Annotated in this window: 163 protein-coding genes, 1 tRNA gene, 1 rRNA gene, 3 pseudogenes and 1 riboswitch; of the genes and pseudogenes, 108 read left to right on the top strand and 60 right to left on the bottom strand. The window is 71.8% G+C overall.

The window, feature by feature from the left end; genetic code table 11:
- Positions 1-94: ribosomal RNA gene (rrf, locus tag ABT034_RS17555) — 5S ribosomal RNA — on the top strand; the annotation flags it as partial.
- 4 nt (positions 95-98) lie between these two features.
- Positions 99-174, top strand: a tRNA-Thr gene (locus ABT034_RS17550).
- A gap of 99 nt (positions 175-273) precedes the next feature.
- Here ABT034_RS17550 and ABT034_RS17545 read toward each other — a convergent pair.
- Positions 274-2,919, bottom strand: coding sequence for a SpoIIE family protein phosphatase (locus ABT034_RS17545; protein WP_351216014.1), 2,646 nt, complete (start codon positions 2,917-2,919; stop codon positions 274-276).
- A 269-nt stretch (positions 2,920-3,188) separates the two neighbouring features.
- On the opposite strand from ABT034_RS17545, the gene ABT034_RS17540 reads away from it, so the two are divergent.
- The 10 genes from ABT034_RS17540 (at position 3,189) to ABT034_RS17495 (ending at position 18,090) form a co-directional block, all read left to right on the top strand.
- On the top strand, positions 3,189-8,675 hold the full coding sequence (locus tag ABT034_RS17540; protein WP_502972964.1) for a HAMP domain-containing protein: 5,487 nt from the start codon (positions 3,189-3,191) through the stop codon (positions 8,673-8,675).
- A gap of 294 nt (positions 8,676-8,969) precedes the next feature.
- Complete coding sequence (locus ABT034_RS17535) at positions 8,970-9,644, top strand: response regulator (protein ID WP_250768824.1); 675 nt, start codon at positions 8,970-8,972, stop codon at positions 9,642-9,644.
- 137 nt (positions 9,645-9,781) lie between these two features.
- Positions 9,782-12,643 (top strand): DNA translocase FtsK, encoded by a 2,862-nt coding sequence (locus ABT034_RS17530; RefSeq protein ID WP_351216012.1) that lies wholly within the window; start codon positions 9,782-9,784, stop codon positions 12,641-12,643.
- Positions 12,644-12,949: 306 nt separating this feature from the next.
- Positions 12,950-13,771 (top strand): helix-turn-helix domain-containing protein, encoded by an 822-nt coding sequence (locus ABT034_RS17525; RefSeq protein ID WP_351216010.1) that lies wholly within the window; start codon positions 12,950-12,952, stop codon positions 13,769-13,771.
- A gap of 90 nt (positions 13,772-13,861) precedes the next feature.
- The gene (rimO, locus tag ABT034_RS17520; RefSeq protein WP_351216008.1) at positions 13,862-15,352 is read left to right on the top strand and encodes a 30S ribosomal protein S12 methylthiotransferase RimO; all 1,491 of its coding nucleotides are present in this window, start codon (positions 13,862-13,864) and stop codon (positions 15,350-15,352) included.
- On the top strand, positions 15,349-16,023 hold the full coding sequence (gene pgsA, locus ABT034_RS17515) for a CDP-diacylglycerol--glycerol-3-phosphate 3-phosphatidyltransferase (protein ID WP_351216006.1): 675 nt from the start codon (positions 15,349-15,351) through the stop codon (positions 16,021-16,023). Before rimO ends, pgsA begins: the two co-directional genes overlap by 4 nt.
- Positions 16,020-16,541, top strand: a complete 522-nt coding sequence (locus tag ABT034_RS17510) for a CinA family protein (protein ID WP_351216004.1) — start codon at positions 16,020-16,022, stop codon at positions 16,539-16,541. Before pgsA ends, ABT034_RS17510 begins: the two co-directional genes overlap by 4 nt.
- A gap of 109 nt (positions 16,542-16,650) precedes the next feature.
- Positions 16,651-17,034 carry a helix-turn-helix domain-containing protein gene (locus ABT034_RS17505; protein WP_351216002.1) on the top strand — a complete coding sequence of 128 codons (384 nt, stop codon included), beginning with the start codon at positions 16,651-16,653 and terminating at the stop codon, positions 17,032-17,034.
- A gap of 170 nt (positions 17,035-17,204) precedes the next feature.
- Positions 17,205-17,675 carry a Dps family protein gene (locus tag ABT034_RS17500; protein ID WP_351216000.1) on the top strand — a complete coding sequence of 157 codons (471 nt, stop codon included), beginning with the start codon at positions 17,205-17,207 and terminating at the stop codon, positions 17,673-17,675.
- A 139-nt stretch (positions 17,676-17,814) separates the two neighbouring features.
- Positions 17,815-18,090, top strand: coding sequence for a hypothetical protein (locus tag ABT034_RS17495; protein ID WP_351215998.1), 276 nt, complete (start codon positions 17,815-17,817; stop codon positions 18,088-18,090).
- Here ABT034_RS17495 and ABT034_RS17490 read toward each other — a convergent pair.
- The 3 genes from ABT034_RS17490 to ABT034_RS17480 form a co-directional block, all read right to left on the bottom strand.
- Complete coding sequence (locus ABT034_RS17490; protein ID WP_351215996.1) at positions 18,038-18,811, bottom strand: SDR family NAD(P)-dependent oxidoreductase; 774 nt, start codon at positions 18,809-18,811, stop codon at positions 18,038-18,040. The two genes, ABT034_RS17495 and ABT034_RS17490, sit on opposite strands and share 53 nt — an antisense overlap.
- A 32-nt stretch (positions 18,812-18,843) precedes the next feature.
- Positions 18,844-19,692 carry an Fpg/Nei family DNA glycosylase gene (locus ABT034_RS17485; RefSeq protein ID WP_351215994.1) on the bottom strand — a complete coding sequence of 283 codons (849 nt, stop codon included), beginning with the start codon at positions 19,690-19,692 and terminating at the stop codon, positions 18,844-18,846.
- A 101-nt stretch (positions 19,693-19,793) separates the two neighbouring features.
- Positions 19,794-24,443 (bottom strand): Lhr family ATP-dependent helicase, encoded by a 4,650-nt coding sequence (locus ABT034_RS17480; protein WP_351215992.1) that lies wholly within the window; start codon positions 24,441-24,443, stop codon positions 19,794-19,796.
- A gap of 135 nt (positions 24,444-24,578) precedes the next feature.
- Between ABT034_RS17480 and ABT034_RS17475 the strand changes: the two genes are divergently transcribed.
- Genes ABT034_RS17475 through ABT034_RS17465 form a run of 3 tightly spaced genes read left to right on the top strand, consistent with a single transcriptional unit; the run spans position 24,579 to position 26,516 of the window.
- Positions 24,579-25,460 carry an AraC family transcriptional regulator gene (locus ABT034_RS17475; RefSeq protein WP_351215990.1) on the top strand — a complete coding sequence of 294 codons (882 nt, stop codon included), beginning with the start codon at positions 24,579-24,581 and terminating at the stop codon, positions 25,458-25,460.
- Between the two features lie 10 nt (positions 25,461-25,470).
- Positions 25,471-26,211, top strand: a complete 741-nt coding sequence (locus ABT034_RS17470; RefSeq protein ID WP_351215988.1) for an AzlC family ABC transporter permease — start codon at positions 25,471-25,473, stop codon at positions 26,209-26,211.
- Complete coding sequence (locus tag ABT034_RS17465; RefSeq protein WP_351215986.1) at positions 26,208-26,516, top strand: AzlD domain-containing protein; 309 nt, start codon at positions 26,208-26,210, stop codon at positions 26,514-26,516. The genes ABT034_RS17470 and ABT034_RS17465 overlap by 4 nt, the downstream gene beginning before the upstream one ends.
- 53 nt (positions 26,517-26,569) lie before the next feature.
- On the opposite strand, the gene ABT034_RS17460 is transcribed toward ABT034_RS17465, so the two are convergent.
- Both ABT034_RS17460 and ABT034_RS17455 read right to left on the bottom strand, forming a co-directional pair.
- Positions 26,570-27,928, bottom strand: coding sequence for an MFS transporter (locus tag ABT034_RS17460; protein WP_351215984.1), 1,359 nt, complete (start codon positions 27,926-27,928; stop codon positions 26,570-26,572).
- On the bottom strand, positions 27,925-29,289 hold the full coding sequence (locus ABT034_RS17455) for an alkyl sulfatase dimerization domain-containing protein (RefSeq protein ID WP_351215982.1): 1,365 nt from the start codon (positions 29,287-29,289) through the stop codon (positions 27,925-27,927). The genes ABT034_RS17460 and ABT034_RS17455 overlap by 4 nt, the downstream gene beginning before the upstream one ends.
- 151 nt (positions 29,290-29,440) lie before the next feature.
- Between ABT034_RS17455 and ABT034_RS17450 the strand changes: the two genes are divergently transcribed.
- On the top strand, positions 29,441-30,631 hold the full coding sequence (locus ABT034_RS17450; RefSeq protein ID WP_351215980.1) for a PucR family transcriptional regulator: 1,191 nt from the start codon (positions 29,441-29,443) through the stop codon (positions 30,629-30,631).
- A gap of 95 nt (positions 30,632-30,726) precedes the next feature.
- Here ABT034_RS17450 and ABT034_RS17445 read toward each other — a convergent pair whose 3' ends face one another.
- On the bottom strand, positions 30,727-31,656 hold the full coding sequence (locus ABT034_RS17445) for a hypothetical protein (protein WP_351215978.1): 930 nt from the start codon (positions 31,654-31,656) through the stop codon (positions 30,727-30,729).
- A 78-nt stretch (positions 31,657-31,734) separates the two neighbouring features.
- Here ABT034_RS17445 and ABT034_RS17440 point away from each other — a divergent pair, with 78 nt between their 5' ends.
- Together ABT034_RS17440 and ABT034_RS17435 are read left to right on the top strand one after the other, a co-directional pair.
- On the top strand, positions 31,735-31,929 hold the full coding sequence (locus tag ABT034_RS17440; protein WP_041662943.1) for a DUF3046 domain-containing protein: 195 nt from the start codon (positions 31,735-31,737) through the stop codon (positions 31,927-31,929).
- Between the two features lie 206 nt (positions 31,930-32,135).
- A complete protein-coding gene (locus ABT034_RS17435; protein WP_502972963.1) occupies positions 32,136-33,356 on the top strand; it encodes an AI-2E family transporter in 1,221 nt (406 codons plus the stop codon).
- A gap of 9 nt (positions 33,357-33,365) precedes the next feature.
- On the opposite strand, the gene ABT034_RS17430 is transcribed toward ABT034_RS17435, so the two are convergent.
- The 4 genes from ABT034_RS17430 to ABT034_RS17415 form a co-directional block, all read right to left on the bottom strand.
- Positions 33,366-33,869, bottom strand: a complete 504-nt coding sequence (locus ABT034_RS17430; RefSeq protein WP_351216033.1) for a cytochrome d ubiquinol oxidase subunit II — start codon at positions 33,867-33,869, stop codon at positions 33,366-33,368.
- Between the two features lie 28 nt (positions 33,870-33,897).
- Positions 33,898-34,032 carry a cytochrome ubiquinol oxidase subunit I gene (locus ABT034_RS17425; RefSeq protein ID WP_351215976.1) on the bottom strand — a complete coding sequence of 45 codons (135 nt, stop codon included), beginning with the start codon at positions 34,030-34,032 and terminating at the stop codon, positions 33,898-33,900.
- Positions 34,033-34,053: 21 nt separating this feature from the next.
- On the bottom strand, positions 34,054-34,221 hold the full coding sequence (locus tag ABT034_RS17420; protein WP_351215974.1) for a hypothetical protein: 168 nt from the start codon (positions 34,219-34,221) through the stop codon (positions 34,054-34,056).
- Positions 34,222-34,416: 195 nt separating this feature from the next.
- On the bottom strand, positions 34,417-35,982 hold the full coding sequence (locus tag ABT034_RS17415; RefSeq protein WP_351215972.1) for an IucA/IucC family protein: 1,566 nt from the start codon (positions 35,980-35,982) through the stop codon (positions 34,417-34,419).
- An 89-nt stretch (positions 35,983-36,071) separates the two neighbouring features.
- Between ABT034_RS17415 and ABT034_RS17410 the strand changes: the two genes are divergently transcribed.
- A complete protein-coding gene (locus ABT034_RS17410) occupies positions 36,072-37,589 on the top strand; it encodes an IucA/IucC family protein (RefSeq protein ID WP_351215970.1) in 1,518 nt (505 codons plus the stop codon).
- Between the two features lie 24 nt (positions 37,590-37,613).
- Here ABT034_RS17410 and ABT034_RS17405 read toward each other — a convergent pair whose 3' ends face one another.
- Together ABT034_RS17405 and ABT034_RS17400 are read right to left on the bottom strand one after the other, a co-directional pair.
- The gene (locus tag ABT034_RS17405; protein WP_351215968.1) at positions 37,614-38,078 is read right to left on the bottom strand and encodes a cupin domain-containing protein; all 465 of its coding nucleotides are present in this window, start codon (positions 38,076-38,078) and stop codon (positions 37,614-37,616) included.
- A 158-nt stretch (positions 38,079-38,236) separates the two neighbouring features.
- A complete protein-coding gene (locus ABT034_RS17400) occupies positions 38,237-38,677 on the bottom strand; it encodes a DUF3052 domain-containing protein (RefSeq protein WP_351215966.1) in 441 nt (146 codons plus the stop codon).
- A gap of 304 nt (positions 38,678-38,981) precedes the next feature.
- Here ABT034_RS17400 and recA point away from each other — a divergent pair, with 304 nt between their 5' ends.
- Positions 38,982-40,118 carry a recombinase RecA gene (recA, locus tag ABT034_RS17395; RefSeq protein WP_351215964.1) on the top strand — a complete coding sequence of 379 codons (1,137 nt, stop codon included), beginning with the start codon at positions 38,982-38,984 and terminating at the stop codon, positions 40,116-40,118.
- A 4-nt stretch (positions 40,119-40,122) separates the two neighbouring features.
- Complete coding sequence (gene recX / locus ABT034_RS17390; protein ID WP_351215962.1) at positions 40,123-40,692, top strand: recombination regulator RecX; 570 nt, start codon at positions 40,123-40,125, stop codon at positions 40,690-40,692.
- A gap of 145 nt (positions 40,693-40,837) precedes the next feature.
- On the opposite strand, the pseudogene ABT034_RS17385 reads toward recX, so the two are convergent.
- The 8 genes and pseudogenes from ABT034_RS17385 to ABT034_RS17350 all read right to left on the bottom strand — a co-directional run.
- Positions 40,838-41,224 (bottom strand): annotated as a pseudogene (locus ABT034_RS17385) (rhodanese-like domain-containing protein); the annotation flags it as partial.
- Positions 41,221-41,847: a cupin domain-containing protein gene (locus tag ABT034_RS17380; protein WP_502972962.1), complete on the bottom strand. Its 627-nt coding sequence runs from the start codon at positions 41,845-41,847 to the stop codon at positions 41,221-41,223. The gene ABT034_RS17380 and the pseudogene ABT034_RS17385, both read right to left, overlap by 4 nt.
- 113 nt (positions 41,848-41,960) lie before the next feature.
- Positions 41,961-42,032 (bottom strand): putative leader peptide, encoded by a 72-nt coding sequence (locus ABT034_RS17375; RefSeq protein WP_311136958.1) that lies wholly within the window; start codon positions 42,030-42,032, stop codon positions 41,961-41,963.
- Positions 42,033-42,079: 47 nt separating this feature from the next.
- Positions 42,080-43,798, bottom strand: a complete 1,719-nt coding sequence (locus tag ABT034_RS17370; RefSeq protein WP_351215958.1) for an FAD-dependent monooxygenase — start codon at positions 43,796-43,798, stop codon at positions 42,080-42,082.
- Between the two features lie 192 nt (positions 43,799-43,990).
- Positions 43,991-44,881 (bottom strand): amino acid ABC transporter permease, encoded by an 891-nt coding sequence (locus tag ABT034_RS17365; RefSeq protein ID WP_351215956.1) that lies wholly within the window; start codon positions 44,879-44,881, stop codon positions 43,991-43,993.
- Positions 44,878-45,552 carry an amino acid ABC transporter permease gene (locus ABT034_RS17360; RefSeq protein ID WP_351215954.1) on the bottom strand — a complete coding sequence of 225 codons (675 nt, stop codon included), beginning with the start codon at positions 45,550-45,552 and terminating at the stop codon, positions 44,878-44,880. The genes ABT034_RS17365 and ABT034_RS17360 overlap by 4 nt, the downstream gene beginning before the upstream one ends.
- Before the next feature lie 120 nt (positions 45,553-45,672).
- Positions 45,673-46,494, bottom strand: a complete 822-nt coding sequence (locus ABT034_RS17355) for a glutamate ABC transporter substrate-binding protein (protein WP_351215952.1) — start codon at positions 46,492-46,494, stop codon at positions 45,673-45,675.
- A 53-nt stretch (positions 46,495-46,547) separates the two neighbouring features.
- Positions 46,548-47,345: an amino acid ABC transporter ATP-binding protein gene (locus ABT034_RS17350; protein WP_351215950.1), complete on the bottom strand. Its 798-nt coding sequence runs from the start codon at positions 47,343-47,345 to the stop codon at positions 46,548-46,550.
- Between the two features lie 303 nt (positions 47,346-47,648).
- On the opposite strand from ABT034_RS17350, the gene ABT034_RS17345 reads away from it, so the two are divergent.
- Complete coding sequence (locus ABT034_RS17345; RefSeq protein ID WP_351215948.1) at positions 47,649-48,362, top strand: response regulator transcription factor; 714 nt, start codon at positions 47,649-47,651, stop codon at positions 48,360-48,362.
- Between the two features lie 18 nt (positions 48,363-48,380).
- Positions 48,381-49,808 (top strand): sensor histidine kinase, encoded by a 1,428-nt coding sequence (locus ABT034_RS17340; RefSeq protein WP_351215946.1) that lies wholly within the window; start codon positions 48,381-48,383, stop codon positions 49,806-49,808.
- Between the two features lie 42 nt (positions 49,809-49,850).
- On the opposite strand, the gene ABT034_RS17335 is transcribed toward ABT034_RS17340, so the two are convergent.
- From ABT034_RS17335 to ABT034_RS17320, 4 genes are all read right to left on the bottom strand, one after another.
- Positions 49,851-50,849 (bottom strand): TAXI family TRAP transporter solute-binding subunit, encoded by a 999-nt coding sequence (locus ABT034_RS17335; RefSeq protein WP_351215944.1) that lies wholly within the window; start codon positions 50,847-50,849, stop codon positions 49,851-49,853.
- A gap of 328 nt (positions 50,850-51,177) precedes the next feature.
- Positions 51,178-51,822 (bottom strand): response regulator transcription factor, encoded by a 645-nt coding sequence (locus ABT034_RS17330; RefSeq protein WP_351215942.1) that lies wholly within the window; start codon positions 51,820-51,822, stop codon positions 51,178-51,180.
- Complete coding sequence (locus tag ABT034_RS17325; protein WP_351215940.1) at positions 51,813-52,964, bottom strand: sensor histidine kinase; 1,152 nt, start codon at positions 52,962-52,964, stop codon at positions 51,813-51,815. Before ABT034_RS17325 ends, ABT034_RS17330 begins: the two co-directional genes overlap by 10 nt.
- A gap of 68 nt (positions 52,965-53,032) precedes the next feature.
- Positions 53,033-53,695 (bottom strand): DedA family protein, encoded by a 663-nt coding sequence (locus ABT034_RS17320; protein WP_351215938.1) that lies wholly within the window; start codon positions 53,693-53,695, stop codon positions 53,033-53,035.
- Positions 53,696-53,926: 231 nt separating this feature from the next.
- Between ABT034_RS17320 and miaB the strand changes: the two genes are divergently transcribed.
- Positions 53,927-55,456 carry a tRNA (N6-isopentenyl adenosine(37)-C2)-methylthiotransferase MiaB gene (gene miaB, locus ABT034_RS17315; RefSeq protein WP_351215936.1) on the top strand — a complete coding sequence of 510 codons (1,530 nt, stop codon included), beginning with the start codon at positions 53,927-53,929 and terminating at the stop codon, positions 55,454-55,456.
- Between the two features lie 180 nt (positions 55,457-55,636).
- Positions 55,637-56,365: a class III extradiol dioxygenase subunit B-like domain-containing protein gene (locus ABT034_RS17310; RefSeq protein WP_351215934.1), complete on the top strand. Its 729-nt coding sequence runs from the start codon at positions 55,637-55,639 to the stop codon at positions 56,363-56,365.
- A 140-nt stretch (positions 56,366-56,505) separates the two neighbouring features.
- Here the strand turns inward: ABT034_RS17310 and ABT034_RS17305 are convergent, their stop codons facing one another.
- On the bottom strand, positions 56,506-56,901 hold the full coding sequence (locus tag ABT034_RS17305; protein WP_351215932.1) for an antitoxin: 396 nt from the start codon (positions 56,899-56,901) through the stop codon (positions 56,506-56,508).
- A 69-nt stretch (positions 56,902-56,970) separates the two neighbouring features.
- Positions 56,971-57,288 (bottom strand): hypothetical protein, encoded by a 318-nt coding sequence (locus ABT034_RS17300; RefSeq protein WP_351215930.1) that lies wholly within the window; start codon positions 57,286-57,288, stop codon positions 56,971-56,973.
- Positions 57,289-57,466: 178 nt separating this feature from the next.
- Between ABT034_RS17300 and miaA the strand changes: the two genes are divergently transcribed.
- The 6 genes from miaA to hflX all read left to right on the top strand — a co-directional run bounded on the left by miaA (position 57,467) and on the right by hflX (position 66,804).
- A complete protein-coding gene (gene miaA, locus ABT034_RS17295) occupies positions 57,467-58,405 on the top strand; it encodes a tRNA (adenosine(37)-N6)-dimethylallyltransferase MiaA (RefSeq protein WP_351215928.1) in 939 nt (312 codons plus the stop codon).
- A 109-nt stretch (positions 58,406-58,514) separates the two neighbouring features.
- A complete protein-coding gene (locus ABT034_RS17290) occupies positions 58,515-59,105 on the top strand; it encodes a hypothetical protein (protein WP_502972967.1) in 591 nt (196 codons plus the stop codon).
- A 146-nt stretch (positions 59,106-59,251) separates the two neighbouring features.
- Positions 59,252-60,121, top strand: a complete 870-nt coding sequence (gene dapF, locus ABT034_RS17285) for a diaminopimelate epimerase (RefSeq protein WP_351215924.1) — start codon at positions 59,252-59,254, stop codon at positions 60,119-60,121.
- 214 nt (positions 60,122-60,335) lie between these two features.
- Entirely contained in the window at positions 60,336-63,434 is a 3,099-nt protein-coding gene (locus ABT034_RS17280) for an HD domain-containing protein (protein WP_351215922.1), read from the top strand.
- Between the two features lie 225 nt (positions 63,435-63,659).
- The gene (locus ABT034_RS17275; protein WP_351215920.1) at positions 63,660-65,150 is read left to right on the top strand and encodes a M1 family metallopeptidase; all 1,491 of its coding nucleotides are present in this window, start codon (positions 63,660-63,662) and stop codon (positions 65,148-65,150) included.
- Between the two features lie 160 nt (positions 65,151-65,310).
- A complete protein-coding gene (hflX, locus tag ABT034_RS17270; RefSeq protein WP_351215918.1) occupies positions 65,311-66,804 on the top strand; it encodes a GTPase HflX in 1,494 nt (497 codons plus the stop codon).
- Positions 66,805-66,908: 104 nt separating this feature from the next.
- Here the strand turns inward: hflX and ABT034_RS17265 are convergent, their stop codons facing one another.
- Positions 66,909-68,090 (bottom strand): trypsin-like serine peptidase, encoded by a 1,182-nt coding sequence (locus tag ABT034_RS17265; RefSeq protein ID WP_351215917.1) that lies wholly within the window; start codon positions 68,088-68,090, stop codon positions 66,909-66,911.
- Between the two features lie 179 nt (positions 68,091-68,269).
- Positions 68,270-69,448 carry a trypsin-like serine peptidase gene (locus ABT034_RS17260; protein WP_351215915.1) on the bottom strand — a complete coding sequence of 393 codons (1,179 nt, stop codon included), beginning with the start codon at positions 69,446-69,448 and terminating at the stop codon, positions 68,270-68,272.
- A 497-nt stretch (positions 69,449-69,945) separates the two neighbouring features.
- Here ABT034_RS17260 and ABT034_RS17255 point away from each other — a divergent pair, with 497 nt between their 5' ends.
- The 5 genes from ABT034_RS17255 to ABT034_RS17235 all read left to right on the top strand — a co-directional run bounded on the left by ABT034_RS17255 (position 69,946) and on the right by ABT034_RS17235 (position 78,137).
- The gene (locus tag ABT034_RS17255; RefSeq protein ID WP_351215913.1) at positions 69,946-71,379 is read left to right on the top strand and encodes a diaminobutyrate--2-oxoglutarate transaminase family protein; all 1,434 of its coding nucleotides are present in this window, start codon (positions 69,946-69,948) and stop codon (positions 71,377-71,379) included.
- A 37-nt stretch (positions 71,380-71,416) separates the two neighbouring features.
- Complete coding sequence (locus ABT034_RS17250; RefSeq protein ID WP_351215911.1) at positions 71,417-73,465, top strand: IucA/IucC family protein; 2,049 nt, start codon at positions 71,417-71,419, stop codon at positions 73,463-73,465.
- 55 nt (positions 73,466-73,520) lie between these two features.
- Positions 73,521-74,207 (top strand): GNAT family N-acetyltransferase, encoded by a 687-nt coding sequence (locus tag ABT034_RS17245; protein ID WP_351215909.1) that lies wholly within the window; start codon positions 73,521-73,523, stop codon positions 74,205-74,207.
- Positions 74,208-74,268: 61 nt separating this feature from the next.
- A complete protein-coding gene (locus ABT034_RS17240) occupies positions 74,269-76,113 on the top strand; it encodes an IucA/IucC family protein (protein WP_502972960.1) in 1,845 nt (614 codons plus the stop codon).
- A 50-nt stretch (positions 76,114-76,163) separates the two neighbouring features.
- Positions 76,164-78,137, top strand: a complete 1,974-nt coding sequence (locus tag ABT034_RS17235; protein WP_351215907.1) for an ATP-dependent DNA helicase — start codon at positions 76,164-76,166, stop codon at positions 78,135-78,137.
- A gap of 111 nt (positions 78,138-78,248) precedes the next feature.
- On the opposite strand, the gene lexA is transcribed toward ABT034_RS17235, so the two are convergent.
- Positions 78,249-79,037, bottom strand: a complete 789-nt coding sequence (gene lexA, locus ABT034_RS17230; RefSeq protein WP_073819697.1) for a transcriptional repressor LexA — start codon at positions 79,035-79,037, stop codon at positions 78,249-78,251.
- Between the two features lie 438 nt (positions 79,038-79,475).
- Here lexA and nrdR point away from each other — a divergent pair, with 438 nt between their 5' ends.
- Together nrdR and ABT034_RS17220 are read left to right on the top strand one after the other, a co-directional pair.
- Positions 79,476-79,985, top strand: coding sequence for a transcriptional regulator NrdR (gene nrdR, locus ABT034_RS17225; protein ID WP_351215904.1), 510 nt, complete (start codon positions 79,476-79,478; stop codon positions 79,983-79,985).
- 171 nt (positions 79,986-80,156) lie between these two features.
- Positions 80,157-83,051: a vitamin B12-dependent ribonucleotide reductase gene (locus tag ABT034_RS17220; protein WP_351215902.1), complete on the top strand. Its 2,895-nt coding sequence runs from the start codon at positions 80,157-80,159 to the stop codon at positions 83,049-83,051.
- Between the two features lie 114 nt (positions 83,052-83,165).
- Here ABT034_RS17220 and ABT034_RS17215 read toward each other — a convergent pair whose 3' ends face one another.
- Positions 83,166-83,696 carry a TerD family protein gene (locus ABT034_RS17215; protein WP_351215900.1) on the bottom strand — a complete coding sequence of 177 codons (531 nt, stop codon included), beginning with the start codon at positions 83,694-83,696 and terminating at the stop codon, positions 83,166-83,168.
- A 238-nt stretch (positions 83,697-83,934) separates the two neighbouring features.
- On the opposite strand from ABT034_RS17215, the gene ABT034_RS17210 reads away from it, so the two are divergent.
- The 4 genes from ABT034_RS17210 (at position 83,935) to ABT034_RS17195 (ending at position 87,057) form a co-directional block, all read left to right on the top strand.
- Positions 83,935-84,669, top strand: coding sequence for an arylamine N-acetyltransferase family protein (locus ABT034_RS17210; protein ID WP_351215898.1), 735 nt, complete (start codon positions 83,935-83,937; stop codon positions 84,667-84,669).
- Positions 84,670-84,711: 42 nt separating this feature from the next.
- Positions 84,712-85,317, top strand: coding sequence for a YdbC family protein (locus ABT034_RS17205; protein ID WP_351215896.1), 606 nt, complete (start codon positions 84,712-84,714; stop codon positions 85,315-85,317).
- A gap of 159 nt (positions 85,318-85,476) precedes the next feature.
- A complete protein-coding gene (locus tag ABT034_RS17200) occupies positions 85,477-86,136 on the top strand; it encodes a histidine phosphatase family protein (RefSeq protein WP_351215894.1) in 660 nt (219 codons plus the stop codon).
- 12 nt (positions 86,137-86,148) lie between these two features.
- Complete coding sequence (locus ABT034_RS17195) at positions 86,149-87,057, top strand: ADP-ribosylglycohydrolase family protein (protein ID WP_351215892.1); 909 nt, start codon at positions 86,149-86,151, stop codon at positions 87,055-87,057.
- 85 nt (positions 87,058-87,142) lie between these two features.
- Here the strand turns inward: ABT034_RS17195 and ABT034_RS17190 are convergent, their stop codons facing one another.
- Entirely contained in the window at positions 87,143-88,696 is a 1,554-nt protein-coding gene (locus ABT034_RS17190; RefSeq protein ID WP_351215890.1) for an MFS transporter, read from the bottom strand.
- Positions 88,697-88,828: 132 nt separating this feature from the next.
- On the opposite strand from ABT034_RS17190, the gene ABT034_RS17185 reads away from it, so the two are divergent.
- The 3 genes from ABT034_RS17185 (at position 88,829) to ABT034_RS17175 (ending at position 91,051) form a co-directional block, all read left to right on the top strand.
- Positions 88,829-89,446: a TetR/AcrR family transcriptional regulator gene (locus ABT034_RS17185; protein ID WP_351215888.1), complete on the top strand. Its 618-nt coding sequence runs from the start codon at positions 88,829-88,831 to the stop codon at positions 89,444-89,446.
- 149 nt (positions 89,447-89,595) lie between these two features.
- A complete protein-coding gene (gene rnhB, locus ABT034_RS17180) occupies positions 89,596-90,306 on the top strand; it encodes a ribonuclease HII (protein ID WP_351215886.1) in 711 nt (236 codons plus the stop codon).
- A gap of 106 nt (positions 90,307-90,412) precedes the next feature.
- Positions 90,413-91,051, top strand: coding sequence for a hypothetical protein (locus ABT034_RS17175; protein WP_351215884.1), 639 nt, complete (start codon positions 90,413-90,415; stop codon positions 91,049-91,051).
- Positions 91,052-91,109: 58 nt separating this feature from the next.
- Here ABT034_RS17175 and ABT034_RS17170 read toward each other — a convergent pair whose 3' ends face one another.
- On the bottom strand, positions 91,110-91,739 hold the full coding sequence (locus tag ABT034_RS17170) for a hypothetical protein (protein ID WP_351215882.1): 630 nt from the start codon (positions 91,737-91,739) through the stop codon (positions 91,110-91,112).
- A 228-nt stretch (positions 91,740-91,967) separates the two neighbouring features.
- On the bottom strand, positions 91,968-94,151 hold the full coding sequence (locus ABT034_RS17165; protein ID WP_351215880.1) for a RecQ family ATP-dependent DNA helicase: 2,184 nt from the start codon (positions 94,149-94,151) through the stop codon (positions 91,968-91,970).
- 141 nt (positions 94,152-94,292) lie between these two features.
- Here ABT034_RS17165 and ABT034_RS17160 point away from each other — a divergent pair, with 141 nt between their 5' ends.
- The 5 genes from ABT034_RS17160 to ABT034_RS17140 all read left to right on the top strand — a co-directional run bounded on the left by ABT034_RS17160 (position 94,293) and on the right by ABT034_RS17140 (position 101,833).
- On the top strand, positions 94,293-95,723 hold the full coding sequence (locus tag ABT034_RS17160) for a DUF4192 domain-containing protein (RefSeq protein WP_351215878.1): 1,431 nt from the start codon (positions 94,293-94,295) through the stop codon (positions 95,721-95,723).
- A 115-nt stretch (positions 95,724-95,838) separates the two neighbouring features.
- Positions 95,839-97,911: a glycogen debranching N-terminal domain-containing protein gene (locus ABT034_RS17155; protein ID WP_351215876.1), complete on the top strand. Its 2,073-nt coding sequence runs from the start codon at positions 95,839-95,841 to the stop codon at positions 97,909-97,911.
- 109 nt (positions 97,912-98,020) lie between these two features.
- Positions 98,021-98,860: an NUDIX hydrolase gene (locus ABT034_RS17150; RefSeq protein ID WP_351215874.1), complete on the top strand. Its 840-nt coding sequence runs from the start codon at positions 98,021-98,023 to the stop codon at positions 98,858-98,860.
- Between the two features lie 122 nt (positions 98,861-98,982).
- Complete coding sequence (locus ABT034_RS17145; protein ID WP_351215872.1) at positions 98,983-100,785, top strand: ATP-binding cassette domain-containing protein; 1,803 nt, start codon at positions 98,983-98,985, stop codon at positions 100,783-100,785.
- Positions 100,786-100,945: 160 nt separating this feature from the next.
- A complete protein-coding gene (locus ABT034_RS17140; protein WP_351215870.1) occupies positions 100,946-101,833 on the top strand; it encodes a FadR/GntR family transcriptional regulator in 888 nt (295 codons plus the stop codon).
- Positions 101,834-102,049: 216 nt separating this feature from the next.
- On the opposite strand, the gene ABT034_RS17135 is transcribed toward ABT034_RS17140, so the two are convergent.
- On the bottom strand, positions 102,050-102,280 hold the full coding sequence (locus ABT034_RS17135) for a hypothetical protein (protein WP_188266940.1): 231 nt from the start codon (positions 102,278-102,280) through the stop codon (positions 102,050-102,052).
- Here ABT034_RS17135 and ABT034_RS17130 point away from each other — a divergent pair.
- Both ABT034_RS17130 and ABT034_RS17125 read left to right on the top strand, forming a co-directional pair.
- Complete coding sequence (locus tag ABT034_RS17130; protein ID WP_351216028.1) at positions 102,213-103,760, top strand: RNA polymerase sigma factor; 1,548 nt, start codon at positions 102,213-102,215, stop codon at positions 103,758-103,760. The genes ABT034_RS17135 and ABT034_RS17130 overlap by 68 nt on opposite strands.
- 154 nt (positions 103,761-103,914) lie before the next feature.
- Positions 103,915-104,733, top strand: a complete 819-nt coding sequence (locus ABT034_RS17125; protein ID WP_351215868.1) for a serine protease — start codon at positions 103,915-103,917, stop codon at positions 104,731-104,733.
- Between the two features lie 106 nt (positions 104,734-104,839).
- Here the strand turns inward: ABT034_RS17125 and ABT034_RS17120 are convergent, their stop codons facing one another.
- Complete coding sequence (locus ABT034_RS17120; RefSeq protein ID WP_030211728.1) at positions 104,840-105,070, bottom strand: DUF7455 domain-containing protein; 231 nt, start codon at positions 105,068-105,070, stop codon at positions 104,840-104,842.
- A 432-nt stretch (positions 105,071-105,502) separates the two neighbouring features.
- On the opposite strand from ABT034_RS17120, the gene ABT034_RS17115 reads away from it, so the two are divergent.
- The 5 genes from ABT034_RS17115 (at position 105,503) to ABT034_RS17095 (ending at position 111,950) form a co-directional block, all read left to right on the top strand.
- On the top strand, positions 105,503-107,620 hold the full coding sequence (locus tag ABT034_RS17115; protein ID WP_351215865.1) for a DNA gyrase/topoisomerase IV subunit B: 2,118 nt from the start codon (positions 105,503-105,505) through the stop codon (positions 107,618-107,620).
- A 97-nt stretch (positions 107,621-107,717) separates the two neighbouring features.
- Positions 107,718-108,932 (top strand): sensor histidine kinase, encoded by a 1,215-nt coding sequence (locus tag ABT034_RS17110; protein WP_351215863.1) that lies wholly within the window; start codon positions 107,718-107,720, stop codon positions 108,930-108,932.
- Positions 108,929-109,759: a response regulator gene (locus tag ABT034_RS17105; protein WP_351215861.1), complete on the top strand. Its 831-nt coding sequence runs from the start codon at positions 108,929-108,931 to the stop codon at positions 109,757-109,759. Before ABT034_RS17110 ends, ABT034_RS17105 begins: the two co-directional genes overlap by 4 nt.
- 98 nt (positions 109,760-109,857) lie before the next feature.
- Positions 109,858-110,361: a DUF485 domain-containing protein gene (locus tag ABT034_RS17100; protein ID WP_351215859.1), complete on the top strand. Its 504-nt coding sequence runs from the start codon at positions 109,858-109,860 to the stop codon at positions 110,359-110,361.
- On the top strand, positions 110,358-111,950 hold the full coding sequence (locus ABT034_RS17095) for a monocarboxylic acid transporter (RefSeq protein ID WP_351215857.1): 1,593 nt from the start codon (positions 110,358-110,360) through the stop codon (positions 111,948-111,950). The genes ABT034_RS17100 and ABT034_RS17095 overlap by 4 nt, the downstream gene beginning before the upstream one ends.
- A gap of 72 nt (positions 111,951-112,022) precedes the next feature.
- Here ABT034_RS17095 and ABT034_RS17090 read toward each other — a convergent pair whose 3' ends face one another.
- Complete coding sequence (locus tag ABT034_RS17090; protein WP_351215855.1) at positions 112,023-112,712, bottom strand: DUF7342 family protein; 690 nt, start codon at positions 112,710-112,712, stop codon at positions 112,023-112,025.
- Positions 112,709-114,400 carry a sensor histidine kinase gene (locus ABT034_RS17085; protein ID WP_351215853.1) on the bottom strand — a complete coding sequence of 564 codons (1,692 nt, stop codon included), beginning with the start codon at positions 114,398-114,400 and terminating at the stop codon, positions 112,709-112,711. Before ABT034_RS17085 ends, ABT034_RS17090 begins: the two co-directional genes overlap by 4 nt.
- Before the next feature lie 111 nt (positions 114,401-114,511).
- Here ABT034_RS17085 and ABT034_RS17080 point away from each other — a divergent pair, with 111 nt between their 5' ends.
- A complete protein-coding gene (locus tag ABT034_RS17080; protein ID WP_351215851.1) occupies positions 114,512-115,561 on the top strand; it encodes a CobW family GTP-binding protein in 1,050 nt (349 codons plus the stop codon).
- 30 nt (positions 115,562-115,591) lie between these two features.
- Here ABT034_RS17080 and ABT034_RS17075 read toward each other — a convergent pair whose 3' ends face one another.
- A complete protein-coding gene (locus ABT034_RS17075) occupies positions 115,592-118,051 on the bottom strand; it encodes a DNA gyrase/topoisomerase IV subunit A (RefSeq protein ID WP_351215849.1) in 2,460 nt (819 codons plus the stop codon).
- 181 nt (positions 118,052-118,232) lie between these two features.
- On the opposite strand from ABT034_RS17075, the gene ABT034_RS17070 reads away from it, so the two are divergent.
- From ABT034_RS17070 to ABT034_RS17055, 4 genes are all read left to right on the top strand, one after another.
- Entirely contained in the window at positions 118,233-119,585 is a 1,353-nt protein-coding gene (locus ABT034_RS17070) for a M16 family metallopeptidase (protein WP_351215847.1), read from the top strand.
- Positions 119,582-120,979 carry a M16 family metallopeptidase gene (locus tag ABT034_RS17065; RefSeq protein WP_351215845.1) on the top strand — a complete coding sequence of 466 codons (1,398 nt, stop codon included), beginning with the start codon at positions 119,582-119,584 and terminating at the stop codon, positions 120,977-120,979. Before ABT034_RS17070 ends, ABT034_RS17065 begins: the two co-directional genes overlap by 4 nt.
- A 259-nt stretch (positions 120,980-121,238) precedes the next feature.
- A riboswitch (cyclic di-AMP (ydaO/yuaA leader) is annotated at positions 121,239-121,404 on the top strand.
- A 12-nt stretch (positions 121,405-121,416) separates the two neighbouring features.
- Positions 121,417-122,187 carry a M23 family metallopeptidase gene (locus ABT034_RS17060; protein WP_351215843.1) on the top strand — a complete coding sequence of 257 codons (771 nt, stop codon included), beginning with the start codon at positions 121,417-121,419 and terminating at the stop codon, positions 122,185-122,187.
- 185 nt (positions 122,188-122,372) lie between these two features.
- The gene (locus tag ABT034_RS17055; protein ID WP_351215841.1) at positions 122,373-123,056 is read left to right on the top strand and encodes a GntR family transcriptional regulator; all 684 of its coding nucleotides are present in this window, start codon (positions 122,373-122,375) and stop codon (positions 123,054-123,056) included.
- A 152-nt stretch (positions 123,057-123,208) separates the two neighbouring features.
- On the opposite strand, the gene ABT034_RS17050 is transcribed toward ABT034_RS17055, so the two are convergent.
- Positions 123,209-123,490 carry an HPr family phosphocarrier protein gene (locus ABT034_RS17050; protein ID WP_015036698.1) on the bottom strand — a complete coding sequence of 94 codons (282 nt, stop codon included), beginning with the start codon at positions 123,488-123,490 and terminating at the stop codon, positions 123,209-123,211.
- A 216-nt stretch (positions 123,491-123,706) separates the two neighbouring features.
- Between ABT034_RS17050 and ABT034_RS17045 the strand changes: the two genes are divergently transcribed.
- Positions 123,707-126,733 carry a bifunctional acetate--CoA ligase family protein/GNAT family N-acetyltransferase gene (locus tag ABT034_RS17045; protein WP_351215839.1) on the top strand — a complete coding sequence of 1,009 codons (3,027 nt, stop codon included), beginning with the start codon at positions 123,707-123,709 and terminating at the stop codon, positions 126,731-126,733.
- Here the strand turns inward: ABT034_RS17045 and ABT034_RS17040 are convergent.
- On the bottom strand, positions 126,727-126,963 hold the full coding sequence (locus tag ABT034_RS17040) for a DUF6882 domain-containing protein (protein ID WP_351215837.1): 237 nt from the start codon (positions 126,961-126,963) through the stop codon (positions 126,727-126,729). The two genes, ABT034_RS17045 and ABT034_RS17040, sit on opposite strands and share 7 nt — an antisense overlap.
- 102 nt (positions 126,964-127,065) lie before the next feature.
- On the opposite strand from ABT034_RS17040, the gene ABT034_RS17035 reads away from it, so the two are divergent.
- Genes ABT034_RS17035 through ABT034_RS17025 form a run of 3 tightly spaced genes read left to right on the top strand, consistent with a single transcriptional unit; the run spans position 127,066 to position 129,568 of the window.
- Positions 127,066-127,662, top strand: a complete 597-nt coding sequence (locus ABT034_RS17035; protein WP_351215835.1) for a DUF5998 family protein — start codon at positions 127,066-127,068, stop codon at positions 127,660-127,662.
- Positions 127,662-128,867 carry an alkaline phosphatase family protein gene (locus ABT034_RS17030; RefSeq protein ID WP_351215833.1) on the top strand — a complete coding sequence of 402 codons (1,206 nt, stop codon included), beginning with the start codon at positions 127,662-127,664 and terminating at the stop codon, positions 128,865-128,867. Before ABT034_RS17035 ends, ABT034_RS17030 begins: the two co-directional genes overlap by 1 nt.
- A gap of 50 nt (positions 128,868-128,917) precedes the next feature.
- Positions 128,918-129,568, top strand: a complete 651-nt coding sequence (locus ABT034_RS17025; protein ID WP_351215831.1) for a thymidine kinase — start codon at positions 128,918-128,920, stop codon at positions 129,566-129,568.
- 17 nt (positions 129,569-129,585) lie between these two features.
- On the opposite strand, the gene ABT034_RS17020 is transcribed toward ABT034_RS17025, so the two are convergent.
- Positions 129,586-130,851, bottom strand: a complete 1,266-nt coding sequence (locus ABT034_RS17020; RefSeq protein WP_502972956.1) for a PucR family transcriptional regulator — start codon at positions 130,849-130,851, stop codon at positions 129,586-129,588.
- A gap of 8 nt (positions 130,852-130,859) precedes the next feature.
- Entirely contained in the window at positions 130,860-131,042 is a 183-nt protein-coding gene (locus ABT034_RS17015; RefSeq protein ID WP_351215827.1) for a hypothetical protein, read from the bottom strand.
- A gap of 242 nt (positions 131,043-131,284) precedes the next feature.
- On the opposite strand from ABT034_RS17015, the gene pgfA reads away from it, so the two are divergent.
- The 8 genes from pgfA to ABT034_RS16975 all read left to right on the top strand — a co-directional run bounded on the left by pgfA (position 131,285) and on the right by ABT034_RS16975 (position 142,198).
- The gene (gene pgfA / locus ABT034_RS17010) at positions 131,285-132,241 is read left to right on the top strand and encodes a cell envelope lipid trafficking protein PgfA (RefSeq protein ID WP_351215825.1); all 957 of its coding nucleotides are present in this window, start codon (positions 131,285-131,287) and stop codon (positions 132,239-132,241) included.
- Positions 132,242-132,530: 289 nt separating this feature from the next.
- Positions 132,531-133,757: a glycosyltransferase family 4 protein gene (locus ABT034_RS17005; protein WP_351215823.1), complete on the top strand. Its 1,227-nt coding sequence runs from the start codon at positions 132,531-132,533 to the stop codon at positions 133,755-133,757.
- On the top strand, positions 133,750-134,499 hold the full coding sequence (locus tag ABT034_RS17000) for a class I SAM-dependent methyltransferase (protein ID WP_351215821.1): 750 nt from the start codon (positions 133,750-133,752) through the stop codon (positions 134,497-134,499). The genes ABT034_RS17005 and ABT034_RS17000 overlap by 8 nt, the downstream gene beginning before the upstream one ends.
- Before the next feature lie 22 nt (positions 134,500-134,521).
- Positions 134,522-138,832, top strand: a complete 4,311-nt coding sequence (locus tag ABT034_RS16995) for an alpha-(1->3)-arabinofuranosyltransferase domain-containing protein (protein ID WP_351215819.1) — start codon at positions 134,522-134,524, stop codon at positions 138,830-138,832.
- 125 nt (positions 138,833-138,957) lie between these two features.
- The gene (locus tag ABT034_RS16990) at positions 138,958-140,262 is read left to right on the top strand and encodes a condensation protein (RefSeq protein WP_351215817.1); all 1,305 of its coding nucleotides are present in this window, start codon (positions 138,958-138,960) and stop codon (positions 140,260-140,262) included.
- Entirely contained in the window at positions 140,259-141,098 is an 840-nt protein-coding gene (locus ABT034_RS16985; protein ID WP_351215815.1) for a class I SAM-dependent methyltransferase, read from the top strand. The genes ABT034_RS16990 and ABT034_RS16985 overlap by 4 nt, the downstream gene beginning before the upstream one ends.
- A gap of 3 nt (positions 141,099-141,101) precedes the next feature.
- Positions 141,102-142,007 carry a DMT family transporter gene (locus ABT034_RS16980; protein WP_351215813.1) on the top strand — a complete coding sequence of 302 codons (906 nt, stop codon included), beginning with the start codon at positions 141,102-141,104 and terminating at the stop codon, positions 142,005-142,007.
- Positions 142,004-142,198 (top strand): Trm112 family protein, encoded by a 195-nt coding sequence (locus ABT034_RS16975; RefSeq protein ID WP_351215811.1) that lies wholly within the window; start codon positions 142,004-142,006, stop codon positions 142,196-142,198. The genes ABT034_RS16980 and ABT034_RS16975 overlap by 4 nt, the downstream gene beginning before the upstream one ends.
- A 1,200-nt stretch (positions 142,199-143,398) precedes the next feature.
- Here ABT034_RS16975 and ABT034_RS16970 read toward each other — a convergent pair.
- Complete coding sequence (locus ABT034_RS16970; protein ID WP_351215809.1) at positions 143,399-144,091, bottom strand: TetR/AcrR family transcriptional regulator; 693 nt, start codon at positions 144,089-144,091, stop codon at positions 143,399-143,401.
- Positions 144,092-144,219: 128 nt separating this feature from the next.
- On the opposite strand from ABT034_RS16970, the gene ABT034_RS16965 reads away from it, so the two are divergent.
- From ABT034_RS16965 to ABT034_RS16950, 4 genes are all read left to right on the top strand, one after another.
- On the top strand, positions 144,220-144,843 hold the full coding sequence (locus tag ABT034_RS16965; RefSeq protein WP_351215807.1) for an isochorismatase family protein: 624 nt from the start codon (positions 144,220-144,222) through the stop codon (positions 144,841-144,843).
- Positions 144,844-145,041: 198 nt separating this feature from the next.
- Positions 145,042-147,582: a YfhO family protein gene (locus tag ABT034_RS16960; RefSeq protein ID WP_351215805.1), complete on the top strand. Its 2,541-nt coding sequence runs from the start codon at positions 145,042-145,044 to the stop codon at positions 147,580-147,582.
- Between the two features lie 142 nt (positions 147,583-147,724).
- A complete protein-coding gene (locus tag ABT034_RS16955; RefSeq protein ID WP_351215803.1) occupies positions 147,725-148,690 on the top strand; it encodes a glycosyltransferase family 2 protein in 966 nt (321 codons plus the stop codon).
- A 3-nt stretch (positions 148,691-148,693) separates the two neighbouring features.
- The gene (locus ABT034_RS16950; RefSeq protein ID WP_351215801.1) at positions 148,694-150,148 is read left to right on the top strand and encodes a polysialyltransferase family glycosyltransferase; all 1,455 of its coding nucleotides are present in this window, start codon (positions 148,694-148,696) and stop codon (positions 150,146-150,148) included.
- 78 nt (positions 150,149-150,226) lie between these two features.
- Here ABT034_RS16950 and ABT034_RS16945 read toward each other — a convergent pair whose 3' ends face one another.
- A complete protein-coding gene (locus tag ABT034_RS16945; protein WP_351215799.1) occupies positions 150,227-151,000 on the bottom strand; it encodes a VOC family protein in 774 nt (257 codons plus the stop codon).
- A 173-nt stretch (positions 151,001-151,173) separates the two neighbouring features.
- On the opposite strand from ABT034_RS16945, the gene ABT034_RS16940 reads away from it, so the two are divergent.
- Complete coding sequence (locus tag ABT034_RS16940; RefSeq protein ID WP_351215797.1) at positions 151,174-152,001, top strand: sulfurtransferase; 828 nt, start codon at positions 151,174-151,176, stop codon at positions 151,999-152,001.
- A 103-nt stretch (positions 152,002-152,104) separates the two neighbouring features.
- Here the strand turns inward: ABT034_RS16940 and sepH are convergent, their stop codons facing one another.
- Positions 152,105-153,145, bottom strand: a complete 1,041-nt coding sequence (gene sepH, locus ABT034_RS16935) for a septation protein SepH (RefSeq protein ID WP_351215795.1) — start codon at positions 153,143-153,145, stop codon at positions 152,105-152,107.
- A gap of 486 nt (positions 153,146-153,631) precedes the next feature.
- Between sepH and ABT034_RS16930 the strand changes: the two genes are divergently transcribed.
- Positions 153,632-154,528, top strand: a complete 897-nt coding sequence (locus tag ABT034_RS16930; protein ID WP_351215793.1) for a hypothetical protein — start codon at positions 153,632-153,634, stop codon at positions 154,526-154,528.
- Between the two features lie 3 nt (positions 154,529-154,531).
- Here ABT034_RS16930 and ABT034_RS16925 read toward each other — a convergent pair whose 3' ends face one another.
- Both ABT034_RS16925 and ABT034_RS16920 read right to left on the bottom strand, forming a co-directional pair.
- On the bottom strand, positions 154,532-155,872 hold the full coding sequence (locus ABT034_RS16925; RefSeq protein ID WP_351215791.1) for a D-arabinono-1,4-lactone oxidase: 1,341 nt from the start codon (positions 155,870-155,872) through the stop codon (positions 154,532-154,534).
- Complete coding sequence (locus ABT034_RS16920) at positions 155,811-157,076, bottom strand: MFS transporter (RefSeq protein WP_351215789.1); 1,266 nt, start codon at positions 157,074-157,076, stop codon at positions 155,811-155,813. Before ABT034_RS16920 ends, ABT034_RS16925 begins: the two co-directional genes overlap by 62 nt.
- Positions 157,077-157,290: 214 nt before the next feature.
- Here ABT034_RS16920 and ABT034_RS16915 point away from each other — a divergent pair, with 214 nt between their 5' ends.
- The gene (locus ABT034_RS16915; protein WP_351215787.1) at positions 157,291-158,418 is read left to right on the top strand and encodes a ferrochelatase; all 1,128 of its coding nucleotides are present in this window, start codon (positions 157,291-157,293) and stop codon (positions 158,416-158,418) included.
- Between the two features lie 27 nt (positions 158,419-158,445).
- On the top strand, positions 158,446-159,246 hold the full coding sequence (locus ABT034_RS16910) for an inositol monophosphatase family protein (protein ID WP_351216026.1): 801 nt from the start codon (positions 158,446-158,448) through the stop codon (positions 159,244-159,246).
- A gap of 190 nt (positions 159,247-159,436) precedes the next feature.
- On the opposite strand, the gene ABT034_RS16905 is transcribed toward ABT034_RS16910, so the two are convergent.
- Positions 159,437-159,610 carry a hypothetical protein gene (locus ABT034_RS16905; protein WP_351215785.1) on the bottom strand — a complete coding sequence of 58 codons (174 nt, stop codon included), beginning with the start codon at positions 159,608-159,610 and terminating at the stop codon, positions 159,437-159,439.
- Between the two features lie 373 nt (positions 159,611-159,983).
- On the opposite strand from ABT034_RS16905, the gene ABT034_RS16900 reads away from it, so the two are divergent.
- The 4 genes from ABT034_RS16900 to ABT034_RS16885 all read left to right on the top strand — a co-directional run bounded on the left by ABT034_RS16900 (position 159,984) and on the right by ABT034_RS16885 (position 163,611).
- Positions 159,984-160,637: a response regulator transcription factor gene (locus tag ABT034_RS16900; protein WP_030146958.1), complete on the top strand. Its 654-nt coding sequence runs from the start codon at positions 159,984-159,986 to the stop codon at positions 160,635-160,637.
- Between the two features lie 4 nt (positions 160,638-160,641).
- The gene (locus ABT034_RS16895) at positions 160,642-161,880 is read left to right on the top strand and encodes a sensor histidine kinase (protein ID WP_351215783.1); all 1,239 of its coding nucleotides are present in this window, start codon (positions 160,642-160,644) and stop codon (positions 161,878-161,880) included.
- A 394-nt stretch (positions 161,881-162,274) separates the two neighbouring features.
- Positions 162,275-162,571: a DUF4193 domain-containing protein gene (locus tag ABT034_RS16890; protein WP_003955561.1), complete on the top strand. Its 297-nt coding sequence runs from the start codon at positions 162,275-162,277 to the stop codon at positions 162,569-162,571.
- Between the two features lie 11 nt (positions 162,572-162,582).
- Positions 162,583-163,611 carry a hypothetical protein gene (locus ABT034_RS16885; protein ID WP_351215781.1) on the top strand — a complete coding sequence of 343 codons (1,029 nt, stop codon included), beginning with the start codon at positions 162,583-162,585 and terminating at the stop codon, positions 163,609-163,611.
- A 27-nt stretch (positions 163,612-163,638) separates the two neighbouring features.
- On the opposite strand, the gene ABT034_RS16880 is transcribed toward ABT034_RS16885, so the two are convergent.
- Positions 163,639-164,142 carry a DUF3093 domain-containing protein gene (locus ABT034_RS16880; RefSeq protein WP_351215779.1) on the bottom strand — a complete coding sequence of 168 codons (504 nt, stop codon included), beginning with the start codon at positions 164,140-164,142 and terminating at the stop codon, positions 163,639-163,641.
- Positions 164,143-164,200: 58 nt separating this feature from the next.
- Here ABT034_RS16880 and ABT034_RS16875 point away from each other — a divergent pair, with 58 nt between their 5' ends.
- The 8 genes from ABT034_RS16875 (at position 164,201) to ABT034_RS16840 (ending at position 171,691) form a co-directional block, all read left to right on the top strand.
- The gene (locus ABT034_RS16875; RefSeq protein ID WP_351215777.1) at positions 164,201-164,785 is read left to right on the top strand and encodes a PaaI family thioesterase; all 585 of its coding nucleotides are present in this window, start codon (positions 164,201-164,203) and stop codon (positions 164,783-164,785) included.
- Positions 164,785-165,297, top strand: coding sequence for a dUTP diphosphatase (gene dut / locus ABT034_RS16870; RefSeq protein ID WP_351215775.1), 513 nt, complete (start codon positions 164,785-164,787; stop codon positions 165,295-165,297). The genes ABT034_RS16875 and dut overlap by 1 nt, the downstream gene beginning before the upstream one ends.
- Position 165,298: 1 nt before the next feature.
- Positions 165,299-166,063 carry a DUF3710 domain-containing protein gene (locus ABT034_RS16865; protein ID WP_351215773.1) on the top strand — a complete coding sequence of 255 codons (765 nt, stop codon included), beginning with the start codon at positions 165,299-165,301 and terminating at the stop codon, positions 166,061-166,063.
- A gap of 236 nt (positions 166,064-166,299) precedes the next feature.
- A complete protein-coding gene (locus tag ABT034_RS16860) occupies positions 166,300-166,968 on the top strand; it encodes an ABC transporter ATP-binding protein (RefSeq protein WP_284711844.1) in 669 nt (222 codons plus the stop codon).
- 109 nt (positions 166,969-167,077) lie between these two features.
- Positions 167,078-169,624, top strand: coding sequence for a DUF4118 domain-containing protein (locus tag ABT034_RS16855; RefSeq protein ID WP_351215771.1), 2,547 nt, complete (start codon positions 167,078-167,080; stop codon positions 169,622-169,624).
- 129 nt (positions 169,625-169,753) lie between these two features.
- Positions 169,754-170,440, top strand: a complete 687-nt coding sequence (locus tag ABT034_RS16850; protein ID WP_229315636.1) for a response regulator — start codon at positions 169,754-169,756, stop codon at positions 170,438-170,440.
- Positions 170,441-170,545: 105 nt separating this feature from the next.
- Positions 170,546-170,944 (top strand): OB-fold nucleic acid binding domain-containing protein, encoded by a 399-nt coding sequence (locus tag ABT034_RS16845; protein WP_351215769.1) that lies wholly within the window; start codon positions 170,546-170,548, stop codon positions 170,942-170,944.
- Between the two features lie 3 nt (positions 170,945-170,947).
- Positions 170,948-171,691, top strand: a complete 744-nt coding sequence (locus tag ABT034_RS16840) for a DUF3159 domain-containing protein (RefSeq protein ID WP_351215767.1) — start codon at positions 170,948-170,950, stop codon at positions 171,689-171,691.
- Between the two features lie 115 nt (positions 171,692-171,806).
- On the opposite strand, the gene ABT034_RS16835 is transcribed toward ABT034_RS16840, so the two are convergent.
- Together ABT034_RS16835 and ABT034_RS16830 are read right to left on the bottom strand one after the other, a co-directional pair.
- Complete coding sequence (locus tag ABT034_RS16835; protein WP_351215765.1) at positions 171,807-172,487, bottom strand: potassium channel family protein; 681 nt, start codon at positions 172,485-172,487, stop codon at positions 171,807-171,809.
- Positions 172,487-173,155, bottom strand: coding sequence for a potassium channel family protein (locus ABT034_RS16830; protein ID WP_351215763.1), 669 nt, complete (start codon positions 173,153-173,155; stop codon positions 172,487-172,489). The genes ABT034_RS16835 and ABT034_RS16830 overlap by 1 nt, the downstream gene beginning before the upstream one ends.
- Before the next feature lie 234 nt (positions 173,156-173,389).
- Here ABT034_RS16830 and ABT034_RS16825 point away from each other — a divergent pair, with 234 nt between their 5' ends.
- The 10 genes and pseudogenes from ABT034_RS16825 (at position 173,390) to ABT034_RS16780 (ending at position 185,654) form a co-directional block, all read left to right on the top strand.
- Positions 173,390-175,438 carry an APC family permease gene (locus ABT034_RS16825; RefSeq protein ID WP_351215761.1) on the top strand — a complete coding sequence of 683 codons (2,049 nt, stop codon included), beginning with the start codon at positions 173,390-173,392 and terminating at the stop codon, positions 175,436-175,438.
- Between the two features lie 159 nt (positions 175,439-175,597).
- Positions 175,598-176,932, top strand: coding sequence for a class I SAM-dependent RNA methyltransferase (locus ABT034_RS16820; RefSeq protein WP_351215759.1), 1,335 nt, complete (start codon positions 175,598-175,600; stop codon positions 176,930-176,932).
- A gap of 445 nt (positions 176,933-177,377) precedes the next feature.
- Positions 177,378-177,740 (top strand): protein kinase family protein, encoded by a 363-nt coding sequence (locus ABT034_RS16815; RefSeq protein WP_351216024.1) that lies wholly within the window; start codon positions 177,378-177,380, stop codon positions 177,738-177,740.
- The gene (locus ABT034_RS16810; protein ID WP_351216022.1) at positions 177,734-178,627 is read left to right on the top strand and encodes a serine/threonine-protein kinase; all 894 of its coding nucleotides are present in this window, start codon (positions 177,734-177,736) and stop codon (positions 178,625-178,627) included. Before ABT034_RS16815 ends, ABT034_RS16810 begins: the two co-directional genes overlap by 7 nt.
- Before the next feature lie 41 nt (positions 178,628-178,668).
- Complete coding sequence (locus ABT034_RS16805; protein ID WP_351215757.1) at positions 178,669-179,262, top strand: hypothetical protein; 594 nt, start codon at positions 178,669-178,671, stop codon at positions 179,260-179,262.
- Positions 179,263-179,437: 175 nt separating this feature from the next.
- Positions 179,438-179,623: pseudogene (locus ABT034_RS16800) on the top strand (hypothetical protein); the annotation flags it as partial.
- Positions 179,624-180,046: 423 nt separating this feature from the next.
- Positions 180,047-181,429 (top strand): GH1 family beta-glucosidase, encoded by a 1,383-nt coding sequence (locus ABT034_RS16795; protein WP_351215755.1) that lies wholly within the window; start codon positions 180,047-180,049, stop codon positions 181,427-181,429.
- Between the two features lie 287 nt (positions 181,430-181,716).
- A complete protein-coding gene (locus ABT034_RS16790; RefSeq protein WP_351215753.1) occupies positions 181,717-182,691 on the top strand; it encodes an ROK family protein in 975 nt (324 codons plus the stop codon).
- 130 nt (positions 182,692-182,821) lie between these two features.
- A complete protein-coding gene (gene manA, locus ABT034_RS16785; RefSeq protein ID WP_351216020.1) occupies positions 182,822-184,012 on the top strand; it encodes a mannose-6-phosphate isomerase, class I in 1,191 nt (396 codons plus the stop codon).
- 334 nt (positions 184,013-184,346) lie between these two features.
- Positions 184,347-185,654, top strand: a complete 1,308-nt coding sequence (locus ABT034_RS16780; RefSeq protein ID WP_351215751.1) for a cellulase family glycosylhydrolase — start codon at positions 184,347-184,349, stop codon at positions 185,652-185,654.
- Between the two features lie 167 nt (positions 185,655-185,821).
- Here the strand turns inward: ABT034_RS16780 and ABT034_RS16775 are convergent, their stop codons facing one another.
- Together ABT034_RS16775 and ABT034_RS16770 are read right to left on the bottom strand one after the other, a co-directional pair.
- The gene (locus tag ABT034_RS16775) at positions 185,822-186,868 is read right to left on the bottom strand and encodes a LacI family DNA-binding transcriptional regulator (RefSeq protein WP_351215749.1); all 1,047 of its coding nucleotides are present in this window, start codon (positions 186,866-186,868) and stop codon (positions 185,822-185,824) included.
- The gene (locus tag ABT034_RS16770) at positions 186,865-189,264 is read right to left on the bottom strand and encodes a glycoside hydrolase family 2 protein (RefSeq protein WP_351215747.1); all 2,400 of its coding nucleotides are present in this window, start codon (positions 189,262-189,264) and stop codon (positions 186,865-186,867) included. Before ABT034_RS16770 ends, ABT034_RS16775 begins: the two co-directional genes overlap by 4 nt.
- A gap of 274 nt (positions 189,265-189,538) precedes the next feature.
- Here ABT034_RS16770 and ABT034_RS16765 point away from each other — a divergent pair, with 274 nt between their 5' ends.
- From ABT034_RS16765 to ABT034_RS16755, 3 genes are all read left to right on the top strand, one after another.
- On the top strand, positions 189,539-190,864 hold the full coding sequence (locus ABT034_RS16765; RefSeq protein WP_351215745.1) for an ABC transporter substrate-binding protein: 1,326 nt from the start codon (positions 189,539-189,541) through the stop codon (positions 190,862-190,864).
- 118 nt (positions 190,865-190,982) lie between these two features.
- Positions 190,983-191,960 carry a carbohydrate ABC transporter permease gene (locus tag ABT034_RS16760; protein ID WP_502972966.1) on the top strand — a complete coding sequence of 326 codons (978 nt, stop codon included), beginning with the start codon at positions 190,983-190,985 and terminating at the stop codon, positions 191,958-191,960.
- 101 nt (positions 191,961-192,061) lie between these two features.
- Complete coding sequence (locus ABT034_RS16755; RefSeq protein ID WP_351216018.1) at positions 192,062-192,832, top strand: carbohydrate ABC transporter permease; 771 nt, start codon at positions 192,062-192,064, stop codon at positions 192,830-192,832.
- Between the two features lie 72 nt (positions 192,833-192,904).
- Here the strand turns inward: ABT034_RS16755 and ABT034_RS16750 are convergent, their stop codons facing one another.
- Entirely contained in the window at positions 192,905-193,936 is a 1,032-nt protein-coding gene (locus tag ABT034_RS16750; protein WP_502972965.1) for a LacI family DNA-binding transcriptional regulator, read from the bottom strand.
- 288 nt (positions 193,937-194,224) lie between these two features.
- On the opposite strand from ABT034_RS16750, the gene ABT034_RS16745 reads away from it, so the two are divergent.
- Positions 194,225-195,883 (top strand): cellulose binding domain-containing protein, encoded by a 1,659-nt coding sequence (locus ABT034_RS16745; protein WP_351215739.1) that lies wholly within the window; start codon positions 194,225-194,227, stop codon positions 195,881-195,883.
- A 95-nt stretch (positions 195,884-195,978) separates the two neighbouring features.
- Here the strand turns inward: ABT034_RS16745 and ABT034_RS16740 are convergent, their stop codons facing one another.
- The 5 genes and pseudogenes from ABT034_RS16740 to ABT034_RS16720 form a co-directional block, all read right to left on the bottom strand.
- Positions 195,979-197,133, bottom strand: a complete 1,155-nt coding sequence (locus ABT034_RS16740; protein WP_351215737.1) for a cellulase family glycosylhydrolase — start codon at positions 197,131-197,133, stop codon at positions 195,979-195,981.
- A gap of 1,017 nt (positions 197,134-198,150) precedes the next feature.
- Positions 198,151-198,726: a DM13 domain-containing protein gene (locus ABT034_RS16735; protein ID WP_502972953.1), complete on the bottom strand. Its 576-nt coding sequence runs from the start codon at positions 198,724-198,726 to the stop codon at positions 198,151-198,153.
- Between the two features lie 111 nt (positions 198,727-198,837).
- On the bottom strand, positions 198,838-200,175 hold the full coding sequence (gene nhaA, locus ABT034_RS16730) for a Na+/H+ antiporter NhaA (protein ID WP_351215735.1): 1,338 nt from the start codon (positions 200,173-200,175) through the stop codon (positions 198,838-198,840).
- Positions 200,176-200,405: 230 nt separating this feature from the next.
- The gene (locus ABT034_RS16725) at positions 200,406-201,944 is read right to left on the bottom strand and encodes an alanine/glycine:cation symporter family protein (RefSeq protein ID WP_351215734.1); all 1,539 of its coding nucleotides are present in this window, start codon (positions 201,942-201,944) and stop codon (positions 200,406-200,408) included.
- Between the two features lie 418 nt (positions 201,945-202,362).
- A pseudogene (locus tag ABT034_RS16720) lies at positions 202,363-203,313 on the bottom strand (SPFH domain-containing protein); the annotation flags it as partial.
- Between the last annotated feature and the right edge of the window lie 84 nt (positions 203,314-203,397).

Below are 203,397 nucleotides of genomic sequence, written 5' to 3'. Positions count from 1 at the left end.
AACGCCCGGTTACATTCCGAACCCGGAAGCTAAGCCTTTCAGCGCCGATGGTACTGCAGGGGGGACCCTGTGGGAGAGTAGGACGCCGCCGAACACCCGCCCTTTTAGCTCAGTCGGTAGAGCGTCTCCATGGTAAGGAGAAGGTCAACGGTTCGATTCCGTTAAAGGGCTCCAAAGAGAAAGGCCCCCGCCTTGTGGCGGGGGCCTTTTTGCGTTCCCGTACAGGAGGCAGGGCTGGGCCGGCGATCCCCGGTGGGGGATCGCCGGCTTCTGTCAGCGGTCGTGGGGCTCTCGGAGGCGCATCGCCAGGATGGCCATGTCGTCGGAGGCGGGGGCCTGGGCGAAGCGCTCCACCGCGCGGAGGACCCGGGAGGCGACCGCGCCGGCCGTCAGGCCCGTGCAGGTCTTGAGGACCTCGGCCAGGCCGTCGTCGCCCAACATGCGGGTGCCCTCCCGGCGTTCCGTCACGCCGTCCGTGACGCAGAGGAGGACATCACCCGGGTCGAGTGTGATCGTCTGCTCGTACAGCTCCAGGTCCTCCATGACGCCGAGGAGTGGCTGGGGCTCGGCCGACGGCTCGACCGTGCCGTCCGGGCGGAGGCGCAGCGGGAGGGGATGGCCGGCGCAGACGACCTTGAGGATCGCCGAGCCGTCCTCCTGCGGGCGCATCTCGCCGTACAGCAGGGTCAGGAAGCGGCTGCGGGCGCCCTCGTCGAGGATCGCCGCGTTGAGACGCTCCAGGACGGCCGGGCCGCCGAAGCCCTCGCGGGCCAGGAGCCGCAGGGCGTGGCGGGCGAGGCCCGTGACGGCGGCGGCCTCGGGGCCCGTACCGCAGACGTCGCCGATGGCGAAGCCGTAGGCGCCGTCGCGGATCGGGAAGAGGTCGTAGAAGTCGCCGCCCACCTCGTTGCCCTCGCCGGCGGCGCGGTAGATGACGTCCACCTCGACGCCCGGGATGTCGGGGAGGCCGGGCGGCAGGAGGCTGCGCTGGAGGGACTGGCTGATGGCCACCCGCTCCGAGTAGAGGCGGGCGTTGTCCAGGGCGAGGGCGGCCCGGCGGGAGAGGTCCTCGGCGAGCTCCAGGATCTCCTGGCGGAAGTGGTCGTCCGACGGCCTGCCGAGGGTCAGCATGCCGATGACCCGGTTCCGGGCGACCAGGGGCAGGACGACCGTCTCGCCGGCGACCGTGCTCGCGGTGGCCAGGGTCGTGTCGATGCCGGAGGACAGCGGGCTCGTGGGGTGGTCGAGGGCGCGGACCGAGGCGGTGAGCGCGGCCCGGTGGGCGGCGTCGCCCGGCGCGGTCCAGACGCGGGCGCCGGGGGTCGGCACCGAGTCGGGCGGGGAGATGGAGGAGAGCAGGTCCTTGAGGCCGTCGATGCGGTCCTCGTCCTCGTGCAGGACGTAGGAGAGGTACGGATCGGAGGTCTGGTCGGCGATCGTGTAGACCGCGCACCAGGTGGCGAGGGTCGGGACCGTCATCTGGGCCATCAGGGCCAGCGTCTGGTCGCGGTCGAGGGTGCCGGCCAGGAGGTCGGAGGCCTCGACGAGGAAGCTGAGGGAGCCGCGGCGCAGACGCTCCAGCTCACCGAGGCGCGCGGACTCCACGGCCAGGGCGATGCGGTCGGCCGCGAACTGGAGGCGGAGGGCCTCCTCGTTGGAGTAGCGGTTCGCGCTCTCGGCGGCCACACCGAGGGAGCCGGTGAGCCGGCCCTCGACCTTGAGCGGGACGGTGACCACCGAGCGCATGCCGGTGCCTTCGAGGAGCGGGACGGCGCCGGGGACGGCGGCCAGGTCCTCGTGGACGGCGGGCATGCGGGCGGAGCCGTAACGGCTGGCGCCGGTCTCGACGGGGACGCGGGCGAAGCGCTGGCGGGCGGCCGGGAGGCCGGTGGTCGCCCGTACCTCCAGTTCCGTCTCGTCGTCGGTGGCGAGGAGGAGGAAGGCGGCGTCGCCGTCGAGCATGTCGCGGGCGCGTTCGACCGTGCGCTGGAGCAGGCCGTCGAGGTCGTCGGGGGCGGGGGAGCCGATGAAGACCTCGAAGGGGTCGGCGGCGCGGCTCTCGACACCCGGCTCGGCGGTGGCGCGCTGCGGCGTCTGGAGGACGGCCCGCTCGTGCTCGCGTACCAGGAGGCAGACGGTGGAGGGTTCGCCCTGGGCGTCGCGGACCCGGAGGTGCGAGGCGTAGACGGGGATGACGCGGCCGTCGGCGCAGCGGATGCCGTAGCTGCCCTCCCAGCGGGAGAGGCGCAGGGCTTCGGCGAGGCCGGTGCCGATGCCGGGGGTGTGGGGCCAGGCGGCGAGGTCGCCGAGGGGTTTGCCGGTGACGTGCTCGGAGGCGTAACCGAAGAGTTCCTCGGCGTGCTCGTTCCAGGCGGTGATGGCTCCGCCGCGGTCGATCTGGGCGACGGCGACGCGGACGCGGCTGTCGGTGACCGGGAGGAGCGCGTCGGGGAGGACGGGGCCGGCGGAGCGGGTGCCGACCGGACGCCTGGGGAGGTCGAGGTGGAACCAGACGTGCTTGCGGGTGGGGGAGTAGTCGACGCCCCAGCGGTGGGCGAGGGCGGCGCAGAGCAGCAGGCCCCGGCCGTTCTCGCGGTCGGGGCTGCCGAGGGTCCGGCCGCTCTGGACGGGAATCTCGCGCTCGGGGTAGCGGTCGGCGACCTCGACGCGGATGCTGTCCTCGGAGCGGAGACAGAGGACTTCGGCGGAGGTGCCGGCGTGGATGACGGCGTTGGTGACGAGTTCGCTGGTGAGGACGACGGCGTCGTCGACGAGCTCGGGGTGTCCCCAGCCCTGGAGGGTGTCCCGGACGAAGGCGCGGGCGGCCGCGACGGACCGCCCGACGGGCTCGAAAGTCGCAGTCGCCCGCGCGGTGATCACAGAACTCCTCGTACGCGTCTCGACGCCCGGCTCTGCCATGCTCGGTCTGTCCCTCCCGCTGCCCGGTGGTCGTACGCGCGGCTCACCGCCCCCGCCGGGCTGACCGGGGCGGTTGGACAGCCGGAAGCCAGGTTACTTACCTTCACTGTCCCAGCGGATGCCGGTCACGCTGATTCCGTCCCCCGGGGGTAGGGACGCATGTGCGAAGCTGCCGAACTGTTATCGCCTGGTTCGGTGGCGGTGAAACACTGGGCAGGCTACCGGCGGGAGCCGGAGCGGTACGTTCGACCCCTTTCGGGAGGGACACGGTGGAACCTGGCACGGCGGCGCGGCGCGGCGGAGGCAGTGGCACGCGCGCGAGGGGCGGGCGTTCCCGTGGGGGGACGGTGCAGGTCGACGCGGCGGCGCTGGAGCGGTTGCTGTCCGCGCTGGTGTCGATGCGGGACGGGAATTTCCGCAGGCGGCTCACGGTGTCCGGGGACGGGGTCATGGCGGAGATCTCCGCCGTGTTCAACGAGGTCGCGGACCGGCAGATGCATGTGACGGGAGAGCTCTCGCGGGTCCGCCGGGTGGTGGGGCGCGAGGGCAAGCTGTCCGAGCGTCTTGAGGCGGGGGCCAGTGAGGGGGCGTGGGCGGCGGCGATCGAGGCCGCGAACGCGCTCGTCGACGACCTGGCCCGGCCGGTGTCCGAGGTGGGGCGGGTGCTGTCGGCGGTGGCCGAGGGCGACCTCGACCAGCGGATGGACCTGCGTTCGGAGGGTGCCGACGGGGCGGTACGGCCGCTGCGTGGGGAGTTCCTGAAGGTCGCGCGTACCGCCAACAACCTGGTCGACCAGCTGTCGGTGTTCGCCTCGGAGGTGACCCGGGTCGCCGTCGAGGTGGGGACCGACGGCAAGCTGGGCGGGCAGGCGCAGGTGCGCGGGGTGTCGGGGTCGTGGAAGGACCTCACGGACTCGGTCAACACGATGGCGAACCGGCTGACGGCGCAGGTGCGGGACATCGCGCTGGTGACGACGGCGGTCGCCGACGGTGATCTGTCGCAGAAGGTCACGGCGAACGTCGCCGGCGAGATGCTGGAGCTGAAGAACACCGTCAACCGGATGGTGGACCAGCTGTCGTCGTTCTCCTCGGAGGTGACCCGCGTCGCCCGTGAGGTGGGTACGGAGGGTGAACTCGGCGGTCAGGCCGAGGTGGCCGGGGTCGCCGGTGTGTGGAAGGACCTCACGGACTCCGTCAACACCATGGCGGGCAACCTGACGAACCAGGTGCGGGGCATCGCCGAGGTCACGACAGCGGTGGCCAACGGCGATCTGTCGCAGAAGGTGCGGGTGTCGGCGCGCGGGGAGATCGCGCAGCTGGCGGACACCATCAACCAGATGACGAAGACGCTGCGGACGTTCGCCGACGAGGTGACCCGGGTGTCGGGTGAGGTCGGTGCCGAGGGTCTGCTGGGTGGTCAGGCGCAGGTGCCGGGGGCGGCGGGGACGTGGAAGGACCTCACGGACTCGGTCAACACGGTCTTCCGGAACATCACCACGCAGGTGCGTGACATCGCGCAGGTGACGACGGCGGTCGCCAACGGTGACCTGTCGCAGAAGGTCACGGTCGATGTGGCCGGCGAGATGCTGGAGCTGAAGAACACCGTCAACACGATGGTGGACCAGCTGTCGGCCTTCGGTTCCGAGGTGACCCGGGTGGCCCGGGAGGTCGGTGTCGAGGGCCTCCTCGGCGGTCAGGCCGAGGTGCCGGGGGCGGCGGGGACCTGGAAGGACCTCACCGATTCGGTGAACACGGCCTTCCGCAACCTGACCGGTCAGGTGCGTGACATCGCGCAGGTGACGACGGCGGTCGCCAACGGTGACCTGTCGCAGAAGGTCACGGTGGACGTGGCCGGCGAGATGCTGGAGCTGAAGAACACCGTCAACACGATGGTGTCGCAGCTGTCGTCGTTCGCGGACCAGGTGACCCGGATGGCACGGGACGTGGGCACCGAGGGACGGCTCGGCGGTCAGGCGCGGGTGGACGGCGTCTCCGGGCGCTGGCGGGAGCTCACCGACTCGGTGAACTTCATGGCCGGCAACCTGACCTCGCAGGTGCGGCAGATCGCGCAGGTGACGACGGCCGTGGCCCGCGGTGACCTGTCGCAGAAGATCGACGTGGACGCGCGTGGCGAGATCCTGGAGCTGAAGAACACCATCAACACCATGGTCGACCAGCTGTCCGCCTTCGCGGACCAGGTGACCCGGGTGGCCCGCGAGGTGGGCACGGACGGCAGGCTCGGCGGTCAGGCGCAGGTGCCGGGTGTGGCCGGGGTGTGGCGTGATCTGACGGATTCGGTGAACGGCATGGCCGGGAACCTCACCACCCAGGTCCGCAACATCGCGCAGGTCGCCACGGCCGTGGCCCGGGGCGACCTGTCGCAGAAGATCGACGTGGACGCGCGTGGCGAGATCCTGGAGCTGAAGAACACCCTCAACACGATGGTGGACCAGCTGTCGAACTTCGCCGAGCAGGTGACCCGGGTGGCCCGCGAGGTGGGCACGGAGGGCATCCTGGGCGGTCAGGCCGAGGTGCAGGGTGTCTCGGGCACCTGGAAGGACCTCACCCAGTCGGTGAACTTCATGGCGAACAACCTCACCATCCAGGTGCGGAACATCGCCGAGGTGACGACGGCGGTCGCCAAGGGCGACCTGTCGAAGAAGATCACGGTCGACGCGCGGGGCGAGATCCTGGAGCTGGTGACGACCGTCAACACGATGGTCGACCAGCTGTCGAACTTCGCGGACGAGGTCACGCGGGTGGCCCGCGAGGTGGGCACGGAGGGCATCCTCGGCGGTCAGGCGCGGGTGCGCGGGGTCACCGGTACCTGGAAGGACCTCAGCGACAACGTCAACCTGATGGCCAACAACCTGACCAGTCAGGTGCGGAACATCTCCCGGGTCTCGGCGGCGGTCGCCAACGGCGACCTGACGAAGAAGGTGACGGTCGAGGCGCGGGGCGAGGTCGCCGAGCTCGCCGAGACCGTGAACACCATGGTGACGACCCTGTCGTCGTTCGCGGACGAGGTCACGCGGGTGGCCCGCGAGGTGGGTACGGAGGGTGAACTGGGCGGCCAGGCGCGGGTGCCGGGCGTCTCGGGCACCTGGAAGGACCTCACCGAGTCGGTGAACTCCATGGCCGACAACCTCACCGGTCAGGTGCGGCAGATCGCCGCGGTCACCACCGCCATCGCGAAGGGCGACCTCACCAAGAAGATCGACATCGACGCGCGCGGTGAGATCCAGGAGCTGAAGAACACCATCAACACGATGGTCGACCAGCTGTCGAACTTCGCCGAGGAGGTCACCCGGGTGGCCCGCGAGGTGGGCACGGACGGGCAGCTCGGCGGGCAGGCCCGGGTCCGGGACGTGGAGGGCACCTGGAGCGACCTCACCGAGTCCGTGAACGAGATGGCCGGGAACCTCACCCGGCAGGTGCGGGCCATCGCGGCCGTCGCCACCGCGGTGACCCGCGGCGACCTCAACGTCAAGATCGACGGTGTGGACGCGGCCGGCGAGATCCAGGCGCTCCAGGACAACATCAACACGATGATCGCCAACCTGCGCGACACGACCCTCGCCAACGACGAGCAGGACTGGCTCAAGAGCAACCTGGCCCGCATCTCCGGCCTCATGCAGGGCCGCCGGGACCTCGACGACGTGGCCTCGCTCATCATGAGCGAGCTGACGCCGGTGGTCTCGGCCCAGCACGGCGCCTTCTTCGTGGCCATGCCGACGGGCTCCGCCCACAGCGACGCCGAACTCGTCGGTGAGGGCGACGGCTCGTACGAGCTGCGGATGCGCGGGAGTTACGGCTACTCCCCGGGCTCCATGCCGACCTCGTTCCGGCCCGGCGAGACGCTCATCGGCACGGCGGCGGACGAGAAGCGGACCATCCAGCTCCACGTACCGCCCGGCTACCTGAAGATCTCCTCCGGGCTCGGCGAGGCCTCGCCGGCGCATGTGATCGTCCTTCCGGTCCTGTTCGAGGGGAAGGTCCTCGGTGTGATCGAGCTGGCCTCCTTCCAGCCGTTCACCCAGATCCAGCGGGACTTCCTCAACCAGATCGCCGAGCTGATCGCCACCACGGTCAACACCATCAGCGTCAACACCAAGACCGAGGTGCTGCTCCAGCAGTCGCAGGAGCTCACCGAGCAGCTCAAGGAGCGCTCGGCCGAGCTGGAGCACCGGCAGAAGGAGCTCCAGGGCTCCAACCTGGAGCTGGAGGAGAAGGCCGAGCTGCTCGCCCGGCAGAACCGCGACATCGAGGTGAAGAACACCGAGATCGAGGAGGCCCGGCAGGTCCTGGAGGAGCGGGCCGAACAGCTCGCCGTCTCCATGCGCTACAAGTCCGAGTTCCTCGCCAACATGTCGCACGAGCTGCGCACCCCGCTCAACTCGCTGCTCATCCTGGCCAAGTTGCTCGCGGACAACGCCGAGACCAACCTGACGCCCAAGCAGGTCGAGTTCGCGGAGACCATCCACGGAGCGGGTTCCGACCTGCTCCAGCTGATCAACGACATCCTCGACCTGTCCAAGGTCGAGGCGGGCAAGATGGACGTCTCGCCGACCCGGATCGCGCTCGTCCAGCTCGTCGACTACGTGGAGGCGACCTTCCGGCCGCTCACGGCGGAGAAGGGGCTCGACTTCTCGGTGCGGGTCTCGCCCGAGCTGCCGGCGACGCTCCACACCGACGAGCAGCGGCTGCTCCAGGTGCTGCGCAACCTCCTCTCCAACGCGGTGAAGTTCACCGACACGGGCGCGGTGGAGCTGGTGATCCGGCCGTCCGGCGCGGACGTGCCGCAGTCGATCCGCGAGCAGCTCCTGGAGGCCGGCTCGCTGCGCGACCCGGAGGCCGACCTGATCGCGTTCTCGGTCACCGACACGGGCATCGGGATCGCGGCGAGCAAGATGCGGGTCATCTTCGAGGCGTTCAAGCAGGCCGACGGGACGACCAGCCGGAAGTACGGCGGTACGGGTCTGGGGCTCTCCATCAGCCGGGAGATCGCGCGGCTGCTCGGCGGCGAGATCTTCGCCGCGAGCGAGCCGGGCCGCGGTTCGACGTTCACGCTCTATCTGCCGCTGAGCCCGACGGAGCTGCCGACGGGCGTCTACGGGCAGGGCCCGCAGGACATGGACGATCCGCAGCAGGGCGCGGAGGAGGGGACGGTCGGGGGCGTCCACCCGTTCCCGCACTTCCCGCCTCCGCCCGTACGGACGGAGGCGCGGTCGGGGGCCGGTGCGCTGTTCCGGCACCGGCGGAAGGCGGCGGCGGAGGCGACCGGGGCGCGGACGGCGGTGCCGGGGCAGTCCGGCAAGGAGGCCGGGGCCGACCGGGTCGAACCGGAGATGGAGGCCGAGCCGCGCCGTACGTTCAGCTTCTCCGGCGAGAAGGTGCTCATCGTCGACGACGACATCCGCAACGTCTTCGCGCTCACCAGCGTCCTGGAGCAGCACGGGCTCGCGGTGCTGTACGCGGAGAACGGGCGCGAGGGCATCGAAGTCCTGGAGCAGCACGACGACGTGACGATCGTCCTGATGGACATCATGATGCCGGAGATGGACGGATACGCGACGACGACCGCGATCCGGCGGATGCCCCAGTTCGCCGGGCTGCCGATCATCGCGCTGACGGCGAAGGCGATGAAGGGCGACCGGGAGAAGGCGATCGAGTCGGGGGCCTCCGACTACGTGACCAAGCCGGTCGACCCCGATCACCTGTTGTCGGTCATGGAGCAGTGGATGCGGGGCGCGTGACTCCGCGCCGGGGGCCCGCGCGGTGCGCCGCGCGGGCCCCCGGCCGCTGCTGACGGACTGTCGCCAGACGGGTGTGAGAGGGCTGGATACGGGGAACCTTCTGGTCTCCCACCGCGTTTCAGGTACGTGCACAGTGACATCGCGGTGACAGGGTGTGGCGACGGGCGGGGTGCGGCTACGATGACCGGCACAAGGACGGACGGCGTTAGGGAGTCGTCTTCAGGGGCGGCGCCCGGTGCCTCCCCCGGTTCGGGGAGCCGGGGAGAGCCGTTGCCGGGGCGAGGAGGACGGGGCATGGTGCAGAAGGCCAAGATCCTCCTGGTCGATGACCGGCCGGAGAATCTGCTGGCGCTGGAGGCCATTCTCTCCGCGCTCGATCAGACGCTGGTGCGGGCATCGTCCGGGGAGGAAGCGCTCAAGGCGCTGTTGACGGACGACTTCGCGGTCATCCTGCTCGACGTCCAGATGCCGGGGATGGACGGTTTCGAGACCGCCGCGCACATCAAGCGGCGCGAGCGGACCCGGGACATCCCGATCATCTTCCTGACCGCCATCAACCACGGCCCCCACCACACCTTCCGGGGGTACGCGGCCGGCGCGGTCGACTACATCTCGAAGCCGTTCGACCCGTGGGTGCTGCGCGCCAAGGTCTCCGTCTTCGTCGAGCTCTACATGAAGAACTGCAAGCTGCGCGAGCAGGCCGCCCTGCTGCGGCTCCAGTTGGAGGGCGGCGGCGAGGGCGGCCACGGCAAGGAGTCCGCCGGTCTGCTCGCCGAACTCTCCGCGCGGCTCGCGGCCGTCGAGGAGCAGGCCGAGGCGCTGTCCAAGCAGCTCGACGACGACTCCGCGGACGCGGCGGCGGTCGCCACCGCCGCTCATCTGGAGCGCAAGCTCACCGGCTTGCGCCGGGCCCTGGACGCGCTGGAGCCGGGGACCGGAGCCGCGCCGAACCTGCCCGCCCAGGGCTGACGTACCGTCACCGGCGGTTCGCCGGTGACCTGGCCGGGCGCGCGCCGGCGTGATGCGGCGTCAGCTTCGCGCCCCGGCAGGGGCGACACGAACGGGTGAGGCGGACAGCCGGTCCCCACACCGGTAACCTCGGCATCATGGCTTCACGTACGTCCGGCAAGGGCTCCCAGGGCACAGCGGGCACCGCAAAGCCGCGCGCCGGCCGTACGACGGGCGCCGCGAAGAAGGCGGCAGCCGCGAAGTCCCCCGCCAAACCGCCCGCGAAGAAGACACCGGCCAAGAAGGCCGCGCCCGCCAAGCGCGCGCCCGCGCGGAAGACGGCGGCGAAGAAGGCCCCGCCCCGGCCCGCGCCGTCCCCCACCGGAGGCGTCTACCGGCTCGCGCGCGGCGCCTGGCTCGGCCTCGCCCACGCGGTGGGGGCGATGTTCCGGGGGATAGGGCGTGGCGCCAAGGGCCTCGACCCGGCGCACCGCAAGGACGGGCTCGCGCTGCTCCTCCTCGGCCTCGCGCTGATCGTCGCCGCGGGCACCTGGTCCAACCTCCGCGGGCCCGTCGGCGACCTCGTCGAGATGCTGGTCACCGGGTCCTTCGGCCGGCTCGACCTGCTGGTACCGCTGCTGCTCGGCGCGATCGCCGTGCGGCTGATCCTCTATCCGGAGAAGCCCGAGGCCAACGGCCGGATCAGCATCGGCCTCTCCGCGCTCGTCATCGGTGTCCTCGGCCAGGTGCACATCGCCTGCGGTTCACCGGGGCGCGGTGACGGCAGCGAGGCCATGCAGGACGCCGGCGGCCTGATCGGCTGGGCCGCGTCCCAGCCCCTCGTCTTCATGATGGGCGAGGTCCTGGCCGTACCGATGCTGGTGCTGCTCACGGTCTTCGGGCTGCTCGTCGTCACCGCCACCCCGGTGAACGCGATCCCGCAGCGGCTGCGCGCCCTCGGCGCCAGGCTCGGCCTCGTCGAACCCGCGTACGACCCGGCGGAGGCCTACGGCGAGGACCAGGAGAGGTACGGCGAGGAGTGGCGGGAGGCCCGCCCGCAGCCCCGGCCCGCTCGGCCCGTCCGGCGCCGCGGCGGCGGCCCGGCGGAGCCGTACGACGTGGACCGTGCCGAGGCGGAGATGCTGGAGCGGCGCGGCCGCCCGTCGCGCCGCAGCTCCGAGCGGCCCGCGTCCGACCACGGTCTCGACCCGGTGGACGTCGCGGCGGCGGCGGCCGCCGCGCTCGACGGCGCGGTGCTCAACGGCATGCCGCCCTCCCCGATCGTCGCCGACCTCACCAGGGACGTCACCGCGGAGCGGAAGGCCGCCGTGGAGGCCTCCACCGCCGAGGCGCCCGAGCGGGCGGCGCCGGCCTCGCCCGTACCGCCGGCGCGGGGTGGGGACCGGCGCTCCGGCGGGGGCGTACAGGATCGTTCCGGTGGAGGCGTGCCGGATCGTTCCGGCGGGGGCGTACCGGATCTGACGAAGCCCGCGCCCGAGCCGACCGATCTGCCGTCCCGGGCCGAGCAGCTCCAGCTGTCCGGCGACATCACGTACTCCCTGCCCTCGCTCGACCTCCTGGAGCGGGGCGGGCCGGGCAAGACGCGCAGTGCCGCCAACGACGCCGTCGTGGACGCGCTGTCCAACGTCTTCACCGAGTTCAAGGTCGACGCGGCCGTCACCGGCTTCACCCGGGGGCCGACGGTCACGCGGTACGAGGTCGAGCTCGGCCCGGCCGTGAAGGTCGAGAAGATCACGGCTCTCACCAAGAACATCGCGTACGCCGTGGCCTCCCCCGACGTACGGATCATCTCGCCGATCCCCGGCAAGTCCGCGGTCGGCATCGAGATCCCCAACAGCGACCGGGAGATGGTCAACCTCGGCGACGTGCTGCGGCTCGCCGCCGCCGCCGAGGACGACCATCCGATGCTGGTGGCGCTCGGCAAGAACGTCGAGGGCGGCTACGAGATGGCCAACCTGGCGAAGATGCCGCACGTCCTGGTGGCGGGGGCCACCGGCTCCGGCAAGTCCTCGTGCATCAACTGCCTGATCACTTCGATCATGATAAGAGCGACCCCCGAGGACGTCCGGATGGTCCTGGTCGACCCCAAGCGGGTCGAGCTCACCGCGTACGAGGGCATCCCGCACCTGATCACCCCGATCATCACCAACCCCAAGCGGGCCGCCGAGGCCCTCCAGTGGGTGGTGAAGGAGATGGACCTCCGGTACGACGACCTGGCGGCCTACGGCTACCGGCACATCGACGACTTCAACCAGGCGGTCCGGGAGGACAAGATCAAGCTGCCCGAGGGCAGCGAGCGCGAGCTCAAGCCGTACCCGTACCTGCTCGTCATCGTCGACGAGCTCGCCGACCTGATGATGGTGGCGCCCCGGGACGTCGAGGACTCGATCGTGCGCATCACACAGCTCGCGCGCGCCGCCGGCATCCACCTCGTGCTCGCCACCCAGCGGCCGTCCGTGGACGTCGTCACCGGTCTCATCAAGGCGAACGTGCCGTCCCGGCTCGCCTTCGCGACCTCCTCGCTCGCCGACAGCCGCGTCATCCTCGACCAGCCCGGCGCCGAGAAGCTCATCGGAAAGGGTGACGGTCTGTTCCTGCCGATGGGTGCCAACAAACCCGTCCGGATGCAGGGCGCCTTCGTCACCGAGCACGAGGTCGCGGCCGTCGTGCAGCACTGCAAGGACCAGATGACCCCGGTCTTCCGGGACGACGTCACCGTCGGCACCCGGCAGAAGAAGGAGATCGACGAGGACATCGGCGACGACCTCGACCTGCTGTGCCAGGCCGCCGAGCTGGTCGTCTCCACCCAGTTCGGCTCCACGTCGATGCTCCAACGGAAGCTGCGCGTCGGCTTCGCGAAGGCCGGGCGGCTGATGGACCTGATGGAGTCCCGGAACATCGTCGGGCCGAGCGAGGGCTCGAAGGCGCGCGACGTGCTCGTCAAGCCGGACGAGTTGGACGGCGTCCTGGCCGTCATCCGGGGGGAGTCGGGGGCGTAGGCCCGCCGTGCGGACGAGGCGGTGGGGGTGGCGCGCGTCGTTCGGACGGGGCCGGCGGAGTGACGGCGCGGGAGTGGGGGAGTGGCGGCGGGGGAGTGGGGTACCCGATCGAGACCGGGTCGAGACTCACTCGTAAGGGAACGATGGGCAACCGTTTCCCCTGGCCGTACGTCAAGTTGGACGGAAGGACAGAAGGATGTCCCAGCCTCATGGCGTACAAACAGCACCCGCCCGGTTGCCCCACCCTTTCGTACCACCCATAGACTGAACGTCCAGCAGGTGGCTACACGCTCGAAAGGCGCTCTCGTGTCCATCGGCAACTCCCCCGAAGACGACCGGACCTTCCCGGCAGACGACCGGCACCCGATCGGTCGTGCTCTCCAGCAGGCCCGCATCGCCGCCGGTCTCACCGTCGAAGAGGTCAGTGCCTCCACCCGTGTCCGGATCCCGATCGTGCACGCGATCGAGGAGGACGACTTCTCGCGCTGCGGCGGCGACGTCTACGCCCGCGGGCACATCCGTACCCTCGCGCGCGCCGTCGGCCTCGATCCCGCTCCGCTGATCGAGCGGTACGACGGCGACCACGGCGGCCGTCCCGCGCCCACCCCCGCTGCCCCGCTGTTCGAGGCGGAACGTATCCGCCCCGAGCGTCGCCGGCCCAACTGGACCGCCGCGATGGTCGCGGCCATCGTCGCCGTCGTCGGTTTCGTCGGCTTCACGATGTTCGACGGGAACGAGCCCCCGAAGGGCGCCACGGCTGAGGGCGGACCGGCGCCCGCGCCGGAGAAGGCCACGGCCGCCGCCAAGCCGAAGCCGGTCAAGCCCGCCCCGAAGCCCACCGAGAGCGCGATCGCCGCCGTCCCGCGGGACAAGGTGACGGTGAAGCTCTCCGCGATCGACGACAAGAGCTGGATCTCGGCCAAGGACCACAACGGCAAGCTGCTCTTCGACGGCCTCCTCCTGGAGGGCGAGTCCAAGACCTTCCAGGACGACGAGCGCATCGACCTGGTCCTCGGCAACGCCGGAGCGATCGAGCTCCACGTGAACGGCAAGAAGCTCCAGGACAAGTTCGAATCCGGCCAGGTGGAGCGGCTCACGTACACGAAGGGTGACCCCGAGGCCGGATGAGCCTCGTGAGGTGACCCCCGATGTGACCTCTGTCGCGCGGGTGAACCCTGCGCGACGGGGGAACGGCCGGGACGAAGTAGTCTTGAGTCCATGCCCGAACGCCGTACCGTCGCCCTTGTCACTCTTGGCTGCGCCCGTAACGAGGTGGACTCGGAGGAGCTTGCAGGCCGCTTGGCAGCGGACGGCTGGGAGCTCGTCGAGAACGCCGAGGACGCGGATGTCGCCGTCGTCAACACCTGCGGATTCGTCGAGGCCGCCAAGAAGGACTCCGTCGACGCCCTGCTCGAAGCCAATGACCTGAAGGACCACGGCAAGACCCAGGCCGTGGTCGCCGTCGGCTGTATGGCCGAGCGGTACGGCAAGGAGCTCGCGGAGGCCCTCCCGGAGGCCGACGGTGTCCTCGGCTTCGACGACTACTCCGACATCTCCAACCGCCTCCAGACCATCCTCAGCGGTGGCAGTGTCGAGGCCCACACCCCGCGTGACCGGCGCAAGCTGCTGCCGCTCTCGCCCGTGGAGCGCCAGGAGGCAGCCGCGGCCGTGGCCCTCCCCGGCCATGGTGTCGTCGACGCCCCCGAGAACGTGCCGAGCGACCTGCCGGACGGTCTCGCGCCCGCCTCTGGGCCGCGCGCGCCGCTCCGCCGCCGCCTGGACACCAGCCCCGTCGCCTCCGTGAAGCTCGCCTCCGGCTGCGACCGCCGCTGCACCTTCTGCGCCATCCCCTCCTTCCGCGGCTCCTTCGTCTCGCGCCGTCCCTCGGACGTGCTGAACGAGACGCGCTGGCTCGCCGAGCAGGGAGTGAAGGAGATCATGCTGGTCTCCGAGAACAACACCTCCTACGGCAAGGACCTCGGGGACATCAGGCTCCTGGAGGGTCTGCTGCCCGAACTCGCCGCGGTGGACGGCATCGAGCGCGTCCGCGTGAGCTACCTCCAGCCCGCCGAGATGCGCCCCGGGCTGATCGACGTCCTCACCTCGACCGAGAAGGTCGTGCCGTACTTCGACCTGTCCTTCCAGCACAGCGCCCCGGACGTGCTGCGGGCCATGCGCCGCTTCGGCGACACCGACCGCTTCCTCGAGCTCCTGGAGACCATCCGGTCCAAGGCGCCCACGGCCGGTGCCCGCTCCAACTTCATCGTCGGCTTCCCCGGCGAGACCGAGGCGGACTTCGCCGAGCTGGAACGCTTCATCACCCACGCGCGGCTCGACGCCATCGGCGTCTTCGGCTACTCCGACGAGGACGGCACCGAGGCCGCCACGTACGAGCACAAGCTCGACCAGGACGTCGTCGACGCGCGGCTCGCCCACCTCTCCCGGCTCGCCGAGGAGCTCACCGCGCAGCGCGCGGAAGAGCGGATCGGAGAGACCCTTGAAGTACTGGTCGAGTCCGTGGACGAGGAGGACGGCGTGATCGGCCGCGCCGCCCACCAGGCCCCCGAGACCGACGGGCAGGTGGTCCTCACCACGGCCGACGGTACGAGCCCCGACCTGGCCCCGGGCCGTATGGTCAGGGCGAAGGTCGTCGGCACGGAAGGCGTCGACCTGGTGGCCGAGTGTCTTTTCGAGGAGGCAGCCAGATGACCGGAGTCCCGGCATCCGCGACGGGCGGGACCGGTAGGCCGGCGCCCCGCGGCAAGCTGGGCTCGGCGGCCGTCAACCAGGCCAGCCTGTGGAACATCGCCAACATCCTGACCATGATCCGGCTCGTGCTCGTGCCGGGCTTCGTGCTGCTGCTCCTCCAGGACGGCGGGCACGACCCCGCGTGGCGCGCCTGGGCGTGGGCGGCGTTCGCCGTCGCCATGATCACGGACGTCTTCGACGGGCACCTCGCCCGTACGTACAACCTGGTCACGGACTTCGGGAAGATCGCCGACCCGATCGCCGACAAGGCGATCATGGCGGCCGGCCTGATCTCCCTGTCCTTGCTCGGGGACCTTCCCTGGTGGGTGACCGGGGTCATCCTGGCCCGCGAGCTGGGGATCACCCTGATGCGGTTCTGGGTGATCCGGCACGGGGTCATCCCGGCCAGCCGGGGCGGCAAGATGAAGACGCTCGCCCAGGGCACGGCGGTCGGCATGTACGTGCTGATGCTCACCGGGCCGCTGGCCACCCTGCGGTTCTGGGTGATGACGTTGGCCGTCGTCCTGACGGTCGTCACCGGCCTGGACTACGTACGGCAGGCGGTCGTGCTGCGCCGCCAGGGGCTCGCGGAGGAGCGGGCGGCCGCGCGGTCGGAGACGGCGACGCGATGACCGTGGCCGCCCGGGTGCTGGCGCTGCTCGCGGAGCGTGGTCACACGCTGGCCGTCGCGGAGTCGCTCACGGGTGGTCTGGTGGCCGCGGAACTCACCGGGGTGCCCGGGGCCTCGGCTTCCTTCCGGGGGTCCGTCACGGCGTACGCGACGCCCCTCAAGCACGAGCTGCTCGGGGTCGACGAGGCCCTTCTCGCGGCGCGCGGGGCGGTGGACCCCGAGGTCGCGCTGCAGATGGCAGCCGGTGTACGGGACCGGCTCGGCGCCGACTGGGGCGTCTCGACGACCGGGGTCGCGGGGCCCGACCCGCAGGACGGACAGGCCGTCGGGACCGTCTACGTGGGGGTCGCGGGACCCGCCGCGACCGGCGCCCGCGCGGGGAAAGTCGTCTCGCTGCGGTTGAACGGCGACCGGGCGGACATCCGTAAAGAGAGTGTACGGAGCGTGCTGGAACTGCTCCATGAGGAACTCTCGGGAAATGCGCGGGCACAGGATACGGAACACAACGGGGGGAATTGATGTTTGCAGCCCTGAGTGAACACGACATCGCTCCCCGCACGGCCGCAGCGCGAGGCGGTACGGTGGGGCATGAAGGATGCGGCTACGCGGTCCGAGGAGGGAGCCACCGATGATTCTGCTCCGTCGCCTGTTGGGTGACGTGCTGCGTCGGCAGCGCCAGCGTCAGGGCCGTACTCTGCGCGAAGTCTCCTCGTCCGCCCGAGTCTCGCTCGGCTATCTCTCCGAGGTGGAGCGGGGGCAGAAGGAGGCTTCCTCCGAGCTGCTCTCCGCGATCTGCGACGCGCTGGACGTACGGATGTCCGAGCTCATGCGTGAAGTGAGCGACGAGCTGTCACTGGCCGAACTGGCCGAGTCGGCGGCGGCGAGCGAACCGGTGCCGACGCCGGTACGCCCGAGGCTCAATTCGGTGTCGGTGACGTCGGTGGCACGAGTGCCCACCGAGCGGGTGACCATCAAGGCGCCCGCGGAAGCGGTCGACGTCGTCGCTGCCTGACCGCTGCCTGACCCGAAACGGGGAGAAGCCCCGGTCGGTACCCCCTGGTGGGGTGCCGACCGGGGCTTCTCTTGTTTCTGCCGCTGTCTTTGGGGCGAATTGTTTGAGATGCCGGGTTCCGGTCAGGCGTGCCATGGTGGGGGAACGTTCGACTGGTTGGAGAATTCGCAATGTCTGTCGTGAAGAGCCCGCTGTCCGAGACCGACCTCAAGACGGTCGGCAACGCGCTCCAGGGGGCACTGGTCGACCTGGTCGACCTCGCCCTGGTCGCCAAGCAGGTGCACTGGAACGTCGTCGGGCCGCGCTTCCGCTCCGTCCACCTCCAGCTGGACGAGGTGGTCGACACCGCCCGGCTGCACTCCGACACCGTGGCCGAGCGCGCCTCGGCCCTCGGCGTCAGCCCGGACGGACGCTCGGCGACCGTCGCTTCCTCCAGCGCGATCGGAACGGTGCCGGAAGGCTGGATCAAGGACGAGGAGGCGGTCCAGATCCTCGTCGCCGCGCTCGGCGCCGTGATCACCCGGATGCGGGAACGCGTCGACGCGACCGGCGACCCCGACCCGGTCAGCCAGGACCTCCTGATCACTCTGACGGGTGAACTCGAGAAGCACGCGTGGATGTTCCAGGCCGAGAGCGTCTAGGGCGGGGGCGGGCGGGCCGGTGACGGTGTCGGTAGTGGCGCCTCTTGGGGCGATATGTGTGGTGTGCGCTGGGTTTCACCCCGGTGCGCCCTCCCGCAGGGTGATCCTGCCGGTCTAGCGTCGGCGGCAGGAGGCGGCCATGGTACGGCGACGGATACCGCCGGTGACGCTCGCGCTGGTCGCGATCGGGCTGGCGGCCGGGGGGCTCTGGTGGTGGGCGGTGCTGCGCCTGGTGCTCGCACCGGGGGAGGCCGGGCCGGTCGAAGGGGCGGTGGCCGCCAGTGGCTGGGGCCTGAGCCTGCTGCCGGTGCACGTGGCCGCCTCGTCGGGGCGACCGGGCGTGGTGGCGGTGGCCCGGCGGCTCACCAGGGCATCGCGACGCCGCCGTTGGGGCGCAGGATCTGACCCGTCGTGAACGCGGAGGCGTCGGAGGCCAGGTGCAGGACCGCGTGTGCGATGTCCTCGGCCTCGCCGACCCGCCCCAGCGGTGAGTGACGGATCATCGCCGCTTCCGCCTGCTGCTGTGCGGCGGGCTCGTGGCGGTCCGTCATGGGGGTGCGGATCCAGCCCGGGGCGACCGCGTTGACCCGGATGCCGTGCCGGCCGACTTCTGTCGCCAGGGTCTTCGTCAGTTGGACGACGGCCGCCTTCGTGACGCTGTAGCAGAGCAGGCCGGGGCTTGCGGTGTCCATCGCGCCCGAGGCCATCGTCACGATCGAGCCCGGGGTGCCGGCCGCGAGCATCGAGCGGGCCGCCTCCTGGCACGCGTACAGCACGCCCTTGAAATTGACCGCGAGGACGCGGTCGAGGTCCTCTTCGCGGGTCTCCAGGACCGAGCTCGTGTGCATGATGCCGGCGATGGCGGCCATGACGTGGAGCGGGCCCGCCGCGGTGACGGCAGTGGCCAGGGCGGTGCGGTCGGTGACGTCGAGGATGTGCGGGTGGGCGGTGCCTCCGGCGCGGGTGATCAGGGCCGCGGTCTCCTCGACGCCCTGCCCGTCCCGGTCCGCGCAGTGCGTCGCGGCACCTGCCTGGGCGAGGAGGAGGGCCGTCGCGCGGCCGATGCCGCTTGCGGCGCCGGTGACGAAGGCGGTGCGGCCGGTGAGGTCGTAGGCCGGGAGGACCGGGGGCGTCATGGTCGGACCGTACGACTGGAACTGACGGACCGTCAATTGGTGGGGTCGGTTGGGTTGTCGGTTGAGTTGTCGGTTCGGTCGTCGGTCGGTTTGCCGTCCGGGCCGTGCTGGCAGCCGGGGCACCAGTACGTGACCCGGTCGCCCAGCTCCGCCTTGCGGATCGGGGTCCCGCAGCGCAGACACGGGTGGCCCCCGCGGCCGTAGACGTGCAGCGGGGTGCCGGCGGCGTGGCGGGTGGTCGTGGTGCGGCGGTCGGGCCGGTCCTTGTTCGCCTCCAGGAGGCGGTGGGCGGTCACGACGAGGCGGGCCGGGACGTCGGGGGCCAGCTCGCCGACCGACAGCCAGGGCGTGACGCCGGCGAGGAAGGCCAGCTCCGACTTGTACACGTTGCCGATGCCGGCCAGGTTCCGCTGGTCGAGCAGGGCCTCGCCGAGTGTCCGGGCGGGGTCGGCGGTCAGTCGGCGCACGGCCTCGTCCGGGTCCCAGTCGGGGCCGAGGAGATCCGGGCCGAGATGGCCCACGACGCGGGGCTCCTCCGTGGTACGGATCAGTTCCAGGACCGGGAGCCGGTAGCCGTACGCGGTGGACTCCGCGTTTCCGAGGATCGCCCGGATCTGGTGGTCGGGGCCGCCGCGCGGGCGCTCCCCCGTGGCGTACACCCGCCACGCGCCGTCCATCCGGAGGTGGGAGTGGAGGGTGAGGCCGCCCTCGATGCGGGCGAGCAGGTGTTTGCCGCGGGGGGTGACGTCGAGGAGGGTCCGGCCGGTGAGGTCGGCGGTGGCGAAGCGGGGCACGCGGAGGTCTGCGCGGGTCAGGACTTGGCCGGCGAGGGCGGTGTGCAGGCGGTGGGCGGCCTGCCAGATGGTGTCTCCTTCGGGCACGGGTCCATTTTGCCGGGTCGGGGGGTGGGCCTGCGCCCGAGACCCTCGGTGCGGGCCCCCGTGCGGGCCAACGGGTCCGGGCGCGGTTTGCGGGTGGGGGGTCAGGCGCGGAGGCGGAGGCCTCTTGGGGTGGGGTGGAAGCCGGCTGTTTCCAGGGGGCGGGACAGGGGGGACGTCAGGGACGTCGCGCCGTTGATTCGTTCCACCGTCACAGTGCCCAGGGTCCCCGCACGCGCCGTCGCCGCCAGCGCCTCCGCCGCCGCCGCCAGAGCGGGGTCGTCCGGCTCGGTCGGCCAGCACAGCAGCGTCTTGCCGCCGCGCTCCATGTAGAGCGTGAGCTCGCCGTCGACCAGGACCACCAGCGCGCCCGCCTTGCGCCCAGGCTTGTGCCCGGCGCCGGTCGGCGGCTCGGGCCAGGACAGGGCCGCCCCGTACGCGTTCGCCGGGTCGGCCGCCGCGAGGACCAGGGCCCGGGGACCGGCCGCCGCCTCGGCGCCCCGGTCGCGGGCCGTCGCCGCGGCCCGCAGCCGGTCCACCGCGCCGTCCATCGCGAACTGGGCCGCACCCAGGCCCTCCACGACGTAGCCCCGCCGGGCCTGGCCGCTGTCCTCGAAGGCGGCCAGGATCCGGTACGTGGCCGAGAAGCCGCCCTCCACGCCCTCGGCGGCGACCGCGCCTCGGGTGACGACGCCGTGCCGGTCCAGGAGGGTACGGGCCAGGGCGTGCGCCCGATGGGTCGGCTCCGGCTCCAGCGGGGGCAGCAGCGACCAGCGGCCGGAGACCGTGGGCGGCCCCGTGCGCGAGACGGGGCGGGCGGCCGCCGTCAGCGTGCCGTACCGGCCACGCGGGACCGTGCGCCGCGCGCGGTGGGCGGTGGACCCTGCCGTACGGCCCGAGCCGAGGAGCGCGCGCAGCGGCGCCAGGGTGTCGTTGGTGAGCCGGCCCGACCAGGCCAGGTCCCAGACGGCGTCGGCGAGCTGGGGGTCGGTCGCGTCCGGGTGGGTGGTGGCCCGGATCTGGTCGGCGATCTGGCGGAAGAAGAGACCGTATCCGCCGGAGAGGGTCGTGAGCACCGACTCGTGGAGCGCGGACAGCTCCAGCGGATGCGCGGGCGGGAGGAGCAGCGGTGCCGCGTCCGCGACGTACAGCGAGACCCAGCCGTCCTTGCCGGGCAGCGAGCCCGCCCCCGCCCAGAGCACCTCGCCGGTGGTCGTCAGCTCGTCGAGGAGCCCCGGCGAGTAGCCCACGACCCGGGACGGCAGGATGAGCTTCTCCAGGGCCGACGCGGGCACGGGCGCGCCCTGGAGCTGCTCGATCGCGCGGGCGAGGCCGTCGATCCCGCGCAGGCTGCTGCTTCCCAGGTGCTGCCACTGCGGCAGGAAGGTGGCGAGCGCCGCCGGGGGCACCGGCTCCAGCTCGTGGCGCAGGGCCGCGAGGGAGCGGCGGCGCAGTCGGCGCAGGACGGTCGCGTCGCACCACTCCTGGCCGATGCCGGAGGGGTGGAACTCGCCCTGGACGGCTCGGCCCGAGGCGGCGAGCCGCTGGAGGGCGCCGTCGGTGATGGCCGCGCCCAGGCCGAAGCGGGTGGCGGCCTGGGAGGAGGTGAACGGGCCGTGCGTCCGCGCGTACCGCGCGAGGAGGTCGCCCAGCGGGTCCTTGACCGGCTCGGTGAAGGCTTCGGGCACGCCGACCGGCAGGGCCGTGCCCAGGGCGTCCCTGAGCCGGCCGGCGTCCTCGATCGCGGCCCAGTGCTCCCGGCCCCCGATCCGCACCTGGATGGCGCGGCGCGCGGCCGCGAGGTCGGGCGCCCAGCCCGCCTCGGCGCCCCGCTCGACCAGTTCGCCGTCGGTGAGCGGGCCCAGGACCCGCAGCAGGTCGGCGACGCCCTCCACGTCCTTGATCCGCCGGTCGTCCGTCAGCCACTGGAGCTCCCGCTCCAGCTCGGTCAGGACGTCCGCGTCGAGGAGCTCGCGCAGTTCCGCCTGGCCGAGCAGCTCCGCGAGCAGCCGGGAGTCCAGGGAGAGCGCGGCCGCCCGCCGCTCGGCGAGCGGGGAGTCGCCCTCGTACAGGAACTGCGCCACGTAGCCGAAGAGCAGGGAGCGGGCGAAGGGGGACGGCTCGGGGGTGGTGATCTCGACCAGACGGACCCGGCGGGCCTCGATGTCCCCCATCAGCTCCTTCAGACCGGGGAGGTCGAAGACGTCCTGGAGGCACTCGCGGACGGCTTCCAGGACGATCGGGAACGAGCCGAACTCGCTCGCCACCTGGAGGAGCTGGGCCGCTCGCTGCCGCTGCTGCCAGAGCGGGGTGCGCTTCCCGGGGTTCCGCTTGGGCAGCAGCAGGGCCCGCGCGGCGCACTCGCGGAAGCGGGACGCGAACAGCGCGGAGCCGCCGACCTGGTCGGTGACGATCTGCTCGATCTCGCCCTTGTCGAAGAGGGCGTCGGCCGCGCCGACGGGCGCCTTGTCGGCGTCGTAGGTCGTGTCGAGATGCCGGCCGGGGTCGACCGGTTCGTGGTCGAGGAGGTCCAGGCCCATGTCCAGGCCCATCAGGTCGGCGTCGGGGAGGCGCAGCACGATGCCGTCGTCCGCGTGCATCACCTGGGCGTCCATGCCGTACCGCTCGGCGAGCCGTGCGCCGAGCGCCAGCGCCCACGGGGCGTGCACCTGCGCGCCGAACGGGGAGTGGATGACGACCCGCCAGTCCCCGAGCTCGTCCCGGAAGCGCTCGACGAGGATCGTCCGGTCGTCCGGCACGTGGCCGCAGGCCTCGCGCTGCTCCTTCAAGTACGCCATCACGTTGTCCGCCGCCCAGGCGTCCAGGCCCGCGGCGAGCAGCCGCAGCCGGGCGTCGTCGTCCGCGAGGGCGCCGACCTCGCGGAGGAACGCGCCGAGCGCCCGGCCCAGTTCGAGCGGGCGGCCCAGCTGGTCGCCCTTCCAGAACGGCAGCCTGCCCGGCACGCCGGGCGCGGGGGAGACGAGCACCCGGTCCCGGGTGATGTCCTCGATCCGCCAGGAGGTCGTGCCCAGCGTGAACACATCGCCGACCCGCGACTCGTACACCATCTCCTCGTCGAGCTCCCCGACCCGGCCGCCGCCCTTCTTCGGGTCCGAGCCCGCGAGGAACACGCCGAACAGACCGCGGTCGGGGATCGTGCCGCCCGAGGTGACGGCGAGCCGCTGCGCCCCCGGCCGCCCCGTGACCGTCCCGGCGACCCGGTCCCAGACCACGCGCGGGCGCAGTTCGGCGAACGCGTCCGACGGATAGCGGCCGGCGAGCATGTCGAGCACGCCCGTGAACGCCGACTCGGGCAGCGAGGAGAACGGCGCCGCCCGGCGCACCAGGGTGAGGAGGTCGTCCACCTGCCAGGTGTCGAGCGCGACGATCGCGACGATCTGCTGGGCGAGGACGTCCAGCGGGTTGGTGGGGATCCGCATCGACTCGATGGCACCCGAACGCATCCGCTCGGTGACCACGGCCGCCTGTACCAGGTCGCCCCGGTACTTGGGGAAGACCACGCCCGTCGACACCGCGCCCACCTGGTGCCCGGCGCGGCCCACCCGCTGGAGTCCGGAGGCCACCGACGGCGGCGACTCGACCTGTACGACCAGGTCGACCGCGCCCATGTCGATGCCCAGCTCCAGGCTGGAGGTGGCCACCACGGCGGGCAGGCGGCCCGCCTTCAGGTCCTCCTCCACCTGGGCGCGCTGCTCCTTCGACACCGAGCCGTGGTGGGCGCGGGCGAGCAGCGCCGGGGCGCCCTGCGCCGCCCCCGACTGGGCCATGATCTCGGCCGGGGAGCCCGTGTCCGGGAGGGGTTCGCCGGTCGCCCGCTCGTACGCGATCTCGTTGAGCCGGTTGCACAGGCGCTCGGCGAGACGGCGGGAGTTGGCGAAGACGATCGTGGAGCGGTGGGCCTGGACGAGGTCGGCGATCCGCTCCTCGACGTGCGGCCAGATCGACGGCTTGTCACCGCCGTCCTTGCCCTCGGAGGCGGGGGAGCCGCCCAGCTCGCCCATGTCCTCGACGGGGACGACGACGGAGAGGTCGAACTCCTTCCCCGACGGCGGCTGGACGATCTCCACGGCGCGCCCCGGCGACAGATAGCGGGCCACCTCGTCCACCGGGCGGACGGTGGCCGACAGGCCGATCCGGCGCGCGGGGCGGGGCAGCAGCTCGTCGAGCCGCTCCAGGGACAGGGCCAGGTGCGCGCCCCGCTTCGTGCTCGCGACCGCGTGGACCTCGTCCAGGATGACCGTCTCCACGCCCGCGAGTGCCTCGCGGGTGGCGGAGGTCAGCATCAGGAACAACGACTCGGGCGTGGTGATCAGGATGTCCGGCGGCCGGGTCGCGAGCGACCGGCGCTCGGCGGGCGGGGTGTCGCCGGACCGGATGCCGACCTTCACGTCCGGCTCGGGCAGTCCGAGGCGGACCGACTCCTGCCGGATGCCGGTCAGGGGCGAGCGCAGGTTCCGCTCGACGTCCACGGCGAGTGCCTTGAGGGGTGACACGTACAGCACGCGGCAGCGCTTCTTCGGCTCGGCCGGCGGCGGCGAGGAGGCGAGCCGGTCCAGGGAGGCCAGGAACGCGGCCAGTGTCTTGCCGGAGCCGGTCGGCGCGACGACGAGCACGTCGGAGCCGGCGCCGATGGCCTGCCAGGCGCCCTCCTGTGCCGCCGTGGGCGCGGTGAAGGCCCCGGTGAACCAACTACGGGTCGCGGGGGAGAACGAGTCGAGCGCGGACCTGACCATGCCCCCCATCGTGCACCCGGCCACTGACAACCGCCCGGACCTGGGGAGAAAACCGGCCACTGGCAACCGCCCGGACCTGGGGGAAAGCCGGTCCGGCGGCGGCGCCGCCAGAGGCCCTGGCGCAGAATGGGAGGCATGGCGAGCGGGGAGCGGGCACGGTACTGGCAGTACGCCGAGCTGCCCGGCGTCGACCTGCTGCACGCCCACTACATCCGTAAGGCCTTCGCCCGGCACACCCACGAGACCTTCGTGTTCGCCGCGATCACCGCGGGCGTCGAGGCCTTCCACTACCGCGACGAGCTCGTCCACGCGAGCCCCGGACAGATCGCCCTGGTCAACCCCGACACCCCGCACACCGGGCACGCGGGCGTGCCCGAGGGCTGGACGTACCGCACGATCTACCCCGACGCGGAGATCGTCCGGTCCATCGCCGCCGACACCCTCGCCCTGCGCGGCTCGGTCGGCTTCACCGCGCCCGTCGTCGACGACCCGTACGCCGCCCGGCTCGTCGTCGGCGTCCACCGGGCCGCGGAGGAGGGCAACGCGCTCGCGGCCGACAGCCTGCTCCGGCTCGTCACGGCCCGCATGCTGCGCAGTCACGGCGGGCTCGTCACCCCGCTCCCGGCGCTCTCCGCGGGCGCCCGGAACGCGGCACGCGCGCGTGCCGTCCTGGAGGACCGCATGGTCGAACCGCCGACCCTGGAACGGCTCGCCGGAGAGCTCGGCACCAGCCCCTTCGCCCTCCTGCGGGCGTTCAGGGACGCGTACGGGATGCCGCCGCACACCTGGCTCACCGACGCGCGCGTACGGCGGGCCAGGCAGCTCCTGGACACCGGTACGCCCCCGGCGGACGCGGCCGCCGCCGTCGGCTTCACCGACCAGTCGCACCTCAACCGGCACTTCACCCGCAGCGTCGGGGTGCCGCCGGGGGCGTACCAACGCGCGCGGGGCGGCTCCGCGAGGACGGCCGGATCCGCCGCAAGAACGTACAAGACCGGGCCGCCGACACCCCCGTAACGTCCCTGACGTGGCAGAACAGACAGCACCCCCCGTCATACGCGACGACACACCGTCCAAACCCGACGCGGCCGTCGTCCGCGACGCCCTCGGTGTCGGCGTCGCCGTCGGCCTCTCCGGCTTCGCCTTCGGCGTGACCTCGGCGGGCTCGGGACTCAGCGTCCTCCAGACCTGCGTCCTCAGCCTGCTCGTCTTCACGGGCGCCTCGCAGTTCGCCCTCGTCGGGGCGCTCGCCGCGGGCGGCAACCCCTTCACGGCCGCCGCCGGCGCCTTCTTCCTGGGCACCCGCAACGCCTTCTACGGACTGCGGCTCTCCCAACTCCTCGCCCTCCCGAAGGCCGTCAGGCCGCTCGCCGCGCACTGGGTGATCGACGAGACCACGGCGGTCGCCCTCGCCCAGCCGTCCCGCCGGGCCGCACGCATCGGCTTCACCGCCACCGGACTCACGCTGTACGTCCTGTGGAACGCGACCACGCTCCTCGGGGCGCTCGGCGCCGAGGCGATCGGCGACACCGCCGCCTGGGGGCTCGACGCGGCCGGACCCGCCGTCTTCCTCGCCCTGCTCGCCCCCATGCTGAAGTCCGCGACCGAGCGGGCCACCGCCGGGATCGCCGTCCTGCTCGGCCTCGGGCTGCTGCCCGTCCTGCCCGCCGGAGTCCCGGTCCTCGCCGCGGCCCTCGCCGCGCCCCTGGTGCTCTGGTTCCAGGGCCGCCGCATGGCCCCGGCCGCACGAGAGAAGGACCCCCGATGACCGTCTGGATCGCGATCGCCCTGACCGCCGCCGGGTGCTACCTGGTCAAACTGGTCGGCCTGCTCGTGCCCGCCGGAGCCCTTGAGCGACCGCTCGTGCAGCGGCTCGCCGCCCTGCTGCCCATGGCGCTGCTCGCCGCGCTCACCGCCCAGCAGACGTTCGGGGCGGGCAGCGCGGTCGTCCTCGACGCCCGCGCCGCCGGACTCGCCGCGGCGGCCGTCGCGCTCGTCCTGCGCGCCCCGTTCCTCGTGGTCGTCGGCGCGGCCGTCGCCGTCACGGCGGGGGTACGCGCCCTGGGCTGGTGACACCGCCGGGTACGGGGGCGCGTGTGCGGCCCCCGTACCCGTACGGCCTTCCCTCAGTGCGCCACCGGCACCCCCAGCGACGGCGTCTCCGGGACCCCCAGCCGCTCCGCGTCCCGCTCGGGGCGCAGGAACACGGCCGTCACGGCGCCCGCGACCGCCAGCAGACCGGCCGTGAACAGCCAGCCGTTCTCGTAGCCCCGGGCCGCCGTCGCGCCCGCGTCCACGATCCCGCCGAGGACCAGCGGCGCGAGGACCCCGCCCAGGGCGAAGACGCACACCACCGCCCCGAGCACCACACCCCGCTGCGAGGGCGGGGTGATCCGGGCGACCGCCGTCTGGCTCACGGTCATCATCGGCAGCGCGAGCGCCATCGGGCCGAACATCATCGGCACCCGCAACCAGTCCGCGTCCGCCGTCGCGAAGACCGTCACGGCGGCGGCCGACAGCAGGAGCAGCACCCCCGCGCCCGAGCCCGCCGGCAGCCGCCCCGGCCGTCCGCGCCGGGCCGCCCGCTGCGCGACCACGCCGTGGACCAGCAGGACGACGCCGTTGGCAACGGCTCCCGCGCCCACCATCAGACCCGCCCGGTGCGCGTCCCAGCCGAGGACCGTCTCCAGGTAGTCCGGCAGCCAGGTCAGCTTCGAACTCATCAGCCAGTACGCGGCGAACGAGCCCGCGCACGCCGTCAGGAACGTGCCGCTCAGCAGGACCCGCCGCAGCGGCACCTCCGGAACCCCCGCGTCCTCCCGCCCGCGCGCGCCCCCCACCGGGGGTGCGAGCGGACCCTCGGAGCCGTACCGGCGCCAGATCACCGCCCACACCAGGCCGATCACACCGACCGTGCCGAAGGCCCAGCGCCAGCCCCACGCGGAGATCACCGCCGACAGGACGGGCGCGGCGACCGCGACCCCCGCCGCGGCGCCGACCATCAGGACCGCCGTCGGCAGGTTCCGGTCCCGCTGACCGAACCAGCCGTGCAGGTGGTGGACCGCCACCGGGGCCGCCGGGCCCTCCGCCGCGCCGAGCAGCACCCGGGTCAGCACCAGCGTGCCGAACCCGGCGGCCGCCCACACCATCGGCAGCTGGGCCACCGACCACAGCAGCGCCATCCCGAGCAGCAGGACGGACGTCCGCACCTTCCGGGTCAGGACCGACACGGCCAGCGCCGACACCGAGAACAGCGCGAAGAACGCGGCCTGCGCGGCCCCGAACTCCTGCCGCGAGATGCCGAACTCGCGCATGATGCCCGGTCCGGCGAGACCGAGGACCGCCTTGTCCGCGAAGTTGACCAGCATGAACCCGAGCAGCAGCCACGTCGTGCCCCAGGGGCTGCTGCGCGCCGTTCTGTCCGCCGCCCCGCCCGCCGCCGCGCCGCTGGGTGCGGCCCCGCTCGGTGTCGGTGTGCCGCTCACCCGCAGCACGCGTCCTCGTCGGCGACGACCCCCACGCTGATCGCGCCCGCGGCCCGGTCGCGTCCCTCGGCGGTCCGGGTCAGCTCCGTCGCGACGTCGGTGCCCTCCGCCACCGCCGCGGACTCCGCCGCCGCCCAGTGGAAGACCCCGCGGGCCATCGTCGACGTCTCGCGGCCCGCCCGCGTCCCGTACACCCGGGCCCTGATCCGGGCGACCTCGGCGTCCTCGGGGGCCGCGAGGGCGGCCGTCTCCGCCAGGTGCGAGGCCAGCCGCAGATCGCCCTCCGCGAGGAGCCGGGCCGCCCGCTCGGCGAGGGCGAGCGCACCGCCCGCCGCGTCCGCGAACTCCGCCGCGACGGCCGCCTCGGGCGCCGGCTTCAGATGGGCCGGATTCTGGTCGTACCAGCCGCCCCACAGCCGCCACAGGTTCCGTACGACGAACTCCGGCTCGTCGTACGCGGGGTGGAGGTACGGCTTCGCGAGCAGCTCCTGCGGGACCTTCACGCCGTGGATGACCGCGTCGAGGCGCAGCCCCGCGTTCATCAGGTCCCGGGTCTGCGCGCACAGCGACTCGAGCAGGCTCGCCGTGTCGTCGAGCGCCCGCGCCACCCGGTCCGCGCCGACGATGGGGATGCCGTGGCCCGGCAGCAGCACCTCGGCGCCCAGCTCGCCCATGGCCCGCAGCGCCCGCGCCCACTCCTCCGGGTAGCGCTGCGCCTTCTGCGGGTTGCCGGCGTTGGGCGAGTTCCAGATGAAGAGGTCGCCCGTGCAGAGGGTCTTGAGCTCCGGGACCCACACGTAGGTGTGGTCGTCGGTCTCCCCGCGCGCGTGGAACAGCTCGAACGTCAACTCGCCGTGACGGACGGTCAGCCGGTCGCGGAACGTCGTGTCCGGGTAGCGGTACTCGGTGGGCCACTCGAGGCCCGGTACGCCGAACTGGCGCCGGTTGATCCAGGTGTTGTAGCCCGAGGTCGCCACGTACCGGTCGAAGCGGGCGGCCACCGCCTCGTGCGCGATCACCTCGGGGCGGACCGGCTCGGCGTCGAAGTGCGCGGTGCCGAAGACGTGGTCGACGTGGCCGTGCGTGAAGACGACCGCCCGCACCGGGTCCTGGCTGAACGAGCGCACCGCCGTGTGCAGCAGCTCGGCCGTGCGCACGTCGCCCGAGTCCACCAGGACCAGACCCGAGCCGGTGTCGAAGACGGCCACGTTGGCGAAGGCGGGGAAGAACCCGATCCGGTCGCGGACCCGGACCAGCTCCTCCGAGGTGAACGCGCCCGTCAGATGCGGCAGCAGGGTCTCCTCGCCCCGCCACACCCGGTCGGTGTAGTCGAGGTACGTGCGGGGGTTGTGCTCGGTCATACCAGCAGCTCCTTCGGTGCGGTGCGGCGGAACGCCTGGGCACCGAGTTTCGGCCTGTCAGGCCAGCTGGGACATCCCGCCGCGTCACAGCTTTCGGGGCCGAGTACTGTGACCCGTCACACCCGGGGACGGGAGGACAGGAGGGACGGTCGTGCCGGAGGTCTCCGAGGCGGCCCGGGCGCTCGCACTGCGCTGCGAGGCCCGCGTGAACGAGCTGGCGCGCAGGATGTCCAGGGACTCCTTCGCCGGACTGCCCGGCTACGACCGGCTGCCCGACGAGATGAAGGACGTGGAGATCGCGGCGACCGTACGCCACGGAGTACGGCTCTTCCTCCGCCGTGCCCTCGCGCCCGAGCCCGGCGAGCCCGGCGCCATGCGGCTGTTCCGCGAGCGGGCCGCGCAGCGCGCCGAGGAGGGGATGCCGCTCCACCTGCTCCTGCGCAGCCACAGCCTCGGCGCGTACATGCTGTGGCAGGCGCTGCGCGAGGTGACGGCACCCGGCGAGGAGGCGGCCCTCGTCGAACTCGCCGACCTGCTCTTCGCGTCCCAGCCGGCCGTCGTCGGCGGCGTCGCGGAGAGGTACCTCGACGAGCGTTCGGCCCTGGAGGCGGAACGGTGGGCCCAGCGCCGTTCCCTGCTGCGCGGGCTCCTCGACGGGACGCTTCCCGCGGCCCGGCTCGCGACCGTCCCGTTCGGCCTCGACGGGCCCTGCCTCGTGCTCGCCGTCGGTGCCGTCGCCGCGCCCGACGAGGGCGAGGTGGCGGCCCGGCGGCGGCTGCGCCGCGTCCAGACCGCGCTCGACCACTGCTTCGGCATGGAGGTGCCCGCCCTCCTCGACAGCGGTACGGAGCCGGGGCGGGCGATCGTGCCCGGTGCCGCGGAACCGCCCGAGGACCTGGCGCGGCGGCTCTCCCAGGCCGCGGGGACCGCGCTGCGGGTCGCCGTCGTGCCCGCCGGGGGCCCGGGCGAGGTGCCGGGGGCCGCCCGTACCGCCGGGGAGGTCCTGCGGGTCGCCGCCGGCTGCGGACTGCCGCCAGGACTGCACCGGCTCGACGACGTGCTCCTGGAGTACCACCTGTCCCGGCCCGGGGAGAGCGGCCGGCGGATCGCCGCCCTCCTCGACCCCGTCGCCGACCGCCCGGAGCTCCTGGAGACCCTCCGCGTCCACCTCGCCCACGGGCAGGACCGGCGCGCCACGGCCGCCGCGCTCGGGCTGCACCCCAACACCGTCGACAACCGGCTCGCCAGGACCGCCGAACGCACCGGCATCGACCTGGCGACACCCAGGGGCACGGCCACCGCCCTCGCGGCCCTCCTCCTGCGCGATGCCCCGGAGGGGTAGGGCGAACCCCGCGGAGGGGTAGGGCGGACCCCGCGGAGGGGTAGGGCGGACCACGGCGGAGGGGTAGGGCGAACCACGGCGCCGCCCGCCCCGGGTCAGGCGACCGGGCGGCCGTGGGCACGCAGGGTGCGCAGAGCTTCGACGGTGACGATCGGCCGCCATTCCAGGGCCGAGCCGGGGGCCCAGGCGCGCCAGCGGATCGGCCAGCCGCCGTCCTCCTCCTGGTCGGCGGCGAGCCGGTCGAGGGAACGGGCCATCTCCTCCTCCGTGAACCAGCGAGCGGCCAGCGAGTCCGGCACGCGCGCGTAGTCGTGCGGGAAGTGCAGCTCACCGGGCGCGTACCCGTCGGGCAGGGGATAGTCGTCCTGCCGGTCGGGGTCCAGGACGGCGAGCCGCTGCTCGCGGACCAGACGGCCGAGGCGGTCGGCGGCGGCTTCCGCGCGCGAGCGGTCCGGGGCCCCGTCCAGGAAGGCGACGGCGGCCTCGATCTCGTACGGGTGGGACTTCTCCAGCGACTCCACGGCCGACCAGCAGAACTCGGTGGCCCGGAACAGCCACGCGTGCCACACCTGGTTGCGGTGCAGGAGCCCGACCACCGGGCCGGTCGAGAGCAGCGCGCTCGGCGGGAGGTCGACGACCGTCAAGAACGGCGCCGACGGGTAGGCGCGCTGCGACGGATGGATCGCCGGGAGCGCGCCGTCGTGGGTGGACACCTCGGTGAGGTAGCGGCAGATCCGCTCCACGCGCAGCCCGCCGCAGCGGCCGATGGAGTCCAGGACCCGCAGCGCGTGCGCGGTGTGCAGGGGCTGGCTGACCGGCCCGCGCAGATCGGGTTCGAGCGCGTGACCGTACCCGCCGTCCTCGTTGAGGTACGCGGCGAGGGCCGTCTCGACCTGATCCGCGCCGCCGCGCAGGAAGTGGTAGGCGAACCTGCGCTGTTCGAGGACACGGGCCGTCAGCCAGACGAAATGCTCGGCGCGGGCCAGGGGGGTCGCGGGCGGGGAGGAGCGGGGTTTTTCGGCCATGGTCCGACCGTAGGGCGGAAGGACCCGGTGGCAAGGCCTACGGAGCGGGCTCACTCTTGGGAGCGGGATACTGGGGTCATGCGGTTGACGATTTTCTGGGAGCGGATGGCGGACCACTTCGGTGCGTCCTATGCCGAGTCCTTCGCGCGGGACCATGTGATGGCGGAGCTCGGGGGCCGGACGGTACGCGAGGCGTTGGACGCCGGCTGGGAGGCGAAGGACGTGTGGCGGGCCGTCTGCGCGGCCGTCGACGTGCCGGCCGACAAGCGCTGACGGGACGGCGGCGCCGGACCGACCCGCTCCCGATCGGCCCGGCGGCACTCGGCTCGGGCCGGGTGTCCGGCGGGGATGTGCGGGGTCCCGGGTGGAATGTCCGTGCGGTGCGCGAGACTGGCGGGGTGGCCCCGACTGACGACATCGAACCGACTGAACCGACCGACCCGACGGCGACGACCGCTTCGACGGCATCGACTGCTCCCGTGACCTCAGCCGGTAGAAGTGGCGAGGGCGGTGGCGGAGGTGACGACGGCGGTCCGGTGTCCGTGCCCGCCGCTCCGGCCGCCAGGATGCCGCGCTGGCTGCCACGCGCGCTCGTCCTCGCGCTCGCGCTCTACGCCTGCTTCCAGCTGGGCAGCTGGGCGTTCCACCAGCTCATCGGCCTCCTCGTCAACATCCTGCTCGCCTTCTTCCTCGCCCTCGCCATCGAACCGGCGGTCGGCCGCATGGCGGCCCGGGGGATGCGCCGCGGCCTCGCCACCTTCCTCGTCTTCCTCGCCGTCCTGGTCTTCAGCGTCGGATTCGTCGTCCTGCTGGGGTCGATGCTCGCCGGCCAGATCGTGGACATGGTCGAGAACTTCCCCAAGTACCTCGACTCGGTGATCAAGTGGATCAACCAGAGCTTCCACACCGACCTGTCGCGGGTCGAGGTCCAGGACAGCGTCCTGAGCTCCGACTGGCTGCAGAAGTACGTGCAGAACAGCGCGGCCGGCGTGCTCGACGTCTCCGCCACCGTACTGGGTGGCCTGTTCCGCCTCCTGATGATCTTCCTGTTCTCGTTCTACTTCGCGGCCGACGGGCCCCGGCTGCGGCGCGCGCTCTGCTCCGTCCTGCCGCCCGCCCGGCAGACCGAGGTGCTGCGGGCCTGGGAGATCGCGGTCGACAAGACAGGCGGCTACCTCTACTCGCGCGGTCTCATGGCCCTCATCTCGGGCTTCGCGCACTTCGTGCTCTTCGAGATCCTGGACGTGCCGTACGCGCCCGCGCTCGCGGTGTGGGTCGGCCTGGTCTCCCAGTTCATCCCGACCATCGGCACCTATCTGGCCGGCGCGCTGCCGATGCTGATCGCCTTCACCGTCAACCCCTGGTACGCGCTCTGGGTGCTCTGCTTCGTCGTGGTCTACCAGCAGTTCGAGAACTACGTGCTCCAGCCGAAGCTCACCTCCAAGACGGTGGACATCCACCCGGCGGTGGCCTTCGGCTCGGTCATCGCGGGCACGGCGCTGCTCGGCGCCGTCGGCGCGCTGATCGCCATCCCGGCCGTCGCCACCCTCCAGGCCTTCCTCGGTGCCTATGTGAAGCGGTACGACGTGACGGACGACCCCCGCGTCCACGGCCATCGCAGATACGGCGAGGCAGTGGTGGCCCGGTTGCAGAAGGCCCTGCACCACAAGAAGGAGACCGGCGGGCCCGAGGATTCCTGAACTCGCGGCTCAGAGGTACGAAGGCCGGGTGACCCGGTGCCGGAAGGTGTGCCGGATCCACGCCTGAACGGCCACGAGCAGCGGGGTGACGCACAGCAGGGCGGGCACGAGCAGAGCGAGCGTGCCGGGGGCGGCCGCCCGTTCGGCCAGCGGGAGGGCGGTCCCCGCCCAGAGCGGCAGCCCGCCCATCAGGACCGCGGTGAGCGCGAAGGACTGCCAGGGGCGCCCGGCGTGACCGACGAGCCGGCGGGCCCGCTCGTACGGCAGTCCGGTGAGCCGCAGGGTGGCGAAACCCAGCCCGTGCGCGGAGAACAGAGCGGCCACGGCGAGCGCGGTGAGGACGCCCGTGGGGCCGGTCGCCGGCGCGTACGGCCGCCCGGTGGGGAGGGCCGCGAGCAGCCACCCCCAGGAGGGCGCGACGGCCCAGCTCCCGCAGGTCACGGCCCCGTCGCAGGCCGCGCGCCAGCGCGCGCCGGGGCCCCGGCCGCGTGACCAGAGGCCCGCGTCCCGGATGATCCACCATGCGCGCGTCCAGCGGCCTCTAGTCGAACGTGGCCTTCGTCTGGAGCACGGCGACGACCGTCGCGAGCCCCAGGGTGAGGGCGACGAAGAGGAAGTGGCCGCCCGCCGTGAGGGCGAACTGCAGCCGCGCGAGATCGAGTACGTCCTGGTTCACCCGTACAGCGTCGGCGTACGGTCAGCGGCCCGGCGTCACCCCCGGGTGGACACCGGCCGTACCCCACGGGTTGCGCCGGCCCACGCGCGCGTACTCCCCGAGTTGCGACGCCAGCAGGGTGGCGACGGCGAGCGCGACCGGCTGCCGCCGCCGGAAGTACAGCGCCCCGCACCCGGCCGGGACGAGCATCCAGCCGAACACCGTACGGACGCCCGGCTCGTTCGCTTACCGCGCGGAGACGAGCGTCCAGACGGCCACGACGAGCAGGACGACACCCGCCACGAGGGCGTCTGCGGCCCGCGGCGACAGACGCCCGCCGGGGGCACGGAGGGGGTGGGACATGCGTCGGAGGATAGGCGGGGGTGCGTCGCGGGGCGGTGGACCCTAGAAGTGGGCCCGTTCCGTGAGGGGGTTGGGCACGGGGAGGTAGTGGGGGGCGGTCGCCTCCGCGCCGATCCAGCGGGAGAGCAGGTTGGCCTTGCCGGGGAGGGTGGGGGAGTCGAGCAGTTCCTTGACGTCGGGGAGCGCCGGCAGCCGCCCGCACCGCTGGAACTCGGCGCGGGCCAGGGCCCACAGGGCTGGGGCGGATCCCGGGAAGCGGTGGATGAGGGCGCCGGCGATCTCGGAGAGGTTGTTGACGACGAGGCAGTAGACGAGTCTCCGCCAGGCGGCGGCGCGGGGCATCTGAGGGATCGTTTTCGCGCCCTCCGCGTCACGGAAGACGGACTGGACCGGGACGCCGTGCGCGTCCACGGCGATCAGCGTGTTCTGCAGGTGGCACTCCACGACGACGCCGAAGCGGGCGAACGCCTCGAGGACGGGGGCCACGACACACCGCAGATACGCCGACCACCAGGGCCGGGGATCGTCGATCCGGTCGAGGGGGTTGCCGTGGAAGCCCTCGGCGAGCGCGGCGGCGAGGACGGCGGTCGAGCCGGGGGCCAGGTGCCGGTCGAGGCCGTCCCGGACGACGACGGCGCAGGTCTCGAAGAGGCCGTCCACCGTGCGGTAGCCGCGGTCGCTCAGCCAGGCCGCCGGGCCGTCCATGGCGGCGAAGGCGGCGGCGACCAGCGGGTCCGTGCGGCGCACGTGGAGCAGTTCGTGGCGGCGCATCCGGCGGACGTCGTTGGTGATCCGGACGTCCAGGCTGAACTTCAGGAACAGGTCCCCGCCGTCCCGTGTTCCGTCGCCCGGGAGGTGCAGCGTGCGCACCGAGGCCGTCGGCCGCGCGGGCCGGGGCGTGACGCCCAGCCGGATGAGACGGCCCTCGGCGAACGCGGCACGCACGCGCGTGGCCCGGCCGGACAGTTCGAGCTGCCAGGGGTGGGCGGGCAGCAGGCGGAAGCCGGGCGGAGCCTCGCCGAGGGCGTCCAGGGCCCCGGTGTCGCCGTCCTCGACGACCGCGTCGTCGCGCACGCCGAGCAGCACGAGCGGGAACTGGGCGTACGCCTCGGGCGCGTAGCGCAGCCAGGCGGCAGGGGGGCCGTCGCAGGTGCGTGCCTTGGGGGCCGGGTGGCACGGGTGGCCCATGACCAGCGCCTGTTCGGAGCGGAGCCAGGGGTCCTCGGGCGGGGCCGTACGGGCGCGCGCGTCGAGCATCGCCCTGACCGCGGTACGGCTGGCGGCCATCTCGGCGGCCAGGGCGGGGTTGGGGCGGCCGGTGGAGGCGTGCATCTCCTGGACGGCGAGGTCGACGAGCCCGGCGTGGCGCAGGGGCCGCCAGGTGAGCCCCGTCCACAGCTCGGCGCCGGAGGGGCGGTGACCGGGGCGGACACGGAGGAGCCGGCCGCTGGTGCGGAGGCGGTGGACGGTGTACTCGGGGGCGGGGGGTGGGGAGGCGGGGTCCGTGGCCGGGTCCGTCGCCGGGGTCGTGGCCTCGCGGAGCAGGCAGTTGAGCAGGGGCGTCACGGCCAGCGCGTCCGCGGTCCGCGTGAGTGTGTCCATCGACATCAGTATGTGCGGAATGCGGTAGGTACGGATCCCGGTATGTACGGATCGCGTTAGGTGTGGATCGCACGCGACTGCGATAGAACAGCCGCATGTGCCGAACCGTCGCGGAGCGGACCCTCGCCGCCGAGCTCGAGCTGGTCCGGCCCGGGCTCACGGCCGCGTACGCCGCGGGACTTCCGGGCGCCAGGGCCGCGGTGCTGACCCGGTTGTGGCGCGGCCTCGTCCACGAGCCGCTGCCCTGGGTCGCCGCCCGCACGGCCGGCCGCGAAGGTGTCACCCTCCGCCTGGACGACGGGCGGCGGCTGCGCGGTCCGCTCTCCGATCCGTGGGCGACGGCGGCCTCGGTGACCGGGCTCGACCTGGCCGGGGTCCGGTACGACCATCCGGCTGAGCTGGTGGCCGCCCTGGCCGTCCCGCGGGGCGGTCGACTGGCCGCCGAGCTCGACCACAGCGTCGCGTCGCTGGCCCTCTCGCGCACGGCGCCCCGGCGAACGGCCCCGCCGGCCCACCCCTGGGAGTGGGAGCAGACGGAGACCGACGGGCATCCGTATCACCCGGGCTGCCGCTCCCGGCCCGGGTTCTCCGCCGCCGAGCAGCTGGCGTACGCGCCGGAGCACCGGCCCGTGGTCGCCCTGCGTCTTGCCGCGGTCGAGGGCGCGGCGGTCTCGGGGGAGTGGCCCGGAGAGCTGCGCGACGGCACCGCCGTGCTGATCCCCGTCCACCCCTGGCAGGCCGAGCACGTCCTGACCGGCCTGCCGCTGCTTCCCGGTCCGTCCGCGCACCCGCTCCTGTCGCTGCGTACGCTCGACATCGGCGGGGACACGCACGTCAAGACGTCGCTGAGCACGCGGCTCACCTCGACCGTGCGGGACATCTCGGCGTACACCGTCACCCACGCCGTGGCGACGTCCGACTTCGTCGAGCGGCTCGTACGCCGTCTCGACGGGCGGCTGCGCATCGCGCGGACGCTCGCGGTGGCGGGGGCGGGAAACGCCGACCTGGCGGCGCTCCTGCGCGAGGCACCGCGCGTCCACGCGGACACGGCGGCCGGGGAGCGGGTCGTACCGGCCGCCGTCCTTCCCGCGCTCCTCGCGGACCACGCGCCGGACGAACGGCTCGGCCGGGTCGTGGAGTTCGCGCGCCTCGCCCTCGGCGCCTGCCTGGACCTGCTCGACCTCGGGGTGGCTCTGGAGGCGCACGGCCAGAACCTGCTGGCCGTCGTCGACGCCGACGGTCGGACGAAGCGTCTCGTCTACCGGGACCTCGCCGACATCCGCATCAGCCCCGCCCGTCTGGCCCGACACGGCATCCCGGCCCCGCACCTGAGCGGCCGGCTCCTGAACGACGACCCGGCCGCGCTGCGCCGCAAGGTCCTCGGCAGCCTGGTCACGGGGGCGCTCGGCCCGCTGGCCGGCGACGCGCCGACCCTCGGCACCGTCCTGGAGGCGGCCACCCGGGGCCTCGCCCCCACCGCGGACCTGCACGCCCTGCGGACGGAGCCGCTCCCGGCGAAGGCGCTCACCCTGATGCGGCTCGACCCTGACCCGGACGGCGGCGGGGACTTGTGGACGGCGCTCCCGAACCCCGCGCGGACGAGGCGATCGTGAGGACCGGGAAGCGCCCTTCGGTCCCTACGGCGCCGACCGGTTCGACGGTGGGCCCGCCGTCTCCTCGAGGCGGTACAGCGCGGGTACGGAGACCTTGACCGGCTCCTGGGTGGTCCGAGCGATCACGACGACCGCGGGCTCGTCCGGGTCGGGGTTCTCCTCCCGGTGCGGGACGAACGGGGGGACGAGGAAGAAGTCACCCGGGCCGCCGGCGAGCCGCACCTCCTGTGTGCCGTCGTGGAAGACGAACACGGGGTGACCGCTGACCACGTAGATCCCGGCCTCCGAATCGCCGTGGTGGTGGTTGTCCGTGGAACTCAGTGGCGGGTTCTCCACCAGCCCCATCCAGAGCTTCATCGAGCCGACCGTGCCTCCGCTGATGGCGGCGTATCCGTCGAGATCGCCGGAGCTCACATGGTGGACGCGGTTGTTGACCGGCGTGCGATCACCGGAGCCCGGCGCGGGCCCGGAGCCTTCATGGGTCGTCATCGTGTGCCTCCCGGTTGCGGTCGCCCTGACCGGACCAGGTTGCGACTCCCGTACGGGCACGGGCAATTGTTCTTGCCGTTCCGGCAAAGCGCACGATGGCTGGGATCCTGCCGGCCGGGGCCGACCCGCTGACGTTGCCCGGGCGCCGCTGCCCGCGATCACGGGACGGGGTGCTGACCCCCGACCGGCTCGGCGGGGGCCGTGCGGGGCCGCGTCAGCCGGTACCCACTCCAGCAGTCGACGGCGTCCGAGCTCGACGTGAGGGCGAGCCCCGCCGTCCCGACGGCCTCGCCGATCTCGTCGGCTTCGACGTGTCCGGGCTTGCCGGTCATCGGGGTGAGGATCCAGAGCACCCCGTCGTCCGTCGTCGGCGCGATGGCCTCCGCCAGGACGTCGGGCAGGTCACCGTCACCTTCGCGCCACCACAGGACGACCATGTCGGCGATCTCGCCCGCGTCCTCGTCGAGCACCTCGCGCCCCGTCACCCGCCGGATGCCGTCCCGCAGGTCGTCGTGCGCGTCGTTGTCCCAGCCGAGTTCGTACACCACCTGCCCGGCCTTGAAGCCCAACTTCTCCGCGGTGTTCTCCGGCGTCGTCATGACCCTCCTCGCTCCACCCGGCCCCTCGCGACCGGCGCGTGGGACTCGGTCGTCGACCACCATGGCGGAGCGTCGGCGGCGCGTCGAGGCCGCACGCGGCCCGTCTGGGCCCCGGGCGTGGCGCGCTTGACAGTGAAATCGAACATCCATTCTCATGGAAGTCCGGCCCTTGGAATCGCGGGCTTGTCGTCGGCCTGCCGGCGAGTTGTCCACAGGCTGGAGGGGACGCCGGGGCCCATTGTCAGTGGCAGGGGTTAGCGTCTTTCACATGAAGCGATCGACTCAAGCAAACCGGGTGGAACCCATGGCAGGAACCGACCGCGAGAAGGCGCTCGACGCCGCGCTCGCACAGATTGAACGCCAATTCGGCAAGGGCGCCGTGATGCGCATGGGCGACCGCACCATGGAGCCGATCGAGGTGATCTCCACCGGATCGACCGCGCTCGACATCGCCCTCGGCGTCGGTGGCCTGCCGCGCGGCCGTGTCGTGGAGGTCTACGGGCCGGAGTCCTCCGGCAAGACGACCCTGACCCTGCACGCCGTCGCCAATGCCCAGAAGGCCGGCGGCCAGGTGGCCTTCGTGGACGCCGAGCACGCCCTCGACCCCGAGTACGCCAAGAAGCTCGGCGTCGACATCGACAACCTCATCCTGTCCCAGCCGGACAACGGCGAGCAGGCCCTCGAGATCGTCGACATGCTGGTCCGCTCCGGCGCCCTCGACCTGATCGTCATCGACTCCGTCGCCGCGCTCGTCCCGCGCGCGGAGATCGAGGGTGAGATGGGCGACTCGCACGTCGGTCTCCAGGCCCGTCTGATGAGCCAGGCGCTCCGGAAGATCACCAGCGCGCTCAACCAGTCCAAGACCACCGCGATCTTCATCAACCAGCTCCGCGAGAAGATCGGCGTGATGTTCGGCTCGCCGGAGACCACGACCGGTGGCCGCGCCCTGAAGTTCTACGCCTCGGTGCGTCTCGACATCCGTCGCATCGAGACCCTCAAGGACGGCACGGACGCGGTCGGCAACCGCACCCGCGTCAAGGTCGTCAAGAACAAGGTCGCGCCCCCGTTCAAGCAGGCCGAGTTCGACATCCTGTACGGCCAGGGCATCAGCCGCGAGGGCGGTCTGATCGACATGGGCGTGGAGCACGGCTTCGTGCGCAAGGCCGGCGCCTGGTACACGTACGAGGGCGACCAGCTCGGCCAGGGCAAGGAGAACGCCCGCAACTTCCTGAAGGACAACCCCGACCTCGCCGACGAGATCGAGAAGAAGATCAAGGAGAAGCTGGGCGTCGGCGTCCGGCCCGAGGCCGCGAAGACCGAGCCGGCGACGGACGCGGCGCCCGCCGTGGACGCGGCCGGTGCGGACGACGCCGCCAAGAGCGTCCCGGCACCCGCGAGCAAGACCGCGAAGGCGACCAAGGCCACCGCGGTCAAGAGCTGAACCGGTGACCGGTCGCACCGAATGGCCGGGTGACAGCCCCGACTCGTCGAGGGCCGAGAAGGAGCTGTCACCCCAGGATCCGGCTGAGCGGGCGCGGGCGATCTGTCTGCGCCTGCTCACCGGGACCCCCCGCACGCGCAAGCAGCTCGCCGACGCGCTGCGCAAGCGGGAGATCCCCGACGAGGTGGCGGAGGAGGTCCTCTCCCGCTTCGAGGACGTCGGGCTCATCGACGACGCCGCCTTCGCGGGGGCCTGGGTGGAGTCCCGCCACCACGGCCGGGGCCTCGCCCGCCGGGCCCTCGCCCGCGAGCTGCGGACCAAGGGCGTCGAGCCGACCCTCATCCAGGAGGCGGTGGAGCAGCTCGACTCCGAGCGGGAGGAGGCCACGGCGCGCGAGCTCGTGGCCCGCAAGCTGCGCGCCACCCGCGGTCTCGACCGCGACCGCCGACTGCGGCGGCTCGCCGGGATGCTCGCCCGCAAGGGGTATCCCGAGGGCATGGCCCTCCGCGTCGTCCGCCAGGCGCTGGAGGCCGAGGGCGAGGACACGGACGGGCTGGACGAGGAGTCCTTCTGACCCCCCTCGGGGGGGAGGGGCCAGAAGGGGAGCGTCGTCAGGGCCGGGGCGGCCGGGGTTCGGAGCTGCTCGTCGGTTGCGGTGCGGGTGTCCGGCGTGGTGCTGCTTGTCCGCTGCGGTCCGAGTGTCCGGCGCGGTGCGGGGGGAGCACCGGGAGACCCTCGGCCTTCCATGCCTGGAAGCCGCCGATCAGGTCGGTCGCCCGGTGAAGGCCCAGGCGGCGCAGTGATTCGGCCGCGAGGGAGGACGCGTAACCCTCGTTGCAGAGCACCACCACCCGCAGATCGTGGCTGACCGCCTCCGGCGCCCGGTGGCTGCCCCGGGGGTCGAGCCGCCATTCCAGTTCGTTGCGCTCCACCACCAGCGCGCCCGGGATCAGCCCGTCCCGTTCGCGCAGGGCCGCGTAGCGCGTGTCCACCAGGAGCGCGTCACCCGCCTCGTACGCCTCGTGGGCGGCCCGGGGACCGATCCGGTCGAGGCCCGACCTGACCCGCTCCAACAGCTCGTCGATGCCGACGCGTTCGTCGCTCACTGCCAGTCCTCCGGACGCTCGACCTGCTCAAGACGGAGCACCGCGCCCGTCCGGCTGAACCGCCGGATCAGCGGGAGCGGCGGATAGTAGGCGTGCACGGACACCGCGTGGGTGTCCGGGGACTCGTTGAGCACCTCGTGCACATGGTGGGTTCCGAAGGCGCGGCCCCCGCCCTGCCCGAGGCGGCGGGAGCGGTCGAGGCCGTCGGCGAGTTCCAGGGTCTTCCAGCCGCTCGCCGGCAACCGGACGGCGAGCGCGTTCTCGGTCAGGGTGCCGCGCGCGGTGGCGAAGGCGCCCAGGGACTCGGCGTGATCGTGCCAGCCGGTACCGGTGCCGGGCGGCCAGCCGATGAGCCAGGCCTCGCTGCCGCCAGGGCCTTCGAGCCGCACCCAGGTGCGGCCCTCGGGGTCGAGCGGCAGGGAGTCGACCAGCGCGCGGTTCGCCGCCGTACGCCGGACGAAGTCGAGCAGATCGGCCGCCGTCGGCGGGTGGGAGGGAGGGGGAGCGGCGGGAGAAGCCGGGGCGGGCGCCGTCCTGGGCGCGGGGGTGTGTGGTGACACGGATGACCGTCCTGAGGTTCGCGGAGAGCGCGCGCGACGGCACACGGACGTACACACGTACATGGACACTTACGTGGACGCGGACACGTATGAGTCATGTGCGCGGACACGTACTCGGACGTGCGGAGAGGACTGTGCCTACGTCGGCTGCGGGGCGCGCGCGGGGGAAGGCGAGGTCAGCGGGACGGGCGACACACGCAGCCCGCATAGCGGACGAGGTCCATATGGACCCTCCGCCACAGGCGCACATCGGTGTCGGTCACGCTCCGGAGTACACCATGCGCGCCCGCGGGAATCAATGCATGTCCGCCGTGCGGTCACCCTTCGCGGCCGCGGGTACCGGGGCGGGCACCTCGGCTTCCACCCCCGCGCCCGGCTCGTCACCCGGCTCGTCGCCCTCCTCGTCCGTCGCCGTGCCGCCGCGGGCGGCGTCCGCCGCCGCGTACAGCTCCTCGGGGCGCACCCCGGAGAAGGCGGCGACGAGGTGCCCGTCGGGCCGTACGAGCAGGACCGCGTGGGCGGGAGCGCCCGGGTACGCCTCGGTCACCAGGATCTCCGCCTTCGCCGGGAGGGCGCCGACCGCCTCGTCGAGCCGGGGCATGATCCCCGCCCCCTGCCAGTGGCGCCGGTCCCACACCCCGGTGCCGGGTGCGACCAGGAGCACCAGGAGGCGGCCCTGACCGAGCCGGTCCCTGAGCCGTACGGTCGAGCCGTCAGGGGCGGTCACGCGGACGTCCTCGACCGGGGCGCCCACCGGGGTGCCCACGGGGGTCCGGCCCTCGGTGTACGGAGCCGCGAGGGGGGAGTGCGGGTAGGCGGGGGGCGCGCCGAGCGGGCCGCGCCCCACATGGCCGTCGGTCAGCAGGGCGTCGTGGCCGCGCGCCGCCCCGGGGAGGTAGGTCCGCAGCCCTCCGCCGCCGCGCAGGACCGGCAGCGACTGGTCCGCCGCGCGCAGCCGATGGGCGACGGCCGAGCGCCGCTCGCTCTGGTAGCTGTCGAGCAGCCGCTCCGGGGCGCCGTGGTGCCAGGTGTGGGCGAGCTTCCAGGCGAGGTTGTCGACGTCCCTGAGCCCCTCGTCGAGGCCCTGGGTGCCGACCGCGCCGAGCAGGTGGGCCGCGTCCCCGGCAAGGAGGACCCGGTCGACCCGCCAGCGGCGGGCCAGCCGGTGGTGCAAGGTGTGCACGCCGGTGTCGATGAGTTCGTACGGGGGTGTCACCCCGTCGCACCAGCCGGCCAGGGTCTCGCGGATCCGGGCCACCAGCGCGTCCGGGGTGACGAGGTCGCCCCGGGGTGGCAGCAGCCAGTCGATCCGCCACACGCCGTCGGGCAGCGGGCGGGCGGAGATCTCGTCGGCGGCGCCCCGCCACGGCGGCTGCCGATGCAGCAGGGCCTCGCCGGGCCAGGGGAGTTCGGTGCGCAGGGCGGCGACGGCGTGCCGTTCCACCGCCGTACGGCCGGGGAAGCGGATCCCGAGGAGCTTGCGTACGGTCGAGCGGGCTCCGTCGCAGCCGACGAGATGGCTGCCGCGCCACCAGGTGCCCTCCGGCCCCCGGGTGTGGGCGACGACCCCGTCGCGGTCCTGCTCGATGGTGTCGAGCCGGGCCTCGGTGACGACCTTGACGAGCTTCTGGTGGGCGATGGCGTCGCGCAGTCCGCGCGCGAGGGCGTGCTGGGGGATGTGCAGCGGAGCGGCCGGGGCGGAGGGCGAGGCGGGGTCCTCGGACCACTCCTCCGTACCGCCGAGCCCCAGGTCGAGTTCGAGGTGCCGCACCTGCTGGCGGCGGCGCATACCGCGCCAGCCGACCCAGCGGACGCCCTCGTCACGGAGGGTGGTGCAGCCGAGCCGCTCGACCATGGCGGCCATGTCGGCGCGCAGGACGACGCTGCGGGCGGGGCGCGGCTCGTCCTTGCCGGAGCCCTCGTCGAGGACGACGCTGGGCACGCTCTGCGCGGCGAGCGCGAGGGAGAGCGCGAGACCGACCGGCCCCGCGCCCACGATGATCACCGGGTCCACGGCGCGGCTCCTGAAGGCCGGACGGTCATGGGGGCAGCACAGCTGAGTGTGGCACGAGCCCGGTGCTTGATCACAGACCGTATGCAACCCACTGAGGGTGCTTGCGTCAAGCGACGGGGTGGGCGCGGTGCGGCCGACCTGAAGTCGGTACCGCTCCGGCCCACCCCTGTTGTCCCACGGACCCCGTCGGGGTCAGGCGCCGCTGACCGTCTCCATCGGTACTCCGGGGGCTCCCGCCTGGGCGGGGAGCGTCACGGTGGGGGACTTCCTGCCCCGGCGGAGACGCTTCTCCAGCCAGCTCGCGAAGCTGGTCAGGGCGAAGTTCAGGGCGATGTAGATCAGCGCGATGACCACGAGGGTGGCGATCGTGTTGGCGCCGTAGTTGGCCGTGATCTGCCGGTTCTGGCTGAGAAGTTCGTTGAAGCCGAGCAGGGCGCCGCCGAGCGCGGTGTCCTTGACGATCACGACGAGCTGGCTGACCAGGGCCGGGAGCATGACGGTCACGGCCTGCGGCAGCAGGACGTACAGCATCGTCTGGCTCTTGCGCATGCCGAGCGCCTCGGCCGCGTCGCCCTGGCCCCGGGGGAGCGAGAGCACACCTGCGCGGACGACCTCGGCGATCACCGAGGCGTTGTAGAGCACCAGGCCGGTGACGACGGCGTACAGCGGACGGAAGTCCGAGCTGATCGTCGTGAACTCCCGGTACAGGGCGGCCGCGAACACCATCAGGAGCAGGACCGGGATGGCGCGGAAGAACTCCACGACCGCACCGACGGGCACGCGCACCCAGCGGTGGTCCGAGAGCCGGCCGATGCCGAGGAGGGCGCCGAGGGGCAGCGCGATCAGGATGGCGAGTGCGGCGGCCTTGAGGGTCTCGGTCAGACCGGGCAGCAGATAGGTCGTCCAGACCTGGGAGTCGGTGACGAACGGACTCCACTTGTCCGCGTCCAGCTGGTTCTTGTCGGCCAGGGCGGTGAGCACCCACCAGGCCGCCAGCGCGAGGACCGCGAGGAAGGTGATCGTGTAGAGGACGTTGCGCCGTTTGGCACGCGGCCCCGGTGTGTCGTACAGGACGGAACTCATCGCTTCACCGCCAGTCGCTTGGCCGCCCAGCCCAGGAACAGACCGGTGGGAAGGGTGAGAACGATGAAGCCGAAGGCGAAGATGCCGAAGACCACGAAGAGGGCGTCGGCCTCGTTCTCGATCATCTCCCTCATCAGGACCGCCGCCTCGGCGGCGCCGATGGCCGCCGCGACGGTGGTGTTCTTGGTGAGGGCGATCAGGACGTTGGCGAGCGGGGCCACCGCGGCGCGGAACGCCTGCGGGAGGACCACGAACGTGAGGACCTGAGTGAAGGTGAGACCCAGTGCGCGAGCGGCCTCGGCCTGGCCCGGCGGGACGGTGTTGATGCCCGAGCGCAGCGCCTCGCAGACGAAGGTGCCGGTGTACGCCACGAGACCGAGGATCGCGAGCCGGAAGCCGATGTCCTCCGAGCGCTCCGCGCCGAGCGTGATGAGCAGGGTCTGGTTGAGGCCCAGCAGGCAGGCGACGATGACCACCGTCAGCGGGGTGTTCCGGACGAGGTTGACGTACGCGGTGGCGAAGCCGCGCATGATCGGGACCGGGCTGACCCGCATCGCGACCAGGGCCGTGCCCCAGATCAGCGAGCCGATGGCCGAGTAGAGGGCGAGCTTCGCCGTCACCCAGAAGGCGCCGAGCAGGTCGTACTGCCCGGAATCAAGAAAGTCGAACACGATGCCCCGCGCTCTCCCCTGGTGGTCGGTCGGTGTGGAGGCCGGTGCGTGGGCAGCGGCCGGTGCCGGTGCGACGGCCGCCCAGGAGCGGGGCGGCCGTCACGGACCGGGCGGGACGGGTCAGCCGGCGATCTTCGGCGCGGGGTCGTTCTTGTAGCCCGACGGGCCGAAGTGCTGCTTGACGAGCTTGTCCCAGCTGCCGTCGGAGACCATCTTCTCCAGGGCCTTGTTGATCTTGCCCTTGAGTTCGGCGTCGCCCTTCTTGAGGCCGATGCCGTAGTTCTCGTCGCTCATGGAGAGGCCGGCGAGCTTGAACTTGCCCTGGTGCTCCTTCTGCGCGGCGTAGCCCGCGAGGATGGAGGCGTCCGTGGTGAGCGCGTCGACGGCCTTGTTCTCCAGGCCGGTCAGGCACTCGGAGTAGCCGCCGAGCTGCTGGAGGTCGGCCTTCGGGGCCAGCTTGTCCTTGACGTTCTGCGCGGAGGTCGAGCCCGTGACCGAGCAGAGCTTCTTGGAGTTGAGGTCCTCGACCTTCGTGATCGAGCTGTCGTCGGCGCGCACCAGCAGGTCCTGGTGGGTCACGAAGTACGGGCCGGCGAAGTCGACCTCCTTGAGGCGCTTCTCGCTGATCGAGTAGCTGGCGACGACGAACTTGACGTCACCGTTCTTGATCAGGTTCTCGCGCTCGGCGCTCGGCGCCTGCTTCCAGTTGATCTTGTCCTCGGCGTAGCCGAGCTCCTTGGCGACGTAACGGGCGACGTCCACGTCGAAGCCGGCGTACTTGCCGTCCGGGGTCTTCAGACCCAGACCGGGCTGGTCGAACTTGATGCCGATGTTGATCTTGTCACCGTTGCTGCCCGAGTCGGAGCCGCTGCCACAGGCGGTGGCGGTCAGGGCGAGGACGGCGGCGGCCGCGGCGGCCGCGGAGGTGGTGCGAAGCTTCATGGAGGAATGTCCCTTTACTAGGCGTGAGTTGGGAAGAATAGGCCCGAACTCGCTCAGTGGTGAAGGATCTTGGAGAGGAAGTCCTTGGCCCGGTCGCTGCGCGGGTTGCTGAAGAACTCCTCGGGCGTCGCCTGCTCGACGATCCGGCCGTCGGCCATGAAGACGACCCGGTTGGCGGCGGAGCGCGCGAAGCCCATCTCGTGGGTGACGACCACCATCGTCATCCCGTCCCGGGCCAGCTGCTGCATGACCTCCAAGACCTCGTTGATCATCTCGGGGTCGAGGGCCGAGGTCGGCTCGTCGAAGAGCATGACCTTCGGATCCATGGCGAGCGCGCGGGCGATCGCCACCCGCTGCTGCTGACCGCCGGAGAGCTGAGCCGGGTACTTGTCCGCCTGGGTGCCGACCCCGACCCGGTCGAGCAGGGTGCGGGCCTTGGTCTCGGCGGCCTTCTTCTCCGTCTTGCGGACCTTGATCTGCCCCAGCATCACGTTCTCGAGCACCGTCTTGTGCGCGAAGAGGTTGAACGACTGGAACACCATGCCGACGTCCGACCGCAGCCGGGCCAGCTCCTTGCCCTCCGCGGGCAGCGGCTTGCCGTCGATGGTGATGGAGCCGGAGTCGATGCTCTCCAGCCGGTTGATCGTGCGGCACAGCGTCGACTTGCCGGACCCGGACGGTCCGATGACGACCACGACCTCGCCGCGGCTGATCGTCAGATCGATGTCCTGGAGGACATGCAGCGCGCCGAAGTGCTTGTTCACGCCGGACAGTACGACCAGGTCGTCCGCGGCGCGCGGGGTGTCCTCGGGCCCTCCGGGCACTGGCTGGGACACAGGCTCTCCGCTCATCGGGCTCTTGCTCCGTCCTCCTCGGTTGGGGAGGACACTAGAGACCCACTGTGATGACCGTCATCACATCTGAGCGGAAATTGAGGATAACGATCGGGCCTCAACCGGACACACTGTGTGCACGGGGCGCCCCGGGCCGTACCGGCTGCATAACGGAAACGCGGGCGTCACAGGGGGACACTTGACTGAGACCCGAAGATCGGCGTTCATGCCCTGGTACCACCTGGTACACAGACTCGTACACAGAGAGCCGCTACCGGCGCGTAAAGCCGCCGCCGGCACATCAGCACGGAGGAGGTACGCATGCGACTGCTGCTCGTCGAGGACGACGACCACGTCGCCGCCGCCCTCTCCGCGATCCTCGCCAAGCACGGCTTCGCCGTCACCCACGCCCGCAACGGCGAGGAGGCACTCCAGGCCGTCCTGCCCACCGCCCAGGGCGAGCGCCCCTCCTTCGGGGTGATCCTGCTCGACCTCGGCCTCCCCGACCAGGACGGCTACCAGGTCTGCGGCCGCATCAGGAAGCTCACCACCACCCCAGTGATCATGGTGACCGCGCGCGGCGACGTACGCTCCCGGATCCACGGGCTCAACCTCGGCGCCGACGACTACGTCGTCAAGCCCTACGACCCCGGCGAGCTCCTCGCCCGCATCCACGCCGTCAGTCGGCGCAACTCCGGCACCGAGGACACGGCGGGCACCGGCACGCCCGCCGACGGAACCCAGCTGCGGCTCGGCTCCGTCACCATCGAGCTGCCCACCCGCCGGGTCAGCGTCAACGGCGAGAGCGTCCCCCTCACCCGCAAGGAGTTCGACCTGCTCGCCCTCCTCGCCCAGCGCCCCGGAGTCGTGTTCCGCCGCGAACAGATCATCAGCGAGGTCTGGCGCACCAGTTGGGAAGGGACCGGCCGCACCCTGGAGGTGCACGTCGCCTCCCTGCGCTCCAAGCTGCGGATGCCCGCCCTGATCGAGACCGTGCGGGGCGTCGGCTACCGCCTGGTCGCCCCCTCCGCGTAACCGCCGGACGGCCCCTCCGTGCGCACCCGCCTCCTCCCGCTGCTCATCATCCTGATGGCCGGCGTCCTGCTCGCCCTCGGCTTCCCGCTCGCCGCCAGCCTCGCCGCCTCCGAACAGCAGCGGGTCGTCGTCGACCGGCTCGACGACGCCGCGCGCTTCGCCGCGCTCGCCCAGTTCGTCAGCGAGACCAGCCCCGGCACCGACGAGCGGCAGGTCACGCTCGGCGGCGAACTCGCCAGCTACCACGACGTGTACGGCATCCGCGCCGGGGTCTTCTACCGCAACAACCGCGCCATGGCCGCCGCACCCGAGGACTGGGTCGTCCCGTACGAGGGGGAGGGCCGCCGCGCCTTCCGCGAGGCGCTCCTCGGCCGCCGGAGCCACGACCCGCCCCAGGTGTGGCCCTGGCAGCCGCACGCACGGCTCACCATCGCCTCCCCGGTCGTCCGGGACGGGGACGTCGTCGCCGTCGTCGTCACCGACTCGCCCACCGGGCAGCTCCGTTCCCGCATCCTGCGCGGCTGGCTGCTGATCTTCGCGGGCGAGTCCGCCGCCATGCTGCTCGCCGTCGGTGCCGCCTTCCGGCTCACCGGTTGGGTCCTGCGACCCGTCCGCGTCCTCGACTCCGTCACCCACGACATCGCCACCGGACGCATGAACTCGCGGGTGGCCGCGACCGGCGGACCGCCCGAGCTGCGGCGGCTCGCGCTCTCGTTCAACGAGATGGCCGACAACGTCGAGGAGGCGCTCGAACAGCAGCGGGCGTTCGTCGCCGACGCCTCCCACCAGCTGCGCAACCCGCTGGCCGCGCTGCTCCTGCGGATCGAGCTGCTCGCCATGGAGCTCCCCGAAGGCAACGAGGAGATCGCCTCCGTACGGACCGAGGGCAAGCGCCTCTCGCAGGTCCTCGACGATCTCCTCGACCTGGCGCTCGCGGAGCACGCGGCCGCCGAGCTCCGGCTCGTCGACGTCGGCGCGCTCACCGCCGAGCGGGTCGTGTCCTGGCGGCCGGTCGCCGAGGACAAGGGCGTCCTGCTGACCGGGGAGTGCGGGGCGGTCACGGCCTGGGCCGATCCGGTGGCCCTGTCCAGCGCCCTGGACGCGGTGATCGACAACGCGCTGAAATTCACGCCGGCGGGGGAGGAGGTCGCCGTCACGGTCGCGGTGTCTCCGGACGGGTCGAGCGTCTCCGTCGTCGTCGCCGACCAGGGACCCGGCCTCACGGAGGACGAGCTGGCCCGCGTGGGCGACCGCTTCTGGCGCTCCGGCCGGCACCAGAACGTCAAGGGGTCGGGGCTCGGCCTGTCCATCACGCGCGTCCTGCTGGCGGCGGGCGGCGGCAGCCTGACGTTCGCCCCGAACGAGCCGCACGGCCTGCGGGTGACGGTCACCGTGCCGAGGCACGCGCCGCTGGACGCGGGGGAGCGGGGCTTCGGCGAGGGGTAGGACGGCTCTGAGGTTCTGCGGCTTTACGGCGTCACTGCGCGGTTACGGCTTCACCGAGCGGTAGTAGCGCCGGGCGCCCTCGTGGAGGGTGAGGGGTTCGGTGTAGACGGCCGTCCGCAGGTCCACCAGCTGGGCCGGGTGGACCTGGCTGCCGATCCGGTCCCGGCTCCTGATCACCGTACGCGTGAAGCCCTCCACCAGGTCCGTGTCGGCCTCCTCGGTGGTGACCAGGAGGTTCGCCACGGCGAGGGTCTCGATCCGCTGGCCGTCCTGCGCCTTGGCGTACGCGTCGGCGGGGATCAGCGCCGACCGGTAGTGGCGGGTCGAGTCGCCGACGTCGTGGAGCCGGTCCACGAGGGCCGTGTCGAGCGGGAGCAGCCGGATCTCGTAGCGCTCGGACAGTTCCTGCACCGCCTGCGTGGGCAGTCCGCCCGACCAGAAGAACGCGTCGAGCCCGCCCCGCTCCAGGAGCCCGGGCATGGTGTTGATGCCCGCCGACACCGCCTTCACATCGCGTACGGGGGTGAGGCCCGCCGCCGCGAGGACCCGGTCCGCTATCAGCCGCACACCGGAGCCGTCCTGGCCGACGCCGACGCGGAGGCCCCGGAGGTCCTGCACCTTCTGTATCGACGAACCCTTGCGCACCACGAGCTGCACGTAGTCGTCGTAGAGGCGGGCGCAGCCGCGCAGCCGCTCGAAGCCGGGCCTGCGCTCGCGCTGGTACTGGGCCACCGCGTCGGCCGTAGCGACGGTGAAGTCGGCCTCGCCCGAGGCGACCCGGGCCAGGTTCTGCTGGGATCCCTCGCTGTCCTTCAGCGTTATCGAGACCTCGGGGAGGTCCTGCGCGAGGGCCTGCTTGAGCAGCTTCCCGTACCGCTCGTAGACGCCGGTGGGAACGCCCGTACTGAACGTGACCGAGCCGCTGGGTACGGGCGAACCGAAGGGCACCAGCCACCACACCAGCACCCCGCACACCGCGAGCAGCGCGGCCGAGACCGCCAGGACACGGCGGCGGACGGCACGGGAGAGGGAGGCGGGCATACGGCGATCCTGCCAGGTCACCGCTGCCCCTGGCCAGGGCCGGCCCAGGCGGTGCGCGACGCGCCGGGTGTCCTGCCGGGGCGCGGGGGCTCCGGCGGCTAGCGTCTGCTTGCGCTCGGTGATCTTGAGGACAGTCCCCTGTCCGCCCCTGGCGACCCCGCCGAGCCCGTCCTGGCCGTCTCACTCCCTCACGGCGGTGAGGCGGCGCAGTACCTCGGCCCGGCCCAGGACGCGGGCTCGCGATCAGCACCCCGGCGAGCCCACGGACGAGGTGCTCGCCGAGTGGCGCGGCCACCCGTGACGGCGGGGCCCCGGCGCGGCATCGGGCCTACGCCTCCAGATAGCGCAGCACCGCCAGGATCCGCCGGCTGTACGCGCTGGTGCGGGAGAGGTCCAGCTTGTCGAAGACGGCGTTGAGGTTCTTCTCCACCGCACTCAGGGAGATGTGCAGCTTCCGTGCGATGGCCGTGTTCGTGTGGCCCTCCGCCAGCGCCTCCAGAACCGTGCGCTCCCGGGGCGTGAGGCGTGCCAGCGGGTCCGCGCGCGTGGTTCGTACGACCAGCTGCCGTACGACCTCCGGGTCGATCGCCGCCCCGCCCGCGTGGATCCGCTCCAGGGCGTCGAGGAACTCCTCGACCTGCGCCACCCGGTCCTTCAGGAGGTAGCCGACCCGCTCGGCGCCGGACGCGAGGAGCTGGGCCGCGTAGTGGCGCTCGATGTGCTGCGAGAGGACCAGTACGCCGACCTCGGGAAAGCGCTCCCGGATCTCGACGGCCGCCCGCAGCCCCTCGTCCGTGTGCGTCGGGGGCATCCGGATGTCGACGACGACGATGTCCGGCCGCCGCTCCTCGACCTCCTTGAGCAGCGTCACCGCGTCGCCGAGGGCCGCCAGGACCTGGTGGCCCTCCTCGACGAGCAGCCTGACGAGGCCTTCCCGCAGCAGGGTCGAGTCCTCGGCCAGGATTACGCGCATGGAAGCTCCGCGGTGATGGTGGTCGGTCCCCCGAGGGGGCTGTGGATGTGGAGCACGCCGTCGAGCGCGGCCACCCGGCTGCGCAGCCCCGTCAGACCGCCGCCGGCCGCGTCCGCGCCACCCGTGCCGTCGTCCTCGACGCGCACGGTGAGCCGCGCCCCTTCGAGCGTCACCGCGACCGAGACGGTCGAGGCGGAGGAGTGCTTGACCGCGTTCGTCACGGACTCCGACACCACGAAGTAGGCGGCGGTCTCCACCGGCCGCGGCAGCGGGGCACCGACCTCGAAACGGGTCCGCAGCGGAATGCCGCTGCGCTCGGCGACCCCGCCTACCGCCTCTTCGAGCCCGAGGCTGTCGAGGGCCGACGGGTACACCCGCCAGGCGACCTCGCGGAGTTCGGTCAGCACGCCCTGGGACTCCTCGTGTGCCTGGAGCAGAAGCGCGTCGGCCTGTTCGGGGTTCCGGCCCCGGCGCGCCCGGCCGATCAGCATGGCGAGGGCCACCAGGCGCTGCTGTACCCCGTCGTGCAGATCGCGCTCGATGCGCCGCCGTTCGACGTCCACGGCCTCGACGACCGCGGCCCGGCTGGTGGCGAGTTCGTCGATACGGCGCTGGAGCAGTTCTCGCTCGGAGGGCCCGAAGCACGCGCGGGCGGTACGGCTGTCGAGGGCGGCAAGGGAGTACAGGCCCTGGACGTCGAGGAAGAGCAGCACGCCGCCCAGCAGGACCTGGGTGAGGAGCTCCTCCCAGCCGAGGGTGCCCCGGACGGCGCCGCGCACCAGGAGCCCGGCGAGGACGGCGCCGAAGACGAGCAGTCCGATGACGAGCGCGCAGAGCAGGCCCGTCCAGCTGCGGATCGCGAGGTAGCGCAGGATCTTCTGGTCCGAGGTCTTGTAGTACTCGGGGAAGCGATCACCGAAGAAGGCCGAGCGGCGGACCCGTTCGAGGGGGACCAGGCGCCGGGCACCGGCCACGAGGATGTCCACGGCGGCGGCCCGGGTGCGCGGCCAGAGCAGGAACGGGCCGAGGGCCACGCCGACGACGAGGAGAAAGAGGGTGGCGACCAGAGCGGTCACGCAGCCGAGCAGGGTCCCGAGGACACGGCGCGGCCAGGACGCGGTGCCCCCCGAATCCCCTCGCACGGGGCCCGAGACTAGTGTGCCCGCACAGCCCGGACAAGATCGCCCGGGCTGTGCGGAAAGGCCCTGGGTCATGTGGCACGCCGGTGCCGGGCCTGGCTGCGGCTGCGCAGCCGGACCGCCACGTACGCCACGACGGCGACGACGACGAGGACCAGCACTCCCTTCGACAGGACACCGACATAGGTCTCCACGACGTCCCACTGGTCGCCCAGCCAGTAACCGGCCAGGACGAGGACGCTGTTCCAGATGAGGCTGCCGAGCGTGGTGAGCATGAGGAACAGGGGCATCGGCATCCGTTCGACACCGGCGGGCACCGAGATCAGGCTCCGGAAGATCGGCACCATCCGGCCGAGGAAGACCGCCTTGGTGCCGTGCTTGGCGAACCACTCCTCCGTACGGACCAGATCCGAGGACTTCACCAGCGGCAGCCTCCCCCAGATCCGGTGCATCCGCTCCCGCCCGAAGAGCACCCCGATCCAGTAGAGCGCCACCGCGCCGACGACCGAGCCGAGCGTCGTCCAGAAAAGCGCCGAGACGAGGCTCAGCGCACCCTGACCGGCGGCGAAGCCGGTCAGCGGCAGGATGACCTCGCTGGGCAGCGGCGGGAAGAGGTTCTCCAGGGCGATGGCCAGACCGGCTCCCGGGCCGCCCATCGTGTCGACGAGACCGGTCGCCCAGCCGGCGACGCCACCGGCGGGCGCCTCGGCGAGTGCGAGGGGCATGAGGTTCATGACGGACTCCAAGGTGACGGGGACGGCGACCCGGGGCGCGCGACGGCCCCGTGCTTCTCCTCGAACTTAGAAACCGCTGCTCAGCGCCGGTATGAGGGTTGCCGCCCGGCAGGGTGCTGGTCTCCGCATCCCCGACCCTGCGGAAACCCGCAGGGAGCGGACCCCGGCTCCCTCCCCGGGCCGCCCGAGCGCCGGGCGGAGGCCCTCCCCGGACCGCCTACCCTTGGACGCATGACGAGCAGCAGCGACCGGAGCACCGCAGTGAGCGTTGACGGCACCAAGACCTATGAGATCCGCACCTACGGGTGCCAGATGAACGTCCACGACTCCGAGCGGCTCTCCGGTCTGCTGGAAGAGGCGGGTTACGTCAAGGCCCCGAAGGGCTCCGACGGAGACGCCGACGTCGTCGTCTTCAACACCTGCGCGGTCCGCGAGAACGCCGACAACAAGCTGTACGGCAACCTCGGCCGGCTCGCCCCGATGAAGACCACCCGCCCCGGCATGCAGATCGCCGTCGGCGGCTGCCTCGCCCAGAAGGACCGGGACACCATCGTCACGAAGGCCCCCTGGGTCGACGTCGTCTTCGGCACGCACAACATCGGCAAGCTTCCGGTCCTCCTGGAGCGCGCCCGCGTGCAGGAGGAGGCGCAGATCGAGATCGCCGAGTCCCTCGAGGCCTTCCCCTCCACGCTGCCGACCCGCCGCGAGTCCGCGTACGCCGCCTGGGTCTCGATCTCCGTCGGCTGCAACAACACCTGCACCTTCTGTATCGTCCCGGCCCTGCGCGGCAAGGAGGAGGACCGCCGACCCGGCGACATCCTCGCCGAGATCGAGGCACTGGTCGCCGAGGGCGTCTCCGAGATCACCCTGCTCGGCCAGAACGTCAACGCGTACGGCTCGGACCTCGGCGACCGCGAGGCGTTCTCCAAGCTGCTGCGCGCCTGCGGGCAGATCGAGGGCCTGGAGCGGGTCCGCTTCACCTCGCCGCACCCCCGCGACTTCACCGACGACGTGATCGCGGCGATGGCCGAGACGCCGAACGTCATGCCGCAGCTGCACATGCCGCTCCAGTCCGGTTCGGACTCGATCCTCCGGGCGATGCGCCGCTCGTACCGGCAGGAGCGTTTCCTCGGGATCATCGAGAAGGTCCGCGCGTCCATTCCGCACGCCGCCATCTCCACCGACATCATCGTGGGCTTCCCCGGCGAGACCGAGGAGGACTTCGAGCAGACGATGCACACCGTCCGCGAGGCCCGCTTCGCGAACGCCTTCACCTTCCAGTACTCCAAGCGACCCGGTACCCCGGCGGCCGACATGGAGGACCAGATCCCCAAGGCGGTCGTGCAGGAGCGCTACATGCGGCTCGTCGCCCTCCAGGAGGAGATCTCCTGGGAGGAGAACAAGAAGCAGGTCGGCCGCACCCTCGAGGTCATGGTCGCCGAGGGCGAGGGCCGCAAGGACGGCGCCACGGACCGCCTCTCGGGCCGCGCCCCCGACAACCGGCTCGTCCACTTCACCAAGCCGGACGAGGGCGTCCGCCCCGGCGACGTGGTGACCGTCGACATCACGTACGCCGCCCCGCACCACCTGCTCGCCGAGGGCCCGGTCGCGTCGGTACGCCGCACCCGCGCGGGTGACGCCTGGGAGAAGCGCACCGCCGCGGCCGCCGCGAAGCCGGCGGGCGTACTCCTCGGACTGCCGAAGATCGGCGTCCCGGCCCCCCTCCCGGCGGCCGAGACCCCGGCCTGCGGAAGCCACTGAGGGGGGCGGGCGGGGCGACGGGCCGCGCGCCGTCGGACACCGGCGCCGTCGAACGTCGAGCACCGGTTCCGTCTGACATCGGCACCGTCGAGCACCGGCTCCGTCGGGACATCGGGTTCGTCGGGACACCGGTGACGTCGAGCACCGGCTCCGTCCGTGCGGCGCAGTAGGCTGCGGATCATGCTTGTCGCCGCCGCCGTCTGCCCTTGCCCGCCGCTCCTCGTGCCCGAGGTCGCGACCGGCGCCGCCCCCGAGCTGGACGCCGCGCGAGCGGCCTGCGCGGACGCCGTCGGGCTGCTGGCCGCCTCCCGCCCCGACCGGCTGTACGTCATCGGCCCCGCCCCCGAGGGCGCCCACGGCGTCTTCCCTGCCGGTTCGGCGGGCACCTTCGCCGCACTGGGCGTCGACCTCGCCGTACGGCTCGGCGGAGCTGAGGGGGCGACCGGCGACGCGCCCGCCGACGACCGGCCCCTCCCCTCCTCCCTCTCCGTCGGAGCCTGGCTCCTCGGCCGGACCGGCTGGGCCGACGCGCCGATCGAGGGTCTGGGCGTCGACGAGGGCGCCACACCCGGCGTCTGCTCCGGAATCGGCCGGGGGCTCGCCGACTCCGCCGGACGGGTCGCCCTCCTGGTGATGGGGGACGGCAGCGCCTGCCGGACCGTGAAGGCCCCCGGCTACCTCGACGAGCGGGCCGCCGGCTTCGACGCGGAGGCCGCCCGCGCGCTCGGTACGGCCGACGTGGCCGCGCTGCTCGCCCTGGACCCGGAACTCGCGTACGAGCTGAAGGCGGCCGGCCGCGCCCCCTGGCAGGTCCTCGCGGGCGCCGCGGAGGGGGCAGGGCTCGACGGCCGACTGCTCTTCGAGGACGCCCCGTACGGCGTGGGGTACTTCGTAGCGGCCTGGTCCTGAACCGCGGCGGCAACGCCTGACAGCTGCGGGAACGGCGGTCGGTGAGCACCGAACGCCGAACGGCGGACGGCCGCGGAGCGAGATGCTCCGCGGCCGTCCGCCGTGCGGAGGGACTGTCGGGTGACGCGGGCCGCCGGTCGTCAGACGGTCGGCGGCGGTGTCGTGCCACCGGTCCCGGGCGTACCACCGGTTCCGTACGTACCACCGGTCCCAGGCGTGCCACCGGTCCCGGGCGTACCGCCGCTCCCGGGCCTACCGCCGCTCCCAGGACCGTCGGTCCCAGGCACACCGCCGGTTCCGGGACCGCCGCTCCCCGGCGTGCCGTCGTCCTTGTGACCGATCCGGTCCAGCGCTTCCTTGGCCTTGCCCGTGCCGGACTGGATCTTGTCGCTGTACTTGCCCTTGGTCTTCTCGTCGACCAGTTTCGCCGCCTTGTCCAGGCCGTGGTCGATCTTCTCCCCGTGCTGCTGCGCGAGGTCGGCGACCTTGTCCTTGGCCGGGCTGAGCTTGGCCTTCAGCGAATCCAGGAGACCCATGGGGCACCTTCCCTCCGCGGACCCCCAAGGGGCCCGTGTTGCGTGTCCTGCCCCCAGGACCCCGGGGGCCTAGCGACGAGCGCCTTCGCCCGCCTCGTTGTCCGCGGCGGCCTCGGCCGATTGCTGCTTCGGGATCTCCACGGCCTCCGCGGCGACCGCTCCGGCCACCGCCTCCTCCGCGTCGACACCGTCCGCGTCCTCCGCGCCGTCCCCACGCTCGGCCGCGTCCACGACCTCGACCGCGCCGTCCGACTCCACCGTTCCGGACTCGGTCTCGGTCTTGGTCCCGGCCGCAGCCTCCAACGCGTCCGTCCCGGACTCCGCGTCGCCGTCCTCCGCCGGAGCGACGGCCCCGGCTTCCTCCGACTCCGGAGAGACCGCTGCCACATCCTTCTTCTTACGGCGAAACACTGCAAAAACGCCCATATTCACTCCATAGCGTACTCGGATGGGAGGGGTTCCGTGGCGATCGGCGGCGGGAACCTCGCAACAGGCAACGAAGTCGGAAGAGGCCCGTCACGTAGCTCATTCGGGGACGGGCCCGGAGGTTTGCGAGACTGGGGCGGTGAAAAGCGCAGCTCCCGCCCCGCGGGTCATCGCCGTCGTCGGCCCCACAGCGGCCGGAAAGTCCGATCTGGGTGTATTCCTGGCCCAGCAGCTCGGGGGCGAGGTCGTCAACGCAGACTCGATGCAGCTCTACCGGGGGATGGACATCGGGACCGCCAAACTGACGCCCGAGGAGCGCGGCGGCGTCCCGCACCACCTCCTCGACATCTGGGACGTGACCGAGGCCGCCAGCGTCGCCGAGTACCAGCGGCTCGCCCGCGCCGAGATCGACCGGCTGCTCGCGGCCGGCCGCACCCCCGTCCTCGTCGGAGGTTCCGGTCTGTACGTACGCGGGGCCGTGGACGCTCTGGAGTTCCCCGGCACCGACCCCGCCGTCCGGGCCCGGCTCGAGGCCGAGCTCGACGAGCGCGGCTCCGGCGTCCTGCACGCCCGGCTCGCCGACGCCGACCCCGAGGCGGCGCACGCGATCCTGCCGAGCAACGGACGCCGTATCGTCCGCGCCCTTGAGGTGATCGAGATCACCGGCAAGCCCTTCACCGCCAACCTGCCGGGGCACGACTCGGTCTACGACACCGTGCAGATCGGGGTCGACGTGGCCCGTCCCGAGCTGGACGAGCGGATCGCCACGCGCGTGGACCGGATGTGGGAGGCCGGACTCGTCGACGAGGTGCGCGCGCTGGAGGCGAGGGGGTTGCGCGAGGGGCGCACGGCGGCCCGCGCCCTCGGTTACCAGCAGGTACTCGCGGCGCTCGCGGGGGAGTGCACCGAGGACGAGGCGCGCGCGGAGACCGTGCGCGCGACGAAGCGCTTCGCCCGCCGGCAGGACTCGTGGTTCCGCCGCGACCCGCGTGTCCACTGGCTCAGCGGGGCCCTCGATCACCGGGGGGAACTCCCGGGAGAGGCGCTGTCGTTGGTCGAACGAGCGGTTACAGCCTGATCACGTGATGGCATCGGGACGCCCTGCCCGGCATTCCGGCGGTCAGGAGCGTGCCATCATCGAGCATCGATCGACCAAGTGGAGTTCCGAGTGGGGAGGGCGCGTGGCGATGGAGGCCGGCCCTCGCGACAGAGAACAGCACGAAGCGGCTCTCGGGGACCCGTTGGGTGCCCCCATGGGTGAACCGCCGGGTGCCCCGACGGGTGACGTGCCGGGTGGCACGCCGGGTCGTCGTCCGGTGGACGGCGACCTCCCGGCCGACCTTCCCGTCAGCCTTCCGATCGGCCTCCCCGTCGGCGCCCCGGGGCTGACCCCGGACGGCCCGGACGACATGGCGGGCACCGCCGTCGAGGTGGACGCCGACGAGGTCGAGGTCGAGCTCCGTCCGCAGCGCAGGCTGCGGATCTGGCAGCTCGCCCCGATCGTGGGTCTGGCCGCCGTCGGCTCGCTGATGTTCGCCTTCCCGCTCGCCTTCGGTTCGGGGGACGGCGGCGCCGTCCTCGCCATGCTCGGGCTGCTGATCAGCTCGTGCGCGGCGGGCTGGGGCATGATGGCCGCCCGCAAGGTCGGCTACACCTGGCCGGGACTCCCGCAGCGCGGTTCGGGCGAGCGCCCGAACTGGCGGTACCTCGCCCTGTACGTGTCGACGATCGCGGCTCTGGTCGCCCTCGCGGTCTGGCGCGTCGCCCGCCTGCGCTGAGCGCGGGACCGAGCGGACGACGGGCAAGGGACACGGGCCGCTCCCTGCACGACCGGCACCCTGTGCACGACCGGCACCCTGTGCGCGGCCGGCAGCCCTGTGGACGGCCGGGCCGCCTGTCGGAGCCACCCCGTACAGTTGATCTCGTGACCAGCACGCAGACCTCGCCGCTCCCCTTCCTCAAGGGCCACGGCACCGAGAACGACTTCGTGATCGTCCCCGACGCGGAGAACGCCGTCGACCTGCCCCCGGCGGTCGTCGCGCGGCTCTGCGACCGGCGGGCCGGCATCGGCGGCGACGGGCTGCTGCACGTCGTGCGCAGCGCCGCCCACCCCGAGGCGCGGCAGATGGCCGAAGAGGCCGAGTGGTTCATGGACTACCGGAACGCCGACGGGTCGGTCGCCGAGATGTGCGGGAACGGGGTCCGGGTCTTCGCCCGCTACCTGGAGCACGCCGGGCACGTCAGCACGGGCGAGGTGGCCGTCGCCACCCGAGGCGGGATCAAGCGCGTCCACCTGGACAAGGACGGCTCCGTCACCGTCGCCATGGGCCGCGCGGCCCTGCCCGAGGCCGGCGTCACCGTCACCGTCGACGGCCGCAGCTGGCCCGCGCGGAACGTGAACATGGGCAATCCGCACGCGGTCGCCTTCGTCGAGGACCTCGACCACGCCGGCACCCTGTTCACGGAGCCGCCGTACGAGCCCGCCGCGGTCTACCCGGACGGGGTGAACATCGAGTTCGTCGCGGACCGCGGTCCCCGCCACGTGGCCATGCGGGTCCACGAGCGCGGCGCGGCCGAGACGCGCTCCTGCGGCACGGGTGCGTGCGCCGTGGCCGTCGCCACCGCCCGCCGGGACGGCGCCGACCCGGCCGAGAGCGGCACCCCCGTGACGTACACCGTCGACGTGCTCGGCGGGACCTTGGTGATCACCGAGCACCCCGACGGCCGGATCGACATGACGGGCCCCGCCGTGATCGTCGCCGAGGGCACCGTCGACCCTGCCTGGCTCGGCTGAGGCGAGAGATCGCCGGGTTCGACGAGATCGCCGGATTCGAAGGAAGCGACGAAATCGAAACAGTCAACGACTGATTTGTCGCTCGAATGGGTGATCCGTTTCACGCTGAGCGAGAGGGCGACTGCGCCACGTGGTGGGGTCGGTAGCATCAAGCACCGGCCCCCAGGGCACGCCTGGCCCGCCCACCGCCGGTCGACGTTGCCGGAGGTGCCCCATGAGCGCAGAGGCCACCAACCCTGTGAGCGCGGCGGAAGCCGCCGTCACCGATGCGACCGTCCGCAGACGCGGACGCGCCAGGATCGACCTCCGCCGGCTCGGCCGCGCCGCCCTGCTCGGCGCCACCGCGGGACCGGCGCCCCGTGACCGGCTGCCCGACGCCATCAGCCATGTCGCCGAGGCGCACCGCGCCCAGCACCCCGATGCCGACCTCACGGTGCTCCGTCGGGCGTACGTCCTCGCCGAGTCCTCGCACCGGGGCCAGTTTCGCAAGAGCGGCGAGCCGTACATCACCCATCCGCTCGCGGTGACCCTGATCCTCGCCGAACTCGGCGCGGAGACGACCACCTTGACCGCCTCCCTCCTCCACGACACGGTCGAGGACACCGAGGTGACACTCGATCAGGTGCGCAGGGAGTTCGGCGACGAGGTCGCCTACCTCGTCGACGGCGTCACCAAGGTGGAGAAGATCGACTACGGCGCCGCCGCCGAACCCGAGACCTTCCGCAAGATGCTGGTCGCCACCGGCAACGACGTCCGGGTGATGTCGATCAAGCTGGCCGACCGGCTCCACAACATGCGCACCCTTGGGGTGATGCGGGCCGAGAAACAGGCCAGGATCGCCAAGGTCACCCGCGACGTCCTCATTCCGCTCGCCGAGCGGCTCGGCGTCCAGGCCCTCAAGACCGAGCTGGAGGATCTCGTCTTCGCCATCCTCCACCCCGAGGAGTACGAGACCACCCGCGCGCTCATCGCGGGCAACCCGCACGCCGGTGACGCGCTGGGCGCGGTCGCGGAACAGGTGTCCGCGGTGCTGCGCGAGGCGGGGATCGGCGCCGAAGTCGTCGTCCGCCCCCGGCACTTCGTCTCCGTCCACCGGGTCCGCCTCAAGCGCGGCGAGCTGCGCGGCTGCGACTTCGGACGGCTTCTCGTCCTGGTCGCGGAGGACGCGGACTGTTACGCGGTCCTCGGCGAGCTCCACACGTGCTTCACCCCGGTGATCTCCGAGTTCAAGGACTTCATCGCGGCCCCCAAGTTCAACCTGTACCAGTCCCTGCACACCGCGATCGCCGCCCCGGACGGCGCCGTGGCCGAGGTCCTCATCCGGACCCACCGGATGCACAAGGTCGCGGAGGCGGGAGTCGTCGCCCTGGGCAACCCGCACGTCGGCCAGGAGGCCACCGGGCAGCCGTCGGGCCCGGCGGACGGGGGCACCGCGCCCCGGCCGAGCGCCCAGGGCTCCGACGCCGAGCGGGGAAGGCCGGCCCGCCCGAGCGGCACGACCGCCCCCGGAACCACCGCCGAGCCCGACCCCATGCGCCGGCCCTCCACGGCCGACGGCCCCGGCACGACAGACGGACACGGCAGGACGGTTCGGCCCGGAACGTTCGACCGCCCCGGCCCGACAAACGTCTCTGCCCCGCCCCGCGCCCCCGGAACCCCCGCCCGGCAGGCCACCGGCGCCGCCCGCCAGGCCGGGACGGCCGAAAAGCCCGGCGTGACGAGCCAACCCGCCGTTGCCGACGGTCCAGGCGCCGCCGACCTGCCTGGTAACACCCGCCAGACCGGGACGTCCGATGAGCCCGGCGGGATGTACCAGCCCACCCCTGCCGATGGTCTCGGCATGGCCGACCGGCCGGGCGCGGCGCGCCAGCCCGGCACGGCGGCTGACGGTCCTCGCATGGCCGACCGGCCCGGCGCCGCTGGCCTGGCGGGGACGTCCGATGATCCCGGCGCGGTGGGTCAGTCCGGCGCTGTGCGTCAGGCAGGCACGGCCGACGGCTCCGGCCTGGCCGACCGATCGGGCGCCGCCGACTCGGCCGGGACCTCCGACCAGTCCAGCGCGACGCGGCACCCCGCCCCTGCCGGCGGTCCCGGCACCGCCGAACGGCCGGGCGCCGCCCGCCAGGCCGCGACGACCGAAAAGCCCGGCGCGACGAATCAGCCCACCCCCACCGACCGTCCCACCCCCACCGACCGTCCCGGCACCGCAGAGCACCCCGGCACCGCCGACCGCCTCGGCATTTCCGACCACCCCGGCGCCACCCCCCAGCCCGACCTCACCCCCCAGCCCGCCTCCATCCCTCCGCCGCACTCCACCGCGCAGCGGTGCGACGCCCCCGACCGCCCGGTCGAGGACGGTGAGCGTGTCGACCCCACCCGCCCCGGCTGGCTCTCCCGGCTTCTCGACTGGCAGCAGGCGGCTCCCGACCCCGACACGTTCTGGACCTCGCTCCGCGCCGACCTCGCAGAGGATGACGAGATCACCGTCTTCCGCGCCGACGGCAGCGCCCCCGGAACGATCAGCCTGCCTGCCGGAGCCAGCTGCGTGGACGCCGCCTACGCGCAGCACGGCGAGGCCGCCCACGCCTGCCTCGGCGCCCGAGTCAATGGGCGCCTCGCACCGCTGAGCACAGTCCTCGGAGACGGCGACACCGTGCAGTTGCTGCTCGCCCAGGACACCGTGTCCGGGCCCTCCCCGGAGTGGCTGGACCACGCCCGTACCCCCGCCGCGCGGATCGCGATCACCCGCTGGCTCCAAGCGCACCCGGAGAACACCGCGCCCCCCGCCCCCGCCACCGGCCCCCGCCCGCCGGCCAACCTCACCGCCGAGCGCCGCGAAGGCGCGCAGCTCCACGCCGACCTGGAGGGGGAGCCGCGCGCGGCCGTCCGCCCCGCGGGCTGCTGCACCCCCGTACCGCCGGACGAGATCACCGGCTTCCGGGTACGCGGCGGGTCGGTCACCGTCCACCGCGCGGGCTGCGCGGCCGTCGACACCATGCGCAGGCTGGGCCGCGACCCCGTCACCGTCCGCTGGGGCGACACGGCCCAGGGCAGGGTCACCCTGGTCGCGGAGTCCTTCGGCCGCCCCGGTCTCCTCGCCGACCTCACGGAGGCGATCGCCGTCGCCGGGGCCGCCGTCGTCTCCGCGACCGTCGAGCCGCCCAGCGAGCAGCGGGTCCGCCACACGTACACCCTCCACCTGCCCGACGTGGCCCGGCTCGCCGCCCTGATGCGGGCGATGCGGGACGTACCAGGGGTGTACGACGTGACCCGCGCCCGCCACCGCCCGTCCCCGCAACGACGCCGGACCTGACCGCCGCCCCCTGCCTGCGCCCCGCGCCCGTCCCGGCCCCGCACCCGACCCGCACCCGGCCCGGCCCGCCCCCCCATCCCCCGGTCCGCACCCGCGCTGGGGCCCCACCCGCCCCGCCCCCCGCCCCCCACATGACCCCCTTCGGGTGGCAGGCGTGCGCGCCGCACCGGGGAGCGAGCGCAGCCCTGGTAGCCGTAGGGCCAGTCCTCCGGAAAGGCCTGGCCCATGCCGCTCGTCCGTACAAACCCGCGCCGCCCGCGGTGGCTCCGCTCCGCCGTCCTGGTCGCCGCCTCCGCGGGGCTCGTCGCCGCCGCCCTGCCCGCCCCGGCGCCCCTCGGCATCGGGGACCCGCTCTTCCCGCACCTCGGCAATCCCGGCTACGACGTCCTCGCGTACGACATCGCTCTCACCTACCCGGGCGCCAACACCGAACCGCTGCCCGCCGTGACCCGGATCGACGCCCGCGCCACCGACGACCTGGAACGGCTCAACCTCGACTTCACCCACGGCACGGTCTCCGCCGTCACCGTCGACGACCAGCCCGCCGCGTACACCAGCAGCGGTGAGGACCTGGTCGTCACCCCCGCCGAGCCGATCGACGCGGGCGAGCAGATCGAGATCACCGTCACCCACACCAGCGACCCCAGCGGCCCCGCCGACACCGGCGGCTGGGTCCGCACCGGCGACGGTCTCGCCATGGCCAACCAGGCCGACGCCGCCCACCGGGTCTTCCCGTCGAACGACCACCCGGCGGACAAGGCGTACTTCACCTTCCGGATCACGGCCCCCAGCGAGCTCACCGCCGTCGCCAACGGCCTCCCCACCGGCCGTGTCACCCGGGGCGCCACCACCACCTGGACGTACCGCACCCGCCATCCCATGGCCACCGAGCTCGCGCAGGTCTCCATCGGCCGCTCCACGGTCGTGCACCGGACCGGACCCCACGGCCTGCCCGTACGGGACGTGGTGCGCACCGCCGACCGGACGCTCATGGAACCCTGGCTGCGCCGGACCCCGGGGCACCTGGAGTGGATGGAGCGGCAGGTCGGCCCGTACCCCTTCGAGACCTACGGGGTGCTCGTCGCGGACGCCGAGACGGGTTTCGAGCTGGAGACCCAGACGCTCTCGCTGTTCGAACGCGGCCTCTTCACCGAGCCCGCCTACCCGGAGTGGTACGTCGACTCGATCATGGTGCACGAGCTGGCCCACCAGTGGTTCGGCAACAGTGTCTCGCCCCGGACCTGGTCCGACCTGTGGCTCAACGAAGGGCATGCGAGCTGGTACGAGGCGCTGTACGCCGAGGAGACCGCCGGCAAGTCCCTGGAGACGCGGATGAAGGCCGCCTACGCGGCCTCGGACGGGTGGCGCGCCGACGGCGGCCCCCCGGCGGCCCCCAAGCCCCCCTCGCCCACGCACAAGATCAGCCTCTTCCGGCCCGTCGTGTACGACGGCAGCGCCCTGATCCTCTACGCGCTCCGCCAGGAGATCGGCACCGAGGCCTTCCGCACCGTCGAGCGCCGCTGGGTCGCCGACCACCGCGACGGCACCGCCACGACCGCCGACTTCATCGCCCTGGCCTCCGAGGTCGCGGGACGGGACCTCACCGCCTTCCTCCGCGGCTGGCTGTACGAGGCGAAGACCCCGGCGATGCCCGGGCACCCGGACTGGCGCAGCCGCCCGGCCGGGGCCGCGACGACCGCCCCGAAACCCGGATGACGGGCCCGGCGGGGCCGTGTCACCATCGTCCTCGTCATCGTCCGGTCGGTGACGCGGCCGACGGTCCCGGGAATCTTCCGGCGGCCTCACGCGTTGCCACGGCATAAGACTCATCGCTTCATCGAAGCAATCGATGTGAAGCAATCGACGTAAGGATCAAATGACCTCCTCTTCTTCCCCTTCCCAGGACGAGCAGAGCTTCGCGGAGACGAGCCGAACCGAGAGCCTTCGGGCCGATGCCCTGATGGAAGAGGACGTCGCCTGGAGCCACGAGATCGACGGAGAGCGGGACGGCGACCAGTTCGACCGCTCCGAGCGCGCGGCACTCCGCCGTGTCGTCGGACTCTCCACCGAGCTCGAGGACGTCACCGAGGTCGAGTACCGCCAGCTGCGCCTCGAGCGCGTCGTGCTGGTCGGTGTGTGGACCTCGGGGACCGTCCAGGACGCGGAGAACTCCCTCGCGGAACTCGCGGCCCTCGCCGAGACGGCGGGCGCCCTCGTGCTCGACGGCGTGATCCAGCGCCGTGACAAGCCGGACCCGGCGACCTTCATCGGATCCGGCAAGGCGCGCGAGCTGCGCGACATCGTGGTCGAGACCGGCGCCGACACCGTCGTCTGCGACGGCGAGCTCAGCCCCGGCCAGCTCATCGCCCTCGAAGACGTCGTCAAGGTCAAGGTGGTCGACCGGACCGCCCTGATCCTCGACATCTTCGCCCAGCACGCCAAGTCCCGAGAGGGCAAGGCGCAGGTCGCGCTCGCGCAGATGCAGTACATGCTGCCGCGCCTGCGCGGCTGGGGTCAGTCGCTCTCCCGGCAGATGGGTGGCGGCGGCGGTGGCGGCATGGCCACGCGCGGTCCCGGTGAGACCAAGATCGAGACCGACCGGCGCCGCATCCGCGAGAAGATGGCGAAGATGCGCCGGGAGATCGCGGAGATGAAGACCGGCCGCGACATCAAGCGGCAGGAGCGCCGCCGTAACAAGGTGCCGTCGGTCGCCATCGCCGGCTACACCAACGCCGGCAAGTCGTCCCTGCTCAACCGCCTCACCGGCGCGGGCGTGCTCGTGGAGAACTCGCTGTTCGCCACGCTCGACCCGACCGTACGCCGGGCCGAGACGCCCACCGGCCGGGTCTACACCCTGGCCGACACCGTCGGCTTCGTCCGGCACCTGCCGCACCACCTGGTCGAGGCGTTCCGTTCCACCATGGAGGAGGTCGGCGAGTCCGACCTCATCCTGCACGTGGTGGACGGCTCGCACCCCGCCCCGGAGGAGCAGCTGGCCGCCGTGCGCGAGGTCTTCCGGGACGTCGGCGCGGTGAACGTACCGGAGATCGTCGTCGTCAACAAGGCGGACGCGGCGGACCCGCTGGTGCTCCAGCGTCTGCTGCGGATGGAGAAGCACTCCATCGTGGTCTCGGCCCGATCGGGCCAGGGCATCGAGGAGCTGCTCGCGCTCATCGACTCCGAGCTTCCCCGCCCGCAGGTCGAGCTCGAAGCCCTCGTGCCGTACACGCAGGGCGGGCTCGTCTCGCGGGTGCACGCCGAGGGCGAGGTCGAGTCCGAGGAGCACACCCCGGAGGGCACCCTGCTCAAGGCCCGGGTGCACGAGGAGCTGGCGGCGATGCTCGCGCCGTACGTTCCCGCCGCGCACTGACCCACGGCTGAACGACTGAGGGCGCTGCCCCCTCCCGTAAGGGAAAGGGGGGCAGCGCCCTCAGTCATGTTGTGTACGGCTTGCCGCAGGGCTCTCGCCCAGGGTCAGCGGGCGAACTTCTTGCTGACCATCTCGTGGGCCGCCTTGGCGCCCCGACCCAACTGCGGTCCGGCGAGCCAGCCGTTGCCGCCGGCCGGGCCGATCGACGTGTTCGACACGAGCGCCGTCTTGCCGTTCGACATGACGCGGAACCAGCCGCCGCCCGAGGAACCAGCGGTCATCGTGCAACCGATCCGGTACATCGCCGGCGTGGCCGGGAAGGTGGTGTACCGGCTCGCCCGGTCGAGGCACTTGTGCATGATCATGCCGTTGAACGGCGGCGCCGCCGGGTAGCCCCAGGCGCCCACCGTTCCCGCACTCGCGGGGGCCGGAGCGGAGAAGTCGACCGGCAGAGCGGCGCCGACGGTCTCCTCCAGGGACTTGGCGCCCCGCTGCGGCTTCACGTGCAGCACGGCGTAGTCGTAGGGCCAGGCCTGGTTGGACCCGCCGGACTTGATCCACTCACCCGAGGTCACGGCCCAGTCGGCCCAGTACTGGCCGTACGGGTACACCTCGTGCGGCTTCGCGTTGTTGAGCGCGGCGGGGGACTTGCCCAGGTCGTTGAAGGCCGGGACGAAGGTGATGTTGCGGTACCAGCCGCCCTTCTTGCCCGCGTGGACGCAGTGGCCGGCCGTCCAGACCAGGTTGGACTTCCCGGGCCGGCGCGGGTCCTTCACGATCGTGCCGGAGCAGACCATGTGGCCCTGCGGCGAGTCGAAGAAGATCTTCCCGACCGGTGCCGCGTTGCGGTGGTACGGCGTCTTCTCGCGCTGCGCCCTGACAGGGCGGGGCGTCGGGTCGCTGCCGCTGCCCCCGGCCTGCGTGGTGATCGTCTGGTCCGGGCTCTTCGCCGACTGCATGCGCGCCGGGTCCCAGAGCCCCTCGATCACCGGGTTGACGAAGTCCTCGGCCTCACGGAGCCAGGTCTTCGTGTCCCAGTTCTTCCATTCGCCGTCCTTCCACTTGTCCGGGTCGACGCCGTGCTTCTTGAGCTTGTCGGCGAGGTCCTTGGGGAGGTCGGTGCCCCCGCTGTCGGCGGCCCCGCCGTCGGTGCTCGGCGCGGAGCTGCTGGCTCCGGCGGCCGGCTTGTCCGCTGCCGGGGTCTCGGTGGGACCGCAGGCGGTGGCGGTCAGCGCGAGCGCGGTGACCAGGCCGAGAGCGGCTGGCAGGAGTCGTACGGAACGCATGTGGTGAATTCCCCCTGAGATGATTCCGCGTCCGGGACGGGCGACGTTCTCGTGTGGCGTGTTATCGCCTTGACGTTGCCATGGACGCGTCACTTGCGGTGCACAGTATGCCGGTCGGGCCGACGGACCGGACGTGGGGGAGGCGGGGTCCGCGGACCCCGCCTCCAGTCGAACGGGCGTTACTGCCCGGCGTACTTCTTGCTGACCGCGTCGAAGATGGCCTTCGCCTCGGGGCCGAGGCGCGGACCGGCGAGCCAACCCGCCGACGCGGGGCCGATCGAGGTGTTCGACACCAGCGCCGGCTTGCCGTCACTGCCCTGGCCGACCCAGCCGCCACCGGACGAACCGCCGGTCATGGTGCAGCCGATGCGGTACATCGTCGGCTGCTTCGCCTTCAGCGACAGCCGGCCCGGCTTGTCCGCGCACTGGAACATCTTCTGACCGTCGAACGGCGGCGCCGCCGGGTAACCGGTCGCCTCCAGGCTCGTGATCTTCGGCACCGCCGGCGCGGTGAAGTCCACCGGAAGCGCCGAACCGACCGTCTCCTCAAGAGACTTGTCCGAGCCGCCCTTCTCCGGAGTCACCTGGATGACCGCGAAGTCGTACGGGGCGCCCGCACCACCGGTGGACGCACCCTCGGCGATCCACTGGTCGGAGGTCTTGACCCAGTCTGCCCACCACACGCCGTACGGAGCGATCTGCTCCCGCGTCGCCTTCTCGAGGTCGGCGGTCGACAGCGCGGCGTCGTTGTACGAGGGCACGAAGGCGATGTTGCGGTACCAGCCGCCCTTCTTGCCCTTGTGCACGCAGTGGCCGGCCGTCCACACCATGTTGGACTTGCCGGGGTGCGCCGGGTCCTTCACGACCGTGGCCGAGCAGACCATCGAGCCCTCGGGGCCGTCGAAGAAGACCTTCCCGGACTCGGGGGCGTTGGCGTGGTACTTCGGCGCCACGGCCTTCGCCCGCACCGGGTTCGGCGTCGGGTCGGTCACGCCCTCGTCACCCGAGATGTCCTCCTCCTCGACCGGCTTGTCGGGGCGCTCGGCGTCCCGCATCCGGTCCGGGTCCCAGAGGTCCTCGATGATCGGGTTGACGAAGTCCTTGGCCTCACGCAGCCACTTGTCGCGGTCCCAGTTCTTCCACTCGCCGTCGCGCCACTTGTCGACGTCGATCCCGTGCTCCTTCAGACGATTCTTCAGGTCCTCCGGAATCTTGATCTTGTCGGCCGGGTTCTGGGCGGTCGCGGGCGCGCTGGGCTTGTCTCCCGCGTTCTCCTCGCTCGGCCCGCAGGCCGTGGCGGTGAGCGTCAGCGCCGCGACGGCGGAAGCCACCGTCAGCAGCGGACGAATCGATCGCATCTCGTGATCCCCCTGGGACTACGTCAACTTGTGCATGGACGAACAGCGGCCGTGCCCGCACGGACAGCGACCGACGGCCCCCACTATGCCGGTGCCGGAGGGGACGGTACGCGGCCGGTCGGCGGTTCCGGTCATCGTTCGGCCGTTGCCGTCCCGTGATCCGGGACACGCCAAGTTCTTGCCTCCGGCCCGTGATCCCCGGCAGTTCGCGTCGTTGGTACGTACGGGGGACACAACGGTGGTGCCGAGGGCGGCCCTTGCGGCGGCTCCACGACGCCCCGATGTGCAACGCAACCGTTACAGCGGGAGGACACCGAGCCGTGGCCGTGACCGAATCAGCTCCGGCCGCCCCACCGGCCGCGCGGACCCAGCCCCGAACACCCGACGGGCCCGCCGACGCACCACCCGGGGCGCCCGGCACTGGAGCGAGCGGCACCGGAGCGCCGGGCCTCGGGGAGCCTGGCACCGGAGCGCCGGGCACCAGGGCGTACGACCCGATGGTCCGAGGCACCCCGGACCACGGAGTTCCGGACCACGGAGTTCCGGACCAGGGCAGGGGCGGGTACGAAGCAATCCTGCGCCGGCAGTCCCTGCGCGAGTCCGCGGCCCGCACCTACGCCCGCTCCCTGCCCATCGTGCCGGTACGGGCCCGGGGGCTGACCATCGAGGGCGCCGACGGCCGCCGCTATCTCGACTGTCTCTCCGGCGCCGGGACCCTCGCCCTCGGGCACAACCACCCCGTCGTCCTGGAAGCCATCAAGAAGGTCCTCGACTCGGGCGCCCCGCTGCACGTGCTCGACCTGGCCACCCCGGTGAAGGACGCCTTCACCTCCGAGCTGTTCACCACCCTCCCGGGTGACCTCGCCGACAACGCCCGCGTTCAGTTCTGCGGCCCCGCGGGCACGGACGCCGTCGAGGCGGCCCTCAAGCTCGTCCGCACCGCCACCAGCCGCAGCGGCCTGCTCGCCTTCACCGGCGCCTACCACGGCATGACGGCCGGTGCCCTCGCCGCCTCGGGCGGAGCGACCGACGTCAGCGTCACCCGGCTGCCCTACCCCCAGCAGTACCGCTGCCCCTTCGGTGTCGGCGGCGCCCGCGGCGCCCAACTGGCCGCCCGTTGGACCGAGAGCCTCCTCGACGACCCCAAGAGCGGTGTCCCCGCCCCCGCCGGAATGATCGTCGAGGCCGTCCAGGGTGAAGGCGGGGTCATTCCCGCGCCCGACGACTGGCTGCGCCGGATGCGCCGGATCACCGCCGACCGCTCCATCCCGCTCGTCGTCGACGAGGTCCAGACCGGCGTCGGCCGCACCGGCGCCTTCTGGGCCGTCGAACACAGCGGCGTCGTCCCCGACGTGATGGTCCTCTCCAAGGCCATCGGCGGCTCCCTGCCTCTCGCCGTCATCGTCTACAGATCCGAGCTCGACGCCTGGGAACCCGGTGCCCACGCGGGCACCTTCCGCGGCAACCAGCTCGCCATGGCCGCGGGGACGGCCACCCTCGCGTACGTCCGCGAGAACAAGCTCGCCGAGCGGGCCGGCATCCTCGGTGCCCGTATCCTCGGCCGGCTACGGGGCCTCGCCGCCGCCCACCCCTGCGTCGGCGACGTCCGTGGCCGGGGCCTGATGATCGGCGTCGAACTCGTCGACCCCGACGCGGCGGGCCCCGACGACTCCGTGCCGCCCGCCGCCCCCGCTCTGGCCCTCGCCGTCCAGCAGGAGTGCCTCGTCCGCGGGCTCATCGTCGAACTCGGCGGCCGCCACTCCGCGGTGGTCCGGCTCCTGCCTCCGCTCACCCTCACCGACGAGCAGGCCACCGCCGTCCTGGACCGGTTCGCCGACGCCCTGGCCGCGGCCGAACGGGCCCACACCCCCCAACTGCCCGCCGTCCGCCGGGCCACGGCCCCCCGGACCGCCCCCGGGCCGTCCCACTGACCCGGACCGCCCCCGGCCCCACCCCAAGGAAGCCCCCGTGAACGCCACGCCCCCCTCCCCGGCGCCCGAGACCGAGGCCCCCCGCACCGTCCAGGAACTCGCCCCCCAGGCCCCCCTCCCCCCTGAGGCACGCGACACCCCCCTGCCCCCCGACGCACACGCCCCCCAGGAACCCGGCACCCCGCCCAACACGGACGGGTCTGGCACGGACGGGTCTGGCACGGACGGGTCCGGCACCGACGCATCCGGCACCCACAGGCCAGGCACCCACAACCCCGGCACCCACGGGTCCGGTGGCGCCGACCCCACCGTCCCGCGCCAGCACACCGGTCCGCACGACTCCCGGCCGCACCGCCCGGTCACCGGCGCCGACCCCCTGGACGACCCGGACCCGCAGCGCGCCGCCGACACGGCCGCCATCGAGAACCTCCTCCGCTGCTGGGTGCGGGAGAAGAACCTCCCCGCTCCCGGTTCCACCACCCTGCGCATCGCCCTCGACGCCAGCGGCACCGCCCTTCTCGTCCCCGTCCGCTACTGGTCGCCCACCGGCTGGCACCGCTTCGGCGCCCCCTCCCTCGAAGGACTCCCGGCCACGGCTCCGACCGTCGACGCCGTGACCGTGGCGGCCCTGCTCAGCCGGGAGACCGGCCGCCCCGAGGGCACCGAACTCGTCGGCAGGGTCGCCGACTCCGCCCGCCGCACCGCAGACTTCCTCACCGAGAGCCGCCACCGGCCCCAGCCGCACCCGGACGCCGACCTCTTCCTCGCCGCCGAACAATCCCTGTTGCTCGGCCACCCCCTCCACCCCACTCCCAAGAGCCGCGAAGGCCTCTCCGACGCCGAGGCCCGGCTCTACTCACCCGAACTGCGAGGCTCCTTCCCGCTCCACTGGTTCGCCGTCGACCCCTTCGTCCTGGCCTCGGACTCCGCCTGGACCGAACAGGGCCGTCCCGTCACCGCGGAGCAACTCGCCACCGGCCTCGCCGAAGGGCTGACGCTCCCCGCCCGCACCGCACCGCTGCCCCTGCACCCCTGGCAGGCACGCGAACTGCTGCACCGTCCCGACATCCACGCCCTCCTCGACGCCGGGCTTCTGCACGACCTCGGTGTCCACGGCAGCCCCTGGCACCCCACCTCCTCCGTCCGTACCGTGCACCGCCCCGGCGCACGGGCCATGCTGAAGCTCTCCCTCGGCCTGCGGATCACCAACTCCCGCCGTGAGAACCTCCGCAAGGAACTCCACCGGGGCGTCGAGGTCCACCGACTGCTCCGCACCGGCCTCGTCGACGAGTGGCAGGCCGCCTACCCGGGCTTCGACATCGTCCGCGACCCCGCCTGGCTCGCCGTCGACGCCCCGGACGGCACCCCCGTCCCCGGACTCGACGTCATGATCCGCCACAACCCCTTCGGGCCCGGCGACGACGCCGTCTGCATCGCCTCCCTCACCACCCCCCGCCCCTGGCCCGGGGCCATCACGGTGCGCTCCCGCCTCGCCGACGTCATCGGCCGGCTCGCCGCCCGCACCGGCCGCCCCCTCACGGCCGTCTCCGCCGAGTGGTTCCTCCGCTACCTCGACCACGTCGTCCGCCCCATCCTCTGGCTCGACGGTCACGCCGGCATCGCCCTGGAAGCCCACCAGCAGAACACCCTGGTACTCCTCGACCCCGACGGCTGGCCCGTCGGCGGCCGCTACCGCGACAATCAGGGCTACTACTTCCGCGAGTCCCACCGGGGAGAGCTGGAGAGCCGTCTCCCCGGCATCGGCGCCGACAGCGACACCTTCGTCTCCGACCAGGTGACCGACGAGCGCTTCGCCTACTACCTCGGCATCAACAACGTCCTCGGTCTGATCGGCGCATTCGGCGCCCAGCACCTCGCCGACGAACGCGTCCTGCTCGCCGCCCTCCGCAGCTTCCTCACCTCCGCCACCAGCCTGGGCTCACCCCTGCCGCACCGACTCCTGGAAGCAGCGACCCTGCGCAGCAAGGCCAACCTCCTCACCCGGCTCCACGGCCTGGACGAACTCGTCGGACCCGTCGACACCCAGTCCGTCTACGTCACCGTCACCAACCCCCTCCGTCCCTGAGCCCGCCCACCGAGGACCACCGCCCCGACCGCACCGCCGAGAGGAGAGCGACACCGTGTCACCCACCCGCCCACCGGCAGACCCGCCCGGCGACGACACCCTCGACCTGAGGCTCGACGACCTCGTCGCCCTCCTCGAAGGCGGTCACCTCGAGGCCGAGGTCCTCGACGGCGACCTGCTGGACTCCATCGCCTCCTGGAAACCGGCCGACACCCCCGTCGGCACCTTCCGGCTCGTCCCCGTACGACTCGACAGGGACCTACCGCTCCTCACCCGATGGATGAACGACCCCGCCGTCTCCGCCTTCTGGGAACTCGCCGGACCCGAGACCGTGACCGCCGAGCACCTCCGCGCCCAGATCGAAGGCGACGGCCGCAGCGTCCCCTGCCTCGGCGTGCTCGACGCCACGCCCATGAGCTACTTCGAGATCTACCGCGCCGACCTCGACCCGCTCGCCCGGCACTACCCGGCGCGCCCCCACGACACCGGTATCCATCTGCTGATCGGAGGCGTCGCCGACCGGGGCCGCGGCGTGGGCACCACCCTTCTGCGCGCCGTCGCCGATCTCGTCCTCGACCACCGTCCCCGATGCACACGCGTCGTCGCCGAACCCGACATCCGTAACACCCCCTCCGTCTCGGCCTTCCTCGGCGGCGGCTTCCGCTATGCGGCGGAAGTCGACCTCCCCGACAAACGAGCGGCGCTCATGATGCGTGACCGCGCCCTCCGTCACGTTCTGTGAACAACCCTCTGTCTTCTATACACCGCTCGGCCCACAGCGGTTCCCACCCCGAGGAGTCCTCGTGTCGACGTCCCCTGCACCCCACGACTCCGCTCAGCCCACAGCGCCCTCCCCGTCCCCCACGGACGGACCGGCGCCCGCACCCGAGCTGCTCGCGCCCCCCGAGCTGAACGCCGCCGCCTGGACCCGGGCCTCGACCCGCCTCCTCACCAAGGCCCTCGCCGAGTTCGCCTACGAGGAGATCGTCGAACCCGTGCCCGCGGCCGACGGCGCACCCGGCACCCATGCCCTGCGGCTCGACGACGGTTCCGCCCTCGCCTTCCGCGCCCGCCGCGGCGCCTACGGCAGCTGGTACATCGCCCCCGGCTCCCTCACCCACGAGGGCCGGCCCATGACCGACCCTCTCGACTTCCTGATCCGCGCCCGCCGACTCCTCCGGCTCGACGGCGCCACTCTCGGACATCTCATCCGCGAGCTCTCCGCCACCCTCGCCGCCGACGCCCGCCTCGACCACACGGCGCTCTCCGCCGCCCGCCTCGCCGACCTCTCCTACGCGGAACTCGAGGGCCACCAGACCGGCCACCCCTGGCTCGTCCTCAACAAGGGGCGCATCGGCTTCTCCGCCACCGACGCCGCCCGCTGGGCCCCCGAGGCCCGACGCGCCACCCGGCTGCCCTGGATCGCCGTCAGCAACCGCATCGCCGCCTACCGAGGCGTGACCGGCCTAGACACCCCCGACCGCCTCTACACCCAGGAGCTCGACCCCGAGGTCCACGCCGCCTTCCGCGCCGAGCTGACCGCCCGCGGCCACCAACCCGACGACTACCTCCTGCTGCCCGTCCACCCCTGGCAGTGGGACGAGATCCTGCTTCCCCTCTACGCCCCCGCCGTCGCCGCCGGGACCGTCGTCCCGCTCGGAGCCGACCGCGACCTGCGGCTTCCCCAGCAGTCGGTCCGCACCTTCCTCAACACCAGCCGCCCCGACCGGCACACCGTCAAACTTCCGCTGTCGGTGCTCAACACCCTCGTCTGGCGCGGCCTGCCCACCGAACGGACCCTCGCCGCGCCGGCCGTCACCGCCTGGGTCCACGGCGTGCGCGACACCGATCCGTTCCTGCGGGACGAGTGCGGAGTGGTCCTTCTCGGCGAGGTCGCCTCCGTCACGGTCGAGCACCCTCTGTACGACCGGCTGCCGGAAGTCCCGTACCAGTACAAGGAACTCCTCGGCGCGATCTGGCGCGAACCGCTCCGGCTGCCCCCGGGCGAGCGCGCCCGCACGCTGGCCTCCCTGCTCCACACGGACCCCGAAGGACGGGCGTTCGTCGCGGAACTCGTCGAACGCTCCGGACTCGCCCCCGCCGTCTGGCTCCAGCACCTCTTCGCGGCCCTGCTGCCGCCACTGCTGCACTTCCTCTACCGATACGGCACGGTCTTCTCCCCGCACGGCGAGAACGCCATCGTCGTCTACGACGGCGAGGACGTTCCCGTACGTCTGGCGATCAAGGACTTCGTCGACGACGTGAACATCAGCGCCCAGCCGCTTCCCGAGCACGACACGCTGCCGGACGACGTCCGCGCCGTCCTTCTGACCGAAGAGCCCGACTTCCTCGTCCAGTTCATCCATTCGGGGCTCTTCGTCGGAGTCTTCCGCTACCTGGCACCGCTCTGCGAGGAACAACTCGACGTGCCCGAGGAAGAATTCTGGGCCCTCGTCCGCGCGGAGATCATCCGCCACCAGGCGCGCTTCCCCGAGCTGAAGGAACGGTTCGAGCTCTTCGACCTCCTCACCCCCCGGATCGGGCGGCTCTGCCTCAACCGGAACCGTCTGCACCTGGACGGCTACCGGGACCGCCCCGAGCGACCCCACGCGGCCGTCCACGGGACCGTTCCCAACCCGCTCGCCTAGGGCGCGCGCGTGCCGTGGCTGTCAGTGGCGCCCCGTAGGCTGGAAGGGCTATGACGAAGCCATCCCTCCCCGACCTCCTCCACGCCGCCGTCACCGCCGTCGGCGGCACGGAGCGGCCCGGCCAGGTCACCATGGCCGAGGCCGTGGCCGAGGCCATCGACGACAACTCCCACCTCCTCGTCCAGGCCGGCACCGGCACGGGCAAGTCCCTCGGCTACCTGGTGCCGGCACTGGCGCAGGGAGAGCGGGTGGTGGTGGCCACGGCCACCCTGGCGCTGCAGCGCCAGCTCGTCGAGCGCGACCTTCCGCGGACGGTCGACGCGCTGCATCCGCAGCTGCGGCGCCGCCCGCAGTTCGCCATGCTCAAGGGCCGGTCGAACTACCTGTGTCTGCACCGGCTCCATGAAGGCGTCCCGCAGGACGAGGAGGACGGCCTCTTCGACCCCTTCGAGGCGGCGGCCCCCACGAGCAAGCTGGGCCAGGACCTGATGCGGCTCCGGGACTGGTCGGACGAGACGGAGACCGGCGACCGGGACGACCTGACCCCGGGCGTCTCCGACAAGGCCTGGGCCCAGGTCTCGGTCTCCTCCCGGGAGTGCCTGGGCGCGAGCAAGTGCGCGTACGGGGCGGAGTGCTTCGCCGAGGCGGCGCGTGAGCGTGCCAAGCTCGCCGACGTCGTCGTCACCAACCACGCACTGCTCGCCATCGATGCGATCGAGGGCGCCCCGGTGCTCCCGCAGCATGAGGTGCTGATCGTCGACGAGGCGCACGAGCTGGTCTCCCGGGTCACCGGGGTGGCCACGGGCGAGCTCACTCCCGGCCAGGTCAACCGTGCCGTGCGCCGGTCCGCGAAGCTCGTCGACGAGAAGACCGCCGACCAGCTCCAGACCGCGGCCGAGGGATTCGAGCGGGTCATGGAGCTGGCTCTGCCGGGGCGCCTGGAGGAGATCCCGGAAGACCTCGCGTACGCCCTGATGGCGTTGCGGGACGCGGCCCGCGCGGTGATCTCGGCCCTGGGTTCCACCCGCGACCGGTCCGTGCAGGACGAGGACGCCGTACGCAAGCAGGCCATGGCCTCCGTGGAGAGCGTCCACGGTGTCGCGGAGCGGATCACGCAGGGTTCGGAGTGGGACGTCGTCTGGTACGAGCGGCACGACCGCTTCGGAGCCTCGGTGCGGGTCGCGCCGCTGTCCGTCTCGGGGCTGCTGCGGGAGAAGCTGTTCACGGAGCGGTCCGTGGTCCTGGCCTCGGCCACGCTCAAGCTGGGCGGCGACTTCAACGGTGTCGGTGCCTCTCTCGGGCTCTCTCCCGAGGGCACCAAGGGCGACGACCTGCCCGTCTGGAAGGGCATCGATGTCGGCTCCCCGTTCGACTATCCCAAGCAGGGCATTCTCTACGTCGCGAAGCACCTCTCCCGCCCCGCCCGCGACGGGGACCGCAGCGACATGCTGGACGAGCTGACCGAGCTGATGCAGGCGGCCGGCGGACGGACCCTCGGTCTGTTCTCGTCCATGCGCGCGGCGCAGCAGGCAGCGGAGGAGCTGCGGACCCGGATCCCGGAGCTGCCGATCCTGCTCCAGGGCGAGGACACACTGGGCGAGCTGATCAAGAACTTCGCCGCCGACCCGAAGACATGTCTCTTCGGGACGCTGTCGCTCTGGCAGGGCGTGGACGTCCCGGGCGCCAGCTGCCAGCTGGTCGTCATGGACAAGATCCCGTTCCCGCGGCCGGACGACCCGCTGATGAGCGCCCGTCAGAAGGCCGTCGAGGAGGCCGGTGGCAACGGCTTCATGGCGGTCGCGGCGACCCACGCGGCCCTGCTGATGGCCCAGGGCGCCGGCCGACTGGTGCGGGCGACGGGCGACCGGGGTGTCGTGGCGGTCCTCGACCCCCGCCTTGCGACGGCCAGGTACGGCAGCTATCTGAAGGCTTCGCTGCCGGACTTCTGGTACACGACCGACCGCAATCAGGTACGGAAGTCACTCGCGGCCATCGACGCCGCCTCGCAGGCCGCAGGTACCTGACGGTCACCACCGCCGGGGCTCGGACTGTGCGTCCGCGTCCCGACGGACACGGCAGGGCCCCGGGACCGGCGCAGGGGGTCCCGGGGCCCGGTCAGAGCCGGCGTGGTGGTGTCACACCCGCCGCAGGACCGCCACGACCTTGCCGAGGATGGTGGCCTCGTCGCCGGGGATCGGCTGGTACGCCGCGTTGTGCGGGAGCAGCCAGACGTGGCCGTCCTCGCGCTTGAAGCGCTTGACCGTCGCCTCGCCGTCCAGCATGGCGGCGACGATGTCGCCGTTCTCCGCGACGGGCTGGCGGCGCACGGTGACCCAGTCGCCGTCACAGATGGCGGCCTCGATCATCGAGTCGCCGACGACCTTGAGGACGAACAGCTCGCCGTCGCCGACAAGCTGCCGGGGGAGGGGGAAGACGTCCTCGACGGACTCCTCGGCCAGGATCGGGCCACCGGCGGCGATCCGGCCGACCAGGGGCACGTACGACGCGGCGGGCTTGCCCGTCGTGTCCGTCGGCTGGGTGCTCGGCTGGTCGGAGCCTCGAACCTCGTACGCCCGAGGCCGGTGCGGGTCGCGGCGGAGGAAACCCTTGCGCTCCAGCGCCATGAGCTGGTGCGCCACCGAAGAGGTGCTGGAGAGGCCGACCGCCTGCCCGATCTCACGCATCGACGGCGGGTAGCCGCGACGCTGGACCGAATCGCGGATGACTTCGATGACCCTGCGCTGCCGGTCGGTGAGACCGGAGCTGTCGGCGCGGATGCCTGGAGGTCGCCCGGGGAGGGCGCGGGCAGGTCGCCCGGGCTCCTCGCCGTTCATACTCACTTCGTTCATGGCGTGCACCGGCTCGAGTCGGCCCTGGGAGCGGTCCTGGGCGGTGATGGTGGCACTGTCTGCGGTGGTGGTCACGTCGTCGGCCCCTCTCGAATGGTCTCCCTGGCTGGCACAACGGTAGTGGCTTTCGAAAGGTTGCGCCAAACACACGTTCGAGTGAAAATTCGCAGATTGCCTTACGTCTGTTCGCATACGGGTGTATGAGCACACTCGCGCCGCCGACCGAATCGGACGCTACGGTAGCCTTCGCCGCTGGGCCGCGGGCACCCGGTGCTCCCCTTCAGTGTCGCATCCGAAGGGGGCGAATCCCGGGAGGGGGCGCGCCGCGACACGCGGAGGGCCTCGAAGCGCCCCTAACCCAAGATCTAGTGGTTGTATGGCACCGACCACCCAGGGGTAGTGGTACCCGGTCCTTCGGGGGCGCTCACATCGCCTATGCTGGTGGTCGCTTCGCAGGGCCTTGACGGGCCGCGCGAGGCTCACCAGTCGTGCCGTGAGGGAGGGTCGGAACCAATGCACTGCCCCTTCTGCAGGCACCCCGACAGCCGAGTCGTCGACAGTCGCACCACCGACGACGGGACGTCGATCCGACGCCGGCGCCAGTGCCCCGACTGCTCCCGTCGTTTCACGACGGTGGAGACGTGCTCGCTCATGGTGGTGAAGCGCTCCGGAGTCACCGAGCCCTTCAGTCGTACCAAGGTCATCTCCGGCGTCCGCAAGGCGTGCCAGGGGCGACCGGTCACCGAGGACGCCCTCGCCAAGCTCGGCCAGCGGGTCGAGGAGGCAGTGCGCGCCACCGGCAGCGCCGAGCTGACCACCCACGACGTGGGTCTGGCCATCCTCGGCCCATTGCAGGAGCTCGACCTGGTCGCGTACCTGCGCTTCGCGTCCGTTTACAAGGCTTTCGACAGCCTCGAAGACTTCGAGGCCGCCATTGCGGAACTCCGCGTGCGGCCTCCCGCTGAGAACCGCGGGACCGGTGCGACCCCTGGGGTCCCCGTTCCCGCCACCGCCGCCGACTGACCGGCGGTCCGGGACGAAGTGCCCGGCAGCCGGCCGCCGCGCGGCCTGGCAGACGTGCCCCGAGCGATCCCCTGTGACGTTCGTGGCAGCAGTACAGAACGACGTACAGAAGACGGTGCCCTGGGACTATCTGGGCGCCAAAGTGTGTTTTGCCCGTATATGGGAGGCGGCATGACAGAGACGGCGAGCGGTCCGGCACGTGGTTCTCGTTCCAAGGGGACCAAGGCGACGAGCAAGGGCCTGCGCATCGAGCGCATCCACACCACCCCCGGCGTGCATCCGTACGACGAGGTGGCCTGGGAGCGCCGTGACGTCGTCATGACCAACTGGCGCGACGGCTCGGTCAACTTCGAGCAGCGTGGCGTCGAGTTCCCCGACTTCTGGTCGGTGAACGCGGTCAACATCGTCACCAGCAAGTACTTCCGCGGGGCGGTCGGCACCCCCCAGCGCGAGACCGGTCTCAAGCAGCTCATCGACCGGATCGTGAAGACGTACACGAAGGCAGGCGAGGAGTACGACTACTTCGCCTCGCCCGCCGACGCCGAGATCTTCGAGCACGAGCTGGCCTACGCCCTCCTGCACCAGGTCTTCAGCTTCAACTCGCCGGTCTGGTTCAACGTCGGCACCCCGCAGCCCCAGCAGGTCTCCGCCTGCTTCATCCTGTCCGTCGACGACTCCATGGAGTCCATCCTCGACTGGTACAAGGAAGAGGGCATGATCTTCAAGGGCGGCTCCGGCGCCGGCCTGAACCTCTCCCGCATCCGCTCCTCCAAGGAGCTGCTCTCCTCCGGCGGCAACGCCTCCGGCCCGGTCTCCTTCATGCGCGGTGCCGACGCCTCCGCAGGAACGATCAAGTCGGGCGGCGCGACCCGTCGCGCGGCCAAGATGGTCATCCTCGACGTCGACCACCCCGACATCGAGGACTTCATCGAGACCAAGGTCAAGGAGGAGGAGAAGATCCGCGCCCTCCGTGACGCGGGCTTCGACATGGACCTGGGTGGCGACGACATCACGTCCGTCCAGTACCAGAACGCCAACAACTCCGTCCGTGTGAACGACGCCTTCATGAAGGCCGTCGAGGCCGGCGAGAAGTTCGGGCTCACCTCCCGGATGACCGGTGAGGTCATCGAGCAGGTCGACGCCAAGGCACTCTTCCGCAAGATGGCCGAGGCCGCGTGGGCCTGTGCCGACCCGGGCATCCAGTACGACGACACGATCAACCACTGGCACACCTGCCCCGAGTCGGGCCGGATCAACGGCTCGAACCCGTGCAGCGAGTACATGCACCTGGACAACACGTCCTGCAACCTCGCCTCGCTGAACCTGATGAAGTTCCTCAAGGACGACGGCAAGGGCAACCAGTCCTTCGACGTCGAGCGCTTCGCCAAGGTTGTCGAGCTCGTCATCACCGCGATGGACATCTCCATCTGCTTCGCCGACTTCCCCACCCAGAAGATCGGTGAGAACACCCGCGCCTACCGCCAGCTCGGCATCGGTTACGCCAACCTCGGCGCCCTGCTGATGGCGACCGGCCACGCGTACGACTCCGACGGCGGCCGCGCCCTCGCCGGTGCCATCACCTCCCTGATGACCGGCACCTCGTACAAGCGCTCCGCCGAGCTCGCCGCTGTCGTCGGCGCGTACGACGGCTACGCCCGCAACGCCGAGCCGCACCAGCGCGTCATGCGTCAGCACGCCGACGAGAACACGAAGGCCGTCCGCGTGGACGACCTCGACTCGCCGATCTGGGCCGCCGCGACGGAGGCCTGGCAGGACGTGATCCGCCTCGGCGCCAAGAACGGCTTCCGCAACGCGCAGGCCTCGGTCATCGCCCCCACCGGCACCATCGGTCTCGCGATGTCCTGCGACACCACCGGCCTCGAGCCTGACCTCGCCCTGGTCAAGTTCAAGAAGCTCGTCGGCGGCGGCTCGATGCAGATCGTCAACGGCACCGTCCCGCAGGCCCTGCGCCGCCTGGGCTACCAGGAGGAGCAGATCGAGGCGATCGTCGCCCACATCGCCGAGCACGGCAATGTGATCGACGCCCCCGGTCTGAAGACCGAGCACTACGAGGTCTTCGACTGCGCCATGGGCGAGCGCTCCATCTCCGCGATGGGCCACGTCCGCATGATGGCCGCCATCCAGCCGTGGATCTCCGGCGCCCTCTCCAAGACCGTGAACCTGCCGGAGACGGCCACGGTCGAGGACGTCGAGGAGGTCTACTACGAGGCCTGGAAGATGGGCGTCAAGGCGCTCGCGATCTACCGCGACAACTGCAAGGTCGGCCAGCCGCTCTCCGCGAAGAAGAAGGAGACCGAGAAGGCCGAGGTCACCGCGAAGTCCGAGGCGACGATCCGCGAGGCCGTCGAGAAGGTCGTCGAGTACCGTCCGGTCCGCAAGCGCCTCCCCAAGGGCCGCCCGGGGATCACCACCTCCTTCACCGTCGGTGGCGCCGAGGGCTACATGACCGCCAACTCCTACCCGGACGACGGTCTCGGCGAGGTCTTCCTCAAGATGTCCAAGCAGGGTTCGACGCTCGCCGGCATGATGGACGCCTTCTCCATCGCCGTCTCCGTCGGTCTGCAGTACGGCGTCCCGCTCGAGACGTACGTCTCGAAGTTCACCAACATGCGCTTCGAGCCGGCCGGCATGACGGACGACCCGGACGTGCGGATGGCGCAGTCGATCGTCGACTACATCTTCCGCCGCCTGGCGCTGGACTTCCTGCCCTTCGAGACCCGCTCCGCCCTCGGCATTCACTCGGCCGAGGAACGTCAGCGCCACCTGGACACCGGCTCGTACGAGCAGTCCGAGGAGGACGACGTCGACGTCGAGGCCCTGGCCCAGTCCGCGCCCCGCACCCCGGAGCTGAAGGCCGTCGCGCCCGTGGCCCCGAAGGTCGAGGTCCCGGCCCCGAAGCAGGCCCACACCTCGGCGGAGCTCGTCGAGATGCAGCTCGGCATCAGCGCCGACGCCCCGCTCTGCTTCTCCTGCGGCACCAAGATGCAGCGCGCCGGCTCCTGCTACATCTGCGAGGGCTGCGGCTCGACCAGCGGCTGCAGCTGAGATCCGACGGGTCCGCGCCGGACGTGATGTCCGGCGCGGACCGGTCGGGTGACTGACCAGCGACTCACGTAGGGGACCGGCCTTGGGCCGGTCCCCTACGCCGTGTCCGGGGTTTCAGGGGCGAGCGGAGCCCAGCAGCTGGGCGAAGTCCTGAGGGCCGGCGTCGAAGCCGCGGCTGAGCGGGCGGTACGTCCAGCCCTCGGCGCCGTCGCGGGTGAACTCCACGACCGTCGCCGACAGAGCGTCCCGTACGTCCGCGAAGTCATGGACCAGCAGGTCCGTGTAGCCCTCGCGGACCCGTACGCCCGTGTTCGCTATGTCGCCGAAGGCCAGTCGCCCACCGGCCTGCTGTATGGCGACGCCCACCACCACGCGCGCGTACCGCGGTGCCAGCCTGTCCAGCTCCAGGGTCATGGCCTCGTCGTAGCCGAATCCCTGGCCCGTACGGCTGTCGCGGTGGAGGGTGATCGTGCCGTCGGGCGAGCGACTGCCGAAGTGCACCAGGTGGACCGGCGCTCCGTGCGGATCGTCCGCCGCGAAGACGCCGGCGACGATGTCCAGGTCGTGGGCCGGAGTGCCGGTCGGGGCGGGGTCCCACTTGAGCGTCACCTCGACCTTTCCCACTCCCTTGTTGAGTCCGCTCATGGTGCTTCCCCTCTCCGCGTACGCCCCCGCGCACGCCTCGCGTCGTACCGTCGACCCGCTCGAAAGCCCGTGGTCGTAAGCCGATTACTCATGGTGTCATGGGGCTACGACAGTGGACCGAGGGTTGAGGGGGGAGAGCGGTTTGTGGAGTGGTGAGGAGCTGGATCTCGACGCATATCTGGCTCGAATCGGATACGAGCCTGAGCGGGACGGGGAACTCGTAGCCGATCTCCGGACGTTGACGTATCTGCACCGGGCCCACGTCGGAGCCATACCGTTCGAGAACCTCGACGTGGCCCTCGGGAAGCCGGTGCCCCTGGACCTGAAGAGCCTTCAGGGCAAGCTCGTCGAGAGGCGCCGGGGAGGCTACTGCTACGAGCAGAACTCCCTGTTCGCGGCCGTTCTCGAGCGGATCGGCTTCGCGGTGGCCGGGCGCGGAGCCCGTAACCGGTCGAGGGGCGCGGTACTGCCGCCGGTCACGCACGCCCTTCTCGTCGTCACGATCGAGGGCGAACAGTGGCTGGCCGACGTCGGTTTCGGCTGGCAGGGGCCGCTGGAACCGGTGCCCCTGCGCGACGGGGCGCGGGTCGAGCAGAGCGGCTGGACGTTCGCGATCGGGGTCGAGGAGGAGGGCGTTCATGTGCTGCGCTCCCTGCGTCCGGGGGGCTGGGCCGACCTGTACGCCTTCGCCCCGCAGGCCCTCTACCCCGGTGACTTCATCGTCATGAACCACTACAGCTCCAGCCATCCGCAGTCGCGTTTCCTCGGCCAGGTCGTGGCCCAGCGGCCGGGCGCGGAGGTGCGCAAGGCGCTGGTGCGCGAGACGCTCTCGGCGGTGCGGACGAACGGCGTCGGCGAGGAACGGATCGTGGGTGCCGACGAGTTGATCGCGACCCTGAGGACCGAATTCGGGATCGAACTGGACGACGAGGAGCGCGCGGGTCTGGAGCGAATGCATCCGGCGGGAGTCTGAAGGGGCCTGCCGGGGCGGTCGTCGGGCCCGTACGATGGCGCGGTGCTGGTCAAGTGGATTCGCTGCACCGTGGTGGACCGTCGAGGGTTCGAGCGGGGGCAGCGGAAATGGGCGGGGCTGCTCGGTGAGCCGGGCTTCCGGGGGCAGGGCGGCGGGTGGAGCCGGAGTCGGCCGGACGTCGCCCACGTCTTCGCGTTCTGGGAGAGCCGGGCGTTCTACGACTCGTTCATGGCGCGCTCGCACGATCGTCTGGCGACCGCGCAGGTCGGCACGTTCAAGGACAGCCAGGTCAAGCTGTTCGACCACCGTTTCGACGTGAAGACGGGGTTCGAGCCGCGGTTCTCCGACGCCGACGTCGCGCGCGTGGCGCACTGCCGTGTCCATGAGGACCGGGCCGAGCACTTCGCGCTCATGCAGGAGAAGGTGTGGAATCCGGCGATGGCCGGATCGCCCGGCATGCTGCGGGGTCTGTTCGGGGAGGCGCCCGGCAGTGAGTTCCTGGTGCTCTCGATGTGGAAGTCCGCCGCGGAGCACGGAAAGTACCGGGTGGAGCGCATCGAGCGGCTCGGACTTCGGGCCGGGACCGCGGCCGACGTGGCGGCGCTGGCCGGGGACGTGGTGAAGCTCGAGCCGTCCTGGACGGTCTGAGGCCGCTTCGCCCGCACCGGCCTCGCCCGCACCGGGCGCGAGTGACGGCACCGGCCGGGCGACGGCACCGGTCGGGCGCTCACCGGTCACCTACCCCGGATGGCCTCCGGGCCCCTCCTCGGCTGAGCCCGTCCGGGACCGGCGATCTAGGGTCGGGGTATGGCACGACCGCGGCGCATCGTTCTCGTACGGCACGGAGAGTCCGAGGGCAATGCCGATGACACGGTGTACGAGCGGGAGCCCGACCACGCCCTGCGGCTCACCGCGGCCGGGTTGCGGCAGGCGGAGCGGACGGGGGAGTGGCTGCGGGAGCTCTTCGGGGAGGAGGCGGTCAGCGTCTACGTCTCGCCGTACCGCCGCACCCACGAGACCCTCAGCGCCTTCCGGCTGCCCCCGGAGAAGGTCAGGGTGCGGGAGGAGCCGCGCCTCCGGGAGCAGGACTGGGGCAACTGGCAGGAGCGGGATGACGTACGTCTCCAGAAGGCCTACCGGGACGCGTACGGGCACTTCTTCTACCGTTTCGCGCAGGGGGAGTCGGGGGCGGACGTCTACGACCGCGTCGGGGCGTTCCTGGAGAGCCTGTACCGCAGCTTCGAGGCACCCGACCATCCGCCCAACGTGCTGCTGGTGACCCATGGACTGACCATGCGCCTGTTCTGCATGCGCTGGTTCCACTGGACGGTCGCGGACTTCGAGTCGCTCTCCAATCCGGGCAACGGCGAGACCCGTGTTCTCCTGCTCGGTGAGGACGGGAGATACCGCCTGGACCGGCCGTTCGAACGCTGGCGTACCCCGGAACCGTACGGCCCTACCGGATAGAGTGGCAGACCGATGACCGCTGACTCCTCATTCGACCGGCGCTTCGACCGCGCCCTGGCCAGCCTGCGCGGGCTGTCCGTGGGAGACGCCCTGGGCTCCCAGTTCTTCGTACCCGCCCACTACCCCCTGCTGAAGCGGCGCGAGCTGCCCGACGGCCCCTGGCAGTGGACCGACGACACCGAGATGGCCTGCTCCGTCCTGGCCGTCCTCGCCCGCCACGAGCGGATCGACCAAGACGCCCTGGCCCTGTCCTTCGCCCAGCACCACGACTTCGACCGGGGCTACGGCCCGGCCGTCAACCGAATGCTCCGGCTGATCCGGGAGGGTGGCGACTGGCGGGAACTGGCCGCCGCGCTCTTCCAGGGCCAGGGCTCCTGGGGCAACGGGGCCGCGATGCGGATCGCCCCGCTCGGAGCCTGGTACGCGGAGGACCCGGAGCAGGCCACGCACCAGGCCGAGATCTCCGCGTACACGACCCATCAGCACCGCGAGGCCGTGGTGGGCGCGATGGCCGTCGCCGCCGCTGCCGCGCTGGCCGCCGATCCCGCCGGACCGCCCACGCCCGAGGCGCTGCTCGACGGGGTCATCGCCCTCGTACCGCGCAGCGCGGTCGGCGCGGGCCTGCGCCGGGCCCGCGACATGCTCGACTACGGCGACGCGGGCACGGTCGCCGCTGTGCTCGGCAGCGGCCGGCGGACGAGCGCGCACGACACGGTTCCGTTCGCCCTGTGGTCGGCCGCCCGTGGCCTGGGCGATTTCGAGCGGGTGTTCTGGACGACCGCGCAGGTCGGCGGCGACGTCGACACGACCTGCGCCATCGCCGGAGGTGTGGTGGCGGCCGCGGCGAACGGTGCGCCGCCGGCGGAATGGCTGCGGCAGACCGAGGCCCTTCCCGAGTGGGTCCCGGTCACGGCCGCCTGAAACGGCGCGATGCCCCCTGAGCCCCAGCCAGGGCTCAGGGGGCATCGGTCTGCGTAGGCGACCGGCCCGGAGGCCATCCGCGTGCTCAGGCGACCGGTCCGGCGGCCTCCGCACGGCCGCTGAGCGCTTCCAGATCGCTTTTGCGGACCCGGATCATCAGGACGGCTGTGACCAGCGCGATCAGTACCATCGCGACCGCCGCCATGAAGGCCGTGGAGATGCCGGAGGTCAGCACCTCGTGGCCCCAGGGCGCCGGCAGCTCGTGATTCTTCAGGGCCTCGGCCTGCTGCTCGGGAGTCGCGGCCTTGAGGAAGCCCGGCATCTGCCTCTCGCTCTCCTCCCGGCTGGCCGTACCGAAGACCGTCACCAGGATCGACAGGCCGAGCGAGCCGCCCACCTGCTGGGTGGCGTTCAGCAGGCCCGACGCGGCGCCCGCCTCGTGCTGGGCCACACCGGAGACGGCCGTGAGCGTGAGGGTCACGAAGTTGAGGCCCATGCCGAAGCCGAACAGGACCATGGGGCCGAGGACGCCGCTCGCGTAGCTGCTGTCCGAGCTGATGAACGTCAGCCAGAAGAGGCCGGCACCCGTGATCGCCGAACCGGCCACCATGAACGGTTTGGGCCCGAGCACCGGCAGCAGCCGCTGAGCGAGCCCCGCGCCGGTGACGATCGCGACGGTCACCGGCAGGAAGGCGAGCCCGGACTGGATCGGGCTGTACCCCAGCACGCCCTGGACCCACAGCACGATGAAGAAGAACATGCCGAACATGGCGGCCGCCAGGCTGAGCATGATGATGTACGTGCCCGAGCGGTTGCGGTCCGCGAACATCCGGAGTGGGGTGATCGGCTCCTTGGCGCGTGACTCCACGAGCGCGAAGGCCACGAGGAGGATGACCGCCGAGACGAAGGAACCGATGGTCAGCGCGTCCTCCCAGCCCTTCTCGGACGCCCGGATGAACCCGTAGACCAGCGCGGCCATGCCGAGTGTCGACGTCGTGGCGCCCGCGATGTCGAACCGACCGGGGTGGCGCTCGGACTCCGCGATGTAGCGCGGGGTCAGGAAGGCGATCAGCAGGCCGATGGGGACGTTGACGAAGAGGACCCAGCGCCAGTCCAGCCACTCCGTGAGCATGCCGCCGGCGAGCAGACCGATGGCGCCGCCACCGGCGGAGACCGCGGCGAACACGCCGAACGCCCGGTTGCGTTCCGGCCCTTCGGGGAACGTCGTGGTGATCAGCGCGAGCGAGGTGGGCGAGGCGATGGCGCCGCCCACTCCCTGCAGGGCCCGGGCGGCGAGGAGGTGCCAGGGCTCCTGGGCGAAGCCTCCGAGCAGTGAGGCGAAGGTGAAGAGCAGGATGCCGGCCATGAACACCCGGCGGCGCCCCAGGATGTCTCCCGCGCGTCCGCCGAGCAGCAGCAGACCGCCGAAGGTCAGGGTGTAGGCGCTGAGCACCCACGACAGGTCGGTGGTCGAGAAGGAGAGCGCGTCCTGGATGTGCGGAAGCGCGATGTTCACGATGGTGGCGTCGAGGACGACCATCAGCTGGCAGGCGGCGATGACGGTCAGGGCGATCCCTGGCCGCCCTCCGGCGCGCGCAGGTCCGTCCTTGGTCTGTGTGTCCACCGGAGAAGTTGTCACTATGGATCCCCCACGGAAGAATTAGTGAACGCACCCGTTCACTGTCCACCACGGTAGTGAGTCCCCCTCAGTGAACGCAACCGTTCACTGAGCGCTGCCGACGACACGCATCGCCTCAACGGAGAGATCCTGATGGTTACTTCGCGCTCCGCGGCCGCCGCCCGGCCGGAAGGGGCGTCGCTGAGACGCCGCGGCCCCGTGCTCGAACGGGCCATTCTGGAGGCCACGCTCGACCAGCTGGGAAGTGTCGGCTGGAACGGTCTGACGATGGAGGGTGTCGCGGTAGGCGCGCAGACGGGCAAAGCCGCGGTGTACCGGCGCTGGCCGTCGAAGGAAGATCTCGTCGCGGACGCGCTCCGGGCCGGGCTGCCGGCGCTCGGCGAGGCGCCGGATCTCGGGGGCGTGCGCGACGATCTGTACGAGCTGTGTCGCCGCGTGCGGGACGTCATGTACTCCAAGCCCGGATTCGCCCTGCGTGCCGTGCTTCACGAATGCGATGCCGAGGCCGCCGAAAAGTTCCACGGCGTGATCGTCGCAGGGGTGGTCGAGCCCTCGGCCCGCCTCTTCCGGGCCGTCCTGGTCCGCGGAATCACACGGGGAGAGGTGCGGGCCGACGCGAATGACGACTTGGTGATCGACGTCATTCCCGCCATGATGATGTACCGATCCAAGGTGTGCGCGAGCGAATGGTCGGACCATGAGATTGCCGAGCTGGTCGACCGGATCATGGTGCCGCTGCTCCGTCCCTGACGCGGGCGGGGGCCGCTTCCCGGGCGTGGCTCGTACGGTTCCCCGGACGTGGCTCGTACGGTCGCGGGGCCCGTGCGGATTCTCCTCGGGCGCCCGAGGGGAATCCGGGTATCGCGAGCGGCACCAGGCGGCGTAACCTGTCAGGCGCCATGCCGTACGAACCACCCACCCACACCGTTGAGCGATCGCTCCGAGCCACCACCGGCGCCAAGATCGTCGCCGGAGTCGACGAGGTCGGGCGCGGGGCCTGGGCCGGCCCCGTCACGGTGTGCGCGGCCATCACCGGCCTGCGCAGGGCGCCCGAAGGTCTCACCGACTCCAAACTGCTCACCATCAAGCGCCGGAACGCGCTCGCCGTGGAACTGGAGCGGTGGGTCACGGCGTACGCGCTGGGCGACGCCACTCCGCAGGAGATCGACGAGCTCGGGATGACCGCGGCGCTGCGGCTCGCGGCGGTCCGGGCCCTCGAAGGCCTCCCGGTCCGACCCGACGCGGTGATCCTCGACGGCAAGCACGACTACCTCGGGAGCCCCTGGCAGGTCCGCACAGTGATCAAGGGCGACCAGTCCTGCATCGCCGTGGCCGCCGCCTCCGTCATAGCCAAGGTCCGCCGGGACGCCGTCATGGCAGAGCTGCAGACCGGGGCCGAGGAGTACGCGGCCTACGCCTTCGGCGCCAACGCGGGCTACCCTTCGCCGGTCCACAAAGCGGCGCTCGCGGAGCTGGGGCCCACCCCTCACCACCGTCTCTCCTGGGCGTACCTGGACGCGATGCCCAGGTGGCGCCACCTCAAGAAGGTCCGCCTCTCCGCCGAGGCGGCCGCGCTGGAGAGCGGGGGCCAACTCGGCTTCGACTTCTGAACTTCCGGTCGCGGGACCCCGTCGAGGGGCCTCCCGAACGGCCGGGGTGCACATGTGTGCCCACCCGCCGGTGCCTCGCGCAGCGGCGTTTGATAGACATCCAGCCATGCCTCTCATCCCCGAGGAGTCTCAGATTCACGAGAGCGCCCAGGGTCCCCGCGCCACCGCGGCCGCCGGCCGCCCCGCGTCGACCCCCCGCCCCGTACCCGGCCCGCGTTCCGCCGCCTCTCCGCGGCCCGGACGCCCCGTTCCCGGGCCGGCCAGGCCCGCTTCCCCGGCGCCGCGCCCGCACCCCGGCGCCGGGCCGTCTCCGGCGCACACCCCGGAGAATCGTTCCGACCAGCGATCCACGCCGCAGCTCCAGCTGGTCCCGGCCCCCGTCGGCGGCGCGCTCGACGCCGCCGAAGAGGCCCTGGACCTGCTCCTGGAGAGTGGGCGGGCGCCCGGCGAGGTCCTCGTCCTCACCACCGGCGACCCGCATCCGTGGACGACGCACGAGCTGTCCTTCGGCGAGGCCGCCTACTGGGCCCAGCAGGACGCCGGTGACGACGTGTTCTTCGCGCACGCCGCCACGGTGGAGCAGGCGAAGTCCCGTCCTGTGGTGATCGTCGCCGTCAACGGCGGGGACGACGCGACGGCCGCCAAGGCCCTGCCGTCGGCGATGGCCCGCGCGAGCGTGCTGCTCGTCGTCTGCGGTGACCCGCAGCGGGTCTCGGCGCTCCTCGGAGCGGGCGCCGGCGTCTGACCGACCACCCCTCCGCCGGACCGGACCGGGCCGGCGGAGGTCGACGTCGCCCGTGCGATCAGCGCGCGGCCGCCCTGCGCAGGGGCTCGGTCGCGCCGCTCGCGGTTCTCGGCGTGAGCCGGCCGAGTTCGGCCGGCCCGTCACCGAGTGGCAGCGGGAGCGAGTCGGAGCTCGGACGGCGGCCGCCCCGGCCTTCCCCGAGGACCTGCCAGCCTGCCCGGGTCAGCGTGATGTACGCGCCGCAGCGGAGCCCGTGCAAGGTACAGGCGTCCCGGAGCCCCCACATCCAGGCTCCGTCCTCCTCCGTCCAACGCTCGTCGCCGTCACGGCAGTACAGCAGGACCGCGGTCCGTACGGGCGTGCGCCTGCGCAGGTCGTGCGGAATGACCCGCCGCAGATGCGCGAGGAGCGCGTTGCGGAAGTCCCAGCCGTCCGCCGGGGAGGGGCGCCGGACGAACGACGCGCTGGCGGCGAGCCGTTCCTCGTGGTCCAGAACCGCCAGGACGGCCATCGAGGGCGTGGGCGTGTGACGGGAGTGCAAGCCGCTGACGACCTCGCGGGGATTGCGCAGCAGCGGAATCCCCGCCGCTGACCACTCGGCCGGTTCGAGTATCCGAGCGAGGCGGCTGGCGGACTCGGACGAAGATCTGAGCGAGGTGGCTGTGGGCGGAGCGAATCCGAGGGTCACGGTCCTCCCTTCGGATACGCGCCCGCGAGGCGGGCAAGGTCGGGTGAGGGCGCACCACGGCACAGTCCTTCCGGGCCGCTGACGGGCCGTGCGAGGCGGTTTCCCAATTCTTGCTGGCCCGTGCGCGAGCGGCAACGAGCAATTGAGGCAGCTGACGGGAATGGGTTGGTATGCCACTCATATCCCTGCCCAGTTGCCCATTGTTCACTCCCCGTTTCCCCTCCTGTTTCACCCCTGGACGGCGAGCACCAGCGGAAACACCCCTTCCGCTCCGGCCTTCCGCAGCAGCCGCGCCGCGACCGCCAACGTCCAGCCGCTGTCGGACAGATCGTCCACGAGAAGAACCGGCCCACCCGCCGAGGCCAGCCGCTCGCCCAACTCGGCGGAGACCGTGAGGCTCCGCTGCAAGCCCACCACCCGCTGGGCGCTGTTGGTCCGGGGAAGCCGCAGCCCATCCGCCTCTGGCGCGTACTCCACCGCACCGAGCAGGGGCATTCTGCCGATCTCGGCGATGCGCTCCCCGAGCGACCCCACCAGGCGCGGCCGGCGGTGGGACGCGACGGTGACCACCCCGGCGGGCCGGGCCGGGGCGTCGGGCCCGCCGGAGGCCCAACCACCGGGCCCCTTGGCCCAGTCGGCGAGCACATGCACCACCGCCTGCACGACATCATCCGGCACGGGCCCGTCCGAAGCGCCGTCGGCCAGCAGCGGACGCAATCGGTTACCCCAGCCGATGTCCGAAAGCCGCCCCAGGGCGCGGCCGCCGAAGGCCTGCTCGCCGGGCGGGATACGGCCCTTCAGATCGACCCCGACTGCGGCGAGCCCCGTCGGCCACATCTTGCGGGGCTCCACCTCCACACCCGGCCGCCCCAACTCCCCCTTCGCGGCGTCCAGAGCCGCGTCCGAGACCTTCGGGTCGAACCGGTTCCCCGCACAGTTGTCACAGCGACCGCACGGAGCGGCCTCCTCGTCGTCCAGCTGGCGTCGAAGGAACTCCATCCGGCATCCCGTCGCCGCCGCGTAGTCGCGCATCGCCTGCTGCTCGGTCGCCCGCTGCCGCGCCACCCAGGCATACCGCTCGGTGTCGTACACCCACGGCCGGCCGGTGCTCTCCCAACCGCCCTTCACCCGCCGCACCGCGCCGTCCACGTCGAGGACCTTGAGCATCGTCTCGAGCCGTGTCCTGCGCAGTTCCACCAACGGCTCCAGAGCGGGCAGGGACAGCGGCCGGCCCGCCTGCGCGAGCACGTCGATCGTCCGGCGCACCTGCTCCTCGGGCGGGAAGGCGACCGATGCGAAGTAGCGCCAGATCGCCTCGTCCTCCTGCCCGGGCAGCAGCAGCACCTCCGCGTGCTCCACCCCTCGCCCGGCCCTGCCGACCTGCTGGTAGTAGGCGATCGGGGAGGAAGGCGACCCCAGATGCACCACGAAACCCAGGTCCGGCTTGTCGAAGCCCATGCCGAGCGCCGATGTCGCCACCAACGCCTTGACCCGGTTGGCCTGCAGATCGTCCTCCGCCTGCTGCCGGTCGGCGTTCTCCGTCCGGCCCGTGTACGACAAGACCGTGTGCCCGCACTGGCGCAGATAGGCCGTCACCTCGTCGGCCGCGGCGACCGTCAGCGTGTAGATGATCCCGGAGCCGGGCAGCTCGCCGAGGTGATCGGCCAGCCAGGCCAGCCGGTGGGCCGCGTCGGGCAGTCTGACCACGCCCAGACTCAGGCTCTCCCGGTCCAGTGGCCCGCGCAGCACGAGGGCGTCCGTGCCGGCGCCCGTACCGAGCTGCTCGGCCACGTCCGCCGTCACCCGGGCGTTCGCCGTCGCCGTGGTGGCGAGCACCGGCACCCCGGACGGCAGGTCGGCCAGCATCGTGCGCAACCTGCGGTAGTCAGGCCGGAAGTCGTGCCCCCAGTCCGAGATGCAGTGCGCCTCGTCGACCACGAGCAGCCCGGTGGCGGCCGCGAGCCGGGGAAGGACCTGGTCACGGAAGTCGGGATTGTTGAGTCGCTCGGGGCTCACGAGGAGCACGTCCACCTCCCCTGCGGACACCTCCTCCTGGACCGTGTCCCACTCCTCCGTGTTCGACGAGTTGATCGTCCGGGCGCGGATGCCCGCCCGAGCCGCCGCCTCCACCTGGTTGCGCATCAGTGCGAGCAGCGGGGAGACGATCACGGTCGGGCCGCTTCCGCGCTCACGGAGCAGCGAGGTCGCCACGAAGTACACCGCCGACTTCCCCCAGCCGGTCCGCTGCACGACCAGGGCCCGCCGCCGGTCGGCGACCAGGGCCTCGATGGCCCGCCACTGGTCCTCGCGCAGTCTCGCTTTGCCGGTCGGGTCCGATACGAGGCGGGCGAGCACGGCGTCGGCGGCGGTCCGGAGCGCGGCGCGGTCTTCCAGGGGATCTGCGTGGGTCATGCCTCCATGCAACCCGATGCCTCGGACATCGCGCGAATGAGCCGCCGAATCTGTGGACAACTCGAAGGGTGGCGGATGCCCCGTTCCAGGAGTTATCCACAGGGGTTTCGGATTTCGGGAGATCACGAGACCGTCCTGACCATGAACGCGAATCACCATGAATCCAGCGGACCCTCCCGTACCCAGATCACCCTGCGAGGCCCGGCTGAACTGGCCGACGCCCTGCCGTTCATGCTGGGCTTCCACCCCACCGACTCCGTCGTCCTGGTCGCCCTCCACGGCGAGCGCGGCCGCTTCGGCGGCCGGGTCAGGCTCGGCATCCCGCGCTCGCCCCGTGAATGGGAGTCGACCGCCGACCACCTCGCCGAATGCCTTGTCGACGGGGGAGCCAGGGGCGGTACCCGACCGGACGGCATCGTCGTCTTCCTCTGCCAGGACCCCCTGGCCGGCGAGACGGGCCGAAGGGTCATGGAGCGGCTGCGCCCCTTCTCCCAGCACCTGCGGACCGCCTGCGGCGCCCTCGACATCCCCGTCTACGAAGCCCTCTGCATCTCCGACGGCCTGTACTTCTCCTACTGCTGCCCCGACGCGCGCTGCTGCCCGCCCGACGGCACCCCGCTGGCGCTCAGCGGCACCTCGGTGATGGCGGCGACCGCGGCGTACGCCGGAGTCCAGGTCCGGGGCTCGCTTCGGGACATGGAAGGCCGGTTCAAGCCGTCCGGCGGCCCCGGGGAGGAAGAGCAGCGCACGGTGCTCGACGCGACCGCCGCCGCGATCGTCCCCCGGATCCTCGAAGGCGCCGAGGGCAAGGGGCGGGAGGAGGTGCGTGAGACGACGCTGCGGCTCGCACGCGACGTCCTCCGCCGGTTCGTCAACCCGAAGCGCCCCGGCCAGAAGAGCCCGATCAGCCCGCCGTGCCGGACGGACCGGACGGGCCGGACGAGCAGGGGTGGGGCCGGCGCCGAAACGGCCGAGGGCGATGCGGCCGATGACGCCCTGGTCGGGACGGACGAAGCGGCCGCGCTGATCATCGGCCTCCAGGACCGGGTCACCCGGGACCGCGCCGCCGAATGGATGGAGGGCTGGGAGGGCACAGCGGCCCTGCGGCTCTGGCGCGTCCTCTCCCGACGCTGCGTGAGCCCTTACCAGGAGCACGCCGCCGCGCCCCTCACCCTTGCCGGCTGGGTGGCCTGGTCCACCGGCGACGAGCCGACCGCCCGAGTCGCCCTGGGGCTCGCACTCGACGCCGACCCCGACTACGTGTTCGCCCGACTGCTGCACCAGGCGTGCAACGAAGGACTCGACCCCGAGTCGCTCCGCTCCTGCCTGAGGAGCGAGCGGGACGCCCGGGCCGCTCCCGCACCGCCCGCCCCCGCCGCCTCCCGCAGGGTCCGGATGCGCACCACCCGCCCGCCGGGCACCCGGCAGACCCTCCGGAAGCCCGGGCGCCAGACCTGCGGAGTGGAACGCCGCTCGACGGCCGGGGTCAGGCCCAGCGGGCCCGCCGCGGGGAAGCCGGGGAGCGGTGCCCCGAGGCGCGGCGGACAGCGCGGCTCCAGGAGTGGCCGATGACGACCGTGTCCCGGCCGCCCACAAGCGCGTTCAGCTCTCTGGCGGAGTCGTCCGAGCCGTCCCGCCGACCTTCCGCCGGCCGCCCGGTTCGCAGAGAGAGCACCCCGTACCCGCCATGGCCCTCAGCCCCGCCCCGGCCCCCGGCCGCCCACCCGGACCACCGACCGGTCACCCACCCGGGCGCCCGACCGGCACCGGTGCGTCTCCTCCGCGCGGGGCGCGACCCGCGGAGCTTCCTTCGGTGCACGGTTCGCTCCTCTGCGTGGCCCTGCCCGCCCTCGCCGTCTGCGCGGAGCACGGCCAGCTCACCGGCGAGGGACCCGAGGGCGTGTACGCGGCGGGTCGCCGGCTCCTCTCCCGCTGCGTCCTACGCGTGGCGGGGCGGGAGCCCGTCGCCCTCCAGGGGCGCATGGCGGCCGCCGACCGGGCGGCGTTCCTCGGCGTCGTCCGAGTACCGGGCGACACGGGGCCCGATCCCGGTCTCACCGTCGAACGCACGAGGAGCGCCGACGGTACCGAGCGGATCACCCTGCGCAGCGCTGCCCCCCGCCCCCTCCGCCTCCCCGTGGAAATCGCTCTGGGGACGGATCTCGCGGACCTGGGGGCGGTGGCGTCGGGCCGCTGCGGACCCGAGCTCGCCGCGAGCGTCCACGGCACGGGCCTGCGCTGGACCGGTGACGGCAGGTCCGTCGCCGTCAGCGCGGACCCGCCCCCCACGGACTCGCTGGCGGCGGCCGGAGTGCTGCGCTGGGAGGCGGAGCTGGCTCCCGGGGGCGCGTTCACGCTCCAGCTGCGCGTACGGGACGACTCGCCCGCCCGTCCCTCGGCCTCCCCGGGTGCGGGCGCCGGCCGGCCCGGCGGCCATGTGCTCGCCGATGCCCAGGCCGAGGGCGACGATCCGCGCCCGGGGGAACTGCTGCGTGCGGCCGTCGAGGACCTGCGCGCCCTGCTCCAGCGGGACCCGGCGCACCCGGCGGACGTACATCTCGCGGCCGGCGTCCCCTGGCGCTGCGGACCGGTCACCGCCGAGGCGCTCTGGGCGGCCCGCATGGCCCTTCCTCTCGGCACCCGGCTCGCCGCCACCACCCTGCGTGCCCTCGGGCGTACCCAACTCTCCGGTGCGGGAGCCGAGTCCGGACGCCTCCGCGGCCCGCTCAGGGACGCGGGGCCGCACCTGCCGCCCCGTTGTACGGGCATCGAGGCCACCCTGGCCTTCCCGGTCGTTCTCGCCGAGGCCCGCCGCTGGGGGCTCCCGGCGGCAGACCTGGAGGAGCTGCTTCCGGTGGCGGAGCGCTGCCTCGGCTGGCTGCGCCGGGCCGCCGGAGGAAACGGCCTCGTGCCGGACCCGGGGCCCGCCGGACCCTGGCGGACCGAGACGCAGGCGCACGCCCACCGTGCGGCCCTGCTCGGAGCGGACCTGCTCGACGACTGCGGGAGGCCCGGGGGAGACGCCCTGCGGGAAACGGCACGGACGCTGCGTGAGCGCTTCCGGCGGGAATTCTGGCTCGACGACCGGGCCGGAGGCCGCCCCGCCGTGGGACGCACGCCTGACGGACGGAGCCTGCCCCACCTGGGGGGCTGGGCCGCTCACCTGCTCGACACGGGGCTGCTCGGCGGCGGCCGCTACGCGCGGGGCCTGCTGGACAGGACGGAGACCGAGCAGGTGGCGAGGCTGGTGGGCACCCCGGCCCTGGACTCCGGCTGGGGGCTGCGCGGCCTGGGCGTCAAAGAGGCGGGATACAACCCGTTCGGTCACCGGGCGGGCGCGGTGCGGGTGCACGAGACGGCGGTCGCCGTGGCCGGGCTTGCCGCCGTCGGTCACGAGAAGGAGGCCACCGCTCTGTTGCGCGGGCTGATGGACGCGTCGGAGGCCTTCGCCCATCGGCTGCCCGAGATGTACGCCGGGGAACAGCGCACGGCGGGCGGGCGCCCGGTGCCGCACCCGGCCGCGTGCCGGCCGGCGGGCGTCGCGGCCGCCGGAGCCGTGCACGCCCTGCTGGCCCTCGCCGGAATCCGGCCCGACGCCCCGGGCCGTTCCGTGTCGACGCACCCCCTGAGGTCGGCCCCGCTGGGTGCGATCCGGTTCTCCGGGCTCGTGGTCGCCGGGGAGCCGTTCGCCGTGCGGGTCGGCAGGCTCGGTCTCGGTATGGTCGAGGAGGCCGCAGAAGGCCTTCAACTGGGGGTGTGACGGGATGCCGGACACAGACACGAGGGAAGGTTCGCGGCACGGCGAGGGAGTCGTCGCCGATGCTCCCGAGGGGCGTGTTTATCGTCAGGAAGACGACTATGATCGCCGCATGCCTCCCTACGACCCGTCGGCCTTTCCGCCTTTCGCCGTCACCGTCGATCTGGTCGTGCTCACCGTGCGCCGTCACGCGTTGTGCACCTTGGTCGTACGGCGGGGAGAAGCGCCGTACCAGGGGCGTTGGGCGCTGCCCGGCGGCTTCGTGCGCGCGGAGGAGGACCTCGGTGCCGCGGCGGCGCGCGAGCTGGTCGAGGAGACCGGTCTCTGCGCCCACGACCCCGCGGCCCCGCCCCCGGTGCCGAGTAACGGCGCGCACCTGGAGCAGCTCGCGACCTACGGAGCGCCCGACCGCGACCCGCGCATGCGCGTGGTCAGCGTCGCGCACCTGGCACTGGCTCCGGACCTTCCCGCGCCGAGGGCCGGGGGCGACGCGAACAGCGCCCGTTGGGCCCCCGTCGAGGAACTGCTCGGCGAGGATGTGATCGCCGGGTCGGTGGGGAGCACGGATGCGGCCGGAGACGCCGAGGACGCCGGAGACGCCGGGGATGCTGGGGACGAGGAGAAGGGCGGGGGCCCGGAGGCGCTCGCCTTCGATCACGCCCGGATCCTCGCCGACGGGGTGGAGCGCGCCCGCTCCAAGATCGAGTACTCCTCCCTGGCCACGGCCTTCTGCCCGCCGGAGTTCACGGTCGGAGAGCTGCGGCGGGTGTACGAGGCCGTCTGGGGCGTGTCCCTGGACCCGCGCAACTTCCACCGGAAGGTGACCGGCACGCCCGGCTTCCTGGTTCCGGCGGGCGGCACCACGACCCGTCAGGGCGGGCGCCCGGCCCAGCTCTTCAGGGCTGGTGGGGCCACTCTCCTCAATCCGCCGATGCTGCGTCCCGAGGTCTGACAGCCCGGTACATCCGGCGCTCCACGGCGCCAACCCTGCACTGAAAGTCCGAAATGTAGCGTTATCTTGCTGCGGTAGCGCCGCCCTGCCGCGGAGCGGTGTCACCTACCGCGAGAGAAGCGATGCTCCAGGCAATCGGACTGACCAGCATGCCCCGCCGTGATCGCCCGCCCGCCGTGGACGATCTGACCTTCGAGGCCCCGCCGGGCGCCGTGACCGCTCTCCTCGGTTCCTCCGGCTCCGGCAAGACCACCGCACTCCGGCTCATGCTCGAACTCGAGCCGGGCCGTGGGATCACCTATTTCCGCGGCCGCCCACTGCGCCGCATCGCCCACCCCCCGCGTGAGGTCGGTGTCCTCCTCGGTGACGTCCCCGGGCACCCCTCCCGCACGCTCCGGGGCCAACTGCGCATGCTCTGCGCCGCCACAGGGGCCCCCGCCTCCCGGGCCGAAGCCCTGACGCGGACCGTGGGGCTCACCGGACTGGAGCGCCGACGGCTCGGCACCCTCCCGATCGGTGCGGAGCGCCGACTCGGCCTCGCCTGCGCCCTGTTGGGGGCTCCCCACACCCTGCTGCTCGACGAGCCGGGCGCCCGCCTCTCCGTACCCGAGAGCGCATGGCTGTACGAGCTGCTGCGGGCGCACGCGGCCGACGGGGGAACCGTGCTCTACACCACGGAGGACCCGAAGGACGCGGCCCGCAACGCCGATCGGGTCGTCACCCTCGACCGCGGCCGGCTCGTCGCCGACCAGGACGCCGCCGAGTTCGCCCGCACCCGGCTGCGCCCCCGGGTCGCCGTCCGCACCCCGCAGGCCGCGAGGCTCGCCGCGGCCGTGACCCAGGAGGCCAGAGCGGCGCGCCGCCCGGTCGAGGTGGTGGCCGAGGGCGGCAGCCGTCTGTCCGTCTACGGGAGCGACTGCGCGGCCGTCGGGGACACGGCCTTCCGCCACGGCGTGCCCGTCCACCGGCTCGCCGCCGAGACCGGCGACGCCGGGCCGGCCCCCCGTACCGCGGAGGGCAGCCCCGAAGGCAACGGCCTTGCCCTGCGGGGCCGCGGGTCGGGGGCGTCCGACGCGGAGGCCTCCGATACCGCCCGGCCGCCCTTCGGGGCGGCGAGTGGCGCCGCCCCGACGGGTGGTGCCCGTAGGCCGGCCCGCTCGCCCCTGCGCCCCCTGCGGTACGAGATCCGTCGGCTGCTGGGGGTGCCGTCCACGTCGCTCGTCGTGGCGGCCGTCCTGCTCGCTTCCGTAGTGCTCGCCCTGCTCCTCGGGCGGGGCGGCCGTGTCGCGCTGCCCGCCGTTCTGGCCGGCTGGCCCGCGATCTCCCCGCTGCCGCCTGCGGCCCTCGGGGCCGGACTCCTCGGGGCCTTCTCGTTCGGCGAGGAGTACCGCTACCCCGCGCTCACCTCCGGCCGTGGCGCTGTGCCCCGCAGGCCCGGTCTGCTCCTTGCCAAGCTCGCCGTGGCGGCGGCCGTCGCCCTCGCGCTGGGGGTGGTCGTCGTTGCGGCCGACCTGGAGGCCCTGAGGTTCGTCTACGGCGCCGAGTTGATCACCGTACCGAAGAACTGGCCCACGCTCTGCGCGAGTTGGCTCGGGCTGCTCGTCGGCTGCGCCTGGGCCGGAGTGCTCGGCGCGGGGGTGTTCCGGGCCGCGGCGGCCGGTGTGGCGGCGGTCCTCGCGGTACCGGTCGCCTTCGTCCCCCTGTTGCAGAAGGTGCTGACAGGGCCGTCGGTGCGGTCGGCCGCCGGATTCCCGGCCCGGTTGCGCGAGTTCCTCGGTCCGCAGTGGTCTCCGGCGGCGGACCGCTGGCTGACCGGGGGGTTGCGCGTGGTCGGGCAGCCCGCGGGGGTGGCCCTCGCGCTGACGTTGACCGGGTTGCTCTGCGCTTATGTGCTCACTGGGCTTCGCCGTAAGGCCCGTTGGTGATCACTTACGGACCGAAAGGTTCCGGTTTGCGGTCAACTCCCTTGGAATCCGCCGCGTATGTCCGATAAATCGTCAATTGTGTAGGGGGTGCCGATCACCCTTTCGTGTGCTTTTCACCAAAGACCTCAAGGGTCACGGAGGCAACGCCGACAAAGGATGCGTGAGTACCCTTGCGCACACCATGATGACCGCCGCCCGCTCCGTCGACTCCGGCCTCGGCGCCCCGGGCGATCTCGACCGCTACCCCTACGCGGAGGCGCCCGCCGCCGGCCGCACGGGCCCGCCCTCGTGGGAGGGCGTGGACACCGACCTGGGCCGCGTCGGCCGCAGGAGCGCCGGCAACCGGGGCCGCGGGCTGCACGGGCAGCTCGTCCAGCAGCTCGGCCAGATGATCGTCTCCGGCGACCTCGGGGCCGACCGTCCGCTCGTCCCCGAAGAGATCGGTCAGCGGTTCGAGGTCTCGCGCACGGTGGTACGCGAGTCGCTGCGCGTCCTCGAGGCCAAGGGGCTCGTCAGCGCCCGCCCCAACGTCGGCACGCGGGTCAGGCCCGTCAGTGACTGGAACCTCCTGGACCCCGACATCATCGAGTGGCGCGCGTTCGGCCCGCAGCGCGACGACCAGCGGCGTGAGCTGAACGAGCTCCGCTGGACGATCGAGCCCCTGGCCGCTCGTCTCGCCGCCGGACACGGTCGGGAAGACGTTCAGCAGCGCCTCGCCGACATGGTCGAGATCATGGGCCACGCCTTCGCCCAGGGGGACGGCATCACCTTCTCCCGGGCCGACACCGAGTTCCACTCGCTGCTCATCCAGCTCGCCGGGAATCGGATGCTGGAGCACCTCTCCGGCATCGTCGGTGCCGCGCTCCAGGTCTCCGGCGGCCCCGTCACGGGCTGCGACCGGCCGAGCGAGGCCTGCCTCGGGCACCACGCCCGGATCGTGGACGCGCTCGCGGAGGGGGACGCGCTCGGCGCCGAGTCGGCCATGCGGCAGCTGCTCGTGGTCCACCCCGAGGTGGAGCGCGTCGTCCCCGCCCCCCGCGAACACTGACCCGCGGGTCATGGTCGGGAGCGCGCAGGTGCCGGCATCGCGTGCCGCCGGGTCCGAGCGCCACCCGGGGGATCCGGCAGGGATTCCCCGGGTGGCGCCAGGGTTCCGGCGGGACGGATGTACGCTGATCTACCCCTTTGTGTCGTTTTGTCGTGCATGAGGTGTGACTCGGGCCACGAAGATTGGGCGTAACACTCCTCCGAGCCGTGCGATGACCTAAGAGGTGACAGCCGAGGAAGGAATACAGCAGCCGATGGAGGCGCTGTGCAGTTCCCCGGTCCAGCCCGCGCCGTCGGCACATTCCCCGTCGACGGTCGTCGGCTCCAGCCCGATCCAGGGCGGGGCCGGAAGCCGTTTCCATCGTTCCGAGAGGTTGTTCGTGTCGGCCAGCACATCCCGTACGCTCCCGCCGGAGATCGCCGAGTCCGAGTCTGTGATGGCGCTCATCGAGCGGGGAAAGGCTGATGGGCAGATTGCCGGCGATGACGTGCGTCGGGCCTTCGAGGCTGACCAGATTCCGCCAACCCAGTGGAAGAATGTTCTGCGCAGCCTCAATCAGATCCTCGAGGAAGAGGGTGTGACGCTGATGGTCAGTGCAGCGGAGTCGCCGAAGCGCGCCCGCAAGAGCGTCGCAGCGAAGAGCCCGGCCAAGCGCACCGCCACCAAGACCGTCACTGCCAGGACGACCGTGACGAAGACCAGCGTCGCGGCCGCCTCGGCCTCTGCGGCAGAGGGCGCCGACCCGGCCGACGAGGCCGGATCCGTCGCCAAGAAGGCGGCAGCCAAGAAGACCGTCGCCAAGAAGGCGGTGGCGAAGAAGACCGTCGCCAAGAAGACGGCGGCGAAGAAGACCACGTCCAAGAAGGACGCCGACGAGGTCGTCGAGGGCGAAGAGCTGCTCGAGGACGTCGCGCCCGGCAAGGGCGAGGAAGAGGAGACCGAGGGCGAGAGCAAGGGCTTCGTCCTGTCCGACGACGACGAGGACGACGCTCCGGCGCAGCAGGTCGCCGTCGCCGGTGCCACCGCCGACCCGGTCAAGGACTACCTGAAGCAGATCGGCAAGGTCCCGCTGCTCAACGCCGAGCAGGAGGTCGAGCTCGCCAAGCGCATCGAGGCCGGCCTGTTCGCCGAGGACAAGCTGGCGAACTCGGACAAGCTCGCGCCGAAGCTCAAGCGCGAGCTGGAGATCATCGCCGAGGACGGCCGTCGGGCCAAGAACCACCTCCTGGAGGCCAACCTCCGTCTGGTGGTCTCCCTGGCCAAGCGCTACACCGGCCGCGGCATGCTCTTCCTGGACCTGATCCAGGAGGGCAACCTCGGTCTGATCCGCGCGGTCGAGAAGTTCGACTACACCAAGGGCTACAAGTTCTCCACGTACGCCACCTGGTGGATCCGTCAGGCGATCACCCGCGCCATGGCCGACCAGGCCCGCACCATCCGTATCCCGGTGCACATGGTCGAGGTCATCAACAAGCTCGCGCGCGTGCAGCGTCAGATGCTCCAGGACCTGGGCCGTGAGCCCACCCCGGAGGAGCTGGCCAAGGAGCTCGACATGACCCCTGAGAAGGTCATCGAGGTCCAGAAGTACGGTCGTGAGCCGATCTCCCTCCACACCCCGCTGGGTGAGGACGGCGACAGCGAGTTCGGCGACCTGATCGAGGACTCCGAGGCGGTCGTCCCGGCCGACGCGGTGAGCTTCACGCTCCTCCAGGAGCAGCTGCACTCCGTCCTCGACACGCTCTCCGAGCGTGAGGCGGGCGTCGTCTCGATGCGCTTCGGTCTCACCGACGGTCAGCCGAAGACGCTGGACGAGATCGGCAAGGTCTACGGCGTGACCCGCGAGCGGATCCGTCAGATCGAGTCGAAGACGATGTCGAAGCTGCGTCACCCGTCGCGTTCGCAGGTGCTGCGCGACTACCTCGACTGAGCCGTACACGCCACGGACACGAGGCACGGAGCGGTAGACGGAAGGGCCCGGTTCCCCCAGAGGGAGCCGGGCCCTCCGGCTGTGCGGGGGTGCATGGCGCGCGCGTGTGCTGGACGCTGGGTGAACCGACATCACCGGAGAGTCAGGAGACTTCATGCGTGGTTCTCTCACCCGGGCATTGGCGGGTGCTCTGGGCCTGGTCGCCGCAACGGCGGGGCAGGTCGCCACCGGCGCCCCCGTGGCCGCCGACAGTGTCGTGGTGGGTGGGCGCCCCGCCCAGATCAGGGACGCGCCCTGGGTCGTGGCGCTGTCCAGCCGTGACCGGTTCGGGGGTACGCGTGCGGGGCAGTTCTGCGGGGGCGTGGTGGTCGCGCCGACCAAGGTGCTCACGGCCGCCCACTGTCTGGGGCGGGAGGTGCTCGGCGGCGAGCCGTGGGAAGTGCGGGACTTCGCGGTCATCGCGGGCCGCGCCGCGCTGCGGGGGCAGGGCGGGCAGGAGGTACGGATCTCGGACACCTGGGTCAACCCCGACTACGACCCCACGACCAACTCGGGCGACCTCGCGGTGCTGACGCTGGTGAGCGCGCTCCCGCAGTCGTACGTGATCGGTGTCGCGCGCGCCGACGACGCGGTGCACACACCCGGCACGGAGGCGGAGGTCTACGGCTGGGGCGACACGACCGGCAGCGGGTCCTACGCTTCCACGCTACGGACGGCGCCCGTGCAGGTGTTGCCGGACAAGACGTGCGAGGGTGCGTACCCGGGCGTTCCCGGTGTCCCGTACCGGGGCGACACGATGCTGTGCGCGGGGGACCCGCAGGGCGGCAGGGACGCGTGCCAGGGGGACAGCGGAGGCCCGCTCGTGGCCAAGGGCCTTCTCATCGGCCTGGTGTCCTGGGGCAGCGGCTGCGGGCAGGCGGAGAACCCGGGTGTCTACACACGCGTCTCGGCGGTGCTGCCGACGCGCATCTGACACTCGCTGAGATACGAGAACGGGCGGTCACCCCCCCCTTGGAACGCGGGGGTGACCGCCCGCCGTCCGGTCAGACCGGATCTGGGCTCGTCGTGGTTGCGAAGCGTCAGTGCTCGTCGCCCACAGTGCGGGCCGGCACGTCCGTCAGCCGGTCCGTCTCATCCTGTATCTCAACGGCGATCTTCTTGAGTTCCGGCTCGAACTTGCGTCCGTGGTGGGCGCAGAAGAGCAAGTCACCTCCGCTGGTCAGGACGACACGCAGGTATGCCTGGGCGCCGCAGCGGTCGCAGCGGTCAGCGGCCGTCAGGGGGCTCGCGGGGGTCAGAACAGTAGTCACGTCGCCTCTTCTCTAGCTCGACGAGCTGTCGTACCAGGGTCAACATCCAACCAGGCCGAAAACGTTCCCGCTCGTGGCTTTTTCTTGAAACTTCTTCCAAGGTGGCTGTCTGCTGCCGGTTGGCGGCGAATGAGCCGTATTGCTTCGCTCTACGGATTTCGCGTTGCTTGTGTAGGTCAGTCCTCCCGGCGCGGTTGCCGGTTGTTGATGAGGACGTGCCCGGAGCCTAAATGGTTCATGCCTGGAAGGGAACGTGATGTGCGCGTCACCCCATCGAGGGATCGAACATCCATACGACTCTGGACTAGCATGAGGAAACCGGGAGGGTGGCGTTACAACGGCTCTACCAGGCATCGGTACCCTCTGACCGGTGACCGACGCCGGGCCTTACCCCATCGGGCCAGATTTCAAATTCAGCGAGGAGCGAACCGCGTGACCGCCGAAACGTCCGTGCCGTCCAGTGCGCTGCTGACCGCAGACCGTGACGGTTCCAACTACACCGCGCGGCACCTGCTCGTACTCGAAGGGCTCGAAGCGGTCCGCAAGCGCCCCGGTATGTACATCGGGTCCACCGACAGCCGCGGCCTGATGCACTGCATCTGGGAAATCATCGACAACTCGGTCGACGAGGCCCTCGGTGGCTACTGCGACCACATCGAAGTCATCCTCCACGACGACGGATCCGTGGAGGTCCGGGACAACGGCCGGGGCATCCCGGTCGACGTCGAGCCGAAGACCGGACTCTCCGGAGTCGAGGTCGTCATGACGAAGCTGCACGCCGGCGGAAAGTTCGGCGGCGGCTCGTACGCGGCGTCCGGCGGTCTCCATGGCGTCGGTGCCTCCGTCGTCAACGCCCTGTCGGCCCGCCTCGACGTCGAGGTCGACCGGAACAGCGCCACGCACTCGATCAGCTTCCGCCGCGGTGTCCCGGGCATCTTCACGGAGCAGGGCCCCGACAGCCCCTTCGATCCGGCCAACGGCCTCCTCAAGGGCAAGCGCGTCCCCAAGACCCGCACCGGCACCCGCGTCCGCTACTGGGCGGACCGGCAGATCTTCCTCAAGGACGCCAAGCTCTCCCTGGAGACGCTGCACCAGCGTGCCCGCCAGACCGCCTTCCTCGTGCCCGGCCTCACCATCGTCGTGCGCGACGAGCGCGACCTGGCGGGCATCGGCAAGAGTGAGGAGACGTTCCGCTTCGACGGCGGCATCAGCGAGTTCTGCGAGTACCTCGCGCAGGACAAGGCCGTCTGCGACATCCAGCGCCTCACCGGCCAGGGCACCTTCAAGGAGACCGTCCCCGTCCTCGACGAGCGCGGCCACATGACCCCGACCGAGGTCACCCGCGAGCTCGCCGTCGACATCGCCCTGCGCTGGGGCACCGGCTACGACTCCCTGGTCAAGTCCTTCGTCAACATCATCGCCACGCCGAAGGGCGGCACCCACGTCTCGGGCTTCGAGCAGGCCGTCACCAAGACGGTCAACGAGGTGCTGCGCTCGGCGAAGATGCTGCGCGTCGCCGAGGACGACATCGTCAAGGACGACGCCCTGGAAGGGCTCACGGCCGTCGTGACGGTCCGCCTCGCCGAGCCGCAGTTCGAGGGGCAGACCAAGGAGGTCCTCGGAACCTCCGCCGCGCGCCGGATCGTCGCGAACGTGGTCGCCAAGGAGCTCAAGGCCTTCCTCACCTCCACCAAGCGGGACGACAAGGCGCAGGCGCGCGCCGTACTGGAGAAGGCCGTCGCCGCGGCCCGCACCCGGATCGCCGCGCGGCAGCACAAGGAGGCGCAGCGCCGGAAGACCGCGCTCGAGTCCTCCTCGCTGCCGGCCAAGCTGGCCGACTGCCGCAGCGACGACGTGGAGCGCAGCGAACTCTTCATCGTCGAGGGCGACTCGGCCCTCGGTACGGCCAAGCTCGCCCGCAACAGCGAGTTCCAGGCCCTGCTGCCCATCCGCGGCAAGATCCTCAACGTCCAGAAGTCGTCCGTGTCGGACATGCTGAAGAACGCCGAGTGCGGGGCGATCATCCAGGTCATAGGAGCGGGCTCGGGCCGCACCTTCGACATCGACGCGGCCCGCTACGGGAAGATCGTCCTCCTCGTCGACGCCGACGTCGACGGCGCGCACATCCGCTGCCTGCTCCTGACGCTCTTCCAGCGCTACATGCGGCCCATGGTGGAGGCCGGGCGGGTCTTCGCGGCCGTGCCGCCGCTGCACCGGATCGAACTCGTCCAGCCCAAGAAGGGCCAGGACAAGTACGTCTACACGTACTCGGACAACGAGCTGCGGCAGACCCTGCTGGAGTACCAGCGCAAGGGGATCCGCTACAAGGACGCCATCCAGCGCTACAAGGGCCTGGGCGAGATGGACGCCGACCAGCTCGCGGAGACCACGATGGACCCGCGCCACCGCACTCTGCGCCGGATCAACATCGGCGACCTGGACGCGGCGGAGCAGGTCTTCGACCTCCTCATGGGCAATGACGTGGCTCCCCGCAAGGAGTTCATCACCGGCTCGGCGGCGACCCTCGACCGTTCGCGCATCGACGCCTGAGTCGCTCCACCCGTGGGTGGAGCCGGAAGCTCCACCCACGGGCCGATCACAGGGCCGCCGACTCTCCGTAGCATCGTCATAACGGAGGGGGATGGTCATGGACGGGAAGCGCGGCCGAACACGTACCAGGGGCGACACGAGCCAGGAGAGTTCCTGGAGGTCCTGGCCGGCGCGGGAGGCGCTCACACGCGTGGGCGTGCCCCGGGGCCGGGTCGTCATCGACTACAGCACCATCGCGGCCCTGAGCGTGTGGGTGGTGGCCGGCTGCTACACCTCGGGGGTGTTCGACGGCTGGTACGCACCTCTGCCACCGCTCGGGTTCGGGCTCTGCGTGGCGGCGGCCCTGGGCTATCACCACACGACCCTCGACCACCGGCCGGTGGCGTCACTGGGGCTCCTCGGGGTGATGGCGCTCTGCGGGCTCGGGGCCCACGTGGCGGGCGCCCCTACGCCGGCGACCGTGATGTGGATAGTCGTCTCGATCATGGCGATGGAGCGGCTGCCGCTGCCCGCCGGCGTGGCCACCGTGGCAGTACTGGTGCCCGGGTTCGCGCAGGCCGACGAGAGCGGGATCCTGGGAGCCGCCCTCACGACAGGGGCCGTGCTGCTCGCGGGCTACTCGCTCAGACTGGACGCCCAGGCGCGCGGGGCGGGGTTCCAACTGCTCGCCCAGGAGCGGCTCGCCAGGGAGGCCGAGGCCGCGTCGGCCGCGCTCGCCGAGCGGGCCAGGATCGCCCGCGAGATACATGACGTGCTCGCCCACAGCCTCTCCGCACAGATGGTGCACCTGGAGGTCGCCCGGCTCCAGATCGAGGCGGGCGCGGACCGGGCGGAGATACTCAAGCTCGTGACCTCGGCCCGTGCCATGGCCAGGGAGGGACTCGCGGAGACCCGGCACGCGTTGTCGGCGCTGCGCGGCGACATGGTGCCCGTCGAGGACTATCTGCGGGAGCTGGCACGGGAGGACCGTGCCGAGGTCGACGTCAGCGGCGAACGTCGCCACCTGCCTGTCGAGGCGTCCCAGGCGGTGCGGCGGGTCGCACAGGAGGCCCTGACGAACGTACGCAAACACGCTCCCGGCGCCCGGACCGTGATCCGGTTCGCCTACGAGGCCGAAGGCATCTCCCTGGAGATACGCGACTCCGGGCCGCCACCGACAGCCGAAGGAGCCCCGGTGGGACACGGGCTCGGCTCCTCCGGCTCCGGGTACGGGCTGCTCGGCATGAGGGAGCGGGCCGAACTGCTCGGCGGCAGCCTGGACGCCGGACCTGAGGGCCCGGGGTTCGCCGTGCGGCTGCGGGTGCCGGCATGAGTGAGGGCGAGGCGACCCGGGTCGTTCGGGTGGTCGTCGCTGACGACCAGGCCGTGGTGCGTGAGGGGATCGTGATGCTGCTCGGGCTGCTCCCCGGGGTCGAGGTCGTCGGGGCGGCGCGGGATGGGGAGGAAGCGGTGGCGGTGACCGGTGAACTCGCGCCCGACGTGGTCCTGATGGATCTGCGGATGCCCCGGTGTGACGGGGTCGAGGCCACCCGCCGGATCCGCGATCGGCACCCCGGGACGGAGGTCGTCGTGCTTACCACGTACGCCGACGACGACTCGCTGTTCCCGGCGCTCCGGGCGGGGGCGCGGGGGTACCTGACCAAGGACGCGGGAGGGGAGGAGATCGTACGGGCCTTGCGGGATGTGACCGACGGGCGAGCGGGCCTTTCGCCCTCGGTGCAACGGCGGCTGCTGGAGCAGCTGTTGGGCCGGAACGGCGGGACCGACCGGACCGACCGGGCCGGCGGGACCGACCGGACCGACCGGGCCGGCGGGACCGACCGGACCGACCGGACCGGCGGGGCAGAGCGGACCGGCGGGACAGAGCGGAGCGAGTCGGCTGAAGGGGCCGAGGTCTTCGGTGGGCCTGTTGTTCCGGGGGCCGAGGGGCTCACCGAGCGGGAGACGGAGGTGCTCGTGCTCGTGGCCGACGGGCTCTCCAACCAGGAGATCGCCGGGCGGTTGCGGATCTCCACGGCGACGGTGAAGACCCACATCAACAACCTCTTCGCCAAGACGGGGGTGCGCGACCGGGCGCAGGCCGTGCGGTACGCATATCAGCACGGGTTGGTCAGGGCACCTGGGAGGAGAGTCACCTGATGGGGTGAACAGAAGGAGGAGAAGAGTCCGGGATCTTCCCGCTCTGTCCATCCTTGGGCACGCGGCCGAAACGGTTCGCTGACAAGGAGAGTTGGCCGGTGGAGCAGGTGGACAAGCAGGAGGGGCTCGACGCTTCGGCGATGCCGGTCGGCGACCCCGGGTACGACGCGACGGCCTCCGGCCGCGACGAGCGGGCCGAGACCGGGGGGCCCGGCGACGGCCGCCCTGACGCGGTGCCGCGGCAGCGGCCCGCCGCGCCCACCGCGGTCCACAGTACGGCGGAGATCTACCTGGAAGTGCAGCGGAGCCCCGCCTTCCAGGAAGTACGCAGCCGCTACCGCCGGTTCGTCTTCCCGGCCGCCCTCGCGTTCCTCCTCTGGTACCTCGCCTATGTCGTGGCGGCGACCGCCGCACCGGGGCTCATGGCCCGGCCGGTCGCCGGAGTGGTGAACGTGGCGATGGTCGCGGGGCTCGGGCAGTTCCTCACCACCTTCCTGCTGACCTGGGCCTACGCGCGTCATGCGCGGTTGCGCAGGGACCGGGCCGCGCTGGACCTGCGCTGGGACACACAGGAGATGACCCGAGGCGCGGTGCAGCCGTGACGGGAGACCACCAGACCCTGGCGCTCCTGCTGTTCAGCGCCTTCATCGCCGTCACCCTGGGGATCACCACCTGGGTGAGCCGCAACCGGCACGGGTCGGCGGAGGAGTTCTACGCCGGCGGCAGGCTGTTCTCTCCTCTGGAGAACGGATTCGCCATCGCCGGTGACTACATGTCCGCGGCCTCCTTCCTCGGGATCTCCGGGCTGATCGCGCTCTACGGCTACGACGGCATGCTGTACTCCGTCGGATTCCTCGTCGCCTGGCTGGTCGTGCTGCTGCTCGTGGCCGAACTGGTCCGCAACTGCGGCAGGTTCACGCTGGCCGACGTGCTCGCCGCGCGGATGGCCGAGCGTCCCGTGCGGATCGCCGCGGGAACGTCCTCGGTGGCCGTCTCCGTGCTGTACCTCGTCGCCCAGATGGTGGGTGCCGGAAGCCTCGTCGCCCTGCTGCTCGGCGGCACCAGCGAGGCGGCCCGCTCGTGGACGGTGATCGGTGTGGGCGCGCTGATGGTGATCTACGTGTCGCTCGGCGGCATGCGGGCCACCACCTGGATCCAGATCGTCAAGGCCGTCCTGCTCATGGCAGGCACGATCGCGCTCACCGTCCTCGTCCTGCTCCGGTTCCACGGCGATGTGAACAACCTGCTCTCCACCGCGGCCGAACGCAGCGGCCACGGGCTGGGATTCCTCGCCCCGGGACTCCGCTACGGCGGGGACTGGACGGCCCGCCTCGACTTCATCAGCCTCGGCCTCGCCCTGGTCCTGGGTACCGCGGGACTACCCCACATCCTGTCGCGCTTCTACACCGTGCCGACCGCCAGGGCCGCCCGTCGCTCCGTCGTCTGGGCCATCGGGCTCATCGGGAGCTTCTACCTGATGACCATCGTGCTCGGCTTCGGCGCGGCGGCCCTGATCGGCTCCGACCAGGTCCGCTCCTCCAACGCGTCCGGGAACACCGCCGTACCGCTGCTCGCCCTCGACCTCGGCGGGGGAGCGGGTTCCACCGGCGGCACCGTGCTCTTCGCGATCGTCGCCGCCGTCGCGTTCGCGACCATCCTCGCCGTCGTCGCCGGGATCACTCTCGCCTCCTCGGCCTCCGTCGCCCACGACCTGTACAGCTCGCTGCGGCGGCGGCACGCGAAGCAGTACAGCGAGGTGACCGTGGCCCGGATCGCCGCGGCGGTGATCGGCGCGGCCGCGATCGGCCTGGGGCTGCTCGCCCGCGATCTCAATGTGGCGTTCCTCGTCGGCCTCGCCTTCGCGGTCGCGGCCTCTGCCAACCTGCCGGTGCTGCTCTACTCGCTGTTCTGGCGGAAGTTCACCACCCGGGGCGCGGTCTGGTCGGTGTACGGCGGACTGGTCCCCGCGGTGCTGCTCGTGCTGGTCTCGCCGGTCGTCTCCGGCAGTCCCGAAGCGCTGTTCCCCGGCGTCGACTTCCACCTCTTCCCGCTGCAGAACCCAGGGGTGGTCTCCATCCCGCTCGGATTCCTCGCGGGCTGGATCGGGACGGTCACCTCCACCGAGCCGCCCGACGAGGCGCGGCACGCCGAGGCCGAGGTGCGGGCGCTGACCGGGGCGGGAGCCGTCTGACGGGCCGCAGGCCGACCTTGGCCGACCCGACGGAACCGAACGGAACCGATCGGCCCCGCTGCCCCGGGTGGCTCAGCCGCTCGGTGGGGAGCTCACCCAGACGTAGCGGTGTTCGGGGCGGCCGGTCTCGCCGTACCGGAGCGAGAGACGCACGCGACCGGTGCGTTCGAGGAGCTTGAGATAGCGCTGCGCCGTCTGACGGCTGACCCCGGCCCGCTCCGCGATCTCCTGCGCGGACAGCGGCGCATCGGCGGCGAGCAGGACCTGGCGGACCAGTTCCGCCGTGGTGGGGGAGTGCCCCTTGGGCAGGTCGGGGGTGACCGAGCCGGCGGACAGAGCCCCGAAGATGCGGTCCACTTCGGCCTGCTCCGCCTCGCCGCCGCTCTCCAGGGTGCGGCGGAGCGTCGCGTACGCCTCCAGTCTGGCGCGCAGTCCGGCGAAGTTGAACGGCTTGACCAGGTACTGGAGGGCGCCGTGCCGCATCGCCGCCTGCACCGTGGCCACGTCCCGGGCCGCCGTCACCATGATCACGTCGCACTGGTGGCCGCGCGCGCGGAGCTCCCGTACGGCCGCGAGCCCGTTATCGTCCGGGAGGTAGTGGTCGAGGAGGATCAGGTCCACCGGGTGCTCGTCCAGGGCGGCGAGCGCTTCGGCGGTCGAGTGGGCGGTGGCGGCGACCCGGAAGCCGGGCACCTTTGCGACGTACGCGGCGTTGATCCGGGCCACCCGCACGTCGTCGTCGACGACGAGGACATCGATCATCGCGCCCCCTCGGCCGGTTCAGGTGCACCGGACACTTCGGAGGGCAGGTCGGGGTCGGGTTCCGGTTCGGTCAGGGCGTCCGGGACGACGACGGTGAACTCGGCGCCCCCGTCGGGCCCCCCGGCCACGCGGGCGGTGCCGCCGCGGCGCTCGGCGAGCCGGCGCACGAGAGGGAGGCCGATCCCCCGCTTTCCGTGGGACGGAAGCACCTTCGTCGTCCAGCCCTCCGTGAAGATCAGCTCGCGGCTCTCCTCCGGAACGCCCGGGCCGCTGTCCGTGACCCGCAGCACGACCGTACGGCCCTCGGTGCGGAAGGAGACGTCGATGCGGGCGCCGGGAGTGCCCGCCACGGCGTCCAGGGCGTTGTCGACCAGGTTCCCGACGACCGTGACCAGTTCACGCGGGTCGACGAGCCGGTCCGGCAGCAGCGAGGCCGGGGCGATCCGCAGCGAGACGCCCCGCTCCGCGGCGACCGTGGCCTTGCCGACCAGGAGTGCGGCGAGCAGCGGATCGTGGACCTTCTCCATGACCTGCTCGGCGGTGGCCCGGTGCACGCCGACCACCTCCGTGACGAACTCGACCGCCTCCTCGTGCATCTCCAGCTCCAGGAGTCCGAGGAGGGTGTGCAGCCGGTTCGCGTGCTCGTGGTCCTGGGCGCGGAGGGCGTCGATCAGCCCCCGGGTGGAGTCCAGCTCGCGCCCGAGCCGCTCCAGCTCGGTACGGTCGCGGAGGGTCGCCACGGCGCCGCCGTCGTCGGTCGGCATCCGGTTGGCGATCAGCACCCGGTGCCCCCGCACGGTGACCAGGTCCTCGCCGGTCACCCGGCCCGCGAGGACGTCGGCGGTACGGCCACGGCCGAGGACCTCGTCGAGCGGCCGGCCCGCCGCCTCGGGGCCGAGACCGAGCAGCCGCTGCGCCTCGTCGTTCATGAGCCGCACGGAGCCGTTGCGGTCCAGGGCCACGACCCCCTCGCGGATGCCGTGCAGCATGGCCTCGCGTTCGGCGAGCAGCGCAGAGATGTCGGAGAAGGCCAGGTCATGGGTCTGCCGCTGGAGGCGCCGGGAGATCAGGTACGCGGCGAGGGCGCCGGCCGCGAGCGCCCCGCCCGCGTAGGCGAGCAGCCCCGGGATCGCGGCGAGGAGCCGGTCGCGGACGCTGTCGTACTCGATGCCGACCGACACGGCGCCGACGATCCGCCCGTCCGCGTCCCGCAGCGGCGTCTTCCCGCGGGCCGAGCGGCCCAGGGTGCCGCTGTCGATCTCCATCACGTCGCGCCCGGCGAGGGCGGTGCTCGGGTCCGTGGAGACACGTCTGCCGATCTCGGCGGGATCGGTGTGCGACCAGCGCACCCCGCGCGTGTCCATGACCACCACGTACTCGGCGCCCGTCGATATCCGGATCCGCTCGGCCTCCGCCTGCACCGGGCCCCGCGCCGACGGCGGGGTCGTGGTGAGGTCCGCGGCCAGCCGCGGTGACGCGGTGGTCCCGGCGATGGCCAGGGCGCGCCGCATGGCCTGGTCGTCGAGCTGGGCGCTGAGCGGGGCGAGGAACAGCCCGGTGGCGAGGACGGTCACCCCGGTCGCGATGGCCAGCTGCATCAGCAGGACCTGCGAGAACACCCGCTGGGGCCAACCGAACCGCCGTCGGCGCGCGAGGGGGCGCGGGGGGCTGGTCTGTGCGGGGCTCATGCTGAAAAGGTACGGGGCCGCGCTCCGGGACCGGAAACGGTGCCGGAGCGGGTGCCTATTCTGGGGGTTTCCCACGGCCGTGGGACACGAAGGAAACCGGAGGCACGTCCCTTGACCACGCAGCAGATCCCCGTCGTCGTCCTGGCCGGGTTCCTCGGGGCCGGGAAGACCACGCTCCTCAACCACCTGCTGCGCAGCGCCCGGGGCACCCGTATCGGCGTCATGGTCAACGACTTCGGCGACATCGGCATCGACGCGATGACCGTCGCCGGGCAGGTCGGCTCCACCGTCTCCCTCGGCAACGGCTGCCTCTGCTGCGCCGTCGACGCGAGCGAACTCGACGAGTACCTGGAGATCCTCACCCGCCCCGAGTCCCGCCTCGACGTCATCGTGATCGAGGCGAGCGGCCTCGCCGAGCCGCAGGAACTCGTCCGTATGGTGCTCGCCAGCGAGAACGAGCGGATCGTGTACGGAGGACTCGTCCAGGTCGTCGACGCGGCCGAGTTCTCCGCGACCCGGCAGCGGCACCCCGAGACCGACCGGCATCTGCCGATCGCCGACCTCGTCGTCGTGAACAAGGCCGACCGGGTCACCGGCGACCAGCTGGGTGCCGTCCGCGAGGCGGTGGCCGGTCTTGCCGGGAAGGCCGTCGTGGTCGAGGCCACCCACGGGCGGATCGACCCGGAGCTGCTCTTCGACCGGGTGGTGCCCGAGGGGGAGATCGAGGGGCAGCTGTCCATCGAGGACATCCTGTACGGCGAGGACGAGCCGCACGCCCACCCGCACACGGGGTACGAGACGGTGTCCCTGACGGCCGCGGCCCCGCTGCAGCCGCGCCGGCTCATGGCCTTCCTGGACGCGCGGCCCGAAGGCCTCTACCGGATCAAGGGCTTCGTCGACTTCGGCGTCGCCGACCCGGACAACCGCTACAGCGTGCACGCCGTCGGCCGGTTCCTGCGCTTCTACCCCGAGCGGTGGCCCGAGGACGAGGAGCGGCTCACCCAGCTCGTCCTGATCGGTTCCGGCATCGACGCGGCCGGCCTGCGCAAGGAACTGGCCGAGTGCGAGCAGAACGGCCCGCAGGACGCCCCCGACGAGCACAGCATGTGGGGCGTCCTGCGGTACGTACAGCAGACGGAGGAAGAGCCGGAGGCGTCCTAGGGCCGGGGACGCCTCCCGTCCGGACCGGAACTAGCTCGGCTGCCCCGCCACCACGTCCACCGGGCGGGGGAGCGGCGTGCCCGAGCCGTCGCGGCGGGGGTCCACCTCCGGGAGCTCCACCGGGGTGCCGGTCTTCTGCGCGGCGCGGGCAGGCGCGGCGCCCGCCCAGGCCAGGATCAGGACGTCCTCGCCCCTCAGGAAGCGCTGGCAGCGGACGCCGCCGGTGGCCCGGCCCTTGCGCGGGTACTGGTCGAAGGGCGTCAGCTTCGCCGACGTACCCGCCGAGGAGTCCAGGGTGCCCGTGGAGCCCGCGACCGTGAAGACGACGGCGTCCGCCGCCGGGTCGACGGCCGTGAACGAGAGCACCTCGGCGCCCGCCGTCAGCTTGACGCCCGCCATGCCGCCGGCCGGGCGGCCCTGGGGCCGTACCTGCGCGGCCGGGTAGCGGAGGAGCTGGGCGTCGGAGGTGATGAAGACCAGGTCCTCCTCGCCCGTCCGCAGCTCGGTCGCGCCGACGATCCGGTCACCGTCCTTGAGGGTGATGACCTCCAGCTCCTCCTTGTTCGCCGGGTAGTCCGGCACCACGCGCTTCACCACGCCCTGGAGCGTGCCGAGGGCGAGCCCCGGCGAGGACTCGTCGAGCGTGGTGAGGCAGACCACGGTCTCGTCGTCCTCCAGGGACAGGAACTCGGACAGGGGCGCGCCGCCCGCGAGGTTCGGCGCGCTCGCGGTGTCCGGGAGCTGCGGCAGGTCGATCACCGCGATCCGCAGCAGCCGCCCCTCCGAGGTCACCGCGCCGATGTCGCCGCGCTGCGTGGCGGCCACCGCCGACAGGATCACGTCGTGCTTGACGCGCTTCGCGTCCGGGTCGGCCTCCGGCAGCTCCGCCGTCGCCGTACGGGCGAGCAGTCCGGTGGAGGACAGCAGCACCCGGCACGGGTCGTCCGCGACCTCCAGGGAGACGGCCGCGACGGGCGCGCCCGCCGACTCGAGCAGAACGGTCCGCCGGTCCGTCGCGAACTTCTTGGCGACCGCGGCCAGTTCCGCCGAGACCAGCTTGCGCAGCTCCGCGTCGGAGTCCAGGATTCCGGTCAGCTCGTCGATCTCGCCGTTGAGCCGGTCGCGCTCGCTCTCCAGTTCAATCCGGTCGAACCTGGTGAGGCGGCGCAGCGGGGTGTCCAGGATGTACTGCGTCTGGATCTCGCTCAGGGAGAAGCGCTCCATCAGGCGCTCCTTGGCCTGCGCGGAGTTGTCGCTCTCCCGGATGAGGGCGATGACCTCGTCGATGTCGAGCAGCGCGATGAGCAGACCGAGCACGAGGTGGAGCCGGTCGCGCTTCTTGGTCCTGCGGAACTCGGAACGTCGCCGGACCACCTCGAAACGATGGTCGAGGTAGACCTCGAGGAGCTCCTTGAGGCCGAGGGTGAGCGGCTGGCCGTCGACGAGCGCCACGTTGTTGATGCCGAAGGACTCCTCCATCGGCGTCAGCTTGTAGAGCTGCTCGAGGACCGCCTCCGGCACGAAGCCGTTCTTGATCTCGATGACCAGGCGCAGGCCGTGGTTGCGGTCGGTGAGGTCCTTGACGTCCGCGATGCCCTGGAGCTTCTTGGAGCCGACCAGGTCCTTGATCTTGGAGATGACCTTCTCAGGGCCGACCGTGAAGGGCAGCTCGGTCACGACGATGCCCTTGCGGCGCGCCGTCACGGTCTCCACGCTCGTCGTGGCGCGGATCTTGAATGAGCCGCGGCCCGATTCGTACGCGTCCTTGATGCCGGAGAGGCCGACGATCCGGCCGCCGGTCGGCAGATCGGGTCCGGGCACGAAACGCATCAGCGTCTCGAGGTCGGCGCCCGGGTGGCGGATCAGATGGCGGGCGGCGGCGATGACCTCGCCGAGGTTGTGCGGGGGCATGTTCGTCGCCATGCCGACCGCGATGCCCGACGCGCCGTTGACCAGCAGGTTCGGGTACGCGGCGGGCAGCGCCACCGGCTCCCGCTCCTGGCCGTCGTAGTTCGGCGTGAAGTCGACCGTGTCCTCGTCGATGGACTCGGTCATGAGCAGCGCGGCCGGGGCCATCCGCGACTCGGTGTACCGCATGGCGGCCGGCGGGTCGTCGTTGCCGAGGGAACCGAAATTGCCGTGGCCGTCGACGAGGGGGAGGCGCATGGAGAACGGCTGCGCCATGCGGACCATCGCGTCGTAGATGGACGCGTCGCCGTGCGGGTGCAGCTTGCCCATCACCTCGCCGACGACGCGGGCGCACTTGACGAAGCCGCGGTCGGGGCGGAGCCCCATCTCGCCCATCTGGTAGACGATGCGGCGCTGGACGGGCTTCATGCCGTCCCTGGCGTCGGGGAGGGCACGCGAGTAGATCACCGAGTACGCGTACTCGAGGAAGGAGCCCTGCATCTCGTCGACGACGTCGATGTCGAGGATTCGCTCCTCGAACGCGTCGTCCGGCGGCGGTGTCTTCGTGCTGCGGCGGGCCATCGCGGCTGCGGCTCCTTCACCAACAAGGTTGATCTGACGCGGACCATTGTGGACCGTGCCACCGACAACGCCGACCGCGACCCGGAAGAGGGACATCTCCCGGGGGCGGGAACTTCGCCAGGTGTCGGCGCGCTTGCATACAGTGGCAGGACTTTTTCACATCGCGATCGAAGGGACGTACATGCCCATGGGTCACACGGCCACGGCCGAGGCCGGCTCCGGCGGCCTGACAGCGACCGAGCACCGGTTGGCGAACGGCCTGCGCGTGGTGCTCTCGGAGGACCACCTGACCCCGGTCGCCGCGGTCTGCCTCTGGTACGACGTCGGCTCGCGTCACGAGGTCCCTGGCCGCACGGGCCTCGCCCACCTCTTCGAGCACCTGATGTTCCAGGGCTCGAAGCAGGTCCACGGCAACGGGCACTTCGAGCTGGTGCAGGGCGCGGGCGGCTCGCTCAACGGCACGACGAGCTTCGAGCGCACCAACTACTTCGAGACCATGCCCACGCACCAGCTGGAGCTCGCGCTCTGGCTGGAGGCCGACCGCATGGGCTCGCTGCTCGCCGCGCTGGACGACGAGTCCATGGAGAACCAGCGGGACGTCGTCAAGAACGAGCGCCGCCAGCGTTACGACAACGTGCCGTACGGCACGGCCTTCGAGAAGCTGACCGCCCTCGCCTACCCCGAGGGCCACCCGTACCACCACACGCCCATCGGCTCCATGGCCGACCTGGACGCGGCCACCCTGGAGGACGCGCGGAACTTCTTCCGCACGTACTACGCCCCGAACAACGCGGTGCTTTCGGTCGTCGGCGACATCGACCCGGAGCAGACCCTCGCCTGGGTCGAGAAGTACTTCGGTTCCATCCCCGGCCACGACGGCAAGCCCGCACCGCGCCCCGGCGACCTGCCCGAGGTCATCGGCGAGCAGCTCCGTGAGGTCGTCGAGGAGGAGGTCCCGGCCCGCGCGCTGATGGCCGCCTACCGGCTGCCCCACGACGGCACGCGCGAGTGCGACGCCGCCGACCTGGCCCTGACGGTCCTCGGCGGTGGCGAGTCGTCCCGTCTGCACAACCGCCTGGTCCGCCGCGACCGCACGGCCGTCGCCGCCGGCTTCGGCCTGCTGAGGCTCGCCGGAGCGCCCTCGCTCGGCTGGCTGGACGTCAAGACCTCCGGAGGCGTCGAGGTCCCGCAGATCGAGGCGGCCGTCGACGAGGAGCTCGCCCGGTTCGCCGCCGAGGGCCCCACGCCGGAGGAGATGGAGCGCGCGCAGGCCCAGTTGGAGCGCGAGTGGCTCGACCGCCTCGGCACCGTCGCGGGCCGCGCCGACGAACTGTGCCGGTACGCCGTGCTGTTCGGCGACCCGCAGCTCGCCCTCACGGCCGTCGACCGGGTCCTGGACATCACCGCCGACGAGGTGCGGGCGGCCGCCGCGGCCAAGCTGCGCCCCGACAACCGCGCGGTGCTCGTCTACGAGCCCCTGGCGGCCGAACTGAGCGACAGCGACAGCGACGACGAAGAGGGAGCGGACCAGTGACCGACGCTGCCGTGTCTTTGACGAGCATGGACTTCCACCCGCAGCCGGAGCCCGGCGCCGCCAGGCCCTGGGCCTTCCCCGCCCCGGACCGCGGGAAGCTGGACAACGGCCTGACGCTGCTGACCTGCCACCGTCCCGGCCAGCAGGTCGTGGCCGTGGAGCTCTTCCTGCCGGCCCCGCTGGACGCCGAGCCCGCCGGTCTCGACGGTGTCGCCACCATCATGGCCCGCGCGCTCACCGAGGGCACGGACCAGCGCGGTGCCGAGGAGTTCGCGGCCGAGCTCGAGCGCTGCGGCGCCACGCTCGACGCGCACGCCGACCACCCGGGCGTACGGGTCTCCCTTGAGGTACCCGTCTCCCGGCTGCCCAAGGCGCTCGGGCTGCTCTCCGAGGCGCTGATCGCCCCGGCGTTCCTGGACACCGAGATCGAGCGCCTGGTGCAGAACCGGCTCGACGAGATCCCGCACGAGACGGCCAATCCGGCCCGTCGCGCCGCCAAGCAGCTCTCCAAGGAGCTCTTCCCGGCCGAATCGCGGATGGCGCGGCCACGCCAGGGCACCGAGGAGACCGTCGAGGCGATCGACGCGGCCGCGGTCCGCGCCTTCTACGAGGCGTACGTCCGGCCCGCCACGGCCACCGCCGTGGTCGTCGGCGACCTGACCGGCGTGGACCTGGACAAGGTCCTCGCCGAGACCCTGGGCACCTGGACCGGTGAGCCGGCCGAGCCGCTCCCGATGCCGCCGATCTCGGCCGACGACACCGGACGGGTCGTCATCGTCGACCGACCCGGCGCCGTCCAGACCCAGTTGCTGATCGGCCGGATCGGCCCCGACCGGCACGACCGCGTCTGGTCGGCCCAGGTCCTGGGCACGTACTGCCTCGGCGGCACCCTCACCTCGCGCCTCGACCGGGTGCTGCGGGAGGAGAAGGGCTACACGTACGGGGTGCGTGCCTTCGGGCAGGTGCTGCGCTCCGACAGCCAGGGGAACGGTGCCGCGATGCTCGCCATCAGCGGTTCCGTCGACACGCCCAACACCGGCCCGGCGCTTGACGACCTGTGGAAGGTGCTGCGGACGCTGGCCGCCGAGGGCCTCACCGACGCCGAGCGCGAGACGGCCGTGCAGAACCTGGTCGGGGTCGCCCCGCTCAAGTACGAGACGGCCGCCTCGGTCGCCGGGACGCTGGCCGACCAGGTCGAGCAGCACCTCCCCGACGACTACCAGGCCCAGTTGTACGCACGGCTCGCCGAGACCGGCACGGTCGAGGCGACCGCGGCCGTGGTCAGCGCCTTCCCGGTGGACCGGCTCGTCACCGTGCTCGTGGGTGACGCGGCGCAGATCGCGGACCCGGTGCGCGCGCTCGGCATCGGTGAAGTCACCGTCGTGACCGGCTGATTCCGGCTCCCGACCGGGGCTCCGACCGGCTCCAACCTGGCTCTGACCAGGCTCCCGACCCGGCTCCGACCCGGTAAGGGGAGGGCTCCGACGGCATGTTTCGTCGGAGCCCTCCCCTTTGTCCGTATTGAACGCAAGGGTGATCGTTTGCCCTGTGGCATGTCTTACAAACTGGCGAGTCCGGTTGGTGATTGAAAGACGATCCGCATAGCGTCGGTGCGTCTGTTCGGCAGTTGCACCCGCCGCACCCGCGGCACCCGGACAGTCATCGCCGAGTCCCCGTCAGGCGCGAGCCTGGGGAGCCGGGGACCCACACGTAGTCCCTGGGGTGAATCGGGCGCCTTCGTCTCGTACGGAGGGGCTCGTAGGAGACCTTCCTGCTCCGAACCCGTCAGCTAACCCGGTAGGCGAGAAGGAAGGAAAGGATCAGCCACTACATGGCGTTCACCCGTGCCACCGGGAAGCATCGTGGGCCGAGCCGGATGGCGCGCCGCAGCGTGGGCATCGCCGGCGCCGCGACCCTGGCCACCACCGGCGTCATCGGAACCCTCGCTTCCCCGGCGCTCGCCGCCGACGCGGACAACCGCTCCGCCGAGGACACCGGCCTCACCAAGGTGATCACCGAGGACTCCCTCGTGGACCGGATCAACGCCCAGGCCGCCGCCCAGGAGCAGGAGGCCTTCGAGGCCGCCGCCAAGGCGAAGGCCGAGGCCGAGGCGAAGCGCAAGGCGGAGGCCCGCGCCAAGGAGATCCGCGAGGCGGAGGAGCGCGCCGCCCGTGAGGCCGAGCGCCGCCGCCTGAACTCCTTCCAGCTCCCCGTCGCCGGCTCGTACGTCTCCACCGGCTACCAGACCGGCGGCTCGCTCTGGTCCTCCGGCAGCCACTCCGGCGTCGACTTCCACGCCGGGTACGGCAGCAGCGTCGTCTCCGTCGGCTCCGGCACCGTCGTCGAGGCCGGCTGGGGTGGCGCGTACGGCAACAACATCGTCATCCGGATGAACGACGGCACGTACACCCAGTACGGCCACCTCTCCTCCATCGGCGTGTACGTCGGCCAGAGCGTCGAACCGGGCGAGGAGATAGGCATCTCCGGCTCGACCGGCAACTCGACCGGCCCGCACCTCCACTTCGAGGCGCGCACGAGCTCCGAGTACGGCTCCGACATCAACCCGCTCGCCTACCTCCGCGCGCGCGGCGTCAGCGTCTGACGCGGACGCCCGCCCCGCGTCGCAAAAGCCCCGGCTCGTGCTGAGCCGGGGCTTTTCGTCGGTCAAAAAGGCTTCCATATTTCGCTGAGGCATCGGAAATTCCGGCGCGCTGCAATAGAGTCGCAGATCGGGCGCAGAACAGGCGTCGCAGAATTGTCTCGCGCAGACCAAGGCGGAGGTCGGACATGCGCATTCCCGCGCACTCGGTATGCACGGCGATCCGGGACGACATCGTCTCCGGCGTCTTCGAGCGGGGCAGCCGGCTGACCGAGGAACAGCTCGCCCGCCGGTACGGGGTCTCCCGCGTCCCGGTCCGCGAGGCCCTGCGCACCCTGGAGTCCGAGGGCTTCGTCGTCACCCGCCGCCACGCGGGCGCGCACGTCGCCGAGCCCACCGAACAGGAGGCGGCCGACCTGCTCGACATGCGGGCGCTGCTCGAACCGCTGGGCGCCGCACGGGCCGCCCAGCGGCGCACCGAGGCCCACCTCAAGGTGCTGCGGGGCCTGGTCAGGCTGGGGCAGGAGCGGGCCAGGCGGGGTCAGGGCGAGGATCTGCGCTCGCTCGGCGGCTGGTTCCACGAGACGCTGGCACAGGCCTCCGGCAGCCCGGCCCTGACGGCGCTGCTGACGCAACTGCGCCACAAGATCGCCTGGATGTACGCGGTCGAGCAGCCCGCGCAGCCGGTGGAGGCCTGGGCCGAGCACGGCGCGATCGTGGACGCCGTGGCGCGCGGTGACGCCGAGCGCGCGCGGGCGCTGACCGCGGTGCACGCGGAACGCTCGCAGCCGCTGCACCGGCTCAAAAGGCCGGAGCGCGGGCGTGTGAGGGTTTCGCAACATGTCGTCAACACGGCGAGCGCCCGGAATTAACGCGCACGCCGTATACAAAGAATAGTAATTCCGCAGTCCGCGTTCCGTGCTGCCCAAAAGCGGGCCGAATCGGGTCGGTGGAAATGCGAAAGGCCGTGGCCACCGGAATTCCGGCAGCCACGGCCTTTCGTCGTACGGGGGGGCGACCCGGATCAGACGGTCTCGGGGAGCTCGTCGAGACCCTCGGCGACCAGCTTCGCCAGACGGTCCAGAGCGGCCTCGGCGCCGTCGGCCTCCGAGGCGAGGACGATCTCCTCGCCGCCCTGCGCGCCCAGGCCGAGCACCGCGAGCATGGAAGCGGCGTTCACCGGGGTGCCGTCGGACTTGGCGATCGTCACCGGAACGCCGGAAGCCGTGGCGGCACGGACGAAGATGGACGCGGGGCGGGCGTGCAGGCCCTCGGCCCAGCCGACGTTGACGCGGCGCTCAGCCATGGTGTTGCCCTTCAAGTCTTAAGCGGTTGTCTAGACCAGTCTCTCACGGGATGCTCGGTGCTCGCGCCGACCTCCGGACCGGACCGGGCCGCCTTCCGGCCCGCCCCCGCCGCTCGCGGCGTGCTCACCACCGTGCATGGAGTGCCCCCACCATGCACGGCTCACACCCACCGCGCGACCCGTGCCACCGCCGTGTCGCGGCCGTAGGCTGGCCCCATGCAGAGCGCGTCGGAGCAGTCGGAAGCGGCGGAACACCCGGCACGACCGGCGCGTCCGGTACCACCGGACCACGACTACCCCGACCACTGGGAAGCGGACGTGGTGCTCCGCGACGGCGGCACCGCGCGCATCAGGCCCATCACCGCCGACGACGCCGACCGCCTCGTCAGCTTCTACGAGCAGGTCTCGGACGAGTCGAAGTACTACCGCTTCTTCGCCCCCTACCCCCGGCTCTCCGCCAAGGACGTCCACCGTTTCACCCACCACGACTTCGTGGACCGGGTCGGACTCGCGGCGACGGTGGGCGGCGAGTTCATCGCCACCGTCCGCTACGACCGCATCAACGAGCGCGGACTGCCCGCCTCCGCGCCGGCCGACGAGGCCGAGGTCGCCTTCCTCGTCCAGGACGCCCACCAGGGACGCGGGGTCGCCTCCGCCCTGCTCGAACACATCGCGGCGGTCGCGCGGGAGCGGGACATCCGGCGCTTCGCCGCCGAGGTCCTGCCCGCCAACACCAAGATGATCAAAGTCTTCACGGACGCGGGCTACACCCAGAAGCGCAGCTTCGAGGACGGGTCCGTTCGGCTCCACCTCGACCTCGAACCCACCGACCGCTCCCTCGCCGTCCAGCGCGCACGGGAGCAGCGGGCCGAAGCGCGCTCCGTGCAACGCCTCCTGACCCCCCGGTCGGTCGCCGTCGTCGGAGCCGGGCGCGCCGCCGGCGGTGTCGGCCGCACGGTCCTCCGCAACCTCCTCGGGGCCGGCTTCAGCGGACGCGTGTACGCGGTCAACGCCGCGCTCGCCGGGAGCGCCGGCGGCGACGGCGCGGCCGCGGAGTTCGACGGAGTCCCCGCGTACCCCTCCGTCGGCGCCATCGGGCAGACCGTCGACCTCGCGATCGTCGCCGTCCCCGCCGAACGGGTGCCGGAGGCCGTCGCGGACTGCGGCGAGCACGGCGTACGGGGCCTCGTCGTCCTCTCCGCCGGATACGCGGAGAGCGGGGCCGACGGCCGCGAGAGGCAGCGCCAGCTCGTCCGTCAGGCTCGCTCGTACGGGATGCGGATCATCGGCCCCAACGCCTTCGGGATCATCAACACCGCCGCCGACGTCTCGCTCAACGCCTCCCTCGCACCGCAGATGCCGGCCGCCGGGCGCATCGGACTCTTCACCCAGTCCGGCGCGATCGGCATCGCCCTCCTCGCCGGTCTGCACCGGCGGGGCGCGGGCCTGTCCTCCTTCATCTCGGCCGGCAACCGCGCCGACGTCTCCGGCAACGACTTCCTCCAGCACTGGTACGACGACCCCGGGACCGATGTCGTCCTCCTCTACCTGGAGTCGATCGGCAACCCCCGGAAGTTCACCCGGCTGGCCCGCCGCACCGCCGCCGTCAAGCCGGTCGTCGTCGTCAAGGGCGCCCGGCACAGCGGCAGCGCCCCGCCCGGCCACCGGGTGCCGGTCACCCGCATCCCGCACGCCACGGTCTCGGCCCTGCTCCGCCAGGCCGGGGTCATCCGCGTCGACACGGTCACCGAACTCGTGGACGCGGGGCTGCTCCTGGCCGCCCAGCCACTGCCGGCCGGGCCCCGGGTCGCGATCCTCGGCAACTCCGAGTCGCTCGGCCTCCTCACGTACGACGCCTGTCTGACGGAGGGGCTGCGCCCGTTGCGGCCGCTCGACCTGACGACGGCGGCGGAACCGGCGGACTTCCGGGACGCGCTGGCGGCGGCGCTCGCGGACGAGACCTCCGACGCGGTCGTCGTCAACGCGATCCCCTGGGTCGGCGAGAACGGCGCCACCGAGTTCGGCGACGGGGAGGTCCTCGCCGCCTCCCTCCGCGAGGCGGTCGCCTCGGCCCAGGCCCCGACGAAGCCGGTCGTCGTCGTGCACGTGGAGATGGGCGGCCTCGCGGAGGCCCTCGCGATCGCGACGAGCACGCGACCGGCGGCGCAGGGGAAGGGAGGGGGCGGCGTCGGTACGGGGCCGGGGGCCGGACTCCGGCCCACGGGAACGGAGGCACAGAGCAGCCCTGCGGCGCTCCCGGCCGAGCCCCGGCCGGGAACGGCGCACGGAGCCGCGGGCGCAGCCGAAACGGTCGGCACCGGGGGCACCGGAGCCACGACAAGCCCCACCGCCCCCACAAGCCCCACCACCCTCACCATCCCCGCCTACCCCGCCGCCGAGCGGGCCGTGCGGGCGCTGGCCGAAGCCGTGCGGTACGGGCAGTGGCGGCGGCTGGCGGCCGAGCCCGGACGCGTACCCGAGTACGAGGACATCGACGAGGCAGGGGCCGCCGCGCTCATCGAGCGGGTGCTCGGCGGCGAGGAGGCCGACCCCCGGGGGGTGACCCTCGACACCGCGCAGGCGGGAGAGCTGCTCGCGCGGTACGGGATCGCCGTCCTGCCGACCCTGCCCGCGCCCACGCCCGACGCCGCCGTCGCGGCCGCCGGCCGGCTCGGCTACCCGGTCGCCCTCAAGACGACCGCGCCGCACCTCCGCCACCGCCCCGACCTCGGTGGCGTACGGCTCGACCTGGCGTCCGAGGAACAGCTGCGCACGGCGTACGCCGAGCTGACCGAGGTCCTCGGCAAGCCCGAGGAGCTCCAGCCGGTCGTGCAGGCCATGGTGCCGAGGGGCGTCGACACGGTCGTACGGTCCGCCATCGACCCGGCCGTCGGCGCCGTCCTCTCCTTCGGCCTCTCCGGCGCCGCGTCCGAGCTGCTCGGCGACACCACCCACCGCCTGGTTCCGGCCACGGACCGGGACGTCGCCGAACTCGTCCGTTCCCTCCGTACCGCCCCGCTGCTCTTCGGCTGGCGCGGCTCGGCCCCCGTCGACACCCCGGCCCTGGAGGAAGTCCTCCTCCGGGTCTCCCGGCTCGTCGACGACCATCCCGAGGTGGTCGCCGTCTCCCTGGAGCCGGTGGTCGTGGCACCACGCGGCCTCTCCGTCCTCGGCGCCACCGTCCGGCTTGCCCCGCCTGCACCCCGCACCGACCTCGGGCCGCGCAGCCTGCCGAGCTACTGAAGCGCCTGGGGCCCCGGCTTCCCGGCCGGGACTAGGTGCCGCACCCCGCGGGCGTCGCGGCTCATGTCCGGGAGGATGCTCTCGTTCGCCCAGGCCCACAGCCAGGAGCCGGCCCCGGGGCTGGAACTGGCGAGGATCTGCGCGGGCGCCGCCGCCGTCCTGTCAGGGAAGGTCCGTGCTCCGGCACTCCGCCCACGGGCCCCGCACGACGGTCTACGGAAAGGCGTCACCGGCCCGGATGGAGTCCGATGTCACAGCCCCGGCGCTCTCGAACGGCCCGGCCCCCTCGCAATCGGCCAAGCCGTCCTTACATACGGATTAGGATGGAGTCCATGGCGAAGACCGGTACGACGACCCAGGGGCTGCGCGCGGCGATCGAGCGCAGCGGCTACTACCCGGCCCTCGTGGCCGAGGCGGTGGAGGCCGCTGTCGGCGGCGAGGCCGTCGCGTCGTACGTGGTGCACCAGGAGACCACCTTCGACGCGAACGAGGTCCGGCGCCACGTCACCGTCCTCGTCCTGACGCCGCACCGCTTCATCGTCAGCCACACCGACGAGCAGGCCGCCGACACCAGCTCCCCGACCCCGTACGCCACGACGTCCACCGAGTCCGTGAAGCTCGACCGGATCTCGTCCGTCGTCGTCAGCCGCGTGGTCGCCAACCCGGAGTCGTACACGCCGGGCACGCTGCCCCGCGAGGTGGTCCTCACCATCGGCTGGGGTGCCGTCTCCCGGATCGACCTGGAGCCCGCCGCCTGCGGCGACTCCAACTGCGACGCCGACCACGGCTACACGGGCAACGCCACCGCCGACGACCTCAGCCTGCGCGTCAGCGAGGCCGGGGACGGACCGGACACCGTCCGGCAGACCCTCGTCTTCGCCCAGGCCCTCTCCGAAGCCATCGCGGCCACCGCCGCCCCCGCCCGCTGATGGTGCAGCCCGCCGTAGCGAACCACGGCTGGCCCGACGATCCGGTCCCGCTCGCCCCGGTGACCGCCCCGGTCCCCGAGTACACCTCCGGCTCCCTCGCCGACCTGCTGCCGACGCTCGTCGCCGGCCAGGGCGTGCCCGGTTTCACGCCCCGGATCGCGGAGCTGGCCCCGGCCGACCGGAACTGCCTGTTCCTGATCGACGGGCTCGGCTGGGAGCAGATCAAGGCCCACCCGGACGAGGCCCCCTATCTGACCTCGCTCCTCGGCTCCTCGCGCGGCGGCACCGGCCGCCCCGTCACCGCCGGCTTCCCCGCCACCACGGCGACCTCGCTGGCCTCCGTCGGCACCGGCCGCTACCCCGGTACGCACGGGCTGCCCGGCTACACCGTGCGCGATCCCGCGACCGGCCTGCTGATGAACCAGCTGCGCTGGAAGCCCTGGACGGCGCCGCACGTCTGGCAGCCGTACCCCACCGTCTTCCAGCTCGCGCACGAGGCCGGGATCCACACCGCCCAGGTGTCCTCCCCGATCTTCGAGCAGACCCCGCTCACCAAGGTCGCGCTCAGCGGCGGAGCGTTCCACGGGCGGCTCTCCGGCGAGGAGCGCATGGACTTCTCGGCCGAGCAGCTCGCCGCTGGTGACCGCTCGCTCGTCTACACGTACTACAGCGAACTCGACGGCGCCGGACACCGCTTCGGCATCGACTCCGACGCCTGGCGCGGTCAGCTGATGTTCGTCGACCGGCTCGTGCAGCGGCTCGCCGAGCAGCTGCCGCCCCGCTCCGCCCTGTACGTCACGGCGGACCACGGCATGGTCGACATCCCCTTCGACGAGCAGCACCGCATCGACTTCGACGAGGACTGGGAGCTGCGCGCGGGCGTCGCCCTCCTCGGCGGCGAGGGGCGGGCCCGCCACGTCTACGCCGTGCCCGGCGCGGAGGCGGACGTCCTCACCTGCTGGCGCGAGGTGATCGGTGAGCAGTTCTGGGTGGCGAGCCGCGACGAGGCCATCTCCCTGGGCTGGTTCGGCGACGAGATCGACGAGCGGGTGTACGGCCGGATCGGTGACGTCGTCGCCGCGGCCCACGACGACGTGGCGATCACCGCCTCCGTCAACGAGCCCCACGAGTCCGCGATGGTCGGCATGCACGGGTCGATGACCCCCGCGGAGCAGCTCGTCCCGCTGCTCGAAGTCCGTTCCTGAGCACCGTTCCCCGTCCTCCCCTCCCACGACCCGAAAGGTCCCGACCCGTCATGCCCGAGCTGGTCTTCTTCTCCGGAACCATGGACTGCGGGAAGAGCACATTGGCACTTCAGATCGGGCACAACCGGTCGGCTCGCGGGCTTCAAGGCGTGATCTTCACCCGTGACGACAGGGCGGGCGAGGGCAAGCTCTCCTCCCGGCTCGGCCTCGTCACGGAGGCGGTCGAGGCCGGCGAGGGCATGGACCTGTACGCCTACCTGGTGGGCCAGCTCTCCCAGGGCGGCAAGGCCGACTACGTGATCGTGGACGAGGCGCAGTTCCTCGGGCCGGAACAGATCGACCAGCTCGCCCGTATCGTCGACGACCTCGGCCTGGACGTCTTCGCCTTCGGCATCACCACCGACTTCCGGACGAAGCTCTTCCCCGGCTCGCAACGGCTGATCGAGCTGGCGGACCGGATAGAGCAGCTCCAGGTCGAGGCGCTGTGCTGGTGCGGTGCACGGGCCACGCACAACGCCCGTACGGTGGACGGGGAGATGGTCGTCGAGGGTGAGCAGGTCGTGGTCGGGGACGTGAACCGGCCGTCGGGGCAGGTCGGTTACGAGGTCCTCTGCCGCCGCCATCACCGCCGCCGCATGACCTCGGCCTCGTCCCGCGCCGGCGCGCTGTCCCCGGACGTCCTCCCGGTCAACCACACCTGACGGCCACCGCCCGGGGGTCAGTCGGGCGGTGGGGCGAGATCTCCGCGCAGCCGCCGGGTGCGGAGCGCCAGTTCCAGTTCGAAGCGGCGGTCCGGGTCGTCCAGGTCGTCACCCCACAGCTCACGGAGCTGCCTCAACCGGTAGCGCACGGTCTGCGGATGGACCCCGAGCCGGGCGGCCACCTCGGGGGCGCCACCCCGCGTCTCCAGCCAGGCGAGCAGGGTCTCGGCGAGCCGGTGGGCGTGCGCCGGGCCGCCGGCCTCGTCGAGCCGCGCGAGCCGCCGCCGCGCGAGATCGTCGATCAGCTCACCGGCGGGCAGCAGCACCAGGGCTTCGACGTGCTCGCCGCAGTGCAGGACCCGCCCCCGGGGCAGCAGACCCTGCTCGATCATCCGGACGGCGGCCTCGGCCCAGCGCAGTGACGTGGCGGCCTCCGTCAGCGGTACCGACGGGCCGATCGCCCCGGACCAGCCGGCCACCGCCCGGTGCAGCAGCTCCGCCCGTCCGGGGGCGTCCGGGTCCGGTACGACCAGACGGGGCTGCGCGCCCTCCATGTCGAGCAGCATCTCGTCCCCCACGGCGGGAGCGACGGCCTCCTGGGCAGGGCGGAGCAGCACCGCTACCGCGACCTTCCCCGGTAGCTGCCAGCCCAGGCCGGCCGCGCGGTCGGCGATCAGGGCGGACGGATCCGTGCGGTGCTCGGTGAGCAGGAGGTCGACGAGGAGCCGTTGCAGACGCAGCCGTTCCCCGGCCTGGCGGGCGACGGCCTCGGCGTAGCCGCGTACCGACTGGGCCACCATGACGTCGAGGTACTCGAACGCGGACTCGGCGAGTTCGTACATGGCCGAGGGCGGGATGTCGGCCTGCTGGCCGATCTCCGCCATGCGCCGCCAGGAGAGGCGCACGCCCAGCCGGTAGATCCCTTGCAGGGAGTCCAGGCTGCGCCCCTGCGAGACCTCGCCGCGCCCGAAGTCCCGGAACAGCTCCGGGAGGGTGCGCGGCCGGGCCGAGCCCGTGGCCATCTGTTCCACGAACAGCTCAAGCGCGTGCCGGATCGCCACCAGGGCCTTCGGCTCTCCGGACTCGTCGGGGAGCAGCACCAGACCCGGATACTCCCGCCGGATCGCGGCGAGGATGTCCTGTGCCAGTTCGGGGACCTGCTCCAGGGCGCGGTCGGCGAACTGCTGGATCCGTTCCCGTGGCACGTCGTGCCACGCTGACGACGCTTCCACCGCACCGCTCCCGGGTGTCGGGTCCCTACGTGTTCGCGCTGTGGGCTGCATGTTCCAACCTAGCCCGCGCCGGAGCCCGCCGTGCTGGACGTGCCGTCCGCGGGCGGTTCGGGGAACGTGACGAGCGGCACATTCTGCTGCTCGGGTGTGGCGTCGAGGGCGGTGACGATTCCGTAGGCGGCGCCTGTGGCCAGGAGGGCGGAGGCGGCGCAGGTCAGGAAGGCGGCGAGCAGTCTGGGCATGGGGATGATCGGCCTCTCGTTCGTCGAGGTCTGTCACCCAGCGCGCCGGCCCGGTCCGGCGCGGCCAGTATGGGAGGCGCATTGACAGATGGTCAAGGGCCGCCTAATTTCGCGGTCCACAGTCACTGTTACTGCCGGGTATCCATTCTTGCCTTGCCCCGGACAGGCTGCACCCGTGTGTGTGCCCCCTTCCCACACGGCCCACGAGCCCCCGCACGTCGCGCCCGTATCGGAGTACCCGCATGCGTCGTTCCATATCGCCTTCCTCCCTGATCCTGCTGGGTCTCGGAGTCTTCCTGCTGGTGTTCACCCAGCTGCTGACCTGGTACGTCGAGCCACGTGCCAAGCGCACACCGACCGATGTGAACTCCACGACGGTCTTCACCGGGCCGGGCAGCTACTTCGACACCGGGTCCGTCTCCACGGTGGAAGGCCAGACGATCACGATCACCCGCCGGGTGCTGGGAGACGTCGCGGGCGGTGAGCGCAGCGGAAACGCCATCTGGGACGTGTCCACGCAGATCGACTCGCCGAAGTCGCTGGCCCTCGGCGACCCGCGGAAGTCCCTGCAGTGGACCACCGAACGCTGGGTGACCGACCGCCGGACGAACCTGCCGGTGCGCTGCTGCGACGAGAAGCCCGCGTTCGAGGGCGAGGCCTATCTGAAGTTCCCGTTCGGCGTCGAGAAGCGCGCCTACTCCTGGTGGGACAGCACCCTGGGGGCCACCGTGCCGCTGGAGTTCCAGGAGGTCATCAGGGCCGACGGGCGCGAGAACTACCGCTTCGCCGGGAGCGTCAAGGCCACCCAGACCGGTACCCGGCTGGTGCCCGGCGTGCTGGTGGGCAGCTCGAAGCCGGGCCAGGTGCTGGCGGAGGAGTGGTACTCCAACGCGAGGATCGAGCTGACCGTGGACCAGCGCACGGGGCGGATCACGAACGCGCTGATCGCGCCGAAGAAGACGCTGCGGGCCCCGGGTTCACCGAAGGACGCGGTCACGCTGCTGGCCAGCGAGGGGCTGGAGTTCACGGAGCAGACCCGGCGTGAGCAGGCCGAGCTGGCCTCCGCGGACAGCAGCCGGCTGAAGCTGCTCGGTGAGACCGCGCCCGTCGTGGGCGGCCTCGTGGGCGGTCTGCTCGCCGTCGCCGGTGCCGTACTGCTGATTCGCGGCCCCCGGCGGGCCGAACACTCAACTGAGTGAGTGAAACGGGGTCGCCAGAAGTCCCGAAATTGTCATAGGCGTGAGTAGCCGGAACGAATCCTTGAACGAACACTGATGTTACCCCGCGGTAAGACAAACGTTTCCTTCTGTGTCGGCTGCCGTCCCCGGCAGCCCGCCACCGCGGCCGCAGTGCCCGACCACCCGTAGCGCCCGCTCACCCGTAGTGCCCGACCCACCCGCAGTACCTGCCAGCCCAGCGCTTCATCCCCGGAAGCCCGGCACACCCTCATGCGTTTTCCACCCGCAGCCGCCGAGTTGGAGCACCTCTATGCCCCAGCGCTCGTCCGCTCTGGCCCCGGGCCAGAAGGACTCCCGTTCCGTCCCCGTGCAAGCCCGTACCACCGGCAACGCCACCGACCGGCTCGCCCCCGAGACCCACGTCCCGTCCTTCGGGGCTCCCGCGCCGCGTCGGATCACCTTCCTCGCCCGCCGCGACCTGGCCAACCAGGCCGCGGGCGGCTCAGAACTGCTCATCGACCGGATAGCCGACGGTCTGACCACCGACGGCCATGAGGTCACGCTCGTGTGCGGCGGCCCGGCAGCCTCCCGCGGCTACCGGGTGGTCTCCGCGGGAGGCGACGCCAGTCACTTCCCGCGCGCCAAGGCGACCTTCGCCCGTGAGGTCGGCACCTGCGACCTGCTGGTCGAGGTGTGCAACGGCATGCCGTACCTGGCCCCGCTGTGGCACCGCGGAGCGACGTTGTGCCTGGTCAACCACGTGCACACGGATCTCTGGCAGATGCGCTACCCGGGCCCGGCCGCACGGCTCGGCCGCAGGCTGGAGCACTGGGCCCTGACCGGCATCCACCGGGACAACCTGATGGTGGCCGTCTCCGAGTCGACCGCCTCCGAGCTGCGCGACATCGGCGTGGCGGCGGACCGCATCCGGATCGTCAACAACGGTGTCGAAGAACCCGGCCCCCTGCTGCCCGAGGCGAAGGAACCGCTGTTCCTCGCCGTCGGCCGGCTGGTCGAGTACAAGCGCATCGATCTGCTCCTCCGGCTGTGGGAGCGGGTGCGTCCCGTCACCGGTGGCCGACTCGTCATCGTGGGCGACGGCCCCGAACGGGAACGGCTCGAAGCGATGGCCGGCCCCGGCGTGACGTTCGCCGGCCGGGTGTCCGAAGCCGAGAAGCACCGCCTGATGTGCGAGGCGTGGCTGCTGCTGCACCCCTCCCTCGTCGAGGGCTGGGGGCTCGTCGTCACCGAGGCCGCCGCGCGGGCCACCCCCGCGATCGGCTTCGACATACCCGGCCTGCGCGACTCCATCGAGGACGGCGAGACCGGGGTGCTCGCCCGGGGCGAGAGTGCGTTCGCCGCCGCGTGGTGCACCCTGTCCCTCAGCACCGAGCGGCGCGCGGCCATGGGGCGTGCCGCCGCCCAGCGCGCCCAGCACTTCCGCTGGAGCGCGACGGTCCGTCAGTTCCAGGCGGTCGCCGCCGAGGCCGCGGCCCGCGCCGCGACCCCCGGACGCCGTGGGAGCGGCCATGGCTGAGACCACGGACCGCGGATTCAAGGATCCGTCGCTGAGGCGATCGGCCGCCCTCTTCCGGGCGTTCATGCGCGAACCCCGCGATCCCGAGCGGTGCTACACCCTGCTGGCCCGCGACTCGGTCGCACAGGTGGCACGCCATGTCGACCTGGCCGGCAAGATCGTCGTCGATGTCGGCGGCGGCAGCGGCCACTTCACCGAGGAGTTCCGCCGCCGTGGCGCGCAGAGCTACCTCTTCGAGCCCGACCCGCGGGAGCTGAGCGCCCGCGGCCGTACCACCGAGGACGCGGTCCTCGCCGACGGATACCTGCTGCCGCTCGCCGACGGCGCCGCGGACGTGTGCTTCTCGTCCAACGTGCTCGAGCACGTGTCGGACCCGCAGACGTTCATCAGCGAGATGGCACGGGTCACCCGCCCCGGCGGACTGATCTACCTGTCGTTCACCAACTGGTTCTCGCCCTGGGGAGGCCACGAGACCGCGCCGTGGCACTACCTCGGGGCCGACCGGGCCCGGGCGCGCTACGAACGGCGCACCGGCCACCCGGCCAAGCACACCCTCGGCGAGAACCTCTTCGCCGTCCACATCGGTCCCACCCTGCGGCACGTCCGCGGTCGCGACGACGTGCAGGTCGTGACAGCGCGGTCTCGTTACTGGCCTTTCCTCGCGAGCACGATCACCCGGGTGCCGGGACTCCGCGAGATCGCCACCTGGAATCTGCTGCTGATTCTCAGGCGAAGCCCATGAGCATGCGAAGCGAGGAACGGTCATGACCACTACGGTCCAGGCACCCACCCGGGTGCCGCAGCCGACGCCGCCGGACGCGTCCGGCGAGCCGCGCGGACGACGCCTGCTGTTCGGCTTCTGGGCCGTCGTGCTGGTGGCGTTCATCGCCGTGTCACCCGGCAAGATGACGTTCGAGACCAAACTCGGCGTCGCCCTCGACCCCTGGCGCTTCCTCGGCGACCTCGGTTCGCTGTGGAACGGGAACGTCGGCCTCGGCGGCATAGCCAACCAGTACGTCGGCTACGCCTTCCCGGCACTTCCCTACTACGCGCTCATGGACCTGGTGCAGGTGCCGGTCTGGCTGGCCGAGCGGCTCTGGCTCTCGATCATCGTGACCGCCGCCTTCTGGGGCGCGCTCAGGCTCGCCGAGCGGCTGCGCGTGGGCACGCCCGGGACCCGCGTCCTCGGCGCCCTGGTCTACGCGCTGTGGCCCACCTTCACGATCGTCATCGGATCGACCTCCGCCGCCGCGCTGCCCGGCGCCCTGCTGCCCTGGGTGCTGCTGCCGCTGACCTCCGCGGAGCTGAGCCCCCGGAAGGCCGCCGCCCGTTCGGCCCTGCTGATCCCCTTCATGGGGGGCGTGAACGCCGCCTCGACCCTGGCCGCGCTGCTGCCCGTCGGCCTGTACCTCCTCAGCCGCCCGCCCGGCCCGCGCCGGCGCGCGCTGCTCACCTGGTGGATACCGGGCGTCGTCCTCGCCACCGTGTGGTGGGTGGTGCCGCTGCTCCTGCTCGGCATGTACGGCGAGAACTTCATGCCGTACGTCGAGCAGGCCGACACCACCACCGCCACCATGTCCGCGACCGAGCTGCTGCGCGGCGCCGGCAACTGGGTGGCCTACCTGAACTTCGGTGAGGCGTGGCTGCCGGCCGGCTGGACCGTCGCGACCTCCGTCATCGCCGTGCTCGGTTCGGCGTTCGCCGCGGCCCTCGGCCTGGCCGGCCTGGCCCGGCGGGACCTGCCGGAGCGCCGCTGGCTGCTGCTGACCGTCCTCGCCGTCGTCCTGATCGCGCTCGCCGGATACGGCGGAGCCGTCGGCGGTCCGTTCCACGGCGCCGTCCAGGACTGGCTGAACGGACCGTTGAAGCCGTTCCGCAACATCTACAAGTTCCAGCCGGGACTCGCCCTCGCGCTCGTCCTCGGACTGACCCATCTGACCGCCGTGCTGTCCGCGAACAGGGGTTCGCGCGCCCTCCGCGCCTTCCACGGCCGCCGCTGGGTGCCCGTGACCGCGGCGGTCCTCGTCCTGCCGGGTCTCGCGCTCCCGTACGTCAACGGCTCGATCCTCCAGCCCGGGGCGTTCACCAAGCTGCCCACCCACTGGGAGAAGGCCGCCGGCTGGCTCAAGGACAACGCCCCCGACAGCCGGGCGCTCGTCGTCCCGGCGACCGCGCACGGCATCTACACCTGGGGTTCCCCCATCGACCAGCCCTTCGACGTGCTGGCCGAGACCCCCTGGGCGCAGCGGGACTTCGTCCCCTTCGGCACTCCCGGAGCACGCCGTATGACGGACGCCGTCGAGCAGGCGCTGCTGTCCGGCGCCGAGGTTCCGGGCCTCCGGGAGTACCTCGTACGGGCCGGCATGCACGCGGTCGTCGTCCGCAACGACCTCGACCCCGACCAGATCGGCTACGTTCCGCCGCAGACGGTGAAGCGGACCCTGGAGTCGTCCGGCTACCGCAAGGTCACCGGGTTCGGCCCGCTGATGACCGGTGGACGCATCGCCGCCGACACCCCGCTCCAGGTGCAGGGGCTCTACGCGCGGCTCCAGGCCGTCGAGATCTACGAGCCGCAGGGCCAGGGCGGGCGGCCCGGCAGGGTCGGTGTCTCGGCCGTGGCCGACACGGCCGTGGTCAGTGGCGGACCCGAGTCGCTGCTCCAGCTGTCCGCCGATCCCTCGATGGCCGGGCGACCGGCCGTACTGGCCGGGGACAGGCTTCCCAAGGGTGTCCTCGCACCGGTGAAGGCGGTCGCGGACGGGCTGCGCCGCGCCGACACCCGGTTCGGCCTGGTCAACAACAACACCTCGTACACCTACACCGCGGACGAGCGGAACCACTCCGGCAGCATGCAGAACCCGGGTGAGGAGCCCAAGCAGATCCTGCCGTCGGAGGGCACCGAACACCAGACGACGGCCGTGCTGCGCGGCGCCGAGTCCGTGACGGCCTCCAGCAGCGGCAACTGGCTGTTCCACCTGCCGCAGTACGACCCGGTCAACGCCTTCGACGGCAACCGGGACACCGCGTGGGCCGAGGGCACCCTGGGCAAGCCGGTCGGACAGTGGCTCCGGGTGGTCTTCTCCCGGCCGACCGACATCCCGGCCTCCCTCCAGCTGACGCCCCTGCCGGGCGACGCGATGCGCGCGGCGCCCACGCAGGTGCGGATCGAGACCGACCGCGGTTCGGCCGACAGCCCCCTGCAGACGAACGGCCTGCCGCAGACCGTCAAGGCTCCCGCCGGCGAGGCCTCCTGGATGAAGATCACCGTCCTCGCCGCGCAGCAGGCGCGTCCGAGCCTCTCCGGGGCCGGATTCTCCGAGGTCTCGATCCCGGGCGTGCAGGTGACGCGCATGCTGGTGCTGCCCGCCGACGCGGAGCAGACCGACGCGGCGGCGACCGTGTACTCCCTGCACCGCGGTACCGACGCGGGCGGCCTGTCGCCCGCCTCGGCCGAGGTGGGACTGCACCGGCAGTTCAGCACCGAGGAGTCGGGCGAGTACCGGGTGTCGGCGCGAGCCGTCGCCCTGCCCGGCGGCGCGCTGGACGAACTGCTCGACCGTACGGCCCCCGGATCGAAGAACCGGCTGACGGCCGCCGTGGACTCCACCAGCCGCAACGGCACGTCGCTCGGCGCCCGCAACCTGGTCGACGGTGATCTGACGACCGCCTGGATCGCGGGCGACCGACCGGTCGTCCACCTGAGCTGGCCCGGCATGAAGAAGATCGACGAGGTCATCCTCGCGCCGGCGGGCGGGGTGTCCACCCGGCCCGAGCAGGTGATGATCAGCTCCCCGCACGGTGCCGCGGTGGCCGACGTGGACGAGAACGGCCGGGTCCGCTTCCCGGAGATCGAGACGAACCGGCTCGACATCACCATCACCCGGGTCGCGCCGCTCACCGTCCACAACCCGGTGGCGAACGCGCAGGTGCAGCTCCCCGTCGGGCTGAGCGAGGTACACGTCCCCGCCCTGGCCGATCTGCGGGTGCCGCGGCCGAAGCCGTCCGCGCGCTTCTCGCTGCCGTGCGGCGAGGGCCCCGACCTCGCCGTGGGCGGCGTCCTGCACAAGACGAAGGCCTCCGGACTCGTCCGGGACCTCACCGAGCGGCGCCCCGTCACCGTCACCCTGTGCGCGGGCGAGGAGAAGGACGGCACGCTGGAGCTGCCGTCCGGCGATCACGAGGTGGAGGCGGCTGACGCCGGCCCGCTGACGATCACCGACGTCACCCTGACCCGCGGCACCCCGCAGGCACTGGCGGGAGCGGCGGGGCGTGAGGCCACCGTCACCAGGTGGGCCGACGACAGCCGGACCGTCTCGGTCTCTGCGGGCGATGGCGAGGCCGCCTACCTGCGGACCTACGAGAACGCCAACGACGGCTGGAAGGCCACCCTCGACGGCACGGAGCTCGAGTCGGTGCGCCTCGACGGCTGGCAGCAGGCCTGGGTGATCCCGGCCGGCGCGTCCGGCACGGTGACCATGGAGTTCGAGCCCTCCGGTTCGTACCGAGCAGCTCTGATCGGCGGTGCGTTCGCGCTCGTCGCCCTGGCCGCCCTGGCCTTCGTGGGCCGCCGGCGCGACGACGGTGGCGCCGCCGAGGAGAAGCTGCCCGCACCTGCGGCCCCGGGGATGCTCCTCGGAACGCTCGCGCTGACCGCGGTCGTCGCGGTGGTGGCGGGGCCGTGGGCCCTGATCGTCCCCGTACTCGCCGTGGCGGCGCGGCTCCGGCCGGGCGTGCTGGTGCCGACAGCGGCGGTGGCGATGGCCGGCGCCGGACTCGTCGCGGCCCTCGGCGCCGGGGAGCCGGTCGCCGACGGGGAAGGTGCGTTCAGCGGCCTGGCGCAGGTGCTCACGCTGGTGGCCCTGTCCGCCGCCCTGGTGACGGCGGTGAGGCCGACGGCCGCGACCGCCGGGCGCGGGGATGACGACGGGCGGGAAGGCGACGACGGTCGTGCGGGCGACGGCGGTTCCGCCGCGCCGGAGGCCGGACCGGTGGTCACGGCCAGGCCCCGCAGCACCGGCGAAGGGCACCGGCCCGAGCAGCCCCTCTGGCGGCCGGAGAGCGGCGGCCCTTCGTGACCGAGCCGTGGACCGCCGCCGGGAGGGGGACCTCCACCCCTCCCGGCGCGGTCCGGATCCCCTTTCCGACCGTCGACGAGGTGTCGCGGCACTGCCTCAGTGACGACGAGCCGGAGAGCGTACACATGGAGGTCCATCTGCCCGGGCGGCTGGACCCGGTACGGCTCCGGGCCGCGTTCCGGCGGGCGCTCCTGGCGCACCCCCGGGTGCTGGCACGGGAAGTACCCGGGCGCCGGCACCGGCGGACCTTCGCGTGGGAGCTGACCGGGCGACCGGACAGCGATCCGGTGACCTTCGCCGGGTGCGGACCCGAGGCCCTGGCGCGGGCTCGGGCCCGCGCCCTGGCGCAGTGCCCCCCGCTCACCCTGTCGCCGCCGATGCGCCTGGACGTCGTTCAGATGGACGGGGAAACCGGCGCCGGGGCCGCGACCGTGCTGCTGCTGACGATGCATCACACGGCTCTCGACGCCGGGTCGGGGCTGCGGGTGCTCGCCACGACCGCCGAACAGTACGGCGGCACGGCGGCCCTCCCGGTACCCGAGCGGGTACGGCCAGGGAACCCGGGTCCGGCTCCGAGCGGGACCGGCGGCACGCTACGGGCGCGACCCGTACGGGTCGCGCCGGACTCCCGCCCCGGGCCGGTACGCGCCCGCGCCGTGGGCAACGGCATGGTGCAGGCGGACCTGCCCGTTCCGAGGCGGGCGGAGCCGGACGGGGACCTCCCGTCCTGGACCGTCAACGACCAACTGCTTGTCGCCGCGTCCCTGACGGTGGGCCGCTGGAACGCCTCGCGAGGGCGACCGGCCGGTCCGGTACGGATCACGATGCCCGTGGACGACCGTCCGCGCGGCACGGAGATGCCGATGGGCAACGGGACCCGGCTCGTGGAGGTGGCCATGGCCGCCGAGGACCCGCGCGACACGGAACTGCTGCTCCGTGAGCGGCCGGACCCGGAGGCCGTGGCCCGGCTGCTGCGCAGCACCGCCCGGCGCACCCGCGCGCTGAAGTCCACCCAGGGCGCCCCCATGGGCGCCGGGGCGAGCCTGCTGACCGCACCGCTGCTGCCGGTCGGCATCCGGGGCGTGCTCACCCGTGGCGCACGGCGGGCGGCGGCATCCTGGACGTCGACGGTGCTGGTCACCAACCTCGGACGTGTGCCGTACGCGCTGGATTTCGGCGACGCCGGGCGGGCGACGGCCGTGTGGTTCTCCGCACCGGCGCGGATGCCGCGCGGACTGAGCGTGGCGGCGGCCTCCACCGGCGGGCGACTGCACGTGACGCTGCGCTGGTCGCGGGCGCTGCTCGGCGACGCGGCCGGGGCGGAACTGGCGGACGTGTTCGCGGAGTCGCTGTCGACGACGTCTCTCACCCCGGCCGGGGACGCCTCGGCGACCCAGAACAACCAGAACAACCCCAAGAGGCCGTCATGAACCCCTCAGCCACCGGCTCGGCAGAAACCGGCTCCGCAGCCATCGGCTCGGCAGAAACCGGCTCCGCACCCACCGCCAAGTCGCCCGAGGCGCCGGTGTCTTCGCCGGGCCCGCGCGCCCCCGGGCTGCGGGACTTCTACGAGAACCCCACCGTTCCCGTCGCCTCCGGCGAGGCCCGGACCCTGCGGCAGGCCCGGATGCTGGCCGACGCGCTGGGCCCCGTGGGCCCCGGCCGCCCCGCCGCGACCGTGCTCGACGTGGGCTGCGGGGACGGCTCGGCGGGCGCGATCGCCGCCCGCGTACTCGACGGGCACCGCATCGTGGGGATCGACTGGTCGCAGGACGCCCTGCGCCGGGCGGCGCCGCGCCTCAGCCAGGTCGTGCGCGGCGAGCTGACCGGCAGCGGGCTGCCGTTCGCCTCCGGCAGCGCCGACGCCGTGCTGTTCAGCGAGGTCGTCGAGCACCTCGTCGACCCCGACAGCGCCCTCGACGAACTGCGCAGGGTCCTGCGGCCCGGCGGACACCTCATGCTCTCCACGCCGAACCTCGCCGCCTGGTACAACCGCGCGCTGCTGCTCGCCGGGGTCCAGCCGGTCTTCTCCGAGGTGAGTCTGCGCGGTATCCACGGCAGACCGGGCAGCGAGGTCGTGGGCCATCTGCGGCTGTACACGGCACGCGCGCTCCGCGAGTTCGTGGCGGCGTCCGGGTTCGAGGTGGTGAAGGTCGCGGGTGCGCCGTTCCACGGAGTTCCGCGCCCGCTCCGCCCGTTGGACCGGCTGGCCTGCGGCGTACCGTCGCTCGCCTCCATCCTCCTCGTGCATGCGAGAAGGGTGTAGCCCGTGGTGTGGGGTGTGGCCGCCGCACTGGTGGCGAACGTCCTGTACAGCACCGGCTTCGTCCTGGAGAAGCGGGCGCTGGCCGGCATGCCGCCGCTGAGTGCCGCACGGCCGGGACAGGCCCTCCTCCTGCTGGCGAGCCGACCTCTGTGGATCTGCGGGGCCGTGGCGCTTGCCCTGGGCTTCGCCGCGCAGCTCGCCGTCTACCGCACCCTGCCGATGGCCGCCGCCCAGGGCCTGTTCCTGTCCGGTCTCGTCCTGCTGCTCGTGCTCTCGTCGGTGGTGCTCGGCGAGCGCCCCTCCGGCCGCGAGCGGCGCGCGGTGGCGGTCATCGGTCTGGCGCTCGTGATGGTGGTGGCCTCGCTGTACGAGACCAGCGAGGAGATCAGCCGTACCGCTCCCACGGGCATCCTGCTGGCCCTGTGCCTGCCGACCCTCGCGGCCGGGCTCGTGCTCTACGCCGCCGCCGAGCGGCGCGCCGGCCGACGCCATCGGCAGCCGACCACCGGAGTGGCCTACGCCGTCGCGGTCGGTCTGATCTACGGCGTCAGCTCGCTCGCCATCAAGGGCGTCTCCGGGCATCTGGACACCTCGGACCTCCTGGGCTCGGTGCCGGCCCTGCTCGCCTCGCCGTACCCGTACCTTCTGCTGCTGACAGGGGTCAGCGGCCTCGTCCTGTCGCAGACCGCCCTGCAGCGCTGCCGGGCGTCGCTGATCGTCCCGGTGTGCTCGACGGTGAGCTGTGTGTTCTCCATCGTGAGCGGCACGATCGCGTTCGACGAGCCGCTGCCCGACGACCCGTTGCGGCTGTTACTGCGGCTCGGCGGCACCGTGCTCGCACTGACGGTCCTGCTCACCCTGCCGCGACACGAAGCGAACACCCCCACATCTGAAGGAACCCGGCCATGAAGCCAGACAGCCCGCTGCTGAAGATCCTCGCCTGCCCGCTCGACAAGGGCCCGTTGCTCCTCGACGAGGCAGGGGGCGCCCTCTACAACCCCCGCCTGCAACGGCGTTACCCGATCGTCGACGGCATCCCGCAACTCCTTCCCTCCTCGGGTGTGCCCGCCGTCGCGGAGGGTCCTGCCGTCGCCGAGTGAAGAGCCGATGACGTGGTGAGCCGGACGGGCCGGTTTCCGTCGGAGCCGACGTTCGTTGTCCGGTCCGTGGGGTGATCGTGCGTGACACCCGGCTTCTCCCTCGGAAGGCAGGACATGGCCACACGTAGAGGCTTTCTCGGCGGCGCCACCGCGGCCGGTGCCGTGACGATCCTCGGGGCCGGCCCGGCGCCGGCCGTGGACGGGCCCGGGCCCGCGCTCGTCGACCCGGTGCTTCAGGAGAGGGCGGCCCGCGACGCGATCCTCGCCGCGAACAGCGGCATGCGCTCCCACTATGCGGCGCTGAAGGCCGACCTGATCAAGCATCTCGGCCCCGTCGTCGTCGTGCAGAACGACGCCAAGGGCGGCCGGTTCACCCTCGTCCACGACGGCACGCGGGAGTCGGTGCACCCCGTCGCCGAGATCTTCGAGCTGGCGAAGTCGGTCAGCCATGTGCCGCTGGGTGTCTTCGCGATCATCGCGCCCTACCTGAGCGACAAGGTCCCCAACCTCCCCAACGGCCACCGCATCGATCCGCACGACCTGCGGATGGTCGCCTTCAAGGAGGCGGGCGGCACCGGCTGGATCACGCCGCTGCGGACGTACGCCGACACCCTCCTCGCCGCACGCCGCCAGCTTCCGACGGCCAATATCCCTGCGGAAATGGTCACTTCGTGCACGAAGGTGATCGACGGAGCGCTTGCGTTCATCGACACCTCCGTGTCGGCCGAGTCCTTCGACATCAAGTCCTTCGGGGACTTCTCGCGCAGTGTGTACGCCCCCATCCGCACCAACATGAAGCACGCGGCCCGCGCCCAGATCGCCGGCGTGGAGGACCTCATGCGGCGCTGGCGGGCCAGGATCGGTGAGGAGGCCTGGAAGGACCTGTACACCGTCGTCCTGTCCCAGTGGGCGACGTCCGTGCTCAACCAGAACTCGATCATCATCAGGCCGTGCATGAACCCGGCGAAGGTCGCCACCCATCTCATCGACCTGCCGGCCGCCGAGCCGCCCTCGGACCCGGTCCACGTGGCCCTGGACAACCTCGCCCGGATCGTGCAGGACAACATCGCGGCCGAGATGGTCTTCCCCGCGGACACGGTGCTCGCCGACGCGCTCAAGGGCCCGCAGGACCTTCTCTCCGACGAGATCCTGGCCCAGCTCGGCGGCGGTGCCGGCGGCGCAATGGCCTCCTCCTCCGCCTCAGCCGCGAGCGAGGAGGCCTGCCCCTTCCGCGCCCGTCAGCCGGTCGAGGGCCGCGGCGACGCTCCCGGGCGTCGCCGCCCCCGTGAGGGTGCCGACGAGCGCCTGGGCGAGGACGGTCGCCGTGCCGATCCGGGTGTCCTCCCGCTCGTCGCCAGTGGCCTGCCCGATCACCGCGTCCCGTACGGCAGTTGAGATCTCGGAGTCTCCGAAGAGGTCCGGGAACGACAGGGCCATCATGCACACGCCCACGTTGGCGGAGAGGATCGACTGGCCCGCGAGTTCGGGCGTCGTCCGCAGCCGTCCGGCGTCGCGGCAGCGCTCGACGGCCTTCAGGAGGATCGCCTGTGCCTCCTTGATGGCCTGCGGCTTGGCGTCGCCCGTCGGCGTGAACATCAGGCGGTAGAGGTACGGGTTGCGGAGCGCGAACGCGACGTGGCTGTCCCAGGCCGTCCGCAGGTCCGCCACCGGGTCGTCGGTGAGCGGGTTCTGCCTCTTGGCGGCGAGGAAGCGCTCGAAACCGATGTCGGCGACCGCCGTGAGCAGTCCCTGCTTGTCGCCGAACTGACGGTAGATCTCGGGCATGCCGACCTTCGCCCGGTCGCAGATGGCGCGGGTGGAGATCGCCAGCGCGTCCTTGGTGGCGAGGAGTTCCTCGGTGGCTTCCAGGATGCGCTCTCGGGCCGTCGACATGCCTCTCACGATAACAGCGCTAACAGTCCTGACCTGGGTGACTGCCCGTCTTGTAATCATCGATTACGAACTGTGTTAGCGTCGTATACGTCCGGGGCGCCGCGCCCCCCTTGCCGAAAGGAACCGCCATGACCGCGTCCACCACCCTCCGTCAGGTGATCGGCCTTCCCCAGGAGCTGCCCCGCCTCAGCGAGTCGGCCCTGCTCATGATCGACTTCCAGAACACCTACCGCGGCGGGGTCATGCTGCTCGACGAGGCCGAGAAGGCCGTCGCCGCCGGTGCGCGCCTGCTCGCCGCCGCCCGTGCCGCCGGTACCCCCGTCGTCCACGTCGTCAACGACGGCGGCGAGGGCACCCCGTACGACATCCGCGCGGAGATCGGCGCGATCAGCGACGAAGTCGCCCCGATCGAGGGCGAGAAGGTGGTCGTCAAGCAGTTCCCCAACGCGTTCCACGCCACGGACCTCGAAGAGACCCTGAAGGACCTCGGCGTCGGCGTCGGCGGAGACCTGGTCATCGCCGGGTTCATGACGCACATGTGCGTCCTCTTCACCGCACAGGGCGCCTTCAACCTCGGCTACCGCCCGACCGTGGTCGCCGAGGCCACCGCGACCCGGCCGCTGGAGGCGCCGGACGGCACCGTACTCCCGTCGGCCGCGCTGCAGACGGCGAGCCTGACGACGGTCGCGGACCTGTTCGGCACGGTGGCGCGTACGGTCGACGAACTCGCCACCCTGGCACCGACCGGCTGACCCGTACCGGAACAGCCCCCCGGCGCCGGCCGACCGACCCGCACCAGCCCCCGCCCCCCCGGCACCGGGAGTTCACCCGAGGTGTACCGGAAGACCGCCTGGTGATCGGTTGCGGGTCGTCCGACTCGGCGGTAATGGCCGTCGGCCCGTGACGCGTCACCCCGGGCGTTCCCGTTCCGTGCGCCCCCTGGAGGACGTGTGCCCCCCGCCGCCGAGACCGTGCTCGACGAGGTCGACGGCGAGGAGGGGGCGGACGGGCGCCCCCTCCGGACCGGCGGCGCCCCGGCACGCGGCCTGCGTGCCCCGGCCGTCGCCGGGCCGCTCTCCGCCGCCCTGCTCACCGCCGTACTACTCTGCCTCGCGACCCGCCTCTCCCGCAGCTACCCCTTCGGTCCCGTGACCAGGAACGTCGTCGACCTCGGCCAGCAGTACCTGCCGTTCCACGCGTACTGGCGCTCCTTCCTGCTCGGCGAGACGGACGGCGACGCCTTCCTCAACTGGAACTCCGGCTTCGGCTCCAACTTCCTCGGCGACATCGGCACGTACCTGAGCAGCCCCTTCGACCTGCTCGTCGTGCTCTTCCCCGCCGACCGCGTCGAACTCGCCCTGTACGTCGTCACCGCCGCCAAGATCACGGCGGCGGGGGCGGCGATGGCGCTGCTGCTCCTCCGGCTGCGCCCCGGACCCTGGCCGGTCGCCGCCGTCCTCGGCACCGCGTACGCCCTGTCCGGCTGGACCTTCAACCTCGGCGCGTCCGTCCCGATGTGGCTCGACGGGCTCGTCGCCTTCCCGCTGCTCTGCCTGGTCGGGGAGTGGGCCCGCACCGGGCGCCGCCCCGTCCTCGGCCCCCTCGTCGTCGCGCTGGCCTGGACCGCCAACTTCTACACCGCGTACATGGCCACCCTCGGCGCCGCCGTCGTCCTCGTCCTACGGCTCCTCACCGCCGAGGAGACGGCCTCCGCCCGGCAGCGCCTCGCCGGCGCGCTCCGCGCCGCGCGCGGTGTCCTCATCGGCATCGGGCTCGCCGCGCCGCTCGTCGTGGTGGTCTTCCTCGGCACGAAGGTCGCCGACCCCACCCCGGTGACCACCTTCACGGCCGCCGCCTGGACGGACGTCCTCGCCCGGTTCCTGCCCGCCACCGCGAGCGTGGCCAGCCCCGCCCTCTTCATCGGTACGCCCGCGCTCGCCCTCGCCCTCACCCTGCCGTTCAACCGGGCCGTCGCCCCGCGCGTGCGTGCCGGATGGTCGGCCGCGATCGTCCTCGTGACGCTCTCCCTCCAGTGGGAGCCGACCCATCTCCTCTGGCACGCCGGAGCCTCGCCCAACGGCGGCCCGTACCGCCAGACCTTCGTGCTCTGCGGCCTGCTGCTGATCGGCGCCTGGTTCTCGGCCGCGCGCGGCGTGCCGCGCCCGAGCGCGCTCCTCGGGGGCGGCGTCCTGCTCGGACTCCTCGCCTGGGCGGCCCGGGGGAGCGTCGACATCGACCGGTGGACCTACCCCGCCTTCGGCGCGGCCGCGGCCCTGGCGCTCACCGCCGTCCTCCTCGCGTCGCTGCCGAACGCCCGCCGAACCACCGCGCGCGTACTGCCCGTTCTGGCCGTGGCCCTGTTCCTCGTCGCACAGGCGGGCGAGGCGGCCGTCACCGGGAAGCGGATCGAGGAACAGCAGCTCAGCAAGGTCGCCTGGTCCCCCCGGATCGGCCCCTGGCACACGGCCGTGGCCGACGAGGTGGCCCGCGCCGACGCCTGGCCCCGCCACCGTACGGACCCCGGGGAGGTCCCCGGCGGCAACGACGTGCTCATCACGGGCGGGCAGGGGCCCGACTACTACAGCAGCCTCACCGCAGAGGTGACCTCAAGCACCCTGGCGTCCCTGGGCTTCGGCTACTACGCCAAGGGCCGGCATCCGGTCACCCTCGACAACCCGGTGACGGACGCCCTGTTCTCCATCGGCACCCGGATCCGATCGCGGCCCACGGAGCCGGTACGGCAGGACGCGGCGCCCCGCGCCACCGTCTCCGTCGCCACCACCCCCGTACCGCCGCTCGTCACCGTCCGTCCGCCCGGACGGCCGGCCACCCACGCCGGGGACTCCGCCTTCGCGCGGCAGGAGCGCCTGCTCGGCGCCGAGGTGTACGAGCTGCCGCCCGCCGCCCGTACCGGACGCACCCTCACCGCCCGCTGCCCGGCGGGCTCCCAGGTCTGGTTCTGGGCGCCCGAGTACCGGGGCGAGGCGACCCTCACGGGGGAGCGGCCCGTGTACTTCGAGGGCAAGCCGCCCGCCGTACGCGCCCCCATGCGGGCCCTCGGCGCCGTGCCCCCGTCCGGGGAGGTACGGATCGAGCTGAGTCCCGAGAAGAAGCTGCGGCTGCCCCGTCAGCCGGTCGGCTGCCTGGTCCAGGACCGGCTCGACTCCGCCGTACGGGAGTTGACCGCCACCGGTGCCACGCGGGTACGGGCGACCGGCCACACCGTCACGGCCGAACTGCCCCCCGGCAGCACGGGAACCGCCGTGCTCGCGGCGCCCCGCATCTCCGGCTGGCGCTGCGCCGCCGGTGACGCGGAAGCCGAACCCGCGCGCGCGTACGAGGGGCTCGTCGCCGTCCCGCTCGACGGCCGGGCGACCTCGGTCACCTGCTCCTTCCGGCCACCGGGGCTCCGCCTCGGCGGCGCCGTCGGCACGGCCGCGCTCCTCGCCCTGGCGGCGACGGCGGTCCTGCACCGGCGGACCCGCCGATGAGGCGGTCTCCGCGCGGACTTTCCACAGGGGACGACAAGAGTTCACCCGGAGTGCACGCGCGGATCGTTCGTCCGGAGAAGTGGAGCGTTACTGTGCCCGCCGTAGCGGCGTTTAATTGTTCGATTCAGTATGGGGATTCCGAGTGCCGAAACTGTCCGTCGTCGTACCGTTCCACAATGTCGGGCCATACGCGCCCGACACCCTGCGCAGTCTCGCGAACAACGCGGATCCGGAATTCGAGTTCCTGCTGATCGACGACTGCTCGACGGACGACACCCCGGAAATCCTCGACCGCTGGCGCGACCGCCTGCCCAACGCCACCGTCATCCGGCACGAGACGAATCTCGGCGTCGCCCAGGCGCGCAACACGGGAATCGACGCGGCACGCGGGGAGTACCTCACCTTCCTCGATGGCGACGACTGGTACGCGCCGGGCCACCTCGCCGCCACCGTGGCCGGAATGGACCGGCTGGGCTGCGATTTCGCCCGTACCGACCACGTCCTCTCCGAGGGCCGGAAAAGGCAGATCCGTTACGCCCCCGCCAAGCGCCGCGACACGTTGATGGACCCCCGGGACGGGATCTCGCCCGCCAGCATGGTGACGATGGTGGACTATCCGTTCGTCCCCTTCGGCATGTACAGCGCGCGGCTCTTCGAAAACGGCGCCTCGCGTTTCGAGACCTCCCTGAGAACGGCCGAGGACCGGCTCTGGGTCTGGCGGCTCCACCTCAAGGCCCGTACCTTCGCGGCGCTTTCCCTGCACGGGGTCTTCTACCGGCGGGGCGTCACCACCTCGCTCACGCAGATCACCGACAACCGCCAGCTCGACTTCATCCCGTCGTACGACCTCCTGCTCGACGACGTCTCCAGGGACGCGGAGGCGGAACGGTTCCTGCCGAAGGCGGTCCGCACCTACTGCGCGATGATCGCCTTCCACATGGGCAAGGTCGGCAAGTACGAGCCCGCCGTCGCCGAGCGGCTCCGCGCCGACGTGGCCGACGCGCTGCACCGGATGCCGCAGCACGTCCTCGACGAGACCCTGGCCACCATGGACACCCCCCGCAGCACCCTCCTCCGGAGCCTGCGCGACACCGTAAGGACCGCCTGACCCATGGCCCCCGACAAGGCCCCGGCCGCCTCCGACACGGCTCCTGCCGCCGCCCGGGCGGCGACACCCGGCACCGACAGCGGCACCGGCACCGCTACCGGCACCGCCCCCGACTCCCGGCCGGTCCAGATCTTCCAGGTGTCCACCCTCTACGGCGCGGCCACCCTCGCCGCCTCGCTCGACGCCGGTCAGTTCGGCCCCCGCGAGGACGCCCGCCGCCTCCTGCTGATCTCGCGCAACGCCGAGATCCCGGAGACGGCGCTGCGCCTGGAGACCATGACCGGGTACGAGCGGGTCGCCGCCCGCTTCGACGGGACCCTCGACTGGAACGAGACGATCCACCCGTACCACCCCGCCGCCTGGGCCCCCCGCCCCGAGGAGGCGCCGCTCTGGCAGCGCGTGCTGCGCACGGCGTGGGACCTGGGCACCGCCCCGGTGGAGCTGATCGTCGAATCCATCCAGGTCAACCCCGCGAAGGCGCTGGCCGGCACCTTCCCCGAGAGCAGCCTCCACGTCTACGCGGACGGCCTCATGAGCTACGGCCCGACCCGCAACGACCTCGCCCAGTCGATCGCCTGCCGCATCCGGCGGGTCCTCCACCTCGACCTGGTGCCGGGCCTGCGGCCCCTCCTCCTGAGCGAGTACGGCGTCGAGCCCGAACTCGTCCCCGACGACGCCTTCCGCGCGGTCCTCGCCGAGATCGCCGAGGAGGCCGCCGACGACCCGGACATCACGCGGGCCGCGGCCGCCGAGCCCACGGCGCTCCTGCTCGGCCAGTACCTCGCCGCCCTGAACCTGCTCACCGCGGAGGAGGAAGAGGAGTTCCACGTGCGGATGCTGCGCGGGGCGGTCGAGGCCGGGCACCGCTCGGTCGTCTTCAAGCCGCACCCGAGCGCGCCCGCCAGCTACTCGCAGGCGCTCCACGACGAGGCGGAACGGTCCGGCGCACGGCTCACCGTCCTCGACGGGCCCCTGCTCGCCGAGACCTTCTACGAGCGGTGCGACGCGCTCCGGCTCGTCGTCGGCTGCTTCTCCACGGCGATGTTCACCGCCGCCGTGTACTACGGCGTCCCCATCGCGCGCGTGGGCACGGCCGAGGTCCTCGAACGGCTCACCCCCTTCGAGAACAGCAACCGCATCCCGCTGACGGTCGTCGACCATCTGGTCGCGGACCTGGAGGGGGGCGAGGAGCCCGCCGTCCCCGGTCCCGCGCCGGAGTCGATCACGCCCCTCGTCCGCGCCGTCGGCTACTGCATGCGGCACAAGAGCCACCCGGGGATGCGGGAGGAGACCACCGTCTTCCTGGCCGCGCACCACGCCGATCCCGGCATCGCGCACCACTTCCCCGCCGAACGGCTGACGCAGCTCGGGCTTCCGGGCGGAACGCCGACCCCGCCGCCGCAGGCCGGCACGCCGTTCCGGTTCGGCCGGAGCCTCGTACGGTCCAGGCGCGGCTGACCGCGCCCGCGGGGCCGGCGCCGGTTCCGGGGCCGGCGCCCCAACCCCGCCGGATCACCGGATCACCCGATCACCGGATCACCGTGCGGCGGTGGACCTGACCAGGGTGAAGACGGCGCCCTCCGGGTCCGTCACCAGGGCGAGCCGCCCCGCCGTGGCATCGCGCGGCGGGCGCAGCACATGCCCGCCGAGCTCCACGACGAGCCGCGCGGCCGCGTCGGTGTCGGCGACCTCGAAGTACGTCATCCAGTGCGGGCCCCGGTCCCGGGGCAGCGCGTCGCCGACGCCGTGCAGGGAGGCCACCGGGAGCTCGTCCACGGAGAGCGTCGCGTAGTCCTCGTCGGTGGACTCGACCGGCTCCATCTCGTAGCCGAAGACCGTCCGGTAGAACTTGCCGACCGACGTCTCGTACGTGAGGAGCTCGTTCCACACCGGCGTCCCGGGCGGCCCGGCCGTCGCCGTCCCGTGGTGCGCCTCCGCCTGCCAGACGCCGAAGACCGCGCCCGTCGGGTCGGAACAGATCGCGAGCCGGCCGGCCTCGCCCGCGTCCAGCGGGCCCACTGCCACGGTGCCGCCGCAGCCGCGGATGCTCTCGGCGGTCTCGTCGGCGTCGGCGGTGGCCAGATAGGGGGTCCAGGCGATCCGCAGATGCCGGTCCGGCGGCAGCTGGCCGATGCCCGCCACCTCCTTGCCGTCGAGCAGCGCGCGCACGTACGGGCCCAGCTGCTGCGGACCGGGTACGAACTCCCAGCCGAACAGCGCGTGGTAGAACTCCAGCGTGGCGTCAAGCCCGTGCACCATCAGACTCACCCAACACGGTGTGCCGGGTGTGCGCCGAGTCGCCTCGGTCATCGTGACTCTCTCCTCGGACCGTCGTCGTGCCCGTGCCCCTGTCCGATGGTGACACCGACGGGGCCGTGGCGCGTCCCGGTCGCACCAACGAGTGGCGTGCCCCGCGGTGACGGACGCGGGGAGGACGCCGGGTTCGTCCTCCGCGGCCGTGCGGCTGCGCGAGGATGGCACCCATGAAGCCCATCATCTCCGCAAGCGAACTGCTGAGCGAGTCGGCCGGGGCCCGGCCGCCGGTCCTCCTCGACGTCCGCTGGACGCTGGGCGGCCCGCCCGGCCGTCCGGCGTACGAGGCCGGGCACCTGCCCGGCGCGGTCTACGTCGACCTCGACACCGAACTGGCGGGGCCGCCCGGCGGCGGCGGACGGCACCCGCTGCCCGACCCGGAGGTCTTCGGAGCCGCGATGCGCCGTGCGGGTGTCTCGGCGGACACCCCGGTCGTCGCCTACGACGGAGGCCTCGGCTGGGCCGCCGCCCGCGCCTGGTGGCTGCTCCGCTGGGCGGGCCACCGGGACGTACGGGTCCTTGACGGGGGCCTCGCGGCCTGGGAGGGCGAGCTCACGGAGAAGGTCCCCGTGCCGGCGCCCGGCGACTTCCGGCCGGAGCCGGGCGCGCTCGGACTGCTCGACGCCGACGGCGCGGCGGCGCACGCGCGCGCGGGGCTGCTCCTGGACGCGCGGGCGGCCGAGCGTTACCGGGGGGACGTGGAGCCGATCGACCGGGTGGGCGGTCACATCCCGGGCGCGGTCTCGGCCCCGACGACCGAGAACGTCGGCACGGAGGGGCTCTTCCTGGGCGCCGACGTCCTGAGGGGCCGGTTCGCCGCCCTGGGCGCGGCGGAGGGGACCCCGGTCGCGGTCTACTGCGGCTCCGGTGTCTCCGGCGCCCACGAGGTCCTGGCCCTGGAGATCGCCGGCGTCCCCGCCGCGCTGTACGCGGGCTCCTGGTCGGAATGGTCGGCCGACCCCGCCCGCCCGGTGGCCACGGGGCCCGACCCGCAGTAGCGGGGCCGAAAACCGAAGGGCCCGCACCGATCCGGCGCGGGCCCCTTCTCCCGTAAGGCTACGGCGACCGGAACCGGTCCCGGCCCCTCCCCGTACAGCTGCGTCAGTCCTGCTTCTTCCTCCGCGTGCCGAAGACGATCTCGTCCCAGCTGGGCACGGCCGCGCGGCGGCCCGGGCGGACGCCGTCCGCCTCCGCCTGGCGGTCCGTCGTGCCGGTGAGCCGGTCGCGGTGGCCGGTGACGGCGCGCGGCATCAGGACGTCGGCGTACGCGGAACCCGCGCCCGCCGAGGCGGCCGGGGCCGGCGGCTCCTCCGCACCGGCCTCGTCCGAGGGCTCCGAGTCCGGCTGCTCGGGTACGACCATGTCGCCGCGGAAGCTCGGTACGGCTTCGAGCAGGCTGGTCAGCGAGTCCCGCTCGTCCTCCGGCTCGACGGGCACGGGCGCCCGGTCCAGCTGGCGGTCCGACCGGTCGATCTGACGGTCGAGGGCCCGGTCGAGCGGCCTGTCGCGGGGCAGCCGTGCGATGCGCGGCACGAAGGGGAAGCTCGGCTCCGGCGCGGCGGCGATCGTGTCGTCCGTCTCGCCGATCAGGGCACGGGCCTCGTCGTCCACCGCCTGGACGAGCCGCCGGGGCGGGTCGTACGTCCAGCTGGCGGTGTGGACCTCGCCGGCGACGCGGTAGACGAGCAGCACTTCCCAGGTGCCGTCGTCGCGGCGCCAGGAGTCCCACTGCACGGTGTCCTTCTCGGCGCCGCGCAGCAGCAGCCGCTCCTGCACCGCCTCGCCGAGCTGGGGGCCGCTGTTCTCGCCGGGCCTGCGGACCGGGGTCTTGCGGGCCCGCTCCGCCATGAAGGCGCGCTCGGCGAGCACGGGGCCCTCGAAGCGGCGCACCCGGTCGACGGGGATCCCCGCCATCTGGGCGACCTCCTCCGCGGAGGCACCGGCTCGTATCCGGGCCTGGATGTCGCGGGGGCGGAGGTGGCTCTCCACCTCGATCTCGATCTGGCCGAGGCGCGCGCGGTCGTTGCGCACGGCGGCGCGGAGCCGCTCGTCGATCGGAAGTGTGTACTCCGTGCTGTCAGCAGCCTTCAGCACCAGTCGTGTGCCGTCGTTGGAGACGGCCACGACACGCAGTTCGGGCATGGGGACCTCCCGGGTGGTGCCTGCCGACGTCACGTGCGTCGCTGCTTCCGCTAGTCGAGTGTGGCCTGCCCGGGTGCAGCCTGCCACTACCTTGCCGAGTTGCCCGGCGTGTCGGGCGTGGACCCTGGAACGCCGTTATGACACGGTGACCTGTTGGCTACCCGGAGTGACAGGCGGTCACTCTGTGCAGTCGGTTCCCGTGCGCTGCCGCGGCGCCGCCGGTTCGAGCGCCGTCTCCGGCTCCCTCCCCTTGATCCCGGGCACCCGTGAAGGCGTCCGGACCCAGGGTTCGTCAATGTACTCCATTCGGGCCACCGGGGTGGACCGGCGCGCCGCCCAACTTCTCGGGCGGTACGGGAGTTGAGTGTCCGTGATCTTCCCCCGTACGTGTCGCTCTTCACAGAATCAGCAGAAACGGAACTTTTCGCTTCGCCTATTTGTCCCTTCTGGGTGCAAGGTCAACGGAAAAGCCGTCAGGGGTCGGAGATGCGCCACAGGCCGGAAGGCGACACGGAGGAACCGGAGGAGGAGAAGGAGGGCGGCAGGAGAAGGATCGACCTGAGCGTGGCTCAGGTCTCGGGCAGCGCGCTGGCCGCGGTCATCGCCGCCAAACTCGCCTCCACCCTCGGGGTGTACGGCACGATCGTGGGCGCCGGTGTGATCAGTGTCATCGCGACCTGCGGCGGCCCGCTCTTCCAGCACCTCTTCCGTCGCACCGGTGAACAGGTGCGCGACGCGACCGGGGCCGCCAAGCCGAAGGCCCGTCAGATACCGGTGGCAGGGCCTCGGGACGACCGCACCCTGATGCTCGGCACGGTCCGGGCACCCCTTCCGTACGACGAGGAGTTCGGCACGGCGACCACCCACGGCACGCGCGTGCGTGGCTGGAAGCGTCCCGCGATCGCCGCCGCGCTGGTCTTCGGCGTCACGATGGGCGGCATCACCACCTACGAACTGGTCTCCGGCCAGGACTTCAGCGGGACGCAGGGGACCACGACCTTCGGCTCCGTCGTGCGCGGCGGCGGGAGCACGGACCGGCAGGCGCCGCACGAGGAGAAGGACCCCTCGCCGACTCCGTCCGGGTCTTCCGACGGCACCGGGAGTCCCGAGGACGGCGCCGGGAGTCCCTCGACGGGCAGCACCCCGGCCCCGGGCGACCAGGACACCGGCCGGACCGGCACCACGCCCCCCTCGCCGGAACCGACCCCTTCCGGCTCCACCGACGGCGAGTCGTCGCCCCCGCCGACCCCGACGGGGCCGACGACGGGGCCGACGACAGGGCCGACGACGGAGCCGACCGCCCCGACCCAGGAGCCGACCACCGGGACCGGGGAGCCGACGGCGCCGTCGGCCCCGACGCCGACCGCACCGGGAGCCGAGTGACCGTCAGTCGCCCAGGACCCGGCGCAGGTAGTCGTTGGCGAACAGCCGGTCCGGGTCGAGGCGGTCGCGCAGCGCCGTGAACTCGGCGAAGCGCGGATAGACCTCCGAGAAGTAGGCGGCGTCCCGGGTGTGGATCTTGCCCCAGTGGGGGCGGCCGCCGTGCGCCGTCATGATGCGTTCCACCGCCGTGAAGTACGCGCGGTGGGGCGTTCCCCTGTAGAGGTGGACGGCGATGTACGCGGTCTCCCGCCCCGACGCCGTGGACAGCGTGATGTCGTCCGCCGGAGCCGTCCGCACCTCCACGGGGAAGCTCACCTTGAGCGGCGAGCGCTCGAGCATCGCCCTGAGTTCGCGCAGCGCGGCGATCGCCGCCTCACGCGGAAGCGCGTACTCCATCTCCATGAAGCGCACCCGGCGCGGCGAGGTGAACACCTTGTACGGGATGTCGGTGTACGTACGGGCCGACAGGGCCCTGCTGGAGATCCTGGCGATCGAGGGGATGACCGGGGGCACCGCGCGGCCCAGCGCGCAGGCCACCTGGAACACCCCGTTGGAGAGGAACTCGTCCTCGATCCAGCCGCTGACCCGGCCGGGAGGAGCCGCGGGGCCCGCGCTGCGGTTGTTGCGCTTGGTGTTGCAGTTGTCCGTGTGGGGGAACCAGTAGAACTCGAAGTGCTCGTTCTCCGCGTGCAGCGCGTCGAACTCCGAGGTGACCCGGTCGAAGGACATCGGCTCCTCGCGCGCGGTGAGCAGAAAGACGGGCTCCATCGCGAAGGTGATCGCCGTGACGACACCGAGGGCGCCGAGCCCGATCCGGGCCGCCGCGAAGACCTCGGGATGCTCCTTCTCCGAGCAGGTCATCAACTGGCCGTCCGCCGTCACGAGCTCCAGCTCGCGGATCTGCGCGGCGATCGAGGCCGAATCGCGGCCCGTGCCGTGCGTCCCCGTGGAGACGGCCCCGGCGGCGGTCTGATCCATGATGTCGCCCATGTTCGTGAGCGACAGGCCCTCCCGGGCCAGCGCCACGTTGAGCCGCTTGAGCGGGGTGCCCGACTCGACCGTGACGGTCATCGCCTCACGGTCGATCCGCCGGATCCCGGTCAGCAGACCCGGCCGGATGAGGACGCCGTCCGTCGCCGCGATCGAGGTGAAGGAGTGGCCGGTGCCGACCGTCTTCACCCGCAGCCCGTCCTCGGCCGCCCGGCGCACCGCCGCGGCGAGCTCCTCGGCCGAGGCCGGGCTCACCTCCCGTACGGGCCGGGCGGTGACGTTCCCCGCCCAGTTACGCCACGGGCTGTTCGCCGTCCTGGTGCTCCCCGACCCCGCTGCTGTCGTCCCGCTCACGCTGCCCCTCCCGGTTCGGCGCCGGCCTGCGGAGCCGGCGGTGTCCGAGGAGACCCACCGCGACCGCGAGCGCGCCCGAGACGACGGGCACCACGTACCCCGCCTCGGCCCCCGACGCGTCGACCACCCAGCCGGCGGCCGAAGAGCCGAGCGCCACGCCGATCGCGAGCCCGGTACCCGTCCAGGTCATGCCCTCGGTCAGCTTGGTGCGCGGTACGTGCGCTTCGACGAGGGCCATGGTGGTCACCATCGTCGGTGCGATGGACAGGCCCGCGACAAAGAGCGCCACGGCCAGCAACGGCAGGTTCCCGGCCAGTAGGAGGGGGATCATACTCACGGCCATCGCGCAGATGCCCAGGAGCCAGCGGCGGGACGGGTCGCCCTTGAGGTGCAGTAGGCCGAAGACGGCGCCGGCCAGACACGAACCCAGCGCGTAGACGGCCAGGACGAGACTCGCGGCGGCCTTGTGGCCCTGCTCCTCGGCGAAGGCCACGGTCACCACGTCCACCGAGCCGAAGATGGCGCCGGTGGCGACGAAGGCGAGGGCCAGGACCTGGAGTCCGGGGGAGCGGAGCGCGGAGACGCCCCGGGTGCCCTTCTCATGAGGGTGCGGGGCCGGCTCGGTGGCGCGCTGCGCGGTCAGCCAGAAGACGCCCACGGCGAGGAACATCCCGGCGAACAGGGGGCCGGCCTCGGGGAACCACGCCGTCGACAGACCGATGGAGATGATCGGCCCGAAGATGAAGCACACCTCGTCGACGATCGACTCCCAGGAGTACGCCGTGTGCAGGCGCCGCTCCTCGCCCCGGTAGATCGCCGCCCAGCGGGCCCGGGTCATGGCGCCGACGCTCGGCACGCAGCCGATCACCGCGGTGAAGACGAAGAGCGTCCAGTCGGGGGCCTGCTGCTGGACGCAGAGCAGGAGTCCGGCGCCCGCCGCGAGCGAGACCAGGGTCACCGGGCGGAGCACCCGGCGCTGTCCGTGCCGGTCGACCAGGCGCGAGACCAGGGGGCCGAGGACGGCGGCGGACATCGCGAGCGTCGCCGCGAGCGCGCCGGCGAGGCCGTACCGGCCGGTGACCTGCGAGATCATGGTCACGATGCCGATGCCCATCATGGACAGGGGCATCCGGCCGAAGAATCCGGCGACAGAGAACGAGGCGGTGCCGGGCGCCTTGAAGATCGCGCGGTAGGGACTGGGCAAGAGGTTCTCCGGATCTCCGTGCTTCGGAGCTGGCTCCGCGCGACGACTCGACACGACTCAACACGTGTAATTAATAGCTAAAGCCTACGGTGTTGAAGTCGATGGGTCATCCCCCTTTTCGGACGAACGCGATTCCGGACGAGCGGCCCCCGGGCGAACACGGTCCGACGGGCCGCGCCGCCCGGTGTCAGGGGCGGGTGGGAGGATCGGTGCCATGTCCGATCAGCACGATCCCGCCCCGTACGACGCCCTGCTGCTGCTCTCGTTCGGCGGCCCCGAGGGCCCGGACGACGTGGTCCCGTTCCTGGAGAACGTGACCCGCGGCCGCGGCATCCCGAAGGAACGGCTCAAGGAAGTGGGGCAGCACTACTTCCTCTTCGGCGGCGTCTCCCCGATCAACGACCAGAACCGCGCGCTCCTCGAAGCGCTGCGGACGGACTTCGCCGCCGCCGGCCTCCAGGTGCCCGTCCACTGGGGAAACCGGAACTGGGCTCCGTACCTCACCGACACCCTCCGCGAGATGATCACCGACGGCCGGCGCCATATCGCCGTCCTCACCACCAGCGCGTACGCCTCCTACTCCGGCTGCCGCCAGTACCGCGAGAACCTCGCCGACGCCCTCGCCACCCTGGAAGCGGAGGGACTGCCGCTGCCCCGGGTCGACAAGCTCCGGCACTACTTCAACCACCCCGGCTTCGTCGAGCCCATGGTCGAGGGCGTCCTCGCCTCCCTCGCCGAGCTCGACCCGTCCGTACGGGACGGCGCCCACCTCGCCTTCACCACCCACTCCATCCCCGACTCCGCCGCCGACACCTCGGGACCCGTCACCGAGCACGGCGATGGCGGGGCCTACGTCCGGCAGCACCTCGACGTGGCACGGATGATCTCCGAAGCCGTCCGCGAGGCGACCGGCACCGACCACCCCTGGGAGCTCGTCTACCAGTCCCGCAGCGGCGCCCCGCACACCCCGTGGCTGGAGCCGGACATCTGCGACCACCTGGAGGCACTGCACGGCGCCGGGGTGCCCGCGGCCGTCATGGTCCCGATCGGCTTCGTCTCGGACCACATGGAGGTCCTCTACGACCTCGACACCGAGGCCACCGCCAAGGCCGCCGAACTCGGGCTGCCCGTCCGGCGCTCGGCGAGCGTCGGCGCCGACCCGCGCTTCGCCGCCGCCGTCCGCGAACTCCTCCTGGAGCGCGCCGCCCACGAGCGCGGCACCCGGGCCGAGCGGTGCGCCCTGGGCGCGCTCGGACCCTCCCACGACCTGTGCCCGATCGGCTGCTGCCCGGCCAGGGCCGAGCGGCCCGCCGCGGCCGGCGCCGACAGCCCGTACGCGTAAGGAGACCCAGTGACCGACGTGAGTGACGTGACCGACCCGCTCCTCTCCGAGCTGCTCGACCTCGCCCTCGAGGCGGCACGGCGGGCCGGAGCGCTGCTGCGTGACGGCAGGCCGGACGACCTGGCGGTGGCGATGACCAAGACGAGCCCCATCGACGTGGTCACCGAGATGGACATCGCCGCCGAGAAGCTGATCACCGGCTTCATCGCCGAGCACCGCCCGCAGGACGGCTTCCTCGGCGAGGAGGGCGCCTCAAGTCCCGGCACCAGCGGGATCCGCTGGGTGATCGACCCGCTCGACGGCACCGTGAACTACCTCTACGGCCTGCCCACCTGGGCGGTCTCGATCGCCGCCGAACGGGACGGGGAGGCCGTCGTCGGCGTCGTCGAGGCCCCGATGCGCGGCGAGACGTACCGCGCGGTCCTCGGCGGCGGCGCGTTCGCGGGGGACCGGCGCCTCGCCGTCCGCCCCTCGCCGGCCCTCGACCACGCCCTGCTCGGTACCGGCTTCGCGTACGTGCAGTCCCGGCGCGCCCACCAGGCCGACGTCGTCCAGCGCGTGATCCCGCGCGTGCGGGACATCCGGCGGGGCGGCTCGGCCGCCATCGACCTCTGCGACGTGGCCGCCGGCCGCCTCGACGCGTACTACGAGCGCGGCCTCAACCCCTGGGACCTCGCGGCGGGCGCCCTGATCGCCCGCGAGGCGGGCGCGCTCACCGGCGGACGGCCGGGGGAGCCGGAGTCGGGCGAGCTGGTCCTGGCGGCCCCTCAGGGCCTCTTCCCGGAGCTCCAGGACCTCCTGGAGGAACTGGGCGCCTGGCACGACTAGGACGCGACCGGACGCGGTTCCGGACGCGCGAGGGCCCCGGTGCCGGGAAGGCGCCGGGGCCCTGCTCGTACGCGGGTCGAACGGTGGTGGTCGGGTGGTCGGGTGGGGCGGTACGGGTCGTGCGGGTCAGGCGAGTCGGTACGGGTGAGGCGGGTCGTACGGGGCAGGCGGTCGAACGGGTCGGTACGGGTCAGACGCCCGGCAGGGCGACCTCGACGCCGTGCTCGGCGGCCAGCCGGTGCAGGTCGTCCAGCTCCGCCTGCTCGACGTCCGCCAGGTAGTCGTCGCCCGTCTCACGAGCCCGCGTGAGGTCGGTCTGCGTGGTCCTGATGCGGTGCAGCAGGCCTGCGGTGAAAGCGTCCATCGTGCGCCCCCTCGTCATGGGTCCGGTGGCACGGGGGTGTGCCGAGGGTGGGTGGATCACACGCTGCGGTCTCCCGGGAGCGGAGAGCGGTAGGTGGCGCGCCACATACAGGGCGTGATCACGGGGTGTGCAGACGTCCTCCCCAGCCCTTTCCTCACAGAAACCTCAACTGGCCCGTGAATCCGGTGAATTCTTCGCCTCCCGCCGAGCGGCCCGCCCCACGCGCCCGCGTGGCCCCCGCCCGCCCGCGGCTCCGCACCGCCGTCTTACAGCCGGTTTACGCGCGTACGGGGCAGGATGGACACGCACAGTCAGTGCTCAGGTCTCAGCCGGTCCCCCTCCGGACAGCGGCTCAACGGGAAGGATGTACGACGTGCGCGTACTCGTCGTCGAGGACGAGCAACTGCTCGCCGATGCGGTGGCCACCGGACTGCGCCGGGAGGCCATGGCCGTCGACGTCGTGTACGACGGTGCGGCGGCCCTGGAGCGCGTCGGGGTGAACGACTACGACGTCGTCGTCCTCGACCGCGACCTGCCCCTCGTCCACGGCGACGACGTCTGCCGGAAGATCGTGGAGCTGGGCATGCCCACCCGCGTCCTGATGCTCACCGCCTCCGGCGACGTCAGCGACCGCGTCGAGGGCCTGGAGCTCGGCGCGGACGACTACCTTCCCAAGCCCTTCGCCTTCACCGAGCTCACCGCGCGCGTGCGGGCGCTCGGGCGCCGTACGAGCGTGCCCCTGCCGCCCGTCCTGGAGCGCGCCGGCATCAAGCTCGACCCCAACCGCCGCGAGGTCTTCCGCGAGGGCAAGGAGGTCCAGCTCGCGCCGAAGGAGTTCGCCGTCCTGGAGGTCCTCATGCGCAGCGAGGGCGCCGTCGTCTCGGCCGAGCAGCTCCTGGAGAAGGCCTGGGACGAGAACACCGACCCGTTCACCAACGTCGTACGCGTCACCGTGATGACCCTGCGCCGCAAGCTCGGTGAGCCGCCCGTCATCGTCACCGTGCCCGGTTCCGGGTACCGGATCTGACCCGATGGCCCCGACCTCCGCGCCCCACCCCCAGGCGCCCCCGAAGCCGACGTGGGACCCCAGGGACCCGGTCCGGCCGCTGCTGCGCCCCACCATCCGGATACGGCTCACGCTGCTGTACGGCGGGATGTTCCTGATCGCGGGCATCCTGCTGCTCTCGATCATCTACCTCTTCACCGCGCAGGCACTCACCGACAGCGCGGCCCAGCTGCCCTTCAAGATCGTCAAGGGGGAGGTGCAGCCCACCACGTCGTGGTGCGTCCTGCCCGACACGGGCACCGGGGAGCAGTTCAACGAGGCTGTCTCCGTCTGCCTCGGGTACCAGAGCGACCGCGCCCTCGACAACCTGCTGCGCCGCTCCCTCTTCGCCCTGCTCGGCCTGAGCATCGTCGCCTTCGCCTTCGGCTACGCCATGGCGGGACGGGTGCTCTCCCCGCTCGGCCGGATCACCCGTACCGCCCGTCAGGTGGCCGGCTCCGACCTGGCCCGCAGGATCGAGCTCGACGGCCCCGACGACGAGCTGAAGGAGCTCGCCGACACCTTCGACGAGATGCTGGAGCGCCTGGAGCGGGCCTTCTCCGCCCAGCACCGCTTCGTCGCGAACGCCTCGCACGAGCTGCGCACCCCGCTCGCGATCAACCGCACGCTCCTGGAGATCCACGTCTCGGATCCCGAGGCGCCGCTGGCGCTCCAGCAGCTGGGCAAGACCCTGCTCGCCACCAATGAGCGCAGCGAGCAGCTCGTGGAGGGCCTGCTGCTGCTCGCCCGGAGCGACAACCAGATCATCGACCGCAAGGCGGTCGACCTCGCGGAGGTCGCCTCCCGCGCGGTCGACCAGACGCACGCCGAGGCCGTCGCGAAGGGCGTGGAGATCCGGGGTGAGCGCGCTCCGGCGGTCGTCCAGGGCAACGGCGTCCTCCTGGAGCGGATCGCGTTGAACCTGCTCCAGAACGCCGTCCGGTACAACGTGCCGGAGGGCGGCTGGGTGGAGGTCACCACCGAGGCCCAGGACGGTCAGGCCGTCCTGGTCGTCTCCAACACGGGCCCCGTGGTCCCCGCGTACGAGATCGACAACCTGTTCGAACCGTTCCGGCGGCTCCGGCAGGAGCGCACCGGCAGCGACAAGGGAGTCGGCCTCGGCCTGTCGATCGCCCGGTCCGTGGCCCGCGCCCACGGCGGCCGTATCATCGCGGAGCCCCGCGAGGGCGGCGGCCTCGTGATGCGTGTCACTCTGCCGATCTGACACACTGCATGAGTCGACCGGTTCCGTTCGCTTTGCGCGGAATTCCAAGGCCCCGATCCTGAGACGCTCATGTGTGATCGATCACAGGAGGGGTGTCCGGACCTCCACTCTCCGTGACCGGGAAATCCCTCGGAAAGCCAGTAAAAGTCCGGGTTTCCGGGCCCTGGAATGACGGGAAGTACACGGGGTGGCGCCTGCGGGGGTCGCCCGCAGGACCGTGTACGGTCCGCTTCGCCACCCGAAGCCGATCACTCGCGAGAGGACGGGACGGGTGTCGATTGAGTAACAGACCTTGATGTGAGGCAAAATCTCCGCCTCAGGTCGGGCACAAGTCCGACCTCTCACGCGTTACCTGCGCTGGAGACACCGCAACCACCCAGAGGGGGAGAGCGACATGGCAACGGATTACGACACCCCACGCAAGACCGACGACGACGTCGATTCGGACAGCCTTGAAGAACTGAAGGCCCGCCGGAACGACAAGTCGACCTCGACCGTCGACGTCGACGAGTTCGAGGCCGCCGAAGGCCTGGAGCTTCCCGGCGCCGACCTCTCGAACGAGGAGCTGGCCGTCCGGGTCCTGCCCAAGCAGGCCGATGAGTTCACCTGCATGAGCTGCTTCCTCGTGCACCACCGCAGCCAGCTGGCCAGGGAGAAGAACGGCCAGCCGATCTGCCGCGACTGCGACTGAGGTCGTCGGCCGTGGCAGGCGACACACCGTCCCGGAAGCGGCGTCTGAGGCTCCCCGGGAGCCCGCGGACGCACAAGGGCGGCTCAGGACCGGCAGAGGGTGCCCACGAGGCATCTGACGCCGATCCCACGGCCTCCCTGCCCTCCCTCGGCGCACGTGACGACGAGCGAGGCCTCCCGGCCTCGCTCGAGGCGGTCGTCGGGCCGGACCCGGCGCGCCTGCCGGCGGAGGCGGGAGACAGTGACGCGTCGGTCGAGGCGCGGCAGGGCGGACGCTTCGGCGCCGTCAAACGGCTCGCCAACCCCGCGCGGGCCCAACTCGACAAGATCAAGATCGACTCCGACCGGATCGACGCCGTCCGGCGCGGCGTCGTGCAGGGCGTGAAGCGCGGCGGCGACAGCGCGAGGGCCGGAATCGGTCATCTGGCCGACCGGCTGATCGACCTCGCCCCGCGGATCCCCGTCCGCGATCTGGCGACCCTCCGCAAGCAGTTCCCCGGGCTCGGCCCCGAGCAGCTCGCCGACAAGCTCGTCGCCGGCGCGGCGAACGCGAGCTCGACCGTCGGCGCGGGCGTCGGTGCCGCCGCGATGCTCCCCGTACCCCCGGCCATGCCGGCGGAGCTCGCGGCCGAGATCACCGCCGTCGCCGCCGTGGAACTCAAACTCATCGCCGAACTGCACGAGGTCTACGGAGTGCGGCCCCCCGGCCGACTCAGCCAGCGTTCGGCGGCCTATCTGACCTCCTGGGCCGAGGAGCGGGGCATCGACCCCACCAAGCCCACCACGGTCAACGCGGCGCTCGGCGGACAGCTCAAGCGCGAGCTGCGCCAGCAGATCATGAAACGCATGGTGCGCAACCTGCCCATGCTCACGCCCTTCATGGTGGGCGCGGCCGTCGGCGCGGTCATGAACCGCCGCGACACCAAGAAACTCGCCGAGCACATCCGCAAGGACCTGCGCCGCCGCCAGGTCCCCTGGGACGCCCTCAGGGAACTGCCCCCGCTGGAACAGCCCGAGAACCCGAGGGAACTCGGCTTCTGACTTGAGGCCCCCAGGCCTCGGCCGACCTCAGCCCTCGGCGCCCGCGCGTTCGGCGTCGAGTGCGTCCGCCAGCGCCTGCGGCTCGCGGCTGGACAGGTACAGGTACGGCGTCGGGTCGGCCGGGTCCGTCACCTCGACCCGTACCGCCCGCGGCACATAGCCGCGCATCAACATGAAGGCGCGCGGATCGGCCTTGTACGTGCGCCAGGCGCGCGCCTCCTCGTCGTCGAGCACCTCGACCGCCCCCAGCGCCGAGACGGGCACCCGCGCGTCGCCCGCCACCAGCGAACCGGCCACCACCCGGATCCGGGCGGAGCCGTACGAGGACACCGCGGCCCCGGCGAGCACCGCCGCCACGATCAGGCCGCCCAGCATCGGGACCGTACCCAGCGGGAACATGATCAGGCCGCCGGAGAGACCCAGCAGACCCGCGATGACCCACCAGGAACGGGGCGCCGTCAGCCGCTCGTCGAAGCGCGGCGCGACGGGGGTCGCGGGGGAGGGGGCCGGGGACGGTGCGGAAGGCTGCATGTGTCCAAGCTTGGCACGGCGCGACCTGCGCCCATCCGCGCGGGTAAGGTCTGCGGCTGTGACTGCAACATCTGCCGCCCTCACCCCGCCGGCCGACGCCATACCGCCGGTACGCCACCCCGACGCGCCGGCTCCCGGCGAGCTGCTCGGTGCGCACTACGCGTACTGCTTCGGGTGCGGCGGCGGGCAGCCCCACGGCCTCCACCTGGAGGCACGCGCGGGCGCGGGCGTGACCGTCACCGCCGAATTCACGGTGACCCCCGACCACCAGGGCGCCCCCGGCCTCGCGCACGGCGGCGTGCTCGCCACCGCGCTCGACGAGACCCTCGGCTCCCTGAACTGGCTGCTGCGGGTCATCGCCGTGACCGGACGGCTCGAGACCGACTTCGTCCGGCCCGTCCCGGTGGGCACCGTGCTCCACCTGGAGGCCGAGGTCACCGCCGTGCACGGCCGCAAGATCTTCTCGACCGCGGTCGGCCGGATCGGCGGGCCCGAGGGCCCCGTCGCCGTCCGCGCCGACGCCCTCTTCGTCGAGGTCAAGGTCGACCACTTCATCGACAACGGCCGCCCGGAGGAGATCCAGGCCGCCATGTCCGACCCCGACCAGGTCCGGCGCGCCCGCGCCTTCGAGGTGAACCCCTGATGCGCAACCCTGTCGACGTACTGATCCGCCGGGTGGACCCGGACGTGCCGCTCCCGGCCTACGGCCACCCCGGCGACGCCGGGGCGGACCTCGTGACCACCGAGGCCGCCGTGCTGGCCCCCGGCGAGCGCGCCGTGCTGCCCACCGGCGTCTCCATCGCCCTCCCGGACGGGTACGCGGCCTTCGTGCACCCGCGCTCCGGGCTCGCCGCCCGCTGCGGAGTGGCGCTCGTGAATGCCCCGGGGACGGTGGATGCCGGGTACCGTGGAGAGATCAAGGTGATCGTGGTCAATCTCGACCCGCGCGAGACCGTGCGGTTCGAACGATTCGACCGCATCGCCCAACTTGTCGTCCAACAGGTCGAGAAGGTGCGCTTCCACGAGGTGGCGGAGCTTCCCGGCTCGGCGCGGGCCGAGGGGGGCTTCGGGTCCACCGGCGGTCATGCCGCCGTGGGCGGCACAACGGGTGGGAATCGATACGCTTCGGTCGTATCCGACCGGGAAGGACAGTGACGTGTTCGGACGTCGCAAGAAGAGCGGTGCCGCAGAGGACGCGGCGGGCGAGGCCGAGCAGGTCGTCGACGCGGTGGACGGCGAGGACGCGGACGACGCCGCTCCGCGCCGGATGAACCTTCCGCCGGCGCCCCGGCCCGACGGCCCCTGGGACATCTCCGAGGTCGCCAAGCCCGATGAGGGCCGCGTGGACCTGGGTGGCGTCTTCGTGCCCGGAGTCGAGGGCATGGAGCTGCGGGTCGAGGTGGCGGGCGACGCGATCGTCGCGGCCACCGTCGTCCTGCGCGACAGCGCCGTGCAGCTGCAGGCGTTCGCCGCGCCCAAGAACGAGGGCATCTGGGGCGAGGTCCGCGACGAGATCGCCACCGGCATCGTCGAGCAGGGCGGTGTCATCGACGAGGTCGAGGGCCCGCTGGGCTGGGAGCTCCGCGCCCAGGTCCCCGTACAGCTGCCGGACGGCAACCGAGGCGTGCAGCTGGTCCGCTTCGTCGGTGTCGACGGGCCCCGCTGGTTCCTGCGCGGAGTGATCTCCGGTCAGGGCGCGGTCCAGCCCGAGGCGGCCGGTCTCCTGGAGCAGATCGTCCGCGACACCGTGGTCGTCCGCGGCGACGGCCCGATGGCCCCGCGCGACCCGATCGTCCTCAAGCTGCCGAACGACGCGCAGATGGTGCCGGACGGCGTGCAGCAGGAGGAGCAGGAGAACTCCCGCTTCTCCGGCGGCATGGGCCAGCTCCAGCGCGGTCCGGAGATCTCCGAGATCCGCTGAGCGACAGCATCGTGGTGGGCCGGTGGGCCGCTTCCCGTACGTCTTGTACGGGGAGCGGCCCACCGGCCTTTCCGCGGGTATGCCTCCGTTATCCACAGGTCTGGCCGGCGGCTCTGGCCCCCGGGCCCGGCCGCGGACCATACTGGGCGCACATGTTCGAGGAGGGGGAGAACAGGGTGAGTGAGAGCAGCACGAGGTCCGCGACGGCCCTCGCCGAGGACCCGGCCGGCCCGCCGATGGTGCGCGTCGAGAACCTGCGCCGCTCGTACGGCACGGGCGAAGCGGCCGTCCACGCCCTGCGCGGGGTCTCCTTCGACATCCCGCGCGGCGAGCTCGTCGCCCTCAAGGGCCGCTCGGGTTCCGGGAAGACGACGCTGCTCAACCTCGTGGGCGGCCTCGACAGCGCCGACGGGGGCTCGATCGTCATCGACGGCGTCGACCTCTCCACCCTCGGTGAGAACGGGCTGCTCGAGCTGCGCCGCGACCGCATCGGCTTCATCTTCCAGTCCTTCGGACTGCTCCCCATCCTGTCCGCCGCCGAGAACGTCGGCGTACCCATGCGGCTGCGCAAGGCGGACCCGAAGGAGCGCGAGGAGCGGGTGGCCCTCCTCCTCGGCCTCGTGGGCCTCGCCGACCACGCGGCGCAGCGGCCCGGTGAGCTCTCCGGCGGCCAGCAGCAGCGGGTCGCCATCGCCCGCGCCCTCGCCAACAAGCCGGCGCTGCTGATAGCCGACGAGCCCACGGGGCAGCTGGACGCGGAGACCGGGCTCGCCGTCATGCAGCTGCTGCGCGCGGTGGTGCGCAGCGAGGGCTGTACGGCCCTGGTAGCCACCCACGACCCCCAGCTCCTGGGGCTCGCGGACCGGGTCCTTGAGCTGAGCGACGGCGAGATCATCGAGCACTGAGCGAGAGGGCGGGGGAAACGGCACCGCGCGATATCAGGATCACGTCAAGACCGCACCGGCCACTTCCCCGCGTACGGAATGTCCCCATCGGCGGACGTATGGTCGACCCATGGGACGCGGCAAGCTTCGGATCTACCTCGGCGCTGCGCCGGGCGTCGGCAAGACCTACGCGATGCTCTCCGAGGGGCACCGCCGGGTGGAGCGCGGCACGGACTGCGTCGTGGCGTTCGTGGAGCACCACGGGCGGCCGCGCACGGAGGTCATGCTGCACGGCATCGAGCAGGTGCCGCGCCGGAGCCTGGAATACCGCGGGGCCGCCTTCACGGAGATGGACATCGACGCCGTCCTGGCCCGCCGCCCCGCCGTCGCCCTCGTCGACGAGCTCGCCCACACGAACGTCCCCGGCTCCCGCAACCCCAAGCGGTGGCAGGACGTCGCCGAGCTCCTCGCGGCCGGGATCGACGTCATATCGACCGTCAACATCCAGCATCTGGAGTCGCTGGGCGACGTCGTCGAGGCGATCACGGGCGTACGGCAGCGGGAGACCGTCCCCGACGAGGTCGTCCGCCGGGCCGACCAGATCGAGCTGGTCGACATGTCGCCCGAGGCCCTGCGGCGCCGGATGGCCCACGGCAACGTCTACACCTCGGACAAGGTCGACGCCGCCCTCTCCAACTACTTCCGCCCCGGCAACCTCACGGCCCTGCGCGAGCTGGCCCTGCTCTGGACCGCCGACCGGGTCGACGAGTACCTCCAGCGGTACCGGGGCGAGCACAACATCCGCTCCACCTGGCAGGCCAGGGAGCGCATCGTCGTCGGCCTGACCGGCGGACCCGAGGGCCGCACGCTCATACGACGTGCCACCCGGCTCGCGGAGAAGGGCGCCGGCGGCGAGGTCCTCGCCGTCTACATAGCCCGCAGCGACGGGCTCACCGCGGCCTCCCCCAAGGAGCTGGCCGTCCAACGCACCCTCGTCGAAGACCTCGGCGGAACGTTCCACCACGTCATCGGCGACGACATCCCCTCCGCGCTCCTGGAGTTCGCCCGCGGGGTCAACGCCACCCAGATCGTCCTCGGCTCCAGCCGCCGCCGCACCTGGCAGTACGTGCTCGGCCCCGGCGTCGGCCAGACCGTGGCCCGGGACTCCGGGACCGACCTCGACGTCCACATCGTCACCCACGGCGAGGTCGCCAAGGGGCGCGGCCTGCCCGTCGCCCGGGGCGCCCGCCTCGGCCGCTCCCGGATCCTCGGCGGCTGGGTGGTCGGCGTGGCGGGCCCCGCCGCCCTCGCCCTGCTCCTCACCCATGTCGACGCCGACCTCGGTCTCGCCAACGACATGCTGCTCTTCCTCGCCCTGACCGTCGCCTCGGCCCTCCTCGGCGGGTTCCTGCCGGCGCTCGCCTCGGCCGCCGCCGGCTCGCTCCTCCTCAACTGGTTCTTCACCCCGCCCGTCCACCGGCTCACCATCGCCGACCCCAAGAACATCGTCGCCATCGCCGTCTTCTTCGGCGTCGCCATGGCGGTCGCCTCCGTGGTGGACCTCGCCGCACGGCGTACCCACCAGGCCGCCCGGCTGCGCGCCGAGTCCGAGGTGCTCTCCTATCTCGCCGGCAGCGTGCTGCGCGGCGAGACCAGTCTCGACGCCCTGCTCGAACGGGTCCGCGAGACCTTCTCCATGGAGTCCGTGGCCCTGCTGGAGCGGGTGGACGAGGTCGAGCCGTGGACGCGGGCGGCGAGCGTGGGGCCCCACCCGGCGGCCCGGCCCGAGGAGGCGGACGTGGACATGCCGGTCGGCGACCGCCTCGCCCTCGCCCTGTCCGGCCGTGTGCTGCCCGCGGAGGACCGGCGCGTCCTCGGCGCCTTCGCCGCCCAGGCGGCGGTCGTCCTCGACCGGCAGCGGCTCGTGGGCGAGGCGGAGGAGGCCCGGAAACTGGCCGAGGGCAACAAGATCCGTACCTCCCTGCTCGCCGCCGTCAGCCACGACCTGCGGACACCGCTCGCGAGCATCAAGGCCTCCGTCTCCTCGCTGCGCTCCGACGACGTCGAATGGTCCGAGCAGGACAGCGCCGAGCTCCTGGAGGGCATCGAGGCCGGCGCCGACCGCCTCGACCACCTCGTCGGCAACCTCCTCGACATGTCCCGCCTCCAGACCGGCACCGTCACCCCCCTGATCCGTACCGTCGACCTCGACGAGGTCGTCCCCATGGCGCTCGGGGGAGTGCCCGACGGCAGCGCCGAGCTGGACATCCCCGAGACGCTGCCCATGGTCGAGGTCGACAAGGGCCTCCTTGAGCGGGCCGTCGCCAACATCGTGGAGAACGCCGTCAAGTACAGCCCCGAGGGCGCGCCCGTCGCCGTCGCCGCCAGCACCCTGGGGGACCGCGTCGAGCTCCGGGTCGTGGACCGGGGCCCAGGCGTGCCCGACGAGGCCAAGGACGGCATCTTCGAACCCTTCCAGCGGTTCGGCGACGCCCCCCGCGGCGCCGGGGTCGGCCTCGGCCTCGCGGTGGCCCGCGGCTTCGTCGAGGCCATGGGCGGCACGCTCGGCGCCGAGGACACCCCCGGCGGCGGGCTCACCATGGTGCTCACGCTCCGGGCCGCGCGGGGCGGGCCCCCGACCCCGGCCGCCGACCTCCCGGCGCACGCGGTCACCTGAGCCCTGGTCGCCGCACCCGCCCGCAGGCGCCCGACCCTCGGCCGCGCCCACGCCCGCCCCCTCGTTCACCCGATCTCCGTTCACCGTCTCCGTACAGCAGCGCCCTCAGCAGAAGGAAGGTCCCCCTCCATGACCCGGGTCCTCGTGGTCGACGACGAGCCGCAGATCGTCCGCGCCCTGGTGATCAACCTCAAGGCGCGGAAGTACGAGGTCGACGCCGCGCCCGACGGTGCCACCGCCCTCCGGCTCGCCGCCGAACGCCACCCCGACGTCGTCGTCCTCGACCTCGGCCTGCCCGACATGGACGGCGTCGAGGTCATCAAGGGCCTGCGCGGCTGGACCCGGGTGCCGATCCTCGTCCTCTCGGCCCGGCAGACATCCGACGAGAAGGTCGAGGCGCTCGACGCCGGCGCCGACGACTACGTCACCAAGCCCTTCGGCATGGACGAGCTGCTCGCCCGGCTGCGCGCGGCCGTCCGCCGCGCCGAGCCGGTCGGCGGCGCCGAGGACGGCGTCGTGGTCGTCGAGACCGAGGGCTTCACCGTCGACCTGGCGGCGAAGAAGGTCCACCGCGACGGCCGGGACGTCCGGCTCACCCCCACCGAATGGCACCTCCTCGAAGTCCTGGTCCGCAACAGCGGCCGACTGGTCAGCCAGAAACAGCTGCTCCAGGAGGTCTGGGGACCCTCGTACGGAACGGAGACCAACTACCTGCGGGTGTACATGGCGCAGCTGCGGCGCAAGCTGGAGAGCGACCCCTCCCACCCGCGCCACTTCGTCACCGAACCGGGCATGGGTTACCGCTTCGAACGCTGATCGGGCGGGTGCTCCGGAGCCGGTACCGGTGACAGCTCCCGGGCCGGTACCGGAGACAGCTCCCGGGCCGGTCCCGGTGGCAGTGGTGGCCGGTACGCTTTCTGTATGAGTGCTGCACCGCGTACAGAGAAGCCGGCCGGTAGGTTCCGCCGGATGCTCGACCGGCTCTCCTCCTCCGTGGAGGACCTGGAGTCGGAGGAGCTCCAGGAGGACGCCGAGGCGTCGGGGTGCACGCGTATCTGCGACTGCTCCGACCGCCAGATAGTCAAGGTGACTGGTACCTTGCGCACGGTCACGCTGCGCCCCCGGGCCGGTGTCCCCGCGTTGGAGGCCGAGCTCTTCGACGGCACCGCACCGCTCGACGTCGTGTGGCTCGGTCGGCGCTCCATCGTGGGCATCGAGCCCGGCCGCAAGCTGATCGCCTCCGGCCGGATCTCCATGAGCCACGGCCGGCGGGTCCTCTTCAACCCCAAATACGAGCTCCGACCGCTCGGACAGGAGTAGCCGGTGACGTCCCTCGACAAGCCGACCACCACCACGGACCAGGACGCCCAGGCCGCGAAGGAGGTCACCGAGGCCGCGCTGTTCGAGGCCTTCGGCGGCCTGCGGGGCATGGTCGAGACGGTCCTGCCGGGCCTGCTGTTCGTCACGATCTTCACGATCAACAAGGACCTGCACATCTCGGCGATCGCCGCCCTCGCGGTCTCGCTGGTCCTGGTCGCCGTCCGGCTGGTCCGACGGGACACCGTCAAGCACGCGTTCAGCGGCGTCTTCGGGGTCGCCTTCGGCGTGGTCTTCGCGATGATGACCGGCAACGCCAAGGACTTCTACCTGCCGGGCATGCTGTACACCCTGGGCCTCGCCCTCGCGTACATCGTGACGACGATCGCCGGGGTCCCGCTGATCGGCCTGATCCTGGGCCCGGTCTTCAAGGAGAACCTCTCCTGGCGCACCCGTAACCCGGGCCGGAAGAAGGCGTACGCGAAGGCCAGCTGGGCCTGGGGCCTGATCCTGCTCGGCAAGTGCGCGATCCTCTTCCCGATGTACTGGTGGGCCGACACGACCAAGTTCGGCTGGGTCCTCGTCGCGCTCAAGATCCCGCCGTTCCTGCTCGCGGTCTACCTCACCTGGATGTTCCTCGCGAAGGCGCCGCCGCCGATCGACGTCTTCGCCGAGATGGAGGCCGAGGAGCGCGCGGAGAAGGAGCGCGAGGCGGCCGCGGCCGCGCAGCGGAGCACCCCGGAGGCCTGAGCCCCGTACGACCAAGGCACCACGCGTGAGGGCCCGGACCTGACGAACAGGTCTGGGCCCTCACGTACGTACACAGGGCGGTCGCCGCGGCGGCCGCCCTAGGTCAAGCGCGTGCTCAGGACTCGGGATCGGCCTCGCGGCGGACCTGGAGCAGGTCCTCCAGCTGCTCCTCGCGGGCCTGCGCGGCCACGAACAGCAGCTCGTCGCCCGCCTCCAGGGTCTCCTCGGGGCTCGGCGTGAGCACCCGCGAACCGCGGATGATCGTCACGAGCGAGGTGTCCTGCGGCCAGGCGACGTCCCCGACCGTGGTGCCGGCGACCGCCGACTCCGGCGGCAGCGTCAGCTCGACCAGGTTTGCGTCGCCGTGGCTGAAGCGGAGCAGCCGGACCAGGTCGCCGACGCTCACCGCCTCCTCGACCAGGGCCGACATCAGACGCGGCGTCGAGACGGCGACGTCCACGCCCCACGCCTCGGTGAACAGCCACTCGTTCTTCGGGTTGTTCACCCGGGCGACGACCCGCGGCACGCCGTACTCCGTCTTGGCGAGCAGCGAGACGACGAGGTTCACCTTGTCGTCGCCGGTCGCCGCGATCACCACGTTGCAGCGCTGGAGCGCCGCCTCGTCGAGCGAGGTGATCTCGCAGGCGTCGGCGAGCAGCCACTCCGCCTGCGGCACCCGCTCCACCGAGATGGCGGTCGGCGCCTTGTCGACGAGGAGTACCTCGTGCCCGTTCTCCAGGAGCTCGCCCGCGATGGAACGGCCCACCGCACCCGCGCCCGCAATAGCGACACGCATCAGTGACCGCCCTCCTCGGGACCCTCGGCGAAGGCCTCCTCGACCTTCGCGATCTCGTCCGTACGCATCATCACGTGCACCAGGTCACCTTCCTGGAGCACCGTCTGCGACGTGGGGATGATCGCCTCACCGAGCCGGGTCAGGAACGCGACGCGCACCCCCGTCTCGTCCTGGAGCCGGCTGATCTTGTGGCCGATCCAGGCCGGTGAGGTGTGCACCTCGGCGAGCTGCACCCCACCGCTCGGGTCCGTCCACAGCGGCTCCGCACCCGAGGGCAGCAGGCGCCGCAGCATCTGGTCGGCGGTCCAGCGGACCGTGGCGACCGTCGGGATGCCGAGGCGCTGGTAGACCTCGGCGCGACGCGGGTCGTAGATCCGCGCCGCCACGTTCTCGATGCCGAACATCTCGCGCGCGACCCGCGCCGCGATGATGTTCGAGTTGTCGCCGCTGCTCACCGCGGCGAAGGCACCGGCGTCCTCGATCCCGGCCTCGCGCAGCGTGTCCTGGTCGAAGCCCACGCCCGTGACGCGCCGACCGCCGAAACCCGACCCCAGACGACGGAAGGCCGTCGGGTCCTGGTCCACGACCGCGACGGTGTGCCCCTGCTGTTCGAGGGTCTGCGCGAGAGCGGCTCCCACTCGCCCGCAGCCCATGATGACGATGTGCACGTCCCCTTACCCCGCACTCCTGATCGCCCTACTGACCTGCGAAAACACCCTGCTCACAACACTCCTCGCCCGATGCGCCCGGGCCGCGGCGGGCGACACCCTGCCGGTTCGCCCGGTCCGAGCTTAAGCGGCAACACTGGCGGGGACCGCATTCGAGGTGGTACTGAGGGAGATTCCGTGCCGATCGGGGGTGCCGGTGAGCATGGCGGATTTCGAACGCTTACGATCCTCTCCGTGTCCAAACTGACCGACGTGCCCAAACGGATCCTGATCGGGCGGGCCCTGCGCAGCGACAAGCTCGGAGAGACCCTCCTCTCGAAGCGCATCGCCCTTCCCGTCTTCGCCTCCGACCCGCTGTCCTCGGTGGCGTACGCACCCGGCGAGGTGCTGCTCGTCCTCTCCGTCGCGGGTCTGTCGGCCTACCACTTCAGCCCGTGGATCGCCCTCGCGGTCGTCGTCCTGATGTTCACGGTGGTCGCGTCCTACCGGCAGAACGTCCACGCGTACCCGAGCGGAGGCGGCGACTACGAGGTCGCCAACACCAACCTCGGGCCGAAGGCGGGACTCACCGTCGCGAGCGCCCTGCTCGTCGACTACGTCCTGACCGTGGCCGTGTCGATCTCCTCGGGCATCGAGAACCTCGGCTCCGCGATCCCCTTCGTCGTCGAGCACAAGGTGGCCTGCGCGGTCGGCGTCATCGTGCTGCTGACGGTGATGAACCTGCGCGGGGTGAAGGAGTCGGGCTCGCTCTTCGCGATCCCGACCTACGTCTTCGTCGCCGGCGTCTTCCTCATGATCGCCTGGGGCGCGTACAAGGGGATCGTCCTCGACGAGACCATGAAGGCCCCCACCGCCGACTTCGAGATCAAGCCGGAGCACCAGGGCCTGGCCGGATTCGCGCTTGTCTTCCTCCTCCTGCGCGCCTTCTCCTCCGGCTGCGCCGCCCTCACCGGCGTCGAGGCCATCTCCAACGGCGTCCCCGCCTTCCGCAAGCCGAAGTCGAAGAACGCCGCCACCACGCTCGCCCTCATGGGCGGCCTCGCCGTCACCATGTTCTGCGGCATCATCTTCCTGGCCATGGCCACCGACGTCAGGATGGCCGAGAAGCCCGCCCACGACCTGCTCCACAACGGTGTGCCGGTCGGCGAGGGCTACGTCCAGGACCCGGTCATCTCCCAGGTCGCGGCCGCCGTCTTCGGCGACGGAACGTTCTTGTTCGTCGTCCTCGCCGCCGCCACCGCGCTCGTTCTGTTCCTGGCCGCCAACACCGCGTACAACGGCTTCCCGCTCCTCGGCTCGATCCTCGCCCAGGACCGGTACCTGCCGCGCCAGCTGCACACCCGCGGCGACCGCCTCACCTTCTCCAACGGCATCGTGCTCCTCGCCGGCGCCGCCGCGCTCCTCGTCTGGGTCTACGGAGCCGACTCGACCAAGCTGATCCAGCTGTACATCGTCGGCGTCTTCGTCTCCTTCACCCTCAGCCAGACCGGCATGGTCCGGCACTGGAACCGGCACCTGAAGTCGGAGCGCGACCCGGCCAAGCGCCGCCACATGATCCGCTCCCGCGCGATCAACGCCTTCGGCGCCTTCTTCACCGGCCTGGTCCTCGTGGTCGTCCTCGCCACCAAGTTCACCCACGGCGCCTGGGTCGCCCTGCTCGGCATGGTGATCTTCTACGGGACGATGTCCGCGATCCGCAAGCACTACGACTCGGTCGCCGCGGAGATCGCCGCCGCCGAGGAACGCCCCGACGAGTACGTGCGCCCGTCCCGGGTCCGCTCCGTCGTCCTGGTCTCCCGGCTCCACAAGCCGACCCTGCGCGCCCTCGCGTACGCCAAGCTGCTCCACGCCCACGAGCTGGAGGCGCTCACGGTCAGCGTCGACCCGGCCGAGACCAAGGCGCTCAAGGAGGAGTGGACCCGCCGCGGCATCAACGTCCCGCTGAAGATCCTCGACTCTCCCTACCGCGAGATCACCCGGCCGGTCGTCGAGTACGTGAAGAACATCCGCCGCGAGAGCCCGCGCGACGCCGTCTCCGTCTACATCCCCGAGTACGTCGTCGGCCACTGGTACGAGCACCTACTGCACAACCAGAGCGCCCTGCGGCTCAAGGGCCGGCTGCTCTTCACGCCGGGCGTGATGGTGACCTCCGTCCCCTACCAGCTCCGCTCCTCCGAGGTCGCGAAGAAGCGGGCCAGGAAGAACCAGGACTGGAACGCGCCGGGCTCGGTGCGCCGAGGCCCGGTGGAGAAGGGCCACAAGGAGAACTCGGGCAAGGGCTGAGGGCCGAGAGGCTCCTTGTACGGCCAAGGGCGTCTCGCGGCTGAGGGGCCGGGAGGCTCCTCGTGCCGCCGAGGCGTCTCGCACGCCCACCGGCACGTAGACTGGTGGGCTGCCGCGGTGCGGCAGCCCACCTCTCTCTTTCTCTGGAGTCTCCCCGTCATGCAGAACGCGAACGCACCTGAGTCGTCGCTCATCGGGGAGGAGTACGAGGTCGAGGTCGGCCCGGTGGCCCACGGCGGCCACTGCATCGCCCGCACCGAGGGGGGCCGCGTCCTCTTCGTCCGTCACGCCCTGCCCGGCGAGAAGGTCGTCGCCCGCGTCACCGAGGGCGAGGAGACCTCCCGTTTCCTGCGCGCCGACGCGATCACGATCCTCGACGCCTCCAAGGACCGCGTGGAGGCCCCCTGCCCCTTCGCAGGCCCCGGGAAGTGCGGCGGCTGCGACTGGCAGCACGCCAAGCCCGGCGCACAGCGCCGCCTCAAGGGCGAGGTCATCGCCGAGCAGCTCCAGCGGCTCGCCGGGCTCACCCCCGAGGAAGCCGGCTGGGACGGCACCGTCATGCCCGCCGAGGGCGACAAGCTCCCGCCGGGCGAGGTCCCGCAGTGGCGGACCCGCGTCCAGTACGCGGTCGACGCCGAGGGCCACGCGGGCCTGCGCAAGCACCGCTCGCACGAGGTCGAGATCATCGACCACTGCATGATCGCCGCCCAGGGCGTCTCGGAGCTCGGCATCGAGAAGCGGACCTGGGAGGGCATGGCGTCCATCGAGGCCATCGCCGCCTCGGGATCGAACGACCGCCAGGTCATCCTCGCCCCCCGCCCCGGCGCCCGCCTCCCCCTGGTGGAGCTGGACAAGCCGGTCTCCGTGATGCGGGTCGACGAGAACGACGGCGGCATCCACCGCGTCCACGGCCGCGCCTTCGTCCGCGAGCGGGCCGACGGCCGCACCCACCGCGTCGGCAGCGGCGGCTTCTGGCAGGTGCACCCGAAGGCCGCCGAGACCCTCATGCTCGCCGTCATGCAGGGCCTGACCCCCCGCAAGGGCGAGACGGCCCTCGACCTCTACTGCGGCGTCGGCCTCTTCGCGGGCGCCCTCGCCGACCGCGTCGGCGACCAGGGCGCGGTCCTCGGCATCGAGTCCGGCAAGCGCGCGGTGGAGGACGCCCGCCACAACCTGGCCGACTTCCCGCGCGTCCGCATCGAACAGGGCAAGGTCGAGTCGGTCCTCCCTCGCACGGGCATCACCGAGGTCGACCTGATCGTCCTGGACCCCCCGCGCGCCGGCGCCGGCAAGCAGACGGTCCACCACCTCGCAGGCCTCGGCGCCCGCCGCATCGCCTACGTGGCCTGCGACCCGGCAGCCCTGTCCCGAGACCTGGCGTACTTCGCGGAGCGGGGCTACAAGGTACGGACGCTGAGGGCGTTCGACCTGTTCCCGATGACGCACCACGTGGAGTGTGTGGCGATCCTGGAGCCGGTGAAGAAGGACGTCTGACCTGGGGTTTTGCGGGTACGCGGTATGTGCGGTGTGGGCGTGACGGGCGATGTCTTGACGCTGAGATGACGCTCGTTCTGATGGAGTGTCAGTCGATTGCCGGGGAGGGCCAGGCCGCGGCGCGCACCGATGAACAGACGCTCTGCGGCGAAAGCGACGGAGCACGGCGAGCGAAGCTCGTCGGCTCCGTTTCGCTCTTGTGCGGTCGATGAGGAAGCGTTGCCGACCATTGCCTGAGAAGGCAGTGCCTATCGCCTCGACGCGCGGCCAATATCCAGCTCTCAGGTACCGGCATGCGTCCGGCCTTTGGCCTGCTGCACGTCTGAAGGAGATCGGAAGCCCGGTGAGCGGTGCTCGTTCTGGTGGGCGGGTGCTGGCTGCCCACCCCGGTGACCCCAAGCGCGTCGGCCCCTACCGGATTGTCGGGCGCCTCGGCTCAGGGGGCATGGGCACGGTGTTCGCCGGTCTCGACGCCGCCGGTCTGCGGGTCGCGGTCAAGGTCGTCCACCCTGCCCAGGCGGACGACGCGGAGTTCCGGGCGCGCTTCCGCCGAGAAGTCCAGCTCTCCGCCCGTGTCCAGGGCCCCTGCCTCATACCCCTGATCGCGGCGGACGCCGAAGCACTGTCACCGTGGCTGGCCACTGCCTATGCCCCGGGGCTCACCCTCGATCGGTACATCGCCGCGCACGGGCCGCTGGCCGGTGGAACCCTCTACGCCTTTGCCACGGGCACAGCCCAGGCCCTCGCGGTCATTCACACGCCGCGGGTGTCGTCCACAGGGACGTCAAGCCGCAGAACGTCATTCTGACCCCGGCCGGTCCCCGAGTCCTGGACTTCGGCATCGCTCATGCCGCCGACGGCACATCCGTGACGCGCACCGGCATTCTGACCGGCACCCCAGGATGGATCAGTCCTGAGCACTACCGCACCGGTACGACGGGTCCCGAGGGCGACATGTTCGTCTGGGGCGCGCTCGTAGCCTTCGCGGCCACCGGTCGCGCGCCCTTCGGCGGGGGAGCCCCCGACGCGGTCGCCTACCGGGTCATGTCCGAGGATCCTGATCTGCGTGGCCTTCCTGGCGAACTCCACGCCATCGTGAGCAGCGCTCTTGCCAAGGAGCCGGGGGACCGAGCCACCGCGTGGGGCGCTGCCGAGACATGTGCCGTCCTCCTCGCAGCACAGGCCACACAGGTCGCGCCGACGGGTGCGGAACCGACACTGGTGGGCGATCTCGTCGCTGCCCAGTGGGCCGTCCCCACTCTGGACGACCCGAACTGGAGACGTCCTGCCCGTTCCAGCAGACGACTCGTCGGCATCGCGGCGGTAGTGGGCACTGTCATAGGTGGCCTGGCCGGTGGAGCGCTGGCCCTGCAGCCCGACAAGACGGAGACGACTTCGACGAGTTCCCGTCCTCCCGCCAGCGCGTCCCCCAGCAAGACCGCCACCATGCCGGCGTCCGCTCCACCCGCAGCAAGCTCCCGGGCTGTGGTGGACACCGCGTCATCCCCTCCTGCTGCGAACGCGGACGAGGCGAGGATCGCCACGTGGCGTGCAGCTCGTCGTGCCAAAGGAGAAGCTGAGATCGAGACCGAGGCCGCACTCGGGCACGACCTCAGCTACGGCATGGGCGAGGAGTACAACTACAGCGGTCAGTACGACGTGGGCTACGCCCCGTCTCGGAGGAGCTTTACATAGCCATCAGCGGCCCGGCCGTGGAGTCACGTGTTGTGCAGGGAGTGGCCAAGAACGCCTGCCTCACCTTGCGCATGATGGCGGGCATCTACAAGTCCCTTCCGTACGACGAGTACGTCCTGGTCGACAACACGTCCACGGCGTCGGCGATCGTGTGGGAGGACGACTTCCGCGCCAACACCGGCTGCATCACGCAGACCATTGACCGCACTGCCGCCGACCCCGGGCAGGAGCCGAGCTGGCACCCCACCGAAGAAGGACTGGCCGCGGCCCAGATCCCCAGCGCCGGCAAGCACGAAATCAGAGTGGCAACCGAGGCGGTCCACCAACTCTTTGTCGACTGGAACGCCAACTCCCGTCTGTTCGAAGACCCCCGCTATATCAGCGACGAGAACACCAGCATCGGCTTCGCTCCGCACGAAGGCGTGATGTACGTGTGGGCCACGAAGCCCGAGTGGGACCAGAGCGCGCGAGAGGAGTGGGCAGAGGCCGCCGCCAGCGTGGCCTGCCGGACTGTTCTCACGGAATCTCGCGTGGGGCGGGGATGGGGCTACGCGCAGTACGCCGTGGCGGTCCTCGAGGGCGCTGGAGGCACGGAGTTCCTTCGCTGGGGCACGGCCGGCAGCTGCACGAGCTGACCTCGTCTCAGGCCGGCATCGTTGCGCTGGGTGGTGGTCAGCCGAGCGTGAGACGCCTGCGGCAGTGCTGTCAGATGCTGAGCACGGGCCTAGGGCCTGCCCGGACCTGCGAGTTCCCTCCAGGCTCGCGGAGTTCGGCGCGGTTCCAACTGTGGACCTCATGCTGATTGGAGTGCTGTGGGACGCCAAGGCGCCCTTCGCCGATCTCACCGCGTACTTCCCGGGTGGCGTCGCGGCGCTCCGGACCCTGAAGTCCGACGTCATGGCCGGTTTGGATCAGGAATCGCTGGACGGGCTCGAACGGTCCGGGGCTGCCTGGCGTACGAGTGGAACGCACGCGCTGATCCAGGTGCGACGGTAGGGAATCTTCGAGACGGTCGAGGCCCAGAGAGCGGTCGCCGCTGCCGTCGTCGTGCGGGGCGGGCGAGTGCTGCTCGTGCGGCGACGTGTGGCGGAAGGGGCACTCTCATGGCGGGACGGGGTTCTCCTCGGAACGGGGTTGACCGCGCCCGGGAGTGGGGCGCGGTCGTCGTCGTACAACGAGAGGGGGAAACGGTGTCCGGTGCTCCGCACACCTTCGCCTTCCGCTTTCCGTGACAGCCCGACAGCAACTGCCGAGGTCACTCTGCCCAGTGCCTGACAACGATGTCCAGTATGACCTTCCCGGTTAAGCCGGGATTTAGTAAAACCGCTCCTCGTCGACCTGCACTCCCTGGACCGGGCAGCTGCGTTCCCTCATGCTCGGAACAGGTTCCCCCACCCCGCACGAAGGGTTTCCCTGTCCGTGAGCGACTTCCCGGTCCTTCCGCCCGGCTTCGAGTTCGGCGCCGCCACGTCGGCCTACCAGATCGAGGGCGCCACGAAGGAGGACGGACGCGGGCCGTCGATCTGGGACACCTTCGTCCAGCGCGCCGACGCCGTGTCGGACGGCAGCAGCGGCGAGACGGCCTGCGATCACTACCACCGGCACCGGGAGGACGTGGCGCTGCTCGCGGACCTCGGAGTGTCCACGTACCGTTTCTCCGTCGCCTGGCCGCGGATCCAGCCGACGGGCTCGGGGGCGGCGAACCCGCGGGGACTCGACTTCTACGCCCGCCTGGTCGACGACCTGCTGGAGGCCGGCATCAAGCCGGTCGCCACCCTCTACCACTGGGACCTTCCCCAGCGTCTGGAGGACGCGGGCGGCTGGCGGTCCCGGGACACCGCCGAGCGCTTCGCGGAGTACACGGCCCTGGTCGCCGCCGAGTTCGGGGACCGCGTACCCCGGTGGATCACCCTCAACGAGCCCTGGTGCAGCGCCTTCCTGGGATACGCGAACGGCGAGCACGCCCCGGGAGCCCGCGGGGGTACGTCCGCGCTCGCCGCGGCCCATCACCTCCTGGTCGGTCACGGCCTTGCCATGGGTGCCCTGCGCGCCGCCGGGGTTCAGGAGGCCGGGATCTCGCTCAACCTCGACCACGTCCGTCCGGCCACGCCCGCCCCGGTCGACACCGCGGCCGCACTCCGCGCCGAGACCCAGCGCAACCTCATGTGGACCGATCCACTGCTCGCCGGGTGTTACGCCCCCGGCGAAGCGGACACCTTCGCAGAACTGATCGAACGCCAGGACTTCCGCCGTGAGGGCGACCTCGGCCTCATCTCCGCCCCGATGGACTTCCTCGGCGTCAATTACTACACGCCGTCCATCGTGCGCGCGGCACCCTTGCGGGAGCCCGATCCGGCCCTGCGCACCGCCATGGACATCCGCTACGAAGGAGTGGCGCACCCGGACGCCCGCCTCACCGCCATGGGCTGGGCCGTCGTTCCGGACGCCCTCAGGGAACTCCTCGTGTCCCTCCGCGACCGCTACGGCGCCCTCCTACCGCCGATCCACATCACGGAGAACGGTTCCGCCGAGCACGACACCCCCGCCGCGGACGGCTCCGTGCACGACGCCGACCGGATCGCCTACCTGGAGAGCCACCTCCGAGCGGCCTCCGAAGCCGTCGCCGCCGGCGTCGACCTGCGCGGCTACACGGCATGGTCGCTCATGGACAACTTCGAGTGGGCCTTCGGCCACAGCAGGCGCTTCGGACTGGTGCACGTCGACTTCCCGACCGGGACGCGCACCCCCAAGGCGTCCTATCACTGGTACAAGGCGGCCATCGCGGCCTCCTCGACCCGCTAATGCCGTAGCGAGCACTGTTCGTCCCGCCGTGAGGCGACGCGCCGTTCCGCATACGGGGCGGCGAACGACCCGCCCGGCGCCCTGGCCCGGGCCCGGGACCGCTCCCGCACCCGTGAAGCCGGCGCCGGCGGTGTGCGGTGCGGACGGTCGGGTTCGGCGGGCCGTTACTTCCGGCCTCGCGTCGGGCATGTGACTTAACCGGATCCGTTCTTCTATGGACAACGTTGTCATCCGTGGGCAGAGTGGTGCTCCGCACGGTTCGGACGGTTCTGGAGAGGTTGGGCGGCATGGTGTACGGAGCGCTGGACATCGGCGGTACGAAGATCGCCGGGGCGCTGGTCGATGCCGAGGGACGCGTGGTGGTGCGGGCGCAGCGGCCGACGCCCGCACGCGACTCCGCCGAGGCGATGATGGCCGCGGTCGCCTCGGTCCTCGACGAACTGGCCGCCCATCCCGAGTGGCCTTCGCTGTCCTGCCTGGGAATCGGGAGCGCCGGGCCCGTGGACACTTTCGCGGGCACGGTGAGCCCGGTCAACATCCCTGCCTGGCGCTCCTTCCCCCTGGTGGAGCGGGTGCGGAGCCATCCCGCCATCCCGACGGACATCGAGCCGGTGCTCGTCGGCGACGCGGTCGCCATGGCGGCGGCGGAACACTGGATCGGTGCGGCGAAGGACGTGGCGAACGCCCTGTGCATGGTCGTCTCGACCGGCGTCGGCGGCGGCCTGATCCTGGGGGGTTCCGTACATGCGGGGACGACCGGGAACGCCGGTCACATCGGGCACATCACCGTGGATCAGAACGGTCCCGTGTGCCCCTGCGGCGCTCGGGGTTGCGTGGAGCGCTACGCCAGCGGTACGGCGATCGCGGCCCATGCGCTGGAATCGGGCTGGACACCCCCGGACGGCCTTCCCGCCACCGCCCGCGAGGTCGAGGCATCGGCCCGTGCGGGCGATGCGAGAGCGCTCGCCGCGTTCGACCGGGCCGGCCGCGCCCTGGCCGCCGCCATCGCGGCGACGGCCGCGCTCGTCGAACTCGACCTGGTCGTCGTGGGAGGCGGGGTCTCCCAGGCGGGCGAGGTGCTGTTCGCACCGCTGCGGCACCACCTGAAGTCGTACGCCGTCCTCGACTTCACCCGTGACGTTCCGGTCGCGCCCGCCGGGCTGGCCCTCGACGCCGGACTGATCGGCGCGGCCGCCGCCGGCGTCGCCGCCTCCGGTCTCTCCCGCGCCGGAGCGGGGACGAGGGGGCAGGCGGCCATCTGACGTCCGGCCTCCACCGTATGCGGGCGGGTCCTCCTCTTCGTGCCCGCCTACACCGGCACCGGCCGTCCTTCGGGGCGCCGTGGCGTCCCCGCCCCCCTCCACCTTCACCGTACGCACTCCAGGAATGACCATGGATCTCCTCCGCAACACCGTCCAGCCCTATGACTGGGGCTCCCGCACCCTGCTGCCTGAGCTCATGGGCGTGCCGCCCACCGGAGCACCGCAGGCCGAACTCTGGATGGGTGCCCATCCGGCGGCGCCCTCCCGAGTCTCCAGGGGAGAGGTCCTGATACCGCTGGACCGGGTGGTCTCCGAGGATCCGGAGGGCGAACTCGGAGCCGTCACCGTGCGCCGGTTCGGGCCACGTCTCCCCTTCCTGGTCAAGCTCCTGGCCGCCGACGCGCCACTCTCCGTGCAGGTGCACCCCGACCTCGCCCAGGCCCAGGCCGGATTCGCCCGGGAGAACGCGCTCGGCGTGCCCCTTGACGCGACGCACCGCAACTACCGCGACGACCAGCACAAGCCGGAGATGATCGTCGCCCTCACCCCGTTCCGGGGCCTCTGCGGCTTCCGGCACGCGGCGGACACCGCCCGCCTGCTCGCCTCCCTCGAGGTGCCCGCGCTGCGGCCGTACGTCGAGACCCTCTGCGTCCTTCCCGAGCCCCAGGCGCTCGCGGAGGTGTTCCGGGCCTTCCTCCGCCCGTCGGCGGGCCTGCTCGACGCCGTCGCCCGGTCGCTGGCCGTCGCGGTGGCGGGCTCGGACGAGGCCGAAATCGCCGCCTACGACCGCATCGCACGGGCTTGTCCGGGCGACTCCGGGCTGTTGTCCGCGCTGATGCTCCGGTATGTCGAGTTGAGCCCCGGCGAGGCGTTGTTCCTCGGCGCCGGAGTCCCCCACGCGTATCTCTCCGGGCTCGGAGTGGAGATCATGGCGAGCTCCGACAACGTCCTGCGGTGCGGGCTGACTTCCAAGCACGTCGACGCGGAGGAGCTGACCCGGGTCGTCCGCTTCGGCGCACCCCCGGCCCGCGTCCTGACGCCTCGGGAGAAGGAGGGCGAGGAGGTCTACCCGGCGCCGGTGGACGACTTCCTCCTGTCGCGGTACCGCCTGCGGGCCGGTGAGCCGCGGCGGCGCGTGACGCTGGACGCCCCGCAGATCCTCCTCTGCACCGCGGGGACCATCACCGTCTCCTCGTCCGAGGAGCATCTCGACATCGGCCCCGGGCAGGCCGTGTACGTGCCCGCCGGCGCCGATGCCGTACTGGAAGGTGCCGGCACCGCCTTTCGCGCCACGACGGGCACTGCGCAGCGCCTCCGGTGATTGGTCGGGGCGGTCGATAGGAGGTCAGCGACCTTAACCGGTTATGTCCAGACTATTGTTATCGGCCGACACGGCCTCTAGCCTCAACTCGGCCGACGGGAACCGGCAGGAAACTCGCTGATCGACGAAGGCGACGACCTGAACCGCACCTGCGGTCGATCCCCACTGCCTGGAATCGAGCCGCAGCAATGCTCCGGGCAGTGGGGCCCCGCGGCGGTCCGCCCACTGCCCGTAGGCCCGCACGGGGCCACCGACCCCCCGCGATCTCACTCCATGTCAGGCATCACCGCGCCCTCGCTCCTCCCGTGGCGCGGCACCGAGTTGGGAGCACCACATGAACAGGACACGGGTCTTCTCGGCAGCGACGCTGCTCGCCCTCGCCGCCACGATCACCTCGGTCCCCGTCACCGCCCAGGGCGCCGAGCGCTCCGACGGCTTCCGCGTCGTGGACGGACGGCTCGTCGACGCCACCGGCAAGGACTTCGTCCTGCGCGGCGTCAACCACGCCCACACCTGGTACACCGACCGCACCGGACAGTCCCTCGCCGACATCAAGGCCCTCGGCGCCAACTCGGTCCGGGTGGTGCTCTCCACCGGCACGCGCTGGACGAAGAACGACGCCGCCGACGTCGCGGCCGTCGTCGCACAGTGCAAGGCCAACCGGCTCGTCTGCGTCCTGGAGGCGCACGACACCACCGGCTACGGCGAGCAGAGCGACGCGGCCTCCCTCTCCGAGGCCGTCGACTACTGGCTAGAGATGGCGAACGCCCTCAAGGGGCAGGAGAAGTACGTCATCGTCAACCTCGGCAACGAGCCCCACGGCAACGCCGGCCACACCGCCTGGACGCAGGACACCAAGGACGCCATCGGCCGCCTGCGCGCGGCCGGCTTCGATCACACTCTGATGGTCGACGCGCCCAACTGGGGCCAGGACTGGTCGAACACCATGCGCGAGAACGCCCCCGCCGTCTTCGCCTCCGACCCCGACCGCAACACCGTCTTCTCCATCCACATGTACGGCGTCTACGACACCGCCGCCGAGGTCGAGGAGTACCTCGGCAGCTTCGTCGACCGCGGACTGCCCATCGTTGTGGGCGAGTTCGGCTTCGACCACTCGGACGGCAACCCCGACGAGGACGCCATCATGGCCACCGCCCGCCGACTGGACCTCGGTTACCTGGGCTGGTCCTGGAGCGGCAACGGCGGCGGCGTCGAGTACCTCGACCTCGCCACCGGCTTCGACACCGGCCGGCTCACCTCCTGGGGCGAGCGCCTCTTCCACGGTCCCGACGGCATCCGCCAGACCTCCCGCGAGGCCGGCGTCTACCGGCGAGGCTGCTCCATCGCCTACCGCCTGGATGACTGGGGCACCGGCTTCAACGCCGACATCACCGTCCGCAACACCGGCGCACAGCCCCTCGAGGGCTGGAAGCTCGACTTCGCCCTCCCCGAGGGCACCACGGTGAACTCCGCCTGGAACGCCTCCGTCACCCAGGCCGGCCGACAGGTCCGCGCCACCAGCGAGTCCTGGACCCGGTCCGTCCCGGTCGGCAGGGCCGTGAGCTTCGGCGTCAACGCCACGGGCCCCGGTGCGGTGCCCGCCTCGTTCAGCCTCGACGGCGTCCCCTGCGCCAAGGGCTGACCCGCCGTACCGCACCTGCCGCACCGGGTGGGAGAGGAGCGGGTCCCTGGGGTACGTCCCTGCCCTGGAACCCGCTCCTCGTCCGCTTCCGGCGCCCGCCCCGCGGGGGACGCACGACGTCGAGGGGCTGCCCGCACGGGCAGCCCCTCGACGTCGTGCGCGACCGCCTACGTACGCCGGGGCGGGCCTGTCGACCCCCTCGGAGTCAGAGATGGGGTGGGTACCTGGCGGGCGCCCCTGTGGGTGCCTTCGACGATCCCGAACAGGGTCCGGGTGACCTCCTCGCCGAAGTGGTGTACGTCATGGCTCATCGCGGACAGCGGAGGATGCGTCAGTCGGCACAACTGCGAGTCGTCCCAGGCCAGGAGGGAGACGTCGTCGGGTACCGAGAGGCCCATCTCCGAGGCGACCGCCGCCCCGGCGACGGCCATGATGTCGTTGTCGTACACGATCGCCGTCGGCCGGTCCGGGGACATGAGGAGACCGCGGGTGGCCCGGGCACCTTCCTCTCCCACGAAGCCGGTCGCCACCTGCCGCCCTCCGTCCAGGCCCAGCTCGGCCATGGTCGCCTCGAAGGCAGCGGCACGGATGCCGCTGTGGCCGAGGCCGGCGGGGCCGCCGACGCGGGCGATCCGCCGGTGCCCGAGCGCAGCGAGGTACCGCACCGCCTCGGCGGCCGCGGAGGCGTCGTCGGTCCAGACCGACGGGAACCCGCCCGTCAGCGACGGGTGCCCGACGGCCACCACGGGCATGCCGAGGGCCCGCAGCGGCGGGATCCGCGGGTCCTCCCGGTGAAAGTCGACGAGGATGGCCCCGCCGACCGTCCGGCTGCGCCACCACTCCTGGTAGAGGGCGGTCTCCTCGTCCAGGTCACGCACGAGCCGGAGGAGGAGGGAGTAGGAGCGTTCGGCGAGGACGTCCTCGATGCCGGAGATGAACTCCATGTAGAAGGGTTCGAGGCCGAGGAGCCGGGCCGGCCGGCAGATCGCCAGGCCGACTATGCCGGCCCGCTGACCGGAGAGGTTGCGCGCGGTCTGGTTCGGGCTCCAGCCGAGTTCCCGGGCCGCCCCGAAGATGCGCTCCCGGGTCGCCGGGGACACTCCCGGACGGTTGTTGAAGGCCATGGACACCGCGCCTTTGGACACCCCGGCCAGCGCGGCGACGTCGTTGATCGTGACGCGTCGGCCGGGGATGCGAGAGGCTGGGGCGCTCACACCGCTCCCACACTGAACAGGGCTGACCGTACGGCTTCGAGGTCGTCGCCCGCCCAGCCGCGCACCCCGATCCGGACCCCCTCGCCCGGCAGCAGGGTGACCAGGCCGTGGTCGGCGCTCGCCGCCGGGGCCAGCCGGTCCGCCTGGAGCAGGAGGTCCCGCACGAGGGTGCGGGCGGTGACCGTCACGAACGAGTCGTCCTCCCCGGCCGGCTCGACCACGATGTCGTACACGGGCACCGGGTAGGCGAACTCCTTCTCGAAGACCGGGAGGTGGACCGCCCGCAGACCGTCCGCATCGGCGACCAGCAGCTCCTTGCCGGATGCGGCCTCGGGCAGCAGTGACGCAGGGACGGCCGTCCGCACCACCGTCTGGGCGGCGGCCTCCAGATCGATCGCGTCCTCCTTGAGCACGGTGCCGTCGGCGGCGACGCGGCGCAGGGTGACGGTGGTGCGCCAGGTGGTACGGGACTGGTTGTCGAGCGCGAGGACGAGGCCTTCCTCGGTGGGTACGACGCTGAGAAGCCGGTCGGCGTAGACGCGGCGCAGTTCGTAGTAGAGCGGCTTGAGGTGCCCGTCGCCGTCGATCGCGGCCCAGGAGCTGACCGGCCAGCAGTCGTTGAGCTGCCACACGACCGAGCCCGCGCAGACCGGCCAGTGGGAGCGCCAGTGCTCGATGCCGGCCGCCACCGCCCGGGCCTGCACGACCTGCGCGAGGTAGTGCCAGCGGTCGAAGTCCCCATTGGGCAGGTCGAAGTGCCGTTCGATGCCGCGGTTCAGCTTGCCGTTGCCGTCCTCGGCCTTCTGGTGGTGCAGCATTCCGGGGGAGTCCGGGGCAAGGTCCTCACCGGGCAGGGCACGCCGCAGGGTTGCCATCGCGGGCGGCGCCTGCCAGCCGAACTCGGCGCAGAACCGGGGCACGTCGGAGCGGTACTCGGCGTAGTCCTGCCGGTTCCAGACCTCCCACGAGTGGTGGGTGCCGTGCCGGGGATCGTTGGGATGGTGGTCCCAGGAGCCTGACCAGGGGCTGCCTGCCGTATAGGGGCGGGTCGGGTCGAGCTCGGCGACGATCCGGGGCAGGACGCCCAGGTAGTAGCCCTCACCCCAGGAGTCGCCGGCGAGGGGCTCCTCCCACTCCCAGTCGCGGAATCCCCAGAGGTTCTCGTTGTTGCCGTTCCACAGCACCAGGCTGGGGTGCGGCATCAGGCGGACAACGTTGTCACGCGCCTCCGCCTCCACCTCTCCGCGCAGCGGCTGCTCTTCGGGGTAGGCGGCGCAGGCGAAGAGGAAGTCCTGCCAGACCATCAGTCCCAGCTCGTCGCAGACGTCGTAGAAGGCGTCGTCCTCGTAGATCCCGCCGCCCCAGATGCGGACGAGGTCGACGTTGGCCTCCGCGGCCTGGGCCAGCCGGGTGCGGTAGCGGTCGGGGGTGACGCGGGAGGGCAGCACGTCGTCCGGGATCCAGTTGACGCCGCGCGCGAAGACCCGGACGCCGTTGACCACGAAGGTGAAACCGGTGCCGTGCTCGTCGGCGGAGCGGTCGACGGCCACCGTGCGGAAGCCGATCCGGCGCGACCAGGAGTCGAGCGGCTCGCCGGTCGCGTCCAGGAGCTCCACGTCGAGTCCGTACAGCGGCTGGGAGCCGTAGCCGCGCGGCCACCACAACTCCGGCTCGGGCACGTCGAGGCGGAGCACCGTCTCCGCGCCCTCGAAGGAGGTCTCGGCGACCACCCCGGCCACCGTGGCGCGCAGGGTGAGCGGGCGGTCCGTGCCGCTCGCGGTCCGTGCGGTCCTGATCCGCAGCTCGACGCGGCCGGTCGTGCCGTCCACGGTGACCAGCGGGCGGACCTCGGCCAGCCGGGCGGTCGACCAGTGCTCGATCCGCACCGGCCGCCACATGCCGGCGGTGACCACGGTCGGGCCCCAGTCCCAGCCGAAGGAGCAGGCCATCTTACGGATGTACTGGAAGGGTTCGGGATACACGTTGGGCCGGTCGCCGGTGAGCGCACGGACCCGCTCGGCCTCGTCGTACGCCGAGTCGAAGCGCACCTCCAGTGCTCCGGCCCGTCCCGTGACGTCGAAGCGGTGGACGCGGTGCATGTTCCGGGTCGAGCCGAGCGACTCGCCGTCGACCAGGACCTCCGCGGCGGTGTCCAGGCCCTCGAAGACCAGTTCGCTCCGCTCGTGCCCGCCTTCGGCGGCGGTGAGGTCCGTCACGTACGACCACGCCCGGCGCCCGACCCAGGCGGTCTCCGTCTCGTTCAGCCCGAGGAACGGGTCCGCTATCACCCCGGCGGCGAGCAGATCGGTGTGGACACAACCGGGCACCTGCGCCGGGAGCAGTGCGCCTTCGTGGCGGAGGCTCCACCCCTCGTGCAGCTGGGTGACGTCCTTCATGGTGTGCGACTCCAATCGCCTGGCAGTGGGCTGGATGCATGTACGCGCCGACAAGTTAGCCGTACCTTTACTTAACTGTCCATGAACCGGTGAAGCGCGGCCTGCACGGCCCGCAGCGGATTAGGCGCGCGGCTTCATCAGCCCTGACAATCGACGGGGCCGGGTAACGATTGGGCATCACGCTGGAAATCAACACTTTACCGGTTCACGACGGGCTGACATAGTGCCGTCATCCCACCGATGACCTGAGCTGTGACTTTGAAGGGGATGGGCCATGGGGAACAAGAAGACGACCGCGCTCTCGGGCGCTGTGCTGGCCGCCGCGATGCTCGCGCTGTCGGCGTGCAGCGGCGGAGGCGGCGGTGCCACCGGGGAGGTGGCCGCGCCTCCGTCGGATCCGAAGGAGGTTTCGGGCGAGATCAAGGTCCTCACGCAGCGGACCGACCTGGCTCAGAACGGGACGCTGGAGAAGTACGCGGCTGAGTTCAACAAGGTCTACCCGAAGGTGAAGGTCACGTTCGACGGCATCACCGACTACGAGGGGGAGGTGAAGATCCGCATGAACACCAAGGCCTACGGTGACGTGCTCTTCATCCCCGGTGCGGTGGCCAAGAACGACTACCCGAAGTTCTTCGCGCCCCTCGGCACGACCGCCGAGCTGGCGAAGTACCGCTTCAGCGACAAGGCCGAGGTGGACGGCAAGGTCTACGGCATCGCCCAGTTCGGCACCGCCAACGGCTTCGTGTACAACAGGAAGGTCTGGCAGCAGGCGGGCGTCACCGAGTGGCCGAAGACCCCGGACGAGTTCCTGGCCGGCCTGAAGGCGATCAAGGACAAGACCGGCGCCACCCCGTACTACACCAACTTCAAGGACGGGTGGCCGCTGGTCCAGTGGACCAGCAACCTCGGTGTCGTCGGCTGCGACGCCCAGGCGAGCAACGCGCTCGCGGGCGCGGTCTCGCCCTGGAAGGCCGGGAGCGAACTGAACACCACCGACGGCCTCCTCTACGACATCGTGAAGCAGGGTCTGTCGGAGAAGGATCCGTCGACCACCAACTGGGAGGCATCCAAGACGCTCCTGGGCGAGGGCAAGATCGCCACGATGATGCTGGGCTCCTGGTCGATCACGCAGATGCAGGACGCAGCCAAGAAGGCCGGCGGCTCGGCCGCCGACATCGGCTTCATGCCGTTCCCGGTCCAGAAGGGCGGCGAGCACTGTGCAGCGCTGGTCTCCGACTACCAGCAGGCCGTGAGCGTCCACTCGAAGAACAAGCCGGCCGCGCGCGCCTGGGTCGACTGGTTCACCGAGAAGTCCGGCTTCGCGGAGAAGGAGGGCGTGGTCTCCGCCGTCAAGTCCGCTCCGATGCCCGCAACGCTCAAGGAATTCGTTGACAACGATGTCAGGCTTTTCGACCGCTCCGAGACGAAGACCGCGGCCGTCAACGACATCGACGAGGCATCCGAGATCGGTCTCAACAAGCAGGATTACCGTCAGAAGCTGATCGACACTGCTCGTGGCGCCGCGAAGGGCACCCGGGAGGACTTCTTCGCCGACCTCGACAAGAGGTGGGACGAGGCGGCGAAGACCGTCGGTAGCTGATACCGGCGGAGTGGCCCCGGCCGTACGACACCGACCGGGGCCCCTGGACCTTCCGCAGCCGCGGACACGAAAGGCCGACATGACCCAGACCACCGACACCGCACCAGAGGGCGCCGCCATGACAGGGCGATCCAGCACGGACAAGGCCAAGGCCGACACAGAGGGGGCACGGCCCCGCCTGGCGGGCCGCCGAAGCGGCCCCGCCGCCGGACGGACGAGATCCTGGCGGGACTCGCCGCTGCGGCGGATCACACCCTGGCTCTTCCTGGCGGCCCCGCTGGCGCTGCTGATCACGTTCACGTACGTCCCCGTCGCGAGCATGATCTCGTACAGCTTCACCGACTGGGACGGGGTGAGTCCGGACCGGGAGAACGTCGGTTTCGACAACTACGTTCAGATCTTCGCCCGTCCCGAGCTCTTCCGGGTCTTCCTCGTCAGCGGCTACTACCTCGCGGCGTCCGTCGTCCAGATCGTGGCCGCGCTGTATTTCGCGGTGATCCTCAGCTTCAACCTGCGCTTCCGGAACTTCTTCAAGGGAATCCTCTTCTTCCCCTATCTCATCAACGGCGTCGCGATCGGCTTCGTGTTCCTGTACTTCTTCCAGGACGGCGGCACGCTCGACTCCGTGCTCGACTGGTTCGGCGTCACGACCGACCACCCCTGGCTCGGCGATCCCACTTCTGCCAACGTCTCCCTCGCGGGTGTCTCGGTCTGGCGCTTCACCGGACTGAACTTCGTCCTTTTCCTCGGAGCGATCCAGTCCATCCCGGGGGAGCTGTACGAGGCGGCGGAGCTGGACGGGGCGGGGAAGTGGCAGCAGTTCCGGCACATCATCGCCCCGAGCATCAAGCCCGTGATCAGTCTGAGCGCGATCCTGGCGATCTCCGGCTCGCTGTCGGTCTTCGAGATCCCCTACATCATGACCGGCGGCGCGACCGGCACCCAGACCTTCGTCATCCAGACGATCAAGCTGGCCTTCCAGTTCAACAAGACCGGCCTGGCCTCGGCCGCGGCCGTGGTGCTGCTCCTGATCATCCTGCTGATCACCTGGATCCAGCGCCGGCTCGTGCCCGACGACAAGGTGGACCTCGTATGACCTCCCGCGACCTCACCGCCACCCAGCACCGTCTCCGCACCGCGCGCCGGCGGCTGCCCGTCGGGAGCGTGCTGACCTATCTGTCGCTGATCGCGGCCTCGATGATCGTGCTCCTGCCGCTGGCGGTCGTCTTCCTGACCTCGCTGAAGACCTCGGAGGAGGTGGGCGAGGGCAGTGCGCTGTCGCTGCCGGGGAACTGGCTGAACCTCGACAACTACGTCACGGCGTTCAGCGACGGCAAGATGCTGATGGCCTTCGGGAACACCGCGTTCATCCTCGTCTTCTCCATCGGCGGGACGGTGATCATCGGCTCGATGACCGCGTACGCCGTGGACCGCTTCGAGTTCCGGGGCAGGAAGCTCGTCATGGCGGGCTTCCTGATCGCCACCCTCGTTCCCGCCGTCACCACGCAGGTCGCGACCTTCCAGGTGATCAACGGCTTCGGCCTGGTGGACACCCGGTGGGCGCCGATCCTGCTCTACATGGGCACGGACATCGTCTCCGTGTACATCTTCCTGCAGTTCATCCGCGGCATACCCGTCTCCCTCGACGAGGCGGCCCGCCTCGACGGGGCCAACGCCTTCACGATCTACCGGAAGATCATCTTCCCGCTGCTCAAGCCCGCGATCGCCACCGTCGTCATCATCAAGGGGATCACCACCTACAACGACTTCTACATCCCCTTCCTCTACATGCACTCCGAGGACCTCGGGACGATCTCCACCGCGCTCTTCCGCTTCAAGGGGCCCTTCGGCGCGCACTGGGAGGCCATCTCCGCCGGTGCGATCCTCGTCATCATCCCCACGCTGATCGTCTTCCTGCTGCTCCAGCGGTGGATCTACAACGGCTTCTCCCAGGGAGCCACCAAGTAGGGGTGCCGCGACTCGGGGCCGGGCTGCACGCGAGGGCGGCTCGGCCCCGAGTGGGCTCCCCCTGGTCAGTGATCAGCGCGGGTCCGGCTCCGGCGGCGGGTGAGAGGTGCTGCCCCGGGGCACGAACTGCGCGTACCCCTCGCGAATGCTGCGGACGTCCTCCCCGTCGATCACGGCGAGCAGCGCGGTCGCGGAGCGGGCTCCGTACGCCGGGATGTCGCGGGTGACCGCCGACAGCATCGGGCGCACCACCTGCGTCAGCGGCGACTCGTCCCAAGCCACCACCGACACGTCGGCGGGGATCGACAAGCCCAGCTCCTGAGCCACCGACAGCGCGGCCACCGCCATGATGTCGTTGTCGAAGACGATCGCCGTCGGCCGCCGCGGAGCGATCAGCAGCGCCCGCGCGGCCCGCGCGCCCGCGTCGCCGGTGTAGTCGGTGTGCACCACCCTCGCCTCGGGGATCCCGGCTCCCCGGCAGGCGTCGGCGAGAGCGGCGTCGCGGACGGCCGTGTGCGCGAACTCGGCGGGTCCGGCGACGCGCGCGATCCGCCGGTGCCCCAGCGCCGCCAGGTACCGCACGATCTCGTGCACGCTCTCGCCGTCGTCGGACCAGACGGCCGGCATCTCGCCGGCCACCTCCGGCGGGCCGATCGCCACCGATGGCAGGCCGATGTCGCGGATGGCGTCGACCCTTGCGTCATCGGTCTGCAGGTCCATGAGGAAGACGCCGTCGACCCGCCGCTCGCCCCACCAGCGCCGGCAGACTTCGATCTCCTGCTCCTGGTCGGCTGCCATCTGGAGCATCAGCGCGTACGCGTGCTCGGCGAGGACCGTCTCCACACCGCTGATGAACTCCATGAAGAACGGCTCGACCCCGAGCGTCCGCGCCGGCCGCCGCACGACCAGCCCGACCGCCTGCGCACGCCCGCCGGTCAGCGCCCGCGCGGCGCTGTTCGGCCGCCAGCGCAGTTCCTCGGCGATGCCCTTGATCAAGGCACGGGTGGCCTCCGAGACCCCCGGCTGGTCGTTGAGCGCGTACGAGACCGCCACTTTGGACACACCCGCCCGACGTGCGATGTCCGCCATCGTCGGCCGCTTCACTGCCACCCCAGCTCCATCCTGAACCCTCGATACCCCGACCCTACCGCCAGGTCGTGCGCGCAGTGGCGGGCCTCAAGAGGCGCAATGGGCGGGGAGCGCACTCGCGGACCGGGCTTCGGTGACGAGATGGTCACCCCAACAGGCGTGCTGTGCGCGCTAGTTGGAACCATTGACATGCCCGGGGGCCTTCCCTACGGTTCCCCTCGAAGTTAACCGGTTAATTTGCGCGGGAGCCGCCCCGCGACAACCGGTTTCTCCACCAGCTCCCTCCGGACGAAAGGGAACCCCATGAGTACGTCCCCCCACGCCGTCCCCCGGGCGAGACGAGCGGGTCCGCTGGCTCTGCTCCTCGGGGCGGTCCTGGTCCTCGCCGGCCTCCTCGTCGCCCGCCCGACTCCCGCCGCCGCAGACGGCGCCGACTCCCTCGTCAACCGCTGCGGCATCCACTTCTGCCTCGACGGCAAGGAGTACTTCTTCGCCGGCGCCAACGCCTACGACATGTTCACCTTCGGGGCGGGCTCGGGCGACACCGAGACGCAGTACATGGACAAGGCCCGTATCGACGGCCACTTCGCCCGCATGGCGGCCGACGGCGTCGACGTCGCCCGGTTGTGGATGTTCAGCCACGAGAGCTGGCACGGCTTCGAGGAGCGCGAGGGCGAGTTCAACGAGCAGCAGTACGCCGCCTTCGACTACATCATCGAGTCGGCCAAGGCCCACGGCCTGCGCCTGATCCCCGTCTTCGAGAACTACTGGGAGGCGTACGGCGGCATCGACACCCGCCTGCGCTGGGAGGGCCTATCCGGCGGGCACCCGGCCCGCGCTGCCTTCTTCGACAGGAACCGCTGCCCGGGCTGCTTCACCTCGTACAAGAACTCGGTCTCCCACGCCCTCAACCGCACCAATCACTACAGCGGAGTGAAGTACAAGGACGAGCCGGCGATCTTCGCCTGGGAGCTCATGAACGAGCCCCGCTACGAGGGCCAGAGCGCCGCGGAGAACGTCGACGGCACGACCCTGCGGGCCTGGGTCGACGAGATGGGCGCCTTCGTGAAGTCCATCGACCCGAACCACCTCCTGGGCGCCGGCATCGAGGGCCACGGCACGAAGTACGGCTTCGGCGGCGACTCCGGCAATCCCTTCGTCCACATCCACAAGTCCCCGTACATCGACTTCACCTCCGCCCACCCCTACCCGACCGAACACTGGGCGGATCTGAGCATCGAGGAGACCAAGGACCTCGTCCGCGCCTGGATCCGCGACTCCCACGAGGTGGTCGGAAAGCCCTTCTTCATGGGCGAGTTCAACGTCCACGACGTCGATCGCGCCCTGTGGTGGCGGGAGATCTACACCGCATTCGAGGAGGCCGGCGGCGACGGCAGCGCGTTCTGGTGGTACCAGGACCGCACCATCGACGGGAAGTTCGGCGTCTCCGAGGGCGCGTCCGAGCTCGCCGTCTTCCGTGCCCACTCCGACCGCATGGCCGCGAAGAGCGGCCTTCCCGGCTCCACGCCCACGCCCACCGAGCCGACCACGCCTCCCACCCCTGGGCCGACGGACCCCACGACCCCGCCCACCACGGAGCCGACCGGGCCCACCACCCCGCCCACGCCACCCGCCCCCGCCGCCTGCGCCGTCACCTACACGCTCTCCGACTGGGGCGCCACCTTCAACGGCAGCGTGACGATCCGCAACACCGGCAGCGCCCCCGTCGAAGGCTGGCGGCTGGCTTTCACCTTCCCCGGTGACCAGCGGATCACCCAGATGTGGAACGCGGTACCCGTCCAGGACGGACGGAACGTCGCCGCGACCAACCCGTCCGGCTACAACGTCACCATCGCCCCGGGAGCCGGCGTGAACCTCGGTTTCAGCGGCACGTCGACGGCGGGCACCAACGGGGTGCCGACCGCCTTCACCCTCAACGGGAAGACCTGCACCACCGCCTGACCGCACACACTTCGACCCTGGGGTGCCGGTGCCCGCGTACGCGGGCGACGCGGGGTGCCCTCCCGTCGCCGAGGACGGGAGGGCACGCTGGTTGCTCAGTGGTCGGCGGCGCTGCCGCGGACGACGCAGGAGCGGTTGCTCTCCCAGCCCCAGCCGTCGCCGTCGGGGTCGGAGGCGCTGCCGTTGGCGCAGTACGGGTAGCCGTTCGGAGCCGTACCGCCTTCGCCACCGCCCCCGCTTCCGAAGATCGTGGCGCGGGTCGAGGTGGTGGAGATGCCGTCGGTGCCGTTGAAGAACCGGTTGCCCCAGGCGGTCAGGGAGCCGGCGTTGAAGCCGTTGGCCATGTCGAGGTACTCGACGCCGCTGCCGTTGCCGCTCCACGACCAGCCGAGGTAGCCGACGCGCAGCGAGCGAGCCGTGGCCATGATGGCGTTCTCGTCGGGGTTGCCGTCGCTGTGGTTGTCGCCGAACTCACCGACGACGATGGGCAGTTTGTTGTTCACGAAGTGGCTCAGGTAGTCCTGGACCTCGGTGGCGGTGTCGTAGACGCCGTACATGTGGATGGAGAAGATCGTGTTGCGGCGCGGGTCGGAGGCGAAGACCGAGGCGGCGTTGTTCCGCATGGTGTTCGACCAGTCCTGACCCCAGTTGGGCGCGTCCACCATCAGCGCGTTCTCGATGCCGGCGTTCCGGAGCTTCACGACGGCGTTCTTGGTCGCGCCGGTCCAAGCGGTGTAACCGCTGTTGCCGTAGGGCTCGTTGCCGATGTTGACGACGACGTAGTCCTCCTGGCCCTGGAGGGCGTTCTTGACGCCCACCCAGTAGTCGGCGGCCTGGTCGAGGCTGGCGGCGGCGCCGTCCTCACCGTATCCCGTGGTGTCGTGCACCTCCAGGACACAGATGACCTTGTTCGCCTTGCAGTCGCCGATGATCGACGCCACCTGGGCGGCGCTCGTCCTCGTCCAGCGGTCGCCGCTGGAGAGTACGACGCGGACGGTGTTGGCGCCCTTGGCCGCGATGTCGGCGATGGCGTCGGTCTCGCCCGGGTACCAGGCGTGGGCGTGGTTCACCCCGCGCATCACGAACTCTCTGCCGTTGGCCTCGTACACGCGGCCGTTGCTGACGTGGATGCCGCTGTCGGCGGCCTGGGCGGCTCCGGCGGTGCCGAAGACGGGCAGTAGCAGTCCGGCGATGCCGGCGAGGGCGCTGCCGGCGGCCGTGAGCCACGTCCTGCGCGGTGACTTGGTCATGCCTCTCCTCGTGAGAGATGGGGGAAGAATCCCCGGCCGCGCAGAACTCCGATGACAGACAACGTTGTCAGAGTTATATGACCGAGCCGCTGGTCCGCACGTCGGGGGTGTCCACCATGAGGCACCCGTGGCCGGATCTCTGTCAAGCACGAAGGACGCTTTGGTGACGAGGAGATGAGATGGTGAAGTGAGTTAAGTAAACTCGTACTGAACGCGCAGACGTTTTTGTGGTTCCGTGATCGAGTGTCACTCGCTCTTCTACTGAACCGTGGTGCGCCGGTCTGAACCGTCGTATCGGTTGCGCACGTACTCGCAGCATGGATGTCAGGGAGACCTCCGCCTGCCGCGTGGCGGTGTTGATGACGCGCACGAGCGGCTCGGCGTGCCCGGGGCGGGAAACCTCTGCACGGGGGCGGGGACCTCCGCACGGGGATGCGGCGGGGGAGGGCTCCATGGAGTCGGATCAAGACCCCACTGTGATCCGGTGACGTAGCCCGGCAGGCGGTCCCGGGTGGCGGTTCCCGAGACGGGCGCGGCGCAGGATGCCCCTCCCTTGGCGGCCCCGTCCGCGAGCAGTCGGGCAGGATTTCGATGACGCACCACGTGGAGTGCGTGGCGATTCTGGAGCCTGCCGAAAAGGGGCGCTGACCTCGGTAGTGACGTTCCGTGATGCCAGGTGGGGTGTCCGGTGCGTGTTGCGTCAGGGGCCGTAGGAGCTCCAGTGCCTGAGAAAGGGCCTGACATCGTCGGCTCGTGGTTCGGGGATGTCGGGCAGCACCTCGACCGCGCGATCATCGGCGGCCAGTCGTGAACAGGCAGCGGTCCGGCGCGAGCAGGGCGGTTATGGGGGCGCTTGCCTGCCGAAGTAACTGATCCGGCGTCCTTACGCATGCGTCGGCTACCTGATCGCCGCCGTCATCGGTGTTGGGGGACCGTGGGGGCCGCCCTCCACGCGCACCGCGGTGTGAGTGTGAGGGAGCCCCCGGGCGCGCATCGCGACGCGGGTCTTCCGGCCGGTCAGACGCGGGCGAGGGCGGCAGCCCCGAAGGAGACGTCGAACCGGTCGCACCAGATGCTGACGCTGGGGTACTTCGACCAGTCGACGTCCGCGGGCAGGGGATAGTTCTGGTCGCCCTTGTTTCCCTTGAGCTTGGCGAGGCTGACGTACTGGCCGTCGTCGAAGGCTCCCCATCCGGCCCTGCCCTCCCTGACCGGCGCGTCGCTCAACCAGACGCGCAGATCGGGGCCGTTGCTCGTGTCGAGTCCTTCCAGCCGCAGCGTGTGGGTGCCGTCGGCGAGACGGACCACCTTCACCGTGCCGGTGGTCGCGTGCTCATGGCTGATGAACGTGCCCCGCGCGACCGTGACCGGCCCGGCGGGCGGCACGGTCACCGAAGCCGAAGGGCCCGGGTCCGTCGTCGGTGTGACGGCGGGTGGTGCCGTGGACGGCGCGGTCGCAGAGGGCAGCGCCTCATGGACCGTCTCGTCCACCCATAGGGCCCACGGCTTGAACCACGCCAGCCCTGCCGCCACGGCCACTATGACGGCGGCCACCAGGCCCGCCCACGGCTTCCTGCTCCGGCCCCGTTCCACTGGCTCTCCCGTTTCTTTCGCCGTCACCAACTGGCCGTCATCCAACGCTGCCTGGCGCCTGTGCGGAAGAACCCGGCGGGTGACGAAAGTCCTACCCTCGCCGGGCCCGCTTCATATGCAGGATCCCTGCTGGGCACTTCCCGACGGCCACTCCGAGCCGGCGGGCCTCGCGCCGGACTGGTAGATGTCGGGGATGCCGTCGGCGTCGTCGTCGCGTTCTTCGTCTTCCCACAGCTGCTTGTAGACGCGGTTGCGGCGGCGCAGAAGCAGGGCGGCGAGGGCGGCGGCGGTGAGGGAGCCGACGAGGACGGCGGCCTTGACGTGTTCGGCTTCGGGTCCTGTCGGGAAGGCGAGTTCGCCGATGAGGAGGGCGACCGTGAAGCCGATCCCGGCCAGGGTGGCCAGGCCGAGGACGTCGGCCCAGGCGAGGTCGGGGTTGAGTTCGGCGCGGGTGAACCGTGCGGCGAGGTAGGTGCCGAGGAAGATGCCGAGGACCTTGCCGACGACGAGACCGATGACCACACCGAGGGGTTCGGGGTCGGTGAAGACGTGGACGAGGGCGCCGCCCGAGACACCGACACCTGCGGCGAACAGCGCGAAGAGGGGGACTGCGACGCCCGCGGAGAAGGGATGCACGAGGTGGGAGACACGGGCGGCCGGGGACCGGTCCTCGTCCTTGTCGCGGGTGGTGCGCAGGATCAGGCCCATGGCGACGCCGGCGACGGTGGCGTGGACGCCGGAGTTGTACATCAGCGCCCAGGTCGCGATGCCCAGGGGCACGTACCACCACCAGCCGCGCACCCGGAAGCGCTGGAGCACGTAGAAGACGACGAGCCCGGCGAAGGCTGCGCCCAGGGCCCAGAAGTTCAGGTCCGAGGTGAAGAAGACCGCGATGATCAGGATGGCGCCGAGGTCGTCGACGACGGCCAGGGTGAGCAGGAAGGCACGCAGCGCGGAGGGCAGGTGGGTGCTGAGGACGGCGAGGACCGCGAGCGCGAAGGCGATGTCCGTGGCCATCGGTACGGCCCAGCCCTCCAGGCTTCCGCCGCCGAGGGTGACGGTGAGCACGTAGAGGGCGGCGGGGACGGCCATGCCGCAGACGGCGGCGACGACGGGCAGGGCGGCGGTGGCGGGGGTGCGCAGCTCGCCGACGACGAACTCGCGTTTCAGCTCGATGCCGGCGACCAGGAAGAAGACCGCGAGCAGGCCGTCGGCCGTCCAGTGGGCGACCGAGAGATCCAGGCCGAGGGCGGGGATGCCGAAGTGGAAGTCGCGTATCTGCTCGTACGCCTCGCTCCACGGGCTGTTCGCCCACGCGAGCGCGATGACGGCGGCGGCGAGCAGGACCAGTCCTCCGACGGTCTCGGTGCGCAGAGCCTCGGTGACGGCCTGCCGTTCGGGCCAGGGCAGCAGGCCGAGGATCACCTTGCGCGGGCGTGACTGCGTCATGGGGGGAAGGTCTCCGGGGTGGGTTGACGGCGGGCACAGGGCCCCTCGACGCCGACCAGACTTCCCGGCACACCAGCGCGTCGCGTTGACGCGTTCTTTACACCCTATCGGGCGCCGGGGGGCCTCGCCAGGACGTCTCTCAGCTGCCGAGACGGGGTGGAGGGCCCTGCTCCTCGCCAAGGCGCGAGGTGAGGTGCAGGGCCCTTCGGGAGCCGGGCCGCCGGGGGCGGTCAGACGGTGGTCTTCACCGGCTCCTGGTCGCTGTCCTCGTCGGTGTCGAGGCCGGCGTCGCGCTTCTTCACGAAGGCGAGGAAGGTGTTCAGTTCCCGCTTGACGACGGGGGCGAGCAGGTACAGGCCGATGATGTTGATGACGGCGAGCATGAAGAGCACGGCGTCGGCCATGTCGATCAGCGTCTGCAGGGTGAGCAGGGAGCCCGCGACCGCGAAGAGGGTGTAGAGGACCTTGAAGGTCAGCTCGCTTGCCCTGCTGCGGCCGAAGAGGTGGGTCCAGGCCTTCATGCAGTAGTAGCCCCAGGTCAGCACCGTGGAGATCGCGAACAGCATCACCGCGACGGTGAGGATGTACGGGAACCAGGGCATGACCGTGCCGAAGGCGTCGGAGGTGAGGGTGACGCCGCCGATGGACTCACCGCCGTTGCGGAGCTCGACGTAGCTGGCGGGGTTGGCGATGACGATGGTCAGCGCGGTCATGGTGCAGATGATGACCGTGTCGATGAACGGCTCCAGAAGGGCGACCAGACCCTCGCTCGCGGGGTGCTTGGTCTTCACCGCGGAGTGGGCGATCGGGGCGGAGCCGAGGCCGGCCTCGTTGGAGAACGCGGCCCGCTTGAAGCCGATGATCAGTGCGCCCAGGACACCGCCGGCGACGCCTTCGGGGTTGAAGGCACCCTCGATGATCGTGGAGATCGCGGAGGGCACGGCACCCGCGTTGACGGCGATGACGACGAGGCAGGCGGCGATGTAGATGCCGGCCATCGCGGGCACGAGCTTGCTGGTGACGGAGGCGATGGAGCGGATGCCGCCGAGGAGCACGATGCCGACGAGGGCGGCGATCAGGATGCCGAAGAACAGGGCGCCGGCGGAGGAGCCCAGGGCGCCGTCCTCGCCGCCGGTGACGGAGACCAGCTGGGCGTAGGACTGGTTGACCTGGAAGAGGTTGCCGCCGAAGAGGCCGAAGAACAGGATCATGAAGGACGCGAGGACGGCGAGGACCTTGCCGAGGGTCTTGCCGTTCTTGCCGAAGCGTTCGGCCAGGCCCTTGGGCAGGTAGTGCATGGGGCCGCCGGAGACGGTGCCGTCGGCGTGCACCTCGCGGTACTTCACTCCGAGGGTGACCTCGACGAACTTGGTGGCCATGCCGAGCAGGCCGCACAGGATCATCCAGAACGTGGCGCCGGGGCCGCCGATGGAGACCGCGACGGCCACACCGGCGATGTTGCCGAGGCCGACCGTGCCGGAGACGGCGGCGGTCAGTGCCTGGAAGTGGTTGACCTCGCCGGCCGACCCCTTCTCGTCGTACTTCCCGCGCACCACGTCCACGGCGAGCCGGAACTTGCGCAGCTGGACGAAACCGAACCAGCCGGTGAAGACCAGACCGGCGACGACGAGCCAGGCCACGATCAACGGGAGCTGTGTGCCGCCGACGGGCACGGAGTAGAAGACGATCTCGCCGAGCCAGGTGGCTATCGGCTCGAAGAAGCCACTGACCGCCTTGTCGACGGACTGGGTGAGGGAATCGAGAGACACGGTGGGTGACCTCGGAAGCGCAGGACCGGCGCGCAGGAGGCAGCGCCGGTGGGGGTGCGGTCTTTGAGCGAACGCCGTTGTCCGGTCGGCTGGCCGAAGGAGTGACGTCCGTGGACTCGGAGCGTGATCACCTCGGTCGTGCTGCCGGGAGCTGCCCGGCATCCCGCAGAACAGGCGAGGGGTGGTGCCACCTGCGGAGTTGCGCATTCCTACCACAGCAACCCGCCCCACCGTGTGACGCATGTCACCTTACTCACGGTGATCTACGAAAGGCGCAGGAGCCGTGACGTGACCGTTATCCGGACAGGTTCATCCGTTCACCGTGCACTTATTTCCCCTGGTCAGGAGCTGGTGGCGGAACGCTCCTGTCGCCCGGGCGAAACGCGCCGGTGACGGCAGGAGCTTGACCGGCCGTCCCCTACCTGCCCTCTGGTGCCTGCGGCTCCTGACGGCCGCCGGTGAAGGGATACGTGTCGGCGTCGGCTTCGGCCGCGTCGGCGAGTGCCTCGGCGGCGGCCTCCGCCGCCTTCGCCGCGTCGTCAGCCGCCTGAGTGGCTGCCCTGTCCTCCGCGGGCGTGTCCCGGACGGCCGGAGACGGGGGCAGCACCTCGTTGAAGGCGCGGGACACCCCTTGGAGCGCGGAGGTGACCTCACTGGGGATCACCCAGAAGGTGCTGCCCGCCCCCTGGGCGAGCTGCGGCAGCATCTGCATGTACTGGTAGGCGAGGAGCTTGGGGTCGGGGTCGTTGCGGTGCACGGCCTGGAAGACCTCGTCGACGGCTCGGGACTGCCCCTCGGCCTTGAGGATCTCGGCGGTGCGGTTGCCCTCCGCCCGGAGCACGGCGGCCTGCTTGTCCCCCTCGGCGGTGAGGATCTGCGACTGGCGCTGCCCCTCCGCCCCCAGGATCGCCGCCCGCTTGTCGCGCTCGGCGCGCATCTGCTTCTCCATGGCGTCCTTGATGGACTGGGGAGGGTCGATGGCCTTGATCTCCACGCGGTTGACCCTCAACCCCCACTTGCCCGTCGCCTCGTCGAGCACGCCACGGAGCTGGTTGTTGATGGTGTCCCGGGAGGTCAGGGTCTTCTCCAGGTCCATCGAGCCGACGACGTTGCGCAGGGTGGTGACGGTGAGCTGTTCGACGCCCTGCAGGAAGTCGGCGATTTCGTAGGCGGCCGCTCGTGGATCGGTGACCTGGAAGTACAGCACGGTGTCGATCTCGACGACCAGGTTGTCCTCGGTGATGACCGGCTGCGGCCGGAACGAGACCACCTGTTCCCTCAGGTCGATCACCGGATAGACGCGGTCGACATAGGGGATGACGAGATTGAGGCCCGGCCTCAGGGTGCGCCGGTAGCGGCCTAGGGCCTGTTGCGAAAGTGGATCTTGATCGCCGATGATCACATCTTGTGGGACGTGGGGATCTGACGAATGCGCAGTGGGCCCGGCTTGAGC

It is taken from the genome of Streptomyces sp. NPDC002773, assembly GCF_040295605.1.
Lineage (GTDB): Bacteria > Actinomycetota > Actinomycetes > Streptomycetales > Streptomycetaceae > Streptomyces.
Note: the sequence above shows the minus strand (reverse complement) of the source record. Positions and strands in the feature narration are given on the sequence as shown.

Coding starts and splice junctions, on each gene's coding strand:
- ABT034_RS17480 (WP_351215992.1), bottom strand. CDS start 24,443: ATGGTCAGGTCCGCGCTCGACTCGTTCTCCCCCGCGACCCGTAGTTGG.
- nrdR (WP_351215904.1), top strand. CDS start 79,476: ATGCACTGCCCCTTCTGCAGGCACCCCGACAGCCGAGTCGTCGACAGT.
- ABT034_RS17105 (WP_351215861.1), top strand. CDS start 108,929: ATGAGTGAGGGCGAGGCGACCCGGGTCGTTCGGGTGGTCGTCGCTGAC.
- pgsA (WP_351216006.1), top strand. CDS start 15,349: ATGACCGGAGTCCCGGCATCCGCGACGGGCGGGACCGGTAGGCCGGCG.
- ABT034_RS17090 (WP_351215855.1), bottom strand. CDS start 112,712: ATGATCGATGTCCTCGTCGTCGACGACGACGTGCGGGTGGCCCGGATC.
- ABT034_RS17495 (WP_351215998.1), top strand. CDS start 17,815: ATGGTACGGCGACGGATACCGCCGGTGACGCTCGCGCTGGTCGCGATC.
- ABT034_RS17545 (WP_351216014.1), bottom strand. CDS start 2,919: ATGGCAGAGCCGGGCGTCGAGACGCGTACGAGGAGTTCTGTGATCACC.
- ABT034_RS17440 (WP_041662943.1), top strand. CDS start 31,735: ATGCGGTTGACGATTTTCTGGGAGCGGATGGCGGACCACTTCGGTGCG.
- ABT034_RS16740 (WP_351215737.1), bottom strand. CDS start 197,133: ATGACCAAGTCACCGCGCAGGACGTGGCTCACGGCCGCCGGCAGCGCC.
- ABT034_RS17045 (WP_351215839.1), top strand. CDS start 123,707: ATGCAGAGCGCGTCGGAGCAGTCGGAAGCGGCGGAACACCCGGCACGA.
- ABT034_RS17335 (WP_351215944.1), bottom strand. CDS start 50,849: ATGCCCGCCTCCCTCTCCCGTGCCGTCCGCCGCCGTGTCCTGGCGGTC.
- ABT034_RS17365 (WP_351215956.1), bottom strand. CDS start 44,881: ATGAGTTCCGTCCTGTACGACACACCGGGGCCGCGTGCCAAACGGCGC.
- ABT034_RS16975 (WP_351215811.1), top strand. CDS start 142,004: ATGAAGCCAGACAGCCCGCTGCTGAAGATCCTCGCCTGCCCGCTCGAC.
- ABT034_RS17015 (WP_351215827.1), bottom strand. CDS start 131,042: ATGCCCAGACTGCTCGCCGCCTTCCTGACCTGCGCCGCCTCCGCCCTC.
- ABT034_RS17055 (WP_351215841.1), top strand. CDS start 122,373: ATGCGCATTCCCGCGCACTCGGTATGCACGGCGATCCGGGACGACATC.
- ABT034_RS16855 (WP_351215771.1), top strand. CDS start 167,078: ATGGGACGCGGCAAGCTTCGGATCTACCTCGGCGCTGCGCCGGGCGTC.
- hflX (WP_351215918.1), top strand. CDS start 65,311: ATGACCTCCTCTTCTTCCCCTTCCCAGGACGAGCAGAGCTTCGCGGAG.
- ABT034_RS17020 (WP_502972956.1), bottom strand. CDS start 130,851: ATGCAGCCCACAGCGCGAACACGTAGGGACCCGACACCCGGGAGCGGT.
- ABT034_RS17135 (WP_188266940.1), bottom strand. CDS start 102,280: ATGAGCGCCATCACAGACTCGGACTCGGCGATCTCCGGCGGGAGCGTA.
- rnhB (WP_351215886.1), top strand. CDS start 89,596: ATGCCGTACGAACCACCCACCCACACCGTTGAGCGATCGCTCCGAGCC.
- ABT034_RS17145 (WP_351215872.1), top strand. CDS start 98,983: ATGCTCCAGGCAATCGGACTGACCAGCATGCCCCGCCGTGATCGCCCG.
- ABT034_RS17255 (WP_351215913.1), top strand. CDS start 69,946: ATGGTCCGAGGCACCCCGGACCACGGAGTTCCGGACCACGGAGTTCCG.
- ABT034_RS17355 (WP_351215952.1), bottom strand. CDS start 46,494: ATGAAGCTTCGCACCACCTCCGCGGCCGCCGCGGCCGCCGCCGTCCTC.
- ABT034_RS17060 (WP_351215843.1), top strand. CDS start 121,417: ATGGCGTTCACCCGTGCCACCGGGAAGCATCGTGGGCCGAGCCGGATG.
- ABT034_RS16765 (WP_351215745.1), top strand. CDS start 189,539: ATGGGGAACAAGAAGACGACCGCGCTCTCGGGCGCTGTGCTGGCCGCC.
- ABT034_RS16895 (WP_351215783.1), top strand. CDS start 160,642: ATGGCCCCGACCTCCGCGCCCCACCCCCAGGCGCCCCCGAAGCCGACG.
- ABT034_RS17345 (WP_351215948.1), top strand. CDS start 47,649: ATGCGACTGCTGCTCGTCGAGGACGACGACCACGTCGCCGCCGCCCTC.
- ABT034_RS17215 (WP_351215900.1), bottom strand. CDS start 83,696: ATGAGCGGACTCAACAAGGGAGTGGGAAAGGTCGAGGTGACGCTCAAG.
- ABT034_RS16985 (WP_351215815.1), top strand. CDS start 140,259: ATGAACCCCTCAGCCACCGGCTCGGCAGAAACCGGCTCCGCAGCCATC.
- ABT034_RS16890 (WP_003955561.1), top strand. CDS start 162,275: ATGGCAACGGATTACGACACCCCACGCAAGACCGACGACGACGTCGAT.
- ABT034_RS16850 (WP_229315636.1), top strand. CDS start 169,754: ATGACCCGGGTCCTCGTGGTCGACGACGAGCCGCAGATCGTCCGCGCC.
- ABT034_RS17005 (WP_351215823.1), top strand. CDS start 132,531: ATGCCCCAGCGCTCGTCCGCTCTGGCCCCGGGCCAGAAGGACTCCCGT.
- ABT034_RS16835 (WP_351215765.1), bottom strand. CDS start 172,487: ATGCGTGTCGCTATTGCGGGCGCGGGTGCGGTGGGCCGTTCCATCGCG.
- ABT034_RS17030 (WP_351215833.1), top strand. CDS start 127,662: ATGGTGCAGCCCGCCGTAGCGAACCACGGCTGGCCCGACGATCCGGTC.
- ABT034_RS16755 (WP_351216018.1), top strand. CDS start 192,062: ATGATCGTGCTCCTGCCGCTGGCGGTCGTCTTCCTGACCTCGCTGAAG.
- ABT034_RS17500 (WP_351216000.1), top strand. CDS start 17,205: ATGTCTGTCGTGAAGAGCCCGCTGTCCGAGACCGACCTCAAGACGGTC.
- ABT034_RS17165 (WP_351215880.1), bottom strand. CDS start 94,151: ATGACCCACGCAGATCCCCTGGAAGACCGCGCCGCGCTCCGGACCGCC.
- ABT034_RS16845 (WP_351215769.1), top strand. CDS start 170,546: ATGAGTGCTGCACCGCGTACAGAGAAGCCGGCCGGTAGGTTCCGCCGG.
- recA (WP_351215964.1), top strand. CDS start 38,982: ATGGCAGGAACCGACCGCGAGAAGGCGCTCGACGCCGCGCTCGCACAG.
- ABT034_RS16905 (WP_351215785.1), bottom strand. CDS start 159,610: ATGGACGCTTTCACCGCAGGCCTGCTGCACCGCATCAGGACCACGCAG.
- ABT034_RS17235 (WP_351215907.1), top strand. CDS start 76,164: ATGACGAAGCCATCCCTCCCCGACCTCCTCCACGCCGCCGTCACCGCC.
- ABT034_RS17400 (WP_351215966.1), bottom strand. CDS start 38,677: ATGACGACGCCGGAGAACACCGCGGAGAAGTTGGGCTTCAAGGCCGGG.
- ABT034_RS16770 (WP_351215747.1), bottom strand. CDS start 189,264: ATGAAGGACGTCACCCAGCTGCACGAGGGGTGGAGCCTCCGCCACGAA.
- ABT034_RS17310 (WP_351215934.1), top strand. CDS start 55,637: ATGCTTGTCGCCGCCGCCGTCTGCCCTTGCCCGCCGCTCCTCGTGCCC.
- ABT034_RS17320 (WP_351215938.1), bottom strand. CDS start 53,695: ATGAACCTCATGCCCCTCGCACTCGCCGAGGCGCCCGCCGGTGGCGTC.
- ABT034_RS17155 (WP_351215876.1), top strand. CDS start 95,839: ATGGCCCTCAGCCCCGCCCCGGCCCCCGGCCGCCCACCCGGACCACCG.
- ABT034_RS16965 (WP_351215807.1), top strand. CDS start 144,220: ATGACCGCGTCCACCACCCTCCGTCAGGTGATCGGCCTTCCCCAGGAG.
- ABT034_RS17420 (WP_351215974.1), bottom strand. CDS start 34,221: ATGCTCGTCCCGGCCGGGTGCGGGGCGCTGTACTTCCGGCGGCGGCAG.
- ABT034_RS16930 (WP_351215793.1), top strand. CDS start 153,632: ATGCGCCACAGGCCGGAAGGCGACACGGAGGAACCGGAGGAGGAGAAG.
- ABT034_RS17195 (WP_351215892.1), top strand. CDS start 86,149: ATGACCGCTGACTCCTCATTCGACCGGCGCTTCGACCGCGCCCTGGCC.
- ABT034_RS16780 (WP_351215751.1), top strand. CDS start 184,347: ATGAACAGGACACGGGTCTTCTCGGCAGCGACGCTGCTCGCCCTCGCC.
- ABT034_RS16760 (WP_502972966.1), top strand. CDS start 190,983: ATGACAGGGCGATCCAGCACGGACAAGGCCAAGGCCGACACAGAGGGG.
- ABT034_RS17000 (WP_351215821.1), top strand. CDS start 133,750: ATGGCTGAGACCACGGACCGCGGATTCAAGGATCCGTCGCTGAGGCGA.
- ABT034_RS17085 (WP_351215853.1), bottom strand. CDS start 114,400: ATGAGCCCCGCACAGACCAGCCCCCCGCGCCCCCTCGCGCGCCGACGG.
- ABT034_RS17150 (WP_351215874.1), top strand. CDS start 98,021: ATGCCTCCCTACGACCCGTCGGCCTTTCCGCCTTTCGCCGTCACCGTC.
- ABT034_RS17025 (WP_351215831.1), top strand. CDS start 128,918: ATGCCCGAGCTGGTCTTCTTCTCCGGAACCATGGACTGCGGGAAGAGC.
- miaB (WP_351215936.1), top strand. CDS start 53,927: ATGACGAGCAGCAGCGACCGGAGCACCGCAGTGAGCGTTGACGGCACC.
- ABT034_RS17505 (WP_351216002.1), top strand. CDS start 16,651: ATGATTCTGCTCCGTCGCCTGTTGGGTGACGTGCTGCGTCGGCAGCGC.
- ABT034_RS17465 (WP_351215986.1), top strand. CDS start 26,208: ATGACCGTCTGGATCGCGATCGCCCTGACCGCCGCCGGGTGCTACCTG.
- ABT034_RS17070 (WP_351215847.1), top strand. CDS start 118,233: ATGCCCATGGGTCACACGGCCACGGCCGAGGCCGGCTCCGGCGGCCTG.
- ABT034_RS17415 (WP_351215972.1), bottom strand. CDS start 35,982: ATGTCGATGGACACACTCACGCGGACCGCGGACGCGCTGGCCGTGACG.
- pgfA (WP_351215825.1), top strand. CDS start 131,285: ATGCGTCGTTCCATATCGCCTTCCTCCCTGATCCTGCTGGGTCTCGGA.
- ABT034_RS16745 (WP_351215739.1), top strand. CDS start 194,225: ATGAGTACGTCCCCCCACGCCGTCCCCCGGGCGAGACGAGCGGGTCCG.
- ABT034_RS17220 (WP_351215902.1), top strand. CDS start 80,157: ATGACAGAGACGGCGAGCGGTCCGGCACGTGGTTCTCGTTCCAAGGGG.
- ABT034_RS17035 (WP_351215835.1), top strand. CDS start 127,066: ATGGCGAAGACCGGTACGACGACCCAGGGGCTGCGCGCGGCGATCGAG.
- ABT034_RS16880 (WP_351215779.1), bottom strand. CDS start 164,142: ATGCAGCCTTCCGCACCGTCCCCGGCCCCCTCCCCCGCGACCCCCGTC.
- ABT034_RS17175 (WP_351215884.1), top strand. CDS start 90,413: ATGCCTCTCATCCCCGAGGAGTCTCAGATTCACGAGAGCGCCCAGGGT.
- ABT034_RS17490 (WP_351215996.1), bottom strand. CDS start 18,811: ATGACGCCCCCGGTCCTCCCGGCCTACGACCTCACCGGCCGCACCGCC.
- ABT034_RS16970 (WP_351215809.1), bottom strand. CDS start 144,091: ATGTCGACGGCCCGAGAGCGCATCCTGGAAGCCACCGAGGAACTCCTC.
- manA (WP_351216020.1), top strand. CDS start 182,822: ATGGATCTCCTCCGCAACACCGTCCAGCCCTATGACTGGGGCTCCCGC.
- ABT034_RS17445 (WP_351215978.1), bottom strand. CDS start 31,656: ATGGCCGAAAAACCCCGCTCCTCCCCGCCCGCGACCCCCCTGGCCCGC.
- ABT034_RS17260 (WP_351215915.1), bottom strand. CDS start 69,448: ATGCGATCGATTCGTCCGCTGCTGACGGTGGCTTCCGCCGTCGCGGCG.
- ABT034_RS17305 (WP_351215932.1), bottom strand. CDS start 56,901: ATGGGTCTCCTGGATTCGCTGAAGGCCAAGCTCAGCCCGGCCAAGGAC.
- ABT034_RS17330 (WP_351215942.1), bottom strand. CDS start 51,822: ATGCGCGTAATCCTGGCCGAGGACTCGACCCTGCTGCGGGAAGGCCTC.
- ABT034_RS17290 (WP_502972967.1), top strand. CDS start 58,515: ATGGAGGCCGGCCCTCGCGACAGAGAACAGCACGAAGCGGCTCTCGGG.
- sepH (WP_351215795.1), bottom strand. CDS start 153,145: ATGCCCGAACTGCGTGTCGTGGCCGTCTCCAACGACGGCACACGACTG.
- ABT034_RS17050 (WP_015036698.1), bottom strand. CDS start 123,490: ATGGCTGAGCGCCGCGTCAACGTCGGCTGGGCCGAGGGCCTGCACGCC.
- ABT034_RS17535 (WP_250768824.1), top strand. CDS start 8,970: ATGGTGCAGAAGGCCAAGATCCTCCTGGTCGATGACCGGCCGGAGAAT.
- ABT034_RS16995 (WP_351215819.1), top strand. CDS start 134,522: ATGACCACTACGGTCCAGGCACCCACCCGGGTGCCGCAGCCGACGCCG.
- ABT034_RS16815 (WP_351216024.1), top strand. CDS start 177,378: ATGGGCACGGTGTTCGCCGGTCTCGACGCCGCCGGTCTGCGGGTCGCG.
- ABT034_RS16860 (WP_284711844.1), top strand. CDS start 166,300: ATGGTGCGCGTCGAGAACCTGCGCCGCTCGTACGGCACGGGCGAAGCG.
- nhaA (WP_351215735.1), bottom strand. CDS start 200,175: ATGACGCAGTCACGCCCGCGCAAGGTGATCCTCGGCCTGCTGCCCTGG.
- ABT034_RS17350 (WP_351215950.1), bottom strand. CDS start 47,345: ATGAGCGGAGAGCCTGTGTCCCAGCCAGTGCCCGGAGGGCCCGAGGAC.
- ABT034_RS17455 (WP_351215982.1), bottom strand. CDS start 29,289: ATGACCGAGCACAACCCCCGCACGTACCTCGACTACACCGACCGGGTG.
- ABT034_RS16940 (WP_351215797.1), top strand. CDS start 151,174: ATGAAGCCCATCATCTCCGCAAGCGAACTGCTGAGCGAGTCGGCCGGG.
- dut (WP_351215775.1), top strand. CDS start 164,785: ATGCGCAACCCTGTCGACGTACTGATCCGCCGGGTGGACCCGGACGTG.
- ABT034_RS17160 (WP_351215878.1), top strand. CDS start 94,293: ATGAACGCGAATCACCATGAATCCAGCGGACCCTCCCGTACCCAGATC.
- ABT034_RS16790 (WP_351215753.1), top strand. CDS start 181,717: ATGGTGTACGGAGCGCTGGACATCGGCGGTACGAAGATCGCCGGGGCG.
- ABT034_RS16945 (WP_351215799.1), bottom strand. CDS start 151,000: ATGACCGAGGCGACTCGGCGCACACCCGGCACACCGTGTTGGGTGAGT.
- ABT034_RS17405 (WP_351215968.1), bottom strand. CDS start 38,078: ATGACGACCCATGAAGGCTCCGGGCCCGCGCCGGGCTCCGGTGATCGC.
- ABT034_RS17125 (WP_351215868.1), top strand. CDS start 103,915: ATGCGTGGTTCTCTCACCCGGGCATTGGCGGGTGCTCTGGGCCTGGTC.
- ABT034_RS17530 (WP_351216012.1), top strand. CDS start 9,782: ATGGCTTCACGTACGTCCGGCAAGGGCTCCCAGGGCACAGCGGGCACC.
- ABT034_RS17280 (WP_351215922.1), top strand. CDS start 60,336: ATGAGCGCAGAGGCCACCAACCCTGTGAGCGCGGCGGAAGCCGCCGTC.
- ABT034_RS17200 (WP_351215894.1), top strand. CDS start 85,477: ATGGCACGACCGCGGCGCATCGTTCTCGTACGGCACGGAGAGTCCGAG.
- ABT034_RS16990 (WP_351215817.1), top strand. CDS start 138,958: ATGGAGGTCCATCTGCCCGGGCGGCTGGACCCGGTACGGCTCCGGGCC.
- ABT034_RS17110 (WP_351215863.1), top strand. CDS start 107,718: ATGGACGGGAAGCGCGGCCGAACACGTACCAGGGGCGACACGAGCCAG.
- ABT034_RS17475 (WP_351215990.1), top strand. CDS start 24,579: ATGGCGAGCGGGGAGCGGGCACGGTACTGGCAGTACGCCGAGCTGCCC.
- ABT034_RS16915 (WP_351215787.1), top strand. CDS start 157,291: ATGTCCGATCAGCACGATCCCGCCCCGTACGACGCCCTGCTGCTGCTC.
- ABT034_RS17265 (WP_351215917.1), bottom strand. CDS start 68,090: ATGCGTTCCGTACGACTCCTGCCAGCCGCTCTCGGCCTGGTCACCGCG.
- ABT034_RS17510 (WP_351216004.1), top strand. CDS start 16,020: ATGACCGTGGCCGCCCGGGTGCTGGCGCTGCTCGCGGAGCGTGGTCAC.
- ABT034_RS17410 (WP_351215970.1), top strand. CDS start 36,072: ATGTGCCGAACCGTCGCGGAGCGGACCCTCGCCGCCGAGCTCGAGCTG.
- ABT034_RS17275 (WP_351215920.1), top strand. CDS start 63,660: ATGCCGCTCGTCCGTACAAACCCGCGCCGCCCGCGGTGGCTCCGCTCC.
- ABT034_RS16820 (WP_351215759.1), top strand. CDS start 175,598: ATGCAGAACGCGAACGCACCTGAGTCGTCGCTCATCGGGGAGGAGTAC.
- ABT034_RS17075 (WP_351215849.1), bottom strand. CDS start 118,051: ATGGCCCGCCGCAGCACGAAGACACCGCCGCCGGACGACGCGTTCGAG.
- rimO (WP_351216008.1), top strand. CDS start 13,862: ATGCCCGAACGCCGTACCGTCGCCCTTGTCACTCTTGGCTGCGCCCGT.
- ABT034_RS17380 (WP_502972962.1), bottom strand. CDS start 41,847: ATGTACGTGTGTACGTCCGTGTGCCGTCGCGCGCGCTCTCCGCGAACC.
- ABT034_RS16950 (WP_351215801.1), top strand. CDS start 148,694: ATGGCCCCCGACAAGGCCCCGGCCGCCTCCGACACGGCTCCTGCCGCC.
- ABT034_RS17185 (WP_351215888.1), top strand. CDS start 88,829: ATGGTTACTTCGCGCTCCGCGGCCGCCGCCCGGCCGGAAGGGGCGTCG.